The 230686-nt window shown below is 71.2% G+C and carries 178 protein-coding genes, 1 tRNA gene, 9 pseudogenes and 2 riboswitches (1 of these 190 running past the window's edge); of the genes and pseudogenes, 79 read left to right on the top strand and 109 right to left on the bottom strand.

Features of this window, described 5'->3' with window-relative positions; genetic code table 11:
* The 3 genes in view from ACF07B_RS21960 to ACF07B_RS21950 are tightly spaced (at most 53 nt apart) and all read left to right on the top strand, a layout consistent with a single transcriptional unit that may run on beyond the window.
* Nucleotides 1–620 carry the 3' portion of a prolyl oligopeptidase family protein gene (locus tag ACF07B_RS21960; RefSeq protein ID WP_392180180.1) on the top strand. The gene continues 1543 nt to the left of window position 1, outside the view, so the window shows 620 of its 2163 coding nt (coding positions 1544–2163); the start codon falls outside the window, past its left edge; it ends in the stop codon at nucleotides 618–620.
* 1 nt (nucleotide 621) lies between these two features.
* Nucleotides 622–1743 carry a glycosyltransferase gene (locus ACF07B_RS21955; protein ID WP_392180179.1) on the top strand — a complete coding sequence of 374 codons (1122 nt, stop codon included), beginning with the start codon at nucleotides 622–624 and terminating at the stop codon, nucleotides 1741–1743.
* A 53-nt stretch (nucleotides 1744–1796) separates the two neighbouring features.
* On the top strand, nucleotides 1797–2120 hold the full coding sequence (locus ACF07B_RS21950; protein ID WP_392180178.1) for a hypothetical protein: 324 nt from the start codon (nucleotides 1797–1799) through the stop codon (nucleotides 2118–2120).
* Between the two features lie 134 nt (nucleotides 2121–2254).
* Here ACF07B_RS21950 and ACF07B_RS21945 read toward each other — a convergent pair whose 3' ends face one another.
* From ACF07B_RS21945 to ACF07B_RS21915, 7 genes are all read right to left on the bottom strand, one after another.
* Entirely contained in the window at nucleotides 2255–2752 is a 498-nt protein-coding gene (locus ACF07B_RS21945) for an NUDIX hydrolase (protein WP_392180177.1), read from the bottom strand.
* Nucleotides 2753–2843: 91 nt separating this feature from the next.
* Complete coding sequence (locus ACF07B_RS21940) at nucleotides 2844–3455, bottom strand: GAF domain-containing protein (RefSeq protein ID WP_392180176.1); 612 nt, start codon at nucleotides 3453–3455, stop codon at nucleotides 2844–2846.
* The gene (locus ACF07B_RS21935) at nucleotides 3452–4312 is read right to left on the bottom strand and encodes a S8 family serine peptidase (protein WP_392180175.1); all 861 of its coding nucleotides are present in this window, start codon (nucleotides 4310–4312) and stop codon (nucleotides 3452–3454) included. The genes ACF07B_RS21940 and ACF07B_RS21935 overlap by 4 nt, the downstream gene beginning before the upstream one ends.
* Nucleotides 4309–7485: an AAA family ATPase gene (locus ACF07B_RS21930; protein ID WP_392180174.1), complete on the bottom strand. Its 3177-nt coding sequence runs from the start codon at nucleotides 7483–7485 to the stop codon at nucleotides 4309–4311. Before ACF07B_RS21930 ends, ACF07B_RS21935 begins: the two co-directional genes overlap by 4 nt.
* The gene (locus ACF07B_RS21925) at nucleotides 7485–7694 is read right to left on the bottom strand and encodes an aroma-sacti cluster domain-containing protein (protein ID WP_369480547.1); all 210 of its coding nucleotides are present in this window, start codon (nucleotides 7692–7694) and stop codon (nucleotides 7485–7487) included. Before ACF07B_RS21925 ends, ACF07B_RS21930 begins: the two co-directional genes overlap by 1 nt.
* The gene (locus ACF07B_RS21920; protein ID WP_369480546.1) at nucleotides 7687–8379 is read right to left on the bottom strand and encodes an iron-containing redox enzyme family protein; all 693 of its coding nucleotides are present in this window, start codon (nucleotides 8377–8379) and stop codon (nucleotides 7687–7689) included. The genes ACF07B_RS21925 and ACF07B_RS21920 overlap by 8 nt, the downstream gene beginning before the upstream one ends.
* Complete coding sequence (locus tag ACF07B_RS21915) at nucleotides 8376–9443, bottom strand: radical SAM protein (RefSeq protein ID WP_392180198.1); 1068 nt, start codon at nucleotides 9441–9443, stop codon at nucleotides 8376–8378. Before ACF07B_RS21915 ends, ACF07B_RS21920 begins: the two co-directional genes overlap by 4 nt.
* 410 nt (nucleotides 9444–9853) lie before the next feature.
* Here ACF07B_RS21915 and ACF07B_RS21910 point away from each other — a divergent pair, with 410 nt between their 5' ends.
* Nucleotides 9854–11749, top strand: a complete 1896-nt coding sequence (locus ACF07B_RS21910; protein ID WP_392180173.1) for a BTAD domain-containing putative transcriptional regulator — start codon at nucleotides 9854–9856, stop codon at nucleotides 11747–11749.
* 501 nt (nucleotides 11750–12250) lie between these two features.
* Here the strand turns inward: ACF07B_RS21910 and ACF07B_RS21905 are convergent.
* On the bottom strand, nucleotides 12251–13312 hold the full coding sequence (locus tag ACF07B_RS21905; protein ID WP_392180172.1) for a LuxR C-terminal-related transcriptional regulator: 1062 nt from the start codon (nucleotides 13310–13312) through the stop codon (nucleotides 12251–12253).
* 98 nt (nucleotides 13313–13410) lie between these two features.
* Here ACF07B_RS21905 and ACF07B_RS21900 point away from each other — a divergent pair, with 98 nt between their 5' ends.
* The 5 genes and pseudogenes from ACF07B_RS21900 to ACF07B_RS21880 form a co-directional block, all read left to right on the top strand.
* Nucleotides 13411–13599: a hypothetical protein gene (locus ACF07B_RS21900; RefSeq protein ID WP_392180171.1), complete on the top strand. Its 189-nt coding sequence runs from the start codon at nucleotides 13411–13413 to the stop codon at nucleotides 13597–13599.
* 227 nt (nucleotides 13600–13826) lie between these two features.
* Complete coding sequence (gene lexA / locus ACF07B_RS21895; RefSeq protein ID WP_392180170.1) at nucleotides 13827–14498, top strand: transcriptional repressor LexA; 672 nt, start codon at nucleotides 13827–13829, stop codon at nucleotides 14496–14498.
* 168 nt (nucleotides 14499–14666) lie between these two features.
* The gene (locus tag ACF07B_RS21890) at nucleotides 14667–15029 is read left to right on the top strand and encodes a DUF1330 domain-containing protein (protein WP_392180169.1); all 363 of its coding nucleotides are present in this window, start codon (nucleotides 14667–14669) and stop codon (nucleotides 15027–15029) included.
* A 100-nt stretch (nucleotides 15030–15129) separates the two neighbouring features.
* Nucleotides 15130–15957, top strand: a complete 828-nt coding sequence (locus ACF07B_RS21885; RefSeq protein ID WP_392180168.1) for a class I SAM-dependent methyltransferase — start codon at nucleotides 15130–15132, stop codon at nucleotides 15955–15957.
* Between the two features lie 576 nt (nucleotides 15958–16533).
* Nucleotides 16534–16956, top strand: a pseudogene (locus tag ACF07B_RS21880) (carbohydrate binding domain-containing protein); the annotation flags it as partial.
* A gap of 610 nt (nucleotides 16957–17566) precedes the next feature.
* Here the strand turns inward: ACF07B_RS21880 and ACF07B_RS21875 are convergent.
* Nucleotides 17567–18355: an AAA family ATPase gene (locus tag ACF07B_RS21875; protein WP_392180167.1), complete on the bottom strand. Its 789-nt coding sequence runs from the start codon at nucleotides 18353–18355 to the stop codon at nucleotides 17567–17569.
* 302 nt (nucleotides 18356–18657) lie between these two features.
* On the opposite strand from ACF07B_RS21875, the gene ACF07B_RS21870 reads away from it, so the two are divergent.
* The 4 genes from ACF07B_RS21870 (at nucleotide 18658) to ACF07B_RS21855 (ending at nucleotide 24911) form a co-directional block, all read left to right on the top strand.
* Nucleotides 18658–19476: an SAM-dependent methyltransferase gene (locus ACF07B_RS21870; RefSeq protein WP_392180166.1), complete on the top strand. Its 819-nt coding sequence runs from the start codon at nucleotides 18658–18660 to the stop codon at nucleotides 19474–19476.
* A gap of 268 nt (nucleotides 19477–19744) precedes the next feature.
* Nucleotides 19745–20560 (top strand): ABC transporter ATP-binding protein, encoded by an 816-nt coding sequence (locus ACF07B_RS21865; protein ID WP_392180165.1) that lies wholly within the window; start codon nucleotides 19745–19747, stop codon nucleotides 20558–20560.
* Nucleotides 20557–23052, top strand: a complete 2496-nt coding sequence (locus tag ACF07B_RS21860) for an FtsX-like permease family protein (RefSeq protein WP_392180164.1) — start codon at nucleotides 20557–20559, stop codon at nucleotides 23050–23052. Before ACF07B_RS21865 ends, ACF07B_RS21860 begins: the two co-directional genes overlap by 4 nt.
* Nucleotides 23053–23159: 107 nt before the next feature.
* Nucleotides 23160–24911: a serine/threonine-protein kinase gene (locus ACF07B_RS21855; RefSeq protein ID WP_392180163.1), complete on the top strand. Its 1752-nt coding sequence runs from the start codon at nucleotides 23160–23162 to the stop codon at nucleotides 24909–24911.
* A 46-nt stretch (nucleotides 24912–24957) separates the two neighbouring features.
* Here ACF07B_RS21855 and ACF07B_RS21850 read toward each other — a convergent pair whose 3' ends face one another.
* The 4 genes and pseudogenes from ACF07B_RS21850 to ACF07B_RS21835 form a co-directional block, all read right to left on the bottom strand.
* Nucleotides 24958–25767: a class I SAM-dependent methyltransferase gene (locus ACF07B_RS21850; protein WP_392180162.1), complete on the bottom strand. Its 810-nt coding sequence runs from the start codon at nucleotides 25765–25767 to the stop codon at nucleotides 24958–24960.
* 209 nt (nucleotides 25768–25976) lie between these two features.
* Nucleotides 25977–27479, bottom strand: coding sequence for an FG-GAP repeat protein (locus ACF07B_RS21845; RefSeq protein WP_392180161.1), 1503 nt, complete (start codon nucleotides 27477–27479; stop codon nucleotides 25977–25979).
* Between the two features lie 342 nt (nucleotides 27480–27821).
* Nucleotides 27822–28380: pseudogene (locus tag ACF07B_RS21840) on the bottom strand (DUF6183 family protein).
* A 171-nt stretch (nucleotides 28381–28551) separates the two neighbouring features.
* Nucleotides 28552–29148, bottom strand: coding sequence for a dihydrofolate reductase family protein (locus tag ACF07B_RS21835; protein WP_392180160.1), 597 nt, complete (start codon nucleotides 29146–29148; stop codon nucleotides 28552–28554).
* A gap of 406 nt (nucleotides 29149–29554) precedes the next feature.
* On the opposite strand from ACF07B_RS21835, the gene ACF07B_RS21830 reads away from it, so the two are divergent.
* The gene (locus ACF07B_RS21830) at nucleotides 29555–30073 is read left to right on the top strand and encodes a hypothetical protein (RefSeq protein WP_392180159.1); all 519 of its coding nucleotides are present in this window, start codon (nucleotides 29555–29557) and stop codon (nucleotides 30071–30073) included.
* 75 nt (nucleotides 30074–30148) lie between these two features.
* Here the strand turns inward: ACF07B_RS21830 and ACF07B_RS21825 are convergent, their stop codons facing one another.
* Both ACF07B_RS21825 and ACF07B_RS21820 read right to left on the bottom strand, forming a co-directional pair.
* Nucleotides 30149–30727 (bottom strand): hypothetical protein, encoded by a 579-nt coding sequence (locus ACF07B_RS21825; protein WP_392180158.1) that lies wholly within the window; start codon nucleotides 30725–30727, stop codon nucleotides 30149–30151.
* Nucleotides 30728–30898: 171 nt separating this feature from the next.
* A complete protein-coding gene (locus ACF07B_RS21820; RefSeq protein WP_369480525.1) occupies nucleotides 30899–31510 on the bottom strand; it encodes a hypothetical protein in 612 nt (203 codons plus the stop codon).
* Between the two features lie 158 nt (nucleotides 31511–31668).
* Between ACF07B_RS21820 and ACF07B_RS21815 the strand changes: the two genes are divergently transcribed.
* Nucleotides 31669–31944, top strand: coding sequence for a hypothetical protein (locus ACF07B_RS21815; RefSeq protein ID WP_392180157.1), 276 nt, complete (start codon nucleotides 31669–31671; stop codon nucleotides 31942–31944).
* Here the strand turns inward: ACF07B_RS21815 and ACF07B_RS21810 are convergent.
* Both ACF07B_RS21810 and ACF07B_RS21805 read right to left on the bottom strand, forming a co-directional pair.
* Nucleotides 31941–32687 (bottom strand): hypothetical protein, encoded by a 747-nt coding sequence (locus ACF07B_RS21810; RefSeq protein WP_392180156.1) that lies wholly within the window; start codon nucleotides 32685–32687, stop codon nucleotides 31941–31943. The two genes, ACF07B_RS21815 and ACF07B_RS21810, sit on opposite strands and share 4 nt — an antisense overlap.
* Nucleotides 32688–32857: 170 nt before the next feature.
* Nucleotides 32858–34588: a RecQ family ATP-dependent DNA helicase gene (locus ACF07B_RS21805; RefSeq protein WP_392180155.1), complete on the bottom strand. Its 1731-nt coding sequence runs from the start codon at nucleotides 34586–34588 to the stop codon at nucleotides 32858–32860.
* A 224-nt stretch (nucleotides 34589–34812) separates the two neighbouring features.
* Here ACF07B_RS21805 and ACF07B_RS21800 point away from each other — a divergent pair, with 224 nt between their 5' ends.
* From ACF07B_RS21800 to ACF07B_RS21770, 7 genes are all read left to right on the top strand, one after another.
* The gene (locus ACF07B_RS21800) at nucleotides 34813–35358 is read left to right on the top strand and encodes a hypothetical protein (protein ID WP_392180154.1); all 546 of its coding nucleotides are present in this window, start codon (nucleotides 34813–34815) and stop codon (nucleotides 35356–35358) included.
* Between the two features lie 453 nt (nucleotides 35359–35811).
* Nucleotides 35812–36657 (top strand): hypothetical protein, encoded by an 846-nt coding sequence (locus tag ACF07B_RS21795; protein ID WP_392180153.1) that lies wholly within the window; start codon nucleotides 35812–35814, stop codon nucleotides 36655–36657.
* 509 nt (nucleotides 36658–37166) lie between these two features.
* Nucleotides 37167–38909 carry a fatty acyl-AMP ligase gene (locus ACF07B_RS21790; protein ID WP_392180152.1) on the top strand — a complete coding sequence of 581 codons (1743 nt, stop codon included), beginning with the start codon at nucleotides 37167–37169 and terminating at the stop codon, nucleotides 38907–38909.
* A 343-nt stretch (nucleotides 38910–39252) separates the two neighbouring features.
* Nucleotides 39253–53634, top strand: coding sequence for an SDR family NAD(P)-dependent oxidoreductase (locus ACF07B_RS21785; RefSeq protein ID WP_392180151.1), 14382 nt, complete (start codon nucleotides 39253–39255; stop codon nucleotides 53632–53634).
* A 67-nt stretch (nucleotides 53635–53701) separates the two neighbouring features.
* A complete protein-coding gene (locus tag ACF07B_RS21780) occupies nucleotides 53702–56467 on the top strand; it encodes a thioester reductase domain-containing protein (protein WP_392180150.1) in 2766 nt (921 codons plus the stop codon).
* Entirely contained in the window at nucleotides 56464–57600 is a 1137-nt protein-coding gene (locus ACF07B_RS21775) for an alpha/beta hydrolase (RefSeq protein WP_392180149.1), read from the top strand. The genes ACF07B_RS21780 and ACF07B_RS21775 overlap by 4 nt, the downstream gene beginning before the upstream one ends.
* A gap of 64 nt (nucleotides 57601–57664) precedes the next feature.
* Nucleotides 57665–58444, top strand: a complete 780-nt coding sequence (locus ACF07B_RS21770) for an alpha/beta fold hydrolase (protein WP_392180148.1) — start codon at nucleotides 57665–57667, stop codon at nucleotides 58442–58444.
* Nucleotides 58445–58459: 15 nt separating this feature from the next.
* On the opposite strand, the gene ACF07B_RS21765 is transcribed toward ACF07B_RS21770, so the two are convergent.
* The 7 genes from ACF07B_RS21765 to ACF07B_RS21735 form a co-directional block, all read right to left on the bottom strand.
* Complete coding sequence (locus ACF07B_RS21765) at nucleotides 58460–59284, bottom strand: DUF1684 domain-containing protein (protein ID WP_392180147.1); 825 nt, start codon at nucleotides 59282–59284, stop codon at nucleotides 58460–58462.
* Between the two features lie 78 nt (nucleotides 59285–59362).
* On the bottom strand, nucleotides 59363–60286 hold the full coding sequence (locus tag ACF07B_RS21760; protein WP_392180146.1) for a TIGR03564 family F420-dependent LLM class oxidoreductase: 924 nt from the start codon (nucleotides 60284–60286) through the stop codon (nucleotides 59363–59365).
* Between the two features lie 179 nt (nucleotides 60287–60465).
* Nucleotides 60466–61572 (bottom strand): ABC transporter substrate-binding protein, encoded by a 1107-nt coding sequence (locus tag ACF07B_RS21755; protein ID WP_392180145.1) that lies wholly within the window; start codon nucleotides 61570–61572, stop codon nucleotides 60466–60468.
* A 229-nt stretch (nucleotides 61573–61801) separates the two neighbouring features.
* Nucleotides 61802–61903: a putative leader peptide gene (locus ACF07B_RS21750; protein WP_392180197.1), complete on the bottom strand. Its 102-nt coding sequence runs from the start codon at nucleotides 61901–61903 to the stop codon at nucleotides 61802–61804.
* Between the two features lie 138 nt (nucleotides 61904–62041).
* Nucleotides 62042–62500 (bottom strand): RrF2 family transcriptional regulator, encoded by a 459-nt coding sequence (locus tag ACF07B_RS21745; protein WP_392180144.1) that lies wholly within the window; start codon nucleotides 62498–62500, stop codon nucleotides 62042–62044.
* Nucleotides 62501–62576: 76 nt separating this feature from the next.
* Nucleotides 62577–63113, bottom strand: coding sequence for a winged helix-turn-helix domain-containing protein (locus ACF07B_RS21740; RefSeq protein ID WP_392180143.1), 537 nt, complete (start codon nucleotides 63111–63113; stop codon nucleotides 62577–62579).
* A 488-nt stretch (nucleotides 63114–63601) separates the two neighbouring features.
* Nucleotides 63602–64411, bottom strand: a complete 810-nt coding sequence (locus ACF07B_RS21735; RefSeq protein WP_392180142.1) for a TauD/TfdA dioxygenase family protein — start codon at nucleotides 64409–64411, stop codon at nucleotides 63602–63604.
* A 540-nt stretch (nucleotides 64412–64951) separates the two neighbouring features.
* A riboswitch (SAM riboswitch) is annotated at nucleotides 64952–65061 on the top strand.
* A 223-nt stretch (nucleotides 65062–65284) separates the two neighbouring features.
* Between ACF07B_RS21735 and ACF07B_RS21730 the strand changes: the two genes are divergently transcribed.
* The 11 genes and pseudogenes from ACF07B_RS21730 to ACF07B_RS21680 all read left to right on the top strand — a co-directional run bounded on the left by ACF07B_RS21730 (nucleotide 65285) and on the right by ACF07B_RS21680 (nucleotide 83362).
* Entirely contained in the window at nucleotides 65285–66931 is a 1647-nt protein-coding gene (locus ACF07B_RS21730; RefSeq protein ID WP_392180141.1) for an ABC transporter substrate-binding protein, read from the top strand.
* A complete protein-coding gene (locus ACF07B_RS21725; RefSeq protein WP_392180140.1) occupies nucleotides 66928–67986 on the top strand; it encodes an ABC transporter permease in 1059 nt (352 codons plus the stop codon). Before ACF07B_RS21730 ends, ACF07B_RS21725 begins: the two co-directional genes overlap by 4 nt.
* Nucleotides 67987–67989: 3 nt before the next feature.
* The gene (locus ACF07B_RS21720) at nucleotides 67990–68952 is read left to right on the top strand and encodes an ABC transporter permease (protein WP_392180139.1); all 963 of its coding nucleotides are present in this window, start codon (nucleotides 67990–67992) and stop codon (nucleotides 68950–68952) included.
* Entirely contained in the window at nucleotides 68945–70603 is a 1659-nt protein-coding gene (locus ACF07B_RS21715) for a dipeptide ABC transporter ATP-binding protein (RefSeq protein ID WP_392180138.1), read from the top strand. The genes ACF07B_RS21720 and ACF07B_RS21715 overlap by 8 nt, the downstream gene beginning before the upstream one ends.
* A gap of 1305 nt (nucleotides 70604–71908) precedes the next feature.
* Nucleotides 71909–75934, top strand: a complete 4026-nt coding sequence (locus tag ACF07B_RS21710) for an amino acid adenylation domain-containing protein (protein ID WP_392180137.1) — start codon at nucleotides 71909–71911, stop codon at nucleotides 75932–75934.
* 62 nt (nucleotides 75935–75996) lie between these two features.
* Nucleotides 75997–76605: a serine O-acetyltransferase EpsC gene (epsC, locus tag ACF07B_RS21705; RefSeq protein WP_392180136.1), complete on the top strand. Its 609-nt coding sequence runs from the start codon at nucleotides 75997–75999 to the stop codon at nucleotides 76603–76605.
* Nucleotides 76606–76735: 130 nt separating this feature from the next.
* Nucleotides 76736–77689 (top strand): annotated as a pseudogene (locus tag ACF07B_RS21700) (acetyl-CoA carboxylase biotin carboxylase subunit family protein); the annotation flags it as partial.
* Between the two features lie 27 nt (nucleotides 77690–77716).
* A complete protein-coding gene (locus ACF07B_RS21695) occupies nucleotides 77717–78973 on the top strand; it encodes a cysteine synthase (protein ID WP_392180196.1) in 1257 nt (418 codons plus the stop codon).
* Entirely contained in the window at nucleotides 78970–81573 is a 2604-nt protein-coding gene (locus ACF07B_RS21690; protein ID WP_392180135.1) for an ATP-grasp domain-containing protein, read from the top strand. The genes ACF07B_RS21695 and ACF07B_RS21690 overlap by 4 nt, the downstream gene beginning before the upstream one ends.
* 8 nt (nucleotides 81574–81581) lie before the next feature.
* Nucleotides 81582–82847: an MFS transporter gene (locus ACF07B_RS21685; protein ID WP_392180134.1), complete on the top strand. Its 1266-nt coding sequence runs from the start codon at nucleotides 81582–81584 to the stop codon at nucleotides 82845–82847.
* A gap of 62 nt (nucleotides 82848–82909) precedes the next feature.
* Nucleotides 82910–83362 carry a cupin domain-containing protein gene (locus ACF07B_RS21680; protein ID WP_329297406.1) on the top strand — a complete coding sequence of 151 codons (453 nt, stop codon included), beginning with the start codon at nucleotides 82910–82912 and terminating at the stop codon, nucleotides 83360–83362.
* 71 nt (nucleotides 83363–83433) lie between these two features.
* On the opposite strand, the gene ACF07B_RS21675 is transcribed toward ACF07B_RS21680, so the two are convergent.
* The 3 genes from ACF07B_RS21675 to ACF07B_RS21665 all read right to left on the bottom strand — a co-directional run bounded on the left by ACF07B_RS21675 (nucleotide 83434) and on the right by ACF07B_RS21665 (nucleotide 86089).
* Nucleotides 83434–83982 carry a nucleoside deaminase gene (locus tag ACF07B_RS21675; protein WP_392180133.1) on the bottom strand — a complete coding sequence of 183 codons (549 nt, stop codon included), beginning with the start codon at nucleotides 83980–83982 and terminating at the stop codon, nucleotides 83434–83436.
* A gap of 27 nt (nucleotides 83983–84009) precedes the next feature.
* A complete protein-coding gene (locus ACF07B_RS21670) occupies nucleotides 84010–84846 on the bottom strand; it encodes an LLM class flavin-dependent oxidoreductase (RefSeq protein WP_392180132.1) in 837 nt (278 codons plus the stop codon).
* Nucleotides 84847–84931: 85 nt separating this feature from the next.
* Nucleotides 84932–86089, bottom strand: coding sequence for an MFS transporter (locus tag ACF07B_RS21665; protein ID WP_392180131.1), 1158 nt, complete (start codon nucleotides 86087–86089; stop codon nucleotides 84932–84934).
* A gap of 318 nt (nucleotides 86090–86407) precedes the next feature.
* Here ACF07B_RS21665 and ACF07B_RS21660 point away from each other — a divergent pair.
* The 7 genes from ACF07B_RS21660 (at nucleotide 86408) to ACF07B_RS21630 (ending at nucleotide 93500) form a co-directional block, all read left to right on the top strand.
* Nucleotides 86408–86483 (top strand) — tRNA-Arg (locus ACF07B_RS21660).
* A 108-nt stretch (nucleotides 86484–86591) separates the two neighbouring features.
* The gene (locus ACF07B_RS21655) at nucleotides 86592–87725 is read left to right on the top strand and encodes a gala protein (RefSeq protein WP_392180130.1); all 1134 of its coding nucleotides are present in this window, start codon (nucleotides 86592–86594) and stop codon (nucleotides 87723–87725) included.
* On the top strand, nucleotides 87722–89671 hold the full coding sequence (locus ACF07B_RS21650; RefSeq protein ID WP_392180129.1) for an ankyrin repeat domain-containing protein: 1950 nt from the start codon (nucleotides 87722–87724) through the stop codon (nucleotides 89669–89671). The genes ACF07B_RS21655 and ACF07B_RS21650 overlap by 4 nt, the downstream gene beginning before the upstream one ends.
* Complete coding sequence (locus ACF07B_RS21645; protein WP_392180128.1) at nucleotides 89668–90879, top strand: AAA family ATPase; 1212 nt, start codon at nucleotides 89668–89670, stop codon at nucleotides 90877–90879. Before ACF07B_RS21650 ends, ACF07B_RS21645 begins: the two co-directional genes overlap by 4 nt.
* 41 nt (nucleotides 90880–90920) lie before the next feature.
* Entirely contained in the window at nucleotides 90921–92078 is a 1158-nt protein-coding gene (locus ACF07B_RS21640; protein ID WP_392180127.1) for a VWA-like domain-containing protein, read from the top strand.
* A 70-nt stretch (nucleotides 92079–92148) separates the two neighbouring features.
* Nucleotides 92149–92880 (top strand): HAD family hydrolase, encoded by a 732-nt coding sequence (locus tag ACF07B_RS21635; RefSeq protein ID WP_392180126.1) that lies wholly within the window; start codon nucleotides 92149–92151, stop codon nucleotides 92878–92880.
* 41 nt (nucleotides 92881–92921) lie between these two features.
* Nucleotides 92922–93500: a VOC family protein gene (locus tag ACF07B_RS21630; RefSeq protein ID WP_392180125.1), complete on the top strand. Its 579-nt coding sequence runs from the start codon at nucleotides 92922–92924 to the stop codon at nucleotides 93498–93500.
* A gap of 10 nt (nucleotides 93501–93510) precedes the next feature.
* On the opposite strand, the gene ACF07B_RS21625 is transcribed toward ACF07B_RS21630, so the two are convergent.
* Entirely contained in the window at nucleotides 93511–94872 is a 1362-nt protein-coding gene (locus ACF07B_RS21625; RefSeq protein ID WP_392180124.1) for a hypothetical protein, read from the bottom strand.
* A gap of 5 nt (nucleotides 94873–94877) precedes the next feature.
* The gene (locus ACF07B_RS21620) at nucleotides 94878–95561 is read right to left on the bottom strand and encodes a hypothetical protein (RefSeq protein ID WP_392180123.1); all 684 of its coding nucleotides are present in this window, start codon (nucleotides 95559–95561) and stop codon (nucleotides 94878–94880) included.
* Between the two features lie 584 nt (nucleotides 95562–96145).
* Here ACF07B_RS21620 and sigJ point away from each other — a divergent pair.
* The 6 genes from sigJ (at nucleotide 96146) to ACF07B_RS21590 (ending at nucleotide 103660) form a co-directional block, all read left to right on the top strand.
* Nucleotides 96146–97090: an RNA polymerase sigma factor SigJ gene (gene sigJ, locus ACF07B_RS21615; protein WP_392180122.1), complete on the top strand. Its 945-nt coding sequence runs from the start codon at nucleotides 96146–96148 to the stop codon at nucleotides 97088–97090.
* Between the two features lie 112 nt (nucleotides 97091–97202).
* Nucleotides 97203–98402, top strand: coding sequence for an NAD(P)/FAD-dependent oxidoreductase (locus ACF07B_RS21610; protein WP_392180121.1), 1200 nt, complete (start codon nucleotides 97203–97205; stop codon nucleotides 98400–98402).
* Nucleotides 98403–100028: 1626 nt separating this feature from the next.
* Nucleotides 100029–101093 carry an AraC family transcriptional regulator gene (locus ACF07B_RS21605; RefSeq protein ID WP_392180120.1) on the top strand — a complete coding sequence of 355 codons (1065 nt, stop codon included), beginning with the start codon at nucleotides 100029–100031 and terminating at the stop codon, nucleotides 101091–101093.
* A 221-nt stretch (nucleotides 101094–101314) separates the two neighbouring features.
* The gene (locus ACF07B_RS21600) at nucleotides 101315–101773 is read left to right on the top strand and encodes a MarR family winged helix-turn-helix transcriptional regulator (RefSeq protein WP_392180119.1); all 459 of its coding nucleotides are present in this window, start codon (nucleotides 101315–101317) and stop codon (nucleotides 101771–101773) included.
* Between the two features lie 26 nt (nucleotides 101774–101799).
* Nucleotides 101800–103254, top strand: coding sequence for an MFS transporter (locus ACF07B_RS21595; protein WP_392180118.1), 1455 nt, complete (start codon nucleotides 101800–101802; stop codon nucleotides 103252–103254).
* Between the two features lie 112 nt (nucleotides 103255–103366).
* Nucleotides 103367–103660 (top strand): DUF1330 domain-containing protein, encoded by a 294-nt coding sequence (locus tag ACF07B_RS21590; RefSeq protein WP_369480484.1) that lies wholly within the window; start codon nucleotides 103367–103369, stop codon nucleotides 103658–103660.
* A 303-nt stretch (nucleotides 103661–103963) separates the two neighbouring features.
* On the opposite strand, the gene ACF07B_RS21585 is transcribed toward ACF07B_RS21590, so the two are convergent.
* From ACF07B_RS21585 to ACF07B_RS21560, 6 genes are all read right to left on the bottom strand, one after another.
* Nucleotides 103964–104599 (bottom strand): TetR family transcriptional regulator, encoded by a 636-nt coding sequence (locus ACF07B_RS21585; protein WP_392180117.1) that lies wholly within the window; start codon nucleotides 104597–104599, stop codon nucleotides 103964–103966.
* Nucleotides 104600–105108: 509 nt separating this feature from the next.
* On the bottom strand, nucleotides 105109–105507 hold the full coding sequence (locus ACF07B_RS21580; protein WP_392180116.1) for a DUF4440 domain-containing protein: 399 nt from the start codon (nucleotides 105505–105507) through the stop codon (nucleotides 105109–105111).
* A complete protein-coding gene (locus ACF07B_RS21575) occupies nucleotides 105489–106166 on the bottom strand; it encodes an SMI1/KNR4 family protein (RefSeq protein WP_392180195.1) in 678 nt (225 codons plus the stop codon). Before ACF07B_RS21575 ends, ACF07B_RS21580 begins: the two co-directional genes overlap by 19 nt.
* Before the next feature lie 175 nt (nucleotides 106167–106341).
* Nucleotides 106342–107361, bottom strand: coding sequence for an NADPH:quinone reductase (locus ACF07B_RS21570; protein ID WP_392180115.1), 1020 nt, complete (start codon nucleotides 107359–107361; stop codon nucleotides 106342–106344).
* Nucleotides 107362–107450: 89 nt separating this feature from the next.
* Nucleotides 107451–108344 (bottom strand): aldo/keto reductase, encoded by an 894-nt coding sequence (locus ACF07B_RS21565; RefSeq protein WP_392180114.1) that lies wholly within the window; start codon nucleotides 108342–108344, stop codon nucleotides 107451–107453.
* Complete coding sequence (locus ACF07B_RS21560; RefSeq protein ID WP_392180113.1) at nucleotides 108341–108901, bottom strand: TetR/AcrR family transcriptional regulator; 561 nt, start codon at nucleotides 108899–108901, stop codon at nucleotides 108341–108343. Before ACF07B_RS21560 ends, ACF07B_RS21565 begins: the two co-directional genes overlap by 4 nt.
* A 316-nt stretch (nucleotides 108902–109217) precedes the next feature.
* Between ACF07B_RS21560 and ACF07B_RS21555 the strand changes: the two genes are divergently transcribed.
* The 4 genes from ACF07B_RS21555 to ACF07B_RS21540 all read left to right on the top strand — a co-directional run bounded on the left by ACF07B_RS21555 (nucleotide 109218) and on the right by ACF07B_RS21540 (nucleotide 112760).
* Nucleotides 109218–109604, top strand: coding sequence for a hypothetical protein (locus ACF07B_RS21555; RefSeq protein WP_392180112.1), 387 nt, complete (start codon nucleotides 109218–109220; stop codon nucleotides 109602–109604).
* A 323-nt stretch (nucleotides 109605–109927) separates the two neighbouring features.
* Nucleotides 109928–110806 (top strand): CPBP family intramembrane glutamic endopeptidase, encoded by an 879-nt coding sequence (locus tag ACF07B_RS21550; protein ID WP_392180111.1) that lies wholly within the window; start codon nucleotides 109928–109930, stop codon nucleotides 110804–110806.
* A 27-nt stretch (nucleotides 110807–110833) separates the two neighbouring features.
* On the top strand, nucleotides 110834–112063 hold the full coding sequence (locus tag ACF07B_RS21545; RefSeq protein WP_392180110.1) for a sensor histidine kinase: 1230 nt from the start codon (nucleotides 110834–110836) through the stop codon (nucleotides 112061–112063).
* A gap of 4 nt (nucleotides 112064–112067) precedes the next feature.
* Nucleotides 112068–112760 (top strand): response regulator, encoded by a 693-nt coding sequence (locus ACF07B_RS21540; protein WP_392180109.1) that lies wholly within the window; start codon nucleotides 112068–112070, stop codon nucleotides 112758–112760.
* A 220-nt stretch (nucleotides 112761–112980) separates the two neighbouring features.
* Here the strand turns inward: ACF07B_RS21540 and ACF07B_RS21535 are convergent, their stop codons facing one another.
* The 5 genes and pseudogenes from ACF07B_RS21535 to ACF07B_RS21515 form a co-directional block, all read right to left on the bottom strand.
* Nucleotides 112981–113376 carry a hypothetical protein gene (locus ACF07B_RS21535; protein WP_392180108.1) on the bottom strand — a complete coding sequence of 132 codons (396 nt, stop codon included), beginning with the start codon at nucleotides 113374–113376 and terminating at the stop codon, nucleotides 112981–112983.
* A pseudogene (locus ACF07B_RS21530) lies at nucleotides 113373–113489 on the bottom strand (peptide-methionine (S)-S-oxide reductase); the annotation flags it as partial. The pseudogene ACF07B_RS21530 and the gene ACF07B_RS21535, both read right to left, overlap by 4 nt.
* Nucleotides 113490–113519: 30 nt before the next feature.
* On the bottom strand, nucleotides 113520–114536 hold the full coding sequence (locus tag ACF07B_RS21525) for an NAD(P)H-dependent glycerol-3-phosphate dehydrogenase (RefSeq protein ID WP_392180107.1): 1017 nt from the start codon (nucleotides 114534–114536) through the stop codon (nucleotides 113520–113522).
* Between the two features lie 107 nt (nucleotides 114537–114643).
* A complete protein-coding gene (locus tag ACF07B_RS21520) occupies nucleotides 114644–115318 on the bottom strand; it encodes a hypothetical protein (RefSeq protein WP_392180106.1) in 675 nt (224 codons plus the stop codon).
* A gap of 86 nt (nucleotides 115319–115404) precedes the next feature.
* A complete protein-coding gene (locus ACF07B_RS21515; RefSeq protein ID WP_392180105.1) occupies nucleotides 115405–116025 on the bottom strand; it encodes a hypothetical protein in 621 nt (206 codons plus the stop codon).
* A gap of 326 nt (nucleotides 116026–116351) precedes the next feature.
* Between ACF07B_RS21515 and ACF07B_RS21510 the strand changes: the two genes are divergently transcribed.
* On the top strand, nucleotides 116352–116708 hold the full coding sequence (locus tag ACF07B_RS21510; protein ID WP_392180104.1) for a hypothetical protein: 357 nt from the start codon (nucleotides 116352–116354) through the stop codon (nucleotides 116706–116708).
* A gap of 228 nt (nucleotides 116709–116936) precedes the next feature.
* On the opposite strand, the gene ACF07B_RS21505 is transcribed toward ACF07B_RS21510, so the two are convergent.
* The 11 genes and pseudogenes from ACF07B_RS21505 to ACF07B_RS21455 form a co-directional block, all read right to left on the bottom strand.
* Nucleotides 116937–119921: a hypothetical protein gene (locus ACF07B_RS21505; RefSeq protein ID WP_392180103.1), complete on the bottom strand. Its 2985-nt coding sequence runs from the start codon at nucleotides 119919–119921 to the stop codon at nucleotides 116937–116939.
* Between the two features lie 319 nt (nucleotides 119922–120240).
* Nucleotides 120241–121269 (bottom strand): DUF6193 family natural product biosynthesis protein, encoded by a 1029-nt coding sequence (locus tag ACF07B_RS21500; RefSeq protein WP_392180102.1) that lies wholly within the window; start codon nucleotides 121267–121269, stop codon nucleotides 120241–120243.
* A gap of 119 nt (nucleotides 121270–121388) precedes the next feature.
* Nucleotides 121389–121652, bottom strand: a complete 264-nt coding sequence (locus ACF07B_RS21495) for a transposase (protein ID WP_392180101.1) — start codon at nucleotides 121650–121652, stop codon at nucleotides 121389–121391.
* A 249-nt stretch (nucleotides 121653–121901) separates the two neighbouring features.
* Complete coding sequence (locus ACF07B_RS21490; protein ID WP_392180100.1) at nucleotides 121902–122681, bottom strand: PIG-L deacetylase family protein; 780 nt, start codon at nucleotides 122679–122681, stop codon at nucleotides 121902–121904.
* Nucleotides 122674–124989 (bottom strand): methyltransferase, FxLD system, encoded by a 2316-nt coding sequence (gene fxlM, locus ACF07B_RS21485; protein WP_392180099.1) that lies wholly within the window; start codon nucleotides 124987–124989, stop codon nucleotides 122674–122676. The genes ACF07B_RS21490 and fxlM overlap by 8 nt, the downstream gene beginning before the upstream one ends.
* A gap of 61 nt (nucleotides 124990–125050) precedes the next feature.
* Nucleotides 125051–125155, bottom strand: a pseudogene (locus ACF07B_RS21480) (dipeptidase); the annotation flags it as partial.
* Nucleotides 125152–126297, bottom strand: coding sequence for an NUDIX domain-containing protein (locus ACF07B_RS21475; RefSeq protein WP_392180098.1), 1146 nt, complete (start codon nucleotides 126295–126297; stop codon nucleotides 125152–125154). The gene ACF07B_RS21475 and the pseudogene ACF07B_RS21480, both read right to left, overlap by 4 nt.
* On the bottom strand, nucleotides 126294–126578 hold the full coding sequence (locus ACF07B_RS21470; RefSeq protein WP_392180097.1) for a hypothetical protein: 285 nt from the start codon (nucleotides 126576–126578) through the stop codon (nucleotides 126294–126296). Before ACF07B_RS21470 ends, ACF07B_RS21475 begins: the two co-directional genes overlap by 4 nt.
* Entirely contained in the window at nucleotides 126575–127867 is a 1293-nt protein-coding gene (locus ACF07B_RS21465) for a protein-L-isoaspartate O-methyltransferase (protein WP_392180096.1), read from the bottom strand. The genes ACF07B_RS21470 and ACF07B_RS21465 overlap by 4 nt, the downstream gene beginning before the upstream one ends.
* Nucleotides 127864–129354, bottom strand: a complete 1491-nt coding sequence (locus tag ACF07B_RS21460) for an NUDIX domain-containing protein (protein ID WP_392180095.1) — start codon at nucleotides 129352–129354, stop codon at nucleotides 127864–127866. The genes ACF07B_RS21465 and ACF07B_RS21460 overlap by 4 nt, the downstream gene beginning before the upstream one ends.
* 149 nt (nucleotides 129355–129503) lie before the next feature.
* Nucleotides 129504–130109 (bottom strand): hypothetical protein, encoded by a 606-nt coding sequence (locus tag ACF07B_RS21455; protein ID WP_392180094.1) that lies wholly within the window; start codon nucleotides 130107–130109, stop codon nucleotides 129504–129506.
* 508 nt (nucleotides 130110–130617) lie between these two features.
* On the opposite strand from ACF07B_RS21455, the gene ACF07B_RS21450 reads away from it, so the two are divergent.
* Nucleotides 130618–132354 carry a GAF domain-containing protein gene (locus ACF07B_RS21450; protein ID WP_392180093.1) on the top strand — a complete coding sequence of 579 codons (1737 nt, stop codon included), beginning with the start codon at nucleotides 130618–130620 and terminating at the stop codon, nucleotides 132352–132354.
* A 264-nt stretch (nucleotides 132355–132618) separates the two neighbouring features.
* On the opposite strand, the gene narI (ACF07B_RS21445) is transcribed toward ACF07B_RS21450, so the two are convergent.
* The 6 genes from narI (ACF07B_RS21445) to ACF07B_RS21420 all read right to left on the bottom strand — a co-directional run bounded on the left by narI (ACF07B_RS21445) (nucleotide 132619) and on the right by ACF07B_RS21420 (nucleotide 141524).
* A complete protein-coding gene (gene narI, locus ACF07B_RS21445; protein ID WP_392180092.1) occupies nucleotides 132619–133389 on the bottom strand; it encodes a respiratory nitrate reductase subunit gamma in 771 nt (256 codons plus the stop codon).
* The gene (narJ, locus tag ACF07B_RS21440) at nucleotides 133386–134075 is read right to left on the bottom strand and encodes a nitrate reductase molybdenum cofactor assembly chaperone (protein WP_392180091.1); all 690 of its coding nucleotides are present in this window, start codon (nucleotides 134073–134075) and stop codon (nucleotides 133386–133388) included. Before narJ (ACF07B_RS21440) ends, narI (ACF07B_RS21445) begins: the two co-directional genes overlap by 4 nt.
* Nucleotides 134072–135772, bottom strand: a complete 1701-nt coding sequence (gene narH, locus ACF07B_RS21435; protein WP_392180090.1) for a nitrate reductase subunit beta — start codon at nucleotides 135770–135772, stop codon at nucleotides 134072–134074. Before narH (ACF07B_RS21435) ends, narJ (ACF07B_RS21440) begins: the two co-directional genes overlap by 4 nt.
* A gap of 1 nt (nucleotide 135773) precedes the next feature.
* Nucleotides 135774–139502 carry a nitrate reductase subunit alpha gene (locus ACF07B_RS21430; protein WP_392180089.1) on the bottom strand — a complete coding sequence of 1243 codons (3729 nt, stop codon included), beginning with the start codon at nucleotides 139500–139502 and terminating at the stop codon, nucleotides 135774–135776.
* Nucleotides 139503–139771: 269 nt separating this feature from the next.
* The gene (locus ACF07B_RS21425) at nucleotides 139772–140245 is read right to left on the bottom strand and encodes a hemerythrin domain-containing protein (RefSeq protein WP_392180088.1); all 474 of its coding nucleotides are present in this window, start codon (nucleotides 140243–140245) and stop codon (nucleotides 139772–139774) included.
* Between the two features lie 28 nt (nucleotides 140246–140273).
* Nucleotides 140274–141524 carry a nitrate/nitrite transporter gene (locus ACF07B_RS21420; protein ID WP_392180087.1) on the bottom strand — a complete coding sequence of 417 codons (1251 nt, stop codon included), beginning with the start codon at nucleotides 141522–141524 and terminating at the stop codon, nucleotides 140274–140276.
* 315 nt (nucleotides 141525–141839) lie between these two features.
* Between ACF07B_RS21420 and ACF07B_RS21415 the strand changes: the two genes are divergently transcribed.
* Nucleotides 141840–142286 (top strand): pyridoxamine 5'-phosphate oxidase family protein, encoded by a 447-nt coding sequence (locus ACF07B_RS21415; RefSeq protein WP_392180086.1) that lies wholly within the window; start codon nucleotides 141840–141842, stop codon nucleotides 142284–142286.
* A 39-nt stretch (nucleotides 142287–142325) separates the two neighbouring features.
* Here the strand turns inward: ACF07B_RS21415 and ACF07B_RS21410 are convergent, their stop codons facing one another.
* The 5 genes from ACF07B_RS21410 to ACF07B_RS21390 all read right to left on the bottom strand — a co-directional run bounded on the left by ACF07B_RS21410 (nucleotide 142326) and on the right by ACF07B_RS21390 (nucleotide 147977).
* Nucleotides 142326–143354 (bottom strand): Acg family FMN-binding oxidoreductase, encoded by a 1029-nt coding sequence (locus ACF07B_RS21410; protein ID WP_392180085.1) that lies wholly within the window; start codon nucleotides 143352–143354, stop codon nucleotides 142326–142328.
* 476 nt (nucleotides 143355–143830) lie between these two features.
* Nucleotides 143831–145036, bottom strand: coding sequence for a globin domain-containing protein (locus ACF07B_RS21405; protein WP_392180084.1), 1206 nt, complete (start codon nucleotides 145034–145036; stop codon nucleotides 143831–143833).
* A 274-nt stretch (nucleotides 145037–145310) separates the two neighbouring features.
* Nucleotides 145311–146303 (bottom strand): Acg family FMN-binding oxidoreductase, encoded by a 993-nt coding sequence (locus tag ACF07B_RS21400; protein ID WP_392180083.1) that lies wholly within the window; start codon nucleotides 146301–146303, stop codon nucleotides 145311–145313.
* A gap of 206 nt (nucleotides 146304–146509) precedes the next feature.
* Nucleotides 146510–147523 carry a 2-hydroxyacid dehydrogenase gene (locus tag ACF07B_RS21395; protein ID WP_392180082.1) on the bottom strand — a complete coding sequence of 338 codons (1014 nt, stop codon included), beginning with the start codon at nucleotides 147521–147523 and terminating at the stop codon, nucleotides 146510–146512.
* Between the two features lie 28 nt (nucleotides 147524–147551).
* On the bottom strand, nucleotides 147552–147977 hold the full coding sequence (locus tag ACF07B_RS21390) for a DUF1003 domain-containing protein (RefSeq protein ID WP_392180081.1): 426 nt from the start codon (nucleotides 147975–147977) through the stop codon (nucleotides 147552–147554).
* 671 nt (nucleotides 147978–148648) lie between these two features.
* On the opposite strand from ACF07B_RS21390, the pseudogene ACF07B_RS21385 reads away from it, so the two are divergent.
* Nucleotides 148649–149333 (top strand): annotated as a pseudogene (locus tag ACF07B_RS21385) (CBS domain-containing protein).
* Nucleotides 149334–149685: 352 nt separating this feature from the next.
* Here the strand turns inward: ACF07B_RS21385 and ACF07B_RS21380 are convergent.
* Nucleotides 149686–150273: a hypothetical protein gene (locus ACF07B_RS21380; RefSeq protein ID WP_392180080.1), complete on the bottom strand. Its 588-nt coding sequence runs from the start codon at nucleotides 150271–150273 to the stop codon at nucleotides 149686–149688.
* 120 nt (nucleotides 150274–150393) lie between these two features.
* Complete coding sequence (gene adhP, locus ACF07B_RS21375; protein WP_392180079.1) at nucleotides 150394–151404, bottom strand: alcohol dehydrogenase AdhP; 1011 nt, start codon at nucleotides 151402–151404, stop codon at nucleotides 150394–150396.
* 477 nt (nucleotides 151405–151881) lie between these two features.
* Here adhP and ACF07B_RS21370 point away from each other — a divergent pair, with 477 nt between their 5' ends.
* Together ACF07B_RS21370 and gap are read left to right on the top strand one after the other, a co-directional pair.
* A complete protein-coding gene (locus tag ACF07B_RS21370) occupies nucleotides 151882–152574 on the top strand; it encodes a response regulator (RefSeq protein ID WP_392180078.1) in 693 nt (230 codons plus the stop codon).
* Between the two features lie 125 nt (nucleotides 152575–152699).
* Nucleotides 152700–153728: a type I glyceraldehyde-3-phosphate dehydrogenase gene (gene gap, locus ACF07B_RS21365; RefSeq protein WP_392180077.1), complete on the top strand. Its 1029-nt coding sequence runs from the start codon at nucleotides 152700–152702 to the stop codon at nucleotides 153726–153728.
* Nucleotides 153729–154244: 516 nt separating this feature from the next.
* Here the strand turns inward: gap and pflA are convergent.
* The 10 genes and pseudogenes from pflA to ACF07B_RS21315 form a co-directional block, all read right to left on the bottom strand.
* Nucleotides 154245–154991 carry a pyruvate formate-lyase-activating protein gene (pflA, locus tag ACF07B_RS21360; protein ID WP_392180076.1) on the bottom strand — a complete coding sequence of 249 codons (747 nt, stop codon included), beginning with the start codon at nucleotides 154989–154991 and terminating at the stop codon, nucleotides 154245–154247.
* Nucleotides 154988–157249 carry a formate C-acetyltransferase gene (gene pflB / locus ACF07B_RS21355; RefSeq protein ID WP_392180075.1) on the bottom strand — a complete coding sequence of 754 codons (2262 nt, stop codon included), beginning with the start codon at nucleotides 157247–157249 and terminating at the stop codon, nucleotides 154988–154990. Before pflB ends, pflA begins: the two co-directional genes overlap by 4 nt.
* A gap of 231 nt (nucleotides 157250–157480) precedes the next feature.
* The gene (locus tag ACF07B_RS21350) at nucleotides 157481–158101 is read right to left on the bottom strand and encodes a hypothetical protein (protein WP_392180074.1); all 621 of its coding nucleotides are present in this window, start codon (nucleotides 158099–158101) and stop codon (nucleotides 157481–157483) included.
* 154 nt (nucleotides 158102–158255) lie between these two features.
* Nucleotides 158256–158481, bottom strand: a pseudogene (locus ACF07B_RS21345) (hypothetical protein); the annotation flags it as partial.
* Nucleotides 158478–159308, bottom strand: a complete 831-nt coding sequence (locus ACF07B_RS21340) for a universal stress protein (RefSeq protein WP_392180073.1) — start codon at nucleotides 159306–159308, stop codon at nucleotides 158478–158480. The pseudogene ACF07B_RS21345 and the gene ACF07B_RS21340, both read right to left, overlap by 4 nt.
* Before the next feature lie 152 nt (nucleotides 159309–159460).
* The gene (locus ACF07B_RS21335) at nucleotides 159461–159901 is read right to left on the bottom strand and encodes a pyridoxamine 5'-phosphate oxidase family protein (RefSeq protein WP_392180072.1); all 441 of its coding nucleotides are present in this window, start codon (nucleotides 159899–159901) and stop codon (nucleotides 159461–159463) included.
* A 548-nt stretch (nucleotides 159902–160449) separates the two neighbouring features.
* Entirely contained in the window at nucleotides 160450–161373 is a 924-nt protein-coding gene (locus tag ACF07B_RS21330; protein ID WP_392180071.1) for a carbamate kinase, read from the bottom strand.
* 3 nt (nucleotides 161374–161376) lie between these two features.
* Nucleotides 161377–161517, bottom strand: a complete 141-nt coding sequence (locus ACF07B_RS21325; protein WP_392180070.1) for a hypothetical protein — start codon at nucleotides 161515–161517, stop codon at nucleotides 161377–161379.
* Between the two features lie 13 nt (nucleotides 161518–161530).
* Nucleotides 161531–162439: a universal stress protein gene (locus ACF07B_RS21320; RefSeq protein WP_392180069.1), complete on the bottom strand. Its 909-nt coding sequence runs from the start codon at nucleotides 162437–162439 to the stop codon at nucleotides 161531–161533.
* A gap of 92 nt (nucleotides 162440–162531) precedes the next feature.
* Nucleotides 162532–162732: a hypothetical protein gene (locus ACF07B_RS21315; protein ID WP_392180068.1), complete on the bottom strand. Its 201-nt coding sequence runs from the start codon at nucleotides 162730–162732 to the stop codon at nucleotides 162532–162534.
* A gap of 193 nt (nucleotides 162733–162925) precedes the next feature.
* On the opposite strand from ACF07B_RS21315, the gene ACF07B_RS21310 reads away from it, so the two are divergent.
* Nucleotides 162926–163390, top strand: coding sequence for a Crp/Fnr family transcriptional regulator (locus ACF07B_RS21310; RefSeq protein ID WP_392180067.1), 465 nt, complete (start codon nucleotides 162926–162928; stop codon nucleotides 163388–163390).
* Between the two features lie 38 nt (nucleotides 163391–163428).
* Nucleotides 163429–164133 carry a CBS domain-containing protein gene (locus tag ACF07B_RS21305; protein WP_392180066.1) on the top strand — a complete coding sequence of 235 codons (705 nt, stop codon included), beginning with the start codon at nucleotides 163429–163431 and terminating at the stop codon, nucleotides 164131–164133.
* A 654-nt stretch (nucleotides 164134–164787) separates the two neighbouring features.
* Here ACF07B_RS21305 and ACF07B_RS21300 read toward each other — a convergent pair.
* The 5 genes and pseudogenes from ACF07B_RS21300 to ACF07B_RS21280 form a co-directional block, all read right to left on the bottom strand.
* Nucleotides 164788–165285, bottom strand: a complete 498-nt coding sequence (locus ACF07B_RS21300; RefSeq protein ID WP_392180065.1) for a flavodoxin domain-containing protein — start codon at nucleotides 165283–165285, stop codon at nucleotides 164788–164790.
* A gap of 16 nt (nucleotides 165286–165301) precedes the next feature.
* Complete coding sequence (locus ACF07B_RS21295; protein WP_392180064.1) at nucleotides 165302–166033, bottom strand: CBS domain-containing protein; 732 nt, start codon at nucleotides 166031–166033, stop codon at nucleotides 165302–165304.
* 15 nt (nucleotides 166034–166048) lie between these two features.
* Nucleotides 166049–166405, bottom strand: a pseudogene (locus ACF07B_RS21290) (acetate--CoA ligase family protein); the annotation flags it as partial.
* Nucleotides 166406–166433: 28 nt separating this feature from the next.
* Entirely contained in the window at nucleotides 166434–167333 is a 900-nt protein-coding gene (locus tag ACF07B_RS21285) for a universal stress protein (protein WP_392180063.1), read from the bottom strand.
* 26 nt (nucleotides 167334–167359) lie between these two features.
* Nucleotides 167360–168265 (bottom strand): universal stress protein, encoded by a 906-nt coding sequence (locus tag ACF07B_RS21280; RefSeq protein ID WP_392180062.1) that lies wholly within the window; start codon nucleotides 168263–168265, stop codon nucleotides 167360–167362.
* A 352-nt stretch (nucleotides 168266–168617) separates the two neighbouring features.
* On the opposite strand from ACF07B_RS21280, the gene ACF07B_RS21275 reads away from it, so the two are divergent.
* The 3 genes from ACF07B_RS21275 (at nucleotide 168618) to ACF07B_RS21265 (ending at nucleotide 173331) form a co-directional block, all read left to right on the top strand.
* Nucleotides 168618–170324, top strand: coding sequence for a SulP family inorganic anion transporter (locus ACF07B_RS21275; protein WP_392180061.1), 1707 nt, complete (start codon nucleotides 168618–168620; stop codon nucleotides 170322–170324).
* Nucleotides 170325–170726: 402 nt separating this feature from the next.
* Nucleotides 170727–172298: an oleate hydratase gene (locus tag ACF07B_RS21270; protein ID WP_392180060.1), complete on the top strand. Its 1572-nt coding sequence runs from the start codon at nucleotides 170727–170729 to the stop codon at nucleotides 172296–172298.
* Between the two features lie 700 nt (nucleotides 172299–172998).
* A complete protein-coding gene (locus ACF07B_RS21265) occupies nucleotides 172999–173331 on the top strand; it encodes a cupin domain-containing protein (RefSeq protein WP_392180059.1) in 333 nt (110 codons plus the stop codon).
* 637 nt (nucleotides 173332–173968) lie between these two features.
* Here ACF07B_RS21265 and ACF07B_RS21260 read toward each other — a convergent pair.
* The 5 genes from ACF07B_RS21260 to ACF07B_RS21240 form a co-directional block, all read right to left on the bottom strand.
* A complete protein-coding gene (locus tag ACF07B_RS21260) occupies nucleotides 173969–175333 on the bottom strand; it encodes a PP2C family protein-serine/threonine phosphatase (RefSeq protein ID WP_392180058.1) in 1365 nt (454 codons plus the stop codon).
* A gap of 237 nt (nucleotides 175334–175570) precedes the next feature.
* Nucleotides 175571–176158 (bottom strand): hypothetical protein, encoded by a 588-nt coding sequence (locus tag ACF07B_RS21255; RefSeq protein WP_392180057.1) that lies wholly within the window; start codon nucleotides 176156–176158, stop codon nucleotides 175571–175573.
* 227 nt (nucleotides 176159–176385) lie between these two features.
* The gene (locus ACF07B_RS21250) at nucleotides 176386–176736 is read right to left on the bottom strand and encodes a cupin domain-containing protein (protein ID WP_392180056.1); all 351 of its coding nucleotides are present in this window, start codon (nucleotides 176734–176736) and stop codon (nucleotides 176386–176388) included.
* A gap of 12 nt (nucleotides 176737–176748) precedes the next feature.
* Entirely contained in the window at nucleotides 176749–177594 is an 846-nt protein-coding gene (locus ACF07B_RS21245) for a class I SAM-dependent methyltransferase (RefSeq protein WP_392180055.1), read from the bottom strand.
* A 195-nt stretch (nucleotides 177595–177789) separates the two neighbouring features.
* The gene (locus ACF07B_RS21240) at nucleotides 177790–178197 is read right to left on the bottom strand and encodes a hypothetical protein (RefSeq protein ID WP_392180054.1); all 408 of its coding nucleotides are present in this window, start codon (nucleotides 178195–178197) and stop codon (nucleotides 177790–177792) included.
* A 423-nt stretch (nucleotides 178198–178620) separates the two neighbouring features.
* On the opposite strand from ACF07B_RS21240, the gene ACF07B_RS21235 reads away from it, so the two are divergent.
* Together ACF07B_RS21235 and ACF07B_RS21230 are read left to right on the top strand one after the other, a co-directional pair.
* Complete coding sequence (locus ACF07B_RS21235) at nucleotides 178621–179016, top strand: ANTAR domain-containing protein (protein ID WP_392180053.1); 396 nt, start codon at nucleotides 178621–178623, stop codon at nucleotides 179014–179016.
* A 246-nt stretch (nucleotides 179017–179262) separates the two neighbouring features.
* Nucleotides 179263–179574 (top strand): hypothetical protein, encoded by a 312-nt coding sequence (locus ACF07B_RS21230; protein WP_392180052.1) that lies wholly within the window; start codon nucleotides 179263–179265, stop codon nucleotides 179572–179574.
* A gap of 106 nt (nucleotides 179575–179680) precedes the next feature.
* On the opposite strand, the gene ACF07B_RS21225 is transcribed toward ACF07B_RS21230, so the two are convergent.
* Both ACF07B_RS21225 and ACF07B_RS21220 read right to left on the bottom strand, forming a co-directional pair.
* A complete protein-coding gene (locus ACF07B_RS21225; RefSeq protein WP_392180051.1) occupies nucleotides 179681–179884 on the bottom strand; it encodes a helix-turn-helix domain-containing protein in 204 nt (67 codons plus the stop codon).
* Nucleotides 179885–180012: 128 nt separating this feature from the next.
* Nucleotides 180013–180249, bottom strand: coding sequence for an XRE family transcriptional regulator (locus ACF07B_RS21220; protein WP_392180050.1), 237 nt, complete (start codon nucleotides 180247–180249; stop codon nucleotides 180013–180015).
* A 900-nt stretch (nucleotides 180250–181149) separates the two neighbouring features.
* On the opposite strand from ACF07B_RS21220, the gene ACF07B_RS21215 reads away from it, so the two are divergent.
* The 3 genes from ACF07B_RS21215 to ACF07B_RS21205 are packed head-to-tail and all read left to right on the top strand — an operon-like array spanning nucleotide 181150 to nucleotide 183992.
* Nucleotides 181150–181455, top strand: a complete 306-nt coding sequence (locus tag ACF07B_RS21215) for a ferrous iron transport protein A (RefSeq protein ID WP_392180049.1) — start codon at nucleotides 181150–181152, stop codon at nucleotides 181453–181455.
* Nucleotides 181452–183401, top strand: a complete 1950-nt coding sequence (locus tag ACF07B_RS21210; RefSeq protein WP_392180048.1) for a ferrous iron transporter B — start codon at nucleotides 181452–181454, stop codon at nucleotides 183399–183401. The genes ACF07B_RS21215 and ACF07B_RS21210 overlap by 4 nt, the downstream gene beginning before the upstream one ends.
* Before the next feature lie 9 nt (nucleotides 183402–183410).
* Nucleotides 183411–183992: a NifU family protein gene (locus ACF07B_RS21205; protein ID WP_392180047.1), complete on the top strand. Its 582-nt coding sequence runs from the start codon at nucleotides 183411–183413 to the stop codon at nucleotides 183990–183992.
* A gap of 101 nt (nucleotides 183993–184093) precedes the next feature.
* Here the strand turns inward: ACF07B_RS21205 and ACF07B_RS21200 are convergent, their stop codons facing one another.
* From ACF07B_RS21200 to ACF07B_RS21175, 6 genes are read right to left on the bottom strand one after another with little or no spacing between them, the layout of a single operon-like run.
* Nucleotides 184094–184369, bottom strand: coding sequence for a DUF6457 domain-containing protein (locus ACF07B_RS21200; RefSeq protein ID WP_392180046.1), 276 nt, complete (start codon nucleotides 184367–184369; stop codon nucleotides 184094–184096).
* 58 nt (nucleotides 184370–184427) lie between these two features.
* Nucleotides 184428–185066 carry a vitamin K epoxide reductase family protein gene (locus ACF07B_RS21195; protein WP_392180045.1) on the bottom strand — a complete coding sequence of 213 codons (639 nt, stop codon included), beginning with the start codon at nucleotides 185064–185066 and terminating at the stop codon, nucleotides 184428–184430.
* A gap of 5 nt (nucleotides 185067–185071) precedes the next feature.
* Entirely contained in the window at nucleotides 185072–185848 is a 777-nt protein-coding gene (narI, locus tag ACF07B_RS21190; RefSeq protein WP_392180044.1) for a respiratory nitrate reductase subunit gamma, read from the bottom strand.
* On the bottom strand, nucleotides 185845–186642 hold the full coding sequence (gene narJ, locus ACF07B_RS21185) for a nitrate reductase molybdenum cofactor assembly chaperone (RefSeq protein ID WP_392180043.1): 798 nt from the start codon (nucleotides 186640–186642) through the stop codon (nucleotides 185845–185847). The genes narI (ACF07B_RS21190) and narJ (ACF07B_RS21185) overlap by 4 nt, the downstream gene beginning before the upstream one ends.
* Nucleotides 186639–188165 (bottom strand): nitrate reductase subunit beta, encoded by a 1527-nt coding sequence (gene narH / locus ACF07B_RS21180; protein WP_392180042.1) that lies wholly within the window; start codon nucleotides 188163–188165, stop codon nucleotides 186639–186641. The genes narJ (ACF07B_RS21185) and narH (ACF07B_RS21180) overlap by 4 nt, the downstream gene beginning before the upstream one ends.
* A gap of 1 nt (nucleotide 188166) precedes the next feature.
* On the bottom strand, nucleotides 188167–191865 hold the full coding sequence (locus tag ACF07B_RS21175) for a nitrate reductase subunit alpha (protein WP_392180041.1): 3699 nt from the start codon (nucleotides 191863–191865) through the stop codon (nucleotides 188167–188169).
* A gap of 401 nt (nucleotides 191866–192266) precedes the next feature.
* Between ACF07B_RS21175 and ACF07B_RS21170 the strand changes: the two genes are divergently transcribed.
* The 5 genes from ACF07B_RS21170 (at nucleotide 192267) to ACF07B_RS21150 (ending at nucleotide 198401) form a co-directional block, all read left to right on the top strand.
* Complete coding sequence (locus tag ACF07B_RS21170) at nucleotides 192267–193100, top strand: DUF2249 domain-containing protein (protein WP_392180040.1); 834 nt, start codon at nucleotides 192267–192269, stop codon at nucleotides 193098–193100.
* Between the two features lie 101 nt (nucleotides 193101–193201).
* On the top strand, nucleotides 193202–193702 hold the full coding sequence (locus ACF07B_RS21165) for a hypothetical protein (protein WP_392180039.1): 501 nt from the start codon (nucleotides 193202–193204) through the stop codon (nucleotides 193700–193702).
* A gap of 376 nt (nucleotides 193703–194078) precedes the next feature.
* Complete coding sequence (locus ACF07B_RS21160) at nucleotides 194079–195356, top strand: TIGR04053 family radical SAM/SPASM domain-containing protein (RefSeq protein WP_392180038.1); 1278 nt, start codon at nucleotides 194079–194081, stop codon at nucleotides 195354–195356.
* On the top strand, nucleotides 195337–197955 hold the full coding sequence (locus tag ACF07B_RS21155) for a cupredoxin domain-containing protein (protein WP_392180037.1): 2619 nt from the start codon (nucleotides 195337–195339) through the stop codon (nucleotides 197953–197955). The genes ACF07B_RS21160 and ACF07B_RS21155 overlap by 20 nt, the downstream gene beginning before the upstream one ends.
* The gene (locus ACF07B_RS21150; protein WP_392180036.1) at nucleotides 197955–198401 is read left to right on the top strand and encodes a hypothetical protein; all 447 of its coding nucleotides are present in this window, start codon (nucleotides 197955–197957) and stop codon (nucleotides 198399–198401) included. Before ACF07B_RS21155 ends, ACF07B_RS21150 begins: the two co-directional genes overlap by 1 nt.
* A gap of 879 nt (nucleotides 198402–199280) precedes the next feature.
* On the opposite strand, the gene ACF07B_RS21145 is transcribed toward ACF07B_RS21150, so the two are convergent.
* From ACF07B_RS21145 to ACF07B_RS21120, 6 genes are all read right to left on the bottom strand, one after another.
* Entirely contained in the window at nucleotides 199281–199778 is a 498-nt protein-coding gene (locus tag ACF07B_RS21145) for a hypothetical protein (protein WP_392180035.1), read from the bottom strand.
* Between the two features lies 1 nt (nucleotide 199779).
* Entirely contained in the window at nucleotides 199780–201960 is a 2181-nt protein-coding gene (locus ACF07B_RS21140) for a site-specific integrase (RefSeq protein ID WP_392180034.1), read from the bottom strand.
* Nucleotides 201957–203735: a hypothetical protein gene (locus ACF07B_RS21135; RefSeq protein ID WP_392180033.1), complete on the bottom strand. Its 1779-nt coding sequence runs from the start codon at nucleotides 203733–203735 to the stop codon at nucleotides 201957–201959. Before ACF07B_RS21135 ends, ACF07B_RS21140 begins: the two co-directional genes overlap by 4 nt.
* Complete coding sequence (locus ACF07B_RS21130) at nucleotides 203735–205120, bottom strand: site-specific integrase (protein WP_392180194.1); 1386 nt, start codon at nucleotides 205118–205120, stop codon at nucleotides 203735–203737. The genes ACF07B_RS21135 and ACF07B_RS21130 overlap by 1 nt, the downstream gene beginning before the upstream one ends.
* A 162-nt stretch (nucleotides 205121–205282) precedes the next feature.
* Nucleotides 205283–206068 (bottom strand): MFS transporter, encoded by a 786-nt coding sequence (locus ACF07B_RS21125; RefSeq protein ID WP_392180032.1) that lies wholly within the window; start codon nucleotides 206066–206068, stop codon nucleotides 205283–205285.
* A gap of 69 nt (nucleotides 206069–206137) precedes the next feature.
* Complete coding sequence (locus ACF07B_RS21120) at nucleotides 206138–208000, bottom strand: ABC transporter ATP-binding protein (protein ID WP_392180193.1); 1863 nt, start codon at nucleotides 207998–208000, stop codon at nucleotides 206138–206140.
* Between the two features lie 1132 nt (nucleotides 208001–209132).
* Between ACF07B_RS21120 and ACF07B_RS21115 the strand changes: the two genes are divergently transcribed.
* Nucleotides 209133–209900 carry an alpha/beta hydrolase gene (locus ACF07B_RS21115; protein ID WP_392180031.1) on the top strand — a complete coding sequence of 256 codons (768 nt, stop codon included), beginning with the start codon at nucleotides 209133–209135 and terminating at the stop codon, nucleotides 209898–209900.
* 368 nt (nucleotides 209901–210268) lie between these two features.
* On the opposite strand, the gene ACF07B_RS21110 is transcribed toward ACF07B_RS21115, so the two are convergent.
* Nucleotides 210269–210538: a hypothetical protein gene (locus ACF07B_RS21110; protein WP_392180030.1), complete on the bottom strand. Its 270-nt coding sequence runs from the start codon at nucleotides 210536–210538 to the stop codon at nucleotides 210269–210271.
* 438 nt (nucleotides 210539–210976) lie between these two features.
* Between ACF07B_RS21110 and ACF07B_RS21105 the strand changes: the two genes are divergently transcribed.
* Nucleotides 210977–211786: a nucleotidyltransferase domain-containing protein gene (locus ACF07B_RS21105; protein WP_392180029.1), complete on the top strand. Its 810-nt coding sequence runs from the start codon at nucleotides 210977–210979 to the stop codon at nucleotides 211784–211786.
* Nucleotides 211787–211803: 17 nt separating this feature from the next.
* Nucleotides 211804–212613, top strand: a complete 810-nt coding sequence (locus tag ACF07B_RS21100; RefSeq protein ID WP_392180028.1) for an MBL fold metallo-hydrolase — start codon at nucleotides 211804–211806, stop codon at nucleotides 212611–212613.
* Here ACF07B_RS21100 and ACF07B_RS21095 read toward each other — a convergent pair.
* Nucleotides 212610–213827 carry an MFS transporter gene (locus tag ACF07B_RS21095; RefSeq protein WP_392180027.1) on the bottom strand — a complete coding sequence of 406 codons (1218 nt, stop codon included), beginning with the start codon at nucleotides 213825–213827 and terminating at the stop codon, nucleotides 212610–212612. The two genes, ACF07B_RS21100 and ACF07B_RS21095, sit on opposite strands and share 4 nt — an antisense overlap.
* Nucleotides 213828–213917: 90 nt before the next feature.
* Between ACF07B_RS21095 and ACF07B_RS21090 the strand changes: the two genes are divergently transcribed.
* Nucleotides 213918–214679 (top strand): DeoR/GlpR family DNA-binding transcription regulator, encoded by a 762-nt coding sequence (locus ACF07B_RS21090; protein ID WP_384241873.1) that lies wholly within the window; start codon nucleotides 213918–213920, stop codon nucleotides 214677–214679.
* A gap of 64 nt (nucleotides 214680–214743) precedes the next feature.
* On the opposite strand, the gene ACF07B_RS21085 is transcribed toward ACF07B_RS21090, so the two are convergent.
* The 3 genes and pseudogenes from ACF07B_RS21085 to ACF07B_RS21075 all read right to left on the bottom strand — a co-directional run.
* On the bottom strand, nucleotides 214744–216234 hold the full coding sequence (locus ACF07B_RS21085; RefSeq protein WP_392180026.1) for a hypothetical protein: 1491 nt from the start codon (nucleotides 216232–216234) through the stop codon (nucleotides 214744–214746).
* Between the two features lie 445 nt (nucleotides 216235–216679).
* Entirely contained in the window at nucleotides 216680–217414 is a 735-nt protein-coding gene (locus tag ACF07B_RS21080; RefSeq protein WP_392180025.1) for a helix-turn-helix domain-containing protein, read from the bottom strand.
* Nucleotides 217415–217451: 37 nt separating this feature from the next.
* A pseudogene (locus tag ACF07B_RS21075) lies at nucleotides 217452–217808 on the bottom strand (malate synthase A); the annotation flags it as partial.
* A 31-nt stretch (nucleotides 217809–217839) separates the two neighbouring features.
* Nucleotides 217840–218017, top strand: a riboswitch (cobalamin riboswitch).
* A 178-nt stretch (nucleotides 218018–218195) separates the two neighbouring features.
* Here ACF07B_RS21075 and ACF07B_RS21070 point away from each other — a divergent pair.
* On the top strand, nucleotides 218196–218558 hold the full coding sequence (locus ACF07B_RS21070; RefSeq protein WP_392180192.1) for a (2Fe-2S) ferredoxin domain-containing protein: 363 nt from the start codon (nucleotides 218196–218198) through the stop codon (nucleotides 218556–218558).
* A gap of 187 nt (nucleotides 218559–218745) precedes the next feature.
* Here ACF07B_RS21070 and ACF07B_RS21065 read toward each other — a convergent pair whose 3' ends face one another.
* From ACF07B_RS21065 to ACF07B_RS21040, 6 genes are all read right to left on the bottom strand, one after another.
* On the bottom strand, nucleotides 218746–220335 hold the full coding sequence (locus ACF07B_RS21065) for a GMC family oxidoreductase (RefSeq protein WP_392180024.1): 1590 nt from the start codon (nucleotides 220333–220335) through the stop codon (nucleotides 218746–218748).
* A 339-nt stretch (nucleotides 220336–220674) separates the two neighbouring features.
* Nucleotides 220675–222237, bottom strand: a complete 1563-nt coding sequence (locus tag ACF07B_RS21060) for a long-chain fatty acid--CoA ligase (RefSeq protein ID WP_392180023.1) — start codon at nucleotides 222235–222237, stop codon at nucleotides 220675–220677.
* Nucleotides 222238–222287: 50 nt separating this feature from the next.
* Nucleotides 222288–224000, bottom strand: coding sequence for an aldehyde dehydrogenase family protein (locus ACF07B_RS21055; RefSeq protein WP_392180022.1), 1713 nt, complete (start codon nucleotides 223998–224000; stop codon nucleotides 222288–222290).
* 229 nt (nucleotides 224001–224229) lie between these two features.
* On the bottom strand, nucleotides 224230–225714 hold the full coding sequence (locus tag ACF07B_RS21050; protein WP_392180021.1) for an MFS transporter: 1485 nt from the start codon (nucleotides 225712–225714) through the stop codon (nucleotides 224230–224232).
* A gap of 296 nt (nucleotides 225715–226010) precedes the next feature.
* Complete coding sequence (locus ACF07B_RS21045; RefSeq protein WP_392180020.1) at nucleotides 226011–226934, bottom strand: TauD/TfdA dioxygenase family protein; 924 nt, start codon at nucleotides 226932–226934, stop codon at nucleotides 226011–226013.
* A 212-nt stretch (nucleotides 226935–227146) separates the two neighbouring features.
* A complete protein-coding gene (locus tag ACF07B_RS21040; RefSeq protein ID WP_392180019.1) occupies nucleotides 227147–227941 on the bottom strand; it encodes an ArsR/SmtB family transcription factor in 795 nt (264 codons plus the stop codon).
* 329 nt (nucleotides 227942–228270) lie between these two features.
* Here ACF07B_RS21040 and ACF07B_RS21035 point away from each other — a divergent pair, with 329 nt between their 5' ends.
* From ACF07B_RS21035 to ACF07B_RS21025, 3 genes are all read left to right on the top strand, one after another.
* The gene (locus ACF07B_RS21035; RefSeq protein ID WP_392180018.1) at nucleotides 228271–228597 is read left to right on the top strand and encodes a hypothetical protein; all 327 of its coding nucleotides are present in this window, start codon (nucleotides 228271–228273) and stop codon (nucleotides 228595–228597) included.
* Between the two features lie 230 nt (nucleotides 228598–228827).
* A complete protein-coding gene (locus ACF07B_RS21030) occupies nucleotides 228828–229424 on the top strand; it encodes a GNAT family N-acetyltransferase (RefSeq protein ID WP_392180017.1) in 597 nt (198 codons plus the stop codon).
* A gap of 481 nt (nucleotides 229425–229905) precedes the next feature.
* On the top strand, nucleotides 229906–230409 hold the full coding sequence (locus ACF07B_RS21025; RefSeq protein WP_392180016.1) for a hypothetical protein: 504 nt from the start codon (nucleotides 229906–229908) through the stop codon (nucleotides 230407–230409).
* The last annotated feature ends 277 nt before the right edge of the window (nucleotides 230410–230686 follow it).

Genomic DNA, 230686 nt, shown 5'->3' with positions numbered 1-230686 from the left:
TGTACGCGGTCGCCTGTGTGCGAGGCGGGGGAGAAGAAGGGGAAGAGTGGCACCGGGCCGGGCGCCGTGAGCACAAGCACAACACCTTCGACGACTTCGACGCCGCGGCGGACCAACTACTCCATGACGGATGGGCCGCGCCCGCCCGGCTCGGCGTCCTCGGCAGCTCCAACGGCGGTCTGCTGGCCGCCGCCGCGCTCACCCGCCGTCCCGAGACCTACGCGGCCGTGGTCTGCGCGGCGCCCCTGCTCGACATGGTGCGCTACGAGTTGTCGGGAATGGGGGCGAGCTGGCGCGACGAGTACGGGAGCGCCACGGACCCCGCTCAGTTCGCCCGGCTCCTGTCGTACTCGCCCTACCACCAGGTCCGCGAGGGCGCGCCCTACCCGGCCGTGCTGCTGGCCGTCTTCGACGGCGACACCCGCGTCGACCCCGCGCACGCCCGCAAGATGTGCGCCGCCCTGCAATGGGCCGGCACCGGTCACGCGCCGGTCGTGCTGCGCACCGAGAGCGGCGTCGGACACGGAGCCCGCGCCTCCTCGCGCAGTGCCCGCCTCTACACCGACGTCATGGCCTTCTTCGCCCACCACCTGGGCCTTCCACTGCCGGGGGACGGCTGACATGAACGTGCTGCTGTGCCCGCTCAACGACCCGGGCTACCTGTACCCCGCCCTCGCGGTGGGCCGCGAACTGCGCCGCCGCGCCCATACGGTGCACGTCCTCGCCGGGCCGCGAGCCGCGCCGGTGGTGACCGTGGCAGGCCTGGACGTGTCCGCCGTCACCGACGACAGGGCCCTGTCCGTGGCCTGCTGGACGGTCCGCGGCCCCGAGCAGTACACCGAAGTGGCGCGGGCGGTGCGGCGGTTGCGGCCCGACGTCCTGGTCACCTCCGTGCTCTGCCACGGCGCGCTCGTGGCCGCCGAGGCCGCGGGCCTGCCGGTGGTCGTGCTCGGACTCGCCGCACACCTGTGGCCCTACCGCTCCGGAGGCGCCGGCCCGGTGGACACGCACGACCGCACGTGGCGGCTGACGGAGACCCTGAAGCACTATCAAGCGCTACGAGAGGCTGTCGGCCTCGCGCCACGGCACGACCGCCACCCCGACACCCCGCTGCTCGGCACCACGTTCCTGCTGCGCGGCCACCCCGTTGTGGAACCGGCCGGCGCCGAACTGCCCCCAGCCGTACGACATGTCGGCCCCTGCTGGTGGGAGCCCGAGCCCCCGTCCACCGAACCGCTGCCGGATTCCAAGCCCCTGGTCTACGTCCATCTCGGACGGACCTTCGGCGGCGCTTCCCTCTGGCCGCGGCTCAACGCGGCCTTCACGTCGGGTACTTACCGGGCCGTCGTGGAACTGGGTCGCTCCGGTGCCCCCGAGGCCGACGCAGACGCCGACCTGGTCGTCGGCCGTCGCCCCTGGATGGGCCCGCTCGTCGACCGGGCCGACCTGGTCCTGACGAACGCGACCTCCGCCCCCGTACTCGCCGCCCTCCTGCGCGGCAAGCCGCTCCTCGTCGCGCCCAACGGATCGGAGCAGCAGGTCCTCGCCGCCGACTGCCTGCGCGCCGGCGTCGCCCGCAGGCTGCCGGAGCCGGGTGCACCCGCCGCGGACCTGCGGGCCGCGGTCGAGGCGACTGCTCACGATCCTGAACTACGGGCACGCGCACAGGAGATAGGCGGCCTGCTAGCCGACGGCAAGAGCGAAACCCGCGCATCCGACGCCGTGGAATCGGCGGCACACTGATCCCGGAGGCCGCCCTCACCTGCTTGGTCAAGGGCGTGGGTGAGGATGGCGGCATGACGACCTGGTTCCGTACCTACTACGAGGACGAAGATCTGTGGCTGTATTTCGAGGCCGCTGACGATGGCTGGGCGGAGCGACAGGTTGAGGTCCGAGGGCAGGACTCACGACCGGTGACGGCGGCCTCGTTGGAGGAGGTTCTGTACTTGCGTGATCATGGGGATCTAGCGGCGATGTTCCGCTATGAACGGCAGTACGGAGTTCTCGCCGAAGGTCCCATGGACGGCTGGCAGGACCAGCCAGGGGCAGCCGAGATCTCCGCGGCGGAGTTCGAGCGACTGTGGGTTGAAGCACGGCGTGTTCTCGGCGATTCAGCCTGACCTGGCGGGCTGGGGATCGTGGAAGCTTCCGTCGCGGAGCATCATGAAGAGGACGCCTGCCCGTCGTCGGGCGGGGCAGGGCCTCAGCGAGTGCCTCGTAAAGACTCTGTGCTCTCCAGGCCGAGGGGAGAGGGTCACTCCCTGTTCACCCCGCCGGGTAGGGGCGCGGGAGCCGGCTCGGGCATTCCCGGGGCGCGACCGACCGCCGGCCGCTCCCGCCAGAGTGTGAGCCCGACGTCGACGAGCCCCACCCGGTCCAGTGCGGGTACCTCCTCCAACGGGTGCCAGGCCGCCATGTCCGTGGAGCCGTCCGTTTCGTGGCGCAGTTCGCCGCCGGTGACCCGGGCCTCGTAGACGATCCGCAGGCTGTGGAAGTCGGCGGTGGCGCCGAGGCGGCGCGGATAGGCGTGCCGCTGCGAGTCGACACCGAGCAGCGCCACGGGCTCGATCGCGTACCCGGTCTCCTCTTCGGCCTCCCTGATCACGGTGTCGTACGGGTCCTCGCCGTGGTCCATGCCTCCGCCGGGGAGCGTCCAGCGCCTGCTGCCGTCCTTCGACACCCAGCGCGCGAGGAGCATCGTCCCGTTCCGCACGCACACGGCGTAGGCCGCCACTCTCAACTGCTTCCGCATGTGCCGACGTTAGAGCAACGGCAACGGCACGTCCCGGTGGGACGGAGATCCGCGGTATGGCGCATGGAGGATGTGCGGCAGCCCCCGGGCCTCACCCCTCGTGAGAGGCCTGTGGCGGAGCTCCTTCGAGCAGAACGTCCCGTAGCGCCGCGACCAGCTCCAGGCCTCGCGCCCGTACCGCCGACGGCGACTCCTCGTGGCGCCGGTCGGCGATGACGGCGAGGGCTGCCGCGGCCTGGCGGGCGAAGAGGGCCAGGAGGTCGAGTTCGGAGAGGCTGGAACGGGACTGCTCGGCGGGGTCGAGCACTTCGAGGACGCCGAGCACCCGGTCGTGGTGGGCGAGCGGCGCCGCCATCAGCGCGTCCGGCACGTAGCCGGTCGACTTCGCGACGTCCTTGGCGAACATGCTCTGTTCCCGGAGGTCGTCCGCGATCATGGGCTCGCCCGAGACGAGCACCCAGCCCGCCAGGCCCCGGCCGGCGGGGAACCGCGAGCCCACGAGGGAGTCCTCTCCCTCCCCGGCCACGGCCTGGAAGACCAGTTCGTCGGTGTCCCGGTCGTGCAGCAGAACGGAGCTGGCCGCGGCGCCGAAGATGGCCCGCGCGGTGTCGACGACGGACTGCAGAAGATCGTGCTCCGCACTGCCGACGCGTGTCGTGGGGCCCCCGCCTGTGGCGGGGACGAGGCCGGGGGACTGGCTCATGATTCACCTCGGGTTCCGGGTTCGCCGATGCGCACGTTCGCGGCGGAGAGGTAGAGCGCGTGTTTGATCTGGAACGGTGTCAGCTTCGGGTGGGTGCCGAGCAGGCGTGCGCACATCCCGCTGATGAAGGGGGTGGCGAAGCTGTTGCCCGTGGTGCGGATGGTCGTGCCGCCCGTCCAGGCCACCTGTACGTTCTGGCCCGGTGCGAAGAACTCGACGGGGGGCGCGGGGTTGTAGAGGAACAGCCCGGAGTCGTCCTCGCGGTGCGTACCGACCGAGATGACGGACGAGAACCGCCAGGGGAAGCTCTCCACCGGTGTGTTGTGGGCGGACGCCACGAGCGTGGTCCCGGTGAAGAACGCCTGGTCGGCCAGCGCCCGCAGCGTTTCGAGGAACTTCGGACGGGTCGTGGACAGACTGAGGTTGACCACGTCGAAACCCTGGTCGACGGCCCATCGCAGCCCGGTGAGCAGTGCTTCGCCCGTGCCGGTGAAGCCCTCGCCCAGCACCCGCACGCTGTACAGCTCACAGTCCGGTGCCACGCGCCGGACGATGCCGGCGCAGGCCGTTCCGTGCCCGCAGCCGTCGCCGGCGCCGTCGGGCAACCGGCCGCTGTCGACGACATGCAGGCCTCCGTCGGGGGCGGGGGCCACCGCGTAGGAGCCCTGGACGATGCCGACCGAGGGGTGGCCGCACTCGACCCCGGTGTCGACCACGCACACCCGCACCCCAGCGCCGTCCGACCACTCCGAGGGATCGGCGGGCAGGTCCGGCACCGTGTCGGCGAGCATCGTGAGGTCCTCGGGGGAGCGGTCACGCAGGCTCCAGGTGAGCCCTCCCGCCGTTCCTGTGGTCATCCGGTCCTGCCTTCCCGTCCGGGCGGGCGTTCCGCGCCCCGGACCGTGGCCGTCGTCTCGTCGGCGAACACGGACGCGCGGTCCGTGCCCGGCCGGTGCCCCTTGGCGGCGAAGTGTTCCCGCGCCCTGTCAGCCTCCCGTGCCGCGTCCGCCGTCAGGCCGAGGGTGCGCAGCGTGTGCGCGAGGTCGAGGGCCGCGGTGCCCCGTACGACCGGGGAGTCCGTCTCAGCGGCCGCGGCGACGGCCCGGTCGGCGCAGGCCCGCGCCAGGTCCGGGTCCCCGGCGATTGCCAGGGCTCGTGCCCGCAGTCCGTACGCGTCGGCGGACTCCGCCGGAGGCAGGGCGGACCGCTCGGGGTCCGGCAGGGCCAGCGCGTGCGCCGGTTCTCCTCGGTCCAGCAGGATCCGCGCCCGCTCCCGTGCGATGCCGGGCAGGGCTCCCGTGGCGCCGAGTCCGCGGCCCGCGCGTTCCGCCTCCTCCAGCAGGGTCAGACCGCGGGCCGGTGTACCGCTCAAGGCCTCGACCTCCGCGGCGAACAGCGGGATGAACAACGCGCTCTCCGCGTAGCCGAGGCCACGGGCCAGGCGCGCCGCCTCGGTCAGCCGCTCGTGCGCCTCCTCGTGCCGGCCGTGCAGGGCCAGGAGCACGGCGAGCGGGCAGCCCAGCGTGGCGCGCACGGTCGGCCGGCCGGCGCCGTGGGCCGACAGCAGTTCCTCGCAGCGCCCGACGGCGCGCGCGACCGGGGTGGGTCCGCGCCACAGGGAGATGCCGACCGCGCCGAGTGCCAGCGCCCGTTCGGGTTCGGCGTCGGCACGGTCGGCGTGCTCCAAGGCTCGGTGGAGCAGTTCCTCGGCCTCGGCGTGCAGTCCGCGCCGCTGACGGTCCTGGGCGATACGGACACAGGCACGGGCGATGCCCTGGTCGTCGCCCGCCCGGGCGAACAGCGGGAGCGCTGCCTCCGCCACCTCGGCCGCCGAACCGTGCCGGGGGTCGAGCGCGGTCAGCGCGAGCCGGGCGTGGGCGGCCTCCAGCGGATCCCCGGCCCGGTCCGCCGCGTCGAGCGCGTCCGCCAGCAGTTCCCGGCCGCGCTCGGGCTCACCGCGGGCGGCCTTCGTCTCCCCGAGCCGGCGGGCGGCCGCGCGGGCGATGGGCTCGCCGGGAGCGGCCAGGTCCAGGGCCTGGGTGAGCAGGTCGTCGGCCCACGGCAGGTCGGAGCGGGCCAGCGCGGCGGCCCCGGCCCGGGTGAGCAGGGCGGCGGCGCGCGTGCGCAACGCGTCGGTGTCGCCGTCGTGGATGCCCAGTTCGGTGAGCAGACGGTGGGCGCGGGCCAGATGGGAGCCGACGGCGGCGTCGCCCGCGTCGTGGCGGACGAGGACCCGGGCTGCGTGCTCGTGGCGCCGGGCACGTACCTTCTTGGCCATCCCGCGGTACGCGGTCTCCTGCACCAGCGCGCTGCCGAACCGGAGGACGGACCCGGTGGACCGGGAGCGGCCGCCGGACTCGATGAGCCGCCGTCGTACGAGGCCGCGCAGCAGACCGCCGGGGGACTCCGCCGGGTCTCCGGGCTCCTCGGCGGTGGCCAGTTCGGTCAGGTCGGCACGCTGGAACTCCCTTCCCAGGACGGCGGCCACCTGCAACAGCGTCCGCTCCTCGGGCGGCAGCGCGTCGATGCGGGCGCCGAGCAGGGCGTGCACGGTCAGCGGCAGGTCGTCGCACTCGGCGGCCATCGCCGTCAGATGTTCCAGGTACAGGGGATTGCCCTCGGCGCGGTCGAGCGCGCCCTCCAGCACGTCCTGCCGGTGGGCCGCCACCTCGACCAGTTCCCCGGCGAGAGCGGCGGCCTCCTCCCGGGTGAGGGGTGTGAGCAGCAGCGACGCGGACCGCATCCGCCCGCTGCCCCAGCCGGGACGGGTCTCCAGGAGCTCGGGGCGTGCGACGCACACCAGGGCCACGGGGGAGCGGTCGAGTTCGTCGAGCAGCCGGTCCGCCAGGTCGAGCAGTGGCCCGGACGCCCAGTGACAGTCGTCCAGCACCAGCACCACGGGCCGCTCACGGGAGAGCGCGTCCAGGAGGCAGGCCAGGGCCATGAGGGTGTCGTCCGCCGAAGGGCTGGGCGTGCCGTCCGCGAGGAGGCCGGTCCGCAGCAGGCGCAGCGCCTGTTCCGCCTCCGTCCGCTCGGGGGCCGGCAGCGCGGCAAGGGCCCTGTCCTCGCCGACGGCGGCGAGCACCTGGCGTACCGCTTCGGCGAGCGGCGACAGGGAGCCGGACTCGCCGTAGGGGCGGCATCGGCCCTCGCCGTACGCCGGGCAGTCCCGCAGCCACTCGCGCAGCAGGCGCGTCTTGCCGAGGCCCGCCTCGCCGTAGACGGTCACCAGGTACGAACGTGGGTCCGTCTTCAACTTGCTTGACAGAAGGCGGAGTTCGGCCAGTTCCTGCTCACGTCCGATGAAGGGCGTGTCGAAGCGGCGTACCCGTTCCGGGTCGTCCTCGTGCAGGGCGACCAGGCGGTGGGCCGGGAAAGGTGCCCCGACTCCCTTGAGGGACAGCGATCCCGCCGACTCGGTGACCGCCGAGGGGCCGGCGGCGTCCAGCGTGGCGGGGCCGATGAGGATGTCCCCCGCGCCGGCGTGCTGTTCGAGCCGGGCCCCGATGTTGACGACCTCGCCGGAGACGAGGGCCTGCCGTGCTGCGGGGTCGACGCTCACGACCACCTCGCCGGTGTTCACACCGATGCGGACGGCGAGGCGCACGCCGTGCTCGCGCTCCAGTTCGGCGTTGAGCCCGTTGAGGCCGGTGACCATGCCGCGTGCGGCGGCGAGTGCCCGGTGGGCGTCGTCCTCGTGACGTACGGGCACCCCGAACACGGCCATCACGGCGTCGCCGATGAACTTCTCCACCGTGCCGCCGTGTTCCTCGATCCGCGCCCGCATCAGCGCGAAGTACCGGAGGGTGACCGTGCGCAGGGTTTCCGGGTCGAGCCGTCCGGACAGGGCCGTGGACCCGACGAGGTCGCAGAAGAGCACGGTCACCACCCGGCGCTCCTCGGCGGTGGCCGTGTCGCCCGCGGCGACGCACGCGGTTCCGCACCGGGGGCAGAACGCCGCGCCGTCCGGCGGGGGTTCGGGGCACTGCGGGCACTTCATGCGCGTGCCGCCGGTCATCGCCGCGGTCATCAGAACAGCGCTCCGCCGGCGATCTCGCTGTGCGCCTGCACCTCCGGCTCGGCCGCGTCCAGCCGTTGCTTCAGGTCCAGCAGCAGGGTCAACTCCTGCGCGCTGAGGTCCTGGAGCACCTCTCGCTGCTCGGGGGAGAGGCTGTGCAGCGGGAACCCGGCGTCCTCCAGCGCGCGGAGACGCTCGTGATCGGGTGCGGAGTCAGTCATCGGTGCTCTCCCCTTCGGTTGGTGCCGCGGTGATGCGGTCGAACAGCTCGGCGAGAGAGGCGACCGTGTGCAGCGCGCTTACGGCGACCAGGGAACGCTGAGCGGCGTCCAGAGGCAGCCGCTCCAACAGCCGGTCCAGGTCGGCGCTGTGCCCGTCGTCGAGGTCCGCGTGGAGGCGTACGGTCTCGAAGGCGGCCGGCGGCAGTCCGGTCTCGCGTGCCAGCCGGCCGGATAGGCCGGGCGCGGGGGCGTTGCCCTCCAGTACCGCGATGTAGCCGAGCAGGGCCACCGGATGACTGTGCTCGATCCAGTAGTGCTGGGCTCCCACCAGGGCGGCCACATGGGCCGGCGGCACGGTGCCGGTCAGCTCGTCCGGCGTCGTCCCGGTCGCGGCGGCGTCGGTGAGCAGCCAGTCGTCGTGGCCTCGTTCCTCTTCGGCGTGCGCCCGCAGGTACCGCGCGAGGGGGCGTGCCACGGGGTCCCGCGGCCGTGCCTCGCAGCGGGTGGCGGCCCGCTCCATGAGCGGAACGGAGGCGCGGATCACCTGGTGCATGGCGCGCAGGTAGCGCCGGTAGCGGCCGGGGAGCCCGGCGTCGGTGTGCCACATGCGCGCGGTGGCGGCCCACAGCACGGGCTGCACGAGGGAGAGTTCGAGGCGCAGGCGCGCGAGGGCCGACGGGCTCACCCGGACACCTCCTCGTTTCCGGGGCCGCCGAGCAGGACGAGCGGTGCGTACCGGTCGCTTCCGTACCGTCGCAGCAGAGAGGCGGCCCCCGCGTCGTGCTGGAGCCGGGCGCCGAGCGCGTCCATCGCACCGGCCGCGGGGCGCGCGCCGGACCGTTCGGCCGCGTCCAGGGCCGCGGGCCGCCGGGCCAGGCTCCGGCAGTCCGCGCACGATCCGACCCCGGCGGTACGGATGGTCCGCAGCACGGGCGAGGCCTGGCAGCGGCGCCGGATCGCGGCCCAGTCGTCCTGCTCGATGTGCCCCAGGCGCAGGTGTTCCGGTACGGGGCGGGCGTCCACCACACGCTGGTTGCAGCAGGCCGCGACGGTGCCGTCGAAGGCCACGGTCGGCCAGGCGGCCATGGCGCACGGTGCCGGGGGTGGCTCGGAGGAACCCTCGTCCGCGGCGCCCGGCAACGGGACGGTTCGCGCGGACGCCCAGCCCGCCGCCCGCCCCACCGGCCGGATGTGATTGACCAGGACGGCCGCCTGGTCGTGGAATTCCGTACGAATGGACGTGGTGACGTCCGCGAGATAGGCGTCGTCCGCCGGTGTTCCCGCCACGTGGAAACTCACGTCGATTCCGCTTTCCCTGATGCGGTGCATCGCGCGAAAGACCGCGGCGCGCGGTACTTCACGTTCGTGGAACACGTCGATGCTCGCCGAGAAGTGGGCGACGTGCCGCAGGGCGCGCAGGATGCGGGCGGGCACCCGGCCGTCGGCGGCGAAAAACATGCCGCTCAGTACCGACGTACGTGTTCCGGCCGCCGCGGCGAGCGCCGCGAGGTCCGCGACGAGCGCGGGCCGCAGCAGCGGCTCGCCCCCCGTGAGCATGAGGACCTCCGGACGGTCGTCGGGGGCGAAGCCGCCGACGAAGCGGCGCAGCGCGTCGGCCGGAGTGTCCTCGCCGCGCGGCCCCGACGAGGTGGAGCAGTGGGCGCAGCTCAGCGGGCAGCGCCTGGTGAGGGTGGCGAGGAGCCCGGCCGCCGGTACCGGACGGAGCTCGATGATCTCGGCCAGCCGCATCGCGTCACCTCCGTAGGCCACCGGGACGTGCGGGCTCAGCGTGCGGGGCACCGGTTCGGTCGTGGTTGGCGGACGGTTCGGAGCCGGTACGCGGCCCGGGGCGGACCGGCCGTGGGGGCAGGCCATGGCACGGTCGGTCGATTCGCGGAGATTGGTACGCTTGTTCGCTCTTTATCCCGGCGGGTGTGTTGCTGCATGCACCTTGAGCCATCCTCGAGTCCATGGCCCCGGAACCGGCCGGTGCGCATCCTGTGAAGGCCGAAGGAATTCCACCGAATTCCCGAAGGGTTCACGGCTCCTCGCGGATTCCCCTCACCCCCTGCCGCTCCTCGGAGGCTTTCGTGCACAGAATTCCCTTCCTCTGTCAGACCTCCGACGACACCGGCTGGGGAAGGGGCTGAGGGGGCGAGATGGCCGAAGCGCTCACGGAAAGCCGCGGCATGGCATCGGCTCCCGGAATTCCGCGAGAGCCGGCCGGTGAAATCGGCGGGGAAACCGCCGCCGCCCCCTTACGGCTCACCCTCCTCGGCCCACTGCGGGCCTCGCGCGGCGGTCTGCCGCTCGCGCTCGGACCGCTGAAGCAGCGCCTCGTCCTGGCGGTCCTGCTCACCCGCCCCAACACGCCGGTGTCGGTGGAGGAACTGACCGACGCCCTCTGGCCGGACGACCCGCCCCGCACGGCCCGCAAGAACCTCCAGGCGTACGTGTCGGTCCTGCGCCGCGTGCTCGACCCCGACGACCTGGACCGGCTGAGCCACGGTCCCGGCGGCTACGTACTGCACGTGACCGCCGAGGAATGCGACACCCTGCGCTTCGACGAACTCGCCCGGCGCGGCGACACCGAGGCGCGCGCCGGCGCGCCGAGTCACGCCGCCCGTACGTACCGCCGGGCGCTGGACCTGTGGCGTCACGACCCCTTCAGCGACCTGGCGCCCCGGGCCGACGTGCTGCGCGCCGCCGTCGAACGCCAGCACGCCCGGCGCCTGGCCGTCTACGAGGCCTGGGCGGAAGCGCAGCTGGAGATCGGGGACCCGGGCCCGGTCGCGGACACCGTGGACGAGATGGTCGGCCGCCACCCGCTGCGGGAGCGGCTGCGCGCCGCCCAGCTCACCGCACTGCATCAGGTGGGCCGCAGAACGGAGGCGCTGGCCGCCTACGACGACTGCCGTCAGCGGCTGTCCCGGGAACTGGGCCTGGAACCCGGTGCGGCGCTCCGGGGCGCCTATCGCTCGCTGCTGGACGACATGGCCCCGTCCCGGCCGCGCGGCGGCCCCGCCGCGTCACGGCTGCTGCTCCGGCCGGACCTGGCCGACTTCACCGGACGCGCAGGAGAACTGGACGCCGTACAGGCACAGTTGGAGACCGTGGGCGGCCCCCCGGTCCTCCTCACCGGCGCGGTCGGCGTCGGCAAGTCGGCCTTCGCCGTCCACATCGCGCACCGCCTCGCCGGACGCTACCCCGACGGCGTGGTCGCCACCCGGCTGTGCGCGGAGGACGGCTCGACACGCCCCTGGGCCTCGGTACTGGCCGAGCTGGCCCGATCCCTCGGGTGCACCGAGCGGCTGCCCGCCGACCGGGAGGAGGCTGCCACCGTCTGGCGCACGTGGCTGTCCGGGCGCCGCATCCTGCTGCTCCTGGACGACGCACCCGACGCCACCGCCCTCGCCCCGCTGCTGCCGCCGTCGGGCAGCGCCGCCGCGCTGGTCACCTCCCGCGGCCGGCTGCCCTGTCTGGAGTGCGCGCACCGGGTGGAACTCCCGCCGCTGTCCCCCGAGGAGGCACTGGACCTGCTCGGCACCGTCATCGGGCGGCCCCGGCTGGCCGCCGAGCGCGCGGCGGCAGAACGGGTCGTCGCCGCCACGGGGTTCCTCCCGTTCGCGCTGAGAGCGGCCGGAAACCGCCTGTCCGTGCTGCGCCACATGCCGCTCGGCCAGTACGCGGACCGCCTCGAACATCCTCTGGAGGCCCTGGACGAACTCGCGTCCGGAGGCCTCGGGGTCCGCGCCCGTCTCGCCGGGGCCTGGGGGCGGCTGCCCGCTCCCGCCCGGGACTCCCTCCACGCTCTGGCCGCACTGCCGGACGCTTCCTTCACCCTCCCGGCCGCCGCCGGCGTCCTGGGCCAGGCCGGCCGGGACGCGCAGCGTTCTCTGGAGGAACTGATCGACGTCGGCGTCCTGCCACCGCCGTCCCTGCCCGAGGTGACCGCGCACATGGAGGCGGCCCCGGAGGCGGTGCGCTACGAACTGCCCTGGCTGACCCTGCTGTTCGCGCGCGAGCAGGCGGCCGCGTCGGGAGAACGGTGCTAGGGCCCGCCGTTCGGATCAGGCGGTGGTACGCGGGGCCCGCCCGGGCCGGCCGACAAGGCGCCGCGCCTCGGCGCCACCTGACGCGAACGACTGCCCCCGGGCCGAGTCCGCGATGCCCTGGGAGCCGGAGCAGCGGGCCGACGACGGTGGCCACGGCCGTGCTGGGGAGGCTCACGCGTCGTGGCGAGTGAAGCCGACTCTGCTCGCGCACCGGCACCGGCTCGCGCACCGGCACCGGCTCGGGCCCCGGCGCCGGCACCGGCTCGGGCCCCGGCGCCGGGGCAGGCTCCGGAACAGGGGCATGCACCAGCACCGGGACCGGCGCCAGCACCGGGACCGGCGCCGGCACCGGCACCGGCACCGGCACCGGGACGGGTATCGGCGCCGGGACGGGTATCGACATCGAGAACGGGACAGGCATCGGCACCCGGGCAGGCGCGGGCACCGGCGAGTGCACGTCGCCCGGCCCTCTGCCGCCCGAGGCTCGCCCCGGCAGGGTGCTCAGGTTCCGGCCGTCGTCGCCGAGGCCGGACCGGAGGACTGCACCCGGGCGAGATATCCGGCCTGGAAGCGGCTGGCCGCGCCCAACTGCTCCATGATCTCGGCGATGTGCTTGCGGCAGGTGCGCAGCGACATCCCCAGCCGCCGGGCCACCATCTCGTCCTTCATACCCTCGGCCAGCAGCCGGACGATCGCCTGCTTCACCTCGTCCCGCGCCGAACTCTCCGTCCAGGCGGGGTGATAGGGCTCGGCCAGGGACCAGGCGTGATCGAAGGTCGCGCAGAGGTAGGAGACCGTGGACGGCTCCTGGATGACGATGGCCGCGTCCAGGTCGTCCTGGTGCGGGATGAACACCGTCTCGCCGTCGAAGGCGACCATGCGCCCGAAGAGTTCACTCAGGGTCCTGATCTCGGCGCCCTCGTCGGTCATCCGCCGCGCGTACTCCTGCGTGGGCAGGTGGTAGCGGGCGGTGTGCTGGTACAGGGTGCGCATCCGTATGCCTCGGCGCAGCATGTCGCGGTCCTGGACGAACGCCTGCTCCAGCAGCGCCGGGGAACGGCCGCCGCCGGGGTGACAGGTGCGGACCTCCTTCCGGCAGCGCATGGTCGCCTCGGTGATCATTCCCACGACGGTCTTCAGGTCCGTGATCTCCGTCAGCGGAGCCCGCCCCTGCCACTGCCGCCGGCCTTCCGCATAGAACGGCGCGAGGAGGGAAAGCTCTGCCCGCAGCCGATCGATCTCGGCGAGCTGGCGGCGCAACCCGGCCTCCCGCGGCGCGACGAGCGCGGCGAGGGCCGCGTCCGGCGCCATCGCCACGAACTGGTCGGGGTTCCCGGGCAGGCGGCGCAGCAGCAGGAGCTCGGTCAGCGTCGCCACCGCCGAGGCCGCCCGGCTCTCCGGCAGCCCCAGCGTCGCGCCCAGCGTCCGCGCGTCGCACGATCCCTGGTCGCTCACCCACCGGAACACCCGGACGGCCTCCTCGGACAACCGCGCTTCGTGCGACGGCCACCCCGCCGCCGTACGCGGGACCGGAACCGTGCCGTCCTCACCGATGCCGCCCACCCAGCCCCCTCATCAGCCACGAGACCTCAGCAGCCGCTGCTGTGTCCATTGTTCAGATGTGCGATGGAGTTTCCCAGACCCTCTTGGAAGGAATCACTGTGAAACCGGCCAAAGGCGCATTCGTCATGCTCTTCGAGCGCTTCACCGTGCTCGGCCACTGGGTGCGTGCCCGGCGGCACCGAGGCGGTGGCGCCGGCGCCACGGCGCGCGAGATCCTCGATCAGCCCCCGCGCCCGGTGCGCGAGGGCGACGACGGCTCGCCGACCGTCCCCACCCCGCACTGGTGACGTGCCGGCGGCCCCGTGCCGAGGCCCGTCGGCGACCGGCCCTCACGATCCCGTCGCGCAGGACGCCGGGCGGGGACGCCTGTCAGGACGCCAGGCACTCTCGGCAGGGCTGTCGAAAGCCCGTTCCGCGTCCCGGCGGCCCGCATTTCCGATCCCGGCGTTCCATATGCACGGGATGGCGGGTTAGGGTCGGGTTCCGCGAGGATCTTGCACGGAGGGGCCGGGGGATGGAGAACAGCACGCCAGTACGCCGGGGACGTCCCCCGGGCGTACAGACCGTCGAAGGTGAGCTGACCGCCCGCCAGGCGGCCATCGTCCGCTACATCACGGAGTCGGTGGCCCGGCAGGGCTACCCGCCGTCGATGCGGGAGATCGGCCAGGCCGTGGAGCTCTCCAGCACCAGCTCGGTCGCCCATCAGCTGGGCGCACTGGAACACAAGGGTGTCCTCTACCGCGACCCCCACCGTCCCCGCGCCTACCGTGTGCGCCCTTCCTGGGCCCCCGAGCTCGCCGCCCGGAGCTCGAAGCCGGCCGAGGTGCCGCTCGTCGGACGGATCGCGGCCGGAGCGCCCCTGCTCGCCGACGAGATGGTCGAGGACGTCTACTTCCTGCCCCGTCAGGTGGTCGGCGAGGGCGAGCTGTTCGCCTTGACGGTCTCCGGTGACAGCATGATCGACGCGGCGATCTGTGACGGCGACATCGTGACCGTCCGCAAGCAGGACAGCGCCGAGCACGGCGACATCGTCGCCGCTCTCCTGGAGGACGAGGCCACCATCAAGGTCCTGCACCGGCAGGACGGCCAGGTGTGGCTGATGCCGCGCAACGCGTCCTTCGCGCCGATCTCCGGCGACGGCGCGCGCATTCTCGGCAAGGTGGTCGGCGTCCTGCGCCTGCTCTAGAGCGGGGGGTCCCTGAGGGGGCCGCTTCGGTGGAAGCGCGGGCGCGGGTCTCGGTGCGTGTCCTCGACGGGGCGCCCGGCCATTACCCCTGAGGTAATCGCACCGGCCGAGGACCCTGGGCTACGTTCCGGTCATCGCTCACCTTCCCGGAACGAAAGGGGTCCCGTCGTGCCCGCTTACGGCTTCGCTCATCTCCGCAGCCGCCGGAATCACTCCGACATCATCGAGTACCTGGAGCGCATCCAGGCAACCCTCGACCCCTTCGCCGGCCGCTTCGTCATCCACGGTCCGCCGGTCGACGTGGTGGAGGGTACGTGGCCCGGCAGCATGGTGCTGATCGAGTTCCCCGGCCTGGCCGAGGCCCGTGCCTGGTACGACTCTCCCGCCTACCGGGCCATCCTGAGACTGCGTACCGATCATGTGGAGGGTGACTTGGTGCTGATCGAGGGCGTCGGTCCGGACTACGACCCGGCCGAGCGGGCCCGCACCCTGCGAGCGGAAGCCGGCCGAGCGGGCCGGTCGACCACGTGATCCCGCGGCCGCCCGAGCGAGCTCACCGGTGTCGCCACCCACGAGCCGCCCGCCCGACCAGGTGGCGTTCCCTCGGACGTGCCGCATAGTTTGTGCGCTCGTGGCTGATGACCCGAAAACGCGCCCCGCCCGGCATGATCTCGGCCGGCTGTTCAACGAGGTGCCGGAGCTGTACGACCGGGTCCGGCCGGGATACCCGGACGCGCTGTTCGCGGACCTTGTCACGGTCACCGGCATCGACGGGCGGTCGTCGGTGCTGGAGGTGGGCTGCGGCACCGGTCAGGCGACGCGCTCGCTGGCGGCGCTCGGATGCTCGGTGACCGCTGTCGAGCCGGGCGCGGACATGGCGGCACTCGCTCGCCGGCGGATCGCCGCCTTCGGCAATGTCGAGGTCGAGACGTCGACGTTCGAGGAGTGGGACGACGGCGGAAGACGCTTCGACGCCATTGTGGCCGCGTCGTCGTGGCACTGGGTCGACCCGTCGACCGGCTGGCGGCGAGCGTACGAGGTGCTCCGCCCCGGAGGCTGGATGGCCCTGCTCGGCAACGTCGTCGTCCGCCGGACGGGAGAGCCGGAGGTGTACGCCGAGACCGCCGATCTGCACGAGCGGTTCTGTCCCGGGAACCCCGACTGGGGTCATCCGCCGCTGGAGAACGCCGTACGCACCACCGACGAGGGCTGGGGACTGGTGGAAGATCCCGGCCAGTTGTTCGGCCCGACGACCGTGCGCTGGTACCCGACCGTTCAGTGGTGCGACGGCGAAGGCTTCGCCGATCTTCTTCGCTCGACGTCGCTGTACCGGAGGCTCGACCGCGACGTCCGGGAGCCCCTGCTCGACGCGATCGCCGAACGTATCCGCACGCGAATGGGCGACCGGGTATCACGTCGCTACCTGAGCGTCCTCCGTGTCGGCCAGCGCGCCGAGTGAGCCCGGTGGGGAAGGACCTGCCGAGTCGGCGGCAACCGTGCGGCTCCCCAGGCGCCGACACCGGCTGAACCTCCGGAGCGGGCGTTGCGTATCAAGTCACGAGGGACAGCCCAGGTCTCCACCACGGGACGGAAGGAGAGCACCGTGCCCACAACGCCCGCGTCCGACTCGTCGGACGACGACCCCGCGCTGGAGCCCATCCGCGTGCTGCGCGCGCGCCGCACCGACGCGCTGGCCCAGCTGCTCGACGAGATACGCCAGGACAAGGACTACCGCGGCCACGACACCGCGGCCGCACCCGACCCACCCACCCGGACCGGCGGCGAGACGGAGGAACTCCCGTCTGTTCCCGGCGGCACGACGGAGGAACCTCCCGCACCCGACGGCGACGCCCGCCCGCCGCATTCCGTGGGCCGCCCGCGTCTCGGGCCCGGACAGCGCCGGGCAGCCGTGGTGATCGCGGTCGTCGCGGCGGCCGTCATCGGTTTCGGCTGCTCCCTCCTGATCCCCAGCGGCACCGACGCCACCCGGGCCGCACCCGAGGCGAGCGCGTCGGCGGCCCCGACGTCGGTCGCCCCGGGCGCGGCCGGCGCCGCCGACGTCCTGACCGACCCCGGCTTCGAGTCGGGCGGCCTCTCGCCGTGGAGGTGCACCGGCGACCTGGGCTCGATCGTCTCCTCCCCGGTTCATGCGGGCTCCAAGGCCCTCCAGGGGAAGGTGAGTTCGAGCGACACCGCGCAGTGCGACCAGACCATCACCGTACGGCCGGACACCACCTACTCACTCAGCGGCTGGGTCCGCGGCTCCAACGTCTACCTGGGTGTGAACGGCGGTGCCTCCACCTGGATCACTTCCCCCTCCGGATACAGGCGGCTGACCGTCTCCTTCACGACAAAGGCCTCCCAGACCAGCGCGACGGTCTACGTGCATGGCTGGTACGCACAGGGCACGTACTACGCCGATGACATCACCCTGGACGGGCCCCGTGGCGGCGGAGGCGCCTAGAGCTTTTCGTGCGGCGGCGCACCAGCCGGTCCGGCCGTTCGCTTCCGGCTGGCGGATGGCGTGCTCAAGTGCCCATGACAGGGCGTGGTCCGCGACCTCTTCCCAGCCGGGCGAGGCCGGCATGAGGTGCGGTCGGCCTGGATACGCCTTCACCTCGGTCACGGTGTCCGACTTGTAGTGCCGGGCGTTGGACTGCTGGACCTTGGGCGGCATCAGATGGTCGAGTTCGCCGGAGAGGAACAGCAGCGGCGCGCGGTCGTCGTTGTGATAGTTCACCCAGATGTCCTGGTGGCCGGGCTGGAGGTTGGCCAGCACGCTGTTCCACAGGATGCGGCCCGAGGCGGGGACCGCTTAGCGCTCGTACAGCGCGCGGGACTCCTCCTCCGTGAACGTGTTGGTGAACGCCTAGTGCCACTCGTCATGGGTGAGGCCGACGGCCTTGTGATGGTTCGCCGGGTTCTTCAGCACCGGAAAGGTGGCCTCACCTGCGTCAGGGGCACCACCGATACGCCCTCGGTGGGTGCGGAGTTGATGGCGACGCCGGCCGCGCCGTAGCCATGGTCGAGCAGGACCTGCGTGAAGGCGCCGCCGGCGGAGTGGCCGATCAGGACGGGCGGCCTGTCGAGCCCGCGGACCAAGGCAGCGGTTCGGGCAGGGCGAGTCCGCCGGAAAGCTGCTCGGCGGAGAGCTCCTCTCCGAGGTCGGCCAGCGCCAGGGGGTTCCCGGACGTCGCGGTGACGATCCGTGCGGCGACCCGGGCGTCGAGCTGACCGGGGACAGCCTCGCGCAGCAGTTCCAGGGCGAAGTCGTCCGCCAGACCTCCTACTTCGATGACCGGCAGCCCCGCGGGCACCGCGAAACCGCTGCGGGCCGCGCACAGCAGACCGACGCCCTCGGCGTGGAGCCGTCGGCCCACGAAGGACAGGACGCCCAGCGATTCGTCGTCGAGCCACTGCATGTCGTCGACACAGCACAGCACCGGGCGTTTCCTGGCCACTTCGGCGAGCAGCGTCAGCACCGCGAGCCCGACGAGGAACCGGTCGGCCGGCGGGCCGTCGGCCAGTCCGCAGGCCACACGCAGCGCGTCGAGCTGGGTGGGAGGCAGCGCGCCGGAGTGCTTGAGCGCGTCCAGGCCGTCCCGTCCGTCCACCAGCGGGATGAGCATCCGGTGCAGCGCGGCGAAGGGGAACCCCGCGCTCTCGGACTCGATCCCCGCCACCGAGACCACACGCAGGTCGGCGGCCTCCGCCGCCGCGTACTCCAGCAGCGCGGTCTTGCCGATCCCGGCGTCCCCGCGCAGCACCGTCACCTTGCTGAGCCCGTCACGAACTTCGCCCACGAACCCTTCGAGGACACGGCGTTCCCCGGCCCGCCCCTCGAGAATCAACGCCACGTCCTTCGGATGCCCGGGTGGCGAGTCGACGACGGCACGCTCCCTCGCGCCCGCCGTGATCTCACGCTCCGCACTGTCCTGTCCATCCTGGAGGGACCTGACCAGGAAAGGGGGCCGCGGCCGGAAGTTCGAGATCACGTTCCGCTTCGCCGGCCCGGCGCGTCCCGACAGGGGACCCCAACCGGGTTCGCCGCCGCCTCGTCCCCGTCCGGGTCGGGGCGCGCGAACCGCAGCTCCACCAGGGACAGGAACGTTCCGAAAGTGCTGGGCAGCGGGATCTCGTCCAGGGGAGGATGGTCGTCATGACGAGCGAAGGCACCTCGATCGACGCAACCAAGCCCAGCATCGCGCGAGTTTACGACTATCTGCTGGGCGGCAAGGACAACTACGCCGTGGACCGGCAGATCGGCGACGTGTTCAAACGCGATCTTCCCGGCTCGGTGGCGATCGCCTTCGCCAACCGCTCGGCGTTGACCCGGGCGGTCGCGGAGATCGCGACGACCACCGACGTGACCCAGTTCATCGACCTGGGCAGTGGTCTGCCGACCGCCGACAACGTGCACCAGGTCGCGCAGCGCCATACCCCGGAGGCCCGCGTGGTGTACGTCGACATCGACCCTCAAGTGCTCGTCCATGGGCGTGCCTTGCTGGAGGAGAACGACCGAACCAGGGTCATCGAGGCCGACGTCCGTGACCCCGAGGCCGTCTACAACCACCCCGAGACCCGGGAAATGATCGACTTCGAGCGCCCGGTCGCCGTCGTGTTCAGTGCCGTCCTTCATCATGTCAACGACGAGGAGGACCCTGCCGCGATCGTCCGGTACTGGCGCGACCGCGTGCCCTCCGGAAGCTACTTCTTCGTCAGCCACTTCCGTTCCGGCAACAACCCGGAGACGGCCGAGGCGGAGAAGGTCCTCCAGCAGACGTTCGGCCGTGGCCGCTGGCGCACCGACGAGGAGATCGCCTCCCTGCTGGACGGTCTGGAGATCCTCGATCCGGGAGTCGTCCCCGCCTCCCTGTGGCGCCCCGCAGCGGTCGGCGAGCCGTGGGGCGACGGCGCGGCGAGGGAACTCACCGTCTGGGAACACCTGATCGCCGCCGGGATGGCCCGCAAGGCCTGACGGCGGCCAGGAAGTGGACCGCTACGGCGAGGGCCCCTGCGAGGAAGCAGCCCGCAAGCAGTGACCCCCGCGGTCCCGCCCGTCGGTCGTACCGCCGGGCCGGGACGGGCTGCGCCCTGGGGCCCGGCGCCGAGGTGCCCGGCAGGCGCCGCGTCGTCACCCTCGGGTTATCCCCACCCCTGATGCGCCAGCAGCCGCCATGGTCCGCCGTGACCGCGATCCGTAGCTTCGAGGTATCGCTACGACATGATCGTGAGAGGGCGGAACCTTGAGGCTGCGCGGGAACCAGCGCCAGAAGACGGACGAACAGCCGGAGCTTCACGGCACACCCGGTCTCGCTGTCGAACTGCGCGGCGTCCGGCGGCAGTACGGCCGCGGCAAGGGCGCCGTGCATGCCCTCGGCGGCGTCGATCTCGCCCTGCCCCGCGGCACCTTCACCGCCGTCATGGGTCCGTCCGGCTCCGGCAAGTCCACGTTCCTCCAGTGCGCCGCCGGCCTCGACCGGCCGTCGGCCGGCTCCGTGCGCCTCGGCGGTACGGAGATCACCGGCATGCGGGAGAACCAGCTCACCGAGTTGCGCCGCAGCCGCCTCGGCTTCGTCTTCCAGGCCTTCAACCTGCTGCCGTCCCTCACCGTCGAGGAGAACGTGCTGCTCCCGATGCGTCTGGCCGGGCAGCGCCGGGACCGCCGCCGCGCCGCCCAGGTCCTGGCGCGGGTCGGGCTCGCCGACAAGGCGGGGCGCAGGCCCGGCGAGCTCTCCGGCGGCCAGCAGCAGCGCGTCGCCATCGCCCGCGCGCTGATCACCGGCCCAGACGTGATCTTCGCCGACGAGCCCACCGGCGCCCTGGACTCCACCACGGCCGCCGAGGTCCTGGGCCTGCTCCGGCACGCCGTGGACACCCTCGGCGCCACCGTCGTCATGGTCACCCACGACCCCACTGCCGCCACCCGGGCCGACCGCGTGCTGTTCCTCGCGGACGGCGTCTTCGCCGGCGGCCTCGACCGGGGGACGCCGGAGCGGATCGCGGAGCGGATGGCCGCCCTGACCTCCCCGACGGGTGCGATGGCGAGGGCGGCGGCGTGAGGAGCTACGCCCCCAACGGCCTAGCCCGCGCGGCCGTGCGCTTCACACCATCATCGTTCGCGGGCACGTTCATCGCGCTGATGATGTCGGCACTGATCGTCTCCGCCTGCGGAGTCCTCCTGGAGACGGGCGCCCGTGCCTCGGTGCCCGCGCAGCGCTATGCGAGGGCGCCGGTCGTCGTGGCGGCCGACCAGTACGCCCACCTCGTCACGGGCAGCGGCGACAGCCGGTCGGACTCCCCGGCACCGCTGCCGGACACGGCGCGCGTGGACGGCGCCCTGGCGCGCGAGGCGGCCCGCGTGCCCGGCGTGAGGGCGGCCGTGCCGGACTTCGTGTTCCCGGTGCGTCAGGGCGACGCCACGCTGACCGGGCACGGCTGGGGATCGCACGCCTTCACCGGCACATCGCTCGTCTCCGGGGCCGCGCCCCGCACCGGCGAGGTCGTGCTCGACGCCGTGGCAGCGCGGACCGCGAAGGCCGGCATCGGCGCCACGGTCGCGCTCGAAACCGCCACCGGGCGTGCCGACTTCCGGATCTCCGGGCTGGCGAAGACCGGGTCAGGCGATGTGACCAGGGGCGCCACGGGCTGGTTCGCCGACGCGCAAGCCCCGGCCCTCGCCGGGCATCCGGGCAAGGCCGACGCGATCGCCGTACTGGCGAGGACCGGAGTGGACATCCACGCCCTCGCCGCCGACGTGAAAACGGCGCTCGCCGGTTCCGGCGCCAAGGTGTACACCGGCCGGGACCGAGGCGCCGTGGAGGAGCGCGGGCTCGGGTACGCGAAGGAGACGCTCACCGGCCTCGGAGGCTCCTTCGGCGGGATCGCCGCCGTGGTCGCCGTCTTCACGGCGGCCGGCACGGTCGCGCTGTCCGTCGCCCAGCGCGCCCGGGAATTCGCGCTGCTGCGCGCCATCGGGGCCACCCCGCGGCAGATCCGCCGCGCGGTCGCCGCCGAGGCGCTGCTCATCGCGCCCACCGCGGGGCTGGTCGGCTGCCTGCCGGGGGTCGGCCTCGCCCACTGGTGGTTCGGGCAGCTGAAGGACCGCGGCGCCATCCCGGGGGCCGTGGACGTGCACGTGTCCTTCATCCCGCTCGTTGTCGCCGTCGGCATCGGACTGCTGACCGCGCTCGCGGCCGGCTGGGCCGCCGGCCGCAGGCCCGCGAAGATCAAGCCGGGGCAGGCGCTCACCGAGGCGTCGGTGGAGCGGCTGCGGCCCGGTGTGATCCGTACCGGGCTGGGCGTCGGCGCCCTCGCCGGGGGCGGGTTCCTCACCGGCCTCGCCGCCCGTTCGGCCGGGGACGACGCAGCCAACGCCGCACTCGGCGTCGTCATGCTCTTCATGCTCGCCGTGGCGCTCCTCGGCCCTTTGGTGGCGCGGCTGTGTGCCACGCTCTTCTCACTGGCGCTGCGCGAGGGCGGCGCCGCGGCCTCGCTCGCGGTCGCCAACTCCCGTACGAACGCCCGCCGTCTGGCCTCCGCGATCACCCCGATCGTGCTGGCCATGGCGTTCGCCTCGACGCTCGTCTTCATGCACACGAGCGAGAGCCACGTCGCCGCGCGGCAGGTGCGCGCCGGCGTCACCGCGGACCACGTGGTCACGGATCCGGCCGGACTGCCCGCCGACGCGGTCGCCCGGGCCGCCCGGGTGCCCGGCGTCGACGCGGCCGTGGGCCTGCTGGAGACGCGGGTACTCGTGCCCGTCGGCTCCGGCGGTGACCGATGGCTCCAGGGCGCGGCGACCCAGGGCATCTCCGGCTCCGGCGCGCAACTCGCGAAGGTGCAGGACCTCGACGTGCTCAGCGGCAGCCTGGACCGGGTCGGCAGGGGCCGGATCGCCATCGACAGGACGCTCGCCACGTCGGCGAGGGTCGGGCTCGGCGACAAGCTGCCGCTCCACCTGCCGGACGGCACCAGGGCCGGCCCGGAAGTCGTCGCCGTGTACGGCCGGGGCCTCGGTCTCGCGACGGTGACCATGGACCGGGCCACTCTGGCCGCCCACGTCACGTCGGGCTTCGACCGCACGCTGCTGGTACGGGGCGGCGACGCCCGGGCCCTGGCCGCACTCGGCACGGTCACCGACGCTTCCGGCTACGCCGTCGGGCAGGACACCGAGCGCGAGCTCAACGCCTGGGCCAACTACACGATGGCCGGTGTCCTCGGTGGCTTCGCGGCCGTCGCCGCCGCCAACACCCTGGTGATGACCGTCCTCGCCCGACGCCGCGAACTGGGCATGCTCCGCCTCGTCGGCGCCACCCGGCTCCAGGTCATGCGGATGCTGCGCTGGGAGGGACTGCTGGTGGGAGTGGCGGGCGTGGTCCTGGGCACCGCCATCGCCGCGGCCACGCTCGTCCCGATGATGCGCGGTCTGACGGGCGAGTCCCCGTACGTGCCCCCGCTCCTGTACGGGGCATTCGCCGCGGCCGCCGTGAGCCTCGGCCTGCTCGCCGTCAGCCTCCCCGCTCGCGCCGTGTTGCGTGAGCGCCGGTCCTGACACCGGCGATACAGCGGGGACCTCCTCTTCGGTGACGTGGGGCGCCGGTGATCGCGTGGTGTCTAATGGCGCCTGCACGGTGATCTGGGGGAGTCAGGGGGAGCCTGGTGGAGGGGCTGAAGCCGACCGATCCGCGGCAGGTGGGCCGGTACCGCATCGCGGGCCTGCTGGGGGCCGGCGGGATGGGCCGCGTGTACATGGGCCGTTCGCCCAGCGGGCGGCTGGTCGCGGTCAAGGTGGTGCGGCCGGAACTGGCCGATGATCCCGGGTTCCGGCGCAGGTTCGCCCGGGAGGTGGCCGCTGCCCGGAAGGTCACGGGATTCTTCACGGCCGCGCTGGTGGACGCCGATCCCGATGGGTCACCGCCCTGGCTGGCCACCGCCTACGTGCCCGGCATGGCGCTGGACCAGGCGGTCGCCGGGCACGGTCCCTGGCCGGTGGCCTCGGTGCGTGCGCTCGGAGCGGGACTGGCCGAAGCACTCGAAGCGATCCACGAGGCCGGTCTGATCCACCGCGATCTCAAGCCGTCGAACGTGCTCATCGCCCCCGACGGACCCCGTGTCGTCGACTTCGGCATCTCCGTGGCGGCCGAGGCCACCGTCCTCACGCACGCGGGGACCGCGGTGGGAACGCCCGGATTCATGTCTCCCGAACAACTCACCGGCGACGCCGTGACGGCCGCCACCGACGTGTTCGCGCTCGGCGCGGTGCTGACCTACGCGGCCACCGGCACCGGCCCGTTCGGAACCGGCTCCGCGCAGTCGCTCAATTTCCGCATCGCGTACGAGGAACCGCGCCTGGAGGGGCTGCCGGGCCAAGGCCTGGAGATCGTCGCCCGCTGTCTGGCCAAGGATCCGGCGCAGCGCCCGGACGTGAACACCCTGATCAGGGAACTCGCCGACATGACGGGCGACGCGAGCTACACCCCTACGCAGATCGTCACCGACACCGCCGCGTGGCTGCCCGACCAGATCGCGGCCGCCGTATCGGCCACCGTCACGTCAGCGGCGCTTCCCGCACCGGCCGCTCCCGCATCGGCCGCTCCGGCCCCGGTCGTTCCGGCTCCCGGCGCGACGCGCGGGCCCAGGAAGGCACCCGCGTCCCCTCGCAAGCCCGCCCGTCCGAAGCCGGCGGCTGCCGCTCCGGTCCCCGCACCCTCCACGGTCTCCGCCGAGCCGCAGCGGCGTACCGCGCCAGGTGCATCGCCTGCCGGGCCGCGGAAGACGGTGGCGGAGGGTGCCGAGCCGGCCGGGCCGCTGACAGCGACGCAAGCCGGTGCGTCGCCGACCCCGCCGCGGAAGGCGACCAAAGCGCCCAGCCCCCGTCCCGCGCTCGCGAGCGAGGCAGCGGCCGCAGCCACGCCGGTCGCACCGGCCGCAGCCACGCCGGTCGCACCGGCCGCCTTGCCGCACCTCTGGACCGTGCGTCGCGTCCTCTTCCTTTCGGTCGCCTGCATCGCCTTCGTGCTGGCCCTGTGCCTTCCCTTCGGCTACAACGCAACCGTATTCGGGTATCTGATCTCCGACTGGTGGCCGTGGTGGACGTCCGACTGGCCGTTCGGCGGCACCTGGCCGTTCGTGGTCGCCATCGGGCTCGCCCTCACCAGTTGCGTCGCCGTGCTGGTACAGCTGCGCCGCTTCCCGACGGGCCCGATTCCTCGCCCTGTCCGGCGCCTGCACTACCTGGCGACCAGCCTCGCCGGAGGACTCCTCGCCCTCTACATCTATCTGGGCCTCCGGGCGGAGGCGAACCTGTCCTTCCTCGAATCAGGCCAGTGGTTCTACGTCCTGGGCTGCCTGGCGTCGTTGGCCGGCACGGTTCGGCTGAAGGGTCCGAAGAGCGGAGGCAGTGCCGCCTGACCGGTCGAGGCCCATGGGCGCGGCCCGTTCACGCGGGCCGGCATCGTCAGGCCCGGCCATGCGCCATCAGTGCGGCGTGAGGCAAGAGCAGGACACCGCCCGGACCCGCGAACTCCGCGCACAGCGACTCGAAGTGGCCTTTGATCTCGGCGACGACCGCCGGCCTCTGACTCGTCACGATCTGACCGATCGTCGCCACTCCGGCGGCGGCTCCGCCCCACCACTCCTCGACCGTCGTCCGATGGTCCCAGGCCAAGGTGTCGCAGACGACGTCGGTCAGACCCGCCGCACCGAGCAACGCGGCGAAGCCCTGTTCCGTACGGAGGAACTCGTCCTCGGGAGCAAGGACCGGCAGGTGTGCCGGGCGCCTGACACCTGCCGCCTGGACAGCACGGCCGAGCAGGGCCTGTCCGGCGGCCGGGGGAAGCGCCCAGATGGTGACGGCCAGCCGCCCGCCCGGCCGCGTCACCCTGCGCAACTCCATCAGGGCGTCCCGGGGCCGTCCGACATGGTTGAGGACGAAGTTGCCGACCACGGCGTCGAACGCGTCGTCGGCGAACGGCAGGCAGGGCAGAACGGCCAGCCGCACGTCAGCCTCCGGAACCGCCGACGCGACACGGGCGACCATGCCGGGTTCGGCGTCCACCGCCGTCACCTTCGCTCCCCGCGCACACGCGGCCGCGGCGACGGTACCCGTGCCCGCCCCCACGTCGAGGACCCGTGCCCCCTCCGCGACCCCAGCCGCGTCGAGGAGCGCGGGCACCGCATACGCGCAGAGCTTGGCGAAGCTCGCGGCATAGGCGTCGGCCCGCCCCGTCCACGTCCGCCGCTCGGACTCGTCGAACGCCGTCTGCACCCCTCGTCCTCTCCCCGGAAACCACAGCAACCACGACCATAACCCTGTGGCCCGACGCCGACCCGTGGCTGATCAACAGCGTCAGGGATCAGGAACACGCACGGACCGACGGGCCGGTGCGTGCCACGCACCAGCCCGTCGGGGTGGGAACAGGAAGGGTGAGTTCTGACGCGCATCCGGTGAACTCCCCGACCTCCCCGCGACTTTCGCTACTCGTCGATCGCCGCGCCGAACCGGGCGTTGGCCGCCGTTGCCCCGAGACGCGCCCCGTCATAGGTCCAGGAATCCGTGGCGGTGAGTCCCGAGGACGACGCGGCAAGGACCCAGACGAATCCGTCGTCCGTGTTCTCACCCGGTGCCGCCGCCAGCAGACCGAAGCGGCCGTCGGCGTTGGCGTCGATCAGCCGCACCTGGCCGCCCCAGCGGTCCGAGGCCTCCGCCGTTCCGGGAACACCGGAGGAGTTCTGGTCGAAGCTCCGCACCCCGGTAGCCGTCAGTCCGCCCGGTGCGCCGCGCAGCGTCCAGACCGCACCCGCGTCGGACACGGAACCCACGTCCTCCCCGGGCGCCCCGATGGCGAGATCCGGGCGGCCGTCGCCGTCGGTGTCACCGGAGGACAGCTCGGCGCCCCACCGGTCGCCCGCCTCGGCCGTGCCGGGGACGCCGGGGGAGTCCTGGGTCCACGTCTGCGCCGGGGCCGGGTCGAGGCCGGAGAGGTCGCCCTTGCCCAGGTAGACGGATACGGACCCGCCCACGGGCGAGCCGACCCCCGTGTCGCCGATGGCCAGGTCGTCCTGGCCGTCGTGGTTGAAGTCGCTGGAGACGACCGAGGGACCACCTTCGAACGCGCCGCCGTCACCCAGCGCCTCGACGTCGGGTGCGCCGTGGAGGACCTGGGTGGCCCCGATGCCAGGACGGTCGCCGGTGGTCACACCGGAGATCGCCAGGTCGGCCCAGGAGTCCTCGTTGTAGTTGCCGTGACTGAGGCTCCGGAAGGCGAAGCCGGTCTCCAGCGGGCTCACGTCCCGGGCACGGACTCCGGTGTCCACCGCGCTCAGCTGCCGGGCCGCCGCCGTCGGCGCGGAGGTGAAGAACAGCAGCGTGTCGTTCTCCAGGACGGCGATGCTGTCGCGCGGGTCGGCGTCCGGGGCCGCCGGGTCCGGGGCGAAGTACCGGGCCGCTTCGATGGCCAGACCGAACCTGGCGCCGGCCCGCGGTTGGCCGGTGTCCGCCAGCCAGGTGGTGTCGGACCCGTGCAGCCCGCTCGGCGAGCCCCAGAAGACGACGGCGCCGCCCGCGTCGGACAGTCCGTCCAGGTCTTCGCCGGGGATGCCGACGATCGCGTCGTCGTAGCCGTCGTTGTCCAGGTCACCGGAGGCCACGGCGCTGCCGAAGCCGTCGGCGGCCTCGGAAGCGCCTGGGACGCCCGAGGTGTTCTGGTGAAGGATGCTCTTCTTGGTGGTGCTGAGACCGCTCGACGAGCTGTACTGCACGGAGACGTAGCCCGCGGCCTTGGCACCGCTCACCGTGGCGCCCGGGGCGCCGATCAACACGTCGTCGAACCCGTTGCCGTCGAAGTCGCAGTTGTGCTGCTGCCAGCCGATGGACGGGAAGGGTGCCACGGCCTGTGCCGCGGGGGCCGCGATCATCGCGCCGCCACCGAGGGCGAAGACCGCCGCGGCTGTCAGGGCCGCACTGGTGATGTGACGCACAGGAGCGAACCTCCTTGGGTTCCTGGACTGCCCGCGGCGTCGCGCTCGGCCGAGGCGGAGGGGTCGGATGGGGCCTGGGGGCGGTACAGGGACGCGGTCGGTCGTTCAGCCGCGCCACCGCCGTACAGAAGGCTGCGTATGCGGGTGGTCCTGGCGGGCCGGGCCGACGTCGTGCCCGCCGCGAAGCGGCATGGAGTCATGCAGGGCCCCCTGGTCCGACAGCGCGGTGAGGGCGACGCCCTCTTCCGCTCACCCAGAAGACACCCGAAGTTCGTGCATGGTTGTAGTCGGCGCGTGGGCCGGTCGCCCGATGGGGGCGCCGCGAACGCGACCGCGGGCGCCTCAGTCGGTGTCGGTCGCGGCGAGCACGGCCAGGCGCCCGCCGTCGGGGGAGAGCACGGCCAGGCCGATGTCCCAGGCCACTTGCTCGAACCACTTCGTGCGGGCGTCAAAGTCATGCCATGCGCAGGCCGTCACCTGTGCTTCGACCTCCGCGGCACCGGCGCCTTCGGGGCATCCGGTGAGGGCGGCCAGGGACTGCCAGGCCGCCAGACGGCCGTAGGCGCCGGGGGAACCCGAGTGCCAGGAGCGCGCTCGGGACCGACTCGGTGTCCAGGGGTTCGGCGAGGTGGAAGGCCCGTGCCTCGATGCGGCCGTTGGATTCCTCGGCCCGGTTGGCCACGGCACGGCCCATCGCCGTGACAGCGGCCTGTGTCGTCGTCTCCCGCACCGACGGCGCGCGCCTTCCGGCGGTCACCCGTCCGCGGTTCTCCGACGGTCCGTACGGCAACGAGTGGCTGCTGCCACGGGTGCTGTAACTCGGCAGATCCGCACCTTCCTCCATGCCGGACAATGTCAGCGGCAGCCAGGCCAGCGGGTGATGACTCCGATGCCGCGACATCGCCCACCGCGCGATACCCGGGACCTCCCCGACCACGGCACCGGCAGCCCCGCCACGATCTTCTGAATCTGATCAGCCACGGCCCCGAGCCTACGCATGCCCTCGACAGTCCCGGCCGGAGCACCCGCTCGGCGCTCCGGCCGGCACGGGCGTCGCCGACCGGTGGCGCGCTCAGACGTCGACGCGCGTGTAGGTGAGGAACACCGCGCCGCTCTTGAGGACGGTGTGGTCCGCGAGTGCCCAGGTGAGCGGGTCGAAGGCTGCCTTGCGGGAGAACAGCGGGATCCCGTTGCCCACGGTCAGCGGGCCGATCTTCAGGATCAAGGTGTCGATCTCGGTGTAGAGGGATCCGGCGAGCTCCGCCCCGCCGAGCAGCCAGATGTCCTTGCCTGCCTGCCGCTTGAGCTCGCGCACGGTTGCCACCGGGTCGTCGGCGACCACTTCGACGGCCGGGTCCGGGCTCTTGGTCAGGGTCCGGGAGAACACCAGGTGACGCAGGTGGGGGTAGGCGTCGGTCAGTCCGGCCGCAAGACCGATGTCGTAGCTGCGCCGCCCTTCGAGAACGGTGTCGAAGCGCGTGCCCTCCGCCGTCACGGCCAGTGCCTGCCGGGCCTGGACAGGCAGAGTCTCCGGGTACTCGGCCACGAGATGCTCTATGTAGTCCGCCGGTATGGGCCAGAAGCCGTTCGGACCCGTGGGGTCGTCGCCGTCCGGGCCCGCGATGAAGCCGTCGAGCGTGGTGGCGATGTAGTGGACGAGTTTGCGCATGCCGGGTGTCCTCCGGTGGTCACGTCGTCACCACGAGCCCCGGAGCCGCCGGAAGACGTGCCGAGGCCGTGTCTCTCTGACGGCTTGGTCAATTCGTCGGATGTGTCTGTCAGGTTAGTGATCTCTGATGCGATGTGGGACAAGATCGAGCCGCTGGTGCCGGCCGATCCAGGACCCCAGCGTCTGCCGGGCGCCACCAACATGCCGGGCTCCACCAACATGGTGCGGGGGCCGCGAAGGAGGGCGTCCAGGCGGCGCGGTGAAAGGTGCCCCTGGGGGACGTCGAATCCGCGTACCGATCCGGTGCCGGTGTCCAGGATGCGCGGGTGGCGCGGTTGTTGTTCACACGGCATGATCACCGGGTTCGGTAAGATTGCCGGCTTCTGCGTGCCCCCCGGGGGATCTCATGGACCGCTTAACCCGTCATCGTGGCAAGGCTCTGGCTGCCGTCGTGCTGCTCACCGGCATGACAATGGCCTGTTCTGGCCGGCCCGCGACATCGAAGGCTCCTCAGCCCCAGAAGGCGACCAGTTCCAGCGCCGTATCCACGGCGCGGCCGACGTCCCGGTCCGGCGGGGAGCGGCTGGACGCGGAGGCCCGCGACCTGCTCAGCAGGACGGATCAAGGGGACTCTGACGACGCGGACTTCGTCTCGTCCGGCTCCCTCGCCATACCCGGCCAGAACCTGGACGAGACCGTGGAGTCCGGCACCGCCCTGCGGGTGGAGGTGGCCTGCGCGGGGGAGGGCACGGTCACCTTCACGGCCGTCTCCGGCACCGCCAGGAAAGCCAAGCGGGTCGACTGCACGCGGCGGATGACGGGCAGGTTCGACATCACCACGGCCAGGCCGAGTCTCGCGATCCAGGCTGACTCCCCCGAGACCGAGAGGGTGGGTACGGCCTACGTCGTCCGGCGCGTCACCTGACCGGTCCGGACACGTCGCCGGTCCGAACCAGGGATCCACCAACCGGTGGCACCGGCGTGCACATGCGCTGGTCGGCTAGGCCCTCGGCACCGACCACTCCGTCGGTGCCTCCGGTGTCTTCGAGGTGTACAGCACCTGCGTGGGCCGCTGCTTCGCCGGCACCGCGAACACCGTCTTCCCGCGCACGCACGAGCCGGCCTTCACGGTCGCCATGAGGGGATACTCCGGGCGCGGGAGGTCGTCGTACGTCAGGCCGCTCGGCTTGATCCGCGCTCCGTCCGCGTAGGCGAGTACCCACGAGTTACGGGTGACCACGGCGAAGCCGTTCTTCAGGCACGCCCTGATCTCGACGGCGGCCCACGTGTACCCGGTCGTGCCGAACTCCTCGTCGGCGGACCGCCGGAGGTGCAACGTGCCCTGTTCGTACCGGAGCACGGTCATCGCCATCGTCGATCGGTCGGTCGTGAAGGTGAACGGCGTGCCGAGCGCGCGGGGTGCCTTCGGGTCCGGACTCGGCTTCGCCGCGGTGCTCTCCCCGGTGGCTCTCGTGGTGGCGGGCTTCGTCGACGGCTTTGCGGGATGGCCGCCGCCGGTGCAGGCCGCGACGGCGGTGAGCAGGAGAGCGACGGTGACGGTGGTGGAGCGGGTACGCATGGTTCCCCCTGGTCGTACGAGCCGAGGGAGGCATCATCGTGTGTGCGTCGCCCGCTCCAGATCCATGTGCTCAAGCTGTGACCCGTCCGCGCCCGAGGTCCGGGGCCGGCCGGAACACGGTGCTGTCCGGCAGAGGCCGCCTTCGCACCCGGCGGTTGCCGCGTCGGGTGCCTACTCCTGGCTGGAGAGAGGAGTCCGCAGTTCCACACGGAGTCGGATCGACGTGTCGATGGGCAATCCCGTGCTGGAGTAGCGGAGCTCCTTCGAGAAGGTCGCGATGAGATCGAGATCCCGAAGCTGACGCCGCAGTTCGGAGGCCAGGGCCTCGTCCGTGTCGACGGGGAGTGCGTCTTCCTCGATCTCGGCCAGGTACTGAAGATGCTCGTCGATGGCCTCCACCGCCCGCGCGCTGGTCCAGATCGCGAAGTCCTGGCAGCCGAACAGGTAGGCGTGCGCGGCATACAACACCGCCGCCGCGGCGGATTCGTCCGCGTCATCCGGGCCGTCCTGGCCGTCGTTGTGGCAGTACTCGCTGAGCATGTACTCGGCGACACCCCGGCTGACCGCCGAGAAGGCCGTCGAGTCACCGAGAGCGCCCTCCCATACGGCTTTCAGCAGGGGACGCAGGCTGAGCGTGAACGGCGCCTGCTCGTCCTCGGGCAATGTCTGGTGCCGGCTCATGAGCCGTTCCGCGACGCCGGCGGTGAAGACACTGCGCTCGCCGGACGACACCGACTTGAGCCGCTCCTCCACCTGAGCCGACAGTTTCTGCCACGTATCCATTCGAGCCACCCCTGAGTCGTGACACCAGCGTACTCACGCGGGCCACGAAGATCGTCCCAGTTGCCAGTGACAACACCACACGCGAGCCGCCGGCAGCCTGTGGACGCCTGGGTCACCCTGCGCTGCCGGGGAGCGTGGGCACCAGGTGGCATGCCAGGATGCGGGCCGACAGCGCGCACGCGCAGGCGAGCCTGACCGTGCTCGACCATCTCGCCGGGCACCGGGGCAGCGACGAAGTCGTCGCCACGCTCACCACGGCCTGCGACCTGGCCGAGAAAGGCCGCCCCACCGCTGAGAAGGTCGAACGCCTGGGCGCCGGCTGCCGGCACAGGGAACCCGCGTGCGGGCCCCCTGGTGGCGTCCCGCACCGCCGCTCGCCCCGGTCCTCCACACGCGCCCGCGCCCGTCGGCACGTCGGACCGAGGCGGCGCTAGAGAGGACGGCGTCCCGTGAGGTCCTGCCACGTGCTCCGGGCGTCGTCGAGGGCCATGCGCGCCTTCGGGAGCCGGACGTCCGCGTCATGGCGGGCCCGTGTCTCCTCCAGACGCTCCTTCGCCGCCTCCACCCGCTCTGTCGCCGAAAGTGCCTCCCGCAGCTCGGCCTTGACGGCGCGGACACTGCTGACGCGCCGCTCCTTCCGTCGGTCCGCCGCCGCGACAGCGTTCTGGAGCTCCACAGCGAACCGGCGCACCGCGTCCTCGGTGTGCTCCGCGCCGCCGTAACGCTCCATGCGTTCACGTCCGTCAGGCTGCGTCACATAGACGTACGACGTGACCTTGGAGCGACTCCGCTCGAACCGGACCTGCAGGCCGGCGAGTGCGACCTCCTCGCCGCCGACGCCGACCGCGTGCTCGTACAAGGTGATCTCACCCAACTGTGCGACGCGTGCCCCCCGGTGTGTCGTCCGCAGCTGCTCCAGTTCGTCCTCGGCCCGGCGGATCCGGCGCCGGTAGGTCCACTCCGCCCGCTTCACCCCGGCCAGCGCCCGCCACCTCTCGCGACGCGCTGTTCTGCGCAGCCCGCGTACGGCGCTGCGGGCATCCGTCAGAGCGCCGCGTGCCTCCCGGTGCTCCTCGTGAAACGCGTACGTCCAGCCTCCGGGGTACCTGAGAAGCCGCCAGAGCACGCACCACACACCCAGAGCCGTCGCTGCGACGACCCACCCCAGCACGATCACGTGGCCCCTTCCGCGACGGCGGTGCCGCGGCCACCGCCGGCTCGCGGCGCGCCGAGGAACTGGTCAACTCGCCTTGGCACCGTCCATGGTGCCCGTGCTCGCTCGCACGTGGGCCAGAAGTGAGGAAAGCGCTGGGGCTTCCGGCGATTCCTGGAGGCCGACCTGTGGATTCACTTCGTCGTGGCGGACGGCACCGGCGTCAGCAGGCCTCGCGCACGGACGGCCGGGAGGGACAGCGTGCGATAGCCCACGCTCTCGAACAGGACCGTGATCCTGTTCCCCTCCTCGCTCATCACCTCGCCCTCGCCCCACGTGCTGTGCCCCACCCGCGTCCCGGGCGGGAAGACGCCGTCGGCCGCCACGGGTTCCAGCGGGTCGGGACCCGTACCGGAGAGAATGTCTCCTGTCCGGACAGGAGCCTGTTTCAACTCCTGTGCACGGGTGCACATGTCGCAGCCCGCGCAGTCGCCTTCCGCCAGACTCTCGCCGAAGTACCCGAGCATGTGGCGGCGGCGACAGCCGCTCGTCTCCGCGTACGCCCGCATCATCTCCACCCGGGAGCGCTCCAGGTCGACACGGGCGGAAGCGATCCGCATCGCCTCGCCGACGCAGGTGTCCCGCCGTGCCCCGGGCACGGCCCGCACACCGCCGCGCCCGGCCGTCGTCACGGCACCGGCCTCCTCCAGCAGGTGCAGCATCGACGTCAGGGGCGTCTGGGACAGCCCGGTGCGCTCGCGCAGACCGGTCACCGTGACCGGCCGCCCCCGGTGCTCGCGCACCGCGTCGAACAGCCCGCCCAGCACCTCCGGGTCCGGCGGAGCGCCCGTCCGGAACCGCTGCACGCCGAGATCCTCGGGCCGGTACGCGAGGATCGCCGTCGACGGCTGCCCGTCGCGGCCCGCCCGGCCGATCTCCTGGTAGTAGGTGTCGAGGGAACCCGGCACCGAGGCGTGCAGCACGAAGCGGATGTCCGGCTTGTCGATGCCCATCCCGAACGCCGAGGTGGCGACGACCACGTCGAGTCCGCCGTCCCGGAAGCGGTCGTGCGTCCGGGAGCGCTCCGCCGCCGGCAGCCCCGCGTGGTAGGCGGCGCTGTCGAATCCGAGCGCCGACAGTTCCCGCGCGTACTGTTCGGCCTCCCGCCGCGTTCCCGCGTAGACGATGCCCGGTTTGGCCTCGGCCGCGGCCCGTTCCACTACCCACCGGCGCTTGGCCGCGTTCTCCCGGTGCCGTACGACCTCCAGCGTGATGTTGCGGCGGTCGAACCCCGCGACCACCTCGTGCGCATCGCGCATCCCGAGCCGCTCCACGATGTCCGCCCGCACGGGGGCCGCCGCGCTGGCGGTGAGGGCCAGCAGCGCGGGACGGCCGATGCGTTCGCGGACATGGCGCAGGGACAGGTAGTCGGGCCGGAAGTCGTATCCCCAGGAGGACACGCAGTGCGCCTCGTCGACCACCATCAGCGCGGGAGCGGCCGCGGCGATCTGCTCCACCACCTCGTCCTTGGCGAGCTGCTCGGGCGAGACGAACAGGAAGTCCAGGCGGCCCTCGCGTACGCGCTCCCACACGGCTTCGTTGTCCCGCGCGGGCTGCGCGGAGTTGACGGCCGAGGCGTCGGACCCCTCGATACGCGCCAGGTGGGCGACCTGGTCCCGCTGGAGCGCTATCAGGGGCGACACCACGACGGTCGGCCCGTCCAGCAGCACACCCGGCACCTGGTACACGGCGGACTTCCCCGCACCCGTCGGCATCACCACGATGGTGTCGCGTCCCTCCATCACGGCGGTCATGGCGGCGAGTTGGGACGGACGCAGGCGCTCCCAGCCGAACACCTCACGGGCACAGCGCCGCAGACGTCTCCTGAGTGACCTGGTCCTGAAGTATCCGACCTTGACGCGCATGGCACTCCTGACGCCGTTCTCCACCGGGTTTCGGGTGCCCGTGTACCCCCCGACGGGAAGAGAAGGCGGGGCGGTTGGGCCCGAGGGGCCCGAGGGCACCGACGAGGGATGCGGCGCCTATTGGCCACTGACGATGGATCGGACGTCGTCGTGACGATCGAGTTCCGCAATTCCACCCGCCAGGTCACCCCGCCGACCTTCACCAGGCACAGCACCGGCAGCATGTGCTGCGCACCGAACTGCCCCGCGTGCGCGCCGCGGCACTGGCATGGCGCAACGGCCTCGCGGCACTCCTGGCCGGGCTCGTCGGGTTCGGACTGGTCAAAGGACGCTCGGATGTGTCGGGGCTGGACGAACACTGGGCCGCGGCCGTCGGCGGGCTGCTGCTGACGGCCCTGCTGCTGGGGGCGTCGGCCGCCGTGTGGCTCATGAGCGCCGCTCACGGGCTGCCGAGGGTGGTCGCGGTGGACCGGCTGCCCTCACGGACCGCCGCCGACCACGACGAGGCCGTGCGGTCGGCCAAGCGGCGGCGCCGGGGCATCGCCGCGACCTTTGGCTGCGCTGCCGCGCTCGTCGCCGCGGTCGGAGCCACCTGGTACGGCCCTGCCGCCGCCCCTCCCGGTGTGCGTGTCACCACCCCGATGGGCGTTCTGTGCGGCTCGTCGCTGCGGATCGGGCCCGAGGGCTCGGTGCTCACCGACACCGACGGGAACGTCGTACGACACCTCCATTCCCGGGCCACCGCGCGGGTCGGCAAGCCGTGCCCGTAGGGGCAGTCGCGCCGGCCCGGCCGGGCGGTCCGGCCCGACGCACAGGCACCGGGCGCGTGGAGTCGGCGACCTGAGCCCCAACGTCCGCCCGCTGCACGGCAGATGGCGATCTGGGCGTCCTCCATGTCGGCTTCGCCCCATCGATCCCTGACAGGAACGGCACTCGTCGGAACGGCCGCTGTGTTCAACCCGTGCAGAATTGACGGGAGTTGTGAAACGCGGCCAGAATGTGGCTCGCTTCGCTGTGTCTGAAGAGAGCGAAGTGACGCGAGCGACGTGAGTGACACAGGCGTCCAACGTCTTCGTCGGTCATGTCTTCTTGGCACCCAGCCGTATCGCCCGCTCGCACTCTGCCACCTCCCACACCCCTGACCTTCACAGAGGCTCATCTTGTCGCGTTCGCAACAAACACGAATCCTCACCGCCCTCGCGGCAACGGCTTTCGCCGGTGCCGTGGTTCCCCTCGTCGGGGCAGGGGCCGCAAGTGCCGCGACGTCCGGCGACTGCCAGTCCGCCACGGTTCAGTACCGCCTCGTCGACGCCGACGGAAAGCCCGTGGGCGCGGACTGGTCCTCCCAGGGCGGGTTCCACCAGTGGGACACCGTCCCGGGAACGGTGGAGGTCCGACTGGCCCCCGGTCAGAGCGTCGGGGACGGCTGCAAGTACCCCGTCTCCCTCGCCGAGTACACCACCGAGGGGCCGAACTGGTTCGTCTCCGGTCACCAGGCCCTGGTCGACAAGGCCACCGTCTACCTCACCGCCGATGATGTCGCGGACTCGGCCGACGCGAAGCGGACCTGGCAGAAGCTCGAGGTGAAGACGCCCGACTGCTACGGCCAGATCGACCTGTACGGCGACGACGTCTCGTACGACGGGAAGACCGGCGAGGGCCACGGCCCCCTGCCGTACCAGCCCGACAATGTGGCCACGCCCTTTCACCTGATAGCCGCCTGGAACGGTGGCGAGAAGCCGTGCGCCCCCGCGACGCCGGACTCGCCCTCCCCGTCGGAGTCCACCCCCGCCACGCCCACGACCCCCGCGGCGAGCGAGCCGCCGGCCGACAAGACGACGGAGCCGGCCACTCCCAAGCCGTCCAGCACACCTTCCACGACGCCGGACGTCCCCCCGCTGACGTCGACACCGCCCGCCACCCCGGCGCCGTCGCCCAGCGACAGCTCGCCGCCGCTGGCCGAGACCGGCGCGAGCGGCCCGCTCGGCCCGATCGCGGGCGGTGCGGCCCTGGTGATCGTCGCCGGTGCCGGTGCGGTCGTCATGTCCCGCCGCGCGCGTCGCTCCTGACACACACATCCGGGGTCACCCCCGAGCGCTAGGCACTTCCCAGGCTCCGCCCGCAGGACAATCGATGCCCGTCGCGTCGACCTGCGGGCGGAGCTGTCTCGTCCGGGGCCGGGAGTGCGGAGGGGGCAGGGGGCCGAGGGGGCCGCGTGGCTCGAACGTTGTTCGGAGCACGTGATGCGGCACACATGTTTTCCCGACGCACGCCGCTTACCAGCCACTTCGCTCGGTTGATGTGTGGTGACCGACCGTCAGGCGACCAATTCCGCATTTAGTACCCGGGGTTACATCTGTCGAGTCGATCGGGCTTGCTATCGTGTTACTCGTTGGTAGCAATCCGTAGGGGGTCCCGGGAGGCCGGCGCGCATGTCGCCGGCGCTGCCTGGGTGGATTGACCGAGACGGACGTTCTGGCAAGGGGGCCAGGCGGACGCGGGATCTGCGCGTACCCATGACGCGGCCTTCGAACTCCAGTCTTCTCGCTCACTCATCCGAACAGGTGAGACACGTCCTATGGCTCGTTCCCTGGTCGATCTATTAACTCTGCACGCTTCCCGGCAACCCGACCGGACCGCCTACCGGTACCTCGTCACGGGTGACTGCGACGGAGAGATCCAGGACATCTCCTACGCGCGGCTCGCCGAGCGGTCCCGGGCCATCGCCGCCTGGCTCCAGGAGCGCGGCCTGGCTGGCTCCCGCGTCATGCTGCTCTATCCGCCCGGCATCGAGTTCATCTGCGGTTATCTCGGCTGCCTTTCGGCCGGGGTCGTCGCCGTGCCGGGCCTGCCGCCGCACGGGCGGTCACAGAACCACCGTGCCCTGCTCCGGATGAAGCGCCTGATCGCCGACGCGGACGCCCAGGTGATCCTCGGTGGCCGCGAGGTGATCGCGGCCCTCGCCACCATGGCGGAACAGCTGCCCGAACTGGCCGGGATCACCTGCGTCGCCACCGAGGACATCCCCGACGAGGCGGCCGGTTCCTGGCGTGAACCCGACCTCACCGCCGACTCCGTCGCCTTCCTCCAGTACACCTCCGGATCCACCTCCGCCCCGCGTGGGGTGATGGTGACCCACGGCAACCTGATGGACAACGAGCGGGTCATCACGGAGCGGATGGGCCACACTCCCGATGTGATCGAGGAGTACGGCCATGAACTCTTCGTCAGCTGGCTGCCCGTCTACCACGACATGGGCCTCATCGGCCCCGTCCTGAACGCGGCCTACCTCGGCGTGACCGCCACCCTCTTCTCCCCGCTGCACTTCCTGCAACGGCCCGAACGCTGGCTGACCGCCATCAGCCGGTACCGCCCGCACACCAGTGGCGGCCCCAACTTCGCCTACGAGCTGTGTCTGAAGCACATCACACCGGAGCTTCTCGACACCCTCGACCTGAGCCGGTGGAAGGTCGCCTTCAACGGCGCCGAACCCGTACGGGCCGCGACCCTGCGCCGGTTCACCGACACGTTCAGCCCGGCCGGGTTCCGCCGCGAGGCCCTGTACCCGTGCTACGGCCTGGCCGAGGCCACGCTGATCGTCACCGGCAGTTCGGTGCACGCCCCGCCCACACTGGCCACCACCGCCACTGCCCCCGACGGGAGTGCCACCGCGCCGGAGGCCAGGTCGGTGGACGCGGCGGCGGTGGGCTCCGGCCGGCCCGGCCCCGGCATCACCCTGGTGATCGCCGACCCCGAACGGCAGGAAGAACTCCCCGACGGCGAGGTCGGTGAGATCTGGGTGTCGGGCGCGAGTGTCGCCAAGGGCTACTGGCGCAACGCGCTCGCCACCCGGCACACCTTCCGGGCCGGCCTGGCGGGTCGCGAAGGCCGCTTCCTGCGCACCGGAGACCTCGGATTCCTGCGGGACGGCGAACTCTTCGTCACCGGACGTCTCAAGGACCTGATGGTCATCGAGGGACGCAACCACTACCCGCAGGACCTGGAACTGTCCGCCGAGATGTCCCACTGGGCGCTGCGGCCCGGCTGCACGGCCGCCTTCTCCGTGGACGTCGCGGGAGAGGGCGAGCAACCCGTCGTCGTGGCCGAGACGGCACCGGAGGCGGTGGGCGAGTCCGAGAAGATCATCGATCTGATCCGCGGCGCGATCGGCGAGGCGCACGGCCTGCCGGTACGGGACGTGGTGCTCGTCCACCCCGGCACCATCCCCAAGACATCGAGCGGGAAGATCCGGCGCCGTGCCACCCGGGCGGCGTACGTCGACGGCACGCTCTCCCTGGTCGGCAGGCCCGAGACGAGCTGACCGAGCCCGCCGGTGGCGTGCCCACGCGCCGCCGGCGGCTCAACGGCCCCTTCGGGTAGCTCAGTTACCCGGTCGTAGGAGGTATCGCGACGGTCGTGCGTCGACGGCACAGGGGTCGTTTGGCGCTCGTACAACCGCCGGAATCCGCCGCTCCTCAACCGAATCCACCGCTCCTCGGCCGAATCCATCGTCCACCGTCCATCGTCTGCCGTCTGCCGTCTGCCGTCTGCCGTCTGCCGTGCGTCGTCCGTCGTCCGTCGGCAGTCGTACGCCGCCGCGCGCATCCGTCGCGTCGGCCGTGCGGAATCCACCTGCGCCCAAGTTCACGAGGACACCAGCCCAGATGCCTGCGAACGAGTCCCCGAAGCGGTACACCGAGATGTCCCCGACGACCTCCGAGGGGGTGCGGGCCTGGTTGACGTCCGCCGTCGCGGACGTCGCCGGGCTTGCCCCGTCGGCCGTCGCGCCGGAGCGGCCGATCGCCGAATTCGGTCTGGGATCAGTGCAGTTGGTGACTCTGGTCGCGGCACTGTCCGAGTGGACCGGGCGGCCCCTGGAGCCGTCCGTGGTCTTCGACCACCCGACGATCGCGGGGATCGCCGAGGCACTCTTCGGTGAGCAGCCCCCGGGTGTGCCCGATCCGGTCCCGGCCTCGGCGCCGGCCGGCCCGTCCGTGCGGCGGGACGACGACATCGCGATCATCTCCATGGCCTGCCGGTTCCCCGGCGGCGCCGACGACCCGGAGTCCCTCTGGCGGCTGCTGGACGCGGGCGAGGAAGCCGTCGGCGAGGTGCCCGCGGGCCGCTGGGAGACCCACGGGCTCTACGACCCCGACCCGGACGCCACCGGCAAGGCGTACAGCCTGCGTGGCGGCTTCCTGACCGGCATCGACCGTTTCGACGCGGCCTTCTTCGGGATCTCGCCGCGCGAGGCCGCGGCCATGGACCCTCAGCAACGGCTCCTCCTCCAGACCGGCTGGGAGGCGATCGAGCGCGCCGGGATCGTCCCGGAGACGCTGAACGGCAGCCGGACGGGCGTCTATGTCGGCCTGTACGACAGCGGATACCTCGCCTCGGCCCCGCTGGACCGCCTCGACGGGCATGTCGGCACGGGCTCGGCGTCCAGCGTGGCGTCCGGGCGCATCGCCTACACCCTCGGATTCACGGGGCCCGCGGTCACGGTCGACACCGCCTGCTCCTCCTCGCTCGTGTCCCTGCACCTGGCGGCGCGGGCACTGTCCGGCGGTGAGTGCGATCTTGCGCTGGCCGGTGGCGCGACGCTCCTCGTGACACCGCGCGGGCACGTCGAGTTCAGCAGGCTGCGCGGGCTGTCGCCGTCCGGCCGGTGCAGCCCGTTCTCCACCGACGCCGACGGGGTGGTGTGGGCCGAGGGCTGCGGTCTGGTGCTCCTCAAGCGGCTCGCGGACGCGCGCCGGGACGGCGACCGGGTCCTCGCGGTCGTCAAGGGGTCGGCGATCAACCAGGACGGCCGCAGCCAGGGCCTGAGCGCGCCGAACGGTCCGGCGCAGGAACGGGTGTTGCGCGCCGCCCTCGACGACGCCGGGCTCCTGCCCGACGACCTCGACTACGTAGAGGCCCACGGCACGGGCACGCCGCTCGGTGACCCCATCGAGGGTCGTGCGCTCGCGTCGGTCTTCGGACCGGGCCGCCCGGCCGACCGGCCCCTGGGCGTCGGCTCGCTGAAGTCCAACATCGGTCACGCACAGGCCGCGGCGGGCATCGGCGGCGTCATCAAAACGGTCCTGTCCCTCGGCCATGAACGCCTCCCCGCGTCCTTGCACGCCGAGACCCCGACCGAGCACGTCGGCTGGTCGGACGGTGGCCTGCGCGTGCACAGTGGCGCCGAGCCCTGGCCGCGGCGGGCCGACCGGGTGCGGCGGGCCGGGGTGAGTGCGTTCGGGATCAGCGGCACCAACGCGCATGTGGTGCTGGAGGAGTCCCCGCAGGACCTGACAGGACCGACGGCGACACCGACACCTACGCCCGCGACACCAGCGGAGGCCGAGACACCGACGTCGTCCGCGACTTCGGCGCAGGGCGCGACACCGACGTCGTCCGCGACTTCAGCGGAGGCCGAGACACCGACGTCGTCCGCGACTTCAGCTGAGGCCGAGACACCGACGTCATCCGCGATTTCAGCGCAGGTCGAGACACCGACGTCATCCGCGACTTCGGCGCGGGGCGCGACACCGGCCGCCCCTCCGGTGCAGGCCATGACATCGACGTCGGCCGTCACTCCGGCACAGGCCGCGACACCAAGACCGACCGCCGCTCCGACGCCCGATCAGCACCCCCGCACCGGGCAACCCGCGCTCTTCCCGCTGTCCGCCCGCACCCCCTCGGCCCTCCGCGGCCAGGCGGCCCGTCTGCTCGACACGCTCGCCGCGCGTCCCCGGCCGGCGCTGTCCGACGTGGCCGGAACGCTGACCCACCACCGCACACACTTCGAGCACCGCGCCGTCGTCAGGGCGGGCGACCACGACGAACTGCTCACCGCGCTGCGCGGCCTCGCCGAGGGGAAGCCGGACCCCGATCTGGTCGTGGGCCCGCAACAGGGCCTCCCGCCGGGCAAGTTGGCGTTCGTCTTCCCCGGCCAGGGCGCCCAGTGGTCCGGCATGGCCCGCGAACTCCTCGACCATTCACCGGTGTTCGCCGACGAACTCGACCGCTGCGACGCCGCGCTGCGCCCGTTCACGGAATGGTCGGTGGCCGGCGTCCTGCGCGGTGACGAGGGCGCCCCTTCCCTGGAACGGGTCGACGTCGTGCAGCCGGTGCTCTTCGCCGTGATGGTGTCCCTGGCCGCGGTGTGGCGGGCCCGTGGTGTCCGGCCGGACGCGGTGATCGGGCACAGCCAGGGCGAGGTCGCCGCGGCCTGCGTCGCCGGGGCGCTGAGCCTCAACGACGCCGCGGCGGTCGTCGCCCTGCGCAGCCAGGCGCTGACCGAGCTGTCCGGCACCGGGACCATGGCCGTCGTCGCCCTGCCGTACACCGAGGTCGAGGCGCGCCTCGCCGACCTCGGCGGCCGGGTGTCCGTCGCCGCCGTGAACAGCGGCCGTTCGACGGTGATCGCCGGTGACGTGGAGCCGCTCGAAGCCCTGCTCGCCGACCTCGACCGGGAGCAGGTGTTCGTCCGCCGCCTCGACGTCGACTACGCCTCCCACAGCGCCCGGGTCGAACCGCTGCGCGCGACGATCCTCGACGAACTCGACGGCGTCGCCGCCTCCCCGAGCACCGTCGCCTGGTACTCCACGGTGACCGGCGAGCCCGTCACCCAGGAGCTGGAAGCCGACTACTGGTACACGAACCTGCGTGAACCCGTGCGCTTCGCGCCCGCCGTGGAACGCATGGTGGCCGACGGCTACCGCCACTTCGTCGAACTCAGCCCGCACCCCTCCCTCGTCACCGCCGTGCGCACGGTCGCCGAGGACCACGGCCACGACGACCTGGTCGCCGTGGGATCGCTGCGCCGCGACGAGGACGGACCGGCCTGCCTGGACCGGGCCGCCGCCGAACTCCACGTCCACGGCCGGCGGATCGACTGGCGCCGCGTCGTGCCCGATGGGGAGACTGCCGAACTGCCCACGTACGCCTGGCATCCACAGTCCTACTGGATCGACTCCGAAGCCGGGTCCAGGCCGGTGGCCTCCGGTCTCTTCGACCGCGCCGCGCACCCCTTGCTGGGCGTTCAGCTGCGGTCGGCGGACGAGACCCGCTGGACCTTCCGCAACGAATGGTCCCCGGCCACCGTCGACTGGCTGGCCGACCACGCCGTGTTCGGGCGGACCGTCGTGTCGGGCACGACCATGATGGAGCTGTGCCGTGCCGCGCTCGCCGTGGCCCGCCCGGAGCTCCCCGGCGACGTGACCGATCTGCTTCTGCTCGCGCCCCTCGTGCTGCCGCGGACCGGCACGGTCGAGGTCTCCGTCGAAGTGACCACCACCGAAGACGCGCCCGAGGTCACGGTGCACAGCCGTCCGCGTGGACCGGAGGCCCCGGGCTGGACCCTGCACGCCACCGCGTCGGTGTCCGCCCCCGCCCCGGCGACTTCGGCCCCGCCGCCGGTGTGGCCGGAGTCCGTCGAGTCCGTCTGGGGCGCGCGGACGTACGAACGGCTGGCCGCGCTCGGTCTCGGCTACGGCCCTTCCTTCCAGGGCGTCCGGTCGGCGGTGACGACCACCGCCGACGGCGAACTGCTGGCCCGGCTGTCGCTGCCTGCCGTGGCTCGCGGCTCGGCCGATCCCTACCCCGTCCACCCGGCCCTGCTGGACGCGGCCCTGCACGTGGCCGCCGCGCTGGACGCCTCCGACGGCCAGGTGCTCCTGCCGGTCGCGGTGGGCCGCTGCGTCCTGCCGCCCGGTGGCGCGAGCGACCTCACGGCGCTGGTACGGCGGACGGGCGGCTCGGCGACGGACCTCGCCCTCGACGTCACCCTGTGGGACGCCGACGGCCTCCCGGCGGGCCGGCTGGAGGACGTACGGCTGCGGGCGGTCGACCCGGCGGACCTGAACGGCGCTTCGGAGAACGACCGGCACCTGTACGAAGTGGCGTGGACGGCCGTGACCGAACCGCCCACGCCGGCGCCGCAGGCCGTGTGGGCCCTGCACGGCGACCGCTCCGACCCGGAGGTCGCGGCCACCCTGCGGGGCCTGGCGGCGGCAGGCGTCCAGGTGCGCGAGACGGGCGCCGACATCGTCGTACGCTTCTGGCCGCGTCCGGCGTCCGATGCCGAACCGGCCGCTGCCGCTCAGCAGTTGGCCGCGACGGCGCTCGCCGAGCTGCGCGCCCTGATCGCGCTCACGGACGACCTGGCGCCCGCCCGGACCGTCTGGGTGACCCGCGGCGCGGTCGCGACCAGTGCCCAGGACGCCGTACCGGGCCTGGCCCAGTCGGTGCTGTGGGGACTCGCCCGCAGCGCCCGGGCCGAACACCCGCACCTCGGGCTGACCCTGCTCGACCTCGGGGGCGCCGACCCCGCCGACGCCTTGCCGACGGCCGTCGCGCATTTCGGTGAGCCCGAACTCGCCCTCCGCGAAGGTTCCTTGCTCGTCCCACGGCTCATGCGTGCCCGCGCGGCCACCCCCCTGGGGATCCCGCCCGTCACCGCCGCGCACGAGTCGCCACGGCGGGGCAACGCGTCGAACACCCCCGCCGATCTCGACGTCGCCGGCCGCAGGACCCTCGTCCCCACCGACGGCACGGTGCTGATCACCGGCGGGCTCGGAGCCGTCGGCCGGCAGATCGCCCGGCTCCTGGCCGAACACGGCGTCCCCCGGCTCCTCCTGATCTCACGTCAGGGGTCTGCGGATCCACGTGCCGCCGAGGTCACCGCCGAACTGACCTCGCTCGGAACCGAGGTCGAACTGGCCGAGTGCGACGTCACCGACGCGGCGGCCCTGGCGGGCGTACTCGCCCAGGTCGGTGACGCGCTGCCGCTGCGGGGTGTCGTGCACTGCGCCGGACTCCTCGACGACGGGGTGGTCGCCGAGCTGACGCCCGAACGCCTCGCGCGGGTGCTGCGGCCCAAGGTGGACGGCGCCGCCCATCTGCACCGGCTCACCGCCGACACGCCGCTCGACCTGTTCCTGCTGATCTCCTCGGCGGCCGGCGTGCTCGGCAACCCGGGCCAGGGCAACTACGCGGCGGCCAACGTCTTCCTCGACCAACTGGCCTACCACCGAAGGGCCCTGGGCCTGCCCGGCGTCTCGGTCTCCTTCGGCGCCTGGGCGGGCGCGGGCCTCGCAGCTGAACACGCCGACCTGGACCGGATGGCCCGGCTCGGCCACCGCGCTCTCACCCCCGACCAGGGCCGCGAACTCGTCGAACTCGCCCTGCGCCGGGGCGCACCGCACCTGATCGCGGCGTCCCTGGACCTGCCCCGCCTGCGTGCGGCCACGGCCGCCACGGACGACGGTCCGGCAGCCCTGTGGCGCTCGCTGCTGCCCGCACCCCGCACCGGTCGGGACGGCGGTGTCGGGCTGGCCGACCGGCTGGCCCGGCTCCCGGAGGCCGACCGCGCCGCCCGGGTCCTTGCCCTGGTCCGCGAGGAGGCGTCCCGGGCGCTCGGGCTGCCCTCGGCGGAGTCCGTCCGGCCCGATCAGCCGCTGCGCGAGCTCGGCATGGACTCGGTGACCGCGGTGGAACTCCGCAACCGCATCGGCACCCGGATCGGCGCCCGGCTCCCCGCCACCCTGCTGTTCGACCACCCCACCGCGGTCCGGCTCTCCGCCCACCTGCTGACCACCGCGCTCGCCACGGCCGGTCGGCCCGCCCGGCGCGGCGCACCCGGTCCAGGGTCCCCCGCAGCCCCGGCGGTGACGTCGGACGAGCCGCTGGCCCTGGTGGCCATGGCCTGCCGTCTGCCCGGCGGCGTCAGCGACCCCGAGGGACTGTGGCGCCTCGTCGCCGAGGGGCGTGAAGCGGTGGGCCCGTTCCCGGCGGACCGCTGGGACGTGGAGTCGCTGCACGACCCCGATCCGGAGGCCCTGGGCACGTCGTACGCCAAGGAAGGCGGCTTCCTCGACGACCTGGAGTCCTTCGACGCCGGCTTCTTCGGCATCACCCCGAAGGAGGCCGAGAGCATGGACCCGCAGCAGCGGATGCTGCTGGAGACGGCCTGGGAGGCACTGGAGCGCGCCGGGATCGTGCCGGCCGAGCTGGCCGGCAGCAACACCGGTGTGTACGTGGGCATGTTCGGCAGCGACTATCTCGCGGGCTCCCGGCTCGACGAACTGGACGGTTACGTCGGCACGGGGTCCGCGCCGAGCGTGGCCTCGGGCCGGCTCGCCTACACGCTGGGGCTGAACGGACCGGCGCTGACGGTGGACACCGCCTGCTCGTCGTCCCTGGTGGCGCTGCACCTGGCGGCACAGGCACTGCGGTCGGGCGAGTGCGATCTGGCGCTCGCCGGCGGAGTGACGCTGATGGTGACACCGGGAACCTTCGTCGAGTTCAGCCGGTTGCGGGGACTGTCCCCGACCGGCCGCTGCCGCTCCTTCTCCGACGACGCCGACGGTGCCATCTGGGCCGAGGGCACGGGCATGGTCGTACTGAAGCGGCTCGGCGACGCGCGGCGCGACGGCGACGAGGTGCTGGCCGTGCTGCGCGGTACGGCCGTCAACCAGGACGGCCGCAGCCAGGGCCTGTCGGCGCCCAACGGGCCGGCGCAGGAACAGGTGATCCGGCGGGCCCTGGAGCTGTCCGGCCTGGAACCCGCCGACATCGACTACGTCGAGGCGCACGGGACCGGCACCACCCTCGGCGACCCGATCGAGGCGAACGCCCTCGCCGAGGTCTTCGGCACCTCGCGCCCCGAGGGCCGGCCCCTGTACCTCGGCTCGCTGAAGTCCAACATCGGTCACGCGCAGGCGGCTTCGGGCGTGCTCGGTCTGATCAAGGTCGTGCAGTCCCTGCGGCACCGGTCCCTGCCCCGCACCCTGCACGCCGGGACGCCCAGCCGCCATGTCGACTGGGACGACAGCGGGCTGCACCTGCTGCGCGACGCGGTCGCCTGGCCGGCGTCGGGCGACCGCGTGCGGCGGGCCGGTGTGAGCGCCTTCGGGATCAGCGGAACCAACGCGCACCTGATCGTGGAGGAGGCCGAACGGGCCGAGGTACCGAAGCGGGACGAAATCACCCCGGGTGCGACGCTGTTCGCGCTGTCCGGGCGCGGTGAGGCCGCCGTGCGGGGGCAGGCCGCACGCCTGGCCCGCCATCTGGACGAGGACGTCGCCCTGCCCGACGTCGCCCACACCCTGGCGCGACACCGCAGCCACTTCGAACAGCGAGTGGCGATCGTGGCCGGCGACCGGGACGAACTGCGCTCACGGCTGGACGTGTTGGCGACCGGAAAGACGCCGCTGGGCCCGATTCGCGCGGAGCAGACGGGCAAGGTGGCCTTCGTCTTCGCCGGGCACGGCGGCCAGTGGCCCGGCATGGGCGTGGAGTTGGCGGCCGAGTCGGAGGCCTTCCGCGAGGAGCTGACCCGTATCGACGAGGCGGTGAGTCGGCAGGTCGGCTGGTCGGTGCTCGACGTGCTGCGGGCGCCCGAGGAGTTCGCCCCGTTCGACCGCACCGAGTACCTGCAACCGGTGCTGTTCGCGGTCAACGCGTCCCTGGCCGCCGCCTGGCGCGCCCTCGGGGTCCGCCCGGACGCCGTGACCGGACACAGCCTGGGCGAGATCGCCGCCGCGTACAGCGCGGGCGCCCTCACCCTGGACGACGCCGTGTCCGTGGTCACCGGCCGCGCCCGGGCGGTCGCCCCGCTGGTCGGACAGGGCGGCATGCTGGCCCTGGAACTGCCGCGCACGGAGACCGAGAAGCTTGTCGCGCTCCACCCCGGCCGGCTGTTCGTCGCGGCGGTCAACAGCGCGCACTCCACGGCGGTCTCCGGCGACACCGCGGCGCTCGCCGAACTGCGCGGGCACCTCGAAGAGAGGGGCATCCCGGTGCGGCGGCTGTCGACGCCGTTCGCCTCCCACACCCCCCTGATGGACCCGGTCCGCGCGGACCTGATGGACCGGCTCTCCGGCATCAGGGGCACGCGCACAGCGACCCCGCTGTACTCGACGGTGTCGGCCGAACCGGTGCCCGGCGACCAGCTGGACGCCGAGCACTGGTACGCGAACCTGGGGCGCCCCGTCCGCTTCGCGGACACCATCCGGCGCATGCTGGAGGACGGCTACCGCTACTTCGTCGAGCTGAGCCCGCACCCCTCGCTCACCGCGTCCGTCGAGGCGGTGGCGGCCGAGGCCGGGATCGACGCGGTCGCCGTCGGCTCGCTGAGCCGTGGGAGGGACGGCCGGGGCGTTCTGCTGGGCCGAGTCGGGGAGTTGTACGAGGCCGGGCACGCGCCCGACTGGCCTGTGCTGCTGCCGCAGGGCCGCCGGATCGATCTGCCCACGTACGCCTTCGCCCGCGAACGCCACTGGCGCGCACCCGCCCAGGCGAACGGAACGGCCGGGGGTTCACCGCTCCTCGGCACCCATGTCGAGGCCAGCGACACACCCGGTCGGTACCTCTTCCAGAGCGACATCGACCTGCGTGACAGCCGCTTCGCCTACCTCACCGACCACCGGGTCACCGGCGAGGTCTGGATGCCCGGCGCCGCCTTCCTCGACCTGGCGCTGGAAGCCGCGTCCGCGCTGCGGGACGGCGGGGAGGTACGCCTGGCCGACGTGAAGTTCGTACGGCCCCTGGCTCTCGACGCGCAGAGGCCCGTACGGCTGCAACTGGTCCTGCACCCCGCCGGACCGGACGGCTCACGGGACTTCACCATCTCCTCGGCGGCCACCGGGGAAAGGCGCGCGCCCTGGGAGCGGCACGTCACCGGACGGGTCGTCGACGGCACCGCCGAACCCGCTGCCGACGCGGGCGAGGAACTCGCCGAGTTGCGCGAGCGGTGCGAGGAAGAGGTGGACCTGCCCGCTGTCTACGCGGGGCTCACGGCTCTCGGCATCGACTACGGACCCTCCTTCCGGCTCCTGGAACAGGGCCACCGCACGACGACCACCGCGGTCGGCCGCCTCACCCGGCGGCCCGCCGCCGGTCACCTGCTGCACCCCGCGGTTCTCGACGCCGCCTTCCACACGGCGGCCCTGCCCGCCGACGCGCCCGAGGGCCGGGCCTTCGTGCCCGCCGGTGTCGGAGGGCTGCGCTTCACCGGTCGCCGCTCCGCCCCCGCGTGGGCGACCTGCCGGCTGCGCAGCGTGGACGGCGACACCGCACTCCTGGATCTGCGGCTGTGGGACGAGAAGGACCAACTGGTCCTGGAGGCGACGGAGTTCCGGCTCGCCGCGCTCTCGCCGCTGGACAGCGCGCTGTTCGAGACCCGCTGGCAGCCGCGCCCGGCCGCACAGGAGCGGCCCGTCGACGGCCGGTGGCTCGTCCTGGCCGACGAGACCGGGGTGACCGACACACTCGGGGAACGGCTGGCCGCGGCCGCCGTGCCCCATGTGATCGTGCGCCGGGGCGAGGCGTTCGGAGCCGAGGGCCCCGGCCGCTTCGTCCTCGATCCCTCCGATCCACGGCAGTTGACCCGTCTGTTCGACGAGGCCTTCGCCGACGGGCCGCCGGAGCGGGTGGTGCAGCTGTCCGCACTCGACGCTCCGGCTGTCGAGGACTCCGCCACGGCCGAAGAGGCCGCGCGACACTGCTGCTTGAGCACCCTGCATCTGGTGCGCGCGCTCGCCGACCGGCCGCGGGGCCGTTCGCCGCGCCTGTTCGTCGTCGTACGAGGGAGCCAGGCCGCGGGCGACAGCACACAGGTGACACACCCTCAGCAGGCGCTCGCCTGGGGCTTCGGACTCTCCGTGGCCCAGGAGTACCCGGAACTTTCGACCACCCTGATCGACCTGCCGGCCACGGACGGCGTCGACGGCCTGTGGACGCAGCTGCGGCACGCCGACGACGAACGGCTCGTCGCGCTGCGGGAATCGGGCCGGCTCGTGCCACGGCTCGCCCGCACCCGCCCGGACGACGACGGGCACGTCGGGATCACCGCGGACGGCGTACACCTGATCACGGGTGGTCTCGGCGGCCTCGGCAGGGTGGCCGCCGAGCGGCTGGTCCGCCGGGGTGCCCGCCGACTGGCCCTGCTGAGCCGCGGCGGGCCCGACGCGGCCGCCGAGAACTGGATCAAGGGGATCGAAGCACGCGGTGTCACCGTCCACCTCGCCCGCGCGGACGTCGCCGACCGTGCCGCGCTCGCGGCCGCACTGGACGCCGTACGACGTGAGGCCGGACCGATCGCCGGGGTCGTCCACGCGGCCGGTGTCCTCGACGACGCCACGGTGGCGAACCTGACCGACGAACGTGTCCTGCGCGTGCTCGCCCCCAAGGTCCTGGGCACCGCCCTGCTCACCGAACTGGCCCCGGAGGCCGAGCGGTTCGTCCTGTTCGCCTCCGCGGCCGGTGTCCTCGGCTCGCCAGGCCAGAGCTCGTACGCGGCGGCGAACGCGTTCCTCGACGCCTGGGCGCACCACCTCTCGCGCACCGACCGCCGGGCGCTGAGCCTGGACTGGGGCGCCTGGACCGAGGTCGGCATGGTCGCCGGTTCCGGCGCCCGGGCCGCCGAGACCAGCCGTTCGGGGCTCGTCGCCTTCACCTCGGCGGAGGGCGGCGACCTGTTCGAGCGGGTGCTCGCCACCTCCCGCCGCCAGCTCGCCCCCCTCGCCCTGGACCCCGAGGCACTGGAGCTCGACCAGGAAGCGGCGCGTACCCGCCCGATCCTCGGCGACCTGATCACCGTCGCCGCTGACACCGCGGGCACGGACGACCTGGTCGCCCGGGTGTTCGCGGCGACGACGGACCAGGACCGGGCAGCACGGCTCGAAGCGTATGTACGGGCCAAGGTCGGCCAGGTCTCCGGCGGTGCCGCGGAGGTGTCCGCGACGACGGCCCTCAAGGAACTGGGCCTGGACTCGCTCATGCTGGTCCGGCTGCGCAACGCCTTCACCCGCGAGCTGGGTGCCGAACTCCCGGCCGCCGCCGTCTTCTCGGCCTCCGACATCCGCAGCCTCGCACGGGCCCTGGGCGAGGTGCTGCCCGAACGCGACACCGGGACACGCGGACAGGAACCCGGGCCCGAAGCCGCCGCCGAGGTGCCCGACAGCGAGCTGCGGCCCGCGACCCGCGACGTCGTACGGCTGCTGCGCAGCGCCCAGCCGGGCATGCCGGACGCGGCGCACGCCGTCGGCCTGGCCGTCCGGCTCACGAAGCCGACCACCCGCGAGGCACTCACCGACATCGTCACCCGGCTCGCCGGACGGCACGCGGCCCTGCGCACGGCGATCGCCGGAAGCGGCGGAAAGGGCCGACAGCTGTGTGTGGTGCGGGAGCCGGCCGAGCCGCTGCTGCGCTGGACGGACCTGCCCGCCGACGCCGAACCGGGCGACGCCGGCGACCGCTTGTCCCGGCTGCTGGAGCCGCCGTTCGATCTGGCGAAGGCGCCCCTGTGGCGGTTCGAGCTGCTCGACGCCGGCGCTCGTGGCCAGGTACTGGTGTTCGGAGCGCACCACGCGGTGAGCGATCTCCAGTCGCTGCTCCTCGTCGCGGGGGAGATCGACGCCGAGCTGTCCGGTACCTCACTCGGCGACGCCGTGACCAACCGTGACATCGCCCTGCTCATCGAGGCCCAGCGGACCGGCGATGCCACCGGCGGCGCCGACACCCCATGGCGTGAGGCCTTCCACGGCAGCGAGCGTCTGGACCTGACGCTCGCCCGGCCGCGCCCGGCGACGCGTTCGTACCGGGCCGGGAGCGTGACCGTGGCGATACCCGACGGACTGATGGAGCGTGTGTCGGCGACCGCGAGCAGGCTGGCCGTCACACCGGCGGCCTTCTGCCTCGGCACCCTGACCGTCCTGCTGGCCAGGATGCGTGAGCGGGAGCGCTTCGTGCTCGCCGTGCCGGTCGACACCCGTATGCACGCCGACGCGTACGACGCGGTCGGGTTCTTCGGGGTACCGGTGCCGTTCCCCGCACACGCGGCGGCGGGGGAGCGGATCGAGGATGTACTGCGCCGGACGGACACGCGACTGAACCGGGTCCTCGCCAAGGGCGCCATGTTCTCGGACGTGCTGTCGACACTGGCAGGGCAGGGACTGCACCGGACGAACGCCCCTCTGGTGGAGGTGTACTTCAACTACGTACGCTCCTCGGCGGCCCGCCTCGATCGCCTGGAGGTGCTCCCGGCCGGAACGGGATACTCCGACCTCGATCTGATGGTCACCATGACCCCGGACGCCGGCCGCGTGCGACTGGATCACAGTCTCGACATCCTGGACGCGGCGACCTCCACCGAGTTGGCGGAGGCGTTCCTGCGGCTGCTCGCGGCGACGGCGGACAACCCGACAACGGCGGTCCGTGCGGCGGGCGGGACGGCCACCACCGTGACGAGTGGTACGGCAGCCGCCGAGGCGGGCGCGGCGGCCCCCGCCGTGACGAGCACCAAGGCCACCGCCGAGACGGCCCCCGCGGCAACGCCGGTCGCGACGGCCCCGGCTTCGAGGGCACCGGCGGGTGCGACGGCAGCCGGGAGGCAGACTGCAACTCCCGTCAGTGGAAGCCCTGTTGCTGGCCCTCGCCGCTCGCTCGCCCTTGCCGCCACCTTCGCGCTCGGCAATCTGCCGCCGCTGTGCGAGGCGGCCATGGAGGCCATGGAGGAGGGCACCCGGGAAGGAACGTGGGAGGGGGAGCGAGCGCGGGACGAGGGGCCGGCGGTGGCCGAAGCCCCGTACCACCAGGTGCTCGCCGCGCTGCGCGATCCCTCGGGCGTCTTCACCGACCCCACGACAGCGGTGGGCGTGGTGCTGCTCCGGGCGACGGACCTGGAACGGTTCGGCCCGGTCACCGACGCGGTGCTGGCCGAACTGCGCGCCGAGTACCCGGCAGCGCTGCGCGCCCTGTCCGAGCGGACCCGCAGACCACTGATCGTCGGCGTCCTGCCCTCGGCGCGGCAGGACGAACGCCTCGCGCGATGGGAGAGCGACCTCGTCGCCGAGCTGACCGACGAGCCCGGCATCGCGGTGCTCGGCCCGGACGAGTGGTCGCGCCGGCACGCCGTCGAGGAACGCTTCGACGAACGGACCGAGCGGCTGGCCCATCTCCCCTTCACCCCGCGGTTCCAGGCGGCGGTGGCCCTGCGGCTGGCCCAGGTGGTGCGAGCGGTTCTGCGCCCCGCGCCGAAGGTGATCGCGGTGGACGGCGACGAGACCCTCTGGGGCGGGGTCGCCGGGGAGATCGGCCCCGAGGCGGTGGACGTGAGCGGACCGCGCGCGCGGCTGGCCCGGACACTGCTGCGGTGGCGTGCCGCGGGCACCCTGCTCGCCCTGGTCAGCAACAACGACGAGGACACGGTACGCGCCGTACTGGACCGTCCGGACAGCACGCTGAAGGCGGAGCACTTCAGTGTGCTGTCCGCCGGCTGGGGTCCGAAGCCGGGCCGGCTCACGGAGGCGGCGCGCAGCCTCGGCCTGGGCCCGGACAGCTTCCTCTTCCTCGACGACAACCCGGTCGAGATCGAGAAGGTGCGGTCGGCGCTGCCGGAGGTGCTGTCGGTGACCTGCCCCGCGACGGCCGGACTGGACGAGTTCCTGGACCGGTTGTGGCCGCTCGTTCCGGCGGCGGCGACCGCCGAGGACGGGCTGCGGGCGGGGTTCTACGCGCAGGAGCGGCAGCGGGACGCGGAGCGCGAGCAGGCCGGATTCGAGGAGTTCCTCGCCCGGTTGGAGCTGGAGGTCGACATCCGGGCGCTGTCCGGGGCCGACGTCGAGCGGGCCGAACAACTCGTGCGCCGCACCAATCAGTTCACCCTCCGTCCCCGGTCCGCCGACGGTGGTGATCTGGAGCGCTGGCGGGAGCGGGGCGAGGTCTGGACGGCCGCGGCGCGGGACCGCTTCGGCGACTACGGCCAGATCGGCCTGCTCGCCCTGGCGGTGGACGGCGACCAACTCGACGTCCTCGCCTGGAACCTGAGCTGCCGCGCGCTCGGCCGGGGTGTCGAGGAAGAGCTGCTGCGGTGGCTGGCGGACCGAGCCGACCGACTGGGCTGCGTGAAGGTCCGGCTGTCGGCGGAACGCACCGACCGCAACGTGCCGGCCCGGCGTCTGCTGGCCGCGCTCGGTGGCGGCGACCAGGACGACGAGCACGTGGAGAGCGTCGTCACCCCGGAACAACTGCGGACCTTCCGCTCCTGGCGAAGCCGGTGAGCGGGCCGACGGACCGGCCCGCGGAAGCACTGCGGAAAGAGACACATGCACAGGGCGAAGGGCTCTCATGACTGAAGTGAACGAGAACGTGTCGGCCCACGCCGGACAGCGGGCGACCGGTGAGGCGATCGAGCGGGGTGACGGCGGGCCGAGCGTGGAGGCCCTGCTGGCCCGGATCGGACAGGCCGCGGCACCCATGGCGACGGGAACCAGAAACGAGCCGGGCTCGCGGACCGGGGCGGACACCTCCGCGTCCGGTGCCCCAGGGGACGCGGACGCCGGTGGGGTTGCCGGGCGGTCCGGGGCCGCCGTGGATCCGTACGCGAACGCGCCCATCGTGCCGTTCGGCACGGGGGACCTCGCCGACCCCGCTGCCGGGGCGGATCGTGGTGCCGACGCCCGGTCCGCCCAGTCCGCCCCTCCCGCCCCTGGCGCACCCGACGAGCACGGCCTGGCCGCCGTCGTCGCCGCGGCGGCCGGTCGCTTCGTACCCGGAGGTCATCTGTCGCCCGACGCGGACTTCTTCGACGCCGGCGGTACCTCGGTCGGTGCCGTGGAACTCGTCGCGGCGCTGGAGGACGAACTGGGCATGGAGATCGACCTCGACGAGGTGTTCGCCGACGCCCGGCCGCGCAGCCTCGCCGCGCGCTGGCTGGCGACCGCGGGCGCCACGGCCGCCCTCTCGGCTTCGGGTGCGCCGGCGGTCCCGTCGGCCGCGAGAACCCCGGCCCCGGCGACCGATACGACCCGCACGACGCGGGCTCCGGACACCCTTCCGCTCCCCGTCCCGGCACCGGCCTCGCTTCCCGTCCCTGCCCCTGCCCCTGCCCCTGTCCCGGGATTCAGCCCCGCTTCGGCCCCTGGATCCAGCCCGGCTCCCGCCACGGACACCCCGTCCGTCCCGGCCTCGCGCGTTCCGCCCGGGGCGACGGTCACGGCACGGACCACCGGCGGCGGCACCCCGTACGCCACCGCCCGTCCCGAGGACCTCGACCAGATCCTGGCCGACCTCGCCCTGGCCGACCGCCTGCCCTGGACCGGCTCGCCCGAGCCTCTGCCGCCCCGCCGGATCCTGCTCACCGGCGCCACCGGCTTCCTCGGCGGCCATCTGCTCCTCGACCTGCTCAGGCACAGTGACGCGCATGTCCACTGCCTCGTCCGCGCGGCCGACGAGGAAGCGGCCACCGCTCGTCTCGGCGAGGCACTGAAGAGCCACCGGCTGCCCTGGTCCGCGGAGATCCGCCGCCGCGTGACGGTGCTCCCCGGCGACATCAGGCGTCCTCGCCTCGGCCTGTCCGACAGCGGCTGGCACGAACTCGCCCACGAGCTGGACAGCATCGTGGGCGTGGCGGCGGCCGTGGACTTCCTGCGTGGCTACCAGTCGCTGCGACAGAGCAATGTCATCGGCGCGCTGACCCTGGCCGAACTGGCGGCGACAGGCCGGCCCAAGCCGCTGCACCACATCTCCTCGATCGCCGTCTTCAACGAGGTCGGCATCGCCTCCATGGGCGAGGACGACCCGCTCGCCCACGCCGACCGTCTCGTCGCGGGCTACGACCAGACGAAATGGGCCGCCGAGGTCGCCCTGCGGCGGGCCCGCGACCACGGCCTGATCGTCACCGCGATGCGTCCGGGAGGCATCGGAGGCCACACCCGGACGGGCGCCCACAACCCGCAGGACCTCAGCAGCGGCCTCGTCGCGGCCTTCGGCCGCTTCCGCACCGTCCCCGCCTTCCACCGCCTGAACGCGGCCCCGGTGGACTGGGTGAGCCGGGTCGCGGCCGCCGTCATCTGCGAACCCGACGCCTGGGGATTCGACTACAACCTGACCGGCGTACCCAACACCCTCGACGACGTCGTACGGGACATGGCGTTCGGCGGGATGCACGTGCGCGTACAGGACTGGGACGAGTGGCGCACGGACGTCCTGGCCCGCCTGGAGGCCGAACCGGTTCCCGAACTCGGCTTCCTGACAAGGGTGTTGCGAAGCCCCACCGCCCTCAGACTGTGCGAGGCGACCTTGAAGGGGCCGGCGGCGACCGGCGAACGCACCGACGCGCTCGTCGAAGCGCTGGGACTGCGCCCCGCGACTCGCTACGACGCCCGGGCCCAGCTGGCGACGTTCGAGCGGCTCGCCCAGGACGGACTGGCCCGACTGCCGGACAAGGACGACCAGCCGTACCTGTGGTTCTCCGAGACGACCGAGGGCGCCGTGGGCCCGGTTGGTGCCAGTGCCAGTGGCAGTGCCGGTGCCGGTGCCGGTGCCGACACCCCCTGCTCGATGGGGCTCACCCTCTCCATCGCGAGCATGCACCAACTGGTGAAGGAGCGCCGGGTGGACGTCAGCGGTGATTTGGTGTGCGCCGCCGCCCATCCCGCGCCGCTGCTCGTGGAACGCGGCGACGTCTGGATCCGCCCCGAGGAGGGCATCCCGCAGCGACACGGGATGCGTCACCAACTCCTCCGCTACCGACTGACGTTGCGCGACGCCGACGGAGGCCGCTGGTGGCTGGAGGGCCACAAGTACGCCCGTGCCCGCCGTGACGTATGGCGGCAGACCCGCGCGCTGAGCGTCGAGATCGGCCGCGAGGGCGAACCGGCGAGCCTCACCGGTGAGCTCGTCGTGCCCGCCGACAGCTATGTACGCGACCAGATCGACGGCATCAAGGTGGACCCCCGCCTGACCGGCCGGGAGAAGCGCGCCGCCAAGCTGACCTGGCTCGCCTGGTTCGGTGCGGAGATGGGCCGCGGCCTGCTCGGCCCCTTCACCCGCGCCGCCGCGGACCTCCTCGACCTGCGCCGCACCCTGACCCCCTCGGAGCGCCACCGATGATCCTGAGATCCACCAACTCCCGTACCAGGCCGACGATCCGCAAGGTCAGGACGGGCACGGTCCTGCGGCCGCTGCGCCACCGCCTCGACCCGGCGCGCGTCGAGGAGATCCCCTTCCACGCCGGGGACGGCGTACGCCTGGGCCTGACCCGTGTCGGCGGCGGAGACAAGGACCGTCCCGCCGTGCTGCTCCTGCACGGCCACACCGCGTCCGCCGACATGTTTCTGCTCCCCGAGACCCGCAACCTGGTCGACGTCCTGCTCGACGACGGCTACGAGCCCTGGCTGCTCGACTGGCGCGGCAGCTGCCGGCTTCCCTACAACGAGACCGGTCAGAGGTACACCTACGACGATGTCGCTCTCCACGACATCCCCGACGCCGTCTCGCGCGTCCGCGAACACATCGGCGACCGGCCGCTGTTCGTGGTCGCCCACTGCATCGGCTCCCTCGCCCTGTCGCTGAGCATGACGGCGGGGCTGGTGCCCGGGCTCGCGGGCGTCGTCTCGCAGGGCGTGTTCCTGACGCCGAAGCTCGCGGGACGCACCTCGCTGCGGATGACGGTGGCGGCCGAACTGCTGAGGAACCGGATCGACCACATCCCGGTCGACTTCCGCAAGGTCGGCCTCCGGTCGAGGTACACGCCCCTGTTCGCGCTGGCCTCCCGCGGGGCGGTGTGCCCGGACCCGACCTGCCAGATCCTCCACAACTCGGCCTGGGGTTCCGGCGCTTCGCTGTTCCTGCACGAGAACCTGTCCGACACCACCCACGACCGGCTCGCCGAACTCCTCGGGCCCGCGCCCCTGTGGATCCTGCCGCATCTGCGCCGGATCGAACTGGCCCGCAGCGTCGTCCGCTGGCACGACACCGACCACCGCTACCGGGCACTGCCGCACAACGCGCTGGACGCGGCGGCCCGGATCGACACCCCGGTGCTGCTGCTCGCGGGAAGCGAGAACGGACTGTGGCTGGACTCGCAGAAGCTCTGCCACGAGGTGCTGGCCCACCGCCGCCCCGAGCTGGACGTGTCGTACACCGAGATCCCCGGCTACGGGCACCTCGACACGTTCCTGGGCCGGGGCGCCGCACTCGATGTCTTCGGACACATCCTCGAATTCCTCGGCGAACGCCGGTGACGGCGCCCCCGCCGCCGGATACCGTACCGACCAGTAACCACCGGACCGCACTCCAGGAGGCCCCATGCCGCAGCTCGAAGTCGACGGCGCCGCGCTGACGTACGACGACGAGGGGCCCCGCGACGGCGACGGGGTGCCGCTGGTGTTCATCCACGGGTGGACGGCCAACCGGCACCGCTGGGACCACCAGACGGAGCACTTCTCCCAGAAGCGCCGGGTCGTACGACTGGACCTGCGCGGGCACGGGGAGAGCGAGGGGTCGGGCCGCCGGACCGTGGCGGAACTGGCCGGTGACGTACTCGCCGTACTCGACCACCTGGAACTCGACCGGTTCGTCCTCGTCGGCCACTCGATGGGCGGGATGATCGCGCAGACCCTGACGCTCGCCCACCCGGAGCGGGTCGAGCGGCTGGTGCTGGTGAACTCGATCAGCAGGATGACGTACAGCCGGGGGAGAGGCCTGCTGATGGCGGTGTCGACCCTGGTGCCGTTCAAGCTGTTCGTGGCCGCCAACATCCAACGGGCCTTCGCCCCCGGCTACCCGCGCGAGAAGATCCGTGAGTACGTCCGGGCCTCCGGGAACACGCCGCAGGAGGTGGTCATGACGTGCTACGGCGCCATGCGGTCCTTCGACGTGCTCGACCGGCTCGGTGAGATCCACACCCCCACCCTGCTGGTCCACGGCTACCACGACGTCCAACTGCCCGTCTCGCAGATGCTCCGGATGGCCAAGGCGTACCCGGACGCCGTGGTGCGGATCGTGGACGCCGGCCACGAACTGCCCGTGGAGAAGCCGGCGGAACTCACCGCCGTCCTCGACCGGTTCGTGACCGACCAGCCGTGACGTCCTGACCGGCCCTCAGGACCCTCCCCGCTCGCGGGGGATCTTCTGGCCGGCCTCGACGGCCACGGGCAGCCGGTTCTCCGCCGGCGGCAGGGGGCAGGTCGCCAGGTCCGTGTAGGCGCACGGCAGATTCGCCGCGCGGTTGAAGTCCAGGACGACGGTTCCGTCGGCGGCCGGCGCCTCCACGCCGAGGGAGCGGTTCGCGGCGTAGGTGGTGACCCCTGAGGTCGCGTCGGTGAAGAGCACCGTCAGCCCGTTCGGGGTGTGTCCGGGGAACACGGTCAGGGACAGGGACCGGCCGTCCAGTTCGAACTCGACGCGGCCCGGCGCGACGTACACGTGCTCCAGGCCCTCGACCGCGGCTCCCACGGTGGTGGGCCGGGGCTCGTCGAAGGCGACGTAGCGGCCGGTCACGGCCCAGCGCGGGTCCGGTGCGTAGGCGGGCGTACCGGTGAAGGCGGTGCGCAGCGGCGCGTCCGGGTGCCGGGGACGCACGATGTCGTTGCCGCCGCGCTTGGCCACCTCGATCACGGCGTCTCCCCAGACCGCGTTGACGCCCCCGCGTTCGGGCAGCACGCCGAAGCGGTGCTCGCCGTGCACCGGCGTTCCCTCCACGACCAGTTCCTCACCGTCGTCGAGGGCCACGGTGACCCCGTCGGCGTCGGTCCACCACGAGCCGGGGGCGTCGGGGAAGCGCTGCGGCCGGTCGTCGAGCCAGTGCAGGCCGGTGATCGCGAGGAATCCGTGCGGATCGGCGAGCCGTTCCTCCTGGGCGCGGTACCAGTTCAGCCAGTCCTCGGTGAAGGCCTGGAGGTCCGTCGTCGTGAGCTCAGTGGTCATGAGTGCTCCTTCGTCCCGCGAGGTCCGGCCTCGCGACGGTGTGTGGATCTTCCGGGGATACGGGGGTCCGGTGGTCGCTCACCCGGCGAGTTCGCCGAGGAGTGCCCAGGTGCGCCGCCGGTCCGCTTCCCCGGCGATGTCCGTGGAGGTGAAGACCACCTCCGTGGCTCCGGCGTCCCGGTAGCGTCGTACCTCGGCCGCGACCGTCCTCTCGTCGCCGATCACGGCCAGGTCGGAGGCCCGCCGACCGCCGGAGAGCTCGACGACCCGTGCGTAGGACGGGATCTGCTCATAGAAGGCCAGTTGCTCGGTCGCCTTCGTGCGCACGGCCTCGACGTCGTCCGTGACCACGCCGGGCACCAGGGCCACGATCCGGGGCGCGGGACGCCCTGCGGCGGCCGCCGCGGCGGTGAGAGCGGGCACGATGTGCTCCTCCAGAGCGCGCGGGCCCGCCAGATAGGGCAGGATCCCGTCCGCCAGCTCACCGCTGACCCGCAGGGCCTGCGGGCCCATCGCCGCGACGAGCAGGGGCACTCCGCCCTCGGCGCCGGGTACGCGCGCGGAGATCGGCGGGGCGGCGGTCAGCAGCTCACCGTGGAAGTCGGCTGTGCCTGTCCGGGTCAACTGCCGCAGCGCGGTGAGGAATTCGCGCAGGCGGGCGATGGGCCGCTCGAAGGGCAGGCCGAAGCCGCTCTCCGTGAGGAGCTTGGTGCCCAGGGCGAGTCCGAGGTGGTAGCGGCCGTGTGTGGCCGCCTGGGCGGTCTGGGCCTGGCTGGAGACGAGCAGGGGGTGCCGGCCGAAGACGGGGATGGCGGAGGTGCCCACGTGGAGCCGTGGCTCTTCCCGCCCGACGATCGCCGCGAGCTGCGGTGAGTCGGCGCCGAAGGTCTGTCCGAACCAGGCCGAGCGCAGGCCGGCCGCCGCTGCTTCGTGAGCCAGACTCACAGTGGCGTCGACCTGGTTCTCCACGTCGGATGCGTTGAGTGCTACTCCTACGGTCATGCCAGTCAGAACCGCCCGTGTCCGATCCCGCATTCCGGTTCCCGTGTGACAGCTTCTTGTCAGTCATGTGTACGGGGACGGACCTGGCGGTCAGCCCGAGGCCTCCAGGAGGTGACGGCCGTGGCCGTTGTGGTGGCCATGGCTGTCACCTCCTCGGAGGTCATCGGGACCGGTTGTCGCTACTCGGCGCCGAGACCGGCGTCGTCGACCTTGTCCTTGCCCTCGGCCGTGAGGACCTTGTCGAGCGGTGCGAGGTCGTAGATGCCCTTCAGGTCGGGCTCTTCCAGCAGACCGGCCTTGACCGCGTGGTCCGCCTCGGTGTCGAGAGTGGAGGCCAGCGGGTCGTCGAGGAAGGCGATGGACTTCCACGCGGGGTCGATGACCTCGGCGGGCAGGGCCTTGCCCGACAGCTTCTCCAGCGCCGCGTTGGCGGCCGCCTTGGCCTTGTCCGGGTTGCCGTTGATCCACTCGTTGGTCTTCACCGAGCCGCGCAGAACGGCCTCGACGACGTCGGGGTGCTCCTTGAGGAACTTCTGCGACACGATGATGTTCGTGATCACGAACTTCTTGTCGGGCCACAGGTCCCGCTCGTCGAGCAGCACCTTGCCGCCCTCGGCGACCAGCTTGGACGCGGTCGGCTCCGGCACCCAGGCGCCGTCGATGGAGCCGGACTTGTAGGCGTCCGGGGTGATCTTGTTGTCGGTGCGGACGACCGACACATCCCCCTTGCCGCTCTGCGCGTCGACCTTCCAGCCCTGCTCCGCGGCCCAGTTGAGGAACGCGACGTCCTGCGTGTTGCCGAACTGCGGCGTCGCGATCTTCTTGCCCTTGACGTCCTTCAGGGACGTGATCTTCTTCGGGTTGACCACGAGCTTCACGCCGCCGGAGGCCGAACCGCTGATGATACGCAGGCTCTTGCCCTTGGACTTGGTGTAGCCGTTGATGGCCGGGGAGGGGCCGATCCAGCCGATGTCGATGGATCCGGCGTTGAGCGCCTCGATCTCGGAGGGGCCGGCGTTGAAGGTCGAGGCCTTGATCGTGGTGCCGCCGAGTTCCTTCTGGAACAGGCCTTCCTGGACGCCCACCAGAGCCGTGGCGTGCGTGAGGTTGGGGAAGTAGCCGATCTTCACCTCGTCGGCGGAGAGCTTCTTGGCGCCCGCCGCGACCGCGGTCTGCTTGCCGTCGTCGGTGGAGTCGGAACCGTAACCGCAGGCGGTGAGCAGGAGGGGGACTGCGGTCAGGACGGCGATGGTGCGCAGGGCGGTGAGCGGTCTTGCGGCAGACACTGAGGTGTCCTCTCGGAAGTCGGGTCGAGTGAGGTGTGATACCGCGCGGCGACAACGGGTCGGCGCGCACCGGCATGCCCTGTCCCGGTTCTCGGGGACACGCGTGCCGCCGAAAGCCGGGACAAGGCATGCCGAGGTTGCGGCCGGGGGACGGGTGTCCTCTCCGCCGGACGACAGTGAGGCGGGCGGGGACGTGGTCGCGGCTCGGAAGGGTGCAGGTTCCGCGGCGTCAGAGGGGCCGACAGATGGCACTGGACGTGCGGCCGAGGTCGATGTGGCGACGTGAGGTCAGAAGCGGCAGCGTCCGCGTCGTGCAGTCGAGCGTTCCCATGGCCACCCCCCGATCCCCGGTATTCCTACCTGGCTGATAGGGATCGTGGCAGAAGGCGGCCCTCACCCCAAGGGGGTGTTCGAATGATGGACGACTTCGTCTCATCTTGTGGGACCAGTCGTGCGACGGCCCGGCGTGTCAGGGGTTTGTCCAGGCACCCGGAGCGTCGGTCAACGCCGATACGTCGGCGGGCAGTCGGGCGGACGCGACGTCGGCGAGTGACACACCCTCAAGGATTTCGCGCACGTTGGAGCGCAGCGCGATCCACAGGGGGAGCAGCGATTCGGCGGGGCCGGTGTAGGAGAGCTCCGGGGGGCGTACTCCCCGTACCGAGACCAGTGGTCCGTCCACCGCGCGTATGACGTCGGCGATGCTGATGGACTCGGCGGCCCTGGCCAGCCGGTAACCGCCGTTGCCGCCGCGCCGGCTGACGACGAGACCGCCCCGGCGCATGTCGTTCAGGATGCTCTCGAGGAACTTGTGCGGGATGTCCTGTGAATCGGCGATGGCCTCGGCTTTCAGAGGCACGTCGTCCGGTGACGCGGCGAGCTGCAGTGCGGCACGTACCGCGTAGTCCGCCCTGGCTGAGATCCGCATGTGCGTAGTATCCCGCACTGTTCGGCTCCGGTTCCCTCTGCCCCGGCCGGCACCCCTCGTGCCGCGGTGGGAAGGGTTACCGCGGGTCGGGCACGTATTTGTAGCCCACGCCTCCTACGGTGACGATCCGGTGCCGGTGGGCCCTGCCCAGCTTGCGGCGCAGCCGCGCGATGTGGACGTCCACGGTGCGGCCGTCGCCGACGTGGTCGTAGCCCCAGACGCCGGCTATTAACCGCTCCCGCGAATGCACCCGGTGGGGTTGCCGGACGAGATGGGCCAGCAGTGCGAACTCCATGTAGGTGAGGTCGAGTTCGCGTCCGTCGAGTTTTGCGGCGTGCCGTGTCGGATCGATGTGGACGGCGCCGGCTCCCGTCTCCCGCGCGGGAGGTGAGTCCGTGGAGGAGAGGCGTCGGATCTCCGGTCGCGTCACACCCTCGGCGAAGAGCTGAGCGGGGTCGGTGCCCTCGGGGACGAGGATGAGATAGCCGACGAGGGGCTTGGAACCGTCCGCCTCGGGGCGGCCCTGAGCGGTGTCGCCCACCAGGCGGAGGCGGCGCACGTCGGACAGCGGTGAATCCTGTGGGGTGGCCTGGGCCGGGGGTGCCGTGGTCATGGCGGTCGTCCTTCGGAAGTGTGTCGGGCGTCCGGGCGTGGTGGTGCGGGTCCGCCTGATCGCCGGGTGGGGAAGGAGGGCGGCGCGGCACGTACGACGCGTGAGCTGTCCGTCCTGCGCGTGACAGCGGACGGCTGCGTGCCTGCGCGTGACAGCAGACGACTGCGTGCCTACGCGTGACAGCAAGCGGCGCTGACGACGTGACCAAAGTCGACATGCCGACGACGAACGAGTCGTTGCTGCGTAGGGGACATGTGCACCATCCTGCGCACCCGCTGGGCGGCCGTCAATGGTTTCCTAGTAAATCGATAGGAAATAGGGGGAGGGGCAACTCCGTGGACGAATGCACCGGGCCGGCGTCACCTTGCCGTGGTGTCCGAGGGCCCACGCGCGTCCGGCCCGAACGACTCACGTCGGTTATGCGGAATGGTCCGACGCGGTCGGCCGCCGCCTCCTCGCGGGGATGACGGCGGCCGTGGCCGGCGGGGTCAGGAGGCGGCGCGAAGCGGCTCCACTCCGATGACCTTGCGGTACACGCGCGCGCCGTCGCCGTAGTCGTCGACGGCGTAGTGCCAGGTCGCCTGGTTGTCCCAGAGCACGAAGTCGCCGGGCCGCCAGCCGAATCGGATGGTGTAGTCGGGCGAGGACGCGTGCCGGAGGAGGTGGTCGAGCAGGGCCCTGCCCTCCTGCGGCGTGACCCCGGTGAGGCCGAGGGCGGAGGAACTGATGAACAGGCCCTTGCGTCCGGTGAGAGGGTGTTCCAGGACGACCGGGTGCTCGACGGTCTCTCCGACCGCCGTCCTCCTGCTGCCCTGCGCGTAGTTCTCCGCGTTGCCGTCGTACACGGCGCTCACGGATTCCAGCAGCACCTTGAACGGCTCCGACAGGTCGTCGTACGCCGCCTGAAGATCGGCCCACAGGGTGTGTCCGCCGATTTCGGGCACCTCTTCGTAGACGAGTGACTCGATCGCGAACACCGGGCCACGCCACAGCCCGCCGATGTGCCAGCTGCTGGCCTTGCCGGTCTGCCGCACGTTGTACGGGTAGACCAGGGGGTTGGCGGGGTCCTTGGCGGCGGTGGGGTGGTCGAACGGCGAGGCGAAGAGCCGTACGGCCTCGACATGCTGATCAGGTGTCAGGTTCTGTCCGCGGAACACCAGCACCTTGTGCTCCGCGAACGCGCGGCGCAGGTCGTCGGCGATGGTGTCGTCGACGGGCCGTGTGAGATCGACGCCGCTCACCTCGGCGCCGAAGCGGGGACCGACCCGCAGGATTTCCGGACGTGCGACAGTGGTCATGCCGAACTCCTCATGTTGTCGTGCGGGACAACGCGCCGTGCGCGGCGGAAGGCGGGGGACAGGGGCCGACGGCACGCGGAGCGGACGGACGTCAGGCGGGCCGGCACCAGGACGCGTTCACGCGCACCAGATCCACGGGCAGCCTGCGGAAGAGGACCGAATCGGTCGTGTTTCCACGGTACGCAGGACCGACGGCCCGACACCAGGCTGCACCATTGCAACCGCGTGAACTTGGACGGCCCCTGTCGCGGTGTCCTTCAGGGCGCTTCCACGCAATCGGGTGGGCCGAGCGCGCCCTGTCCGCCCGCGGCCCTGGTTCCATCGAGGAGCGGCACGGGAGACCCGCCCTCGTCAGAGGCCGTGCGAGCCGCCGATCGCACGAACACGGCCTGCCTGCAAGCATGTTGGGGCCGACGGTGTCACCGGAGCGCGCGTCCTCCGTACCCCCGACTCTCACCGCGTTCCGGCTCGGAGAGCGTCCGGGAGACCGCTCCTGAGGGCTCTTGACGCCTGGAGAATTGGCGATCTACGGTGACCGCGAGCCACGAGTTCCGGTGTGCAAGCCCTGGCTGGCCGGACGGCAACCCTCGACGCAGTGGGGTGCCCCAGGTGACGGCTCGGCGGATGACCCCATTCTGCAAGTGCGATCACCAGGAGGACGGTGTGACGAGCTCTCCGACGCTCCGCTCCCGTCGCCATGTCGATCCGCTGCCCGTCCCCAGCCGGCTCTGTTGTAGCTGACTCTTCTCGCCCGCGCCTTCGCGGGTGTCTCCACAGCCTCCATCACGTCCTCGTCCGAGGAGGCCCGCCCCGCGACGCTCGGTCGCCGATGGGGCATTCCTCGCACCCCTCTTGCGGAAGCAGGCATTCCTTATGACGCGGCACCTCGGCACGAGACCGGTCCGCCCCGGTGGCCTCGGCGCTCTCTCCCTCGGCACGGCCCTCTTGCTGGCCCTCACCGCCTGCACCAGTTCGAAGAACGGCGACAGCGCGGTCTCCGGCGGGAAGACGATCACCGTCGGTACCACGGACCAGGTGACCAGCCTCGACCCGGCGGGCGCGTGGGACGCGGGATCCGGCACGATCGAGAGCGAGGTCTACGCGACCCTGCTCAGTACCGAGACCGGCTCCCCGGACGTCCTGCCGGACCTGGCCTCCAAGATCGAGCCGACCGGGCCGAAGGAGTACACGGTCACCCTCAAGAAGAACCTGACGTTCGGCAACGGACACGACCTGACCTCCTCCGACGTCAAGTTCAGCTTCGACAGGACAGTCAAGATCGCCGACGAGAACGGCCCCTCCTCGCTCCTGTACAACCTCGCCTCGGTTGCCGCGCCGACACCCACGACCGTCGTCTTCACCCTCAAGTCGGCCGACGACACCCTCTTCCCGCAGGTGCTGTCCACCGCGGCGGGCTACATCGTGGACGAACAGGTGTTTCCGGCGGACAAGATCCTCGACGACGGGGCTGTCGTGGCCGCCAAGCCCTGGAGCGGCCCGTACGGTGTCACCAGCTACGACAAGAACTCACTGGTCTCCTTCACGGCCAACCGCGGCTACAGGGGTCGGCAGGGGACTCCGAAGGTCCGGAAGATCCAGCTCAAGTACTACACGAACGCCGGCAACCTCAAGCTCGACGTCCAGCAGGGGACCATCGACGCCGTCTACCGGACGCTGACCACCGCCGACCTGGACGACCTGGCCACCAAGAAGGACGTCAAGGTCCACACCGGCTCGGGCAACGGCATCCGCTACATCGTCTTCGACTTCGCGACCCAGCCCTATGGCACCAAGACCAAGAACGCCGACAAGCGGAAGGCCCTCGCGGTCCGTCAGGCGGTCGCGGACTCGGTGGACCGGGCCCAGCTCGCCCAGCAGGTGTACAAGAACACCTACCAGCCGCTCTACACCCCCGTTCCGGACGGCTTCACCGGTGCCACTCCGTCCTTCAGGTCACTCTACGGCGACAAGAAGGGCGGTCCCGACAAGTCCGCGGCTGCCGCCCGGCTGAAGACGGCCGACGTGACCACGCCCGTCACCCTCAACCTGCAGTACAACACCGACCACTACGGCTCGTCCTCGGCGGACGAGTACGCGCTGATCAAGACGCAGCTGGAGGCCACCGGGCTGTTCAAGGTGAACCTGCAGTCCACCGAGTGGACCCAGTACGGCAAGGACCGCATCGCCCACCAGTATCCGCTGTACCAGCTCGGCTGGTACGCCGACTACCTCGACGCCGACAACTACCTCTCGCCCTTCTTCTCGGCCAACAGCTGGATCGCCAACGGCTATGCGGACCCCGCCGTGCGTGCCCTGATCAAAAAGGAGGAGACCGAGACGGACCCGGCCCAGCGGACCGAGCAGCTGAAGCAGGCACAGGACAAGGCCGCCGCGTCCGTCCCCTTGATCCCGCTGCTCCAGGGCTCCACCGCCATCGTCACCCGCACCGATGTCAGCGGTGTGCCGTCCGAGTTGGACGCCACGTACACGTTCCGCTGGGCGGGGCTCGCGAAAAGGTGAGCGTCCTGACGCGGGAGACCCCCGGCGCCGCCGGGTCCGGTCTCGTCCGCTACCTCGTGGCCCGCTTCCTCCTCATCGTTCCCACGGTGCTGATCCTGGTCAGCGTCGTCTTCTTTCTCATGCGGGCGACAGGTGATCCCGTCAGTGCCGCGTTCGCCGACCGGCTCACCCCGGAGCAACTGCGGGAGAAGCTCCACCAGACGGGCTACGACCGGCCGCTGCTCATCCAATACCTGGACTTCCTGCGGTCGTTGGCGACCGGGGACCTGGGTCGCACCGCCACCGACAACCAGCCGGTGAGTCACCTGCTGACCACCTACGGCGCTGCCACCGCCGAACTCGCCGGCTACGCCCTCGGTGTGGCCCTGCTCGTGGGCGTGCCGCTCGGCATGCTCGCCGCCTCCTACCGGGACCGCGCCGCCGACGCGGGACTGCGGGTCTTCGCGATCCTCACCTACGCCACACCGGTCTTCTTCCTCGGCCTGCTGCTCAAGCTCGTCTTCGCCGTGTGGCTCGGCTGGCTGCCCGCGTCGGGCCGGGCGAGCACCGAGGTCCAGCTCTTCTTGCAGGATCAGACCAGCACGACCGGCTTCTATCTCCTCGACGCCCTTCGCAGCGGTGACTCCGCGGCCATCGCCGACGTCGTACAACACGCGGTGCTGCCCGGCCTCGCGTTGGGCCTGCTGGTCGCGGGCGTGCTGCTGCGTCTCGTCCGCACCAACCTGATCGGCACCCTGAACACCGACTACGTCGAGGCCGCCCGCTCCCGCGGCGTGACCCCGTTCCGGCTGATCACCCGCCATGCCACCCGGCCCGCGCTCATCGCCGTCGTCACCGTCCTCGGACTCCAGGTGGCCGGCCTGCTCGGAGGGGCGGTCCTGACGGAGACCACCTTCGAGTGGAAGGGCCTCGGTTTCGAGCTCGCCCACTACCTGACGGTCCGTGACTTCCCGGCGGTGCAGGGCATCGCGGCCCTGTTCGCCATCGTCGTCGCGGTGACCAACTTCCTCGTCGATGTCGTGGCGGCGCTGATCGACCCCCGAGTGAGGTACTGACCCATGGCCGCCCAGGTCGTCCCGAGACGGCGTACCCTGCTTCCCGGCAGGCCGCGCCTTCCGGCCCGCGCCGGCGTGCAGCGAGCCATGCTGCTCACCGGAGTGCTGCTGACCGGGCTGTTCCTGCTCGCCGCGCTCCCGGGGCCGCTGCTCGCCCCGCACGGATACGCCGAACTCAGGGACCACACAGGGCTGTTCGGCTCACGCCGGCATCCCGGCGGGGCGCATCCGCTGGGCACGACCATCGCCGGGTACGACGTTCTGTCCCGCACCGTGTGGGGCGCCCGGACGGCACTGGAGATCATCCTTGCCGCACTGCTGCTCTCGGCCGTCCCCGGCACCGTGCTCGGCCTCGTCTCGGGCTACCTCGGCGGCCGACTCGACCGGCTCCTCGTAGGGCTCGCCGACGCGATGTACGCGTTCCCCTCCCTGCTCCTCTCGATCGTCATGTCGATCGTGATCAGCGGAGGGCAGTCGAGTCTCGTCGGCGGCCTGGGCGCGGCGGCCTGCGCGGTCGCGGTGGCGTTCGTACCGCAGTATTTCCGTGTCGTACGGGCCGACGTGATCCGGGTGAAAGCGGAGCCCTTCGTCGACGCGGCCCGGGTGACCGGCACCGGAACCTGGCGGATCATGTTCCGGCACGTGCTGCGGAACTCGCTCCGCACCCTCCCGCTGATCTTCACCATCAACGCCTCCGAAGCCACTCTCACCCTGGCGGGCCTCGGCTTCCTCGGCTTCGGTATCGAGCCCAACTCCGCCGCCGAATGGGGCTACGACCTCAACCGTTCGGTCGCGGACGTCACGTCGGGTATCTGGTGGACCGCCCTGCCACCCGGGCTCGCCATCGTCCTCACCGTGCTGGGCACCACCCTGCTCGGCGAGGGACTGACCGACCTGCTCGACCCGCGGCTGAGACGACGCGGCACGGGTGCCGCCGACAAGGACGGAGGCGTGAGCGATGAGTGACCTGCTCCGGATCGAGGACCTTCACGTCACCTTCGACACCGATGCCGGACCGTCCCCCGCCGTCGACGGGGTCAGCCTCTCCGCCGCCCCCGGAGAGATCCTCGCGCTGGTCGGCGAGAGCGGCAGCGGGAAGACCGTGACCGCCAGGTCGGTGCTCGGGCTGCTGCCCGACACCGCGACCGCCACCGGCCGCGTCCTGCTCGGAGACGGCACGGCCGACCCGGCCGAGGACATCCTGACCGCGTCCCCCGCCCGCCTGCGCGCCCTGCGCGGCACCCACGCCGCGATGGTCTTCCAGGAACCGTCCACCGCGCTGAACCCGGTCTTCACCATCGGCTGGCAGCTCACCGAGGGCCTGCGCGCCCACGGGCGCGGCGACAGGGCCGAACGCCGGGCCCTGGCCGTCGAGTGGCTCGACAAGGTCGGCATCCCGGACCCGGCCGTCCGCGTGGACCACTACCCCCACCAGTTGTCCGGCGGACAGAAGCAGCGCGCCGTCATCGCCATGGCCCTGGCACTGGGCACGAAACTCATCGTGGCCGACGAGCCGACGACGGCCCTGGACGTCACCGTCCAGGCCGAGATCCTTCACCTTCTGCACCGCTGCCGCACCGCCGTCCTGCTCATCACCCACAACATGGGCGTCGTCGCCGACCTCGCCGACCGGGTCGCGGTGATGCGCGAGGGCCGAGTGGTGGAAGAGGCGTCGGCAAGGACCCTGTTCGCGGCGCCCGCTCATCCGTACACCCGTGAACTGCTGGCCGCCGTACCGGACTTCGGCACGGGAGCGCGCACCCCGGTGGAGGCGGTCCGGGGCGGACCGCCGGCGGTCCGAGCCGTAGGGCTGGTCGTGGACCACCCCGGGAGGCCGGGACGGCGAGGCTTTCGCGCCGTGGACAGGGTCAGCTTCGAGATCGGTCCCGGACAGGTACTGGGCCTGGTGGGGGAGAGCGGCAGCGGCAAAACCACGATCGGCCGGGCGGTCGCCGGTCTCACGGCCGTCACCGCCGGTGAACTCGACGTGCTCGGGGAACCGCTGGGCGAGAGACGCCGTCGTAAGCGCGGTCACGCCGGAGACATCGGGTTCGTGTTCCAGGACCCGGCGACCAGCTTCAACCCCCTCCTCACGATCGCCGAAAGCGTCGCCGAGCCCCTGATCGTGCACCGGCGTGAACTGGGGGCACGGGCCGTCCGAGCGGAGGCCGAGGCCTTGCTCGACGCCGTGCAGCTGTCGCCCCGGACGTACGCGGACCGCTACCCCCACGAACTCAGTGGCGGCCAACGCCAGCGAGCCGGGCTGGCCCGGGCCCTCGCACTGCGCCCGCCGCTGCTCATCGCGGACGAGCCCACATCGGCCCTGGACGTGTCCGTCCAGGCGAAGGTGCTCGACCTTTTCACCCAGCTGCAACGGGAGCTGGGCTTCGCGGCGCTCTTCATCAGCCACGACCTCGCGGTGGTCGAGCGGGTCGCCGACCAGGTCGTCGTTCTGCACGAGGGCCGGATCGCGGAAGCCGGCACCACGGCGCAGGTCCTGGGCGCCCCGCGGGCCGAGTACACCCGCCGTCTGGTGGCCGCGATCCCCGTCCCCGACCCGGTCCGGCAGGCCCGCAGGTCTGAGGGGCGCTTCGACCGAGGAGTCGCACTCCCCTGACGGGCACGGCGACATTTGCGGGGGCGGCCCTGCCGCACCGCAATCCGCACCCATCGTGGCGCGGCATGTCACCGGCTTGGCGACCTGGCGCGGGCTCAGCCCGGTGAACCGGGCTGTCCAGGTCGGCCTCCGACGCCGTGATCACACCAGCCATCGCCCGGTCATCTCGGCCGTACGTGCGGCTCGCTCCAGCCGATCCTGTGTACGCGACGGTTGAGGAGGACGGCGTGGGGCTGATTCGGAGCGGGCCGCAGACCCCCTCCGCCGGCGGCACATCGAAGACGCCCGTCAGATGGCGCTCGTCCTACGCCTCTGCATCGAGAAGGACGTCGAACTCCTCATTCTGTGAGGTCTGTCGATCCGGGTCCACACACCATGGCGGCCACAGTCACGGGACGACCCTCGGCCGCGGCAGCGGACCCCATGTCCGGCCCAGGCGCCGGGTTCGATGGGGAGGCGGGCCATCGGTGATGAAGCGGTATCGGACGCTCCGATGTGGCCCTCCATTGCAGCTCCGTGAACTGTTCCTGACAGCCCAGGCTTCCAGCGGCCGACCGTAACGTCCGACTGACTGCACAGGACATTCGCTGCCGCATACGGCTGCGAACGTTCGCGTCGTCGAAGGACCATGGACCGGCTCACCGTCGGGCCGGAAAGAAGCTGGTGTCCAGTGGCCGATTCGGAAGCCATCCGCCTCCGTCCCCATTGACGCCGACGGCGAAAACCGGAACAAGGTCACTCTGTTTGCGCCACGTAACACTTCGGCCATGCGCGGCCGGCCGAGAACTCGGCGACGGGAACTTGTTCAAAAGGGGCAAGGTGCTTCATTTCCTGAGCTTACGTCTCCCATCTCGGTCGTGTACCTTCCGATTGCCCGCCGGAAATGCTGTCTTGTTCTGCCTGCGGGCACCCTCGGGGCGCGGTGGAAGATCGTCATGATCAGCGGCAGTGCTGTTATTGCCCCGGACTCTCGAAACGCGGGCGCAGTTATGGGTTGGGGAGGCGCACCAGGTATGTCCGCACGACTTCTGAAGCGAGCGCAGCGCCCCATGGGTCGATGTACTGAGACGGTCTGAGCGCCGGCCTCACACCAGGTGGTCGCGACGCTGATCCAGCAGGCGATCCCGTGAAATTCCAGTGATTCCGGCTGCTGGTGTTCGAAACCAGATCCATCACCGATCGCGCTTTCCCATGCCTGATTTCCCACGGCGTGTTACGCGCGTCGACTTGCCCGGAAACGACGAATTCTAGGTTCGAAGGACGATGGCGAAACCAACGGGGCCCGAGAAAACTTCTCTGTCAGACATGCTGCGTGCGGCCACGCACGCCCAACCCGACCGGACCGCCGTCTCCTGCGGCACGGAGCGGCTGACGTTTCGGCAGCTGCATGAGCGCAGTGAGGACGTGGCGGACCGGCTGCGGCGGCTCGGTGCCGCGGCGGACGACCCCGTCGGCATCTTCATGGGGCCGTCCGTCGACCTCATGGCGAGCGTCTGGGGAGTCCTGCACGCGGGCGCCGCGTACCTCCCGCTGTCGCCCGAGTACCCGGACGAGCGCGTGCGCTACATGGTCGCCGACTCACGGACCAGGATCATCCTGACGGACGAGTCCTTGGCGCCCCGCCTGTCCGCGATGACGCCGCCAGGAACGAAGATCGTCGTCCTCTCCCGGACACGAGCCCACCGGGCGACCGAGCCGGAGCCCCTGGCCGTCCCTCCCTCGCTGCCTTCACCTGAGCAGGGTGCCGGCCTTGCCTACGTCATCTACACCTCGGGAAGCACGGGCAACCCGAAGGGCATCGGCATCGAACACCACAGCATCGTCGATCAGATGCGCTGGCTGGCCGGCGAACGGGGCCTGGACGCCACCAGAACGGTGCTGCAGAAGACACCGCTGAGTTTCGACGCGGCGCAGTGGGAGATCCTCGCGCCGGCCTGCGGCAGCAGCGTGGTGATGAGCGAGCCGGGGGTCTACGCCGACCCCGGCGGCCTCATCGACCTGATCGTGGCGAACGAGGTGACCACTCTTCAGGGCGTGCCGACCCTGCTGCAGGCGCTTGTCGACACCGGACGGCTGTCCGACTGCACCTCGCTCACCCATGTCTTCAGCGGAGGCGAGGCACTCACCAAGAGCCTGGCGATCGAGCTGCTCGACGCGTTACCCGGCTGCGAACTGGTCAACCTGTACGGCCCGAGCGAGTGCACCATCAACGCCTCGGCCCACGTGGTGGACCGCGACTCCGTGCAGCACGGTCCGGACCACATCCCCATCGGCCTGCCGGTGCGGGGCATGAGCTTCCACATCCTCGACACCGCGCGCCGGCCGGTCGCGCGGGGGCAGTCGGGTGAACTCCACATCGCGGGACCCCAACTCGCCCGGGGGTATCTGAACAACCCCGAGCTGACCGCCGAGCGATTCGTCACCAACCCGTTCGCCACCGGTCCCGAATCGGCCCGCCTCTACCGCACCGGTGATCTGGCCCGGTGGAACGACGACGGCACCGCGCAGTTCCTCGGCCGCACCGACACCCAGGTCAAGTTGCGCGGGTTCCGGGTCGAGCTCGACGAGGTCAAGGTCTCCATCGAACGACACGACTGGGTCAAGCGCGCCGCCGTCCTGGTCCGGGACGACGCGAGGATCGGCACCAACCTCATCGCCTTCATCGAGCTCGATCCCCAGCGGGCCGCGCTGATGGACCAGGGCAACCACGGCGCACACCACCAGTCCAAGGGCAGCAGACTTCAACTCAAGGCGCAGCTCTCGAATCCGGGAGTCCGCCAGGAGGGCGGGGCACCGCACGTCGACCTGCCCGGACGGACGGCCACGGTCCGGCAGCGGCGCACGGTGTTCGCCCGCAAGACGTACCGGTTCTTCGAAGGGGGCGAGACCACCCGGTCCGACCTCCTCGGCCTGCTCGCCCGACCGGCCGACCGAGTGGACGCGCCGCGGACGCCGGACACCCTGACACTGCCCGAACTCGGCTCCCTGCTGCGCTACTTCGGGCAGTTCCCCAGCGGTGAACGGCTGTTGCCCAAGTACGGGTACGCCTCACCGGGCTCGCTGTACGCCACGCAGTTGTACCTGGAGATGTCCGGCGTCGCGGGCCTCGCACCGGGCTTCTACTACTACCATCCGGTCAGTCATCGGCTCGTGCTGATCAGCGGTGCCCCCGCCGGTGTTCCGAGACTGCGCGTCCACCTCGTCGGACGCCGGTCGGCCATCGAGCCCGTCTACCGGAACAACATCCAGGAAGTCCTCAGGTTCGAAGCCGGTCACCTGGCCGGTCTGTTCGACCATGTGCTGCCCGCGTACGGGCTGCGGATCAGCGCCCGCCCGGAAGCGCCCGAGGTCAAGGACGTCCTGCGCTGCCCACAAGAGGACCACCACCTGGCCACGTACGAGGTGGAGGCGGCGGACACCCCGGACGCGGACAGCCCGGTCGACCTGTACGTGCAGGCTCATCCCGGCCGGATCGCGGATCTCGACGGCGGTCAGTACCGCTACACCGGCGGCGAGCTGGTGCGTGTGTCCGACGACCTGATCCGCAAGCGGGACGTCATCGCCATCAACCAGGAGGTCTACGAGCGCGCGGACTTCGGGATCAGTCTGATCGGCCACGCGTCCGACCCCTGGCGGCGCTACGTCGACCTCGGCAGGGAACTCCAGCGCCTGCAGGCGAACGGCCTCGATCTGGGGCTGATGTCCTCCGGCTACAGCTCGGAGACCGGCAACCCCCTGCCGTCGGCCCGGCGCATCGCGGACATCGTCGGCCTCGGCCCGGACACGGCCTCCTACTTCGCCGTCGGCGGCCGCATCAGCGCCGAGCAGCGGCTCAGCGAGGGCATGAAGGAGGACGCGGTCCACATGCGGGGGCCCGCCGAGATCGTGAAGGACAATCTCGCCGAGTCCCTCCCTCCGTACATGGTGCCCAACCGGGTCACCGTCCTGGACGCCTTCCCCCTCACCCCGAACGGCAAGATCGACCACCAGGCGCTGCGCGACCTGGACAAGGCCGCCGTGGAAGACAGCGAAGCGCCGGTCGTCCCCCCGCGCACGCCCACCGAGGAAGCCATCGCCCGGCTGTGGCGGAAGGTGCTGCGGCAGGAGCGCGTCTCGATCCGGGACAACTTCTTCGCCGCCGGGGGGCACTCGCTGACCGCGGTCAACCTGGTCGGCCGCATCAACCGGGAACTCGGCAGCGCCCTGCCGCTCCAAGTGCTGTTCGACGCTCCGACCATCGCGGAGCTGGCCCGACGCGTCGACCGTGAGCCCGCGAGCGCGCTGTCGAGGCTGGTGCGGCTGCACACCGCGGAAGGCGGGCGGCCGGTCTTCTGCTGGCCCGGTCTGGGCGGATACCCGATGAGCCTGCGGCTGCTGGCCGGCAGGCTGGAGCAGGACCGGCCCTTTCTCGGTGTCCAGGCCCACGGCATCAACGCGGGCGAGACCGCCTACCCGTCGTTCGACGAGATGGTCGCCAAGGACGTCGAACTCATCCGGCAGGTCCAGCCGGTGGGCCCCTACACCCTGTGGGGCTACTCCTTCGGAGCCCGAGCCGCGTTCGAGGCGGCCCGTCAACTGGAGTCCGTCGGCGAACAGGTCGACGAGGTGATCCTGATCGCGCCGGGCAAGCCGCCGGTCGGTAAACGCGCCGGGGCCCGCGCGTCCGCCGAGGCGGCGGTCAGTTTCACCGACACCACCTTCGTCGCGATTCTCTACTCGGTGTTCGCCGGGAATCTCGAACAGCCGGCTGTCGACGCGTGTCTGGCCGCGACCCATGACGAGGACTCGTTCATCGCCTTCGTCTGCGGCCGGTTCTCGCACCTCGACCGCGAACTGGTCCGCAGGATCGTCGGCGTGGTGCGGCAGACCTTTCTCTTCGAGTACGCCCCGCACGAATTGGCCCGGCGCGGAATCACGGCGCCGATCACGGTTTTCCGTGCCGACGGCGACCAGGACTCCTTCATCGACACCGGCCACACACTGTCGAGCACGCCCCCCAGGATCAGCCGCCTCAAGGCCGATCACTACGAACTGCTGCGCGCGAGCGGAATAGACGAACTCGTCACCGCCATCAAGGCCGCACAACTCCCCGGAAAGGTCATCGGAGTGCCCCACGTCAGCATCAAGCATTTCCCGAACAACCTCGCAGCCGACCAGATATCGGCACTCGTCGACGCGATCACCAGCGCGGTCCGGACCGCGTTCTCGGTCGACGAGGGGGCGGTGTCGATCGCCCTCGAACCGGTGGCTCAGGACGCCTGGACCGAGCGGGTGTACATACCGGAGATCGTCGAAGGCACCGGAAAGCTGGTCAAGGCCCCGAACTACTGAAGCCTGCCACCGAATTCGACTGTGCCCACGGAGAAACAGGACATGATTTCACGGAGGATCGCATGCGCAGGGTGATCATGAGGGCGAGAGAGGACCTCTCCGTGATCGTCGCGCGGGACCCGTCGGTCCGCACACGCGCGGAGGCGCTGCTGCATCCCGCGCTGCCGGCGCTGTGGACCCACCGGCTGGCCTCCGTCCTCTACTCCCGCGGGCACCGTCAACTCGCCCGGCTCCTCGCCTACCTCGCGCGTGCGGTCACCGGCGGCATCGAGATCCATCCGGGCGCGAGGCTCGGCCGGCGCGTGTTCATCGATCACGGGGCCGCGGTGGTCATCGGGGAGACGGCCGAGGTCGGCGACGACGTCACGATCTTCCACCAGGTCACGCTGGGCGCGGTCGGCTGGTGGCGGGACGGGCGACGCGAGCCCGGCGCCCGCCGGCATCCGGTCGTCGGCGACCGCGTGGTGCTCGGCGCCAACGCGATCGTGCTCGGCCCGGTCACCGTCGGCGACGACGCGCTGATCGGCGCGGGTTCGCTCGTCCTGCGCGATGTGCCCTCAGGCGCCCGGGTGATGGCCCCCACGGCAGAGATCGTGCCGCGGCTCTCGGCCGCCGACCGAGAGGAGGCGGACCAGTTGCTGCGCTCGCTGGCCACGTCCGGGTGCTGGTGACGGCCGCCCGGACCGGTGCGCCGGCACTGCCCGCCGCTCGTCGTGCGCCGTTCCCTGTACGCCGCTTGTCACCCGCCGTCCGTCGTCCCGCTCAACCCGACCACGCGTCGGTATGCCATCGGAGGCATAGATGATTCACGTCGGTGTCGTGGAGAGCAACCTCTCCGGTTCCGGCTTCGAGGGCCTGCAGATCATCAAGGAACTCGACTGCCGCGTCACCTTCTTCACCCGCGACCTGGACCGGTACCTGGAAGTACCGGGCGGCCCGGCCTACTTCGACAACTACGTCGACGAGATCGTCCACTGCGAGACGAACATTTTCGAAGAACTCCTGCCGCACGTGCACGCGGCCGGGGCCGCGCACCCCTTCGACGCGTTCTTGACCCTGGCCGAGTACGACGTGGTCGTGGCCGCCGAGGTGGCGGTCCACCTCGGACTCCCCACGGTCAGCGTCGACGGCGTGGCGACCGCGCGCAACAAGGCGTCGATGCGCCGGCGCTGCGCCGAACTCGGCGTCGCCATACCGGCGTTCCGCACCGTCGAAACCCCGGCCGAGGCGGAGGCGGCAGCGACCGAGATCGGCCTGCCCTGTGTCGTGAAGCCCGCCGACGAGACCAGCAGCGCCGACGTCCGGCTCGTCGAGACCGCGTCCCAGGCCGCCGAACACGTCGCGCTGATCCGGTCACGCCGCGAGAACACGCGCGGCCAGGCCCGCCACCACGAGCTGATGGTCGAGGAGTACCTCAGCGGCCCCGAGGTCAGTGTGGAGGTCCTGGCCGACGGCGACCGCTACGAGGTGTTCGGGGTCACCGACAAGTCGGTGATCGGCCAGGGCTACTTCGTCGAGATCGCCCACAGCTTCCCCTCCAGCCTGCCCGAGCCGGTCGTCCGCGCCTGCGGCGACCTGGCCGTGGAGGCGCTCCGCGCGGTCGGGTTCGACCTGGGCATGGCCCATGTCGAGATCAAGGTGACCGAGTCCGGGCCCAAGCTCATCGAGATCAACCCCAGGCCCGCCGGCGGCAAGATCACCTATCTCGTCGACCGCGCCCTCGGCATCCGCTCACTGGAGCTGGTCGCCCGGCAGTACCTCGGACAGCCGCTCCCGGCCCGGGTGCTGCCCGAGCGGCCGGTCGGCGGTGCCGCCATCCGGTACCTCACGGCACAGCCCGGCCGCGTGGTGTCGGTCAGCGGGCAGGAACGGGCCGCCGCGCTGCCCGGCGTCGAGGAGGTCGTCGTCAAGCCGCAACCGGGCACTGTTCTGCGGGAGTTGCGCCGCAACGGCGACCGCGCCGGTCATGTGCTCGTGGTGGCCGAGACCGCCCAGCTCGCGGCGCGGACCGCAGAGGCCGCCGCGAAGGAGATCGACATCCGCACGGAGCCGGTCATCCGGCGCCCCGTCGCCCACTCCCTGGTCGACCTGATCGGCCGCACACCGCTGCTCCGGCTGCCGGTGGACCGCATCACGGACGGTGTCCCGGGCGATGCCGAGGTGCTGGCGAAACTTGAGCTGTTCAATCCCTGGTCCAGCAGCAAGGACCGGGCCGCGCTGTCGATGCTGCGCGGCGCCGAGGAACAAGGGCTGCTCACCCCGGGCAACGGCACCGTGATCGAGGCGACCTCGGGCAACACCGGGATCTCGCTGGCCGCGCTGGCGGCGGCCCGCGGCTACCGCTGTGTCATCGTGCTGCCGGACAACGCCACGCAGGAGCGGGTGGCCATCCTGCGGTCGCTCGGCGCCGAAGTGGTGCGGACGCCGCACACCGGTGGCTACCAGGCCGCGGTGGACAAGGCCGCGGAACTCCACCAGCGGACCCCCGGCTCGTGGTTCTGCTGCCAGCACGACAATCCGGACAACACCCGTGCGCACTACGAGTCGACCGGTCCGGAGATCTGGGCCGACACCGACGGGTGGGTCGACGTGTTCGTCTGCGGAGTCGGCACCGGCGGCACGATCAGCGGTGTGGGGCGGTACCTGCGCGAGCGGCACCCCGCCGTCCGGATCGTCGCGGTGGAACCGGCCGGGTCGCCCCTGCTGTCCGGCGGTGAGCCCGGAACCCACTCCATACCGGGTTTCAACGGCGGCTTCATCGCGCCGACCACGGATCGACGCCTGATCGACGAGGTGATCGCGGTCTCCGACCGGGACGCGCTGGACACCACCCGGCGGCTCGCGCTCCACGTGGGCCTCCTGGTCGGTGTCTCGGCCGGTGCGGTCGTCCACGCCTCCGGTGTGGTGGCCGGCCGTCCGGAGTACCGGGGCAAGCGCATCGTGACGCTGCTGCCCGACACCGGTGAGCGGTACCTGAGCCTGCTCGGCCGCGAGACCGAGCCGGTACCCGCCGGAGCCGCCGCCGGAGGTGCCCGGTGACAGCGCCCGCGCCCGCCGACGCCCGGCCGCGCCTGCTGATGGTGATGCCGTACCGCCAGTTCGTGCGCAAGGCACAGGCCGAGGGGTTCTGGGTCGGCGCGCTCTGGGACCCACGGCTCGAGTCGCCCGAGTACCTCGACGACGTGCGCGAGCTGGCGGACCTGTTCGTGACGGTCGACTTCGGGGACACGGAGCTGCTGCGCCGCACCCTTCGCGAGGTGGCCCGGGAACACCACGCCACGGTGATCTACCACATCGGCAGAGAAGAATCGATGATCACCGCCTACGAGGTGGCCGAGGACCTGCACGCCGAGGTCAACCCGGCCGCGGCGATCCGCCGCCTCGTCGACAAGCACGCGATGCGGGACCTGCTGGCCCGGCGCGGTCTGTCCCCGGTGTCCTTCGAGGCCGCACCGACCCGGCACGACGTACCGGACGCGGTCGAGCGCATCGGCTACCCGGCGGTCGTCAAGCCCACAGCGCTCGCCGGCAGCCGAGGCGTGTACCTCTGGCAGGACGCCGAGGACCGGGCGGCATGGAGCGCGATCGTCGACCAGTACGACTACGACGGCCCTTTCCTGGTCGAGGAGTACCTGCGGGGTCCCGAGTACAGTGTCGAGACGCTGAGCAAGGACGGCCGGCACCTGGTCGTCGGCGTCACCGAGAAGGTCCTGGGACCGCCGCCGCTGTTCGTGGAAGTGGGACACGTCCATCCGGCGCCACTGCCCGAGGACCGTCGGCGAAGCATCGAGGCCCTCACCACAGAGTTCCTCACGGCGTGCGGCTACCGGTTCGGTCCCGCGCACACCGAGGTGATCTGGACCCCGCACGGCCCGCGCATCGTCGAGTCACAGGCCCGGCTCGGCGGTGACCGCATACCGCGGCTCGTCGAGCTGGCCACCGGACTGGACATCGAACAGGCGATCTTCACCGCCCTCGCGGGCACGGCGGCCGAGCCGGTCGCGTCCCGGGCGACGGCGGTCGTACGGTTCTTCACCTTCCCGCCCGGCCGCGTCGGTGAGATCCGCGGCCTGGAGACAGCCGCTCGGCTCGGTCACGTCGACGAGCTGAGCATCAAGCTGCGCCCCGGCGACACCGTGCCGGCGGTCCGCGACTCCAAGAGCAGGCACGGGCACGTCATCGTCTCCGGCCCCACTCCCGAGGAAGCCAGGGCCCGCTGCGCGCAGGTGCTCTCCGCGATCGAAGTCGTCATCGACGGAACGCCCGTCCGGGCCGACGGCCGGGCCGCCGCGCCCGTACGAGCACCGTCGGCCACGCGTCCCCCCACCCCGCAGAAAGGCAAGGACCATGCAGAGCTCCCCACCGACGACACGGAGGTCGCCATGACCGCCGCCCCCACCGACGCACAGGTCGTGTTCGTCGGCTACAACGCGGCCTACCTGCGCGCGGTCGACGGGAAGGTTCCCAGCCGGTCGGTCGTGGTCATCGAGGAACCCGACATCATCCGCAAGCGGGAACTGGGAGAGGCCGCAGCGCGTTTCGACTGCCTGGACCGGATCGTGCCGGCGAGCTATCAGCAGTCGACCGAAGCCCTGGACCTGGCCGCCGAGCTGACGGCATCGCGAACCGTGGCCGCGGTCGTGCCGGGGCTCGAGTACGCGGTGCCGGCGGCAGCCGCGCTGGCCGAGAAGCTCGGGCTGCCGGGCGCGACCGAGGCCGCCGCGCAGGCCTTGCGGGACAAGGTCCGGCTGCGCGAGGTCTCCGGCGCCGGAGGGGTCCGCAATCCGCGCTGGCGCGAGGTGCACGGGCCCGCCGACATCCTCGAGTTCGCCGGTGACGGCCCGGTGGTCGTCAAGCCGGCGAACCGGCAGGCGAGTGTCGGCGTTCAACTCCTGGACTCCGTCGACGCCACCACCGCGGCACAGGCCTGGGAACGGACCTCGTCCGCCGCCGAGTACGAGCAGGTGCCCGACCGGCAACTGGCCTGGCGCTTCCTCGCCGAGGAACGACTGCAGGGTCCCGAGTACAGCGTCGAGGCACTGGTTCAGCGGGGCGAGATCGTCTTCCAGAACAACACGGCCAAGACCGTGATTCCGGGTCCGTACCCGGTCGAACTCGGCCATCTGCTGCCCGCGCCGCTCGACCCGGACACACAGGCCGCGTTCGCCACCGCCATGCGGGCGCTGGTCACCTCGATCGGGTTCGGGACCGGCATCCTGCACGCCGAGTGGATCCTGACCGACTCGGGACCGACGCTGGTCGAATGCGCCGGCAGGTGCCCCGGTGACTACCTCGTCGACCTGGTCGACCTGGCCTACGACACACGGATCAGGCTGACCCTCATCGACCTGCTGGCAGGCCGTCCGGTCACGCTGCCCCGATCGTCGCAGCGGACCTCGGCGATCCGCTTCCTGGCCGCCGGTCCCGGCACCGTGACCGAGGTCGTGGGCGTGGACACGGCCCGGAAGCTGCCCGGCGTCCAGGCCGTGGAGGTGGATGTCGAACCCGGTCAGGAAGTCCGGCCGTGGGCGTCCTCCTGGGACCGCGCCGGGCACGTCATCGCGACCGGGCCGGACGCGAACACCACGCGGCACCGCGTCCTGGACGCGGAGACCGCCATCCGTATCGCAACCGATTGAGGAAACACATGTCTGTTCTGTGGCAGCGCGTCCGCGGATGGCGCGGATCCATGCCCGGAGGCTCGGTCGGCATCCGGCTGGCCGTGATGGCGATGATCGACGCGGTGGGTACCGGTGCCTTCCTGGCCGTCTCCGTGCCCTTCATCACCAGGTCGGTCCGGCTGTCGGAGGGGAGCCTCGGTCTCGGCCTGACGCTGTCCGCCGCCATCGCCCTGGCCACGGCGATCCCGATCGGCATCCTGGCCGACCGGATCGGCCCGAAGAAGGTGCTGGTCGGGGTGAGCCTGTGGCGCTGCGCCTGCTTCGTGCTCTACCCGTTCGTCCAGAACCTGTGGCAGTTCCTGACCGTGGTGTGTCTGCTCGGCCTGGTCGACAAGGCGGCGGCACCGATGGAACAGGCTCTGGTCGGGCAGGCGACGGCGACGGAGGACCGGGTCAGGGTGGTCGCCATCCTGCGGTCGCTGCGCAACGTCGGCTTCACGGTCGGCGCCCTGCTGGGCGGCATCGGGCTCCTGATCGACAGCCGGGCGGGGTACTCCGCGATCCTGCTGGTGAACGCCGCCTCCTTCGCCGTACTGGCGACACTGGCCGCCCGGCTGCCGGTGCTCAGCGCGCCGGCGAAGAGTCTGCGCCGTCGCTTCTCGGTCAGTGTGCTGCGCGACGGATCGTTCCTGTCGTTCACCGGGATCAACGCGGTGCTCACCATGCACATGACCCTGCTCAGCATCGGGATCCCGCTGTGGATCGTCGGTCACACCGCTGTCTCCTCCGCGCTGATCTCGCCCCTGGTCGCGGTCAACACCGTGCTCGCGGTCGCTCTGCAGGTCCGGGCCAGCCGGGACACCGACACCATCGCCGGGGCGGCGCGGGCGCTGGTGCGGGCCGGGATCTGCCTGGCCGTCTGCTGCCTGCTGCTCGTCGCGGCGCCGAAGCTGCCGGTCGTCCTGGCCGTCGGGGTGCTGCTCCTGGCCATGGTCGCCCTGACCGGCGGCGAGTTGTTCCAGTCCGCCGGCGGCTGGGGCGGGTCCTACCTGCTCGCGGTGCCCGGGGAGGAGGGCGTCTACCTCTCGGTCTTCTGGCTGGGCGTGGCGGTGCAGCAGATCGCCGCACCGGTCGTGGTCAGCCTGGTCGTGACGAGCGGCACCGCGGGATGGTCGGTCCTGGCCGCGCTGTTCGCCGTCTGTGGCCTGGCGGCGCCGCTCATCGGCCGGTGGGCGCAGGCCCAGGCGGACAGCAGGACACCCGCGGACGCGAGCCTGGCCCAGGCCACGTAACGGACCCCGCACGTCGAACCCGTAGTCGATTCAGCACAGTTGCTCATCATTCAAGGAGAGACATGTCCGTTCCGCTGTATGTTCCCTCGGGCGAAGGCGAGTTCGTCAACATCCGGGACACGAAGAGGACCTACCTCAAGCTCACCACGGCCGACTCCGACGGGGAGTTCGGATTCTTCGAGCACCACATGGCTCCGGAGGCGAGCGGTGCCAGCCCGCACATCCACAAGCAGTCCACCGAGATGTTCTACGTGGTGAAGGGCGAGATCGAGTTCACCATCGGTGACCGCAAGGTGGTCGGCGAGCCCGGGGCGTTCGCCTACATACCCAAGGGCGAGCCGCACGGGTTCACGAACAGGGGCAACGAGGACGCCACGCTGCTCATCATGTTCTATCCGATCTACAACCGTGAGGACTACTTCCGCGGCCTCGGGCGCCTCACGGCCAACGGGCGCAACCCCAGCCTGGAGGAACTGCAGGAACACATGGCCAAGTACGACCAGTTCATGGTGTGACCCACGAACACGTGGGAACGATCAGGGCCTGGCAGCGGATTCCGCTGCCAGGCCCGGCGTTCGTACGGCGGTCAGCCGGCCGTGCTGTTCCTGGTACGGAAACGCCACTGCAAGTCCCTTACCTGCTCGGCGAGTTCCGGAACCGGGCCCGCCACTGCGAGACCGGGGACGACGTCCTGGATGGACAGCGGACTCAAGGGCGAGGTGATGGGCACGCCCCACTCCGCCTTCCAGTCCCGGGCCTGCTGGGACGAGCTCGCGTACACGATCCGTCCCAGCCCGACCCACCCGTGCGCGGCCGCGCACATCGGGCAGTGCTCACCCGAGGTGTACACGGTCGCGGTGGCTCGTGCCTCGGGGCTCAGATGGGCCGCGGCCCAGCGGGCGAGTTCGAACTCCGGGTGCGCGGTCGGGTCGCCGGTGGTGGACTCACGGTTGCGTTCCTCGGCCAGGATCTTGCCGTCCGCGTCGACGAGCACGGATCCGAACGGCCAGTCACCGGCCTCCACCGCCTCGGCCGCCAGCTCCACGCAGCGGCGCAGGTAGGGCAGTTCGGCCTCGCCGACGGTGTCGGCGCCGGGGGTACCGCTGTCGGGAAGGTCGTGGTCGTTGGGGGCCACTGTTGCTCCGTTTCTGGAAGTTGTCGGCTAAGGCCGGTGGGCGGCGATGGTGGCCAGGGCCTGCCATGCCACCTCGGGCCGCAAGGTCTCGTTCGGATCGCCGTGGTACGGATCGAGCAGTACGGTCTCGGCGCCGGCGCGACGCAATTCCTCGATGTCCTCGAGAATCTGCTCAAGGGTTCCTTCGCCCGCCCGGCGATCCAGGTGGTCGATCGGTTTCTCCGTGATCCGGAGAAATATGCGCGGCACCAACTCGGGGACCGGCTCGCCGAGATCGGCCGAAATAGTGTTCAGCCGGTTCAGAGCCTCTCTGAACCAGGGCATCGTGAACCGCAGCGGATGCCACGGAGACGCGAATCGTACGGCCCGGCGCATTGCGGCGTCACTGTTTCCGCCGACCCAGATCGGAACCTGTCCGCAGCCGTAATCCGCTTCGTTCTCCCACGCCGCCCGTATGGCCCGCAGGTGTTCGTCGGTGAGAGCGCCGCGTCGCTCGAAGGCGACACCCAGGGCCTCGAACTCCTCTCGCGCCCATCCGACCCCGACGCCGAGGATCAGTCGGCCACCGCTGAGTTGGTGCAGGTTGGCCGCCATGCGGGCGACCAGCAGGGGGTGTCGGTAGGGGGCGATGAGGACCGTCGTACCCAGCTTGAGCCTGGTCGTAATTCCGGCCAGCCAGGCGAGAGTTGTGACGGGTTCATAAAATGGGGCGGGATATTGTTTGGCGACGTCCGAGGTGATCGCCACATGGTCGGAGAGCATCAACAGGTCGAAGCCGAGGCCTTCCACTGTTTTGGCCCAGCGGGCCAGGACATCCGGGTTCGTGCCGGGACCGAAGTTGGGAACATTCACGCCTATCCGCATGGCCCAACACTAGCAACTGTGCTCCGTGGACGTGTAGTTGACACCAGGGCTTTCGAGGATCCGAATGTGTGACGAGCGGCCGGCGTCAGGTCTCGCGCGCCGAACCGCCATTCTTCGAATGCCGCGGGCGTATCGTGCGGAAGTCCACGACAAGGAATACGGCCAGCAGGGTCGCCGTCGCCGGGAAGAGGAGGGCCGGGCCGCCGACGGAGAGCAAGGGGCCGCCCGCGAGCGAGCCGACTCCCGTACCGCCGTCGAAGGCGACGTTCCAGGCGACCCCGGCCACGCCGAGACCGGCGGGGGTGTCCCCGGCCGCCTCCATGGCGAATACCAGAGTGGCGCTCTGGAGGGCTCCGAAGCCCGCTCCGAACAGGGCGGTACCGATCAGCAGCAGGGCCGTCTCGTGAGAGGCCGCACCCGCGGCGGTGCCCAGAGTGGTGACCACGACGGCAGGGACGAGCACCCGGCGGCCGCCGTGGCGGTCGATGAGCCACCCGGCCCCGAGCCGGCTGAGCACGGTGAAGGCCTGCGCGGCCAGGAGCGCCTCGGGCGCGGCCGAGGCGGTGAGCGGCAGAAAGGTGAAGACGACGCCGTAGGCGATGGTGGAGGCGACCTCCACCAACAAGGGGCCGGTCATGGGGCGCAGCGTTCGCCAGGTCCCGCGCAGGGACCATGAGCGGAGGGACCTCGGTGCTGTCCGGTGGGCCGGCGCCGTTCCCTGACGAAGGCCGAACGCGCCGGCCACGACCAGAGCGGCCGCGCCCCCCGCCAGGGCGAAGGCGAGCCCGTACGCCTCCTGTCGGGCCAGGGCGATGCCCAGGGGAGCCCCCAGGACACCGGCGACTCCGACCACCGCGCCGTACCAGCCGATGGCTCGCCCGCGTCTGCCGGGCGGGAACAGTTCGGCGGTGAAGGTGACGCCGGCGACGACGAAGACGCCGAAACCCAGCCCGCGCACCGCCGCGAGACCCGCCAGGGTGGACATCGTCGTGGCGGCAGGCAGCAACAGGCAGGGCAGCGCGAGCAGTACACCGCTGAGCGCGAGGGAGTACCGGCGTCCGAGCCGGGCGAAGAGCCGCGGCGTGAACGGCTGGACGACCAGGGTGGCCGCCATCAGCGTGGCGGTGAGCACTCCGGCCCCCGACGGTCCGGCGCCGGACCGGACGGCGTACGCGGGCATCGCGGAGAGCGTCACGTTGAAGCTGGCGAAGCCGCCGAACGCGGCGACCAGGGTGCCGGCCACCGCTGCTCGCCCCCGCCCGGCAGCCGGTGCCCGGGAACGGTCGGTCGACGAGGTCGGGTCCGCGGACGGGTCGGCGGGCGTGATCACCGCGATCCGGTCACGGGCGTGAACCGGGTGTGCGTCCGGGCCGGGTACGGGTCGCGGAAAGCGCGCGTGGTCTTCTCGGGCACATCGACGAAGGTACCCGCCTCACCCACCGCGGACTCCCTCCAGGATGGTCCGGAGCGCCCAACAGACCTCCCCGTCCGAGCCGTCCGGTCCCCGTTGTGCCCAACCGGGTTCGAACGCGGGCGCGATGGTGGTTATGATCACCGTGGCAAGGCTGTAGCGCAGAGGTCGTCGCGCCCAAGCATCGAGCTGGAGGACGTCGGTTCGAATCCGGCCGGCCTTGCCACCCTTGTCGTAGTGGAAGTCGATTGCTGTCGGTTCACCCTGGCGGGCGGAGGGCGATGGATGCCGCCCCCGGCGCGCCGGGCACCGGCGATGGACCGGTGGAGTGGTGATGACGCAGACGACACCCGTACGCTGCCCCGCGATCGAGCACCCCGACATCCCGATCAGCGAACCCGCCGCGCTGGAACCCTTGTTGGTCCGACTGCGGTCCGCCCGGCCGGTCGAGGCCGACGAGACGTTCCCGCTCGGCACCGTGCGCGCCGACGGACGTGTCGACCTGTGCAAGCAGGGACTCGGAGCGGGCGGCGCCGCCCGCCTGATGCCCGTGGCCGCGGCCTCCCCGCACGCCGCCCACCTCCTGCTCGGCACCAACGCCATCGGCGACGAGGGAGCCCGCACGGTCGCCGACGCACTCACCGACGGCCATGGCCTGCACACGCTCTACCTCGGCTGCAACCGCATCGGCCCCGACGGCGTCGCCGCGCTCACCGACGCGCTCACGACGGACGCCACCGTCCACGCCCTGTGGCTCAAGCGCAACCCGGTGGGCGACCACGGCGCCCGGGCCCTCGCCACGATGCTCCGCCGCAACACCACGCTGCGTACCCTCGACCTGGTCAACACCGGTCTGACCACCGACGGTCTGCGAGCCCTGTGCGAGACCCTGACCGACCGGCCCAGCCCGGTGGAACGACTCTTCCTCGGCGGCAACGGGCTGACCGCCGACGCCGCCCCGCTCCTGGCGGCGCTGATCCGTGAAGCGGGCGTGCGCGAGCTGTACCTCCCCGCCAACCACCTCGGGGACGAGGGCGCCGCGATCCTCGCCGCGGCCGCCGATCCCGCGCGGCCCGTACGCCTCGGCCTGGGCGGCAACGGCATCGGCCCCACCGGTGCCCGGGCCCTCGCCGACTCCCTCGGCGGCATCGAGGTACTCGACCTGGGCCGGCCGATGTCGGAACGCAGCCTCGGCGCCCCGGCCAACACCACCGGCGACGAAGGCGCCCACGCGCTGGCCGCCGCTCTGCCCGGCAGCCCGCTGCGCCGGCTCGAGTTGTGCCACACCGGTCTGACCGGGCGGGGCGCCAAGTCCCTGCTGGCGGCCGTTCCCGACAACACGCCCCTGGAGTACGTCGGTCTGGGGCCCGGCCTGCCCCGCAAGGTGAAGCGGTCCTTCACCCGGCGCCTGCGGCCCGTCGGCGGGGCGCACCCCGACCTGCGTGCGATAGGGAGCGTCTACCGTTGAGCTCTGGTGGCGAACTGCGCTGCTTCCCCGCGGACGAGGCGTCGAGCCGGCGCCGGATCCGCCGGTACGCCGTGCCGCGCTGGATGATCGACCGTGCGACCGCGTCCCGGCTGGCAGGTGACTGGCGCGGAGCCTGCGCGGCGGCCAACATCGACATCACCTTCGAGCTGTCCGAGGTGGCCGACCACTGCGGCGACGACGTCGCCACGGCTCTGGAGGACGACCTCCGTCACCTCGCCCCCGACCTGCTGCGCTGGCATGCGCCGCGCCTGCTCGGCGGGCGGACCACGCTCGCCACGGACGGGACGGTCGTCCTGGCGCGCTACCGCCCGAAGACGGCCGACGAGAACCATCTGACCACGCCGTACCTGCACATCACCACGCCCGCGATGGTCGAGGGACCGCAGCGGATCGCCCTGCGGTTCAGCACGGTCGAGAACGAGCGGGCCGCGGGAGTCTTCGGGCCGGGCACCGAGGACTGGCGGTCCGCCCGGCACCTGTGGGACACCCGGCACACCGCCGAACTGCTCGAACGCTGCGGCGGCGGTGCGGACCGGCCGCCGTTCTTCCACGCCGACGCCACCCCGCGTGGCACGGACGAACTGCCCACGGCCGATCCCGGCGTGGGGGACCCGGCGGCGCGCGCCGAGTGGGCCACGCTGCTGCACCAGAAGGGCGAGACCCAGGCCGCCCTCGCCGCCGCCGGCATCGAGGCGGACCTGACCCGCCCGCAGAACTCGCGCCGGTTGGTGGCCCTCGAGGAGCTGCTGGGCGGGATCGCGCTCGACCACACCGGCCTGGAGCCGGAGATCCGCCGGCAGATCGCCGAAGGCGTCGGCGACCGCTTCGTCATCGCCGCGCACTGGCGGACCCACATCCTGCTGGAGCCCGCGGAGTCCGGCGGGCTGCTGATGCGAGCCGTCGACCGGGACGAGGTCAAGGACCATCCCCTGCTCGCCGAGGCCCTGTGGCGCAGGCTCCCCGACCTCGACCTCATGCGCGCCGGTGGCGTAGCGGCGGAGCACCTTCATCCGCTCGTCCGCGACGCACTGTTCCCCGCCCTCCCCGTCCCAGCGGCCCCGGCCGGCCCGCCAGGCCCGACGCTCCCCGAACCCGTGCGGATCAGGTGCCGCGGCGAATGGCACGAGGTGGCCTTCCGCCCCGGCGGCCTCCCGGCCATGCCGCACAGCGACGAGGAACAACAGCGCGAGCGCGCCCTGCGCGCCTTCGGCGGCGCCATCGCCGGCTGCTTCGCCGTGGAGCAGACATGGACCTCCGGCGAGGGCCGGCTGCCGAAGGCGCTGCGGGCCCAGCGCAACGAACTCTTCCTGCGCGTCCAGCACGGCGACACCCCCGGCGTGCTGGAACTGCTCGACGCCGGTGTCGACCCGCGCGTACGGGACCCCAAAGGCCGCACCCTGCTGCACCTGCTGAACCTCCTCGACCACGAGCCGCTCCTGCCGCGACTGCTGGCGGAAGGGCTCGACCTCGAAGCCCGCGACCAGCGGCAACGCACACCGCTGTACGTGGCGGCCAACGACCTCGGTTCGAAGGCCCTGGTGGAGGCGCTCGTGGCCGCCGGGGCACGGCTCGACGCGGTCGACGAGTCCGATCTGTCGCTGGCCCAGATCGTCCGCCGTTACAAGCGGCGCGACCTGGCCTTCCTCCAAAAGCGCGTCCAGGCGGAGCACCCCGGCATCGGCGCCGAGTGGTGGGACGAATGGATGGAGGAGGCGGCGGAGCGCTACGGCGACGAGCCCGCCGAGCCCGACGACGATGTCGAGCCCGATGACGACCCCGGCGATGAGCCGGGCGACGGGTTCGCCCCCGAGCCCAGCGACGAGTTTGCCGATGAGCCTGGTGACGAGCCCGGCGATGAGCATGGTGACGAGCCCGGTGAAGAGTCCGTCGACGAAGGCGGCGACGAGGAGAGGCTGTCCCTTTGAACACCGGTGTGACCGCCCCCACCGCGCCGTCCGGCCCGCTGGCCGCCGCGGACGACCTCAACCGCAGGCTGCGTACACACCGCACCGAACCCACCGCGAACCCTCAACTGGAGGCGCTCGCACTGGCCGTGACGGCCAATCAGCCCGTGCTGCTGTGGGGCGAACCCGGAATCGGCAAGTCGGCCGCCCTGGAACAGCTCGCCGCCGGGCTCGGCCTGCCGCTGGAGACGGTCATCGCCAGCGTGCACGAACCTTCCGACTTCGCCGGACTGCCCATCGTCGGTGACGACCCGGCCACGACCGGCGTCCCGATGGCCCCGCCGGACTGGGCGGTCCGCCTCGCGCGAGCCGGACAGGGTCTGCTCTTCTTCGACGAACTCTCCTCCGCGCCGCCCGCCGTACAGGCGGCCCTGCTGCGCGTGGTGCTCGAACGACGGGTGGGCAGCCTGGTCCTGCCGGAGGCGGTACGCATCGTCGCCGCCGCCAACCCGCCCTCCAGCGCGGCCGACGGCTGGCATCTCAGCCCACCGCTCGCCAACCGGTTCGTCCACCTCGAATGGACCCACGACCCCCGGACCGTCGCCCGCGGCATGGCCGGCACCTGGCCGGAGGTGACCGTGCCCGTCGTCGGCGCCGCCAAGGTGCCCGGCGCGGTCGCCCGGGCCCGCGGCGCGATCTCCGGCTTCCTGACGGCCCGGCCCGGCCTGGTCCACCACATCCCCGGCGACGCCGAGAGCCGCGGCCGGTCCTGGCCGTCCCCTCGGACCTGGGAGATGGCGCTCAGACTGCTCGCCACCGGATACGCGGCCGGCGCCGGCCGAGAGGCGCTGGCCGCCGCGCTGACCGGTGCCGTCGGGGACGGCGCGGGCCTGGAGCTGCTGTCCTACCTCGAACACCTCGACCTGCCCGACCCCGACCGTGTCCTCGCCGATCCGGACGCCTTCGCCCTGCCCGAACGCGGTGACCGGCAGCTGGCGTTCCTCATCGCGGTGGTCGCCGCCGTCCAGAGCGACCTCACCCGGCCCCGGTGGGAGGCCTGCTGGACCGTGCTGGCCAAGGCCGTGGACGCGGGCGTACCGGACGTGGCCGCACGGGCCGCCACCGACCTCGCGGCGATGCGGCACCTCGACTGGCCCGTACCGCCCGGCATCGACGGGTTCCTGGACCTGCTGCGGACGTCGGGGGCGCTGCCCGGCGGCAGCCGGTGACGGGTGCGGGCACCGGGGACGAGTCCCGCGACGCCCTGGACATGACCAAACTGCTCGCCGCCCGCTACCGGGCGGCGAGCGACCGGCCGTATCTGGCGGCCGCGTTGTACTCCCTGACCGTGGTGCCGAGCACGCGGGTGCCCACGATGGGGGTGGACCGGCACTGGCGCTGTTATGTGTCTGCCGCCTTCGTCGAGGCGACGCCGGTGCCGGAGCTCGCGGGCGTGTGGGTGCACGAGGTGGCGCATCTGCTGCGCGACCACCACGGCCGGGCGGACCGTCTCCCGGCCGCCGTCCAGCGCGACGGGCACCGCGTCAACGTCGCCCAGGACTGCGAGATCAACGACGACCTGCTCGCCGACGGTCTCCGGCTGCCCGAGGGGCGCATGGAACCCCGCCTGTTCGGTCTTCCCGAGGGCCAGTTGTTCGAGGTGTACGTCGAGCGGCTGCCGCCGGAGGTGCGTACGCCGGACTGCGGATCGGGCGCCCACGGCCGGCCCGTGCCCTGGGAGCTGCCTGGGGACGCCGGGTCCGCACGGATCGGGGACATCGAGGCGCAGGCACTGCGGCGGCAGACCGCCGACGCGATGCGTGCCCACCAGCGTGTGCGGGGCACCCTGCCCGGGGGCTGGCAACGCTGGGCCGAGCAGATCCTGGAACCGACGGTGGACTGGCGGCAGGCGCTGTCCGGCGCGGTGCGGGAAGCCGCGGCCTGGGCGGGCGGAGCCGTCGACTACACCTATCGCCGCCCGTCGCGCCGCACCCCGGCCCTGCGCGGCGTCGTCCTCCCGAGTCTGCGCCGCCCGCTGCCGAGGGTGGCCGTGGTCATCGACACCTCCGGTTCGATGGGAGACGCCGAACTGGCCGCCGCCCTCGCGGAGGTGACGGGTGTCCTGCGTGAGGTGGGTGTACGGGGCAACCGCGTGACCGTGCTGGCATGCGACGCCGATGTGCAGGCGGTGTCCCGGGTCGCGGCCACCGAGCAGATCACCCTGGGCGGCGGTGGCGGCACGGACATGCGCGTCGGCATCGAGGCGGCGCTCGCGACGCCGGACCGCCCGAACATCGTCGTGGTCCTCACCGACGGGATCACCCCCTGGCCCGACGAGAGTCCACCCTGCCGGGTCATCGCGGCCCTGATCGGCACCACGGCACCACAGCCCCCGAAATGGGTGGAGACGGTACGGATTCGCGCCTGACGGGACCGGCGTCCGGCCCGGCCGGAACGCGCTGTGATCCAGGCCGAGGGCCTGATGGCATGATCGAGGCGTGACCAGTGAACCCGGCCGTCCCGGTGCGGCGAGGTATGTCCTGTTCGATGTCGATGGCACGCTGATCGACGCCGTGGAGAACCAGCGTCTGGTCTGGCGGACATGGGCGGAGCGGTACGGACTGGACCCCGACGAGGTTCACCGAGTGGCGTTGCGGACCAGGCCGATGGAGACCTTCGCCCAGGTCGCGCCGGACAAGGACCCCCGAGAATGTCTGGCGGCACTCCACGAGTTGGAGGACGAGGACGTTCGCTCAGGCACCTACACCGCCTTCGACGGCGCCTTGGAGTTGCTGAGTTCGTTGAGGGCCGGGGCCTGGGCGTTGGTGACCTCGAACTACGAGCACCGGGTCCGGGGGCGTTTCGCGCGGACGGGTCTGCCGGTGCCCGAGGTCTTGGTGGACGCGGCCGCTGTGGAGGAAGGGAAGCCGTCGCCGGTGCCGTATCTGCGGGCCGCCGCACGACTCGGCGCCAGACCGGAGGAGTGCCTGGTCATCGAGGACGCCCCCTCCGGGGTGCGGTCCGGCCTGCGTGCCGGGATGACGGTGTGGGGAGTCAACACCGCCGAAGCGGAGGACGGAGTGCACCGCCACTTCGACAGCCTGCGCGACGCGGTCGGCGACATCCTCGCCTTCGCGTCCGGCCTCCCACCTCACCGGCCCGAGGGCGCGGGCACCGCGACGCGCTCCAGCCCGTGGCAGCCGAAAGAGACGGAGACAATGGGGAGTTGAGGGCTTCGACGGCTTGGGGGCACGGATTGCTGACGGGAATCGTGATCGACGCACTGGACGTCGCGCGCATGGACCGCTTCTGGCGGGACGCCACGAAGGGGCGGACGGACGGCCTGCGGCTGCGCCTCGTGCCGACCGCGATCCCGAAGCCGTCGTCCAAGAACCGACTCCACCTCGACCTGGCCGGGGGACCCGAATGGGAAGCCGAGGTGGCACGACTGGTCGGACTCGGCGCGACCCGGATCGACATCGGCCAGGGGGACGTTCCGTGGGACGTCCTGGCCGATCCGGAGGGCAACGAGTTCTGTGTGCTGCGCCCCGGCCACCCCGGCGTGCTCGCCGACTCCGGCCTCGTCGCGGTCTGCCTCGACGTCGCCGAGGAAGACCGCTTCGCGCAGTCCGCCTTCTGGCAGTCCCAGGCGGACTGGCACGCGGCCGAGCACCACGACTGGGGCGTCCGCCTGCGCCGGAGGCCCTCCAGCACGGTCTCGCTGGTGATGGGACCGCCCGCGGCGCCGAAGGCGGGGAGGAACAGGCTGCGCCTGGAGGTCACCCGACGCGATGGTGAACCGGGCGAGTTCCTGGACGCCGGCGGCAACGAGTTCCACGTCACGAACTGACCGGACCGTGCTACCCGCCTCCGCGTGATGCCCGTGCGGGGGCACCCTTCCTGCCCGCGCGGGTGAACGCCGCCGACCGCCACGCCGGTGTGACGCCGGTCGTTCCGGGTCCTGACAGCCGGGGATGGTGGACCTCCGCCTCGCGGTCGCCGTAGAGCATGGTCACGTTGATGCGGAGGTTCTCGTAGCCGGGGCGGAAGGAGACCGCGTCCGACGCGTGAAAGAGGTCGGAATTGAAGATGACGGCACGGTTCTGCCGGTAGGGGATGGTCATGCTGCGGGCCCGCCGGCGTTGCAGGAACGGCCGGATCAGGTCCTGGCGGCCGTTGTACGTGTCGAAGCCCCAGGACAAGGGTGCGTCGAGGTCGTGTACCACCAGGCCGCCCGACCGCTCGTCGGCGTTCGCGTCGTCCGGAGTGACCCAGAAGTTGACGTTGACGGCCGCGAAGTCCGCGTGCGTGGTGACATCGGCGGGTACCTCGGGGCCGCACTTGAAGCCCCACATCTGGCGCAGGGGATAGCGGCTGCCGATGAGCCGAGGCAGGGCGGCGCGCAGTTCCTCCGCGATCTGCATGAGCAGAGGGCAGGTGAACCCGTCCTGCATGAGCGCGCCCACCCGGCCGTGCGCGTACCGGTTGCCGAACCACACCGTCGACTCCAGACAGAACCGGTACAGCTCGTCCAGCGCCTCCGCGGTGAGGAAGTCGTCCACGTACACCACGCCGGGCGCGTTCGCCAGGTACTGCTCCTCGACGGTTGCGGGATCCCAGCGCCCGGACAGGGCACGCGCCACGCGCGGTGTGTCGCGCACATGCAGCAGGCGGTTGTAGGTGTCGGCGATGCACCGGTTGGCATCGGAGTCCAGAGGCTCCCGGGCGTCGGGCCCCTTGGCCGCCAGTCGGTCGTGCACGCTTCGGTAGTCGTCGATGACGCGGCTGTATTCCGTGCCCAGCACCCCGAGGCGTCGGAGGTGGCGCATCTGGTCGATGTCGTGGCGCAACTTGGGCACGCTCAGCGGGACGGCCGAGCGAGCGGCGGGTTCGGAGGAATCGCCCCAGCGCAGTTGGGCGAAGAGCGCGGCGCACCCCTCGGCGAGCGGGAAGTCGCTTCGCTCCAAGGCCGCGTTGAGCACGTCCGGTGCCCACGCCCATCCGTCGGCACCCGTGCGCGGTTCGTCGCGCAACAGCGGCAGCGCCTCGTCCCGGCGGTCCGAGGCGACCAGCACCAGTGCCAACTCACGTCGCACGGCGTGGTCTTGGGGGTCGGCCAGAAGGGCGTCGCCCAGAACGCGCGTCCTCTCGTCGGTACGGCCGGCTCTGGCGGTCGCCCTCGCGCGGGCGACCACCGCTCCGGCGTCCCAGGGCGTGTCCACGCGGATCATCCGAGCCGGAAGACGTCGCGTGCCTGGAGCTCAACTGCGTAGCGGGCCAGCCCATTGAGGGTCACGGCGGCGTACGGGGGCACGAAGTGCGCGCTGAACGCCTGCTCGCCGGCCTCCTGTTGGACGTGCACGTAGGTGGTCCAGGTGATGGAGGTCACGAACGGGGTGGTGCCGGCCCGGGCCTGGATGCCGACGTCCTCCTGGTCCGCCACCGGTTCTCCGCCCTGCTCGGCAGCCCTGTCGTCGCAAATGGTCTGCGCGACATGGAGGTTGACGAAGTAGTGCAGCAGGTCATCGGTGAGCCCGTAGATTCCGGATTCCGCCGTGCATCCCTCCAGCAGGGTGGCCACGACGTCCCGGGCGCCGTTGCTGACGGTCGCCTCGCAGAAGTCGGCGAGGAACTGCCCACCGGTGGGCACCTCGTCGGTGTGACGGTGCACGTACTCCTGGAACCAGCGCAGCAGCTTCGGGTTGGCGAACACCGAGTAGATGAGCCGGTCGGTGAGGGCCGCTTGCTCCTCCGGAACGGAAGGGCCCGCGAGGTAGTCCATGAGGATCTGGGACGGACCGGTGATGAACTGCTCCCGCAGGAGGAAGTCGGTCTCCATGGCCTGGAACAGTGCGTCGATACGGCGCACGGCCGCGGCACGGGCCATCACGGTGGATCGTTGTGCGCCCAATGTCTACTCCTCCGGTCGCGTCGATCAGGCGGGCCCTCCCGTGCTGGGCCGCGGGACGGCTTCCAGCTAAAAGGCAAGCCGCCGCGGGAGCCCCTGCGGCACGCCGCAGCTCACGGGGCGCGGCCCAGGTTCACACGTATGGCCCGGGGAAGCCCGTCCCACGACCTTCGCGAGCGCGTGAGGCATTCGCGGGCGGCACCGCGTGGGCGGCCCGCAAGGCGGCCGGGAGCGCGGGCACCGCGGCCGGGCGCGAGGCCGCTCGGGCGGCGACGCCCGCGGCAGGCGCCGCACATCCGCGCTCACGCTGACCGCTCTCGCCCACGCGCACGCCCGCGCTCACCTTCGCGCGGACATCCGGGATCGCGGTGGGCGGCCCGCATGTCCTCGCGATCGGCGACGGCACCGACCGTGGTGGCGGTCAGGTCGGAGCGCTTGTCCTCGGCGGCGGGTCCTCGGGGGCGGCGCAGGGCCCCCGCGCCGGTCGCGCGGCGCGGCTCGGTCCGCCAACGAGCCCGTAGACCTCGGTCGTTGCCGGACGGAGGGCCGCCTGCCGATCCTGCGCGGCGACGCCTAAGATCGCGGGCATGGCCCTGAGTGCGAGTGACGTGGACCGGTTCGAGACCGCCAGGCCCCGGCTGGAGGCCATCGCCTACCGGCTGCTCGGCTCGGCGGGCGAGGCGGAGGACGCCGTACAGGAGACGTTCCTGCGCTGGCAGGCGGCCGACATCGGCCGGATCGAGGTGCCCGAGGCCTGGCTGACCAAGGTCCTCACCAACCTCTGCCTCAATCAGCTGACTTCGGCCCGCGCGCGGCGCGAGACGTACGTCGGACAGTGGCTCCCCGAGCCCCTGCTCGACGGGGACGCGATGCTCGGCCCCGCCGACAGCGCCGAACAGCGCGAGTCCGTGTCGTACGCCGTCCTCGTCCTGCTGGAGCGCCTGTCGCCCAAGGAGCGGGCGGTGTACGTCCTGCGGGAGGCCTTCGACTACCCGCACCGGGAGATCGCCGAGATCCTGGACATCACCGAGGCGGCCGGCCAGCAGATCTACCACCGGGCCAAGAAGCACGTCGCCGAGGGCACGGCACGCACCGAGGTCGACGAGGCCGCCGCCCGGCGGATCGTCGAGGAGTTCCTGGCGGCGGCGACCAGCGGCCGGACCGAGCCTCTCGTCCGCCTGCTCACCCAGGACGCCGTCGCGGTCGGCGACGGCGGCGGCAAGATCCCCGCCCGCGCCAAGGCGTTCGAGGGCGCGCGAGCGGTCGCCACCTTCCTGCGCGGTTTGTTCAAGCCCAGCGACGCCAAGCGGAAGTACATCGGCGGCGCGGCCGGTATGTACGCCACGACCGCCAACGGCGGGCCCGCGATCGTCGCGGTCGTGGACGGCAGGGTCGTCGGGATCACCTGCCTGGAGGTCACCGCGGAGGGCATCGTGGCCGTCCGGAGCCAGGTCAACCCCGACAAACTCGTCCGCGCGACGCGGCAGTGGACCGCGACCGACCCTGGGGACGGGCCGCTCTGCACCCTCTGACGTGATGTGGCGCAGGTCACATGTCGATCCTGTCAGGAAACGCCGGGCTGCCCGGTTCAAGGGGCGACACCACGCCGGACAACGGCGGACCCGCCCAGACAGGAGCACGGACATGCAGCACCGCATCGTCGTCCTCGGAGCCGGATACACCGGAGCCACCGCCGCCGGCCGCCTCGCCAAGAGGCTGCGCCGCGAGGACGTCACCATCACCCTCGTCAACCCCGAGCCCGACTTCGTCGAGCGCGTCCGGATGCACCAGCTCGCCACGGGCCAGGACCTCAAGCGCCGGCCGTTCAGCGAGATGTTCGCGGGCACGGGCGTGGAGCTGAGGCTGGCGAAGGTCACCGCCGTGGACGCGGACCGCAGGACGGTCTCCGTCACCGGCGCCGACGGCCCGGCCGAGCTCGCCTACGACACCCTGGTCTACGCCCTCGGCAGCGGGTGGAACGACGGAGACGTCCCCGGCAGCGCCGTACACGCCCACGAGTTGGCCAGCCGCCCGGGCGCCCTCCGCCTCCGCGACCGCCTTGCCGCCCTGGACGCCGGCATGGCCGTGGCCGTCGTGGGCGGCGGACTGACCGGCCTGGAGGCAGCGACCGAGATCGCCGAGGCCCGCCCGGACCTCAACGTCTCCCTGGCCGCGAACGGCGCACTCGGCGACTGGCTCTCGGAGAAGGGCCGCATCCACGTGCGGAAGGTGACCGACCGGCTCGGCATCGAGGTTCACGAGCACGCGGCGGTCACCACTGTGACGGCGGACGGCGTGACGACCGCCGACGGACGGACCGTCCCCGCCGCGGTCACCGTCTGGACCACCGGCTTCGCCGTCCACCCGATCGCCCGGGCCACCACCCTGGAGGTCACCGACCGCGGTCAGATCGTCGTCGACACCACGATGCGCTCGGTCTCCCACCCCGATGTGTACGCCGTCGGCGACGCCGCGCTCGCCATCGGCCCCAACGACAAGCCCCTCCGTATGTCCTGCGCCTCGGGCGTCCCCATGGCCTGGCAGGCGGCCGACGCCATCGCGGCCCGCCTCGCCGGTACCAAGGTCCCCCACGTCTCCATCCGCTACTTCCAGCAGTGCGTCTCCCTCGGCCGCGGCGAGGGCCTGATCCAGTTCGTCACGGCCGACGACCGAGCGGTCGACCGCGCCCTGACGGGCCGCGTGGCCGCCCTCTACAAGGAGCTGATCTGCAAGGGCGCGGCCTGGGGCGTCGCCAACCCGACGGTGGGCCTGCCGTCCCGGCGCCGCCGCGTCGTACGGCAGGAGCCCCAGGACCGCGCCCGCGCGGAGGCGACGACCGCCTGACCCCGCCCCACCCGAACCGACCGGAGCCCCAGGCCGCAGCCCTGGGGCTCGGACGGCGCGACGGGACAGGACGAGGGTCTCTTGGTCACGGCGAACCATCTGGGTGGGCTGAAAAGCCCGGAGCAGGGCACTCGGTCCCTGCGGCACCAATGGGCGCCGCTCCCGAAGAGAAGGAGAAACCCGTGTACATAGGCCTGGGAACCGTCGTCCTCATCATCATCATCGTCGCTGTCGTCATGCTGCTGCGCCGCGGCTGACCACGCCCCGCGTTCCGGCTGGTCAGCGATGGACCACACCCCGCCGCGAATTCCCTGCTCCAGGCCGGGACGGTCACGATCGACGGAGGAGCCGTTGGCGGTGCTGCGAGAGTCGTGTGGCCCGCTCACTGGGCCGAGTCGCCTGATCCGCCATGGCCTGTCCCGTTAATCCCTGGCTGCGTGGGCATGAGGCTGGCAGGATGACGGCCATGACCGCATACCGAAGGGCCGATGCCGCGTAGACGGCCTGGCGCTCTGCGTGCCCAGCACCATGGTTCTCGCGTCTGGGAGGACCCGCCGCCGAGTCGGATCCCTGGGCTCTCCGCCCTTACCAGCCTGGGGATACATCGAGTGGAGCGCCTCTCGGACGACTATTACGTCTTCCCCGGCGCCACTGCCTTCGCGCTGCGACGTTATCGAGCGTTCCCGCAACCGCCGGGGCGGCGGCCCTTGTATCCCCAGGACGCCCACTGCTCGTGCCGCGGCTGTTCCTTCGACGATGTGAGGCATGCCCGCGACGTCCTTGAGGAGGTTCTGCGACAACTGCCCTCACGGTCCCGCGCCGAGCTGAAGCACCGCGTGGCCTCCCTGGACGCCGTCTACCTTGAGCGCACTCTCCCTGATCCTTTCGCCGATCGTCGGCAGTGGCGTGCCGACCTCTGGTGGCGTCGCCGCCTCACGATGGGCGGGGAGGCCATGTGAGGTTCGTGGTCCGATCCAGGGCTGAGAGGCTCGCGGCGTGACTGGTGAATCCGTGCCGTCATCGACCCGCGATACAGACAACTCGAAGCCATCTCCGCGCCAGTCACACCTGACGAGGCGCGTGCTCTGGCTGCCTGCTTCGGCCCCGACGACTGCTATGGCGTCGCCTGGTCGCTGCTGCACCTGATCGAGACCAGCCCAGGGGCTCTGCCGCCAGTGATCCGCCCGGGCCCCAAGGCCGACGCCTGGCATCACACGCTCTGGAACCGCTGGGGAAATCACGGATTCACCGACGAGGACTCGACGCGTTAGAGCCCTGAGGTGTCTGGATGGCCCCGTTCACCGTCTGAGCCCATGCTGCTTCGGAAAACTGGTGACCATGCTGCGGGCGCGACTGCCGGCTCAGAAGCGACGGAGGCCACCACGCGCTCGGCGGCCTCGCGGATTGATCCCGGTGTTACTGGTCGCTCGCGGGCGTGCTTGGCAGCGGCCATCGAGGGTTCTGCGAGCTCCGGCAGCACCACCGTCCGCGCTTGTCGTCCGCTCGCGAGGACACGGTGCTGACAGTGGGTGACCCTGAGTGCCCAGGGTGCGTGCCCGTGGAGTGCGCCGGGTCAGCGCGAAGGCAGGGGGGTGGAGAGGATGCTTTGATGGAGGGGAGGTGCCTATGGAGCCTTTCGTTCGCAGCGCGGCCCTGAGCGGCTACACAGACCTGTGCCGCGCTCTGGATATCTCCTCGGAAGCGCTGCTGGTACGCGCGGGCCTTGAGCCTGACAGCCTCGCGGACCAGGACAGGTGGATCCCCGCGAGCGCGGTTGCCCGGCTGCTGGAGATCTCAGCGGAGGCATCCGGCCGATCCGCTTTCGCCCTGGAGATGTCCGGTCTGCGCCGCCCGTCCACGCTCGGCCCCATCAGTCTCGTGATCCGGGAAGAGCCGGACCTGCGCAGCGCCATCGAGGTCCTGCTTCGGCACCAGAGTCTCTACAACGAAGCCCTGAACTGCGCGCTCAGCGAGGAGGGCGGCCTGGCCACGATCATCGTGAACCTGCGGCTGGCGGAGACGGTGCGGGCGCGGCAGGCGGTCGAGCTGACTGTGGGTGTCTACCACCGCATCCTGCGGGACTCGCTAGGGAGCGGGTGGGGGCCTCTCACTGTCTGCTTCACGCACCCGGCGCCACGCGATCAGGAAGACCACCGGAGCATGTTCGGCTGCCGGGTGGAGTTCGACCGCGCCTTCAACGGGATCGTGCTGTACACCGACGACCTGGACACTTTGAACCCCGACGCGGACCCGCAACTCCTCGCCTATGCCCGCCACTACCTCGACATGGTCACGGATCAGCCCACGCAGACGCCGATGGAGGAGCGGGTACGCGCCCTCATCGAGGCGTTGCTGCCCGCCGGCCGGTGTTCCATCGAGCAGGTCGCGCGCAGCCTCCATGTCGACAGCCGCACCTTGCACCGTCAGTTGGCAGCCTCGGGGGAGTCGTTCGCCTCATTGCTCGACACCACCCGTGTCCAGCTGGCGAAACGGCTCGTGGCTCACAGGGATCGCTCACTGGCGGAAGTGGCGGGCCTGCTGGGCTTCTCGTCGCCGAGCGCGTTCTCCCGATGGTTCCGGGAACGCTTCGGCTCCAGCGCACGCGACTGGCGCATACGCGCCATGCGCCAGGCCGACGAACCGCTCGAACCCGCCGCGGTCGCCCCACGGAACCACATCCCGGATTCATGACGCGGCCCCACCGCGGAAGAGACATGACTCGTTCCTCGCCATGAGGGCCGACCCCCTCAAGGGCGACGGAGTCCACCACGCCCTGCTCGGTTCGCCCGCCTGCGCAGGGCGATCAAAACCGGCGCCGTTCATCTTCACGCGAACGCGTTGTAAGCCAACTATGGCCGAACCCCTATCGGGGGATGCATAAAGGATTCATATAAATCCGCTATGCTTCAGACATGAGTCGCCGAGACGCCGCGCACGGCGCTTCCGATGCCATCGGGTCAGCCCTCTACGGTCTGGCCACCAGGGCCGTGAGACGCCTTCCCCGCGACATGAGCCTGACGTCCGCCGCCACCTTGGCCACCTTGGACAAGACCGGCCCGCGACGGATCACCGATCTGGCGGTGGCCGAGGGCGTCACCCAGCCCGCGATGACCGTCCTGGTCCGGGTGATGGAGGAATCCGGGCTGGTCGAGCGGAAGGGCGATCCGTCCGACAAGCGGGTCACGCTGGTGTGCCTGACCGAGGCCGGCGCGTCGTACGTCCGGACGCGACGCCAGGCGGGCGTCGACGCGTACGCGCGGTTGATCGACGAACTCACCGGTGACGAGGTCGAGGCCTTGGCAGCGGCCCTTCCGGCGCTGCTGCATCTGGCGGAGCTCGAAAGCCACGCCCGAGAGGGGTCGGACCGGTGACCGCGGCCCAGCCTCAGGACCAGCCCATGAGCACTGCCCTGATACGTTCCGAGGCACGTCTGCTGGTCCCCGCCCTGGTGTTCATCGCCCTGGTCGTGGCGGCGGTCGCCAGCCTCGGGACGCCGCTCATCACCAGCGTGGCGACCACGTTCCACGTCTCCCTCGACAGCGCGCAGTGGACGCTGACCATAGCCCTGCTCAGCGGCGCCGTCGCCACACCCGTCCTCGGCCGGCTCGGAGCCGGTCCGCACCGGCGGGCCACGATTCTCGCCACGCTGGCGATCGTCGTCACCGGCAGCGCGCTCACCGTGCTGCCGCTGCCGTTCGCCTGGCTGCTCGTGGGCAGAGCGGCCCAAGGCGTCGGACTCGGTCTCACGGCGCTGATGATGGGCGTGGCCCGCGACCATCTTCCCGAGGAGCGCAGCGCGGCCACGATCGCCCTGATCTCAGTGGTCTCCATCATCGGAGCCGGCGTCGGCTACCCGCTGGCCGCGCTGCTCGCCGAGTTCGGCGGACTGCGGGCCGCCTACGGCCTCGGCCTGCTCGTCACCGCCATCGCCTTCGTGACCGCGTGGCGCTCCATGCCCGCAGCTCCCGAAGGCCGCTCCGCTCACGTGAACGTGGCTGGTGCGCTCGTCCTGGCGGGTGGACTGCTCCTCGTCCTGTTCCTGGCCGGCGAGAGGAGCCTGTGGAGCCGACACCTCGCCGTGGCGGTGACCCTTGCCGTCGCCGCCGTGCTCCTGCTCTGCGTCTGGACCGTTTCCGAACTGCGAACCAAGACGCCGCTGGTCGACGTCCGGGCGGTACGGCATCCGGCGGTCGCCGGGGCGAACATCGCCATGTTCGTCGGCGGGAGCGGCATGTACCTCCTGCTCACGCTCATCACCCGCTACGCGCAGACGCCGCACAGCGCCGGCTACGGCTTCGGACTGACCACCTTCGTGGCGGGGCTGGTCCTCATCCCGTTCTCCGTGCTGGGGTTCGTCGCCGGCAAGCTCACGCCGCGGGTCCGCGAACGGATCGACGGCCCCCTGCTCCTGGCCGGCAGCGCCGCCATCGTCGGCGGCGGGTTCGTCCTGTTCGCCACCGCCCGGTCCAACCTGGCCGAACTGCTCGCGGCGATGGGCGTGCTGGGCTTCGGTGTCGGCAGCTTCTCGGCCGCCATGCCCGGTGTCATCCTGGCCGTCACCCCCAAGAGCGAGACGTCGAGCGCCATGAGCTTCAACTACGTCGTCCGCAGCGTCGGGTACTCCCTGGGCAGCGCCATCGGCGGTCTGATCCTGGCCGCCGGCACCGCCACGGGCCGCCTCTTCCCGGACGACGACGCCTACACGACCGCGGCGCTGGTCGGCGTCGCCGCGATGGCGTTCACGGCGATGGCCGGCCTCGCCCTCGCCCGCCTTCGCCCACCCGAGACCAATCCGATCACAGCCCCAGTCGGTGTGCCGGGCCTGGGCCGGTCGAGTCGAACCGAAAGCTGAGGATCGAAGCCGTCCGACTTCGACGCCGTCTCCGTCGGCTCGCTGACCCACAGCGCGCCGGCCATGGATCCGAGCATGCTTCTGATCATCAATTCCGAACACGGGAGGTACCGTGGCCAAGGGCTACTGGGTCAGCGTCTACCGCACCATCGCAGACCCTGAGAGGCTTGCCGCCTACGACAAGTTGGCCGGTCCGGCCGTCAAGGCCGCGGGCGGGCGGCTGCTCTCCCGCGGCAGCCGGGTCGTCGCACACGACGCCGGAATCGCCGAGCGCACCATCCTGATCGAGTTCGACAGCTTCGAACAGGCGGTCGCCGCACGCGCGAGTGCGGCCTACCAGGAGGCACTGGCCGTACTTGCTGACGGTGTCGAGCGCGACTTCCGCATCATCGAAGGCCTCGACTGACGATCGAGACTGCAGTCGGCGACGAACGCGAAGCCGACTGCGGGGGATCACCCCGGCTCGTCAGCGCGCCGCACCTTCGCGAAGAGCGTCAGGCGCCGGTGGCATCGGCGGTGATGTCCGGTCCGGCGACGGTTCCCGGCGGGGCGGCCGCACGGACGTCGCCCTCGATCTGGCGGGGGTGCGTTCGACGAGGTTCCAGCGGCCGATGTGGGTCATCAGGGCGGCGCCGGGGTTCGGGGTCGCGATGTTGGAGAAGGAGAACGTGCCTCCGCCCCCTCGGCCCCAACGGGTGGCGTACGCGGGTCAGTTCCGCTCCGGCACACCAAGGACCGCGCAGACGGTCCGAGCTATGTGCCGTGGGGTCGTTGCAGGGTCGTGGGCGGGCAGCAGCAGGTGGCTGAGGGTGAGGCGTACGGCCAGATCGGCGGCCGCGGTGCGGCGGTCCTCGGCGGTTTGCGGGGCCGTCTCGCCGAGCCACGCGCAGAGCAGTCGCCGACTGTTGGAGAAGACGGGCTCGGGCCTGCTGGTCAGGAAGGGCAGCAGGGCATCGGTGCTGCCGCGCGTGGCGGTCAGTACGGCGCCGATGAACGGGTTGACCGCCGCCTGCTCCAGGGTGTGGGCCACGGCCGCCTCCAGCGCCGGGGCAAGGCGACCGCGGTGGGAGTCCAGTATCGCAGAGAGCCCGATGAGGAACGCGTCCGTCTCGTACTCCACCAGGGCGCGGCCGATCCCCGCCCGGTCACCGAATTCCTTGTAGATCGACGGGCGCGACACGTCGGCCCGCAGGGCAAGGTCAGCCACCCTGACACGGTCCCAGCCGTCTTCGGCAGCCAGCGATCTGGCCTCGGTGATGACCCGCTCGCGCATGTGCTTGCGCCAGGCCACGCGGGGTGGATCCGGCCGGGAATCTGGTGTCGCGGAGGCGTGGCCGTCAGACATGACCGCAGTGTGCCATGACGGACGCGGGGTGCTCGCGCACGTGGTGCTGTGAGGGAGGTCCGCGCGGGTTGTCGTACGACGGAGCCACTCTGCGACGCCGGGCCGCCGTCACTCGGAGCCGCATCCGCCCGTACGTGTTCTGACCGCTTCGGGAGATGGACGCCGCGTCCGTACAACGACGGCCTGGACTGCCCTTTGCCGCGCGCCTCCGCCGGTCCCGCCCGGGAGTCGGCGGAAGCGCGCTTGGCGACGAGCCTGCCACCCTCCGCGAGGTTCGACAAAGGGGGCCCGGTGTAAGCGTTCTGATGGATCGTCACGTAGAAGCGTGTCGGCTCACCGGCACCAACCTGCATAACCGGCGCCACTGACATGTCGGCCTCGGAGTCGCCACCCGACGCCAAGGGCGACAGCCCGCCCCGCGCCCGTCGGGCGCGAGCGGCTGCGCAGGGCCCGGGGAGGGGAGTCGTCATCAACCCATGCCCGTGGGTCGCGGTGAGACCTTGCGGAGGTCAGGGCTCGTCGTACCAAGCGACCGCGGAGATCCGCCAGCCCTGTGACATGCGGACGAACTGGATGGTCTTTGTGCCCTCTCCTTCGAACCGCCGGCCGTCCAAGATCCCGGACTTGCTGTACTTGCTGAACCGCGACGCGATATCGCCCGCGATCTCTGTCCGTTCGGAGGTCTCCCACTCGGAGAACTCGACCAGGCTGCCGTCGGCCAGCAGTTGACGGCGGGGCTCGATGAACTCGTCCACGGTGTAGACGGTGAACTCCGGGCCGGTCTTGACGATCACGCCACCCGGGAGAACCAGCCGACTGATCCGGTCCACGTCGGCGGCCTTGCCGCCCCGGTTGTCGAACGCGCTGAAGAACTCCGTGGTCACTGCGTCTATCTCGTTCTTGGACATGGCGCGACGGTAACGCGAAACAGGGCCGGACACCGCCTGCCTCGACGCCGCCTGGGCCTCCATCGCAGAACGGGGCCGGGCCTGGCAGGATCGCTGCTTGGCGTCGCACCCGGTCCCCGTGATCGGCCGCGTTCCCGCCCGTGCGCGAGACAATCACACCGTCGGGCAACCGAGTTGGGCGGATCCGAGGGCAGCGCGGAAGACGGCGGCACAGGGCCTCCAACTGCTCGTGGACTTCGACATTCACGAGCTGTGCAGCGGGCCCTGTCTCCAAGTACGCACGAGCCGAGCGCCCGAATCGGGCGACAGGCGTCGAGTCGCGTGTTTTCAAGATCGGCAGCGGACCTCTTGTTATCGGTCCAGGCCGCAGGCCACCTCGGCGGTTGTGAGCCACCCGAGGTACCAACTGGCGAAGTCCAGTGGAAGGCCGTCGGTGTCGCGCATCGGATGAAGATCTGTGCCGTTGCAGCGCGGGTCACGCCACATTCGGCCGCGTTCCGATCCGGTGACGACCAGCCGGCCCCGCCGGCTCCCACACGCAGGAGGAACGAGCGGTAGTCCTCGGGCAGGTGAACGTCCAGCCGCGCCTCAAGGTCGGCCACCTCGGCGGCGGTCAGCGTGGCATGGAGCGCAAAGCCGTGCGCCCTCGCTCCGAACACCTTGTCGCTGCCCGGCACTGCGGCCAGAGCCAGAGCCGATCAAGCACCCCGATCCAGTCGGTCATGGCGCCCGACCCTACCGGCGGCCCCGGCGCTCGGCGAGCCTGCGGCTGGGGGTGCTGCGGCGTGCTGCCGGCGGCTACGCGCAGATGTCGGCACGGCGGCCGGCCATGTGTCAGGACGTGATGTCCACCAGGACTTTGCCGACCGTGCCGCTTTCCACTGCCCGGTGTGCGTCGGCGGTGCGGTGGAGCGGGAGGCGTAGCAGCGGCAGACCGTGTTCCTCGCCGACCGGCAGGGCGCCGTCCCGGACCGCGGCGGCGACGTCCTCGACGGCCACGGCGCGTGCCTCCGGGCCGGCCGTGTAGAGCACCAGGAACTGAAGACGTGCGTTGAGCACCATGTTCTGCGGCACGTTCAGTTCGACCGGCTTGCCGCCGTCGTTGGCGTACGTCGCGATCGTGCCGCGCGTCCGCAGCACGGCCAGGTCCAGTGCGAGGTTCGCGCCGAGCGCCACCTCGGTGATGATGTCGACGCCGTCCGGGGCGATCTTGCGGATCTCGGTGGCAGGGTCGCCTTCGCGGTAGTTGATCACATGGTGGGCACCGGCGGCGGTGGCCAGCCGGGCCTTCTCCGGGCCGCTGACCGTGCTGATCACGGTGGCGCCGGCCCAGCGGGCGAGCTGGATCACGGCGTGCCCGACCGCCCCGGCCCCGCCCGCGGCGAGCACGACCTGGTCGTCGAGCGCCCCCGGATGGAGACGGCCGGGTCCGTCCTCGGCGACGGTGAGCGCGCGATGAGCGGTCAGCGCGGGGACGCCGAGTGAGGCGCCGAGGCCGAAGGCGACGTCGTCGGGCAGCGGTACGGCCCGTTCGGCGGGTACGACGGTGTACTCGGCGGCGGTGCCGGTGGGCCGCCCGGCGGCTGCCATGTACAGCCAGACCCGCTGGCCGGCCCGGCTCCGCTCGACTCCCTCGCCCACGGCGTCGATCACACCGGCACCGTCCAGGTGCGGGGTGACCTCGGAGAACAGCTTGGCATGGGCGACGCCTGAACGGGCTTGCCAGTCGGTCGGGTTGACTCCGGACACGGCGACCCGGACACGGACCTCGCCGGGGCCGGGCACGGGCAGGTCACGGTCGACCAGCTGAAGAACCTCGGGGCCGCCGTTGTCGCGGTAGACGATGGCTTTCATGATCTGTCCTTGATCCTTGGCGGATATGGGCTGTGCGCCGTGGCCGGGCGCCCGGGCTGCGGCCGCGAGCCGGGCCAGGTTGGTTCCGGTCAGCCGATGGGGACTTCGTTGGAGCGGGACTCGATGGCATCGAGGGTGGCGAGGGCCGCGGCGTCGAAGGTGATCTCGCCGGCCGCGATGTTGGCCTCCAGATGAGCGGCGTTGGCGGTGCCGGGGATGAGCAGCACGTTCGGGGCGTGGTGCAGCAGCCAGGCGAGGCCGACCTGGGAGGGTGTGACGCCCAGGGACTTGGCCACGGCGTGCACCGCCGGCTCGTCGGTTGCTTTGGGCAGGCTCGGGAAGGCCCCGCCCAGCGGGAAGAACGGCACCCAGGCGATGCCCTCGGCCGCGCAGAGCCGCAGCAGGTCCTCGTCGTCGCGGGAGACGAGGCTGTACGCGTTCTGGACGCAGACGACGCCGGCGGGCAGGGCGCGGCGCAGGCCGTCGAGGGTGACGCTGCTCAGGCCGATCGCGCCGATCTTCCCCTCGTCGCGCAGGGCGGTCATCACCGCGAGCTGGTCGTCGAGGTCGACGACTTGGTCCCCGTCAGGGCGCAGGCCGGGGCCGGAGTCGAGACGGCGCAGGTTGACCACCGGGAGCTGGTCGGTGCCGAGGCTTCGGAGGTTGTCCTCGACGCCGGCGCGCAGTTGTTCGGGCCGCTGCGCGAGACGCAGCGGCTGCGGCCCGCCCGGGTCGGGGTCGGCACCGACCTTCGTGACGACCAGGACGCCGTCCTCGGGGCGCAGCGCCTCGCGGATCACATCGTTGGCGAAACCGAAGCCGTAGAACTCGGCGGTGTCCACGTGGTCGACGCCCAGCTCGACCGCGCGGCGCAGTAGCGCGACGGCGTCGCTGCGGCGGTCGTGCAGGCGCTCGAGCTGCAAGGCGCCGTAACCGATCCGGAAAACGGTGCGGGCGGCTAACGAAGCGGTCGAGGTGGTCATGACGCTGTCTCCTCGGGCGGTGGTGTTCGCAAGGCGGTGTGCAGCAGTTCGGCCAGGTAGAGCGCCATCACCCGGTCGGTGATCGGGGCGACCTGCTCCTGGGCCTCGGCCGGGTCGAGGTGCTCGGCCTTGACCAGGTGGGCCATGACGCAGTCGTGCACCATGGCGCGCATCCGGTCGATCGTGTCGACGACGATGCCGTGGATGGCCGGATTGGTGGTCGCCTCGCCCCAGGTCTGCACACCGACGCGGGCCTCGGCGGGGTCGATCGCGGCGATCAGGCGGGCGAGCAGTTCGTCGGGGTCGGGCGGGGTGTCGCTCGCGGCGTAGTCGCCGAGGGCTTCGGCGCGCTTGGTGAGCACCGCGTGGGCGGAGGCCTGGACCAGGTCGGCTTTGCTGCGGTAGTGGGCGTAGATCGAGCCGTTCGAGAGGCCGGACTCGGCCGTGATGTCGGCGATCGAGGTCCGCTCCAGGCCGTTGCGGCTGAAGCAGCGTACGGCGGCCTCGGTGATCTGGGAGCGCCGAAGTTCCTTGCGTGCGTCGGTAAGCCGCGGCACTGCACCCTCCAGCAAAAGGAATCACTGCTCTGCGTGAAGAGTCCACCATACAGAGTCGCGGCTCTGTTTAGCTTGATGTGGTTCACGGGTGGCCAAGCCCGGCCGTGGACTACGCGCGGCGCTGGGACCTCTCCGAAGTTCTGCGACTGCTTCGGCCAGGAGGTCACCGGCCGCGACGTGGGTACCAAGGGCTGTCCCACCGTTCGTCATCCACGCCCCTCGTCCGCTCCAGCGACTGACTGGCGGCTGACTGGCCGGATCGGGCACCAGGAATCCGCTTGGGCCCGCCCGCGGACGATGCGTACTCTGTCGGACCATGTGCTACCACGCGTTCAACGGCGCCTTTCGGCACTACGTGTGCGTCGCGTGCCGGCTCGCCTTCAAGGGCAGCACGTGGCCGATCCGTAAGCGCGTCTGTCCTGGCTGCCGTGAACAACTCGTCTTCGCCGGCTACGACTTCGCCGCGCCCCGGCGACGTGACACGAAGGCGTGGTCCGTCGTTGCGACCGTACTCGCGGAGGGGCTGACCTACGATCACCGCCCTGGCTGCGGCTGCTCGCGGCTCCCCTCCTTCCGGCCCCGGACCCGAGCGCAGGTGCGTGTCCGGCGACGCGCGGCCGAGCGGCTGGGTCTGCCTCTGTCGGTGACCCTCGCTCGCCGCGACGCCTTCACCCCGGAGAGCCGCGACGAGCAACCAGCCTGAACCGCTCAATCATCGTGCGGGTAGCTCGGGACAGGGGCGGTACCTGCCCATCGGCACGTACCGCCCGATGAAATCCCTTTCATCGCCCTTCAGTTGCACCCGCGTCATGCCGGATGCGCTACCGGATCCGCTCCATGGCGCGGAAGGATCCGCCGGGTTGATCACGACTCGACACGCGCCCTGGATGGGCGGGCGGGGGCGGCGCATCCCCCTTGAGAGCTACAGGGACTGTCCATGTGGGGGTGACTCGCGGACGTCGGCGCGTCCCTAGCGTGGTTGTCAGGTCGCCACCGGTGCGACCACCACCACAGGGGGAGGCCACGATGGGCACGACGTCCACCGCACCGCACGACACAGGCTCCGGCCCGGACGAAGAGGGCGACGGCCGGGGCGGCCGTTTCGGCCGGATCGTTCGATCTCCGCTCGGCTGGATGCTGACGGGCATGGTCGGTGTCGGTCTCGTCTCGGGCCTGACCGCGACGGGCCCCGGTCCGGTGCCGGCGCTGGGAGCGGCTGCCGCGGTGGCCGTGTACTGGGCGGTCATGCGCTTCGTCGCCCGACGCTCCACGCCGGAGATCGCCCGGCGCGGGGCCGGCCGGGAGCTATTGCTCGGCGGCGGGATCGGTCTGGGCTTCATCCTCGTGTCCGCACTCCTGATCACGGCTTTCGGGGGCTACTCGTTCTCCTGGGCGGGCAACGGCTTCGTGTCGGTCGTGTGGTCCACGGTCATGGTGCAGATCGGCGCCGCGGTCACCGAGGAACTGCTGTTCCGCGGCCTCGCCCTGCAGGCTCTGGAGCAGTTGTGGGGCAGCCGGGCCGCCGTCGCGATCACCGCGTTGTTCTTCGGCGTCGCCCACCTGGGGGCTCCGGGTGCCAGTGGGCGGAGCCTGGTGGCGATCGCTCTCGAGGCGGGCGTCATGCTCGGTGCCGCGTTCCTGTGGCGGCGTAAGATCTGGTTCGTCGTGGGTCTGCACTTCGCCTGGAACACTGTCGAGCAACTGCTCGGCGTCCCGGTCTCCGGACACACCCCCGAGGCTCTGTACACCGTCGACGTCCATGGTTCCACCCTGCTGACCGGCGACGGCTTCGGCCTGGAGACGTCGATCGTGCCCATCCTCCTCGGGGTACTGATCACCGTCCCGATGGCCGTCCTGGCCCACCGGAGCGGCCGACTGCTGCCCCGGCGGCGGGCCCGGCACTGAGACAGGCCGACTGGAGGAACTGAACTGATGTCCCGTCAGGCGCTTTGGCGTACCCCGCTGTTCCGGGCATTACGTGACTGGTGGAGCGAGCGGGGTACCTCCGTCAAGGACGGCGTCCTCGCTCTGGTGCTCACCCTGCTGGCCTTCGTGCCGACCCTGTCGAACATCGGAGGGCAGATCGGCGATCTGCCCGAGCGGCCGGCGAACGGGCTGGGCATCGCGCTGACCCTGGCTCAGACCCTGCCGCTGGCAGCCCGCCGCCGGTGGCCCGCGATCTGTCTGGCCGTCGTCGCAGCCGCGTTCGCCACGCACCAGGCGCTGGGCTTCGCGACGACGTTCGGGAGTGTGGGACTGTATCTCGCCCTGTACTCCGCCGGTGCCCATCAGGTCAGCCTCCGCCGCGCTGTGAGTGTCGCGGCGAGTGCGGCCTACGCCGTACTGGCCGTCGTCCTGCACCACCTCGGCTCACCACTGGAAATCCCGGACTATCTGGCGTTCTATCTGACGTTGGCCGCGATCTGGCTGGTGGGGAGTGTCGTGCGTACGCGGCGCAGGGAAGAGGTGGAGCGGCGGCGGCTGGCCGCTGAGGTGGCCACGGCCGCCGAGCGGGCACGGATCGCCCGCGAACTGCACGACGTGGTCACCCATCACGTGACGGCCATGGTGGTTCAGTCCGACGCGGCGCAGTTCCTGCTCACGTCCGCGCCGGAACGGGCAGGGGAGGGACTGGCGGCCGTCAGCGACACCGGCCGTCGGGCTCTGACGGAGCTGCGGTACCTGCTGGGTGTGCTGGAGGCGACCGGTGAGTCCGCGGTCGCCGCCCCGGCGCGCGCGGACCGGGCCCCGACCCTGGGACGGGTGGTCGACCTGGTCGAACAGGCCCGCAGGTCGGGTCAGTTGGTCGAGTTCAGCGAGCAGGGCGAGCGGCGGGCGCAGTCCGTGGACGTGGAGCTGGCCGCGTACCGCGTGGTGCAGGAGGCGCTCACCAACGCGCTGAAGCACGCGTCCGGGCAGCCGGCACACGTCCTGGTCCGGCACCGCGAGGAGCACGTCGAGATCAAGGTGACGACCGACGCACCCGCCGCCTCCCGGGCGACCGTACCGGTCCCGCGGAAGCTTGGCCCAGCGGGAGGACGAGGCCTGGCCGGGCTGCGTGCGCGGGTGTGGATGCTCGATGGTGAACTTGAGGCCGGACCCCGGCCCGAGGGCGGGTTCGAGGTCCGCGCGACGATTCCGTCCAAGCCCGTTCAGGAGTGACCCCGTGAGCGATGCGCCGCAGTCCATCCGTGTACTCGTCTGCGACGACCAGGCACTGGTGCGGACCGGCTACGTCACCATCTTCTCCGCGCAGCCCGACCTCACGGTCGTCGGGGAGGCCGAGAACGGGCACGAGGCGGTGGAGGCCGCACGGCGGCTGCGGCCCGACGTGGTGGTGATGGACATCCGGATGCCTCTGCTCGACGGTATCCAGGCGACCCGGCAACTGGCCGGTCCCGGTGCCCAGTTCCCGCCGAAGGTGCTGGTCGTCACCACGTTCAACGTCGATGCCTACGTCTACGACGCGCTGCGGGCCGGAGCCAGCGGGTTCCTCCTCAAGGACGCGCCTCCCGCGGAGCTGGTGAACGGGATTCGGACGGTCGCCCGGGGCGAGTCCCTGCTGGCGCCCGCCGTCACCCGCCACCTCATCGGTCACTTCGCCGAACACCTGCGGCCTGCCGACACCTCCCGGCAGGCCAGAGAAGACCTCGTACGCGCGCTGACCCCCCGCGAGCTCGACGTGCTCCGGCAGATCGCCGAGGGGCTGTCGAACGCGGAGATTGCCACGGCGCTGTTCATCACCCCCGAGACGGTCAAGACCTACGTTTCGCGGATCCTGGCCAAACTCGGCCTGCGCGACCGGGTCCAGGCGGTCGTCCTCGCCTACCGGGTCGGGCTGATCCCAGCGGCCGACTGACCGGGGGCCGACCTGGCTCTCAGAGGCCGGCTGGGTGGCTGGAAAGCCAGTCCCCGTGTCGGTCACGCACACCGTCACGTTCTGAAGGCGTGGCAAGGATGAGGTCCGCGCCGCCGTCGTAGGGGTGGTGGATGCGTCGCAGTTCCGTGTCGGCGATGAAGACTTCGGCGAGAGCGTCGTCCGCGACGGCTCGCAGCAGTCGGTCGATGCAGCCGCGGTTTCACCGGCGCCGGTCGGCGTACAGCCGTGTGTGGGTGTGGAACTCCGGGTCGGGGTCGCCCTGGTCCGACTCGGTCCACCAGCGGACGCTGTCGGGGTGCAGTGTCCGTCGTGGTGTCGGGTAGCCCTCGGGCCCCGTCGGTGTGTCCGACCAGTCCATGGTCACCACGAACACGTCCGTGTCCGCGAACAACTCGTCCAGGATCGTGTTGTACCGGTCCAGCAGGATCGCGTACTCGTCCTCGGACTCCGGGTGGCGCTTCGAGCCGGGAAGGCTGTGGAAGCGTACCCAGCGATCCGCGTACCTGGTGCGAAACGTGTGAGCGACGGGAGGGCCCGACGGATGCCGTTCCCTCCACAAAGCCGCCAGGAGAGCAGGGTCTATGGCGAGACTCACCCCTTGGTCGGAGCCACACCGATCGGACGGGAAACGCCGGTTCCGCCGTGGCCGTTGATGTTGCGGTCAAGATACTGCTGGTGGTGGCCGCCTGCCGGGTAGAACGTACCGCCCGCCAAGCAAGGCAGGCGCCCACTCCGATATCAGGGGGTGCCGTGTTCGGGCTTCGGCGCCCGGGACATCAAGGCCGCCGCGGCGTCGGCAACGGTCACCGTTCCGTCGATCACTGCCGCGACGACCTCCGTGATGGGCATCTCAATGCCGTGAACTCGTGACAGGTCCAGGATGGCCCGGCAGGACTTCACACCCTCCGCCGTCTGCTTCGTCGCTGCCGTGGCCTCGGCCACTGTCATGCCCTGCCCAAGATGCTCCCCGAACGTGCGATTGCGGGACAGAGGCGAGGTGCAGGTGGCGATGAGGTCACCCGCTCCGGCGAGCCCGGAGAACGTCAGCGGGTCGGCGCCCATTGCCTGGCCCAGGCGAGCGGTCTCCGCGAGCCCGCGGGTGATGAGCAGGGCCCGCGCGTTGTCGCCCAAGTCCAGGCCCGCAGCGAGGCCGACCGCGAGGGCGATGACGTTCTTGGTCGCGCCGCCGAGCTCGCAGCCCACCACGTCCGTGCCCGTGTAGGGGCGGAAGTACGGGGTGTGGCAGGCCTTTTGCAGCGCGGCGGCCACCTTCTCGTCGGGACAGGCGATCACGGACGCAGCGGGCCGGCCTCCGGCGATCTCCCTGGCCAGGTTCGGCCCGGACACCACCGCGATCCGCTCGAACGGGATTCCCGTCACCTGGTTGATCACCTGGGACATCCGCATCCCGGAGTGCGTCTCGATACCTTTCATCAGGCTGACGACGACGGTGTCCGGCCTGATGTACGGGCCCCAGGCGGTGAGATTCGCCCTCAGCGTCTGAGCCGGGACCGACAGCACCACGTATGCCGCGCCGGAGAGGGCGAACGTCGTGTTCGTCGTCGCGTGGAGCTGGGCGGGCAGGGCTACGTCAGGGAGGTACCGGGCGTTGTGGTGCCGGGTGTTGATCTCGTCGACGACCTCGGCCCGCCGGGCGTGGATCATGACGTTGCTGCCGGCATCGGCGAACACCTTCGCCATCGTCGTCCCCCACGATCCCGCGGAGAACACCGCAACCCGAGCCACCCGATACACCCCGTCCGCCTAGCGAGCCCTGACTCAGGTGACCCTATCCGCTACTCTCCGTATTGGGGACTTCGTGGCCGTGCCGCAACCGGCAAAGGCAGTCTCAGCGTGAGTCCCTACAGCCGCTTGCCGTAGGAGAACAACGCTGCCTCCACCTGGTCAGGCAGGACGTCTTGGGCACGCGCGTAGTCGTGCACCATGGACACGTAATGGCCGTACTGGGCTGTCGTCCATCCGTTGTCCGGCCAATTGGCCTCCACCGCGCCCGCGGCCCTGAGGGCCCGTGACACGACGCTGTCCAGGATGACCGGACGGTGCTGCCCCACGGCTCTGTCGTGCCCGGCGAAGTAGAGCACCTTGGTGAAGAACGCCGGTCCCAGGTAAGGGCTGTGCTGATCGTTGTTGAAGGCGCGGTAGGCGGCGACGGCGCCGTGTTCCCGGAGCACGTCGAGCGCTCTGTACAGCCGGGCGTCTAGGTCCGCGCGGGTGGAGTTCTGGAAGATGCGTGCGCTGCGCCGGACCGACCGCACCTTCGTACCGTTCCCCCAGACCAGGGCGGCGACCAGGAGGTGGCGGCGGCCTTCAGCGGTGTCGGCCCGACGGGCGATGCCGAACACGGCCCGCCGGTCCACCCGGGGCCAACGGCCCGTCTGCGGACACCCGTCGAGCGCGTCCGGCCACCAAGTGGAATCCGGGAGCTGGGAGGTCCAGCGGGCCCGGTCGAAAGGGATCGCCTGCCCAAGGACCGCCTCACGGTCGGGAAGGCTGGCGTCGTCAGGTAGTACGGGCACTTGTGCTCCTTGCTCGGGCCCGCAGCCGGGCGCATTGCCACGCAGAGAGGAGGGCGACGGAACCGACCCTCGGCACCGGTGATCCGTCACTCGCCGAAGTCGAAGGAGGCGACGACACGGGCCGGAGCGCGGAGGGTGGCTCCGGCGGGGGTGCGTTCGATCAGGATGCTGACACCGGTGCCGGGACCCGTGCCGTGATAGTTCCAGACAGGTCCCTTGAGAGCCGGCCCGCACAGTCCATCGGGCATCTCGTGACCGCCCTCACCCCACGCGTACGCGCTGCTGTAGTTCTCGTCGAACAGAGGCTCTCCCTCCGGGACGAGACCTGTGCGGTGCAGATAGTCCGGCATCTGATCGCTCAGGAAGGAGACCTCGGCGAAGCCATCCTGCGTGATGTAGTGGACGTCGGTGGCATCGGCGGGGATCGGCACGCCTCCGGGCGAGATCTTCCCCGTCAGCGTGGAGTCGCTGCCCTCACAGGCCCGGGCGTCCCCGAACGGGTGGGACAACCCGTCCTGGAACAGCCAGAACAGGCCTCCTGCCACGACGCCGAGGAAGGCGAGACCGACGACCACGACCGCCGCGCTCGGCAGTCTCCGTCGTTCTGTGGAGACCTCCTGATCCGCGTCACCCAGACGCTCCGGACCCGAAGTCTCGTTCATCTCGTCCGAAACGACGCTCCCGCCTCCCGTTTCCGCATCAGCCATGGAAGCCTCCTCAGACGTACCCGCACGTGATCATGGGCAGCATAGACGTCTCCAACAGAGCGAATACCTGGCATTCCCAGGGCACTTCAGCTTCTGGCGGCAGCCGACCGCGTAGCTCCCGGACGAAGCGGTCGCGCCAGAGACGTGGCCGATCGTGCGGGGATCCAAGGGGAACCAGTTGGCCCACTCACCAAGCGCCTGCATCGTTCCGCCGCAGGGCAGTGGAGCTTCCGCCCGTAGACCACCTCAGCTTCCCAAACTCAGGGCGTCGGCCCTGGCGCCGCCTCACTGTTCTGAGCGGATACATCACCTGCGATCATTCAGGCATGACCTACGACCTTGCCGTTTGGGAGGGAGAGCCCCCGCTCGACAACGTCGAAGCAGGTTCCCTCTACGACGAGTTGTACGAGCGATACCTGGAGTCGGACGGCGTTGCCGTACCGCCGTCCGCGCGCATCGAGGCGTACGTTAAAGCTCTGACTGAGCGCTATCCGGAGGAGAGTCAGGTCGGCTACAAGAGTCCCTGGGCGTCCCCACCACTGATCGGCGAGGCGTCTGGGCCGATGGTGTACCTACTGATGTCCTACCGCCAGGCCGAGGAGGTCTCTGAGTACGCGGCCCAGGTGGCTCGGAGTCACGGATTGGTCTGTTTTGATCCACAAAGCGAGAACCTTCGGCCATGAAGCCCCCTGCTGGATGCGCCCGATGACATCACATTGGTGACATCAACACCGACGGATGACGCCGGCCGAAGGCCGATAAGCGGCCCCGCGTACCGCAAGGCAGAGCTACGCCCCCTCCGTCCGAGGTCGGGTCGGCGACACCGTGGAAACGCGTGGAGCTTCCCCAGCCACCCTCTGGGCGGATGGGGAAGCTCCATGACATCCGGGCTGGTCGTCCGGATCAACGGGTCAACGGGTGATCATGACCGCGTCCAGGTGCACGGTGGAGCGTCCGGCCGAGCTGCCGGCCAGCACCTTCACCTGCACCTTGTGGCCGGTGATCTTCGTACCGAGCGTGTACGTGAACACCACCTTCCGGTAGCCCGTCGTCGCAGCGTAGGTGTTCACCGTGCCCACGGTGACCCCGTCGACGAGTACCGCGAAGCGGCCGCCGTTCGACTTCCGAGTCGCGACGATCCGGAGTTTCGTGCCGTCGCCGGTGAGGGACACCGTGGCGCCCTTCGCGGCGGACACCCGCTCTGTCTTCGCCCAGGCCGACGTCACCGACGCCGACGTCCAGGTCCCCTTGTAGGTCAGGAGCGAGGACCGGTCGTCGATCGGTACGCCGGTCGCGGCCGCCGTGCTCCACGCCCCGGTCTGACCGGCGTCGTCATGGGCACGTACGTAGAAGCGGTACGTCAGACCGGACTTCGGCGTCACCGGGCTGCCGGATGCGCCGAACGTCGCGGACTTGGCCGTGGTGCGGGTGCGCCACGTCTGGAGCGAACCGAGCGTCCATACGCCCGTGCTGCTGCGGGTGGCGACCCGCCAGCCGACGTCGTACGACGTCACGCCCACCGTTTTCGCCGCCCAGCCGACCGGGATCACCGCGCCGGTCGAGCCGTCGCTGGCGAGAGCGGGTGCGGTGGCGGACGCGACAGGAACGCTCCTGCGCAGGGCGACCGTACCGCTGAGGCCGGCCGCAGGCTCGTCCGTCACCGTGTCCTTCGCGGTGAGCGTCCAGGTGTAGTCGCCCTCGGTGACCGCCGTGCCCGCGGGGTTCTTGCCGTTCCAGACCGGGGCGACCTTCCCGCCCGTGGCCGTTCCGGTCAGGGTGCGCACTGAGGTGCTGCCGGACTTGAGGGTCAGCGTCCAGGTCACCGGCCGGTTGTACGTCCAGGTGGGTGCCCAGGAGTCGGTCGAGCCGTCACCGTTCGGACTGAACCCTGTCGGGACGGAGGCGGAATCGGAGGAGCGGGACGGGGCGCCCGCCCACACCGTGTGGGTGACGCCGTCGTCGTCCATCCAGGCGGCCCACGGCGCCTCACGGTCCACGGCCCACCGCTCGGCGGCACCGGTGTTCGCCCTCGACGGCAGCGTGAACAGCGGCTGGGCGGTGGCCTCGGCCACACCCAGCGCCTGGGCGTTCACGGTGATGCCCGGTCCGGCGTTCCTCGTGAAGGTGTACAGCGTGTCCGTACCGAGGACCGGGGCCGTTACGGAGGAGTCCACCGATGTACGGGTGGTGGTCGCGCCCGTCTTGATCAGCAGGCCCTGGTTCGAGCCGACCCCGCACGTCGTCAGCAGGATCCACGGGCCGCGGACCTGGAGGCCTCCGGGCAGACAGTCCACCGTGGTGACGGTGGACGTGGCGCCGGTCGCCAGGTCGGTCCGCCGCACGGACCAGCCGGACGTGCCGCTCTTCACCGAGGTGTAGAAGGCGCCTCCGTACAGGACCGAGCCGTCGGGCACGCGCTCACTCTTGCCGGTCGCGACGGTGTACAGCAGCAGGCTTCCGTTGACGTCGGTTGTCCTGTCCGACAACAGGAAGTGGTCACCGTCGAAATCCCTGACCTGATCGGTCGAGGCGTCACCCAGGTCCAGGGGCACGCCGGTCGGTTTCCCGTGGTCGTAGACCTGGTAAGCACCGCCCTGCTCGACCAGCACCCGGTGTCCGGAGGCGGCCAGCGTCTGATGCACGGTGCCGGTCGAATAGGCCAGAACACGTGACGGCGTGGCCGCCGATGCTCCGGACGGGCCGACCGTGAGGCCGGAGGAGAGCAGCACACCGGTGCCGCGGGAGGAGTCGTCGGCGGTGTAGAGGGTGCCGCCGGACAGGGCCAGGGCATCCAGGCGTGCCGGGCCGGCGGGGATCGTCGACGCGTCGCCGTCAGCCTTGGACACCCGGCCGTCGACGAGGGTCTGGACGGCGGCGTCCTTGTCCGGCCGGTACAGCGACGCACGCATCCGGCCGTCGTCGCCAACCGATAGGTCACGGAACGTGCCGTCGAGGTCGGCGGCCGCGGTGGAGCCGTCACGGGACATCGCGTACAGCTCGTTGCCGTCGGCGCTCCACATGTACCAGGCCAGGGTGTCGTCGCTGATCCAGCGGGCCTTGTCGGTGGGCAGGGTGACGGTTGCCGGTCCGTCGGCGGGCGCGGATCGCCGCCACTCGGTCAGGGTCGCGCCGTCGATGACGCCGAAGTGGGAGGGGGTGAACTCCAGTCCCTGCGGCAGTTGGTCGGTGTCGGGCTCGGCGACGGTGACCGTCGTGCCGGTGGCGAAGTCGACGTAGTCGATCTGGTGACCCCAGCCGGGTGCGGTCCGCCGCAGAACCAGCGCCCCGTCGGCGTCCGACGCCAGTACCTCGTACTGTTCGTCGTCGGACAACAGGGTGCGGTCGCCGCCGGCGGTACGCAGCACCAGCCGCACGCGGTACGCCGAGTCGCTGTTTTCGTAGGCCTGTTGGACGAGGATGCCGTCGCCGGCCTGGGCCCGGTAGCGCTCGTCGAGCGAGTCGCCGGAACTGTCGTAGGCGACGGCGAGGGTCTCTTGGGCGCCCGTGTCGAGGTGGCGCAGGGTCACGTGGTCGGCGAGGTCGCCGTTGGGGTTGGCCGAGGTGGCGGTCGCCACCACAGAACCCTGCACGGACACCGCGTCGGGCTGGGCTGATTCGGCGGTGTCGGCCAGTGGCCCGAGGTCCTGTGGGGTGCCGCCCGCCACAGACAGCCAGCCGTGCGGCAGCCTGTCGGCGGACCTGCTCTGCTGCCAGACGACCGCCTGACCGGACCCCGACACATGGTCGGCCGGCGGTACGGACGTGGTCCGCGCCGGCAGCGAGGCCGTCACTCCGGTGGTGGCCGCGGCGGCGGGAAGCAGTGCGACCGATCCGGTGAGGACCAGCGCGCAGGCAACGGCCGCGGGCAGGGCGACGTGACGCGAATGTGAGGGCATGGGGCCGCTTTCTCCTGAACCTAAGGGCGGGATCATTGCACACAGGCCAAAGACACATACGCCCAGGTAGGAGTCGGCGGCATCGTCCCGCTGCGGTCCCGGACTCCGCCCGTTTCGCCGAACAGCCGGCGCCCGGGTCAACGGCTCGCCGCCGACGCCGCTTTACAGGATCACCGAATGCCTCCGTCGGACGCACGGCCCGCCATGGTCCTGTGGATGGACGGCGGTCATCGCACACCAAACAGTTCCGCCGTGCCGCACTCTCGTCGCCGAGACGGGGCTGCCCCGGACCCCGGCGGTCGGGCGTGGCCACGCACCGTCACACGTGCTCGTCCGCGGAGGCGGTGATGGGGGGCGCGGGGCCGGTGGGCAGGAGTTCAAGCACCAGGGCCAGAGCCTCTTCGGCGGTCGCGACTTCGCCGATTACTGCGGATGGACCGCGCCGACGAACCTTGAATCGTCCGTTGTCCAGGGGCTCGATCGACCCGGCCCGTACGGTCCAGGGGTAGTTGGTGGAGCTGCTGAAGCACAGGGCGAAGTGGCTGGTGAACGGACACAGCCGCCGGAGTCGTGGTTGAGCCGCAGCAGCCTCCAGCAACGGAACGATGCCCGGATATGGCCGCCCGGGAGAACGGATCTGGTGCACTGCGTGCTTCCACTGCCAGCTGAGTTGCAGGGACTGCCAATGGGCCTCGACAACGTCAGCTGGATCGCGACTGCGTGCTGCAGTTATGTCTGGCAGAACTGGTCTTGGAGGCAGGGGCAACTGCCGATCGCAGGTCTCGTCATTCGCGTCCACTGTCATAGTGTCGCCGCCGTTGCCTGAAACCGGTGCTCTGATAACGAAGATCATGGCCGGGTCAGACTGCGTGTCCGAAGAAGTCGGCACGAGGCTCGGCCATACATGGCGAGCGTCTCCCGGGCCGCATGGTCCACGAGGTGATCTTGCGGGGGCTCGGGGTGTCGGCCCGGACGGCTCGGCGGTGCCCGACCGGAGGACGGCGAGGTGTTTACGGACGACTTGGCGGCTGCCGGGGTAGCCGCGAGCCTGGATCTCCAGGAACACTCGGGTGCTGCTGACCTGGCCCTGGCCTTCGGTGAAGCGGGCGTTGAGGTATGCCTTGAACGGCTCCAGGACACCATTGGGGAGGCGCTCGCGCGCGGAGGCCAGCAGCTCGTCGAGGTCGGTGTAGCGGATGCGGCGCACGGACTTGCGGTCGAGGTTCAGACGGCGGGCGATGGCACTGACCGTCCAGCGCTTGTCCAGCAGGCGGTGGATGTGCTCGTGGCGATGGCGGGTACGTTCGATGATCTGGGTGCGGGGCAGTTCCGTGAGCGGCAACAGCATCGGGAGGTTCCGGCACTTCGGTCAGTGTCTCCTCCCCGGCGCGTTTGCGTAGGCAGTCGTGGTGCTGGTGGCAGGTCTTCTCCACCACGGAGGACAGGTTCTGCAACAGGTGCCAGCGATCAGCGACTTCCAGGGCATGCGGGGCGGCTTCCCTGACAGCCTTGGACGTAGGCGGTGGCCCGGTCCCGGCAGATGATCTCCGCTCCGAGATGCTCGGTCAGCCAGGCCGCGAACTTCTCGGAGGTGCGATCGGACAGCACGTCCACGACCCGACCGGCCTCGACGTCGATGAGCACGGTGCCGTAGACGCAGCCCTTGCGGAAAGCGGACTCGTCCGCCCCCAGCACTCGCGGCGCGCGGGCCGGCACCGTCGGCGCCGTCAACAGCCTGAGCAGCCGGGTCCTGGCTCGCCGCCGGCCTCGAGCGGCGGCACAACCGCGCGGCCGGACGTCCGCCGAGCTCGATCGCGATCGACCGCAGTCAGCCTGTCAGTCCGGTGCTGGAGCGGCGGTGCCGCTCGGACAGGCCCGGCACCTGCCAGAACACGCGAGCTGGTCGGTGACCAGCGCTGCGGTGCTCTCCAGACCGCATGCCCAGAGCGTCTCTGGTCGGACGCCGGCTCGGAGCGCGGGTCAGGACGTCAGGTGTCGCAGGCCGGGCGCATCCGGTGTGATGCGGAGGCGGGTGAAGTACTCGGTGCCCAAAATCCGAGCTCGGCGCTCGTCGTCGAGCCGGGAGAGGAGCGCGGGCAGTGGCCGTTCGCCCTCGAGTTGGCTGCGGTGCGAGCAGATCGCAGCCCACTTCTGATCGAGCCAAGCCGTCACGTCCACGGCGGCGGTCGCGTGCTCGTCCGGCACGCTCAGCAACGTTTTCCCGACCCCCGCAAGGAGTGGCCCCAGTTCACCGATCCCGGATTGGGGGTGCGTCGCCGCGTAGAGGGCGCTGGTCTGCCACGGCTCCCCGGCCTCAGGGTGCAGGTGGGCGAGAGCGGCGGCCTCCACCGCGAGCAACGTCACCTGATGGGTGCGCCGGTGGTCCGGATGCCCGGTGAGCTGGCCGAGGACGTCATGGGTCACCACGACAGCGGGACGGAACCGTCTGATGTGCGCCGCTACTTGGGCGACAGCCTCGTCCAGGTTCACGTCGCACCAGCGGGGTTGTCCGGGCGCTGACGCTTCGTTGCGGGCGTCGCCGAACCCGAGCATCCTCGGTGCGCCCGCGCCCAGGACACGTAGAGCGTCGGTGAGCTCGGCGGCGCGCGGGCCGCCCGTGGCCCAGGTCGCGGTGACGACCGCCGTGCGGGCACCGGCGGCGGCGTGCTGTGCGAGCACACCGCCGGCCAGGAGGCTCTCGTCGTCGGGGTGCGCGAACACTCCGAGCACGGAGGGGATCAGTCCATCGGAGTCAGGCACGCTGTGCGCCCGCCGCGACAGAGGCCCGCGTCCCGTCGGGAACGCGGCCGGGCCATCGGAAGATCAGCCGTGCGGAGGGCTTGTCGAGCACGTCACCGTCTGGCAGCTGATCGTCGGGTGTGTCGGCCGGGTGGACGGTCATCGGCGGGTAGCCGATCTCGCGTACCGTCTGGTCCCAGGTGCGCACGCAGTCGGCGAAGCGCTCCGCCAGTTGGTCGGCGCCGGGGCCGTAGGCGTGGATGAAGAACTCGGTGAGGCGGTCGGCCGGATTCGGGGCGTCCTTGACCTTGCGGTAGGTCAGGTAGGCGAGAGAGCCGTCCGCCAGCATCGCCGCCGCGTCCTGCTGCGCCACCAGCGTGGATCCGTCCGGGACGGCCAAGCGGCAGAACCCCGGCAGCGTGGTCGCGGCGTAGATCTGCAAGGTCTCGAAATTGAAGGTGCCACGGACCACGAGGCCGGTGGCGAGCTCGTGCCGGGGCCCGCGCAGTGCCTTTTCCAGTCCGGAGGTATCGCCGGGTTCACCGTCTTCCCACCGTACGGTGACCTCGCCGTCGGACAGCGGGACGGCGGGGGCGATGCGGGCGGCGGCGCCGCGGTCTCGCACGAAGCCGCAGTACGTCCAGTGCTCGCAGTGCAGCACGTCGCCGCGCCGGATCAGGGTGAGGGAGCGGGTGTAGCCGCCCATCTCCAGCGGCACCACCAACCTTGCTCCCTCGGCGACTTGCTCCCGCCAGGCCGGAGCGATGTCCGACGCGTTATACGTGATCATCACCCCGTCGAACCCCCGGGCGGGGACGTGGCCGGGCGCACCGAGTCCACCGTCGCCGAGGACCGCGGTGACCCGCCCGCTGCCGGCCTCCGCGCACAGCCTGCGGGTGCGGTGAACCACATACGGGTCGACGTCCACGGTCACCACGCGTCCGCGCGGCCCCAGGACGTGCGCCAAGAGCTCGCCGTTGTACCCGCCGGAGCCGACTTCCAGCACGGTCGTCCCCGGCTCCAGCCGGAGTTGCTCGATCATGTCGGCCTGAAGCCAGGCCGCGGAGACGGAGCTGAGCGCCGTCTGGGGCGACTCCCGGACCGTCACCACGGCGAGGTCGTCGTGGTAGGCCGTCTCCAGTCGGGCCTCCGGGACGAACCGGTGCCGGGGGACCTCGCGCAGCGCGGCCTGAACCCGCGGCGAGGGTGCCCAGCCCGTGCCGATCACGGTGTCCGCCATCCGCTCGCGCAACCGGAGCGCCTCCACCGGTTCGCCGGGCACCGACGGGACGGCGGCCGAGCACGCGTAGGAGTGGACCGGCTGCAGGTCCGGCAGCACCCCGGGCCACACCGCGGTGAGGGCTTGGGCGCTGGGCGCGAAGATGCGACCCAGGGTTGCCAGCGTGCTCAGGTCGTGGAACTCCCAGCGCACGAAGCGGTGCGGCTCGGGCAGACCGAGTTCACCGTCCCAGCGGGAGACGCGGACCACGGCGGTGATGCGACGCACGTCGAGACGATCGTCGTGGAGCACGGTGATGACGTGAGCGTCGTCCACGCGCGCCGTCAGCCCGGCCTCCTCCGTCAACTCCCGGACAGCCGCCGCTGGTGCGGCCTCGCCTGCCTCGATACGACCGCCCGGCAGCTCCCACATCTCCCGGGTCGAGCGTCCCAGCAGAACCCGGCCGAATGCGTCGGTGACTACCACCGCGGCACCGAAGGCGGCCTGCGGCTCGGGCCGCAGTTTCTCCTCCGCGCTGAACGACGTAGCCGGTCCGCGCAAGGCCAGCACCGCCAGTCCCGCCGCGTCGAACCGTTCGGCGTGCTCGAACCCGTCGGTGAGCGCGGAGAGTTCGTTCTCGTCCAGCGCGATGTGGCGCCGCTCCTCCGGCGTGTTCTCCACGACCGGCGTGATGACGACGAGTACCCCGCCATCGCGTAGCCGGGCGGTCAGACGGCGAAGGACACGGGCGCGATCGCGGATGAACGCGATCGACAGGCGCAGGACGATCAGGTCGTAGCCGTCCTCGGCGAGGCCGGCCAGGTCGTCGTGCTCCACGTCCAGGCACAGCCAGCGCACCCCCTCCACCTCGGCGTGCTCCGCGCGGGCCCGCTCCAGCGCGCCCTCGGCGAAGTCCACTCCGTCGACGGTGTACCCGAGCGAGGCGAGGTATGCGGACATCTCGCCGGTGCCGCAGCCGATGTCGAGCGCGCGGCCGCCCTCGGGCGCCGGGGCATGCTCCACGAGCAGGCCCTTCTCCCTGTCTCCGAGCCGCCGGAAGCCTCGCCCTTCGGTGTAGTGCTCGGACCAGTCGGTCCGGGTGATTCCCACAGATCGCTCCTCGTTCGTGAAAGGCGGGGGGTCGGTGTCAGGGCAGTTCGACGGGGCAGTAAAGGCCGGCCGGCTGCTGGACGTCGACGAGGACCTCGCCGCACTCCTGGACGGGGATCGCGGCCACCCTCCGGTCGGACATCAGGACAATGCTGCTGGTGGTCATGCGTTCCCCCAGGTGTCGACGTACGCGGCCACGCCGGTGCGGCGGGCTTCCTCCACGGCGCGCAGCCGCGCGAAATCGCGGGCCGGCATCAATGCCTGCCACTGTTCCAAGGGCAGGACGCGGGCCTCGTCGTGCTCGCGTGCGTTGAGGGTGAGGCCCCGGATCTGCGCATCGGTGAGGCGCCCGCCATCGAAGACGAGCTGCAGAGTGCTGTACGGACGTTGCGCCCGGGGCTGCCCGTACACGGTGGCCAGCAGCCGGGGCCGACCCACGGCGGTCATGCCCGTTTCTTCCCGGCACTCACGCACCACCGCGTCCCAGGGCCGCTCGCCCGGATCCATCGCGCCACCGATCATGTGCCAGGGGTGGCCGGGGGAGTAGACGGAGTGCAGCTGGAGCGGCCGGTCGTCCTCGTCGGTGACGTAGAGGCACACGAACGCGGCCGCCCGGGGCAGTGAGTCGGCGTACTCCTGCGGCGGCACCCACGTCGAGTCCGGCCGCGCACCGCCTGCCGCAACGCCGGGTTGGCGGTGGCGGATCATCCGCATCGGCGCCGGGTTGCCGCTGAAGCCAAGCGTCCGGTACAGGGGCGCGGCCTCCGTGCTGGTGACCGTCCCGCCGGTCACGTCCGGCACGAGGCGCAGTCGGTCGGCGCCTGGGTCGAAGGCGATGGCGTCGCCTGGCAGTTGGAAGTGCAGAGCGAGGTGGGCGCCGGCGCTGTAGGCGTCCAGGCCCGCACGGCAGTACGCCACCATCCCGACGGGCAGCGCGTGAAGGGGTGACCAGTCCATCGCGTCGCAGACGTCCGGCTCCGCGATCCGGGGCTCGCCCTTCCACTGCCGGACCTCGAAGAAATGTCCCGTACGGGAGGCACCTCCGGGGCTGCGATGGTGGACGGTCACGGCGGCCCGCACGTCGGCCGGATCGATGACGACACCGGTCTCCTCCCGCGCCTCGCGGATCAGGGCGGTGACGACGTCCTCGTGCGGGCCGTCCAGATGTCCCGACGGCAGGTGCCACAGGCCGGTGGCGTACACCGGTCCGGCCCGCCGTGACAGCAGGACCTGTGACCCGTCGGCGGTCTCCCGGCGCAGGATCAGGTGGACGTCCACCGGCTCGGTGTGCCGTTGCCTGCCACTCACCGCGCACCTGCCGGACGTCGGGCGAGCACCGTGAACAGGGCCTCCTCCAGGAGCGATCCGCCGTCCGTGAAGTCGTCGAGCAGCGCCCGGGGGACCTGTCCGGTGCTGGTGTTTAGATCGAGCAGTGTGGGATCGGAAAGGCCGCGGACGGTGTCGGCCGGCAGCTCGGCCATCTCGGCCGGGACACCCGGCCGGTAGCGGTCGTACTGAGCGGCGGCCGCCGCGAACAGGGCTTCCTTGCCCATAGACAGGCTCGGGAAGGGATTGTCGGGACAGGTCACGTGGACGCTCCGTTGTCGAGCGGGCCGGGGGTGGGGAGGCGCCAAGACAGACGGCCGCACGCCGATGCGACCCGCTGGCCACCGCCCGGCTCGAAGAGGAGGCGGTAGCGACGGGGACTGCCGGCCGCCCGCCACCGGACGGCCAGATCCTGGACTTCCTTCCAGATGTCGCGCGGGCCCTGGACGGTGACGTTCCAGCGAGAGAGCCCCACGGGCTCCGCCCGCAGCCACGATCCGCAGCCGGGCGCGCCGATCGCCAGGTACTCGGCGCCGAAGTCCCGCACCAGTTGCCCTCCCAGTAGGTGATCGGCGGCCAGCCACAGGCCCCGGTCGGTGTCCGTCGGCGGTGCCAGCATGGTCTGCTGCGTCCAGGTGCCCGGATCGGTGGCGATGCGCTGGCGGAACTCCTTGCTGAGCCAGATCCGGTTCATGCCGTGCCCGGCACGGTGGGCGAACTCCACGGCCCGCAGCTCCGCCTTGACCCGCCCGTCAGCGGTGCGCTCGACGACAGCGAGGCCGGGCCACGACGGGGACGCGCTGCTGACGTGCGCCAGCAACCTGCCCTCGGGAGCGAGCTGCTCGACGAGGGCCGCGGGCACGCGCTCCAGGGTGTACGACACGAAGATGCGGTCGAACTTCCGACCCGGCACGCCCTGTTCGCCTGAGCCGCACACCACCGCCGGCCGGAAGCCGAGGCCGGCCAGCCGCGCCTCTGCCCCGTCGGTGAGGTGCCGGTCCCGGTCGAGGGTCGCCACCCCCTGGTCGCCGCAGACCTGACAGGCCACCGCGGCGGTCACCCCCGCGCCCGTCCCAACGTCCAGCACCCGCAGACCCGGGCGCAGATCCAGCTCCTCCAGCAGAGGCGCGGTCAAACCCATCACCGTCGACATCGACGTGATCGACGACCCGGACCGCGTCCCGCGCACCCGGCCCAGCAGCGGCTCCCCATCGTGCTGGACGAGCACACTGGCCCCGCCGTACAGCAGCCCGAGCAACTCGGGGCGGTCCTGCGGCGCCGACCAGTCCAGCAGATCCCATCGCGGCGGCTCCTCGCCCGGGGCGCTGCGCCGTACGTACGCCTGCGGCATCAGCACTTCGCGGGGCAGCGTGAGGAGGGCGTCGCGGACCGGTCCCGGGCTCAGCGCCCCTTCCTCCTCGAGCCGGGCGACCATCGCGGCCCGCGAGACTGCCGGATCCGCTTCCGCAGGCGTCGGCGCGGCGTCGCTGACCTGGCGCGCGGTGTGCTCCGGCGCCTCGTCGCCGGCGGGGCAGGTGTCCAGAGTGCTCATCGTTCGCCCCAGCCCAGCTCGGAGTACGGGCGCCCCGCGAGAATCCCGTCGATGGCCCGCAGGGTGTACGGCACAACTTCGGCGGCCGGAAGGTTCTGCGGCTTCCACCACCGCCACTCCACGCACCGGTCGGGCTCCAGGACCTCCGGGTCGCCGGTCCAGGACCGGGCCCGGAAGACGAGCCCGATCCTGGGCCGCGCGGTGGGGGAGTCGATGTGGTGCACCGTGTGGACGAGCTCGACGTCCTCCGGGGCGATGGTGAGGCCTGCTTCCTCCTTCGCTTCCCGCACCAGGCAGTCGATCGCGGCTTCCCGCTCGCAGTGGCCGGCCAGGAAATGCCAGGTGTCCGGTGCGAAGGCGGAGTCCGGGTGGCGCAGGCCGAGGAGGATCCGACCGTGTTCGTCCTGGAGGTGGAGGTGGACACCGACGATGTGAAGCTCGGTCCCCACCGGGGCTTCGCCGGGCAGCGGACGAGCACCGTCCCGCCGTCCCTCCGCCGCGGGGTGCTCGGCCGCGTGGCGCCGGATCAGCTCCTCAAGTCCGGGGCTCAGGCGGAGCCGGTCGAGCATGTCCACGGTGCACCACTTCAACAGGACACCTTCGTGGAGCTTCACCGCCTCGGCATCCCCACTCCAGTGGCCGGCGTAGACCTGGATGGGCACCGCGAGGCCGTCGACGCTCGTCGCCTCCTCCACGGCGAACGGCGCCAGTTCGGTGGGTTCCAGACCTGGCGCCTCTTCGGCGAGCTCCCGCCGCAGTGTCGCCTCAAGGCAGGAGTCGTCCATCGTGCGGCCGCCACCGAGGAGGGCGAACACCCAGGGCTCCCAGATGCCCTCCCGGTCATCCCGAAGATGAAGCAGGTACCGGCCATGCGCGTCCTGGAGCAACGCGCCGGCGTTGACGGGCTCCGGCCGCCCGTCGAGGCCCTCCGCCACGGCGTCCAGGAGCTTGGCCCGCAGCGTAGGGGACCGCACGTCGGCGTACGCGAGCCACTGGGCGCCGGCGACTTCCTCGTCCCGCAGGGCGAGCGGCGGCGGCTGCTCGGCCGTGAGGTAGAACGCGAAGCGGAAGTCGAAGTGCTGGTGGGCGGACTCGCCCTTGGCCGGATGGGCGTCGATGTCATGGACGTCCACGTCGATGGGCCCGTCGAGGAACCGCGGGGTCGGACAGAGGTCGCCGGGACTGATCCCGGTCTCTTCGCACACTTCCCGCACGGCGGCCGCGATGAGCGTACGGTCACCCGCCTCGACGTGGCCACCTGGAGCGAGCAGCAGCCCTGTCACCCGATGGCGGATGTGCAGCACGCGACGGTCGCGGTCGATGACCACCGCGCTGCAGGTGACGTGACCGGGCAGCGTGGCCCGGCTCGACGGCTCCTCGGTGCCGTCGAGGACAGCCAGCAGCCCGTTCAGTGCCTCCTGTTCCTCGGCATGCCGGCCGAGGTAGGCCTCGATGGTCGCGCGGATGTGGGAGCGGGAGGGCGGCACGTGGTCACCTCGGGAGTTGGGGGGCGGAGCGTGGGGAGCGGCACATGCTGTACGCGGGGGTGGCCCTATCTGGGCGCCCTAAATCGAGCGCTGGGCGGCAAGGGCGTGTTCGGTGGGCCGGACGGCCCGCTGGTGAGGTCGGCTTGGGGTCACCGGCCGTGTTCAGGTCCGGGCTCACGGCCCCCTCCGGAAGCGCGGTCGCGCCGCCCGTCCGCGGCGGCAGCGGGATGCGGAACAGCAGGGCCCCATGCCGATGGCGCCGGTTGCGCGAGGGCGCCTGGTGAAGGGGGAGGCGCGGCGGGCGGGCCGGGCATGTCCAGCAGGCCGCGCAGCGGGGAGCGGTAGAGGATCACGAGGGGGACGACGAGCAGGCAGGTGCCGACGATCAGGGTGGGGCGTACGCCGATCCAGGTGCCGAGTCCGCCGGCGAGGAGTGCGGCCACCGGCCGCGCGCCGGAGGTGAGCCAGGTGCTCACGGCCTGCATACGGGCTTGCATACCGTCGGCGGTGACGACTTGGCGGATGGAGCGCTGGGTCGTTCCCGCGGCCGCGGCACAGGCCAGCTGAAGGAACAGCGCAGTGCCGATGGCGAACTGCCAGGCGAGGCCTGGGGAGGCGAGCAGCAGAGGGATCTGGGTGAGCGGCGTGATCGCGAGGGCGCCGAGCATCATCGGTCCGGGCCCGTACCGCGCCGCGAGTGACGGGGCGGCCAGCGCGCCGACCGCCGCGCCCAGGGCTCCGAGTCCCAGAACCATGCCGAAGACGGTCGTCCCCATCGCGAGGGAGCGGATCAGGTTTGTTTTGGCAAAGACTGTGTCCCCCGCAGGTCGTGTCGCTTTACGCCGGGGCTGCGCGCCTGGCCCGTGTCGCGTTACCTCGTGCCATGGTGTCCCTTTTCCAGCTGCTGCCTGTGGCGGACATCACGTCTCGCCGAACTCGGCGAGACCGGGAAGACCATCCCACAGGTCGCCGAGGAACTGGGCATCACCCCCGGGACCTTGCACTCGTGGGTGTTACGGGCGAAGCGGAACGGTTCGCCCGCCTCGGGCGCCCCGGCGGGCAGCCGAACGGCACCGCAGTCACAGGGCGGGGTGGTAGGGCGGCGACAGCCTGGGGGAAGGGGCTGCTTCGGCCGCCGACGTTGTGGCGACATAGCATCTGGCTGCTGGGCCGGCTGTGATTGACACGTGCGTTCGCTTGCTGACGGGGCCGCTCGGGCATGATGGGGAGGTGCCATCGGCGCCTTTTCCGGAGGGAGCGGGGATGACGGAGAGTCCGGCAGAGGGCCGCAGGAGCGGTCCGGCGGCACCGCAGTTGCGGCTGGATGAGCTGCTGGAGGGGCTGCAGGCGCAGATCACGCAGGTCCGCGCGACCCGGGACCGGGTCCACACGCTCCTGGACGCGGTTCTCGCGATCGGCTCCGATCTGGATCTCGACGTGGTGCTGCGGCGGATCACCGAGTCTGCCGTCACCCTGGTGGACGCCCAGTACGGGGCGCTGGGAGTGGTCGGCGAGGAAGGGAAGATTCGGCAGTTCATCACGGTCGGCATGGACGAGACCACCATCCAGACGATCGGCCACTATCCCGAGGGCCAGGGCATCCTCGGGCTGCTGATCCGCGAACCGGAGCCGCTACGGCTCGCCGACCTGGGCCGCCATCCCGACTCGGTGGGCTTCCCCGCGGGACATCCGCCCATGACGACCTTCCTGGGAGCGCCGGTGCGCGTGCGCGACCAGGTCTTCGGAAACCTGTACCTGACTGACAAGCGCGGCGGGGTTGAGTTCGACGAGGAGGACGAGGCGGTGCTGCGCACGCTCGCGGCCGCGGCCGGTGTCGCGATCGACAACGCCCGCCTGTACGAGGACAGCCGACGCCGGGAGCAGTGGCTGGCGGCGAGTAGCGAACTGACGCGCAGCCTGCTGTCGGGCACCGACCCTGACCAGGTCCTGCACCGGGTCGCCGCCACGGTCAGGATGCTGTCCGGCGCCGATCTGGTGACGCTGGCGGTGCCCTTCGACGGCGGTGAGCTGGTGATCGAAGCCGCTGACGGCGTTGGCGCCGAGCAGGTGCACGGATTGGTACTGCCGGCCACCACCCTGGCCGCGAAGGTCTACCACTCAGGCGAGCTGATCACCAGCAGCGCGCTGTCCGAGGAGCCGCAGACCGGGGGCGGCTCCGCTGCGAAGATCGACCTGGGGCCCGGATTCCTGCTCCCGCTGGGCGGTGCCGCCCACGTGCGCGGGGTCCTGCAGGTCGCCAACCTGCCCGGCGGCACGGAGTTCTCCGACGCCACCATGGCCATGATCGACGGCTTCGCCGACCAGGCCGCACTGGCCCTGGAGATCGCCGAGCACCGGCGTGAGGCCGAGCAGCTCCTGGTCCTGTCCGACCGCGACCGCATCGCACGCGACCTGCACGATCTGGCTATCCAGCGGCTGTTCGCCTCCGGGCTGACTCTGAACTCGGTCCTCGGCCGCATCTCCGACCGGCCCCAGGTGGCCGAGCGCGTCCAGCGTGTGGTAGACGACCTCGACGACACCATCAAGACCGTGCGGGGCACGATCTACGCGCTGCGCGAGCGCGACCGCTCCGACGGGCGCGGGGGGCTGCGTGCGAAGCTGCTGGCCGAGACCGACAAGGCCGCCGAGACACTCGGCTTCGCTCCCGCCCTGCGTATGACCGGCCTGCTGGACACCGACGTCCCCGCCGACTACGCCGAGCACCTGCTGGCGGTGCTGCGCGAGACGCTGTCGAACGCCGCCCGGCACGCACACGCGACCGGCGTCGAGATCACCGCCGAGACGGACGGCACCCAGCTGCGGCTGCGCGTGGCCGACAATGGATCCGGCATCGACCCTGCCGTCACTCGCCGCAGTGGCCTGGACAACCTCCACCAGCGCGCCGCCGACCTCGGCGGCACCTTCACCCTTACCCCGAACGAGCCCACCGGCACCATCATCGAATGGACTGTGCCCCTTTCCCCGCGGGTGGAAGCCTGATCCTCTTGTCGGCTGTCGGCTGTCGGCGCGTCTGACGCGCTGACCGGTGATACCTGCGGCGTCGGACACGGGCAACAGGGCACGCGACGTGCTCGCCGGGCTGGCTGGTGGCTCCGTTCGGTACTACGCCTCCCGGTTGGAGCCGGTGTGGGCATGCCCGTGTGCGGGCATCCAGGCGCCGACGGCGTCATGGGCGCCAGCCGTCACCGGGCAACCCTGAGGCCGCTTCGTGAGGCTGATCGCCGCAGGACGTGCGTCGGCCGCTCATGAACCCGTGCGTTCCCAGCCCCGATGCGGGGCCCGGGCGCCCAGTTGGACGTCGCGGCTGCGGTAGACGATGTACGGGCGGGTCAGATAGCCGAGCGGTGCGGTGAGCATGTGCACGAGCCGGGTGAACGGCCAGGCCGTGAACAGGAGCAGGGCGCTGATCGCGTGCAGTTGGAACAGCACCGGGGCTTCGGTCATCAGGGCGGGGTCGGGCTGGAGGTAGAAGATGGAGCGGAACCAGGGGGAGATGGTCTCGCGGTAGTCGTAGCCGCCGCCGACGACGTTCGCGGCCACGGTGGCGGACAGACCGAGCACGATGGTCACGGTCAGGGAGACGTACATGGCCTTGTCGTTGCGGGTGGTGGCGGAGAAGACCGGGCCGACGGTGCGGCGGCGGTAGATCAGGATGGCGATCCCGCCGAGCGTGGCGACGCCGGCGATGGTGCCGAGGACGACGGCGCCGATGTGGTACGTGTGCTCGCTGATCCCGATCGCCTCGGTCCAGCTCTTGGGGATGACCAGGCCGCCGATGTGGCCGAGGAGTACGACGAGGATGCCGAAGTGGAACAGGGGGCTGCCGATGCGCAGCAGCCTGTTCTCGTAGAGCTGGGAGGAGCGGGTGGTCCAGCCGAACTTGTCGTAGCGGTAGCGCCAGATGTGGCCGAGGACGAAGATCGCGAGGGCGACGTAGGGCAGGGCGACCCACAGCAGGATGGGGCCGGTGCCTGCCTCCGCCGCCAGGGTGAGGGGCTGCGCGGGTGCGGTCATCGGGGACCTCCTACGACGGGGTCGGGCAGGAACACAGGGGCTGACACGGGGGCTGATCCGGGTGATGGCATGGGGGGCGCGTACGGGTCGAGGCCGACCTGTTCCTCGGGCGGGCCCTGTGCGGCCAGGCGCATGACGGCCTCGCGGTCGTCGCCGGCGAGACTGGGCAGGGTGGCGGAGACGGAGTCCAGGACGTGGGCCCAGGGCGAGGTGTCGTCGTTCAGGGCGAGCCGCAGGAGTTCCAGGCCGGCCCGGTGTTCGGTGAGCAGGCCCGCTCCCGTCGCCGGGTCGGTCGCGGCGAACTCGAGAACCACGGCGAGGTGGTCGGGGAGTTCGTCGTCGCCCAGGCGCCAGCCGGCCGCGGCATAGGTCTGCTTCAGCCGCAGCAGGCCGAGGCCGCGCTTGCGGGTGTCGCCGTGCGCGTAGTAGGTCAGGTAGAGGCAGCAGCGTTTACGGTGGTCGAAGGTGGCTACATAGGCGGTGGCCAGGTCGGCGGGGTCGGTCTGCTGCGCGTGCGCGGTGAAACAAAGCAGGGGGCGGGCGACCGGTTCGGGCAGGGTGGCGGCGACCCTGGCGGCCAGGGCCAGGTACTGCGCGAACCGCTCGTCGGGGTAGGAGAGCAGCAGGGACTGTGCCTGCCAGGCGGCGGCGAGCCACGGCTTGGTGCGGGAGGTCTTCCGTTTCATGGCCTCGGTTCCACCTCTCCGTCGCGCTCGGCCCCGGTGCCGTTGTCGGCCGGCCTGTCCGGGAACAGGCCGGGTGGGGAGCTCTTGCCGTCCCAGTTGAGGAGGTTGACCCGGGTGGCCTTGTCGGTGGGGGTGGCCGGGGTGTCGGCGGTCTGCCGGTCACGCAGGGCGTGGAAGTTCTCCACCGCGATCGGCGCGGCGCCACCGGAGGTCTCCCCGAAGGGACCGGAACCGCCCATGCCCGGGCCGCCCTCGTAGTCGAGGCTGCACTCGGTGGCCAACTCCTCTAGCTTGTGGGCCTGTTCGGCGTGGGCGGGAGGGATGACGTACCGCTCGTCGTACTTGGCCAGTGCCAGCAGCCGGTACATGTCGTACACCTGCTCCCCGGTCATCCCGACCGCCTCGGGGATGTCGTCGTTCGGTTCGCGGCCGAGGTTGATGTCGCGCATGTACGCCCGCATTGCCGCCAGGCGGCGAAGCACCGCGTCCACCGGTGCCGGGTCGCCCGCGGTGAACAGTTGGGCGAGGTAGTCGATGGGGATGCGCAGGGCGTCGACGGCGGCGAAGAGGGTGCGGTGGTTCTCGGCGTCCTGTCCGGTGTCGCGGACGGCGTCGACGACCGGGGACAGTGGCGGGATGTACCAGACCATGGGCATCGTCCGGTACTCCGGGTGCAGCGGCAGGGCGACCTTGAAGGTGTTGATCAGGGCGTGGATCGGGGAGCGCTGGGCGGCCTCGATCCAGTCCCGGGGGATGCCCGCCTTCTCTGCCTGGCGAACGACTTCCGGATCGTTGGGGTCGAGGAAGACGCCTCGCTGGGCTTCGTAGAGGTCCGTGTCGTCGGGGGTGGAGGCGGCTTCCAGGACGCGGTCGGCGTCGTAGAGGACCAGGCCGATGTAGCGTAGCCGGCCCACGCAGGTCTCGGAGCAGACGGTGGGCAGGCCGACCTCGACGCGCGGGAAGCAGAAGGTGCACTTCTCGGCTTTGCCGGTGCGGTGGTTGAAGTAGATCTTCTTGTACGGGCAGCCCGTGACGCACATGCGCCAGCCGCGGCAGCGGTCCTGGTCGACCAGGACGATGCCGTCCTCTTCCCGCTTGTAGATGGCGCCGGAGGGGCAGGAGGCCGCGCAGGACGGGTTGAGGCAGTGCTCGCAGATCCGCGGCAGGTAGAACATGAAGGTCTGCTCGAACTCGAACTTGATCTTCTCGGAGACCTGGTTCAGCAGGACGTCCTGCTCGCTGGTGGCGGCCGATCCGCCGAGGTCGTCGTCCCAGTTCGCCGACCAGGAGATCTTCATGTCCTTGCCGGAGATCAGGGACTTGGGGCGGGCGACCGGGGTGTGTTCCTGCAGCGGGGCGTTGGTGAGGGTCTCGTAGTCGTAGGTCCAGGGCTCGTAGTAGTCGTCGAGGGAGGGCAGGACCGGGTTGGAGAAGATCTGGATCAGCTTCTTGAACCGGCCGCCGGCCTTCAGCGCGAGGTTGCCCTTCTTGTTCAGCTCCCAGCCGCCGCGCCATTTCTCCTGGTCCTCGTAGCGGCGGGGGTAGCCCTGGCCGGGGCGGGTCTCGACGTTGTTGAACCACACGTACTCGACGCCGGTGCGGTTGGTCCACGCCTGTTTGCAGGTGACCGAGCAGGTGTGGCAGCCGATGCACTTGTCGAGGTTCATCACCATCGCCATCTGGGCCATCACACGCATGTCAGTACTCCACGTCCTGGTTAGTGCGGCGGCGGATGACGGTGACCTCGTCGCGCTGATTGCCGGTGGGGCCGAGGTAGTTGAAGGCGTACGTCAGCTGGGCGTAGCCGCCGATGAGGTGGCTGGGTTTGATCAGCAGGCGGGTCAGGGAGTTGTGGATGCCGCCCCGGCGGCCGGTGGTCTCGGTGCGGGGCACGTCGATGAGGCGGTCCTGGGCGTGGTGCATGTAGACGGTGCCCTCGGGCATGCGGTGCGAGACGATGGCGCGGGCGGCGACCACGCCGTTGCGGTTGACCGCCTCGACCCAGTCGTTGTCCTTGACGCCGACCTTGGCCGCGTCCTGGGTGCTCATCCAGATGGTCGGGCCGCCCCGGGACAGGGAGAGCATGAAGAGGTTGTCCTGGTACTCGGAGTGGATGGACCACTTGTTGTGCGGGGTCAGGTAGCGCACGGTCACGCCGAGTTCGCCCGTCTCGCCGATGCGGGGCTCGTCGAAGAGCGCGTGCATGTTCAATGGTGGCCGGTAGACGGGCAGTTGTTCGCCGAGTGCGGTCATCCAGTCGTGGTCGAGGTAGAAGTGCTGGCGGCCGGTGAGGGTGTGCCAGGGCTTGAGGCGCTCGACGTTGATGGTGAACGGGGAGTAGCGGCGTCCTCCGGTCTCGGAGCCGGACCATTCCGGGGAGGTGATGACCGGCACCGGGGCGGCTTGGGTGTCGGCGAAGGTGATCTGCTTGCCCTCGTGTTCGGCGGCCAGGTCCGCGAGCCGTGTGCCGGTGCGGGCTTCGAGGGTGTGGAAGCCCTGGGTGGCGAGGTGGCCGTTGGTGGTGCCGGACAGGGCGAGGATCGCCTCGCAGGCGTGCGTGTCGCGGGCGATCGAGGGCCGCCCGTCGGCCGTGCCGCCGCGCACGGTGCCGTTCTTGTGCCGCAGGTACTCCAGCTCGCGCTCGACCTTGAAGGTGACGCCCTTGGTGGTGGCGCCCAGGGTGTCGAGCAGGGGGCCGAGGGCGGCCATCTTGTCGGCGACGGCGCCGTAGTTGCGTTCCACCGTCACCAGTTTCGGCATCGTGCGGCCGGGGACCGGCTCGCACTCGCCCGCCTTCCAGTCGAGCACCCGGCCGTGCGGGTTGGCCATCTCGTCGGGGGTGTCGTGCTGCAGCGCGGCGGCGACCACGTCCTTGCGGACGCCCAGGTGATCGGCGGCCTGGCGGCTGAACTCCTTGGCGATCGTGTGGAAGGCGTCCCAGTCGGTTCGGGTCTGCCAGGGCGGGGCGATGGCCGGGTTGAAGGCGTGCACGAAGGGGTGCATGTCGGTGCTGGACAGGTCGTGCTTCTCGTACCAGGTGGCGGCGGGCAGGACGATGTCGGAGAAGACGGTCGTGCTGGTCATGCGGAAGTCCAGGGTGAGCAGCAGGTCGAGCTTGCCCTCGGGGGCTTCCTCCCGCCACACCACGTCTCGGGGGCGGGCCTCAGGCGGCGCCTCGGTGGCCCGCACTGAGTGGTCGGTGCCGAGGAGGTGCTTGAGGAAGTACTCGTTGCCCTTGGCCGAGGAGCCCAGCAGATTGGCCCGCCAGATGGTCAGCACGCGCGGGAAGTTTTCGGGGGCGTCGGGGTCCTCGCCCGCGAACCGCAGCCGCCCCGCCTTCAGTTCGTCCACGACGTGCTCGGCGACCGGCCGGCCGGCGGCTTCGGCCTCGTCGGCCAGGTCCAGGGGGTTGCGGTCGAAGGTCGGATAGGACGGCATCCAGCCCATCCGCGCCGACTGCGCGATGACATCCGCCGTGGTCTTCCCGGCGAACGGGCCGCCCGTGCCCGGGCCGGCCGCGGCGAGGGTGTCGGCGGAGAACGGGTCGTAGCGGAACTGGTCGGCGTGCAGGTACCAGTAGGCGGTCTGGATCATCTGCCGGGCCGGCCGGTTCCAGTCCGCGGCGGTCGCGATCGCCGAGTAGCCGGTGATCGGACGGACCTTCTCCTGACCGACGTAGTGCGCCCAGCCACCGCCGTTGACGCCCTGGCAGCCGGTCAGCGTGGTCAACGTCAAGAATGCGCGGTAGATGGTGTCGGAGTGGAACCAGTGATTGGTGCCCGCCCCCATGATGATCATCGAACGACCGCCGGACTCCTCGGCGTTGGCCGCGAACTCCCGCGCGATCCGCGCCGCCTTCCCGGCCTCCACTCCGGTGATCGCCGCCTGCCAGGCCGGGGTGTACGGCTCCTCCGCGTCCTCGTACGAGGTCGGCCACCGGCCGGGCAGGCCGTCGCGGACCACCCCGTACTGGGCGAGCAGGAGGTCGTACACCGTGGTCACCAGCCGCCCGGCAACCCGCTGGACCGGGACCCCGCGCCGCAGTAGCGCCGCGCTGCCGTCGGGGGCGTCGAAGCGGGCCAGTTCGACCTCGACCGGCGCCTCCTCGCCGCCCTCGGCGGACAGCAACGGCTGGATGCCGCCGAGGTCGAGGTTCCACTTGCCGGCGCCCGCCTCGCCGTAACGGTCGCCGAGCGTTCCGTTGGGCACCACCGGCCGGCCGGTGGCCGCGTCCAGCAGCACGGTGCGGAACTCCGCGTGCTCGGCCTCGGCGTGTTCACCGCCCAGATCGGCGGCGGTCAGGAACTTGCCCGGCGTGAAGATGCCCGGCTCGCCCTCAGCCTCGTCGAGGGCGACCAGGAAGGGCAGGTCCGTGTACTTCGTGACGTAGTCGGTGAACTGCGGCGTGGTCCGGTCGACGAAGAACTCCTTGAGGATCACGTGTCCCATGGCCATGGCGAGGGCCCCGTCGGTGCCGGGCTGGGCGGCGAGCCATTCGTCGGCGAACTTCACGTTGTCCGCGTAGTCCGGGGACACAGCGACGACCTTCTGGCCGCGGTAGCGGGCCTCGGCCATCCAGTGCGCGTCCGGGGTGCGGGTGACCGGCAGGTTGGAACCCCACATGATCAGGTAGCCGGCGTCCCACCAGTCGCCCGACTCCGGAACGTCGGTCTGGTCGCCGAAGACCTGCGGGGAGGCGACCGGCAGGTCGGCGTACCAGTCGTAGAACGACAGCATCGCCCCGCCGAGCAGCGAGTAGAAACGGGCCCCGGCCGCGTGCGAGACCATCGACATCGCCGGGATCGGCGAGAACCCGGCCAGCCGGTCCGGGCCGTACTCTTTGATGGTGTGCACGTGCGCGGCGGCCACCATCTCCACCGCCTCGTCCCAGCTCGCCCGCACCAGGCCGCCCTTGCCGCGCACCCGCTTGTAGCGGCGGGCACGCTCGGGGTCGGAGACGATGTCCGCCCAGGCCGCCACCGGATCCCCGAGGCGTGCCTTGGCCTCCCGGTACATCTGCAGCAGCACGCCGCGCACGTACGGGTACCGCACCCGGGTCGGCGAGTAGGTGTACCAGGAGAAGGCCGCCCCGCGCGGACAGCCGCGCGGCTCGTACTCCGGGCTGTCCGGGCCGACCGAGGGGTAGTCGGTCTGCTGGGCCTCCCAGGTGATGATGCCGTCCTTGACGTACACCTTCCACGAGCAGGAGCCGGTGCAGTTCACGCCGTGGGTAGAGCGCACCACCTTGTCGTGCGACCAGCGGTCCCGGTAGAACTCGTCCGCCTGTCGGCCGCCCTTGCGGTGCAAGCTGCGCAGGTCCTTCGAGACCTCCGCCCGGGTGAAGAACCGGCGGCTGCGCACCAGCGCCTCCGCCAGATCGCCGTCCAGGCCCGCCCGTGTCTTGTCCCGGCTGGTCTCCGTGCTCACCGTGCCACTCCGCTCCGGGCGACGTGAGCCCGTTCGAGTCGTGATCAAGTCCGGTCGCAGACGACTCTATGACCGCCGTCCCCCGAAAGGTCAACCGTCACACCACAATCAGGCGAAACGCGGCTGATGGAGATCGTCTGCGCGCCGAAGCGGCTACCCGGGTTCCGCAGGCCCATGCCGAAGTGCCCGTGCCCGACCGGGATGGTCCGGTCGGGCACGGGCACTTCGGCATGGGCGGGCTGGCGGCTGATCCGCCCCGCCGAGAGCGGTCAGGCGGCAGGCCGGGACAGGGCGCTGCCCGCTTCGGCGCGCACCGCCTCGACGGCTTCCCACTGCTCGGTCGACAGGGTCGCCAGCGAGGCGGGGAAGACGCCGTCCTGCTCCTTGAGGATGTGATCACGCAGCAGGGCGAGCACCTCCAGCAGCCGGTCGGGCCAGGCGGGATCCGCCGGTACGCTGTCCGTCGCCTCGGCCAGCACCGCCTCGATGCGACGGTGCTCGGCCTCCAGGACGGCGATGTGGTCGGGGAACTCCAGGGCCATCGCGGGGAACAGCCCGTGCTCCTCCACCCGGGTGTGCGGGACCAGGACGGCGGTGATGCGGCGGGCGAGTCCGACCATGCCGGCGAGGTCGCCGTCGCGCCGGGCGTCGCGCACGTGGCTGATGAGGGTGACGACCTCGTCGTGTTCGCGGGTCAGCTCGTCGATCGTCGCCACGGACTGACAGCCGCAGTATTCGCACATCGGAGGACTCCGGCTTCTCTGCGTCGGTTCAGCTTGAGTGGACGATGGGCGGCGTGCGGCGGGTGAGTGCGTGCCGCACGCCGGTCTCGGTAAAGGTCAGCGCCGCCGCCGCGACAGCGGCCAGCAGGATGAGGCCGATCCCGTAGGAGCCGTAGGCGCCGTACAGCGACCCCATCACCAGCGGCGGCACGAAGCCGCCCAGGCCGCCCGCGGCACCGACGATGCCGGTGACCGAACCGACCTTGTTCGCCGGAGCCAGCAGCGCCACCAGCGCGAACACCGCGCCGCTGCCCGCGCCCAGCGCGGCGGCCATGGCCAGGAAGGCGATCGTGCCCACCGGCGCCAGGGCCGGTGTGAAGGACTGCGCGAGCGCCCCGGCCAGCACCACCGCGAGCGTGCTGGCCAGCACCCGCACCGGGCCGATGCGGTCCGACAGCCAGCCGCCCATCGGCCGCATGGCCACCGCGAGCAGCACGAAGCCGGCCATCCGGTTGGCCGCGTCGGCCTGGGTGAGGCCGTAGCCGGTCTTGAGGTAGGTGGGCAGGTAGACGGAGAAGGCGACGTAGCCGCCGAAGGCCACCGCGTACAGGGCGGACGCCTGCCAGGTGACGCCCAGGCGCAGGGTGGCGGCCAAACGCCGCCCCAGCGGTTCGGTCGGCACGGTGCGGCCCGGGGCGTCCCGCAGCACCAGCGCGGCCACGACCGCGTATGCCGCAAGGATGCCCGCGGTGATCAGGAAGGGCGTCGACATGCTGTGCGCGTCGACCAGTTTCACCGTGGTGAGGGCGCTGATCGCGGTGCCGCCCATACCCATGCCGAAGACGCCAATGGCAAGGCCCCGCCGCTCGGGCGGGAACCAGGCGCTCACGAAGGGCACGCCCACGGCGAAGGCGGTACCGCCGATACCGAGGAAGAACCCGCCGGCCAGCAGGGCGGTCAATGAGGAGTGTCCGGCCAGGCCCAGGTAGAGGACGGGCACGATGGTGACCGCCGAGACGATCGGGAACATCACACGCCCGCCGAACCGGTCGGTCAGCGCGCCGACCGGGATGCGGCCCAGGGAGCCGACGACAACCGGCACGGCCACCAGCAGCGACTGCTGGAAAGAGGTGAGGTCCAAAATGTCCTTGAAGCGAGGGCCGAGCGGGCTGAGCAGCGCCCAGGCCCAGAAGTTGACGGCGAAACCGACCGTGGCCAGGGCCAGCATCAGCCACGCCCGGCCGGACACCGCAGCACCTGAAGCCGCCCTGCTGCTCTCCGTCGTCGAAGACTGGACCATGCTGTCCGTCCCTTCCCTCTTACTCACATAGTTCTGCGACAGAGGCCGCAGAGGAATCCGCGGGCCCTGTCTTGCGGATCGGCGACCCCTCAGCCACTGTCGGCGGTGGGGCACCGGGGCGGCATGGGCCAAGGGTCCCTGCCGCCGGGCTGACGGTCCCCACCTCCGATCCGGCCGGCCCTCCTCCACTGCCCCCTGCCCCAGATTGCTCGCACGACTCCTTCCATACGGCAGCTGCGGCCTCTGCCGCCGGGGCACGAAAGTAGGGCCGACCGGCCCTACCCGATGCCGCGCCGCCACACTGAGGATGGTGAGATGCTCGAGAACGACGCCCCTCGCATTCTCGACCGGCAGGAATGCCTTCGCCTGCTGGCCAAGGTGCCGGTCGGTCGGGTCGTGTACACGCGGCAGGCGCTGCCCGCGGTCCTCCCGGTCAACTTTTCCCTGGACGAGGACGCCTCCGTCCTGCTGTACACCTCGGCCGGCTCCGACCTCGTGCGCGCCATCGACGGCGTCGTGGTCGCCTTCGAAGCGGACGAGTTCGACGCCGCGACCCGGTCCGGCTGGAGCGTGGTCGTCACCGGCCGAGCCGGCGTGGTGACCGACCCCGCCGAGCACGAACGGCTCTCGCAGAGCGGCCCGCATTCCTGGATGCCCGTGCGGGACGGGGTCTTCGTGCGCATCGAGTCCGAGCTGGTCACCGGACGCGAACTCGGGGGCACGCACCAATCGATGAGCCTCAGTCGACGCGGGCGTTCGTGATGCGTGACCGGTCGCAGGGTGCCTGCTGACCGGACACCGTCATACGGATCCGGCGGTCCTCCCACCGGAGGCCGCCGGATCGGGTCGGGGCGCGGGATGCGGTGCGGCGTGCACAGCCGCGCGCGGCGTGCGGCCACCCTCGGGGCCGTAGCCGAACCGGATCAGCAGCTGCGGGCAGCGCCGCTGCCGCCCTCCGCCCATCGCCGCCCGCAGATCCTTCCATTCCATCGCCTGATGCAGCATCGAGGTGCGCACCCCATACGCGGTCGCCACGAGCAGCACACGCTGCAGCGCCTGGCCGGCCCGCAGCCAGTCCTCCCGCCGGTCCCACGCCGTCCACACCAGCGCGACCTGCGCGTGGCGTTCGAACTGCAGGGCAGGAAGATGCGGCACCGGGAGCCGACCGGTGAAGTCCCGCATCGGCATCCGCCCGGTCGCGTCCAAGGCCCCTACGGCGGTCACCGGGATGCCGTAACCGGTCTCGCGTCCCGGGGCGGTGAGCCAGCCGCGTGCCTCGGCCGTGCGGCCCGGATGGGATGCGTTGCGGACCTCGCCCGCCTGGGTCAGTCGCAGCAGGCGCCGGGTCTCCATGATGTCGGGAACCTCCAGGTGCGCCCCCTCAGCACGGGCCGCGCCGATCATCTCCGTCACGATCGGCTCCGGCACGGGACGGCCGGTGAAGGGCATCCGGCTGGTGTGACGCCGCTCAATGGCCTCGTACAGGTGCCGCAGGCGCGACGGCCCGTCCTCGGCGGACCCGGCCAGTTGCACGATGGCCAGCAGGCCGGGATCGTCCGCGGCGGGCAGCAGCCGGACGACCGGCTCCCAGCCCATGCTTGCTGCGGCCACCCGGAGGTTGAAGACGGCCGCGCCCACCGACAGGTGCTGGGCACGCAGGTCGGGATCGATCATCGGCAACCGCCGTCCGGGGTCGGCGCGGACCTTGATCGACCGGCTGTCCGGGTCCAGGCCGAACCGCCAGGGCTGCGTGTTGTGGATCGACGGCGCGGCCACCGCCGCGGCGAGCAGGCACTGAACGGCTGCGGCGTCGACTTCCCGGGTCTGCATGGCGGCTCTCCTCTGCAACGATCTTCCCGTATCGCCCACCTTGCGCCACCAGCCCCGCTCGCAAGAGGGTTGACCGGCCCGTGCCGGGGCGCCATACGGCCCCAAAACCGAGCGCCGGACAACGGCGGGAGCCCTACGGGAGACCCAGGATCTCGGCCTGCCCATGGCGCGACGCTCCGGGCTCCGGGGCGATCCTTGTCTCTCCGGATCCCGAGCCCCGGCCGTCGGCCCCCTGCGCACCGGCCCACCCGCGAGGGGGACGGCCGGCCCCACCATCTGTCCCGGCTCGGCCCTGTACCAGCTGGGCAGCCCCGAGACAGGCTGGGCACGAGGTGGACCCGCGCCGCTCTGGCTCGCCCGGTCGGCAAGGGTGCCGCGGTTCTGGATGCCTGCGGCCACCGGTTCGACACCGGCCCGCACAGCTTCCGCGGGGGCCGGATCACCAGCCCCCCGTCCTGACCTCCTGCGGTGCCTGCTCAGCCTTCCGCGTGGGCCAGCCACAGGTCGGGGCCGAAGACCTCGTAACGGATGTGGCGGGCGGGGATGCCGGCCTGCAGCAGCTGGGCCCGCACGGTGCGCATGAAGGGCAGTGAGCCGCACAGGTAGACGTCGGCGTCGGCGGGCAGGTCCAGTCCGTCGAGGTCCATCAGACCGGTGCGGGCGCCGGGTTCGGCGGCGGCGTCCTGTTCGTACCAGAACTCGGCCCGGGCGCCGGGCAGTCGGCCGACGAGGCGGCGGGTGTCCGCGCGCAGGGCGTGGTCGGCCGGGGAGCGGTCGGCGTGCAGCACCGTGACCGGGCGGGCGGCTCCGGTCGCCGCGAGGTGTTCGAGCATGCCGACCATCGGGGTGCAGCCGATGCCGGCCGAGACCAGCAGCAGCGGGCTGTCGGCGTCGTCGAGGACCACGTCGCCGAACGGGGCGGACAGGGTGAGCTCGTCGCCGGCCCGGACGGTGCGATGCAGCTGGTTGGACACCTCGCCCTCGGGGGCGTCGGCCACGCTCGCGACCCGCTTGACGGTGATACGGCGCAGCTGGTCACCGGGGTCGCCGGAGAGGCTGTACTGGCGCAACTGGTGTATGCCGTCGGGCATCTCCACACGCACGCTGACGTACTGGCCGGACCTGCCGGAAGGGATCGGGCCGTCGTCCGCCGGGCGCAGCAGGAAGGACACCGCATCAGGGGTCTCCTCCCGCCGCTCGACGACCGTCCACTGCCGCCACGGATGACGGGGATCGACCTGCGCCTCCTGGTACAGGCGGGCCTCCCGGGCGATGAGCGCGCCGGCCATCAGCCAGTACACCTCGTCCCAGGCGGCGGCGACCTCCGGCGTGACCGCCTCGCCGAGCACGTCGGCAATGGCCCCGAACAGGTACTTGTGGACGATCGTGTACTGGTCCTCGGTGACACCGAGTGCGGCGTGCTTGTGGGCGATCCGCGACAGCAGCGCGTCCGGGCGGGCGTCGGGATCGGCGAGCAGTGCCTGTGCGAAGCCTGCGATGGACCCGGCCAGAGCGCGACGCTGTTGTCCGCTGGCCTGGTTGCCGCGGTTGAACAGCCCGTCCAGCAGCTCTGGTTGATCGGCGAACATCGTGTCGTAGAACCGCGCCGTGATCTCGTCCAGGGCTCCGCCGACGGCGGGCAGGGTGGCACGGACGACGGCGGCCGACTCGGGCGAAAGCATGGGTCTCCTCGGCAGATGGGGTGTACAAGGGGATTGGCGCTCACCATCGTGGCTTGATCCACGTACGGGGGCCGAGGGCCGAATGGCCTTCTTTTTGAGGCCGATCGGCTCGTCTGGACGCGGACGCCCCCACCAACGGACCCGTCGGTGGCAACAGTGCCCGGCCACCCCTCGGTCCGAACGGGCCACGGAGTCGCGCCTGGTTTCGGTGCGGGTCTCCAGTGACCGGATGTGCCAAACACCGAGGCCCAGTCAGACGGAAGCGGTGTCGCGGTTACACGATGTCGAGAACATCGGTGACCGGGCGGCGGGGGGTGGCCGGACCCCGCGGGCCGTAGCCGAGACGCAGCACCATCTGGACCTGCCCCGTGGCCGATCCCGGGTCGCGGACCAGCAGGCGCAGCTCGGGGGTCTCCAGCGCGTGGGAGGTCAGGGATGTGGCCAGGTCTGCCCGGGTTGCCTCCAGGAGCACCCGTTCCAGTGCCTGCCCGGCGCGCAGCCAGTCGGCGGGCCCGTCGCCGGGGGTGCTCAGCAGGGCCAGGTGGGGGGTGTACTCGAAGGTGGTGGTGCCACGGTCGGCCACCGGTCGGCGCCCGGCGAAGTCCCGTACCGGAGCCTTGCCGTCCCGCTTGCGCGGCCCGAAGGCGTACTCGGGGACACCGTCGACGGCTGTGTCCGCCTCCGGGCCGAGCCGGGTCCAGCGGACGAGGTCCTCGCGGGCGCCGGAGTCCATGACATCGCGGCTCTCCGCGTCGCGGACCAGGTCGAGCACCGTCTCGGCATGCCAGGGGCCGGGGAAGAGCAGGGCGGCCGACTCGCGTGCCGCAGCACCCTGCAGTGTGGTCCGGATGTCCTCGGGGATGCCCTTCTCGGCGAAGGGATGGCGGCTGGTGTGCCGCTGCCGGATCACCGCATGCAGCCGGGCCAGCTCCTCGTCCGGCGCGCCCCCGGCCTGCCCGGTCAGCTGGGCGGCGGCGAGCAGCAGCGGGTCCTGCGCCTCGGGCAGCAGCCGGACGTCCGCGGTGAGGCCCGCGTGCGCGGCGGAGACGCGCAGGTTGAACAGTGCCGCCCCGCAGCCGATGTGCAGCGCCCGGTTGCCGTGATCGGAGCGGGGCATGGCCCGCTCGAGGTCGGCGTACAGCAGCAGGAGACGTTCACTGGAAAGGAAGCGGAAACGCCATGGCTGAGCGTTGTGCATGGACGGCGCCGCGGTGGCCTCGGCGACCAGCGTGGTCACCGTCTTCTCATCGAGCTGTCGCAATGCCATGGCATCCTCCTTGCACGCGCCCGCCGGGACGTGGAGCCCACGGATCGGGTACCCCACTGACGACTCGGCCGACACGCCACACGACTGTGGCGGTCAGCCCGCACCCGGCCGGCTGATCCCAGTGTCCGCCTCATGGGACCTGCCGGGCGTGCGAAACCCCCGAATGCCGCAGCAGCGGGTCCTGCGGCTCGCAGATCGCCGGCGCCTCAGGCGGCGGGCGCCCGGACGAGCGTGTTGTCACCGCTTCGGCCGGCGAAGTAGTCCGCGACGTTGGCCACCGTCGTCTCGGCGATCTGGCCGACGGCGTCCCGGGTGAAGTACGCCTGGTGCGAGGTGACCAGGACGTTGTTGAAGGTCATCAGCCGCGCGAGGCGCTCGTCGGTCATCACTTCCAGGGACTTGTCGAGGAAGAACACGCCGGCCTCCTCCTCGTACACGTCCAGGCCGACGCCGCTGAGCCGCCCCGCGCGCAGGGTTTCCAGCAGGGCGTCGGTGTCCACGAGGCCGCCGCGGCTGGAGTTGACCAGGAGCGCGTCGTCCTTCATCAGCCCCAGGGCACGCGCGTCGAGGAGGTGGTGGGTGTCCGGCAACAGCGGCACGTGCAGGCTGACCAGGTCCGCTTCGGCGAACAGCCGCTCCCGCTCGACGTATTGCATGCCCAGGGCCAGGCAGTCCGGGTTCTCGGCGACGTCCCAGCCCAGCAGCCGCATCCCGAAGCCGTGGGCGATCCGCGCGAACGCGGCCCCGATCTTGCCGGTGCCCACGACACCGGCCGTCCGGCCGTACAGGTCGCGGCCCATCAGCCCGTCGAGCCGGAAGTCGAACTCCCGGGTGCGATGCGCGGCGCGAACGATCCGCCGGTCGACGGCGAGCGCCAGCGCCCAGGCGAACTCGGCGACCGAGTAGGGCGAGTAGGACGACACCCGGGCCACCGTCAGGCCGAGTTCCGCGGCCGCCGTCAGGTCGATGTTGTTGTAGCCGGTGGCCCGTTGGGCGATCATCTTCGTGCCGCCCGTGGCCAGGGCGCGCAGGACCTCGGCGTCGAGGGTGTCGTTGACGCTGGTGAGCACGATCTCGTGCCCGGCCGCGGTGGGGGCGGTGTCCCGGTTGAGGAAGAGTCCCAGACAGCGCAGGTCATGCCGGCCCGCGAACTCACCGTTGAATGCGCCGTGCAGCAGCGGCTCCTCGTCCGCGAGGACGCCGTACGCGATGGCCTCCACGTGCTGTCTCCTTCTGTGGTGAGCCGAATCAGAGGTCTTGGGGGTCGACCGGCGTCCCCGGCTGCTCGAAGTCCATGCCTGCCTTGCTCTGCGCGATGATCTCCTGCACATGCTGTTCGATCTGCTGAGGGTCGAGGCCCAGTGCCTTTCCTATGTGAACCGACCACACCTCGGAGCGCAGGTTGGTCTCGAAGTCCAGATCGGCGCGTACGTTCTCGCGTGCCGCCTGCCGGTTCTGGCTGACCATGACGAACGTCGACAGGAAGATCGCTTCCAAGCTGACGATCATGGTGAGCAGCCCGTAGGGATACGGGTCGAAGATCTCTGCCCTCCCGAGCAGGCCCTCGTTCAGCACAATCCAACCGGTGAACCAGAGAGCGTGCAGGTAGACGAACCGCATCGTCCCCGCGAACGAGGTGATCGCGTCGGCGACACGGTCCTGCGAGGTGCGCATCCGTGCCAGCCGGACACGCTCGTGGGGAACACGGACGGCAGCGCGCCGAGGACGGCTCCGGCCCGCGGAAGCGGGGCCGCTCTCACCGGCGGAGCCCGGCTTCACGCCCTCCATCCGTCGTCCTTTCGATCGATGCCCGGTGCTGACCGGGGTCCTCTCCCAGCGTGACAGCAGGGAAGCATGTCATGTGTGGGCCGCATGGGACGCCACCGGGGACGTTCAGCCCAGCCGCCTCCCGCGAAGAACGCCGGCTCAGTTCCCTTCGCGCCGGAGCCGGTCCGGGCCTGGGTGGCGATGACCGCGGCCGGGATGCGCCGCTCCACGCCGAGCTTGGCCGGGCAGCCAGGAGGGGCTCCTTTCCATCGGCCTCGAGGTTCCTGGGCAGTTCGGTCCTCGGCCCAGGGACGCTCGGCCCTGCCCCCACGCCCGTCCGGGAGGGAAGCTGACTGAAAGAGCACCAGGGGCCGGCTCCACGGGACGGGCCGCCAGGACGACATGGCCGAAAAGTGCCGTACTCCCTGCGCCATGCCGACATCTCACTGTCATGCGGGAACAGAACGGCACTCCGGCCCGGTGCCCGTCGCGGAGCGACACGGCTCCGACGCCGATCCGGCGCCGCGCTCGGCCTCCCTCCGCCGGGGAGACGACGGACAAGGAAGAAAGTGGGCGTGATGACGCACATCGTTGGTGACGTGATGACCCGCGAGGTCATCGAAGCCCGCCGGGAGACGCCGTTGAAGGATCTGGCACGGCTGCTGGACCGGCACCGGATCAGCGGCCTGCCCGTGGTCGACCACGACGACAAGGTCCTGGGCGTGATCTCCGAGACCGACCTGATCCGCCGCCAGGCAGCCCAGTCCGCCGACCGTCCTGTACGGCGGTTCCGCGTGCCCGCACTGCGACGCTCCGCCCGCCGCGCGGTCGCCGTCGCCCGGGCCTCCACCGCGGAGGACCTGATGACATCGCCTGCCATCACGGTACACCCCCAACAGCGGGTCGCGGACGCCGCGCGTGTGATGGAGCGCCACGGCATCGAACGCCTCCCGGTCGTGGACGAGGAGGACCGGCTGATCGGCATCGCCACCCGCCGCGACCTGCTGCGCGTCTTCCTGCGCACGGACGAGGAGATCCGCCGGGAAGTCATCGCCGAGGGGTTCACCCGCGCCATGCGCCTGCCGCCCGACACCGTGACCGCCTCCGTTCGGGACGGCATGGTCACGCTGGAAGGGTGCCTGCAGCGCCACAGCGACATTCCGTCGGCGATCACGGCTGACGTACCGGATCGACGGTGTGGTCGGCGTCGTGAACAGCTTGACGGGCGGCGTCGACGACAGCCGGTCCCGACACGTCGGCTGAAAGCCTGTGGCGGGGCCTGGACCGGAGAGTTGTGGCCGAAGGCGGATCGGTACGCGCGACCACTTACTACGGAGCCCTACCGTCGGCCCACACCAACGCATGGGGAACGTGACGCGGCCGGGTGATCCCCGTCCGCACGAGAAGGAACGGCGGCTCCGGAGGACTCCCCTGACGTCCGGTGCCGCCCTCCCCGGCCGGCTCAGCCGGAACAGCCCGGACGGACACGCGCAACTGCGTGCACCGGCACCGGGGCTGCCCGGGCGGACCGCGGTGTTGGCCGACCGGGCGCGAAAGAGGCGTGCCCGCCAAGGCGTTCCCGTCGTGGTGGCCGCGGGCAACGGCGGCCGGTGATTCACGCGTGCCGGTGGCCCCGGTGCGAGTTGAACTCGGCCCAGTCGTGGTCCCACCGCGCGCTGCGCCGCACCTCCAGCCGTACCCGAGCGACCCACCAGCCACCCAGCACCAGCACGCCCGCACCGGTCCCGGCTGCCGCCCCCAGCGCGGCTGCCTGGGTTCTGGCCTGAGCGGGGGTGGGCGGCGCGGGGTGGTTGCGGCCGGCGTCGTCGAGCCACACCGTGGCGGGAGAGCCCGCCCGGCTGCCCGCGGCCACCGACGCCGGGCCGGACCTGGAGGTGCCGCTGGGCGTGGTCCACCGCACGATCGCGCTGACCCGGTCGTCGGTCGCCAGGACGGAGAACCGTACCGGCGTCGGCTCTGGGGCGTCCCCGACAAGGCGGGCCGTGGTGCGGTGCAGCCCCCGGGCCTCATCGAGAGCCGAGTGCTCGGCGACGGCAGCCGTCGCCACGCCCAGAGCCGGCACCGCGAGGAGGAGCAGGGCTGCCGCTGCCGCGCCGAGCCAGGCTTCGGCGACGTCGGAGCGCCGCCTGAGCGGGTTGCGCCGCCAGCGCCACAGCAGCACCGTGCCACCCCGTCTCCGCATGCGTGTGTCCCTCCGTGTATGACCGGCATCAAGGCTTCGTTCCGTGAGAACTGCCGGGGCCGGGTCTGCCCGCGGGCGCCGGACCCGCTCGACGTCCGGCCGGCGGCTGGCGGGAGCGGATCACATCTCGAAGACGATGCGTGCCTTGATCTGTCCGTCGAGGACTTCGGCGATGGAGTCGTTGACGGTGTCCAGGGCCCGGGTTTCGTAGATGACCTTGGTGCGTCCGGCGGCGTGGAGCTGGAAGACCTCGTCGAGGTCCTGGCGGGTGCCGACGATGGAGCCGATGACGGAGGTGCCGTTCAGGACGGTGTCGAAGATGGGCACCTGGATGGTTCCGCCGGCGGGCAGGGCGACCATGACGAGTTTGCCGCCGCGCCGCAGTCCGCCGTAGACAGAGGCGAACGCCTGCTCGTTGACGGCCAGCGCGATGGCGGCGTGGGCGCCGCCGTGCTGCTTGAGCACCTTCGCCGGGTCCTCCTTGCGGGCGTCGATGAGGATGTCGGCGCCGAGTTCGCGGGCGAGGTCGAGTTTGTCGTCGGTGATGTCGATCGCGGCGACGGTGGCGCCGGCGATCTTCGCGTACTGCACGGCCAGGTGGCCGAGTCCGCCGATGCCGGAGATCGCCACCAGCTGGGTGGGACGGACACCGGCGACCTTGAGGGCCTTGTACGTGGTCACGCCGGCGCAGGTCAGCGGGGCGGCGTCGCGCGGGTCGATGCCGTCGGGGACCAGGGCCGCGAAGTCGGCCGGGGCGAGCATCTTCTCGGCGTAGCCGCCGTCCACGCCGTAGCCGGTGTTGATCTGCTGGTCGCACAGGGTCTCCCAGCCGGACAGGCAGTGCTCGCACCGGCCGCAGGCCCAGCCCAGCCAGGGCACGGCCACCCGCTGTCCGACCTCCAGGTGGGTGACGCCCTCGCCGAGCGCCTCGACGAGGCCGACGCCCTCATGGCCGGGAACGAAGGGCGGGGTGGGCTTGACGGGCCAGTCGCCGTGCGCGGCGTGGATGTCGGTGTGGCACAGCCCGGACGCCTCCACGCGGATGCGGACCTGGCCGGGGCCGGGCTCCGGATCCGGCCGTTCCTCGATCACCAGCGGCTGGCCGAACGACCGGACGACTGCTGCCTTCATCACATGCTCCTCAAGGGCTGACTGTGCGGTGCGAATCCAGCGTCGACTCCGTGCCGGCACGGGCGGCAGGTCCTGGACGTCCTCGGGGATGGGGCCGATCGGCCCCGAACAACCCGGAGACGGACCCCTTGAGCCGGGCAGAGCGCGCCGACGCGGGATGCATCCTGCTGATGCGACGCCATCGAGCACGACAGCGCGAGTCGGGAACACGGGCCGGGAACGCGGGACAGCGCACAGTGTCGCCGACCACCACACCGCCCACTCGTGCGGCGGTCGGTGCGACGTCGCAGGCGTGCCCCGGGCCGACCACCCGCATGACGGAGACCGGGAAGGCGGGAGGCTAAAGGGCAGTAGGACCGACCGGCCCTGGCCCTTTGGCCCCGGATCGCGCAAGATCTGGAATAGGCAAGGACCGGTTACGCCCTGTGGGCGACGGCCCGGTGCAGGATTCAGACAGCGCAGAACAAGGAGCATGCAATGGCGGACGGCGCGCAGCCCGGCCCCGACAACCCGATCCGGGTCTTCCTGCTGGACGACCACGAGGTGGTGCGGCGCGGGGTGCACGACCTGCTGAACGACGAGCCGGACATCACCGTCGTAGGCGAGGCCGCCACTGCCGAGCAGGCCCTGATCCGCGTGCCCGCGCTGCGCCCGCAGGTGGCGGTGCTCGACGTCCGCCTGCCCGACGGCGACGGCGTGACCGTGTGCCGGGAGCTGCGCTCGCAGATGCCGGACTTGGCCTGCCTGATGCTGACCTCGTTCGACGACGAGGAAGCCCTGCTGGATTCGATCATGGTGGGGGCGTCCGGGTACGTACTGAAGCAGATCAAGGGCTCGGACCTGGTCTCGGCCGTCCGCACGGTCGCCGCCGGCCAGTCCCTGCTCGACCCCAGCGCCACGGCCAAACTGATGGCCCGACTGCGCCAGGGCCAGGAGCCGGAACCCGAGCCCGACGCCCTGCCCGGACTGACGGACCGGGAGCGGGAGATCCTGGCCCTGATCGGCGAGGGACTGACCAACCGCCAGATCGGCCAGCAGCTCTTCCTCGCGGAGAAGACGGTGAAGAACCACATCTCCCGGCTGCTGGCCAAGCTCGGCGTGGAGCGGCGCATCCAGGCCGCGGTCATCGCCACCCAGGCCCAGGACCGGGCCAGGCGACAAGGGCACTGAAGCCCGCGGCGAGCCGCTGGGCCGAACGCCCCCCAGCTCGCCCCCGTCCGGCCCAAGCACGATCCCGTCCCCGGCCAGCAGGCTGGCAGCGACACGGAAGCGGATCGATCGGGAGGACGACGGACATGAGCGTGCGCGTGGGAATCAACGGCTTCGGCCGCATCGGGCGCAACTACCTGCGGCTCGTGCTGGAGCGCGCGGAGACGGCGGCCGGCACGCCGGTCGAGGTGGTCGCGGTCAACGACCTCACCTCACCGGCGGCGCTCGCCCATCTGCTGGAGTACGACTCGACGTACGGCAGGCTGCACCGCACGGTCGAGCACAACGACACCTCGATCACGGTCGACGGCCACCGCATCGCCGTGACCGCCGAACGCGACCCCGCCGCGCTGGACTGGGCCGGCCTCGGCGTGGATGTCGTCATCGAGTCCACCGGACGCTTCCGCAGCCGTGAGGAAGCCGGGCTGCATCTGAAGGGCGGCGCCCGCAAGGTGCTGCTGTCCGTGCCGGGCAAGGGAGTTGACGCCACCATCGTCATGGGCGTCAACGAGGGCACCTACGATCCGGTCAGCGACCACGTCGTCTCGAACGCCTCGTGCACCACCAACTGCGTGGCACCGATGGTGAAGGTCCTCGACGACGCGTTCGGCATCGACATGGGCATGATGACCACCATCCACGGTTACACCAACGACCAGGTCGTCCTGGACGGCCCGCACAAGGACCTGCGGCGGGGCCGCACCGCCGCGGTGAACATCATCCCGACCAGCACCGGAGCGGCCCGTGCCGTGGGCCTGGTCCTGCCGGAGCTGGCCGGCACCCTCGACGGCCTCGCGGTCCGCGTCCCCGTCGAGGACGGCTCCCTGACGGACCTGACCCTCGTACTCGACCGGGACGTGACCGTCGACGAGATCAACGCCGCCTTCCGGGAGGCCGCCGACGGGCCGCTGAAGGGAATCCTGCGGGTGTCCGACGCCCCGATCGTCTCCCGCGACGTCGTCGGCGACCCCGCATCCTGCGTCTTCGACGCCCCGCTCACCCAGGCCCACGGGAACCTGGTCAAGGTGTTCGGCTGGTACGACAACGAGTGGGGCTACACCAACCGGCTCCTCGACCTCACCGAGTACGTCGTCGCCCGGCTCCCCCTGGGCTGACGAGCGCTGATCACAGAAGCGGCCAGACGGTCGCCCCGTCGCGCCATCGGTCGCTCTTCGGTGCCCGCTCTTCGGTGCCGCGGCGGGGCCGAAGAGCGGCATCGGTGAGGGTGCGGTACCGGTCCCCACCTCACCGCCGCCGGACTAGCGCTGGTGCCCCAGCTTCGGCCGACCGACCAAGGAGGCGCGTTTCCATGGCCCGCAAGGACGTCCGGTTGCGGGATCGCCGTGGACCGGCCGGACAGCAACGCGCTGAAGGCAGCTCTCGGGCAGCAGCTGGTGGCCCACCGCAGCGCTCGTCGGGGCCGCAAGTGCGCTCGCCCTCAAGGCGATCTGGTTCGACCCATGGCTCAGTGTCGGCGCGCTGTTGGATGTGGGCGTCATCGTGGCCGTGGGCTGCACGTGGCCGGCCTCCGTGTACTGAGAGCATCAGCGCGGAGCCGCCGACCGGATGATCTGGTCGGCGGCTCCGCGCTGCTGCGTGTCGATCAGGTGGTTTCCGGGCCACTCCGCACGTCAGAGCGCCCGCAGGCCGTGCTCCCGTAACTGCTTGCGCACCCGCTCCGTCAGCTCGGGATCCGGCGTGGGGGTGTCGCGCAGCGGGAAGGGGATGCCCAGTCCGTCGTACTTGTGGGCGCCGAGCTTGTGGAAGGGCAGGACGTCCACCCGGTCGACGTTGTCGAGGCCGGCGAGGAACCCGCCGAGGCCGTCGACGGCGGCCGGGTCGTCGGTCCAGCCGGGCACGAGGACGTAGCGGATCCACACCGGGACGCCGAGCCGGTCCAGGCGGGTGGCGAAGTTCAGGGTCGGGGAAAGGTCGCCGCCGGTCAGCCTGCGGTAGGTCCGGACGTCGAAGGACTTGATGTCCAGCAGGACCAGGTCGGTGTCGGCGAGCAGCTCGTCGGTGGCGCGGGCGCCGAGGAAACCGGAGGTGTCCAGGCCCGTGTGCAGGCCGAGTTCCTTGCAGCGGCGGAAGACCGAGGCCGTGAACGCGGGCTGCAGCAGGGCCTCGCCACCGGTGAGGGTCACTCCGCCGCCGGCGGCGGTGATGAATCCCCGGTACTTCTCGATCTCGGCCATCACCTCGTCGACGGTGGTCTGTTTCCCGTCGCGCATGTGCCAGGTGTCGGGGTTGGCGCAGTACAGGCAGCGCAGTGGGCAGCCGCTGAGGAACAGCACGAACCGGGTCCCGGGACCGTCCACTCCCGTGGACAGGTCCCAGGAGTGGATCCGGCCCGTGACCGGTTCGACCGTGGTGCTCACAGCGATCCGTGGAAGGTGCGGCTGATCACGTCGAGTTGCTGCTCGCGGGTGAGGCGGACGAAGTTGACGGCGTAGCCGGAGACGCGGATGGTCAGCTCCGGGTACTTCTCCGGGTGTTCCATGGCGTCCTCCAGGGTCGCCCTGTCGAGGACGTTGACGTTCATGTGGAATCCGCCCGAGGCGGTGTATGCGTCGAGGATGCCCACCAGGTGGCCCGGCCGCTCGTCGGGGTTGTGCCCCAGCCCCTCCGGGGTGATCGTCGTGGTCAGGGAGATGCCGTCCCGTGCCTCCTCGTACGGCAGCTTCGCCACCGACAGCGCGGAGGCGGCCACTCCGTGCCGGTCGCGGCCGTTCATCGGGTTGGCGCCGGGTGCGAAGGGCTGTCCGGCACGCCGGCCGTCGGGGGTGTTGCCGGTGTGCTTGCCGTACACGACGTTGGAGGTGATGGTCAGCACCGACTGGGTGTGCTCGGCGTTGCGGTAGGTGGGGTGCTTGCGCACCTTCGCCATGAAGGACTTCACGAGGTCGACGGCGATGGAGTCGACTCGGTCGTCGTTGTTGCCGTACGCCGGGAAGTCGCCCTCGATCTCGTAGTCGACGGCCAGGCCCGTGTCGTCCCGGATCACCTTCACCCGGGCGTGCTTGACGGCGGAGAGGCTGTCGGCGGCCACCGACAGTCCGGCGATACCGCAGGCCATGTAGCGGTACACCGGGTGGTTGTGCAGGGCCATCTCGATGCGCTCGTAGGCGTACTTGTCGTGCATGTAGTGGATGACGTTGAGGGTGTTGACGTAGGTGGCCGCCAGCCAGTCCAGCATGCGGTCGTACGCGGCCGACAGCTCGCCGTATTCCAGGTACTCGCCGGTCAGCGCGGGCGCTTCGGGCGTGATCTGTTCGCCGGTCATCTCGTCCCGGCCGCCGTTGACGGCGTACAGCAGCGCCTTGGCGAGGTTGACGCGGGCACCGAAGAACTGCATCTGGCGGCCCACCGTCATCGCCGAGACGCAGCAGGCGATCGCGGTGTCGTCGCCGGTGCGTGGGCGCATCAGGTCGTCGGACTCGTACTGCACGGCGCTGGTGTCGATGGACACCCGGGCGCAGAACTCCTTGAACCCGGACGGCAGTTGGGGCGACCAGAGCACGGTCAGGTTGGGCTCGGGGGCCGGGCCGAGGTTGTAGAGCGTCTGCAGGAAGCGGAAGGAGGTGCGGGTGACGAGAGTGCGCCCGTCGCCTCCCATGCCGCCGATGGACTCGGTCACCCAGGTCGGGTCGCCGGAGAACAGCGCGTCGTACTCGGGGGTGCGCAGGAACCGTACGATCCGCAGCTTGATCACGAAGTCGTCGATCAGCTCCTGGGCCCGGGCCTCGTCGATCAGGCCCTCCTCCAGGTCGCGCTGCACGTAGACGTCCAGGAACGTGGAGGTGCGGCCCAGCGACATCGCGGCGCCGTTCTGCTCCTTCACCGCCGCCAGGAAGCCGAGGTAGAGCCACTGCACGGCCTCGTGGGCGGTGGCGGCCGGGCGGGAGACGTCGCAGCCGTACGAGGTCGCCATCTGGGTCAGTTCGCCCAACGCCCGTATCTGTTCGGCCAGTTCCTCACGGTCGCGGATGACGTCCGGGCTGGAGAGCCGCTCGTCCAGCAGGGCGCGCTCGGCCCGCTTGGACTCGATGAGCCGGTCGGTGCCGTACAGCACGACCCGCCGGTAGTCGCCGATGATCCGGCCGCGGCCGTAGGCGTCCGGCAGTCCGGTGATGATGCCGGCCTTGCGGGCGGCGCGCATCTCGGGGGTGTAGGCGTCGAAGACACCGTCGTTGTGGGTCTTGCGGTAGGTGCCGAAGACACGGGTGACGAAGGGATCGGCCCGGTAGCCGTACGCCTTCAGACTGTTCTCGACCATCCGCAGCCCGCCGCCCGGCATGATGGCCCGCCGCAGCGGGGCGTCGGTCTGCAGGCCGACGATCAGCTCCCGGTCGCGGTCGATGTATCCCGGCCGGTGCGAGGTGATGGTGGACGGGTTACCCGGGTCGACGTCGAGGATTCCCTTGCGCCGCTCCTCGGGGAACAGACGAGCGACCTTGTGCCAGACGGCCAGCGTGCGCTCGGTCGGACCGGCCAGGAACGCCGAGTCGCCCTCGTACGGCGTGTAGTTGGCCTGGATGAAGTCGCGTACGTCGATGCGGTCGCGCCAGCGCAAGCCGGCGAAGCCTCGCCATGCCTCGGTTGCCGCCCGGGCTCCAGTTGTCACCGTTGCCGTCATCGCCGGTCTCTCCCTCGCTCTGCACGTGGAACTTCTTCGCTTTCGATGCTCGTCGCCCGCGATACCTGCGAGGAGGGCCTGTCGGAGTATCTGGGGCTCGCCATCGGTCCCTCCCTGCCGGGCCGTTGGGCCCGGTCGGGCCTCCGGGCCTCGCCTGGCGACGTCAAACGAGCGACCGGGGCACCTCCGCCCGTCGGCGGAGGTGCCCCGGTCCTACTGAGCGCGCGGCCCTCAGAGCAGCCAGCGGTTGCGGCTGACGAACGGCAGCCGCGCCCACGCCTTGCCCAGTCCCCAGGTGGCACCGGCGCCCGCGACCGCCAGCGCGATCAGGACGATGGCGTAGACGAGGTGGTAGTCGGCGAACGGGTTGGTCGACATGCTCGCCGTGCCGTCGGACAGGTGCTTGGCCGGCGGCCACTCGGCGATCCACATGAGCGCCATCATGGCGGTGCCGGCGACCGCGGCGAGCCGCAGCGCGATGCCGGAGACGAGGGCGAGGCCGATGCCGAGCAGGCCGAGCATGAACAGCCAGTTCGCCCAGGTGTCCCCGGCCCAGGAGTGGAAGGTGGACTCCATCGGGCCGGCGGCGACCCCGCCGAGGAAGCCCTTGGTGGGCGAGCCGCCGTCGATCCAGCCCTTGCCGGAGCCGGTGGCGTAACCGAGGCCGAAGGTCTTGTCCAGGAAGGCCCACAGGAAGACGAACCCGGTCAGGAGTCGGAGCCCGGCGAACACGTACGCACGGGTCGCCGTCGCGGTGGCGGTCGTCTCGCCGGCGGCGGGAGCCGTCCTGGTCCTGGGCAGGGACGGGAAGCGGAAGCCCGGATGACGGTGGGTGTGTTCGTGCACTGCCATGATGCTCATCCCTTTCGAGGGGTATGACGCGCAGGATGTCGGGCGAAGTCTCGTCGCACCTTCAATGTCCCGCGTCGTCGACGCCCGTCGCAGGGGCTGCAGGGCCCGGGCCGCCGGGCCGAACGGCCCTCTGTCCGGGCCCTGTTGGCATCGGTCAGCCGTCCCAGGACCAGTCGGCGAGGTCCGGCAGGTCGTCGCGAGGGCGCAGCCGAGCGTCTTCCATCAACTCCCGTACGGGGGCGTCGTTGCGGACCACCATGTCGACGGCGTGGTCGTGGTGCCGACCTCCTGGCCGCGCGGTACTCGAAGTCGCTCATCCCGTGCGGGTGTTCCTCGACGGGCAGCAGCCGGGCGATGTCGACCACGTTCACGCTCTTCAGGTCGTCGGTACCAGCACCACAGGGCAGTGGGAGTGATGCATGAGGACATGCCCGACCGGGCCGAGTGGTGGACCCGGTCGGCCCGCGCGCCGGTGCGTGCCGATGACCACGACGTCGGCCTCGCGGGTAGCCGCCAGCAGAGCGTGGGCCGGGCCGACGCGAACCGTGCGGCTGTCGACCTCGACCCCGGGGTACTCGTCCCGCAGCCGGGCGATACTGAAGCGCGGCACCGCTTCTTCCGCACGGTCGCTTTGGGCCTGCCGCCGCTGGCCGGGACTCGTCGCGGCCACCAGCGAGGCCGGCTCCGGTGTGGTGTGGCGGTGTGTCGCGGAATGCACGACACGCAGCCGGGCTCCGCGCCGGGACGCCTCCTGGAAGGCATAAGCAGCAGCGGACTGATCGGCGTCGCTCTCCAGGCCGAGCAGCACCTCGTGCCCCTCGTCGCGAGAGTGATCCCCGCGGACGACCAGCAACGGACCGTGCACGTGTCCGACCAGGCGCCAGCTCACGGAGCCGGCCAGCAGGCCGGAGACACCGCCGAACCCCCGGGTGCCCACGACGGTGACGGCCGCGCTCTCGCTTTCCCGTGCCAGCACCGGCACGGCGCCGCCCTCCGCGGCGCTGGACTCCACCGGCAGACCGGCATGGCGCTCGTTGACCCGCGAGGCGGCCGATGCCAGAACCGGGCCCGCCTCGTCCCGGTCGGCCACGGCGTACACGATGCGCAACGCGACGCCGCGGCGCACCGCCTCCTCGGCGGCCCGGTCCAAGGCCCGTACGGCCACCAGTGAACCGTCCACTCCAACCACCACATGACGTTCAGTCATTGTCCTGTTCCCTTCTGCTCCACGGAGATGCTCGTCGTCCACGGACACTGCGGGCAGAGGACGGCGGAACCCGGCGGGGTGCCGTACGGCCTCATCTCGCGGGCCGTACGGCCCCGGCCGACGAGAAATCACAGGAAGAGGGAGGAAGAGCCTCAGGCTGGGAGATCGACCCCGTACAGGGTTCGTCCGCCGACGAGTTCCCGTCCCGTGACCAGTTCGGGCTCGATGCGGACGAAGACCTCCTGCGGCGCGGGCACCCAGGAGCCCGGGCCGGTGCGGGCCAGGCGTTCGTGCTCGGCCGGGTCGGTCACCACGGTGGCCGTGCCCGTGACGACGACGCTCCAGCCGGCGTGGCGGGCCGCGTCGACGTCGTCGACCTCGAAGGCGACCACCGCGCCGTCGATCGCGCGGACCAGTTCCGAGGCAGCGGAGGTGCGCAGCAGGATCGCGCCGTCGCCGTCCAGGCCGAAGTTGACCGGCAGCACGGCGGGCAGGGCGCGGCGCGTGTAGACGATGCGGCCGATGGGCGCCTTGGCCATCAGCCGCCGGCACTCCTGCCGCCCGAGTTCACGGTAACCGTCATTGGGATCCATCAGCCAGCCCGTCTCTCACCTGGTACAGCGGCATTGCGTTCTTCCACCCTGCGCCGGAGCAGGCCCGAGGATGAAGGGCCATGGGTCCCGGCCGAGACGGAGAACGACCCGTGCAACACCACGGTCGATGGGCCGCACGGCCGACCTGTCCGCGGTGTTCGGGGAGCGCTCGGCTGCTTCGCCACGCCTGACGGGCCCCGCAGGAACAGACGGGTGGGGCCGATCGGCCCCACCCGCGGCGCGCCTCGCCTCTCTCCTCAGATCAGGTCCGGTTCGCGTTGGTGAAACCACCGTCGTGGAGTTGCGCGGCGACATCGACGACCCCACCGCGCCGTCCCTCACGGCCCGGCTGGAGACCCTCACCACCGGCCCGCAGCCCGATCCGGTCCTGGACCTGCGTGCCACGGCCTCATCGACCGCACCTGCCTCGGCGTCGCCAGTCCGGTGGACAGACCCCGACGAGATTGTGCCCGAGTCGCCGATTCTCGGGTGATCCACGCTGAGCTGGGGAAGAACCGTTCCGGCGCCCCCCTTCGCGCCGGCGGCTCTCAGCCGACGGTCAGGTCGGAGCGCACGAGGGTCCCCGACCGCCCGTGGACGATCTCGTACGCGGCGTCGAGGGCGCCGATGGCGGCCAGGCCGCCTGTGCGTTCGACGAACCGGGCGGCGGCCTCCGTCTTGGGGCCCATCGAGTCCTCGGGGAAGCCGCCGCGCCGCAGATCGTCGGGGGTGACGTCGAGGACGGACTGCTGGTGCCGGGTGCCGTAGTCGGCGTAGACGTTCGGCACGTCGGTGAGGATGAGCAGGAAGTCGGCCTTCAGTTCCTCGGCGAGCAGGGCGGCCGTGAGGTCCTTGTCCACCACCGCCTCGACGCCGGTCAGCGCGCCCGTGTCGAGGTCGGCGGTGACGGGAACGCCCCCGCCGCCGGCACATATGACCAGCACGCCGCAGGTGAGCAGGTCATGGATGGTCTCGGTCTCCACGATCCCCTCGGGCGCAGGTGAGGCGACGACCTGACGCCACCCGGTGGCGTCCTTGGCGATGTGCCAGCCGCGCCTTCGCGCGAGGGAGTGGGCGACGTCCCGGGGATACACGGGGCCCACGCGCTTCGTGGGCCGCTCGAACGCCGGATCGTCGCCCCGTACCAGCGTGTGGGTGACGAGTGCGGCGATCTTGCGTCCGGGAAGCGTGTCGTACAGGGCCCGGACCAGCAGCGAGCCGATCAGGCCCTCGGTCTGGGCGCCGAGCAGGTCGAGCGGGAAGGGGGCGGTCAGGACCGGGTCGGCCGCGCTCTCCATGGCGAGCAGGCCGATCTGCGGCTCGTTGCCATGCGTGATGACGATCTCGTGTTCGAGGGCGAGGGCGGCGACAGCGGTGGTCACCCGGTCGACGTTCGCCTGCTGCACGGCCGCGTCGGGGCGATCACCCCGGCGCAGCAGGGCGTTGCCGCCGAGGGCGATGACGATGCGCACGGTTCAGTCCTCCAGTGTGACGACCAGCACGGCCTTCATGGTGTGCAACCCGTTGTCGGTTCGTTCCGGCCCGTCGGGGCCGCAGGTGTCCAGCAGGTCCCGGTCGGGGCGGGTGCGGTGATCGAGCGGCGCCGATCGGAGCACCGTGGGAACCGGTTCAGGCGTGCGGTACGACGGCGACGGGACAGCCGACATGGTGCAGCGCCGCGTGCGTCACGGGACCGATGTGCGTGCCGAGGTGACCGTCCCGGATGCGGCGCCCCACGACGACGAGGGAAGCACCGGACGACGCGCGCACCAGCTCGGTGGCCGCCCTGCCTTCGGAGACGGTCTCGGTCACGGAGATCTCGGGGAACTTCTCGCACCACGGACGCAGCGTCGCGACGACGGCGCGTTCCTGTGCCGCCAGGAGCTCCGGCCCCGCCCCCGTCACCGAGGGCAGGTCGCCGCCGTCGGCCGACGGAACGCTGAAGGCGTGGATCACACGCAGTGCGGCGCCGTAGCGCCCGGCGGCCTCGAAGGCGAACTCGATCAGCTCGTCGCAGGGGCGCCGGGTGTCCAGCCCCAGGACGACATCGCGGTACGGCGTCCCGGGAATCTCCTCCGGCGAGACACCGTCGGACACCGGAAGGTGTTCGTCGGCGGCAGCCTCGCCCGCCCGGACGAGGACCACGGGGCGCACCGACCTGGCCACGACCCGCTGGGACACGGATCCGACCAGGAAGCCCGCGACACCGCCGAGCCCACGGGAGCCCAGCACCAGCAACTCCGCCTCCTCGGGCGCGGCGAGCAGGGCGTCGACCGCGGAGCCGGACACCAACTGCTCGACGATCCGCAGCCCTGGGTGTGCGGCCCGGACGCTGCCAGCCGCTCGGTCCAGCGTCTGCTGGGCCCACTCGCGCTCGCTCGTGCCCATGGGTACGGAGGCGGCCGGGCGGGGATGCCAGGCCCACGCGTGCACCAGCCTCAACGCGGCTCCGCGACGCAGGGCTTCCCGGGCCGCCCAGTGCGCGGCCGCGAGACTCTCGGTGGAACCGTCCACTCCTGCGGTCACGTGCTGAAGCATGCTGACTGCCTCCTCCGTTTGAGCCTGTCTGCTCTTCTGGGTCGAGCGTTGTCAGGAACGTCCTCGACAGCTGCGCTCTGCACTTCTGCGGCTCAGTGCCGGGCCAGGCTCCGGACGGGTCGGTGGGACGCCTCGCTCATCCGCGTGGCCGTCGGCCGGTGCCGGATGTGGCGCCGCTGTGCCCGTAGCACCAGCGCGTCGAGCGCGGCGCTGAGCACGAAGGTGACCGCCATGGAGATCACCAGGAGGACGGCGAACAGCCTCCAGAACTCCGGGGTCAGTGACGTACCCACAATGAGCACCCCCTTCCCATGGGTTGTCTCTGGTCTTCATCGAACCGCTCGGCCCGTTCCCGGCCCAGGGGCCCAAGGGCTCTCACGGGGTACCGGACGGCCCGGCGCTGGGGCCGGGTGGCCCATGGCCCAGGAGCAGGCACGGGAACACGCTGGACATGGCAGGTTCGTACGCCCTGACTGGAGGCACGTCATGAACGCTCCCGCCGCGGCAGGCATGCTGCAGGCACTGCCGGCCGAGCACCGTCATCGGTTGATGCGCTTCGCCCGTGAGGTGTCGTTCCCGCAGGGCGCCCGCCTGTTCGAGGAAGGCGGCAAGGCGGATCGGTTCTGGATCATCCGTACCGGCACCGTCGCCCTCGACATGCATGTGCCCGGCCGCCGCGCAGCTGTCATCGAGACCCTCGACCACAACCAACTCCTCGGCTGGTCCTGGCTGTTCGCCCCGCACAGCTGGCATCTGGGCGCCGAGGCGACCAGCCCGGTGCGCGCCTACGAGTTCGACGCCACCGCAATCCGCTCGATGTGCCGGGACGACCCCGCGCTCGGCGCCAACGTCGCCCAGTGGGTCGGGAACGTCCTCGCCCACCGCCTGCGCTCGTCCCGCACCCGGCTGCTGGACCTGTACGCCCCCTACGGCAGCGGCAGCCTCCTGTGAACGCGCCGCATCGAAGTGACAGCGCCGAAGGAGGCGTCATGCACGGCAGTCCGCACATCGTCAGCGACGTGATGACCCAGACCGTCGCCGCCATCGGCCGGGGCGCCTCCTTCAAGGAGATCGTGCGGATGATGCACGACTGGAAGGTCAGCGCTCTGCCCGTCCTGGAGGGCGAGGGGCGCGTCGTCGGGGTGGTGTCCGAGGCCGACCTGCTGCCCAAGGAGGAGTTCCGCGACAGCGACCCGGACCGGTACACCCAGCTGCGCCGTCTGTCCGACCTCGCGAAGGCCGGCGCGGTGACGGCCGGGGAGCTGATGACCTGGCCGGCCCTCACCGTCCACGCGAACGCGACGCTCGCCCAGGCCGCGCGGACCATGGCGCACGAGAAGGTGAAGAGGCTGCCCGTCGTCGATGAACTGGGCATGCTGCAGGGCGTCGTCAGCCGCGCCGACCTGCTGAAGGTGTTCCTCCGCGAGGACGATGACATCGCGGAGGAGGTCCGCCGCGAGGTGGTGTCGTACCTCTTCCCCACCCCGGCGTCAGCCGCACGTGTCTCGGTCCGGGACGGTGTCGTGACGCTCAGCGGCCGTATCCGGGACGCGTCCCTGGTGCCCGTCGCAGCACGGCTGATTCGGGCGGTCGAGGGGGTCGTGGACGTGGAGTTCGACGTCTCCGAACACGGCCGTTCCTCTGAGTCGGCCCCTGTGCCGTCGAGTCACAGCGAGGACGCCGCACCGTCGTGAACCGCCCCACGAGGGAAGGTTGCGGTATCGCGGCGCCGTACTGACGGCGTCGCGCACGTCGTCCCCCAGCGCGCACCCACCGTGGGCAGCGCGCGGGGCGTTCGGCTGCCACCGCGGTCACCGTTCAAGGCGGTTCCGCCCACCCTTGCCTCCATCGACCGGTGACGTCCCGCCGGGACATGCAGCCGCGTGGTCTTCGTGACGCCGCAGGTCGCGGCAGTGATCGGCCCGGAGCTCGGGCGCCGGGCGGCGTACGCCGTCGTGACCGGCTCGCGCAGCGGACCGAAGCACTCGGCCGCACCGCTCGGCCACAGCCATCCGGACCGGCGCCGTCCGGATGACTGCACCACGCCGCGGGGCATCGATCCGTCGTCGCCGGCCCACCGCACGACGTGAGCGGGCGGCCCGTCCCGCCCTGCAGAGCTCGAAGGCTGCAGCTCCGAGGGGGCTGCGCTCGGCGTCGCCTTCGACAGCACCCGGATTCGAGGCTCACGCCTTCACGTTGTCCACGCCTGGTCGAGGACCCTGGCGCGGGCTCTGCTGGTTGCGCGAGGCCATGTGCCCTTAACCGTGGTGGCGTCGTAGGCACGGCCGTGCGGCGGCCCCGGTGCCGGACACCGGGGCCTGGATGGGGCGGATCATTCCGGCTCGCCTCTATGGGTGCGTCAGCTCGTCGGCCACATGTGCCGCCCATGTCTCGATCGCGGTGAAGTCGCGGAAGTCCCCGCCCTTCCCATTACGGAGGATCATCCGCGCGACCCATCCCTTCGCACCCTCCTCCAGGCATCCCCCGAAGGTGGCGTGATCCCTGGCGTCGAGCTCGACCATGGCCTTCTCCACTCCGGGAACGGGCGGGATCTCCCGCTCCGAGGCCGACGCGTCGAGCGGGCCGCTGCTGAACAGCCACAGCGGGCGCTCGGCCAAGTCGTGGCGGTGCCGGCGGAGGAACCGGCGCGCGTGCTTCTGCCAGCGCCCGGCGTACAGTCCGCCGCCGACCACCACCGCGTCGTACGACGTCACAGTGGCGACGGCCTGGGCCGGAAGGGTCTCCACCGTCAGCCCGCTCTTGCGTAGGACATCGGCGATGGTTTCGGCGATCTGCGCCGTCGATCCGTTCGTGGTTCCGTAGGTGACCAACACGGTGCCGGTCATGGCGGTACGCCTCCTCTCACATTCTGCGCAGCCGGTCGTCGGCCACGCCGTGCAGCGCCTGCTCCTGGGTGGGCAGGCGCGCGTCGTCTAGTCGGTAGGTGAGCCTGTCGACCACCCCGACCACGCCGTCGATCCGTGCGGTCATCGACAGGGCGATCTCCGTCTCGCTCTTGCGTTCCATGTGGCCGGTGAGCGTGACGACGCCCTGCACAACGGACACGTCGATGCTGCGGGGCGGAAGCCACAGGGTGCGCCCCAGTACGTCCTCGCTCACCTCGTCGCGGATGTCCCCGTCAGGCCGGAGGAACACCTGGAGCAGGTCGCGGCGGGTGACGATGCCGACCAGCCGGTCCGCCTCGTCGAGCACCGGCAGACGTTCCACCTGGTGCCGGGCCATGGTGCGGGCGGCCTCGACGACGGTGTCGTCGGCGTGGGCGGTGACGGGCGGCTCGCTCATGAGCCGGCCGGCGGTGCGGGCGTGCGCCTTCGCAGCCTGCCGCCGGGCAGCGCGTGTCAGCGCGGGGAACACGAAGCGACGGCGCGGCTCGTACGGTCCAGGCGTGGCCGCCTGGCGTGCCACCAGGTCCGTTTCGGAGATGACGCCGATGACCTTGTCGTCCTCGTCGACCACCGGCAGCCCGCTGATCCGGTGGGCCGCGAGCAGCCGGGCCACCTCCTTGAACGGGGTGCCGTAGGTGGCGCGGACGACCTTCGTGGTCATCACGGAGCCGACCTTGTTGTGTTTCATCTCCGTATTCCCTTCTCAGCGGAGGCGGCGCAGGTAGGGGTCCTGGGGCCTGCACGGCACCAGGCGGATCCGCGCGTCCAGCACGGTGACACCGCCCGGTGCCGCCAGGACCGGGTTGAAGTCGGTCTCGGCGAGCTGCGGCAGGTCCGCCGCCATGCGGGACAGCCGCAACAGCAACTGCTCCAGCTCCTCGATGTCGACGGGTCCCTTGCCGTGCGCGCCGAACAGGAGCGGGGCGCAGCGCGGGGCGGTGATCAGGTCACGCACGTCGTGGTCGGTGAGCGGGGCGAGCCGGGCCGCGTGGTCGGCCAGCACCTCCGTGGCCGTACCGCCGAGCCCGAACAGGACGAGCGGGCCGAAGACCTCGTCGCGGCGAGCCTGTGACCCGCTCCTGCTCGGGTCACACCTGGTGCGGTACGACGGCGACCGGGCAGGCGGAGTGGTGCAGCACCGCGTGGGCGACCCGGCCGAGCTGGAGCCCGAAGTGCCCCTCGCGGCGGCGGGCGCCGACGACCAGCAGGTCGGCCTCGTGCGAGGCGTCCAAGAGCACCCGGCGGGCAGGGCCCTCGACGGTGCGCCGGCGCACATCGACGATGTCCGCCGGGACATCCCGCAGCGCCGCTTCCAGTTCCTCAACGGCCCGCTCCTCGTGCAGCCGGGCGGGCTCACCGGCCAGCAGCGGATGGTCGGTGGTCTCATGTGCCGGGCACCGCCAGGCCCGTACGGCCTCCAGCGGCACGCCGCGACGCCGTGCCTCCTCGACGGCGAACCGCACGACAGCCGACTCCTTCGCGTCCTCACCGACACCCACGACGACGCGACCGTGGACCGGGGGCGTCACCTGATTGTCGTGGCTGCCGCGCAACACGATCACCGGGCAGTCGGCGTGGGCGGCGACGGCCAGGCTGACGGAGCCAAGCAGCATCTCGGCGACGCCACTGCGGCCGCGCGTCCCCACGACCAGCGCGGAGGCGTTCCGCCCCTCGCGCACCAGGGCGTACTCCGGCTCCTCGAACACCACGTCGGCGGTCACCTTCAGGTCGGGGTGCCGGGCACGCGCCCGCTGAGCAGCGGCGTCGGTGACGTCCTGGGGCAACGGCAGAGCGGTCGGCTTGCCGATGTCACGGGCGAGCGCGGCACCCTCGTACCGCTCCCACAGACAGGCGTACACCACCCGCAACGCCACCCCGCGCAGCACGGCCTCGTCGGCCGCCCAGTCGACGGCCCGCAAGCTCGGCTCGGAGCCGTCCACGCCCACGACCAAGGGCCCGCCGAGGGCTCGTTCCACCGCTGCGTTCATGATCTCCTCTCCTCCAGAGAATGCGTTCAGTCGTGCGCGACGACGGCGACGGGGGCGACGGCGTGGTGCAGTACCGCGTGTGTGACGGGTCCGATGTGGGCACCGATCGGGCTGTGGCGCGTCCGGCGGCCGACGACGACCAGCGATGACTCGCGGGAGGCGTCGATGACGTGGTTGGAGGGGCTGCCGCAGCGGGACACCTCGACTACCTCGATCTCCGGGTACTTCTGCCGCCAGGGGCGCAGCACCCCCGCCAGCGCGGCAGCCTCCTGCCGTCCCAGTTCGGCGTTGAGTTCGGGGTCGGCGGGGAGGCCGTAGGCGAAGTAAGGCGGAAGGTTCCAGCCGTGCACGACCCTCAGCGCGGTGTTACGGCGGGCAGCCTCCTCGAAGGCGAAGGCGATCACCGCGTCATCGGGGTGGCCGGTGTCGAGGCCGAGGACCACGGGCCGGTACGCGGTGGCGGCGGACGGGATGCCCGCCGGATCCGCCTCGTGCTCGTCGGCGGCCTGCTCCCCGGCCCGCACCAGAACGACAGGGGTCTCCGTGTGCGCGATCACTGCCATGCCGACGGACCCGACGAGGAATCCCCCGATCCCGCTCAGCCCGCGCGAGCCCATCACCAGCAGCTCGGCGTCCTTCGCCGCCTCGGCCAACGCATCCGTCGGCCTGCCGGAAATCTGCTCCATCTCCACATGCACGCCCGGGTGGCGCAGGCGAAGACCCTCAGCCGCCTCGCGCGGAATCCGCTCGCTCCAGTGCGCTTGCGTCTCGGCGCCTAGGAGCGGGGCCTGCGCCATGGGCTCCGGGACGGGTTCCCGGACGTGCACCAGCCGCAGCGGCAACTCGCGAAGCTTCGCCTCGCGGGCCGCCCACTCGGCGGCGGCGCGGCTCTCGGGCGAGCCGTCGAGGCCCACGGTGACGGTGCGGGACATGGTGTCCACCTCCTGGTCGGGGTTCTCACTCCAGGGTGGCGACAAGAAGGGACGCGGTGCAGAGCCCGCAGGTCCCCGGTCCGGGACCGACAGGCCCCATCGGCCGAGGTGTCCCCGCCATCGCAGGGCCCGCGACGCCGGCGGCGACAGAGCGGTACATGCGCGCAAAGGAAGGCCAGCGCCGAGTGTCAAGCAGACCGAGAGTCACCAGCCCGATCCGCCGAGAGCTGTGTGCTCGGAGCCGAACCGCCTCCGAGAACACCTCGGAGCAACCGCACCCGCGGGCCGTTCGGCATCTCGCGGTTGACCAGGGTCCCGGAGAATCATGAGGTCCTTCGGCTCAAGGAGGATCATGTCCCAGAGCTCGGTCGGCCGTGCTCCAAGGTGGCGCCGCCTGGTGCCCGGGCTCGGTGCACTGCTCGGCTATCGCCGCTCGTGGCTGAAGGGCGACGTCCTGGCCGGAGTGACGGTGGCCGCGTATCTCGTGCCCCAGGTGATGGCATACGCGGGCGTAGCCGGCCTGCCACCGGTCGCAGGACTGTGGGCGATCCTGCCCGCGCTCGCCCTGTACGCCCTGCTGGGCTCCTCCCGCCTGCTGTCGGTTGGCCCGGAGTCGACGACCGCGCTGATGACGGCGACCGTGGTCGGTCCGTTCGCCGCAGGAGATCCGGCGCGCTACGCGACGCTGGCGGCCACGCTCGCGATCGCGGTCGGCCTGTTGTGCGTGGTGGCATGGGCGGCGCGGCTCGGCTTCGTCGCGGACCTGCTGTCCCGGCCGGTGCTGATCGGCTATCTCGCGGGCGTGGCACTGATCATGATCGTGGACCAGCTCCCCAAACTCACCGGTGTCCGGACGACAGGCTCCTTCCCTCAACTGTGGTCCTTCGCTGGGCACTTGCCACGGCTCCAGCCGGCCACGGTGTTGTTCGCCGTCGCGGCACTGGGGGTCCTCTTCACGGTGGCCCACTTCTTCCGCACCGTCCCCGGCCCTCTGCTCGCCGTGGTGTTCGGCACGGCCGCCGTGTCCGTCTTCGACCTCGACGGCCGGTACGGCATCAAGGTGATCGGCGACGTCCCCTCGGGCCTGCCCACCGTGGCGGTGCCGGACATGACCGAACTGCCGCACCTGGTGCTCCCCGCCTTGGGCGTACTCCTGGTCGGCTACACGGACTTCATCCTCACCGCGCGGGCCTTCACCAACCACGAGGACGGGGATTCCGGGCTGGACCCCAACCAGGAGTTCCTGGCCATGGGCGCCGCCAACCTCGGTGCGGGCACGCTGCACGGCTTCCCGGTCAGCAGCAGTGCCAGCCGTACCGCGCTGGCCTCCTCAGCCGGCGGTCGCAGCCAGGCGTACTCGCTGGTGGCCGGCGCGGCCGTCCTGTCGGTCCTGCTCTTCCTGGGCCCCCTGCTCTCTCGCACGCCAACGGCAGTGCTCGGCGCGCTCGTCGTCTACGCGGCGGTCCGCATGATCGACCTGGCGGGCTTCCGACAGCTGGCGTCCTTCCGCCGCCGGGAACTCCTCCTGGCGCTCGGCTGCCTGGCAGGGGTTCTCGCCCTCGACATCCTGTACGGCGTGCTGGTCGCCGTCGGCCTGTCCGTGGCCGAACTGCTCACCCGGGTGGCCCGCCCGCACGACGCCGTCGAGGGCCTGGTACCCGGCGTGGCCGGCATGCACGACATCGACGACTACCCGCAGGCCCGCACCATCCCCGGCCTGCTCGTCTACCGCTACGACTCCCCTCTCTTCTTCGCCAACGCCGAGAACTTCCGCCGCCGGGCCCTGGCCGCCGTCGACGAACAGACGGAACCGGTCCGCTGGTTCGTCCTCAACACCGAGGCAAACGTTGAGGTCGACATCACCGCCCTGGACGCCGTCGACGAACTCCGCCGCGAGCTCGCCCACCGCGGCATCGTCTTCGCCCTCGCCCGCGTCAAGCAGGACCTGCTGGACGACCTGACGGCGTACGGCCTGGCGGACACCGTCGGCAGCGAGAGGATCTTCCCGACCCTGCCGACGGCCGTGGCCGCATATAGGAAATGGCGCCGCGATCGGTAGACGGCCCGGGGAGCCGTCCTCCCTTGCGCGACGCCTGCAGGGCGTGTGATGCAGCGGCTCACCCAGGTCGTTCGTGGCCGACAGGGCTCAAGGACGCGGGCGTGAAGCCCGGCAAGGTGTGGCGGCAGTGGACGTCGTCGAGCGCCGCACCGAAACCCCGGCGTGGTGTCCTACGTGCTGCGCCCGGCCGACGGCGATCCGCCGCCACGGGCGTGGGCAGGCCGGCACGTGAGCGTACGGGTCCGCATGGCCGACGGGGTCCGCCGACGTCTTTCTCGACGACCCGGCCGAGGGCCGTTCGGACCGGACGGGTGACCAACGGCCCACTGACGGCGCTCACCGGCGCAGGAAACGCTCATGGTGTGAGGTTCCCCGCACCGGGCGACAACGAGGAGTTGTGTGATGGCGAAGGCGTATCTGGTGGGCAGCGGTATCGCGGCGCTCGCCGCGGCCACGTTCCTGATCCGCGACGGCGGATTCGGCGGAGCGGACATCCACCTCTTCGAGGAGCAGCGGAACACCGGCGGCAGCCTCGACGCGGACGGCACGGCCGACGCCGGCTACACCATGCGCGGCGGGCGGATGTTCGAGGCCGAGTACCGCTGCACGTACGACCTGCTGTCGGGCATTCCCACGCTCGACGAGCCCTCGGTTTCGGTGACGCAGGAAATCCTGGCCGGCCACGAGGACTTCGCCTGGGACGACATCGCACGCCTCGTCGACGGCGACGGAAAGATCGTCGACACCCGCTCGATGGGCTTCTCCGAACTCGACCGGCTGGACCTGGTCCGTTGCCTGGCGACCCCCGAGGGGCACCTGGACGGCAAGCGGATCACCGACTGCTTCGGCGAGCATTTCTTCACCACGAACTTCTGGTTCATGTGGTGCACCACGTTCGCCTTCCAGCCCTGGCACAGCGCGATCGAGTTCCGCCGCTACCTCAGGCGCTTCATCCACCTCTTCCCCGAGTTCGCGTCCATGTCGGGCATCCACCGGACCCGCTACAACCAGTACGACTCCATCGTGCGGCCCCTGACCGCCTGGTTGCGTGAACGCGGCGTGACCTTCCACATGGGATGCCATGTCACCGACCTCGAGCTCGCGCCGGGCCGCGGGACCACGAGGGTCGAGCGCATCCACCTGTCCCGCAACGGCCGTGACGAGCACATCGAGGTGGCTCCCGAGGACCTGGTTCTGGTCACCAACGGTTCCATGACCGACGCCTCCAGCCTCGGCTCGCACACCGCCGCACCGGCCTCGCCTCCCCGCCGCTCGGACGCCTGGCTCCTCTGGCACCGCCTGGCCCGGGGACGCGACGACTTCGGCAACCCGGACGTCTTCGACAAGCACGTCAAGGAATCCCGCTGGGAGTCGTTCACGGTCACCACGAAGGATCCTGCCTTCCTCAAGGCGCTCGAGGAGTTCAGCGGCCGGGAAACCGGCAAGGGCGGCCTGATGACCTTCACCGACTCCAACTGGCTGCTCACCATCGTCGCCAACCGCCAACCCGTCTACCGCGACCAGCCCGAGGCCGTCGCGGTCTGGTGGGGATACGGTCTCTTCCCCGACCGCGCGGGCAACCACACACCCAAACCGATGACGATGTGTTCCGGCCGGGAGATCCTCGAAGAGGTCCTGCACCACCTGCACTTCGACGAGCCGACGGCGGCCCGGATCCTGCACAGCTCCACCGCCGTGCCCTGCCTGATGCCCTACATCACCAGCCAGTTCCTGGCCCGCCGCCGCGACGACCGACCCAAGGTAGTGCCCGAGGGATCGGTCAACCTGGCCTTCATCGGACAGTTCGCAGAGGTGCCGGACGACGTCGTCTTCACCGTCGAGTACTCCGTGCGAACCGCCTGGACGGCGGTGGCCCAACTCCTCCGGCTCGACACGCACCCACCCGCGGTCCACAAGGGCCACCATGATCCCCACGTCCTGGCCGCGGCGCTGGAAACCATGCACCGCCGGTAGCCCGGGGCGCCTCCCGGCCGCGGCGGGCGCATACGCCGTCCAGTTCGCCAAGCACCAAGGGGTATCGGTGACCGCACCGGACGGGGAGAAGGACGAGGAGCTGTGCGGCTCCCCGAGTGCCCGACGCCCGCACGCCCCGGCATCATCCGGCCTGCGGACACTCCTCCTGATACGTCCACCCGCCGGAAGAGTTCCCCGAGGTCGCGTCATCCGGGTACGCAACACCAGCACTCCGGCCACCTCCGCGCCCACGCGGGCCTCACCACCGGCACCCGCCGGTCCGCGTCCCGTCCACCGCGGGGCTTACACATCGAAGGGGGTCTTCCTCACCGATCTTCCACTCGGCCGCAGACAGTTTGTGACGACCGCGGCTTTGGCTGCCGGAGTCGTCGCGCCATCCGGCGTGTTGGCCGAACCAACCCGCACCAGTACGACCACCGCGCACTACTGGACGACTCCACCGCAGGCGACCACGAGGCGATCGGCACCGAAACCGCAGGCCATCGATCAGCTGCAGCAGCAGCGCTGGTGACGGCGGCGGAGAGGGACCGCGGCCGGCTGCCCGCCGACGTTTGCCCACCCTCCCCGCACCTGGTCAGCTCGGTTTCCGAGAGAAACTCAAGGATCGTTGAAGTCCGCCACCCGCACGGCACGCCGAAAGTCCCCCGTTACATCCATGGAACCACGGAGACTGGAAGCCATGCAGAAGATCTCACTCGACGCACTGGCCCGCGAGCACCTTGAACGCGCCACCGCCGCCTCCACCGGCCGCAGCGCCGCCACCGTCTACGGCGGCCACGAACACGTCCTGCGCCAGACCGTCCTCGCGCTTACCGCCGATACCTCGCTCGCCGAGCACGAGAGTCCCGGCGAGGCGACCCTGCTGGTGCTGCGCGGACGTGTCCGGCTCACCAGCGGCGAGACCTCCTGGGAAGGCCGGACCGGCGACCTGCTCACCATCCCCGAGGCCCGCCACAGTCTGCAAGCGATCGAAGACGCCGCAGTGCTGCTCACCGTCGCCAAACACGGCTGACGCCGAACCCGGACGGTCCTCGCCGAGGAGGCCACCGGACACGAGGTCGTCGACCAATGCAGGACCGGCCGCCAGTCCGGCAAAGCCGCCCACGCGAGAAACACCGGTCACGGGACGACGGCACCGCCGTGACACGGCGGCCGGCTCCCGGCCGGGCCCGGTCGGTGACCAGGAGCTGCGGTGGGGCGGGTGGCGTGTGCTTCTGCCAGGGGACCCAATGGGGAAGTAGCAGCCGAAGGTTGATCAGTACGCTGCGATCATCCAAACCGGCACGGAGTCATACGAACGGGCGGCTCCGGAGGTGTCGGTGCCATGACGTCCGGAGCCGCCCATCACCCGGCTGGTTCAGCCGGAACAGCCCCTGCCATGATCGTCGGGAAGCCAGACGGGGCCGCCGACACAACACCTGCACGGTGTCGTGTCACCCCTTCAACGCCACGGAACCCGCAAGGGCACGCATCCAGCACCAGTGGATTGACACCGGCAACCCCTGCCTGGCCCCGGACCGACACCGGAATCGGCCGCGCGGCGGCGACTGACACAATCCTCGCTCACCTCGTCCGCCGTCGCGGGGCGCATCACATCTGCCCGGGGCGGCTGGATGTCCGCCAGCTGCTGTTCCGTAGGCGTAGGCGCTCTATGCCATCTTCGCGTGGCGATGGTCATCGAGGCCGGTGGGCGGGGTGCGCACGGCAAGGAGGGCGAGGTCGTCGTGGCCGTCGCTGGGGTTCTGGTCGGCCAACGTGCGGCACAGTTCCTCCAGGGGCAGTCGTGCGTGGGCGGCGGCGGTGGCCGCAAGCCACCGCAGTCCGGCATCCAGAGGGCGGTCGGGGTGTTCGATCAGACCGTCGGTGAACAGCAGCACCGTGTCCCCGGCCACGAGAGCATGGGTGTGGTCGGGGCGTGGCAGACGAGTGTCGACGCCCAGCGGCACCCCGGGCTCGGCGTGCAGGTAGCGGGTGCGGCCGTCGGCGGTGAGGAGCAGGGGTGGAAGGTGGCCGGCCGTCGACCAGTGCAGGCGCCAGCCGTCGCCATCGGGTTCGATGCGGGCCAGGCAAGCGGTGGTGACGGGGACGTCAGTGGTGGCGTGGAGGGTGATATCGAGCCGGTCCAGAACCAGGCTCGGCGGGGTGCGCCGGTCGTAGAGCAGGGCGCGGAGCATGTTGCGGGTCTGCGCCATGGCGGCGGCCGCGGTCAGGTCGTGGCCGAGTACGTCGCCGATGATCGCGGCGCACGCGCCGTCCGGGAGCAGCAGGGCGTCGTACCAGTCGCCGCCCAGGTGGTGGCCGGGCGCGGTGGCCGCCCGGTAGACCGCGGCCGCGGTGAACGGCGTCAGATCGGGCAAGGTGGGCAGCAGCAGGCGCTGGAAGTGGTCGGCGGAGGTGCGTATCTGCTCATACAGGCGGGCGTTCTCGATGGCGATGCCGGCGGCCCCGGCCAGCGCGAGAACGACCGCCTCGTCCTGTTCGCCGAACGGCCGGCCATCGCGCCGATCGGACAGGTAGAGGTTGCCGTAGATGCGCCCGCGCACGCCGATCGCCACTCCGAGCAGGGTGCGCATCGGCGGATGTCCTGTGGGGAAGCCGACCGCGTCCCGGTGGCGCGGCACGTCGTCCACGCGCAGCGGCTCGCGCTGCTCGATCATAAGCGCGAGCAGACCGCGGCCGTGCGGCGGGTCGACTCCGGCCAAGCGCTGACGCTCGATGTCGCTCAGGCCGAGCGGGATGAACGCCTCCAGCTCCTCCCCCTCCTCCTTCAGCACGGTCAGGGCGCCATAGCGGGCGTCCACCAGGTGCATCGCGGCGCTCACCAGCCGGCGCAGCACGACCGGCAGCTCCAGCTCCCGGCTGACCGCGAGCACCGCGTCCAGCAACGCCTGCATCCGTGCCTGAGCTCGGGTGAGTTGTTGGAACTGCTCGGCGATGCTGCCCAGGTCCATGTCCCAGGCCGGGCCGGGCATCGCCGGCCGTGGCTGACGCCGGGGGCGTTCGTCGCCGCTCATCGGCACCTCACCCCTTCCCGGCGTTGTTGGGGTACGGCGACCGGATACGGCCACACCACTCACCCTAGAGCTCCGGCAGCCCGTCCGCCCCCGTCGTGAGCACGGTCGGCGCGCGGCTACCGCAGGGGACGGCGACACTCGCGACTGCGTGCACGGGCACTGGGGCTGCCCAGGCGCGCCACGATGTCGGGCCGAGCGGGGGTGGAAGGGGCGCGCCCGCTCGGCCCGGCCGGTGATTCACGCGTGCCGGTGGCCCCGGTGCGAGTTGAACTCGGCCCAGTCGTGGTCCCACCGCGCGCTGCGCCGCACCTCCAGCCGTACCCGAGCGACCCACCAGCCACCCAGCACCAGCACGCCCGCACCGGCCCCGGCTGCCGCCCCCAGCGCGGCTGCCTGGGTTCTGGCCTGAGCGGGGGTGGGCGGCGCGGGGTGGTTGCGGCCGGCGTCGTCGAGCCACACCGTGGCGGGAGAGCCCGCCCGGCTGCCCGCGGCCACCGACGCCGGGCCGGACCTGGAGGTGCCGCTGGGCGTGGTCCACCGCACGATCGCGCTGACCCGGTCGTCGGTCGCCAGGACGGAGAACCGTACCGGCGTCGGCTCTGGGGCGTCCCCGACAAGGCGGGCCGTGGTGCGGTGCAGCCCCCGGGCCTCATCGAGAGCGGAATGCTCGGCGACGGCAGCCGTCGCCACGCCCAGAGCCGGCACCGCGAGGAGGAGCAGGGCCGCCGCTGCCACGCCGAGCCAGGCTTCGGCGACGTCGGAGCGCCGCCTGAGCGGGTTGCGCCGCCAGCGCCACAGCAGCAACCTGCCACCGCGTTTCAGCATGCGTGTGTCCCTCCGTGTGCAAGCGGCATCAGGCTTCACTCCGTCACAGTGACGGAGGCGTCATCGGCCGGCCAGAGCCCACAAGGCCGTCGTGTTGGGGCCGTTCGGCCCCAACGTTGGAGTGATGACGCCGCGGCGTCCCCGCGGGGCATCGTGGCGCGGGCGCGCCGAACACCTGGCACGAGCTGTTGCCCGCGAGTGTCCTGCTCTGCCCGGTCTGGGACCGGTCAGGCTGCGGCGGGGCCACTGGCAGTGGCGGGTTCCGGGGCGGGCAGCATGGTCAGCAGCATGATGCTGGGTTCGGTGGCGCGCACGGTGTGCGGCAGACGGGCGGGCAGGTGGATCCAACTGCCGGGCGTGGCCTCGGTCTTCTCCTCGCCGAGGATGAGGTCGAGGCGGCCTTTGACGACCTGGATGACCACGGGCAGGGCGGAGGTGTGCTCGGTCAGTTCCTGGCCGGCGGCGAAGGCGAAGCCGACCACGCGCAGGCGGTCGTCGCGGTACAGGACGCGGCTGAGAGTGCCGTCCTCGGGCACGGTCAGGTCGGCGGCCAGGTCGGTGATCACGGTGGCATTCATCTGGGTACCTCCTCAGGGCTGGTGCGGGGTGGGGACGGCGAGCAGACCGATCGCGCCCAGGTGGGCGCCGTGGCGCTGGAAGACGCGGCGCATGTGCAGCACACGGCGCAGTGCGGACGGGTTGCGCAGGGCCCGGCCGGCGATGCGCAGCGCGGGGATCAGCCCTTCGTCGGCGACGAGGCGGCGTGGTTCGAGCAGTGCCATCGGTGCGGTCTTGTGGGCGGTGACGGTGAAGCCCTCGTCGGCGAGGAGCTCACGCCAGGCGGTGGGGGTCAGGGGGCGGGCGCCGACGTGGATGGCCTCGTGCAGGTCATGGGTGATCTGTTCGGCGAGTGCCGGGTCGAGGTCGTCGGGCAGCAGGCATAGTTCGTGGATGGCGTACCGGCCGGTGGCCTCGTCGAGGAGGCGGCGTGCTTCCCGTACGATGCGCCGCTTGGCGGGTTCGGGCTGCATGGTCAGCATCGCCTCGCCGTATACGACGGTGGCGTCGCCGTCCGGCAGCCGGGTGTCCGCGGCGTCCGACCGTACGGCGCGCACCTGGGTCGGGCCCAGGGCGGCGAGGGCGCTGAGTGCGGCGACGGCGGTGGCGTCGCGGTCGACGGCGGTGTAGGCGGCCGGGTGGCGGGCGAGGGTCAGCCGGGCGGTCGCGCCGAGGCCCGCGGCCAGCTCCACCACTCGGTCTTCCGGGTCCACGCCCAGGGCGTCCATCATCCAGCGGGTCAGCTCCACACCGCCGGGGCGCAGCACGCGCTTGCCCAGGCGGGCCAGCAGCCAGTGGCCGGGCATGCGGGCGGCGTCCAGTCCGTCGCCGGGAAGGGGGATGGTCTTCTGCAGGGCCGAATGGTCGGTCGATGCCATGTTCGTGCCTCGCTCTCTGCCTGCACCGGTGGTACTTAGGTGAACCTAACTCGGAGTGGTCGTGGGGTGCGGGGGCCGAACGTCCCGATCACAGGGCCCAGTGGGCCCGTCTCGGCCGGCGGCGTCAGCAGCCCGGAAGCACCTCTTCACGAGCAAGCGGACTACCCCGCTACCAGGCCGGGTGGACCGTGCGGTTCATGGCTTGCCTGTATATTCCGGCGCCCCGTGGTGCCTGCTATCCGTCGTGGAACAGGTCCGAGCTGAGGCAACGCTCCCCGGTGCGGGCAGGACGACCATGATCAGGGCGCCCTTGTGCCGTGGATGGTGGGTGATGGTGGCGGCCGAGTGGAGGGCGGCTCCGCCGGAGAGTCCGGTGAGGAAGCCCTCGGTGCGGGCGAGGCGGCGGGCCTCGGGCAGGTCGGCGCGGCAGACGGTGTCGTAGATCTCGGTGTCGAGGACGTCGAGGACGAAGCCGGCGCCGAGCGCCTGGGTGCGGTGCGGGCCGGGGGTGCCGCCGGATAGGACGGTTGACTCCGCCGGTTCCACGGCCACCACGGTGATGTCGGACTCATTCTCCTTGAGGACCGGCCCAACGCTGGTCACGGTGCCGCCGACGGCCGATGCCGGCCACCAGCATGTCAACCTGCCCGGCGGTGTCCTGCCAGATCTCCTGGGCTGTGGTACAGCGGTGGGCGTCGGAGTTGGCCGGGTGGCGCTGCGTCGCCGACTCGCTCAGGGTGCTCGCCCAGCCCGAGCCGGTAGCGCAGCAGTAGCAAGGAGGTGGTGTCGGCGACGGGAGCCAGACGGGTCAGCAGAGCCCGAATGGCGGGATCGTCTCCGGCGCGGACGGCGATGACAATACCGCTGATGAGTTCACGTACTGGTTCCGCAACGGGATGGCTGTCCACAAGGGGGGCCGCTGGGTTGCTGTCCATGCTCTCCTTTACCCGGTCTGCGTACGGGTAGCGTCACCCGTTCGAGGGCTACAGGGTCGGACGACGTGACCGGGACCGCTGCCCGCCAACTGTGAATCAAAATTCGCCAGGTATCCAGCAACATCACACCCACGAGGTACAGACAGTCCACCTCGGTCTGCCGCCGCATCCACAGCGGCGCGACGACCCAGCACCGGTCGGCGGGCAGTACGACTCGCAACGGGCTCTCGACAGCCGCCCGGTCATCGACATGGCGCGCGGTGTGCTGGCGGCGACGTACCACTGCTCAGCTGACCAAGCCTTCGATTTCCTGGTGCGGGCCTCCCAGCACGCCAACGTGAAACTGCGGCTGATCGCGCAGGTACTGGTGGACACCACACAGGGCAAGGAGCTGTCCGAACCGGTGCGCGCTCACGTGAGAGCGGCCGTGGACGTGGTCTGCGGCACGGATAGGCAGGCCAGGAGTGCTGTCAGCACGGGCGGGTAGCTGGTTGAGTGGCTGGCGAGGATGCGGCGGTGTGCCTGGGGAGGTCAGCGCCGCATCCTCGCGTTCCGGCCGCATGGACAGTCCTGGGGCGGTCACCCGGCCAGTGCGGGGTTAAGAAGCAGCCTCGAAGGGCCCTTCGCGGCAGTGTGGTGCGGAGGGCCCGCCCCTTTGACCGGACACGCCAGCGTCACGAGAACGCGGTGGCATGATCTGCCTTCTTGCGGGCAGGCGGCTGTGGTGTCACGTGTGCCTGCCGAATGCGCCTCGCAGGTGAGTTCTGCCCTGACCCAGGCCGGCTTTGATGTCCTGGGAGACACGGACACCGGCGTCCCCGGGCTGCGGGTGACCGAGGTGCCAGAGGGTGCATTGGTCAGTTGGACTGCCTCGGACGGGTTCACCTCGCTGGCCCGCGAACAAGCCGGACGCGCTGGAAGCGACGACAGCATGAGAGTGATCGTGCAGGCCGCAGTGACAGGGCTGCTGGTCCAGCTCGGACACACCGTCGCCGAAGCCACCGACCAAGGCGACGTGGTGGTCCTTGCCGACACGGCGGCATGACATCGATCCCCGCAGCCGGACACCACAGGCCCCCGGCGGTCTGCCATGACGTCCCTGGGGCCCGGCTCGGGGGGCGCCCCATCCAAGGACGCCTCGCTTCCCGCCGTCACGCAGGCCGGCTGCGGGCGGCTCCGCCCCGGCCGCGCAGGGTGACGCCGGCGTCGGTGAGGATGCGGTGGACGAAGCCGTACGAACGCCCGGTACCTTCGGCCAGCGTGCGGATGGAGGCGCCGCTCTCGTACGCCTTCTTCAAGTCGACGGCGAGCTTGTCGCGTGCCGCGCCGGTGACCCTCGTGCCCTTGCCTACCATGGCTTGTCTCCTTCACCGATCATTCTGGAAGGTGATCATCCCGTATCCCTGGGGTGTCTCCCGCTGCTGCTGGTCGTCGCTGAGTTGTCCGCCGACGAACTGCCGGGCCCCGCGCTGCTGGACGCGGCTCAGACCGACGCCGCCTGGGGGGTACGGGCGGCATCGAGCACCTCGGACAGGGGTAGAGCCAGGGCGGCGGCGAGTTCGGCCAGCTCCTCTTGTGTGGGATGGACGGGGCCGCCAGCGCCTTCCTGGGCGAAGACACGGATGCGCGGGGTGCGGATACCGGTCCGCGCGGCAAGCGTCTGCGCGTTCAGATGACGGCGGTGCATCCCCTGCTGCAGCAACTGCGAAAGATCAGCCATCCCCTTCTCCTGCCCGAGTCCGACGACTTCATCCGCTCCGGGAGCCACACGGGCGGCCACCGCCCAGGAACTCACTGCTGGCGGACCACCCCGCATCCTTGGACCGGGCACCACGTCGCTCTTGCCGAGTCTGGCCCGCTCGATCGCGGACCGCCGTCGCCGCGACCAGAGGATCCAGGTACGACGTCAGAAAGCTCCGACAGATGAAATCCCTTCCAGACCAAGGCGGTGTCGCGGGTCCCTGAAGACTGACCCCCAGGAGTAGGCCGGACGGTCCTGATCGTCACCTGTGGTGGGGGACCAACAGTCCTGGACAAAGGGGCTGTTCGGCCCGAGCGCTGCCTTCTGCGGTCCGGACATGCTGCTTTCCGAGACCGAACGGGAGGAGGCCACGGACCGCCGCTTCCACCTGCCGGCTGTGCGTTCTCCATACTCTGAGGCCGCGGTTGGAAGCGGCGCCTTCCGGCTCGGTCACCGTCCGGCCGCCTGCCACACCCGTCCCGGGTGGCCGGACGTACCCGGCCCGCTCGACGACGGTGCCGAGTGCTGCGCTGCGCCATCTCGGCCGTCGGCCGCCGCGACGGGTTGTCGTGTCCCGCGGCTCAGCAGCCGCCGCGAAGCTCCTTCGCCGGACGGTCGCCTTCTGCAACCGCTGATCCTCTGCCCCACCATGGCGAAGGCGGTACGTCCCGCAATCCGTCACGTGCGTTCTGGACGTACGCCTGCGGGTCTGAGGCCGACTCGTTGCTGTGGGCCGTGTGGCGCCGGGTGATGAGGCCGACAGGCCCATGCCCGAGGGCCGAAAGCCCCAGGTCTTTCCAAGGTAGGCAAGCCTAGCCTCGCCTTGTTGGTGATCGACTGCTGGGCAGACTCGCCCAGCACTATGGGGTGGAGACGCACATGAGTGGCACGGATTGTGTCTTCGACGAGGCATGCGGTCAGGGGATCAGCGTCATCGATGGCCTACCGCCCACTCTGGCGGACTTGGCACCCGGTGCCTGCGCCGTAGTGATCGGGGTCGTCGCCGAGAGTCAGCCCGCCGTTGTCCGCCGGCTGCGCGACCTCGGATTCAGCCCGGGCGCGGTGGTGGAGGTGGTACGCCGGGCGCCGCTGCGTGACCCGGTCCTCTACCGGGTCGCCGACTACGAGGTGTGCCTGCGCCGGGCGCAGGCGGAGTGCGTGCACGTCACCGAGGCGGAGCGGTGAACGCTGGCTGCCACGACGGCGGCGCTGCGGATGCGGCCCTGACCGAAGCACCGCGGATCGCCCTGGTCGGTGCCCCCAACTCGGGCAAGACCAGCGTCTTCAACGGCCTCACGGGTCTGCGCGCCAAGACCGGCAACTACCCCGGGGTGACCGTGTCCCGCTTCGTCGGAGAAGCCCGGACGGGCCGCCACCGGCACGCGGTCGAGGACCTGCCGGGCACCTACAGCCTGGAGCCGATCAGCCCGGACGAGCAGATCACCGTCGACGTACTGGACGGGCGACTCGAGGGAGCCGACCGTCCCGACGCGCTGCTCGTCGTGGCGGACGCCACTACGCTGCGGCGCTCCCTCGGCTTCCTCGCCCAGGTCATGGCCCGCGGACTGCCGACCTGTGTCGTGGTGACCTTCACCGATGAACTGGCCCGCCGTCAGGGCCGATTGGACATCGACGCGCTCGCTCAGGCGCTCGGCGTACCGGCACTGCCCGTCGTCGGCCACCGCGGGCTGGGTATCACGCAGCTGCGCGAACAGCTCACCACGTGGCGCACCTGGCAGACGCCGGCCGTACCACCGCCCACCGAACCCGGCGAGCGGGACGCCTGGTCGGAGTCGGTCCTGTCCTTCGCCGGCTACCGGCCCCCGGAACGCCACCGGATCACCCAGCGCGTGGATGCGGTGCTGCTGCATCCGCTGTGGGGGACGGTGGCGTTCTTCGCCGTGATGGCGCTGTTCTTCGAGACCGTCTTCACCGTGGCCGCCCCGCTGCAGGACGGGGTGGAGTCGCTGTTCGCGTGGCTTTCGGACCAGGTCGACGCCCACGTCAGCAGTCCGTGGCTGTCCGGGCTGCTGGGCGATGCCCTCATCGGCGGGGTGGGCGGCGTCCTGGTGTTCGTCCCGCAGATCGTGCTGCTGTTTCTGCTCCTTGCCCTGCTGGAGGGCGTGGGGTACATGGCGCGGGCGGCGTTCCTGATGGACCGGGTGATGGCCCGCGCCGGGCTGGAGGGCAGGGCCTTCGTGGCGCTGCTCTCCTCGTTCGCCTGCGCGATCCCCGGCATCATGGCCACCCGCACCCTGCCCTCGGCCAAGGACCGCTTGGCCACCATGATGGCCGCCCCGCTGATGACCTGCTCGGCGCGCCTGCCGGTCTACGTGCTGCTCATCGGCATGCTCGTCGACCCGTCCGCGCGCGTCGGCCCGTTCGGCGCGCAGGGCCTGGTCCTGTTCGGTCTCTACCTGCTGGGCGCGGTCTCGGCGCTGCTGGCCGCCTGGGTGTTCAAGAAGCTCGGCGACCGCCGCGGCCAGCCGGTGCCGTTCTTCATGGAGCTGCCGCCCTACCGGCTGCCCGCCCCGCGTGCGGTGCTGGTGGCGATGTGGTCCTCCGCGCGCGCCTTCCTGCGCAAGTGCACGACCGTCATCGTCGCCACCAGCATCGTCCTGTGGCTGCTGCTGAACCTGCCGCTGCACACGGACACGCAACTGCGCGCGGCCGGAGTCGACACCACCAGTTCCACGGCGGTGTCCGCCTACACCGTCGACCACAGCTACGCCGCCGGCCTCGGCCGCGCGGTGGCCCCCGTCTTCGACCCGCTGGGCTTCGACTGGCGCATCAACGTCGGTGTGCTGTCGGCCCAGGGCGCCCGGGAGACCTTCGTCGCCACCCTCGGACAGGTCGCCGCCGCCGAGCATGCCGAACAGCCGGCACAGGCCCTGCAGGCCATGGCCTATCCCGACGGGCCCCGGGCAGGGCAGCGGGTGTTCACCGCGCCCACCATCGCCGCGCTGCTGGTCTACTTCGTCTACGCGCTGCAGTGCATGGCCACCGTGGCGGTCCTGCGCCGGGAGACCGGCAGCTGGAGATGGCCGGCGGTCGCCTTCACCTACCTGACCGTCCTGGCCTGGCTGATGGCCTACCTGGCCCGCACGGCCACTGCCCTGCTGGGCGGGTGAGCAACGGCCATGATCCCCCTGCACCCCCAGCAGGTCCCTGGCAGGTCCGACCGGCTGCGCTGGGTCATCCCCGCCGGAATCCTCACCGGCACCGGCGCACTCGCCGAGGTACCCGAACCGCTGGCCGCACTGCTGAGCGACGGCACCCTCGCGCAGATCGCCCTGGAAGGCGAGGCCGTCGTCACCTGCCTCGGCGCGGACCGCACCTGGCCCGGGGAGGGCGCCCGGGTGCGCACCGCGCTGCACGCCGCTCTCGACGACCCCGCCGGATGGATCCCGGCCACCGGCATCGCCCCCTGCGACGACGACGCCCTGCTGTACGGCGCGGCGCGTGAGGTTCTCGCCGGACCGGTGGGTGACTTCGCCCGGTCCCACGGCGGCAGCATCGACCTCGTCGGCGTACGCGATGGCATCGTCACCGTCCGCCTCGGCGGTGCCTGCCACGGCTGCCCCGCCTCCTGGTTCACGCTGCACCAGCGCCTGGAATGTCAGCTGCGGCGGCGTCATCCCGGTCTGCGCGAAGTCCGTAACGCCGCCTCACAGGTGAGCCTGTTCGGTCGGTCGTACGACTCCCCCGAGGCACCCTCCTGACCGGGTCGGCTCAAAGCAGGCCCCTACGCCCCTGACGTTGCCGATTGTCTGCAGGGTCAAAGACGCAGGGGCCCGGGCGGGACTGGCTGCCGAGAAGCTCGCTATACGGCCGCGGGGCCGGGGCCCTGGTCGGCTTCGCCTGCCCACCGGGCGGCGAGTTCGCCGGCCTGCCGGGCTGCGGCGGCCACCGCGGCAGGACCGCCGCCTGCCTGCGCGGCCGCGTACCCGACCAGGAAGGTCGTCAGCGGAGCGGCGGGCCGGGCGACGCCGTGAGCAGCGTCACCCGCAAGGGCGAGGAGGAGGGCGCGGTCGACTTCGAGGTCGATGCCCAGGTCGGCCTGGAGAGCGGCCGTCCATTCCTGCAGTACGTCGTCCATGATCGTTGTTCTCTCGTTCGTGTGACCGTGAGCTGCTCGTGCGAAGTGCGCTGGCCGGTTAGATCAGGCTGCTCCAGTAGGGCCAGAAGCGGGTGAGAACGAGCAGCACGATCACCCCGTACCAGGCGCCGAGGAGCATCCAGTGCGTATCCCGCACAACCACCAGCACACCCGGGGGCACCGGAACGATGCCCTGCTCCAGGCAGTGCACGGTGACGTACCAGAACAGGGCGATAGTGACCACCCAGACGACGGCGCAGTACGGGCAGAGCTTGTTGAGCTCGTACAGCGACTGCCAGATCAGCCAGTGCGCGAACACCACCCCCACCAGTGCACCGGCATCCAGCGCGAGCCACAGCCGACGGTGCAGACGCGTCCCCGTGAGCACGGCGATACCCAGGGCGGCCACGGCGGCGAAGGCACCCAGTCCGAGGAGCATGTTGGGGAAGCCGAGCAGGCTGCCCTGCGGGCTGGACATGACGCTGCCGCAGCTCACGATGGGGCTGATGTTGCAGGGCGGTTGGTAGGCGGGGTCGCGCAGCAGCCGCCAGTCGTCCACCGTGAGCTGGAACGAGGCGAGCCAGCCGACGATCCCGGCCAGCAGCATCACCAGGCCGGTCCGGCGGCTTCCCCCAACTGACTGCGAGCGCCGCCCGGTCGCGGCGCCGTCCGGCGCGAGGGCCGATTCCTGACTCATGCCACTCACCGGGAGCCGGAGGCCGACCGGGGCCGGCCCGAGTTCGTCGATGCCGCAATCGTTGTGGCCCGCCGCCGGTAGACCAGGTACGGGCGGGCCAGGTACCCGATCGGGGCGCTCCATACGTGGACGAGGCGGGTGAAGGGCCAGGCGGCGAAGAGCAAGAAGGCGCTCAAGGCGTGCAGCTGGAACAGCAGCGGTGCGCCGGCGATCGCCTCCGGGTGCGGCTGGAGGACCAACAGGCCGCGGAACCAGACGGAGACGGTTGCGCGGTAGTCGTAGCCGGGGCCGAACACGTTGTGCGCAGCGGTGGCGGTGATGCCGAGTAGGACGGTGGCGGACAGCAGCGGGAAGAGGAGTTTGTCGCTGCGGTCGGTGGTCAGCCGGATCCGGCGGGTCAGCAGCCGGCGGGCGCACAGCATGCCGAGCCCCGCGACCATGGCGATGCCCGCAACCGAACCCGCCCAGACGGCCGTGGTGTGGTAGCTGTTCTCGGAGATGCCGACGGCCTCGGTCCACGAGTCGGGAATGGCGAGACCCACGATGTGCCCGGCGATCACCATGAAGGCGCCGAGGTGGAACAGCGGGCTGCCCCAGCGCAGCCAGCGGCGTTCGAGGAGCTGGCTGGTGTGCGTGGTCCAGCCGAACTGGTCCTGCCGGTAGCGCCAGACATGGCCGACCACGAACACCGCGAGGCAGATGTACGGGACGGCCACCCACAACAGGAGGTCGGTACCGCTCACCGGCGCGGCAGCCGACGGGGAGAGGGACGCTGCGTTCATCGGCTGCCTTCCATAGGGCTGGTGGTCGTGCCGGCGGGCGGCACCCGGGTCGGCGCAGCGGCCATCGGCGGCACGAACGTGCCTGGAGGGGCGAACTCGCCTTCCCCATAGGTGCCGTAGGGGTCGAGGCCGACTTCCTCGTTCGGCGGGCCCTCGGCGACGAGCTGGGCCACCGCCGCTCGGTCGGCCTCGGTGGGGGGCGGCAGCAGGGTGAGCAGCGCGGCCAGGACGTGCCGGTACGGCGAGTCGGCGTCGGTCAGCGCGCGGTGGATCAGCTCAAGCCCGCGGCGGTGCTGGCGCAGCGGGGCCTCGCCGCCGCCCGGGCCCGCCAGGGCGGCGAACTCCAGCACGACCGGCAGGTGGTCGGGCAGTTCACCCCCGTCGATGTCCCAGCCCGCGGCCTTGTACCTCTGGTTCAAAGTGAGCAGGGCCATGCCCCGGCGGCGGGTGTCGCCGTGCAGGTAGTAGGTCAGGTAGAGGCTGCTCTTGCGGCGCAGGTCGAACATCTCGACGTAGTGCCGCTCCAGCGCCTCCGCATCCTGGCCGGCGAGCCAGGTGGTGAAGGCGGCCAGGTCCTCGGCGGCCGGCGAGGGAGGCAGGCTCTCGATGGACGCGGTCAACACTGGGCGGCAGGCAGTCAGTTCGGCGTCCGGATACTGCAGCAGCAGCGAGCACAGCCGCAGCAGCAGGGTGCGCGCCTCCACCTCCTCGGGTGTGAGGCGGGCCGGGCGGCGTACAGCGGCGCGGACACGGGTGCGCACGAGGGCGGGAATGGTTGTGGGCAGCGGGCTCACGACTGGCCTCCGGCGGTCTTGCGACGCAGGGTGGGGATGCCGAGCATGACCTTGCGGGGCTCGTCCGGCTCACCGGAGGTCTCGACCGGGCAGCGGTTCTCCATCGCGGTCAGCGCGGCGGCGTCCTCCTTGTGCGCGGCGGGGACGACGTACCGGTCCTGGTACTTGGCGATGGCGAGCAGGCGGTGCAGATCCTCCGCCTCACGTGCGGTGAGACCCACGGCCTTGAGCGCGGCCTCGTCGCCGGCCTCACCGAGGGTGCGTTCGCGCATGTACGAGCGCAGGGCGGTGAGTTTCATCAGCACCCCCGCGACGACGTCCGCGTCCCCGGCGGTGAACAGTTCCGCCAGGTACTCCAGCGGGATGCGCAGCCGGGTGACGGCGGCGAAGACGTGGTCCGGGTCGTCCTGGTTTCCGCCCGTCGCGTCGACGGCGTCCAGGACGGGCGAGAGCGGGGGCACGTACCAGACCATCGGCATCGTCCGGTACTCCGGGTGCAGCGGCAGCGCCACCTTGTACCGCATGACCAGGTCGTACACCGGCGAGCGGCGGGCGGCCTCCAGCCAGTCCTCGGGGATACCGGCCTCCCGCGCCGCCGCGATCACATCGGGGTCGTGCGGGTCGAGGAAGACACCGCGCTGCGCGTCGAGGAGGTCCTTCTCGTCGGGGGTGGCGGCGGCCTCGCCGACACGGTCGGCGTCGTACAGCAGCAGCCCGAGGTAGCGCAGCCGGCCGACGCAGGTCTCGGAGCACACGGTGGGCTGGCCGGCCTCGATGCGCGGGAAGCAGAAGGTGCACTTCTCGGCCTTGCCGGTGGCGTGGTTGACGTACACCTTCTTGTACGGGCACGCCGTCACGCACATCCGCCAGCCGCGGCAGCGGTCCTGGTCGACCAGGACGATGCCGTCCTCGACCCGCTTGTACATCGCCCCCGACGGGCAGGCCGACACGCAGGCCGGGTTGAGGCAGTGCTCGCACAGCCGGGGGAGGTGGAAGAGGAAGGTCTGCTCGAACTCGAACTTCACCTTCTCCGCCCATTCCCCTGTCAGGTTGGGGTCGTCGCCCGCGTTCTCGGGCGCGCCGCCCAGGCCGTCCTCCCAGTTGGCGCCCCAGGTGATGGCGGTGGGTTTGCCGGTGAGCACCGAGCGCGGGCGGGCGACGGGCATGTCCTTGCCGGCCGGGGCGCTGATGAGGTTGTCGTAGTCGTAGGTGACCGGCTCGTAGTAGTCCTCGATGGACGGCAGGTCGGGGTTGGAGAAGATCGACAGCAGCCGCTTGAGGCGTCCGCCGGAGCGCAGGACGAGGCGTCCGCGCTTGTCGAGCATCCAGCCGCCCTTCCACTGCTCCTGGTCCTCGTAGCGGCGTGGGTAGCCAACTCCCGGCTTTGTCTCGACGTTGTTGAACCAGGCGTACTCGACGCCGGTGCGGTTGGTCCACGTCTGCTTGCAGGTGACCGAGCACGTGTGGCAGCCGATGCACTTGTCGAGGTTCATCACCATCGCGATCTGGGCCATCACTCGCATGTCAGTACTCCACTTGCTGGCTGCGGCGGCGGATGACGGTGACCTCGTCGCGCTGGTTGCCGGTCGGGCCGTAGTAGTTGAAGGCGTAGGTGAACTGGGCGTAGCCGCCCGCAAGATGGGTGGGCTTGAGCAGCAGCCGTGTCAGGGAGTTGTGGATGCCGCCGCGCTTGCCGCTGACCTCGGTCTTCGGGACGTTCACGTTGCGGTCCTGGGCGTGGTACATGTACACGGTTCCCTCGGGCATGCGGTGGGTGACCACGGCCCGGGCGGCGACGACGCCGTTGCGGTTGTACGCCTCGATCCACTCGTTGTCCTTCACGCCGATCTTCTCGGCGTCCTCCAGGGACATCCAGATCGTGGGTCCGCCACGGGACAGGTCGAGCATGTACTTGTTGTCCTGGTAGTTCGAGTGGATGGACCACTTCGAGTGCGGGGTCAGATAGCGGACGGTGACCTCCGCCCGGCCGTCCTCGCGCAGCTGCTCGTCGCCGTAGTGCCGGGGCGTGTTCAACGGCGGCCGGTAGACGGGAAGCTGCTCGCCGAGTTCGGCGATCCAGTCGTGCTGGACGAAGAAGTGCTGGCGGCCGGTGAGGGTGTGCCAGGGCTTCTTGTGCTCGGTGTTGATGACGAAGGGCGAGTAGCGCCGGCCACCGGTCTCCGAGCCGGACCACTCGTAGGAGGTGATCACGGAGCGGGGCTGGGTGCGGGTGTCGTCGAAGGTGATGCGCTCGGCCTCGCGTTCGGCGGCGAGTTCGACCAGGCCCTCGCTGCCGGTCTGCCGCTCCAGCTCCCGGAAGCCCTCGGTGGCCAGGCGGCCGTTGGTGGTGCCGGACAGGGCGAGGATCGCCTCGCACATGTCGGAGGCGGTGGCCAGCGAGGGCCGTCCGGCGGCGATGCCGTCCCTGACCGTGCCGTTGCGGCGCCGCAGGTCGTCGATCTCCTGGTTCGGGTGGACGGTGACGCCCTTGGTGGTGGTGCCCAGCGTGTCGAGCAGCGGGCCGACGGCGCGCATCTTCTGCGCGATCGCGGCGTAGTCCCGTTCGATGACGACCAGCTTCGGCATGGTCCGCCCGGGAACCGGTTCGCACTCGCCGGCCTTCCAGTCCCGCACCACCCCGCCCGGCTGGGCGAGTTCGTCCGGGGTGTCGTGCAGCAGAGGCACCGCGAGGACATCTGTGCGGGTGCCGAGGTGGTCGGCGGCCAGTTCGCTGAACTTGTCGGCCATGGTCAGGAACATGTCGTAGTCGGTGCGGGCCTGCCAGGGCGGGGCGATGGCCGGGGTGAAGGCGTGCACGAAGGGGTGCATGTCTGTGGACGACAGGTCGTCCTTCTCGTACCAGGTGGCGGCCGGCAGGACGACGTCGGAGAGCAGGCTGGTGGAGGTCATGCGGAAGTCCATGGTGACCAGCAGGTCGAGCTTGCCCTCGGGGGCCTCCTCCCGCCACACCACCTCCTTCGGGCGCCCCTCGGGCGGGGTCTCCTCGGAGCGGACCGCCGCGTCCGTGCCCAGCAGGTGGCGCAGGAAGTACTCGCTGCCCTTGCCGGAGGAGCCGAGCAGGTTCGCCCGCCACACGGTCAGGACGCGCGGGAAGTTGGCCGGGTCGTCCGGGTCCTCGACGGCGAACCGCAGCCTGCCGGACTTGAGCTCGTCGACGATGTGCTCGGCGACCGGCCGGCCCGCGGCGGCCGCCTCGTCGGTCAGGTCGAGAGGGTTGCGGTTGAAGCCGGGGTGACCGGGCGTCCACCCCAGCCGCACGGCCTGCGCCAGGCAGTCGGCGAACCCCTTGCCCTTGAACCGCCCGTCCCCGAGCGGGGAGGCCAGCTCGTCGGGCCCGAATGCCTCGTAGCGCCACTGGTCGGAGTTCAGGTACCAGTAGGAGGTGCCGGCCATGTGCCGGGTGGGCCGTTGCCAGTCGAAGGCGAACGACAGGTGCTGCTGCCCGGTGACCGGGCGTACCTTCTCCTGGCCGACATAGTGCGCCCAGCCGCCGCCGTTGACGCCCTGGCAGCCGGTCATCGTGGTCAGAGCCAGGAAGGCGCGGTAGATGGTGTCGGAATGGAACCAGTGGTTGGTACCCGCCCCCATGGCGATCATCGAACGGCCGCCTGTGCGCTCGGCGTTACGGGCGAACTCGCGGGCGATCCGGGCCGCCTGCTCGGACGGAACCGAGGTGATCGTCTCCTGCCAGGCCGGGGTGTAGGGCTGCGACGCGTCTTCGTACGACGTCGGCCAGCTGCCCGGCAGACCCGGCCGCTTCACCCCGTACTGCGCCAGCATCAGGTCGAACACCGTGGTGACGAGGCGTCCGCCGATCCGGCGTACCGGCACCCCGCGCATGAGGACCGAGCCGCCCTCCGTGGCGCCCTCGTCGAAGCGGGGCAGCGCGATCTCGGCCGTCTCCTCGGCCCGCTCCAGCAGGCTCAACTCGGGTACGACGTCGCCCAGGTCGAGGTTCCAGCGGCCTCGCCTGGCTTCCCCCCACCGGAAGCCGAGCGAGCCGCCGGGGACCACGGGTTCACCGGTAGCCCCGTCCAGGAGAACCGTCTTGGACTCGGCGTGTTCCGTGTCGTGTCCGAGGTCGGCGGCGGTCAGGAACCCGTCCGGGACGAGACCGCGCTCGTGCTCGCGCAGGGCCACCAGGAACGGGGCGTCGGTGAACTTGCGCAGGTAGTCCTGGAAGTACGGCACTTCGCGGTCGATCAGGAACTCGCGCAGGATCACGTGGCCCATGGCCATCGCCAGCGCGCCGTCGGTGCCGGGGTGCGGGGAAAGCCATTCGTCGGCGTGCTTGACGTTGTCGGCGTAGTCGGGGCTGACCGCGACGACCTTGGTGCCGTTGTAGCGCGTCTCGGTGAGGAAGTGGGCGTCGGGCGTGCGGGTCACGGGGATGTTGGAACCCCACATGATCAGATAGCCCGCGTTCCACCAGTCCGCGGCCTCCGGCACGTCCGTCTGGTCACCGAAGACCTGCGGCGAGGCGATCGGCAGATCGGCGTACCAGTCGTAGAACGACAGCAGCGTGCCGCCGATCAGCGAGTGGAACCGCGCGCCGGCCGCGAACGACGCCATCGACATCGCCGGGATCGGGGAGAAGCCGGCGACGCGGTCGGGTCCGTACGCCTTGACGGTGTGCACCTGCGCGGCGGCGATCAGCTCGCTCACCTCGTCCCAGTCGGCGCGCACCAGGCCGCCCTTGCCGCGGGCCCGCTTGTAGGCCCGTGCCTTGGCCGGGTCGCCCGTGATCTCCGCCCAGGCCGCCACCGGGTCACCGAGGCGGCGGCGGGCCTCGCGCCACAGCTTCAGCAACTCGCCCCGCACATACGGGTAGCGGACCCGGCTGGGCGAGTAGGTGTACCAGGAGAACGACGCACCGCGGGGGCAGCCGCGCGGCTCGTACTCGGGGCAGTCCGTGCCGATCGACGGGTAGTCGGTGGCCTGGTGCTCCCAGGTGATGATGCCGTCCTTGACGTACACCATCCACGAGCACGACCCGGTGCAGTTCACGCCGTGCGTGGAGCGCACCACCTTGTCGTGCGCCCACCGGTCCCGGTAGAAGCCCTCCCACTTCGGGTCGCCTTCACCGAACACGGCTCGCCCGTCGGCCGACACCTCACGGCGGCTCAGCAGCCTGCGCGCGGCCAGCGGCCAGCTTTCACCGGCGCGCGACTCCCGCTGCCGTGCGTTCTGATCGTTCTCCATGGCCAGGACGCTAAGCGGCGGACCGCGTCCTCCACCCGGGGCTGGCGGTCCCTGTCCGATGGCCTACTGGCCCCACTTGGCTGGTCATAGTAGGGACCATTGGTCCCGGTGCTGGGTCCGGTCGGCCGGGGAGCCGGGCATGCCGGGCGTTGCATGCTGGCTGTGATCGAACTGCAGATGCCCATCTGTACGACCGCATTCCGTGCCTGTCAGGCGGCCATTCCCCCGTCCCTGGCTGCCGCAGGTGCAGCGCGTACGGCGCGTGGCGCCCGGTTCGGTCGGGCGTCCGGCCGCTCACTGCGGCCGGACGCGGTATCCACACCCCCCGGGGTCGGGCTCCACAACGCCACCCCGCCCGCATCGGCCGGCCGGGCCGACCGTGACCTGTTGGAGACACCGTCATGAGCGTGCTCACCCTCGCCTCGGCCCCCGAGGACGCAACGGCCCTTCAAAGCGCCGAGGCGCATCACGCCCGCCTGGCCGGGGAACTGGCCGGACGAGTGAAGATGCTGTTCACCGCAGTGGACCGGGACCCGAGCGCCGCCGAGAAGATCCACGCAGGTCTCGTGGCCTTCTGCGACCGCTCGCTGCTGCCGCACGCCGCGGCCGAGGAAGCCGCGCTCTACCCCGCCGCACACCGCATGCCCGAGGCCCGCCTGCTGATCGAGAGCCTGATCGGCGAGCACCGATGCCTCACCACGCTCGTCGACGCCCTGCACGCCGCCCCCGGCCCGGCGGCCGCAGCGGCGGACGCCCGGGCTCTGCAGGTGCTCTTCGAGGAGCACGTGGCCAAGGAGAACGGCCTGGTGCTGCCGCTGCTCGCCATGACGCCCGAGACCTCCCTGGCGGAGTTGCTAGCGGACATGCACCACCGGCTCGCGAACGACTCGTCCGCCAAGGGCGCCCCAGAACATCAGCACAACGAGGAAGGGCACGACATGTACGAAGGACAGATCGAGGAGACCGGTGGCTGCGGCGGGGCGTGCGGCTGCGGCGGCGCGGAGGAGACGGCCGAGCCCGAACTGGATGTGCGGGAGGTTCCGCACGCCCTGCGCCACGCCACAGTCTTCGGCGCCCTCGACGCCGTCCCGGCGGGCACCGCGATGGTGCTGGTCGCCCCGCATGACCCGCTGCCGCTGCTCGCGCAGATCGAACAGCGCAGCCCGGGAGCCTTCGCCGTGGACTACCTGGAACGCGGCCCCGACACCTGGCGGCTGCGGCTCAGCCACCGCTGACCCCGCCCTCCACTCCCCAGCGACGTATCGACGTTGCCCCACCCGGCATGCGCGCACCGCCGCGCATCCGCAAGCACACGAGGAAAGAAGGAGGACAGGTCATGGACGGATCACACCGTCGGGCCGGCGCCCTGCTCAAGACGGTCGGCGCGGCCCTGGCAGTCGCCGGGCCGGTCATGGTGTGGCGCGGCCGCGGTGGCAGGACGGAGATCCGCACCGAGCTGGCCGCCCAGAAGATCACCTTCCCGGACCACGGGCTGCCCGCCGAACTCGCCGCCCACACCGGCCGCCGCGTGGAAACCGGCTCCCAGGCGTACGCCTACGCCGAGTTCATCAAGGGCAATGTCGCCCATGCAACCGGCGGTCGCACTTATGCCGAGATCAGTGCCGAGTTGCACGCCGCCAGCGACGACGAGAAGCTCGCCGAGCTGCGCCAGACCGCGTTCATGGGCCAGTCCCTGCGCGCCTCGCTGATGTCCGCCTACCAGGCATGGCAGCTCACCACCCTGGTCACGGGCCTGGGCGCCGCACTGACCGGCTTGGGCGTCGCCCTGGCGGCCACGGCGGACGCCCTGGCACCCCGCTCCCCGAACCGATCCTGAACCCCTGCGGCGCGCCGGACGGACCCCGGTCCGCCGGGGGGTGCTCCCAGGGGCGGGCCGTCCCCCAGCACCACGTCGGCTGTCCGACACGCCCGTCCGGCCCTGTCGCACCTGCCGCGAAGAGGGACCGTCGGCCCTGTTCGAGAAGACTATCGGCCGCCGCGCCGACCACCGTCGCCGGTGGATGCTGACGGCGACCGAACCGGAGGTATCCCGTGCACGACCACGTCGACCACCATCGAGGCCGATTCCACCGCTGTCGCTCGCGGTGGGTGCCGCGCACGGTCCGGCCCGGTCACCGTCCGGCCGCCCGCCTCGTCTGCCCTACCTCCAGGGCGGCCGGACACAGCCCCAAGGTGCTGGGCAGGACCGTGCGATGAGCGCCGCCGCGCACGCCATCCGCCGCCAGCGGCACGACGCGGCCGACCGGCCGTTCATCGTCATCTGGGAGTCCACCCGCGCCTGCCCGCTGGCCTGCCTGCACTGCCGCGCCGAAGCCGTGCCCGACCGCGACCCGCGGGAACTGGACACCGCCGCCGCCAAGGACCTGCTCGACCAGGTGGCCGCCTTCGGGCAGCCCGCCCCGATCTTCGTGATCACCGGTGGCGACCCGTTCCAGCGCCCCGACCTGACGGACCTGATCGCGTACGGCAAGGAGGTGGGCGTACGGGTCGCCGTATCGCCCTCCGGCACCCCCACGCTCACCGAGGAGCGGCTGCGGGAGGTGCACGCGGCGGGCGCGGTCGGACTCTCGCTGAGCCTGGACGGCTCCACCGCCGGCCTGCACGATGCCTTCCGCGGCGTGCCCGGCGTGTTCCGGTGGACTCTGGACGCCTGGGACGCGGCCCGCGCGATGGGCATGAAGGTGCAGATCAACACCACGGTCGCCCGGCACAACCTGCACGATCTGCCCGACATCGTCCGCCTGGTCGCCGACCACGGGGCGATGCTGTGGAGCGCCTTCTTCCTCGTGCCCACCGGCCGCGGGCGCCAACTCGGCCTCCTCACCGCCGCCGAGACGGAGGACGTGCTCAACTTCGTTTACGACGTGGGTCTGACCGTGCCGGCGAAGACCACCGAGGCCCACCACTTCCGCCGCGTCGCTCTGCAACGCCAGATCCTCACCGCCGCCGGTGACAACCATGTGGCGGTGCTCGGACTCGGTTCGCTGTACCGGGAGTTGCGTGAGCGGGCTGTCGAGCTGGGCCTGGACGCCGGTGGGCGCCGGGTGCGCCGCCCACCCCTGGACGTCAACGCGGGCCGCGGTTTCGTCTTCGTCTCGCACACCGGCACCGTGCACCCGAGCGGTTTCCTGCCGCTGAGCGCGGGCAGCGTGCGCAAGACGCCGCTGACGTCGATCTACCGAACCTCACCGCTGTTCACCGGCCTGCGGGACGCCGACATGCTGGGCGGACGGTGCGGCCGATGCGAGTTCCGCCGGGTCTGCGGCGGCTCGCGATCCCGTGCCTATGGCGTCACCGGCGACCCGTACGCCGAGGAGCCGTGGTGCGGCTACGTCCCCGGCTCCTTCCCGCACCAGCGGGAACTGGCCGTTCTGCTGGACGGCGGCGCCGACGCGCAACCGCCTGTTCGCCCCTGTCCGACCGCCGCTGCCCCGGGCGGCAAGGAGCACCGTGTACAGCAAGAACGATGACCCAGCCGCTGGCGGTGGCCGTCCGCCCAGCAGGTTCAAGGCGTCCGGTCTGCGCAGTCGGCACCTGGCCGCCCATGTCCTCGTCGGGGCCTGGGCGGTGCTCGCACTGCTGGCGGCGACCGCCCAGCAGACGCTGCCGGTGGCCCGCTGGCTGGCGATCCACCTGTTCCTGCTCGGCGCCGCCACCACCGCCATCGTCGTGTGGAGCGAGCACTTCGCCGTCGCCATGCTCCACGCCCCCCAACCGAACCGGCGATGGAGCAACGCCCGGCTGGCCGGCGTCAACACCGGGACCGCCGGCGTCCTCACCGGCGTGTGGGCCGACCTGCCCGTCCTGACCGGAGCCGGGTGCGCGCTGCTGATCACCGCCATCACCGCGCACCTGGTGGTCCTGGTCCGCATGGGCCGGGGAGCGCTGGGCGGACGGCTCGCCCCGATCGCCGACTACTACCGGGCCGCCGCGGCGGCACTGATCATCGGCGCGGTGCTGGGCTGGCTGCTGGCCACCGGCAAGACCGGACCGCAGCACTACACCGCGCTGAAGCTGGCCCACGTGCACGTCACGCTCCTCGGCTGGATCGGACTGCCCGTCCTGGGCACGCTGTTCATGCTCTGGCCCACCGTGCTGGGCGTGCGCATGGCCGAGCGCACCACCCGGCTGGCGCGCCGGGTGCTGGTGCTGACCGGAGGCGGCCTCCTGACCGCGGTCGCCGGACTGGCGGCCGGATGGCGCCCCGCCGCCGCACTCGGCATCGCCGGCTACGCGGCCGGGGTCGCCGTCGCGGCGCACCTGTTCGCCCGTACGATGCGCCGACGGCCCGCGATCTCGGCGGCCGCCGCGTGGATGCTGGCCGCTGCCATGGGCTGGCTGACCATCGGCGTGGTCGTGGACCTGGTGTTCCTGGCCGCACGGCCGCTCGCCGAGGTGCGGGACGGCATCTCGTCGCTGGCCCCGGTGCTGCTCGTCGGCCTCGTCGCGCAGGTCCTCATCGGGGCCCTCACCTACCTGCTGCCCATCGTGCTCTCCAACGGTCCCAAGGAACGAGCCGCGCTGCGGGCGGTACTCGAACGGGGCTGGGCGCCGCGGCTCGTCGCGCTCAACGTCGGCGTTGCCCTGCTCGCGCTTCCGCTGCCCGACGCCGTCGGCACGGCCGGCATGCTGCTGGCCGGCGCGGCCGGGGCCGCGTTCCTCGCCCTGGCGGTGCGTGTGCTGGTCCGCAGCGGACAGGGTCTCCTCCAGGACGCGGGCGAGGCCGGTGTGGCACGGCGCCCCGCCCTGTGGGGTACCGCCGCGGGTGCCGTACTGATCGTGCTGGCGGTGATCGTGGCCAACAGTGGCGGGGACACGAGCGGCGAGACGAGCGCCGCGGGGACGGCGGGTGTGGGCGCCGGGACCACCCGCACGGTCGCCGTCACCCTGGCCGACATGCGCATCCGCCCGGCCCGGATCGAGGTCGCCGCAGGCACCTCACTGCGGTTGAAGGTCACCAACACCGACGCCCAGCGCCACGACCTCAAGATCGAGGACGGTCCCGCCACCCCGATGCTCGCCAAGGGCAGCACACGCGTACTCGACCTCGGACCGGTCGCCGAGGACCGTGAGGCGTGGTGCACCCTGCCGGGCCATAAGGCGGCCGGGATGACCATGGACATCGTCGTGAAGGACGACACCGCGACCGACAGCAGCGCCCACGACGGACACACCTCCGCTGCTGCCGACGACAGCGGCCTGGACCTCTCCGCCAACTTCTCCACCAGCTGGCAAGCACGCGACGCCGACCTGGCCCCCGCACCCGGCGGGACGGTCCGCAAGGTCGAACTGCACGCCGCCCACACGATGGTGGAGGTGGCTCCAGGCGTGAAGCAGCAGATGTGGACCTTCGGCGGCACCGCACCGGGCCCCACCCTGCGCGGCAAGGTTGGCGACGTCTTCGAGGTCACCCTCGTCAACGACGACACCGGCATGGGCCACGGCATCGACTTCCACGCCGGCTCCCTCGCCCCCGACAAGCCCATGCGCACCCTCGACCCGGGCGAGCGCCTGGTCTACCGCTTCCGCGCCGAGAAGGCCGGGGCCTGGCTGTACCACTGCAGCACCGCACCGATGCTGCAGCACATCGGCAACGGCATGTACGGCGCAGTCGTCATCGACCCGCCCGGCCTGGCGAAGGTCGACCACGAGTACGTACTCGTTTCCTCCGAGGTCTACCTCGGCACCCCGGGCAGCACCGCCCAGGTGACGAAGATGCGTCAGAACACCCCGGACGCCTGGGTCTTCAACGGCATCGCCAACCAGTACACCCAGCAGCCCCTGAAGGTGAAGGCCGGCGAGCGGGCCCGCTTTTGGGTGGTCGCCGCAGGCCCGAGCGACGGCATCGCCTTCCACCTCGTGGGAACGGTCTTCGACACCGTGTACAAGGAAGGCGCCTACGCCCTGAAGCCCGGGGATCCGGGCGGCGCGCAGGTGCTGGACCTGGCCCCGGCCCAGGGCGGCTTCGTCGAGACGACGTTCCCCGAGGCCGGCCACTACCCCTTCGTCGACCACGACATGCGCCACGCCGAGGCGGGGGCGCACGGCATGGTGGACGTGAGCGACTGATGGACACCGTCGGCTGGTGGTCCCTGGTGCGCTTCGCGCACGTCGCAGGCGCCGCCCTGTGGGTCGGCGGCCAGCTGGCCCTGTCCCTGGTGATCCTGCCGCTGGCCCGCCACCTGCTCGACCCGGACGCCAAGGACCGTTTCACCGCCGCGGCCGGCCGCCGGTTCGGGATGCTGACCGGCGCGGTGTTCCTGCCCGTGCAGCTGGGCACCGGCTGGGCCATGGCCTGGCACCGAGGCGTCACCTGGGCTTCACTGGCCGAACCCGGCTACGGCCGCACCCTGGCCACCAAACTCGCCCTCTTCGTGCTGGTGATGCTCGCCGCAGCGGGCCACGGCGTCGCCCACGCCAAAGGCCGCGCCGACCTGGCCCGGACCCTGGCCGTCGTCTCCCTCGTCGGCTCACTCGGAGTCGTTCTGCTGGCCACCGCCCTTCCCTCCACCTGACCCGTGGCAACGAAGAAATCTGGAGGCATCATGCGTTCCCAAGTCCTGCCGGACGCAGCCACCGTGGAGTCGCTCCTGGCTGCGGCCGTAGCAGCCCCGTCGATCCACAACACCCAGCCCTGGCGCTTCCGCCTGGACCCGACAGCCGCGCGCTGGAGGTCCATTCGGCGCCGGCGCGAACGCTGCCGCTGGCCGACCCGATGCACCGCGCCCAGTATCTGTCCGTGGGCGCGGCGGTCTTCACCTCCGCCTCGCCGTCCTCCACTTGGGCCAGCGACCCGAGGTGAGACTGCTGGCGGGCCGTCACACTTTTGCCTGTTGGCCGCCGTACGACTGACCGGTCCGCTCAGCGCGGACGACCAGCCCCTGAGCGATCGTGGCGGAGATGGGCAGGGCCGCGCAGGCCGCCGACGCCCGCCTGCGCGCTCCCCGGCATCATGGCCACCCGTACCCTGCCCTCGGCCAAGGACCGCAACCGCACACACCCAGAACGCTCCACCAAAACCCTCACCCCGCGACCGTCGTCCGGTACGCGCCGGACATCGACGCGGCCGCGCCATAGGTTCGCGGCCTCGATACACCGGCGCTCGCACTCCTTCTCCGACAACGACGCTGAGCGCGGTATCGCCTCGGTCGTCGTCGGCTGCCCGGGCGGGCGGCTGCTGACCAGCGACGGGCAGATGTACGGGAGGGGCTTCGCACGCTCCACCGCAGTCCCCGACACCGAGTACGCGCTGGCCGCGGACCAGCTGCGCACCATGGCCCAGCAGGGCGCCCAGGCCGACAAGCCGCTCGCGAAACGGCCGCCGGCCGCCTGCGTTGAGTGCGTCAAGCGGATCGGCTGCGGGTGCCGACTGAGACCGGTCCTGGAGCGGGCGGTCAGCTACACGATCCGTACGGCGCACTCGCTTTGGAGCTGTACGGCAGAGCCCGGACATTCGACGGCGCGGCCAAGGCATCGCGAAGCCGCTCGATCTCCATCCTCTGGGCGGCGATCTGAGACAGAGCCCGCTCCCTGAAGTCAGTGAGCCCATCGATCTGCTCGTCACGCGCGGCAAGGCGTTCCTTCAGCCCGGCGACTTGTTCCTTGAGGCGCTCGACCTGCGCCGCCCGCGGGTCCGGAATCACGCCCGTTTCCCGAAGCTCGGCCAACCGGCCCTCGAACTCCTGCGCCAGGTGCTGGTAGGGGCCAGGCCGCGGCGAGCCGTCGCGGTTCTTCTTGGAATAGAAACCGGTGCGGGCAACCCCGGCCTGGGTCGCGAGGGTCTTGATGTCGCACTTGCCGCCCGAGGGAACGTCACCGGCAAGGAGCCGTTCCATGACCTGCCGAATGGCCGTCTCGTTGTTCCGCCGGGTCTCGTCGCTGATGCGGGCCACGTCATGCCCCCGTTCCGCAGAGGGCGTCGATCTCGGCCAGCACCCGTTCATCGCGGGCAAGTTCCCTACCCAGCCGGACCTTCTCCGCCCGCTGAGCGCGCCCGATGGAGGCGATGAAGACCTTCTTGCTCTCGGCGCTGGCCGCCCACACCGGGCGGTGCCCGGCATGATGGGTGGCCTGGGGGCACCGCGCCGAATCGCACATGCCGATCAAGGGCTCTGTCGCCCCGCGGGCGTGGGCCCCTGCGAGCTTGAGGCACAACGCCTTGGACGGATCGAGGAACCAGCAGTAGTTTGCCGGCCCCAGGTGCAGGGACTTGGCCCGCTTGGCGAGCAGATTCGTCACCTCCTGGTCACTGCGCTTGATGTTCGGCGCCCCGGAGGAATCCAGCTGTTCGTCGACGAACGCGAAGAAGTCCAGGAGGTCGCTGGCGCCAGGCCCCGCGGGCCGAATACCGTTCTGGTAGTCGTGGAATGCGTCCAGGGCGACGCGCATCTTGTGCTCTCGCTCCTCTTGGCCGAACTCGGCCATCAGCACCGACTGGGCCCCACCGGGGCGGTCCGCGTAGCCCTCGGTGGTGACCACGGAAATGTGCTTGAGATGGATCTTGGCGGCCAGCAGACCACCGGGCCGGTGCGCCATTTCCACCGCGAGGGTTCTCCGTAGCATCCGCAGACTGACCGGAACCTCGGGGATTGGCGCCAGCCCAAGTCGACGGCCCTCTGGGCCATTGATCCAGGTCAGGAACCATTCGTACGGGGTGAAGAAGGAGAGCGACTTGAACAGGTGACCGTCGTTCTTCACCGGGTCAGCGAGCGAGGCGGCTACATCGGCGGTGTCGTACGCCTGCTTGATGGTCACCCACTGATCGTGTTCGCCGCCCAGCTTCCGGCCCTTGATGACCTTGCCCTTCAGGCGGTAGCGGACGCGGCCCTCGCCGAGCTGTTCGGGAGGCAGGCGGCAGTCGTGGGTCAGCTCAGCCAGTTCGCTCTTCCGCATGCCTGTCAGCGCGGCGAGCGCGATCAGGCAGGCTGTGCGGGCCCGGGAGAGCTGCAGTCGGGCCTCGGTGGTGTTCATCGGCAGAGTCCAGGGGACACTACCCCGTCCGTCCGCGCGTTCGACCAGGCCGGCCGCCCGGCCCCAGCGCTTGGACAGGCCGACTTCCCGGACGGCCTTCTCCAGGTGACCGCGCAGGGTGGGCAGCCACGTGTAATGGAATGCGCGCCGTCCAGTCTCGTGGGCGAGGGAGATCAGGTTCACCCGTAGCAGCGGATCGTCCGGATCCCAGCCGTCCGCCAGCCGCTCGGCCACGACGTGATCGAGGGCGACATCGAACGGATCAGCCTCCTGTATGTGGCGGTCGATGGCCCGCGCGACCTCGACCCTCCAGTCCGGACGCCCACGGTTGTTGCGGCCCGGCCGATTCGGCACCATCTCCTGCAACTGCTGCTGCAGCTCCATGACGTGCGGCGCCAGCACCTCCACCACGTACAGGGCCGCCGCGACGAGCGGTTGGAAGACGTCGTTGCTCAGCGGCGGTGTCGTGTTGCCCGTCCGACGGACCATCCCGGCAACGGAGTACGCCGTGCGTCGCCCCCACGGACGGAAGGCCGACATGTAGCCGTCGGCTGAGAACAATTCCTTGTAGTAGCCCAGCTCCTGGATGACCGCCACTACGTCCATGCGGTAGCCGGGGCTGCTGTCGCGGATCACGACGCCGTCCTTGTCCCGTACCTTCTTGCGAAGTTCCAGGTAGGCGGCGCAGTGCTGCTGGGTTACCTCCTCGAGATTGTCTACGCCCTGTTCGGTGAGCCAGTTGAGCCAGCCGGTCAGCACGGTCAGCCGCCCGTGCACCGTGGCTATCTGCACGGGTGTTCGGTAGGCGTGGGCAAGTTCCCGCACCGCGGGGTGGTCCGGTGCGAGCCGGGCGAAGATGAACTCCTTTGCGAGTTCCCTCCACTGGGGATTGAGGATCTCGGTGAAGGACAGGATCCGCGCGTGCCGCGCAAGGTACCGCGGCAGCCCGATGACACCGGTGAAGTCCCAGACTGCGTCGTCGAAGTGAGGATGCGGGCCCGCGCCGTGGACCGGCAGGCCGGCCGCGGCGCACACGTCTTCGCCTCGAAAGACGGAACGCGAACAGGCAGCCGTGAGGCCCGTGGGCCGGTGCAGGGTGGTCATACGGTGTGCTCCTCAGGTCGCAGGGGAAGCTCGACATCGGAGTCGGTGACCTCGGCAGCGGCTGCCCGCAGCGCGTGCTCGGAGAAGTACCGGTCGGGGGTCAGGATCTCGTCGAGACGGTGGGCGTACGGGCCGAAGACAGGGATGAATTCGGCGGTGGTCATCTGCTGCCACTGGCGGGAGAAGAACGCCCGTAGCCGCAGCAGGTTCGGCAGATGGCGGGGGGTGAACAAGGCCAGGGGGCACAGCAGGCACACCCACGGGCGTGCTGGACAGGGCTTGCCCTTCGGCCCGTGGAGTCCCGACAGCTGATCCCCACATGCCGCGGTGAATACGTCGCGTTCCCCGGACAGCAGCTGCGCCAAGGCGTTGTCGTCCAGGCCGAGCCGCTTCATGTGCTCAGGGTAGTTCTCCACCAGGTCGGCCGTTTCAGCGGTGGCCAGCACCAGAGGTGGCAGCGCCCGGCGAACGAGGTCCTCCTGTGCCTGGGCGATGATGTCTTCCGCCGCCTCGCGCTGAGCCGGCGTCGTGTTCGTCAGGTAGTGGTCCCCCTCGACGCCGGGGGACCGGTTCGGATCCAGCGTGGATCGGCGGCTGCCGCGCCAGTGTGACCGGTCTTTCAGCGCATCGTGGGTAGTGCGGATGCGGTGCCGGTGAAGGAACAGGGGACGACCATCGTCGCCAGTCATCTGCAGGGGACGCCCGTCCTCGTCGACGGCTTGGCGCCGCTCCACCCACTTGCATATGGACAGGCGCGTGGCCGGCTTGGCCAGCCACCGTTCTCCCGACCGCGTGCCGCCCGGCGTGAAGCGCGCCCAGAGCTCGTCGCACAGTTCCTCGGGCGCGAAGCGGCGGGCCACCGCAGAGTGATCGAGCCACTGTTCCAGCAGGCGAGTGGCCTGACGTGACAGAGCAAGGCTCTCCGCCGCCGTGCGGCCCTTGACGTAGCTGAGGAGGATCTTCTCGTCACCCGCCCACTCGATGTCGTCGAGTCCCAGGTCCGCGATCCCGTCCGGCACGATCCCCGTGTAGGCGCCGAACAGCAGCTGATAGGCGATCATCACGTCCAGGGTCGGGAGGAGCGGATCCAGCATCGCGCGAAGACCGACCCCGTATCTCTGCCGGAAGGGGGACGAGCCCCGGTCTGCCATCTCGTTGACGAGCGGGTCGGGCCCGTCGTGAAGCACCAGCCAGTGGTGGGCAGTACGCTCACGGAGCGAAGCCCCTGGACCGTCAGCTGACGAAGCGTGATCACGGGCCGCGCAGAACGCGCGGAAGGCGCCATCGACCTCGGCCCGGCAGGTACGGATGAGCCGGGCCCATTCGGCCTCGCTGTACGGCTGGTGCGAGCCGTACCGCTCGCCCGTGTTGAACAGCCGGCCATCGACGAACGCGCGCACATCCGGCGCCAGAATCTGATCCTGGTCGTCCGCGCAACGCAACATCGCCCGCAGCGCGCTCTCCTGCGAGGATCGCACCCCTTGCCGCCAGTACCGGGCGAGGAGCGCGCGCGTCAGGTCGGATGCCCCGCCGGAGAACCCGAACTCGACCAGCCAGTCGGTGAATCCGCGGACGGCCGTGAGGTACAGGTCGAAGCCGCCCGCGCTGTCGACCTGCCCGTGCGGATGTACAAGATCCGTAGCGCCTTCCAGTAGAGTGCGTGCCAGCCCCGGGAGCTCCACTGGCCGCAGCACGCGCAGGGGACGGCGGTACTCCGACCCGTCGCTGAAGATGCAGTGCACACCCAGCGGGTCAAGGGTGACGGTGGCCGGCATCAGACCACCGCCGGCTCGTCGTCGAACTCAGTCTCGAGCTCCAGCTCGGCCTCTTCGTCCAGCAGCCCGTACTCCTTGCCGACCCGTCGATACAGGGACGTGAACAGGCGGAGCACGTCCAGACGGTGGAGGTACGATTCCGTGGTCAGCGAACTGGTATGTCCGAGCAGATCACGCAGAATCAGCAGCGGTTCCTGGGTCCGCAGGTAGTGCGCCAGGGCGGCATCGTCATCGGTGTCGCGGACCTGTCGAGCGGCCTGCTCGTACCAGCCGCGCATCAGCCGCGCCATGGTCGCCATGGCCATGGTGTGACGCAGCCGATGCGGATTGACGTGCGGAAAACGAGGCTCGTAACGCTCGCGGATGCGATCCGCGGTCCTGGCGAAGACCGAGGACCATCCGGTGAACGGGCGTCCCTGGCCCCACACAGACAGCAGCATCGAACCCCCCTCCGGGGCGACCAGACGCCGCCGCTCGTCAGGTACGAGCGAACTCCACTGCACACGGACCCCGTTGACACGCCCTCCCCGCTGGTCGGCCTCCGTCACGAACAGCGGCTCCCCCCACCGGGCCGGCGGACGCCACGACGATCCGAACGTCGCCGCTGCCCTGTCGAGAGCGATGTAGGAGTGCAGCTCAGCCAGCGCGTCGTAATCGATCCACGACTCGCGGTACTTGCTTCCCTTGGTAACCCCGGACGGGACCGGGAACGACACCGGCACCGCAGTCCGTCGCGAGGGAAGCGGCGGCACCTCGCAGACCAGCAAGTACGTGTACTCCTGGCTGCGTAGCCCGCTGGAGACGATCATCCGGCCGACCGCCGAGTTCCGGGCCAACTCTCGCCCTCGGTACCGCAGATCCCGCTCCCCGTCCGGGCCCAGGCCCGCCAACGCCTTCAGGAGGATGTCCGTGAAGTCGTCGTCGAGATACTTGATCGTCACATGGGGCTTGGCCTGGCGCCTTCGTGACTGGTTGACCCGCCCGCGACGGACTTGCCCCTTGAAGGCCCAGACCGCCTGCCGGTACGTGAACGGCTCGGAGTCTGCGTACTCCTCATCCTTCGCCCACTTGTAGAACCCCGCCAGAATCCCCATGTTCTGGTTCCACGTGGACGCCTCGAAGCGATGCTTGATGGGGCCCTGGGCTCGATAAACGGAGTACGCGCCCAACGCCGCCTTCAGCCGACGCCGCGTGTCGAACAGGGCGACTCCGTGCTGGGATATGAACTCCAGCCACTCACGCACCGTACGCACGTAGTAGGGCCACGAATTTGGCGATGGGCATCCATTCGCTGGCAGCTCGCAGGCCCAGCAGTTGATCACGGTGGTGGGACGGACGCCGTTGCTGTCTTCGAAGAGAAGGTCGTCGTCGAACAGCAACGGCATCCCCTCCGGGATCGCCGGCCTGAACGCAAGTCCCCAGGACTCCCAGCCCGCTGATGAGTACGTCGATTGGTGCATGGCCGATGAGTACCAATGCAACCCGGCTGAGTGCAACAAGCAAACGAGCAGGTCAGGTGGCACATCCGGCAGTAAGCAACACGGTCGCTAAGCAGGAACAAGCAGGTACAACGCCCACAGGGTGTTCAGGAGGGCCAGGGCGGCCGACGTCGTGGCGTTGACCAGGGTCAGCGTCCGCAGCCGGTGGTCGTGGTGCACGTACCGCAGGCCCTCACCGATCTCGGTGTGCAGCCGGCGCCCCGCCGCGGCTCCCCGGGGGCTGTCGGGGGCCTGGATGCGGGAGGTGCACCAGGCGCTGATGAGGTAGGAGATGACATCCCCGACAAGGGCCCGGGCCGGGCCGAGGAGCGCGGTCAGAGCGGCGCCGAGGTTGCTGCCCGCGGTGGCGGCGACGGCGAAGAGCCCGCCGATGCGGCTGTTGCTCCGCTGGATCAGGGACCGGTCGACCAGGCTGGGCAGGATGCTGATCGCTGCGGCATCGTGCAGGACGCCCGCCGCGCCCTGCACGGCCGCGACCACCATCAGCTGGGCCAGGCACAGCCTGTCCAGTGCGGCCGCTACCGGCACGCCGGCCAGCGCGGTGGCGCTGACCAGATCGCCGATGATCATCTGCTTCCGCTTGGAGTGGCGATCGGCGAGGGCCCCGGCGTGCAAGGCCAGCAGGGCGGGCGGCAGTTGACCCAGTAAGGTCAGCCAGGCGACCTCGGCGGTGGTCGCGTCCAGCTCGAGTACCGCCAGGACGGGGATCACCATGGCGCTGATCGAGCTGCCGGTCACGCCGGCTGCCTGACCGGTCAAGTAGCGGCGGAAGTCGCGGTGTCGCCACAGCGAGGGCTGGGTGCCGGGTGGGGAGTGGTCAGTGCGGGAGGTCATGAAGCACCTCCTCGGGTTCCGCCGGGCGCTCGCACGGCTCGACCACGGCGGCCTGCCGGTTCCGGCGCCTCATGCGGGTGTCCCGTGTTTCTCGCCGTCCGGCTCGGTCGTGATCTGGTAGGACAGCAACTGCCGGAACGGACCCGGCTGTTGAGCGAGCCGAGCGTAGGTTCCCTCCTGGACGATCCTGCCTTCGTCGAGGACGACGATCCGGTCGGCGACGGCGACATTGGTGATGCGGTGGGTCACCAGGAGCACCACGCGGTCCTGGGCGAGACCCCGCAGCCGCTGGAAAATGGAGTACTCGGCGCGGGGGTCGAGGTTCGCGGTCGGCTCGTCCAGGACCAGCAGTCCGGCCTGGCGGAAGAACGCCCTCGCGAGGGCGACGCGCTGCCACTGGCCGCCGCTGAGTTCCTCCCCGTTGAGCCACTCGCGGGCCAGGAGGGTGTCCAGTCCGGCACCGAGCTTGGCGACCACCTCGTCGGCACCGGACGCCTCGCACGCCTCACGTACCGCCGCGTCGCCGCGCGCCGTGGGCTGTCCCTGGGTCACGTTCTCGCGCACGGTCAGTGGCCAGTGCGCGTAGTCCTGGGGCACCAAGGCAACCTGCTGCCACAGAGCCTGCGGGTCGGCGTCGCGGGTGCAGACGCCGTCCCACAGCACCTGACCGTCCGTGGGCAGGTACAGGCCGCCGACCAGCTTCGACAGCGTCGACTTCCCGGAACCGTTGAAGCCCACGAGAGCGGTGACCTCGCCGCGGCGCAAGGTGAGCGAGACGTCGGACAGCGCGTCGCGGTCCTTGCCGGCATAGCGGTGGGTGACCGACCTGATCTCGATCGTCGTCGGCGGCTCGGGACGGCGCGGGCCACGGCGCATACGGAAGCCGCCGGCCTTGTCCAGGAAGCCGCTCCAGTCGTCCATGTACAGGCCCGTGCGCATGGCGCGCGCGCCGACGGACACCAGACCGCGGACCGACATGCCCACTGTCTGCAGAGCGAAGACGGCCGTCCCGGCATGGCCGACGGTGATACGGCCACTCGCGAGCAGCCACACCACGGCCGCCCACACCACCGCCGATCCCAGGCCTCCGCACAGCGCGCCGAACAGGGACATGCGGGCGCCCTTGTCGGCCGCGGCCCGGTCCTCACGGTTGATCCGGGCGACCGTCTGCCGGTACCGGCCGGACAGGAATCCGGCCATGGTGCCGGCGCGGATCTGGTCGGCGGCGTCCTTGGTGAAGATGTGCCAGCGCAGCACCGACAGCATGCGCTGGTCACCGTTGCTGCGCAGGTTCGCCAGGTAGCGCACCCGGGCGGCACTCACCTGGGCCAGAGCCTGGGGAATGCTGGCCGCCACCAGGAGGGGGAGAAGGACCCGGTGCACACCGGCCAGGACCACCGCCCCGGCGAGGAAACTGGCGCCTGAGGCGATGAGGTCCTGGCCCTCGTCGATCAGGTCACCGGTGACCTGTGCTCCGCGGTCGGCCGCCTCGCGGGCGCGGTTGAAGTCCGGCTCGTCGTAGGCGCACAGCTCCGCCTCGGCGCAGCCGGTGAGCAGCATCTGCTCGGCCTCGCGCGACATCAGCGGGCCGAGCCGGGAGGACAGCCAGCTGACGGTGATCCCCAGGAGGGCGCGTGCTCCGGAGGCTCCGGCCAGAAGGGCTACGGACGGCCAGGCTTGGAGGAGTCGGTGGTAGACGTCTCCGCTGGTGAAAAGCGCGGTGAGGGTGCCGCTGATGGCGACCAGGCCGAGCGCCTGCATCACGCCCGCGGCAGCTTGGCACAGCAGGAGACCGGTGGTCGCTCTCCGGTCGACCCGCCAGGCGAGAGCCAGTGAGCGGCGCACCAACTGGGGCAGGCGCCGGGCCATGTCGCGCATCCGGATGGAGCGGCCGGCCGCTTCTCGGCTGCCGGTCAGGTCGACGTAGCGCATCTGCGGTTCCGGGGAGACGCCCGGCTCGGTTTCGGGGTGGGCTTCCGGCCTGTTCCGCGGTTCGGGGGGCGGCGTCGCGGCGGGGGGTGCCACGGGGGTGGTGCGCGGCCCCGGGACGCCCTCGGCTGATGCATCCCTGGGCTCGCTCATGCCGCCCACCCTGATGACGGTCGGGATGTGGAGGCGAACAGGGCGCGACGCACGTCGACGGGACGCCGGAACGCGATGGTCCGGGCGGTCTGAGCGGGGGGATTCTCGAACACGGGGTGAAGGGCGGTCAGTACGCGGACGGGATTCACGGATTCTCCTCGGCTGCGGGGAATGGGCAGAGCACTCGCACAACGTCCCTGATCACGGGGCGGATACGGGTAGCTCCGGGCGACGGGTCGAGTGCAAGTTCGATACCAGAGGGGGAGGTCAAGTGCTGTCGGCCATGCGCGACGCACTCGACCGTTCGATTCACTCGTCAAGGGGACGGTGGAGCTGTCCCAGCCCGAGCGGGGACGGCAAGACGGCGTCGACGGCACCGGTCTCCTTCGGCGAGGTGGTCTGCTCTGTGGACGGCACCCTCGCTCACGCCACCGACAATCAGCGGGGGACGGCACCGCGATCCGGACAATCCGAACCGGCTGTGCTCCCAGGCCCGTTCGCGCGGGTGCGAGGCCGATGACCTGGGGCGAAGCCGGAAGAAAGGATTCTCGAACTGCCGTGGCGCAGCCCGGAATTGGGCGCCCGACAAGGTGGCTTGAAGTGCCTTCTGCCCGAGGTGCCGACCGGAGCGGCGTCCCGTGAACGGGTCCGACGGCGGCTAGCATCGGCATCCTCGACGCCAGGCGCGTGCGCGGGTGGGCCACCTGTCGGCGCGGCGGACGGTGTGTCCGCCGCCCTGTGGAAGCGGCGACGGGAAGAATCCAGGGCCTGTCTGGAGTCGTGATCACATGCCCTGGAAAAGAGTTGGAGCGATGGATGAACGTTCTGATAGCTTCCAGGCGACCGTGACACCGCCCGAGGAGGTGAGACCCATGAACGCTGTATCGACGTGGGTGCTCCCCCTTGCCGTCACGGCCGGCGATTGACCTTAGGTGTCGCCCGGAGCGCCTCGACCACAAGGCACTCCCGAAAGGCAACACCTGTGCACTCTCTGCAGTTCACCGCCGAGTCGTCGTCGAGCGGCATGCTCGAACGCGACTTCACCGTGGGCCGTGTCCCCGGTGTCCTCTGGTCGCCGGCTTCCGATGCGGCCGATCGCGCGCCCCTGGTCCTGATGGCCCACGGCGGCGGCAACCACAAGAAGCACCCGGCGATGTCCGGCCGCGCCCAACGGCTCGTGACCGGCTGCGGCTTCCACGTCGCCGTCATCGACGCGCCCGGCCACGGCGACCGGCCGCGCACTGCGCACGACGAGGCGGAAATCGCCGAGCTGTTCCGGGCGAGGGCGGCAGGCGAGCCGGAAGGCCCGATCGTCGTGCGCTACAACGACCACTTGGCGGAGCTCGCCGTGCCCGAGTACGTGGCGGCACTGGATGCCCTCCAGGAACTCCCGGAGATCGGCACCGACGGGCCGGTCGGCTTCTGGGGCATCAACATGGGCACCGCGATCGGCGTACCGTTCGTGGCGGTCGAACCCAGGGTCACCGCCGCGGTCTTCGGTCAGCACTGGCCCGAAGCCTTGGCCGAGAAGGCGAAGCAGATCACCATCCCGATCGAGTTCGACATGCAGTGGGATGACGAGCACATCTCGCGCGAGGAGGGTCTCGCGCTCTTCGAGGCCTTCGCCTCGAAGGAGAAGTCGTTGCACGTGAACTCGGGCAAGCACAAGGAGCTGCCTCGGTTCGAGGCCGACAGCGCGGTCCGGTTCTTCGCCCGGCACCTCGGCGGAGCGGTCACCGCGTCGGCCTGACCTGAGAGGTCGCGGCGTCCGGCTTCCCGGCGGGGCGCCGCGGCCCGGGGTCGAGGCTGCGTATTCAGATGATGGATCCCCGTAGGTGGAGCCCCGCCTTCGAGTTCGCGGGCGCCGCCTTGTCATAGCGCGTGGCCAGACCCCGCCATGCCCGGATCTCGTTGAGATTCACAAGCCGCCGGGGCCCGATATCGGGGGACTGTCCCAAGTGCCGCTCGCCGGGTGCATCGGTGCCACGGTCGGTGTCCGTCACAGCGGAACAAGCTCACCCCGGAGCCCTGCCGGCGCACGCATACGGTCCCGGTCCCGGGCTTGAGGCCCGGGCCGGGACCCATCTATCGGCCGGCGACTCCGCGTCGGCCGGGACGTCAGAAGGCGCTGTTGCTGCAGCCCGCGCTGGAGCCGAGGCTGGTGGCCTGGGCGCCAGGGTTGCCCTCGCCGCCCAGCAGGTTGCCGCCCAGGCCGTTGAGCAGGCCGACCTGGCCGAGGACATCCACGTTCAGGTCGTGCGACTTGCAGCTGGAGGACTGCTTGACGGTGAGCCCGTCGCCGTGGTCACCGGCGTGGGCCGTGCCGCCCACGAGTCCGATGCTGCCGATCGCGGCGATCAGGACGGCAACGTTGCGAAGCTTGTGCATGTCATCTCCGATGGAGTGAGGGGGGTGCGATCTATGCGGAAGATCGACTTTGACAATGCTGGGATATTAGTGAGGAATATGCCCGGAAACGGGCGCTGGCGCGCCGGGTCTCATGATCACGCGACAGAAGCACCCGAAAGCCTCAGCGCAGGCGAACCGACCGTCCGCGGCCACCGGGCCGCCAGACGGTGGTCGCCGGGGCTCACGATCCGCACGGCGACAGAGAACAGCCGCAGGCCGCAGGGGCCTTCGGGCCCGAAGCGGGGGAGAGGCGGAGCGTGGGCGACCGACGGAACGCAGAGAGGCGGAGCGTGGGCGGAACGCAGAGAGGCGCGGTGCCGGAGGTCGCGGGCCCGGAGTGATCCGGAGGGCAGTGCCTGGCGCGGGCGGCAGGAAACCCCTCGCGTCGGCGACGGCGGGCGTGCCAGCCTGGCGATCATGAGCAGTGACCCTGATGACCCGACCCACCCCATCGGCCAGGCGCGGCGCCTCACCGCCGAGCGTTTCCCCGATGCCCTGAGCGCGGTCCTGGCAGGCTCCACCGTGTCCGGCCGCGCCACCTCCACCAGCGACCTGGACATCGCGGTCCTGATAGAGGACGGCGGCGAGACCCGCCGGGAGACGCTCCGCTTCGAGGGGCGGCTGGTTGAGCTGTTCGTCCACACGCGGGCCGGCCTCGACGAACTCTTCGCCGCCGACACGGCCTCCCGCCGCGGCGTCATGCAGTGCATGTACGCCGACGGTCTGGTCCTTTCCGAGCGGGACGGAGCGGCCACCCACATCAAGCGGCTCGCTGAGGGCGTGCTCCGTGAGGGCCCCGGCGCACTGGCCCCCGCCACCGTCGAGAGCCTGCGCTACGTGCTCACCGATGCGCTGGACGATCTCGCCGACACCGCGGACGTCGTCGAGCGGCTCGCCGTGGCCGCCGTCGTCCTCAGCACCGCCGCCGACCTCCTCTTCGACCACTGCCGGGCCTGGACCGGCGGCGGCAAGTGGCTGCCCCGCCGCCTGCTGCAGGCCGACCCCGTGCACGGCGGAGCGCTCCTCGACGGCTACCGCCACCTCTGCGAGAACGGCGAGCCGGAGGACTTCGCCTACGCCGCTCTGGAGATCCTCGCCCTCGCGGGTGGCCCCCTCCGAGAGGGCTACTCCCGAACGTGGCGCGCCGCCGCCGAGCCTCAGCGCGGCGAGCCGATACGGTCTCGACGAGGTGATGCGGACCGTGAGCGGAAGGAGCCCCCGTGCTGAAGCAGGTAGCGGAGGGTGTGCTCATCCACGAGAGCGAGTTCGTGCGGAGCAACGCCGTCGTCGTGCAAGGCCACCCCGGCGTGCTGCTCATCGACGCCGGGGTGCTGGGCCGCGAGATGGTCTGCCTCGCCGACGACCTGTCCGGTTCGGGCCAGACCGTTGTGGCAGGGTTTTCCACGCATCCCCATTGGGATCACCTGCTCTGGCACGCCACGCTCGGCCCGGCGCCTCGCTACGGCACCGCGCGCTGCGCGGCCACTGTCCGGGATCGCCTGCCGGACGAAGCTGCCAAGGCCCGCGTGACCGCGATGATGCCGCCGGACATTGTCGACCAGGTACCGCTGGACCTGCTCGGCCTCATTGCCGGCCTGCCCGCCGGGACGGCGCAGATTCCTTGGGACGGCCCTCTCGTCCGGATCATCGAACATGACGCGCATGCCCCGGGCCATGCGGCGCTGTTCATCGAGGAACGCGGTGTCCTCGTCGCCGGCGACATGCTCTCCGACGTACTGATTCCGATGCTCGACCTGAACGACACCGCTGACCCGATCCAGAACTACCTCACCGCACTGAGGCTGCTGGAGGACGTGGCGGACGACGTCGATGTCGTCATTCCCGGCCACGGGTCCGTCGGCCGCGGTGACGAGGTACGCGGACGGATCGACCAGGATCGCGCGTACGTGCACGCCCTGCGTGACGCCGATGCCGCCGGCGACCCGCGGGTCGGCCCGTCGGCCACGTACGGCAGGGAATGGCTGCCCGGCGTGCACGAACGGCAACTCCAGCACCTCGCCCGAAGAAGCGATCCCGACGGGACGCCTGGCTAGCTACTACGTGCCATCTCGCTTCGGCCCGTGCGGTCGGACCCGGTGCGCAGGATCCCGGCCGCAGCGGCGGTGGTCACACACAGCAGCGTCAGCAGGACGAACGTGTGGTTCAGGGCGACCACGTGGGTCAGCCAGCCGATGACGGCGGGACCGGCGAGCATGCCGACGTAGCCGAGCCCGGCGACGCGGGAGACATTGGCACCGGCGGCCGCGGGATCGGTGTGCCCGGCCGCGCTGAACAGTTGCGGGACAGTGCCGGACAGGCCCAGGCCGAACAGCGCCCAGCCGGTGAACGCGGCCCACATCCACGGTCCGAGAGCCACGAGCGTGATGCCGACCGCGGCCAGGGCCGCGCCGTGGCGCAGGACCGCCACGGAGCCGAACCGGGCGACGAGGCGGTCGGCGACGAGCCGGCCGATGGTCATGGCCGCCGCGAAGGTGCCGTAAGCGAAGGCGGCCGTGCCGGCGGACGCGCCGAGGACGTCCTTCAGGTGCAGAGCGCTCCAGTCGTTGGCGGCGCCCTCGCACAGCATGACCATGAAGGCCAGGACGGCGAGGAGCCAGACGCGCCCCCCGGCTCCGCGCCGCGTCACGGCCGGTGAGACCTCCGGCTCTTCCGCGAAGCCGGTGCCGGTGCCGACGACGGCACCGGCGGGGGAGGGCGGCAGCAGGGCGCGCGCCGAGGCCAGGGCGATCACGATGCCCACAGCCCCCATGGCGGCCATGCTCGCGACCGGTTTCATACCGGCGGCCGCGGCACCCGCCCCGACGAGCGCGGCGATGACGCCGCCGACGGAGAAGGTGGCGTGGAAACCTGACATGACAGGCCGACCGTAGGCCTTCTCCACGTGCACGGCGTGCGCGTTCATGCTCACGTCCAGGCAGCCGTTGCAGAACCCGAAGACCAGCAACGCGCCGGCCAGCGTCCAGGGATCGCGGGCAAGACCGGGCAGCACCAGGGCCGCGCCGCACAGCACGCCGCCGGTGGGCACCACGACGCGCGCGCCGAAGCGATCGGTGAGAGGCCCGGCCACCTGCATCCCGGTGAAGGCCCCGAGCCCGAGCAGCACCAGCAGTCCGCCCAGCGTCGCGTGGCTGATGCCCACGCGCTCCTCGACAGCGGGAATGTGCACGACCCAGGCGCCCATCAGGGTGCCGCACAGGACGAAGTAGACGTAGGTCGCCGCACGGGCGGCTCGAAGCGATCGTTCCATGCCGCGTACCGTAACGAACATTCTGTGCGTTTGAAAAGTGCGCAAATGAACACCTTGCATGTTTGTTTTCGGATGGTGTTCAATCCCGTCATGAGCAACGCAGACCGGCACGGGCTGATCGCGAAGGCTGTCAGGGACTCCGGCGGCGCCACGGTCCAGGAACTCGCGGAGCTGACCAACGCCTCCGAGATGACCATCCGGCGTGACCTCGACACCCTGGCCGCGCAGGGCGTTCTCGAACGCGTCCGCGGCGGGGCACGCAGCCTGCTGCTCAGGGGCGAGGAACCCCCCTTCGCGTTGCGCGCGCACGAGGCGATCGACGTCAAGCGTCGGATCGCCGCCGAGGTCTCCGCGCTGATCGCCGATGGTGAGAGCGTCGTCCTGGACAGCGGCACCACCTGTCTGGAGGTCGCCCGCCTCCTGCGCGAACGGCCCGTCACCGTGATGCCCCTCTCCCTGCAGGCCATCCACCTGCTCGGCGAGACCCCCGGGCCGGCCACACTGGTGGTGCCCGGCGGACAGCCGCGCGCCGCCGAGGGAGCCCTCACCGGCCCCCTCACGCTCGCCTCCCTCGCGGCCCTGCGCTTCGACACCGCCGTCATCGGCTGCTGCGGCCTGAGCGCGGCGGACGGCCTGACCGCCTACGATCTCGACGACGCCGCGGTGAAGAAGGCCGGCATCGCCTCGGCCCGCCGCACCATCGTCGCCACGGACGGCGGCAAGCTCGGCCGCACCGCCTTCGCCCACGTGGGTCCCTCCACACTCCTGCAGACCCTCGTCACGGACACCACGGCACCCGCCGACGAGGTGAGGGCGCTCGAAGACGCGGGCACCGTCGTCAAAACCGCCTGATCTAGGGCCGGTCTGACAATTCGCGTCGTCGCCCGCCGGGCAGACGGGAATTGTCAGACAGGCCCTAGCGCCGCCCGACCGGTCGGATGTGGCTCTCGGCGAGGCCGCGCAGTTCGGCGCGCGTGAGTGCGGGGTCGGCGGAGGTCTCGACGGCACGGCCCATCGGGAGGTAGCGGACGCCGTCGATCTCGCAGATCAGCGGGCCCACGCCCGTGTCGTGCATCAGAGCGTCTCCTACCGGAGCGGGGCCCCCGATCGTGCGGCGCTCACTGCCGCGGGATCGTGAGATGCGCTGGAGGAACACCGGTGCCGCCACGTCTCCGCCGTCCGGACGGAACAGGACCAGCACCAACTCGCCGGGACCGGGGCGCAGTCGGACGTAGCGAATGGGCCGCCACGTGTCGTCCCCGGCGGCGGAACGGGCACCCCGCAGCACCGGGCCGCAGAGGGCGGACCGGTCGGCTATGAACCAGCCGAGCCGGGCGAGGGAGACGATGGCGACCGTACCGAACACGAGGAAGCGCCGGTGCCCCAGGTTGAAGTGGTCGTCGAGGACGGTGGCGCAGGAGAACACCAGGAAGTACCAGGCGCCGGTGCCGAGGATGGTGTTCAGCACCCAGAGGCGCGGCGAGACGGACGTACGGCCGAAGCCGCGGCGCGGCGAGGTCACTCGGGGACCCGGAGCGTGGCGATCGGCGTGACGGGCCGCGGCGGCGAGGCTCGCGTGGTTCAGGCCGTCCTCGAGAGCGGGCCACGCGACCTCGCTCTCCTCGTCCTCCTTCTCGAACGCGGGCCACGTGTCCTCGCTCTTCTCGTGCTCCTTGTCGCCCGCAGCCGCTGGTGGGGTGATCGCGGGTCCGGCCCGGCGCACTCTCCGGACGCGCCGTGCGCAGGCCAACGGGCTGATGATCAGAGCACCGCCCAGGCCGAGCAGAGCGGGGCCGCCCCCGAGGACGGCGACCGCGTTCAAGGAGGTCCGCGTATCCATGGCCTCACCCAGGAAGGGCCAGGGCAGCGCGATGATCGGGATGTGATCGCCGGGGCGGACGTCTATCGTGTCGCAGTCCACAGTCGTGTACTGCGCATCGCCGTCCCAGCCGACGAAGCAGCCGTCTCCGGCCCGGTCCAGACGGATCACCTCGGCGGAGGTGTGTTTCCCGAGCAGGGCGAAGTCCGCTGCCACCAAGCCCACGAACAGCGACGCCGCGAGCGCCAGCACCGCCCACAGCGGCGCGGTCGGCACCAGCGGCCGGCGGGCGGGTGCCTGGGTCGGATTGGTCTGTTCGCCCAGCCACGGACCGATCGTCCGCGCGTCGTGTGTGCCCAGGCTCAGCTTCAACACCCGGCCGGCGGGCGTCCGGTAACGCAGGCCGACCTTTTCGAAGGCGGCCTGGCGGACGGTGGTGACCGTCGCGTCCAGGGCCTCGCCGCCGCGCGGAAGGGCGGTGACGCCGCCGGAGCGGTCGAGGAAGACGGGTCCGTCGAGGCGCGGGTCGGCGAGCAGTCGGCCCTTCCGGCCGTCGAGTCGGCAGCGGAAGTGAACGGCCCGGCCCACTGCCAGGCCGTGCCGCCTCCTTGCCGCCGCCCATCGAACCATCCCGGCCATGACCAAGGGGCCTACCGCGAGGGCGACAAAACTGACGATCATCGATTCCGTCGTTTCTTCCGCTGATGAGAGACCGAAGCGTACGAGCGCTGCCGCAGGCTCTGACCCCGGGGGTGCCGTCATGACGCCACGTCCGAGTTCACCGGATGACGCGGACACCGTCCTTCGCGCGAAGACCGCGGCATCTTGATGACCGCGAGGGCGGCCAACAGGTTGTACCCGGGAACAGCGACCGGCAACGGAGGTCTGGTCACTGAGGGCTCCAGCGGGAGAGTTACCTGGCCGGGTCACTCGGGGGCGGGGACACCGAGGGCCCTGTGCCGCTGTTTCCACCCGACCCGGGGGCCGGGGGAGGGAGACGGGTGCTTCCTCCCCTGGCAAGACGTCGCGGTGGTCAGGACGCGGAGAGCTCCGTACGGACCGTGCGGGCGGCGGCGACCAGGTTCTCCAGGGACGCCCGGGTCTCGGGCCAGCCACGGGTCTTCAGACCGCAGTCGGGGTTGACCCACAACCGCTCGGCGGGAATGGTCTTCAGCCCGGTACGCAGCAGTGCGGCGACCTCGTCGCTGTCCGGTACGCGCGGGGAGTGGATGTCGTACACGCCGGGTCCCGCCTCGCGGGGGTAGCCGTGCGCCGCGAGTTCACGAGCCACCTGCATGCGCGAGCGGGCGGCTTCGAGACTGATGACGTCGGCGTCGAGGTCGTCGATGGCCTGGACGATGTCCCCGAACTCGGCGTAGCACATGTGGGTGTGGATCTGGGTGTCCGGTCGTACGCCGCCGGTGGTCAGCCGGAACGCCTCGGTCGCCCAGGCCAGGCTGAGCAGGCGGGGACGGCCTCCCGCCCACCGAGGGTCCAGGCAGGCCAGGCCGATCTCGTTGAACCTGTGGATCACATCCCGGACGGTGTCCTCGTCGGCCTGCACCAGCTTCGCGATCACCGGCACCCGGTTCCCGCCGGCCGAGGCCAGCAGCATCATCGCCCGCCGGAACCGCACCGTACTGGTGCTGCCACGGAGCACGATCTGCTGCAGCTTCTGCCCTTCCTGGTCGGACAACCTGCGCACACGAACGATCAGCCACCACACCCCCAGCGATCGGACGGACGTCACCGCACATCCAACCGCCATGACCACCAACGCGGCGAACCTATGTGGTCAGAGCACTAGGGATGCCCAGCAGCTTCTGCGCGGTGATGAATACGTCTTTCCACAGCCGTGCCTCGTACCGGTTCTCCAGTTTCGGCAGATAGAAGTACGGTCCGTGCCCAGCGTCGATCTGCCGCTGCGCGCAGTGGAAGAAGTAGAGCCCGAAGTCGACGAGGGCGGCGGGAACCGGTCCGCGGTCGAACTCCAGGTGTGCCTCGGTGAGATGCCAGCCGCGCTGCCGGACCACGATCGTGGCGAGCCGTTCACGGTCGGCCGGCCGGTACTCCTTGCCGTCCTCGGCGGTGAAGTCGAGGAGGCGCTCGATCGCGTCGAGCAGGACGATCTGACCGCCGATGACGTTGTCCCTACCCGGTGACCGATCGCACCAACTGACGGTACGACGGGCTTGATAGCCTCATCAGGCCAGTCGAGCCACATCCGAGGCCAGGGAATCCGGTGCGAATCCGGAACTGACGCGCAGCGGTGAGGGGGACGGGCGGGGCACACCAGCCACTGGGAGACCGGGAAGGCGCCTCGTCCGGACGAACCCGAGTCCGAAGACCTGCTGGCACCTTCGCGCCCCGGCGCGGAGGACATCCGCAGTCCAGGCTCCGCGTACGAGCCCCGACCCCGAGGTCCGCCTGTGCTCCCCACCCCCGCCCGTCCCCTCACACCCGCCCAGCCGGTCACCGGCAGCGGCGGCCCGAACAGCGACACCGAGGACACGACGAAGTCCGCCGCCGCGGGCCACCCGGATTCCCGACTGCCAACACGAGGGCCCGCCGAACCGGCACCGTGCCGCATCGTCGTCTGCCGGGACTGCTGCTGCGGAAGCCCGAAAGTCACCGGAGTGGATCACGCCCGGCAGACGGCACGCCTGGCCGAGAGCGCACCGGTACGCATCGCGGCCTGCCTCGACGTGTGCGAACACGCCAACGTGATCGTCGTCCAGCCCTCCGCCGCCGCACGCGCCGCGGGCGCCCGCCCGGTCTGGCTCGGCCTCGTCAACGACCCCGACGCCACCGAGGACATCGCCGCCTGGGTGGAAGCCGGCGGCCCGGGCGTCGCCCCCTGCCCCGAGATCCTCGACCTCTACGTCTTCACCCCGCCGCGGAGGACGCGATGAGGTGGGGCCCCGGCGGCAGAGGGCCGGGGGAGTTCGTGAGGGAGGCGGCCCAGCAGGCTCGCCCCGTGGCCGCGGACATCCGCCCGGGACGAGCTTGCCGAGATAGTGAGCGGGCTCCCGACCGCCTCCTCGCGGAACTCGACCTCCGTGAGTACAGGCCGCGGTGCTCAGGACCGGTGTGCCGGGCTCAGTCCGCCGTGAGCAGATCCGCCGCCCGTTCCCCGATCACGATGGACGGGGCGTTGGTGTGACCCCGGATGATCGTCGGCATGACCGAGGCGTCCGCCACCCGCAGGCCCCGCACTCCCCGTACCCGCAGCCACGGGTCCACGACAGAGGCGTCGTCGCGGCCCATCCGGGCCGTTCCGACGGGGTGGTAGAGCGTGTGGGAGTGTTCGGTCAGGGCGAGCGCGTCGCGCCGGTCCCGGGGCAGGTCCTCGGCCCCTGGCGGCATGAGGAAGCGGCCCGTGGACAGCCCCCGGTCGGAGAGCCGGCCGATGATCTCCTCGCAGACGCCGAGCCCGGCCAGCAGCGCCGCCCGGTCGGCGCCGTCCGGGTCCGTCAGATAGCGCGGGTCGATGACCGGCTTGGCGAAGGGGTTCGCCGAGGCCAGGGTGACCGAACCCGTGCTCTCGGGGCGCAGCAGGATCGCGCCCACGGTCAGCCCGTGCTCCGGCGCCTTGACGAGACCCTCACCGAGGAACGGCACCGGGGCGAAGATGATTTCGAGGTCGGGCAGTTCGAGGTCGGGCCGGCTGCGGACGAATCCGTACGCCTCGCCGATGTTCGACGTGAGCATCCCCCGGCGGCGGGTCAGGTACTTCACCAGCTCGGAAGGCCGTTCGGCGGCGAACAGGGTCCGGTCGGCGGCGTCCGCGACGAGGCCGCTGATGAGATGGTCGGTGAGGTTGGCGCCGACCTGCGGGGCGTCGACCAGCACCTCGATGCCCCGCTCGCGCAGATGCCCGGCGTCGCCGATGCCGGACAGCATGAGCAGCTGGGGCGTGTTGACGGCGCCCGCGCTCAGGACGACCTCGCGGCGGGCCAGCACCGTGCGGGTGACGCCCCCGGCGACGTACTCGACGCCGATGGCGCGCCGGTCCTCGAAGAGCACGCGAGTGGCCTGCGCGTCCGTGACGACCCGCAGGTTCGCGCGGCGTCGGGCCGGCTTGAGATAGCCGTCCGCGGTGCTCCACCGCGCGCCGCGCCGCTGGCTCACCATGGTCTGCGAGAACCCGTCGGGCGTCGCGGTGTTGGCGGGCTCGACGGTGTGGCCGAGCGCGCGGACGGCGTCGAGGAAGGCCGCCGTGTGCGGGTTCGGGTCGCGCTGCGGCTCGACGCTCATGGGGCCGGTGCGGCCGTGGTCCGGGTCGGTGGCCCCGAGGACCTGCTCCGTGCGTCGGAAGTACGGCAGCAGGCCCTTCCACGACCAGTCGGTGCCGCAGAGATCCCCCCACTCGTCGTAGTCGGCGGCGAACCCGCGCACCCACATCATCGCGTTCATCGAGGAGGAGCCGCCGAGCATCCGGCCCCTGGGCCAGTAGACGGGGCGCCCGGAGAGCTCGGGCTGCGGGGCGGTCGCGTAGTCCCAGTCGAGCTCGGTCCTGAACAACTGGGAGAAGGCCGCGGGTATGTGCACGGCCGCCTTCTTGTCCCGGCCGCCGGCTTCCAGGAGGACGACCGATGCCGGGCCGCTCCCGGTCAGCCGGCCGGCGAGCGCGGCGCCGGCCGACCCCGCTCCGACGACGACGTAGTCGGCGCTTTCCGGGGCGTTCATCGGCTCACCCCGGTCGCGCTCCGGACCGTACGGCCGGGCCCGCCCGCCACCGACCGGGCGGCGGGGCCGGGGGAGGCGATGCCGGGAGCGGCGACCCACCTCGCCCTCCTTCGGGGCCCGGGCGGTGGTGCGGGCTGTGGTGCGGTGTACGTCATGACGTCCTCCTCTTCAAGGTCCGCTCCAGAGCTTCCGGCCGGGGCGGTGCCACGGGGTAGCCCCTGGAGGTGATGAGTTCACGGAACCGGCCGGTGATTGAACCCCCGAGGGCGGCCGAGCGGGCGACCGCGCCGGCCGCCGCGTGGTGGGGCGCCGTCAGGGAAGCGAGGTGTCGCGGGTCCCTCAGGGGGCCGTGGGCGCGTCCCGCAGTTCGCGCTTGAGGATCTTGCCCGTGGCGTTGGTGGGCAGCTGGTCGCGGAACTCCACCAGACGCGGGTACTTGTAGCCGGCCATCCGCTCCTTGGACCATGTGATCAGCTCCGCGCCGGTGAGTTCGGCGCCCGGGGAGAGGACCACGCAGGCCTTGACCTCCTCGCCGTGCGTGGAGTGCGGCACCCCGACGACGGCCACGGTGCTCACGGCGGGGTGGGTGAGCAGGACCTCCTCGATCTCCCGCGGGTAGACGTTGAAGCCGCCGCGGATGATCAGGTCCTTGGTGCGGTCGACGACGTAGAGCCATCCGTCGGCGTCCCGGCGGGCCAGGTCCCCGGTGCGGAACCAGCCGTCGCGCAGCACCTCGGAGGTCGCCTCGGGCCGGTTGTAGTAGCCCTTCATGATGTTGTGCCCGCGCACGACGATCTCGCCGATGGCGTCCGGCCCCTTGACCGGCGTCCCGTCCTCGGCGATCAGGTCCACCTCCACGCCCCAGACCGGACGGCCGACGGAACCCGCGCGCGCCGGCTCCCCGCGCGGCGTGAACGTCACCGCGGGGCTGGTCTCCGACAAGCCGTACCCCTCCAGGACGGTGACCCCGAAGCGCTCCTCGAACCGGCGGTGCATCTCGACCGGCAGCGCCGAACCCCCGGAGCCGGCGATCCGCAGATTCCCGGCGATCTCCGCCCGTTCCGCCTCGGGCACGTCCTCGGCGAGCAGCGCCCCGTACATGGTGGGGACGCCCGCGAAGAAGGTGACGGCGTGACGCCGCATCAGGGCGAGGGCCGAGCCTGCGTCGAAGCGCGGCAGCAGGACCAGTGTCGCGCGGGCGGCGAGGCCGGCGTTCATCTGCACGGTCTGGCCGAAGGAGTGGAACAGCGGCAGGGCGATGAGATGGACGTCGTGCCCGACCTCGCCGAACATCTTGTGGCAGGTCAGCGCGTTCAGCGCCAGGTTGGCGTGGGTGAGTTCGGCGCCCTTGGGCCGGCCCGTGGTGCCGGAGGTGTAGAGGATGACCGCCGTGTCGTCCGCCTCGGTGGCGACCGTCTCGAAGTCGGCGCTCCGGCCGGCCAGCGCCGACGTCAGGGTCCGCGTGCCCGGGATCGGGGAGGTCTCGGTCGGTGCCGCGGTCAGCAGGAAGAAGTGGTCGCAGCTCTCCGTCTCGTTGAACCCGTCCCACCCTTCCTGACCCATCGGGAGCTCGGGGCCGCCCTCGAAGCAGAAGTACGCCTTGGCCTCGGAATCGGCCAGGTGGTAGGCGATCTCACGGCCCTTCAGGAGCACGTTGAGCGGGACGACCACCGCGCCGGCCTTCAGGATGCCGTAGTAGACGACCGGGAACGACGGGAGGTTCGGACAGGACAGCGCCACCTTGTCGCCCGGCTCGATGCCGCGTGAGCGCAACAGGCCGGCCACTTGGCGGGCGGCGGTGTCCAGCTCCGCGTAGGTCATCCGGCGGTCGCCCAGGACGACCGCCGTACGGTCGGGCACGGCGTGGGCACTGTTCTCCAGCATGACGGCGAGGTTGAGCATGGGCTGTTCTCCGTAAGGGTGTCGGCGGGGATCGGCGCGGGCCGGCGGCCTCAGCCGCGCAGCGCGGAGGCGAAGAGGGCGGGCAGCCGCAGGGCACTGGGCGCCGTGGTGAAGCGGGTGAGGCGCTCCACGGTGGTCAGGGCCGTGCGGTTGGTGACGAAGTACGGGGGGCGCGGGGACAGCGAAGGGTCGCCCGTGACGAGACCGCGCGGTGCGGGCGTGAACGGGGCACGCAGCACGGTCTTCTCGATGTCCTCGCCCCGGAGCATGAACGCGTTGTGCACGAAGCCGATGCCGCTGCCGATGTCCTGCCGGGTGTGGCCGGGGAAGGCGCCCCAGGGGGTGAACCCGAGCAGGAAGCCCACCCCGGACCAGCAGTTGACGCCCAGGGTGCCGTAGCGCAGGTCCGCGACGGCGGCCTCCACCGCCGCCCGGTCCGACCGCTCGGTCCTCGGGTGCACGACGAGGGTGGCGCCGAGGGTGCCGGGGAGGCGGTCGTTGGCGAAGTCGACGGCGTTGCGGAGGAACGCGGCCGCGGTCGCGCCCGGCAGCCGTACGACGCCCAGCGCGCTGGCGAACACCTCGTCGGTGACGAGGACGTCGTCGGGGCTGGTGACATCGGGGACGAGCAGGCGGCAGCCGTCGCCGTACCGCTCCGCCCGCGGGTGCGCGGCGAGAACGGCCTCCAGGCGCGAGCGGGCCCCGGGGTAGTAGTCGGCGCGGGCGGGAAGCGCGCGCAGCACCCGGCGGATCTCGTTCAGCAGCTTCTCGGTGCCGTCCCACTCGCGCGGTACGACGAGGACCTGGCCGGCGATGCAGTTGTGGCCGGAGTTGTTCATCTTGCTGGTGACGATGTGTTCGGCCTGGAAGCGGAAGTCGGCGTCGCTCCACGGGCCGGGAGCGACGACGCACGGGCTGACCCCGCCGAGTTCGCTGCTGAAGGGCTTGCCGATCAGCGGCCGGTCCTCGCTCCGGCGCCGCCCGGCGTCGTCGTCCGTCCCCCAGACGATCGCGTCGTGCGTACGGTCGCTGCCGGTGACGTGGATCGCGTCGACGTCCTCGTGACGGGCGAGGTATCCGCCCTCGGCCGCGCCGCCGTCGACGAAACGGACCCAGCCGCGGGTCACGAACTCCGCGAAGACGTGCTCGAAGTGGGGGCGCAGATAGGCGTTGACGGGGTTCATCTTGGCGACGACGACCTGGCCCTCGGCGTAGAGCTTGTGCAGGATGTCGAGCGCGGTGATGGAGGCGACGTTCCCGGCGCCGAGCACCAGGGCCACGGCCGAGGGCTCCGGCCGACCCCGGTACGGGCCTGCCGCGCGGTCGCGTGTCTCCTCGGCGGTGACGCCCGGCCGCATCCACACCTGGGCGCTGAAGCCGTTGAGCAGCAGCCGGTCCCAGCCGGTCGCGGGGAACACGTCGACGCGGGTGCGGCCGGCCGTCTCCCGCACGGCCTTCGCCGCGAGCGGTTCGCGGCCCGCGGCGAGGCGCCGCAGTACGTGGAGATACGCCGCGGCGTTCTGCGCGAGCGCCCAGGGACCCCCGGTCCAGTCCTCGGCGGCCCACGGGGAGCCGGGATCGTAGCCCTTGGCGCGGGCGCCGGCCGCGGCCAGTTCGGCCGCGCCCGAGTCGACCCGGCGCAGCAGCCGTTCGAGCAGCGCGACGCGTTCGGTGAGCGGGGCGGCGGACCAGGACGCGGCACCGCCGCGCAACTCGGCGAGGGCCCGGTCCAGGCAGGAAGTGTCGAGGGCGCTGGGGTTCACGTCATACCTCGCGGTAGGGAGGGAGCGGGGGAGGCGGTGGCGGGGGAATCGGGAAGAACGGTGGCGGAGGGTGCGCGTCGCCGGGGGAGAGGCCAGGTCGCTGGACGCCGGGGAGGAGGGAGGCCGGGGTCGCTGAGAGCTCGGGAAGCCGGGACGGGGATTCGGGTCACGCGGAGCCCCCGTCCCGCATGCGTCCACCGGACCCGGCGGACGCATGCGGGAGCGGTCCTCAGGCGGGCCGGCGCGGGGTGTCGTGGTCCGGGGCGAGAGGGGCGGTACGCCGGGCCGACAGCAGCCGGGCGTCGCGGGCCGGGTCGATCAGTGTGACGGCGGCGATTCCGCCCAGCAGGAGCAGCACCCCGGTGATCAGGAGCGCTTGCCGGTAGCCCGCGGTCCCGTGGGTGTCCACGAGATGCCCGACCAGGGTCGGGGCGATCAGACCCGCGGTGGTCACCACGGCGTTCATGATGCCCAGCGCGCCGCCGCGGCGGTCGGCCGGCGCCAGTTCGGCGACGGTGGTCGCGGCGACGCTGCCCATCGCCCCGGCGCAGCCGAATCCGGCGACCAGGAGGACGACGGTCGCGGCACCGGCCGGTGCCGCCGGCAGGGCGAGGCACGCCGCCGCGCCGACGAGCAGCAGGACGCCGCCGACCCCGCCGCGCGCCCGTCGGCTGGAGGTCCCGCGGCGCAGCAGCCATCCGGTCAGGCCGGCCTGGCCGAGCACCACGACACCGCTCAGCCCCCAGACCAGCATGAGGAGCCGGGCGGACGCGGCCGAGGAGTACCCGAGGCCGTCATGGAGATAGGAGGGGAGCCAGACCAGGCAGAAGGCGATCACCCAGTAGGTGCCGAAGTAGGCAGCCGTGGACCCGATCCAGGTACGGGTCGCGAGGATCCGGCGGTACGGCATCGCGCGCGCGGCGCCACCCGCCCCGGCCCCCGTGCCCTTGGCCGCCTCGGCTTCGCGGTCGGCTCCGCGGCCGTCGGCCGCCGGGTCGGCATCGGAACCCTGGGCCGTCCGACCAGCACCGGCAGCGAGGCCGGGGCCGTCGGCCGTGACCGGCCCCGGGGTCCCGCCGTTCCGCGTCCCCGCGTAGGGCCCCTCTCCGCCGAAGGGGATCCACAGCAGTGCCCACACCGCACCGGCGACCGCGACCACCGCGACCGCGGTGCGCCAGCCGTGTTCGTGGATGACCCAGGTCAGCACCGGGGCGGCGACCAGGACTCCGAGGGTGATCCCCAGCACGATCAGTGCCCCGGGCAGGTTGCGCCGGTGGTTGGGGAACCAGGACAGCGTGGTCTGCTGGGCCACCGGGAACGCCGGCCCCTCGGCGGCGCCGAGGAGAACCCGCGAGGCGACGAGTACCGCGAGCCCTCCGCCCAGGACCAGCGGCGCCTGGGACAGGGACCAAAGGACGGCCATCGTGAGCAGCAGCCACTTGGGCCGTACACGGTCCGCGAGCAGTCCCACCGCGGCGCCGCAGATCGAGAACAGCAGGAAGAACGCGCTGTTGGCGAGCCCGAAGGCGGACGCGGACAGGCCGAGGTCCGCACGGATGGGGTCGGCCGCCAGGCCCAGCACGGACTTGTCGGCGAAGTTGACCATCATGAAGACGACCAGGAGCGCGGTGACGGTCCACGCGCGGCGGCGGTGGTCGGGCGGCGCCTTCACGGAGGCGGCGGGCACAGCGGGTACGACGTCGGTGTCGGTCACAGGGGCTCCGCGAGGGACGGGTCGGGACGGGGAGACGGAGGCAGGGGCGCGGGGAGAAGGAGGCGGCCGGGCCCTTGGGACGCCGGCCGGAGAATGCGGGCAGGCACCCGACCGGAGGACAGCCCGGGACGCGGTCGGCGAGGAGACGCCGTTCCCGGCCGAGCCGGAGGTCCGCCCGGCCGGGGACGCCCCGCCTCGGTCGGCGAGGTGCGGGCCGGCCGGGCGGAAGCCTGCCCGGTGGGCGGGTGCCCGTCCTGGCAGGGGACGTCAGGGCAGGAGCCCCCGGGCGAGGGCTGTCAGGACAGCCGCTCGCCGGCGATCGCGATGCGCTCCATGACGCGGCGCTGCGGGTAGTAGTCGTTGATCGCGTAGTGCTGTGTGGCGATGTTGTCCCAGATCGCGACGGAGCCGGGCTGCCAGCGGAAGCGGACCTGGTACTCGGGGATACGGGCCTGCAGGACCAGTTCGGCGAGCAGCTCGCGGCTCTCGGTCTCCGATAGACCGGTGATCCGGGTGGTGAAGGGCTCGTTGACGTAGAGCAGCTTGCGGCCGGTGCGCGGGTGCCGCACGACCACGGGGTGCTCGACGGGCGGCAGGGCCTCCCGGTGCGCCGCGATCTGGCTCTCCGTCATCGTCAGGCCCCAGCTGGCGACCCAGTCGTGCACCGCGGTGAGCCCCTCGATCCGGGACTTCGTCCGCTCGGACAGGTTGTCGTACGCGGCACCCATGTCCGCCCAGAGGGTGTCGCCTCCCGCAGCGGGGACCTCGACGGCCCGCAGGACCGAGCCGAGGGCCGGTGCGGCCATGAAGGAGTGGTCGCTGTGCCAGATGTTCTCGGTGCCGATGGCCATGGCGTCCTTGGCCAGCCGCGAGACACCGGCGGTGTCGGCGGCGGGGAAGAACGGGTTGGGCTCAGGCGTGCCCCACAGGGCGGAGAGCGCGAGCTGGGCGCTCGGGTCGAAGGCGTGCTGGTCACGGAAGAAGATCACCTTCCACTCCAGCAGGGCCTGCCTCAGCTCCGCGGCGAGGTCCTCGCCGATCGGGAGCGAGAGGTCGACTCCGGCGATCTCCGCACCGATGTGCGGGGTGAGCGGGCGGATGTCCATCAGCCGGTACTCGGCCGGGGCGTTACCGGGCGCGGTGCGCTCCAGCACCCGCTTTCCGTAGTGCATCAGGGGCTTGTCGAAGGCAGGCGTGGGAGGGGTGACGACGCTGTCCATGGGGCTCTCCAGAACGACAACCGGGATTTCGTTACCTGGAGTATCGTTATTGGAGTACGAGGTGGCAAGGGTCTGGAGCGATCGTTGTGAACGGGCCCTTCGGGAGGGGGCGTGTCCGTTGGGCGGGCCGGCCTCGCGAGGTCGTCCCGCCCTGATCGGGAAGGCTGCGCATCGGGCCACTGGACGAGCCGCTCAGCGGGCCACGCATCCGGTTACGCATCCTCCGGGAGCGGCTCGCCCGTCTCCAGGAGCGACTTCAGACTTGCCACCACGTTCGGCCAGCCGTCGCTGACCATGTCGGCCAGGCTCGATCCGGGCTCGAAGGCGTCGTGCACGACGGTGAGCTTCACGACCTGCGCTGCGGCCTCCTCGATCGTGAAGGTGACCTTCGAACGGGCCTCGCCGGACAGCTTGGCGAGCAACTCCTCGTCCCAGTCGAAGCGCTTGGCCAGCTCCGGGGTGATGGCGTGCCAGGTGTAGGAGAGCCGGCTGTAGGGTTCGGCCTCCAGCACGACCTGCTTCGGGTCGCTGATCCGCACGCCGTGGTTGTCCCAGGTCATCGGTGAGCCGACGGACCAGTCCGTGGTGAATTCCGTGGCCCAGTAGCGGCGGGTGAAAGCGGGCTCGGTCAGCGCCTGCCAGAGCTTTTGCGGGGTGGTGCGGATGTAGGTGGTGTAGACGAAGGTCGGCGCGTCCATCGGGGTCTCCTCCAGGGCGAGTTTCAGGTCCGCCAGGGCTTGGACCCTGGTCCGGTCGTAGCGGCTGATCCACCGGTGAGCCATCTCGTGCACGGGCGCCGCGTTGAGGTAGTGGAGCTTCTCCCGGCCTCGCCACACGGTGGTGACGAGCCCGGCCTCCTCCAGTACCGCGAGGTGCTTGCTGACGGACTGTCTGGCCATGTCGAGTCCCGCGCACAGCTCGCGCAGCGTCTGCCCGTTGTGCGCGTTGAGCGAGTCGAGCAGCGCGCGCCGGGTCGGATCGGCCAGTGCCTTGAATACCTCGTCCATGTCCGCCTTCGTACCCAGGCCGCCGCCTGTCGATATGCAGCCCTACGGCTGCCTTTAATTTAGGCAGCCAATAGGCTGCATGTCAAGGTATCGCGGTCGCACGAGGGTCGCTGGGCACCCTTCACCGCCCTGCGGTGTCAACGCCGGCCTTCAGCGGCTGGCCGGCAGGGGTCTGGAGCGACGTAAGAACGCCTCAGGCCCCTCGCTCAGCCCAGTCAAGAAGGTGGACCTGATAAAGAAGAGGCCACACTCAGAGATTGCCTCTTTCCCGAGGTGCCATCGCACCCGATGCATGTTCTGGGGCAAACCGAAAGAAGAGAGCAGGCGGAATGACCTCATTACGATGCGAAGCCACTCGTTGGGCGCTCGATGATGACGACGACTTCTGGCCAGGGTGGGTCGAGGTGCGCCTGACCGACGCCAACGGCCGGCAATGGGTCTTCTTCGACAAGCCGCCGATCTTCGGGGGCGGTGATGCGCTGAGCCCCAAAGCCAGCTACCCCATAGCCGTCACGATCGATTGCGCGATTTTGCGTCGCACCTCAGATCCGCATGGCAATGAGGTCATCACGATCTCCACGGGCGGGCGGCCGCAAGCCACGGAAGGTGACCGGAGCGAGTTCGACGTTCGCCCCGATCAGCTCATGGAACCCTGACCCCGAGAAGAAGGCGCGGCCGGCCGGCGTCGACACCCAGGCTCAAGGGCGCCTGTGGAGACAAGCTATATTCGGCCGTCGCGCGCCATATCCGGCCGTCGCGTGGTGCTGGAACAGCACTTCAGTAGTCTTCCTCATTGGGGCGGGGCACGATGTGGCAAGCACTGTTCCGCCGACCCACGGAACCACTTCATCCACCCGTGCGCGGTAGGTGCGGTGCGGGCAGGCATGTGGTGCGCAGCGAGCGACTGTTGCTCTACACGCCGCTCATTGCCCTGGACATCTTGGCTCCCGCGGCGGCTGGTTCTGATACCGAGGCGCAGCGCTGGCTCGGGTGCAGGACTGACGAACTTGTGCAGGACGAAGACACGCGAGAGATGTTTTTGTCCATGCGTGCGGATGACGACCTATCAGGGTTCGCGCCGCGCGATCGCTTCAAGATGATGAGGAAGCTCGAGACCCGTTCCGATGGCTTCGTCGGGCTGACCGCCGTGCATGTGGCCGACGGCAGATATGCGGGCGCGACGAGCGTGGATCTGCACTCCGGCGAGATCGGTGGCTGGCTGGCTCCGGGCTTCCGCCGGCAGGGACTGGGTGTCGAGCTGTTCCGCTCGGCCGTTCAGATCGGTCACCGACATCTCGGCCTCAAGGTCGTACGAGCGGGCGCGGAGCCGACGAACAGTGCCTCTCGAGGTGCACTCGCGGCAGCGGGCTTCGTTCCTGCCTCAGGACCGCCACGGTTCACTCTGGGCGACGGACGTGAGATCGACGCATGCTGGTACCAGCATCGACAGGAAGCAACTTCACGCTGTCGTGGCGGGAGCTGAGTCGCCGGGGAGACCGGTCACCTGCTGCCGCTCCTCGCCTTCCTTGGCCGCCTGTGACGCGGATGATCGTCGCGAACGGTCGCGGCCTTGCAGCCTTCGAGACGAAGACCCCGGCTCAATCGGCCCTGCCGACCTCGATACCCTGCGGCGGTGGCTGATGCTTCGTTTAGGTTCCTGATCGATGCCGATCACGGGCAGTTCTATGTCCAAGACCTTGAACCCTATGACGCGTGGATGGCTGAGCACGCGATGGACCCGGACCTGCCGCCGGCCGGCTGGACCAAGGAAGCAGTCCACATCCACCGCATCGGGGTGGAGCCGCACTCGATCTCCGTCGGCACCGCTCGGGACGACATGGTCGAGTCGCCCAGATGCACAAGATCTCCGGCGTCCGTGCAACTATCTGCCTGCGTCGCTGATCGGAGCTCGTCCGCGCCAGGCCTGCGACTGCTTCCGTTGTGGTGTCTGGTTGGATGCGGACATGGGCAACGGTAGCCACGAGGAATCAGGTCTCTCCAAGAGCACCTGGAGCGACGCAGATTTCGAAGAAATGGGGTGGCATGACGTCACTATCCACGGGTTGTCCGTTCAGCCGACCAGCGACTTCCTGCCGCGCCTTCTTCTCGACCTCGACTACATCGTCCGCTGGGTCCACCCGGTCCCGCCCGCGAAACACTTTTCGTTCTGGGTCTCTCCGGCAACACTCGTCTTCGACGATGTCTTCGACCTTGAGGGCGACCTCGACTTCAAGGGTGTGGCCCTGGACTTGGAGGTCGACAGGGTGCACAGGCTGATGACGGACGATGCCCGCCCGAACTTTGCACACTGTCCGCTCTGGCACATCGAAGGCCATGCGTTCGAGTTGAAGTTCCGGGCGTCCGGCTTCCGTCAGTACTTCCGGCAGACTCCGAGGCTCGTATCCCGGCAGGCATTGCCCTATGCCGAACGCGGAGGTTGTGCCTTCACCGAACTGGGCTTCAGCTGACTTGTGACCTTCCGAGGCTTCTGCCAACAGCGAGCACGGCAACCGCGTCGACACAACCTGGGCCGGCCAGGACTCAAACACGGGCTGAGAAGGAGCGGCTGCGACCCGGCGAACCTTCCCGGTCAGAGCACCAGGGAGAACCGAGTACAGCCGGACGGAGGACGCAGGTGCCACCGTACGAGGGCGTGCGGTAGGTGGCTCGTCATCGGCCCGGCCGTCGGGATGTGCCTGTCAAGCCCTTGACCTGGTGCCGCTTCGACGGAGGATGGGGGAAGAG

The organism is Streptomyces sp. NPDC015532 (assembly GCF_043078065.1).
Taxonomy (GTDB): Bacteria; Actinomycetota; Actinomycetes; order Streptomycetales; family Streptomycetaceae; genus Streptomyces.
Note: the sequence above shows the minus strand (reverse complement) of the source record. Positions and strands in the feature narration are given on the sequence as shown.

Coding starts and splice junctions, on each gene's coding strand:
- ACF07B_RS21955 (WP_392180179.1), top strand. CDS start 622: ATGAACGTGCTGCTGTGCCCGCTCAACGACCCGGGCTACCTGTACCCC.
- ACF07B_RS21950 (WP_392180178.1), top strand. CDS start 1,797: ATGACGACCTGGTTCCGTACCTACTACGAGGACGAAGATCTGTGGCTG.
- ACF07B_RS21945 (WP_392180177.1), bottom strand. CDS start 2,752: ATGCGGAAGCAGTTGAGAGTGGCGGCCTACGCCGTGTGCGTGCGGAAC.
- ACF07B_RS21940 (WP_392180176.1), bottom strand. CDS start 3,455: ATGAGCCAGTCCCCCGGCCTCGTCCCCGCCACAGGCGGGGGCCCCACG.
- ACF07B_RS21935 (WP_392180175.1), bottom strand. CDS start 4,312: ATGACCACAGGAACGGCGGGAGGGCTCACCTGGAGCCTGCGTGACCGC.
- ACF07B_RS21930 (WP_392180174.1), bottom strand. CDS start 7,485: ATGACCGCGGCGATGACCGGCGGCACGCGCATGAAGTGCCCGCAGTGC.
- ACF07B_RS21925 (WP_369480547.1), bottom strand. CDS start 7,694: ATGACTGACTCCGCACCCGATCACGAGCGTCTCCGCGCGCTGGAGGAC.
- ACF07B_RS21915 (WP_392180198.1), bottom strand. CDS start 9,443: ATGCGGCTGGCCGAGATCATCGAGCTCCGTCCGGTACCGGCGGCCGGG.
- ACF07B_RS21910 (WP_392180173.1), top strand. CDS start 9,854: ATGGCCGAAGCGCTCACGGAAAGCCGCGGCATGGCATCGGCTCCCGGA.
- lexA (WP_392180170.1), top strand. CDS start 13,827: ATGGAGAACAGCACGCCAGTACGCCGGGGACGTCCCCCGGGCGTACAG.
- ACF07B_RS21870 (WP_392180166.1), top strand. CDS start 18,658: ATGACGAGCGAAGGCACCTCGATCGACGCAACCAAGCCCAGCATCGCG.
- ACF07B_RS21835 (WP_392180160.1), bottom strand. CDS start 29,148: ATGCGCAAACTCGTCCACTACATCGCCACCACGCTCGACGGCTTCATC.
- ACF07B_RS21830 (WP_392180159.1), top strand. CDS start 29,555: ATGGACCGCTTAACCCGTCATCGTGGCAAGGCTCTGGCTGCCGTCGTG.
- ACF07B_RS21825 (WP_392180158.1), bottom strand. CDS start 30,727: ATGCGTACCCGCTCCACCACCGTCACCGTCGCTCTCCTGCTCACCGCC.
- ACF07B_RS21820 (WP_369480525.1), bottom strand. CDS start 31,510: ATGGATACGTGGCAGAAACTGTCGGCTCAGGTGGAGGAGCGGCTCAAG.
- ACF07B_RS21815 (WP_392180157.1), top strand. CDS start 31,669: ATGCGGGCCGACAGCGCGCACGCGCAGGCGAGCCTGACCGTGCTCGAC.
- ACF07B_RS21805 (WP_392180155.1), bottom strand. CDS start 34,588: ATGCGCGTCAAGGTCGGATACTTCAGGACCAGGTCACTCAGGAGACGT.
- ACF07B_RS21790 (WP_392180152.1), top strand. CDS start 37,167: ATGGCTCGTTCCCTGGTCGATCTATTAACTCTGCACGCTTCCCGGCAA.
- ACF07B_RS21785 (WP_392180151.1), top strand. CDS start 39,253: ATGCCTGCGAACGAGTCCCCGAAGCGGTACACCGAGATGTCCCCGACG.
- ACF07B_RS21780 (WP_392180150.1), top strand. CDS start 53,702: ATGACTGAAGTGAACGAGAACGTGTCGGCCCACGCCGGACAGCGGGCG.
- ACF07B_RS21775 (WP_392180149.1), top strand. CDS start 56,464: ATGATCCTGAGATCCACCAACTCCCGTACCAGGCCGACGATCCGCAAG.
- ACF07B_RS21770 (WP_392180148.1), top strand. CDS start 57,665: ATGCCGCAGCTCGAAGTCGACGGCGCCGCGCTGACGTACGACGACGAG.
- ACF07B_RS21765 (WP_392180147.1), bottom strand. CDS start 59,284: ATGACCACTGAGCTCACGACGACGGACCTCCAGGCCTTCACCGAGGAC.
- ACF07B_RS21760 (WP_392180146.1), bottom strand. CDS start 60,286: ATGACCGTAGGAGTAGCACTCAACGCATCCGACGTGGAGAACCAGGTC.
- ACF07B_RS21750 (WP_392180197.1), bottom strand. CDS start 61,903: ATGGGAACGCTCGACTGCACGACGCGGACGCTGCCGCTTCTGACCTCA.
- ACF07B_RS21745 (WP_392180144.1), bottom strand. CDS start 62,500: ATGCGGATCTCAGCCAGGGCGGACTACGCGGTACGTGCCGCACTGCAG.
- ACF07B_RS21740 (WP_392180143.1), bottom strand. CDS start 63,113: ATGACCACGGCACCCCCGGCCCAGGCCACCCCACAGGATTCACCGCTG.
- ACF07B_RS21735 (WP_392180142.1), bottom strand. CDS start 64,411: ATGACCACTGTCGCACGTCCGGAAATCCTGCGGGTCGGTCCCCGCTTC.
- ACF07B_RS21730 (WP_392180141.1), top strand. CDS start 65,285: ATGACGCGGCACCTCGGCACGAGACCGGTCCGCCCCGGTGGCCTCGGC.
- ACF07B_RS21720 (WP_392180139.1), top strand. CDS start 67,990: ATGGCCGCCCAGGTCGTCCCGAGACGGCGTACCCTGCTTCCCGGCAGG.
- ACF07B_RS21715 (WP_392180138.1), top strand. CDS start 68,945: ATGAGTGACCTGCTCCGGATCGAGGACCTTCACGTCACCTTCGACACC.
- ACF07B_RS21710 (WP_392180137.1), top strand. CDS start 71,909: ATGCTGCGTGCGGCCACGCACGCCCAACCCGACCGGACCGCCGTCTCC.
- epsC (WP_392180136.1), top strand. CDS start 75,997: ATGCGCAGGGTGATCATGAGGGCGAGAGAGGACCTCTCCGTGATCGTC.
- ACF07B_RS21685 (WP_392180134.1), top strand. CDS start 81,582: ATGTCTGTTCTGTGGCAGCGCGTCCGCGGATGGCGCGGATCCATGCCC.
- ACF07B_RS21680 (WP_329297406.1), top strand. CDS start 82,910: ATGTCCGTTCCGCTGTATGTTCCCTCGGGCGAAGGCGAGTTCGTCAAC.
- ACF07B_RS21670 (WP_392180132.1), bottom strand. CDS start 84,846: ATGCGGATAGGCGTGAATGTTCCCAACTTCGGTCCCGGCACGAACCCG.
- ACF07B_RS21655 (WP_392180130.1), top strand. CDS start 86,592: ATGACGCAGACGACACCCGTACGCTGCCCCGCGATCGAGCACCCCGAC.
- ACF07B_RS21640 (WP_392180127.1), top strand. CDS start 90,921: ATGACCAAACTGCTCGCCGCCCGCTACCGGGCGGCGAGCGACCGGCCG.
- sigJ (WP_392180122.1), top strand. CDS start 96,146: ATGGCCCTGAGTGCGAGTGACGTGGACCGGTTCGAGACCGCCAGGCCC.
- ACF07B_RS21610 (WP_392180121.1), top strand. CDS start 97,203: ATGCAGCACCGCATCGTCGTCCTCGGAGCCGGATACACCGGAGCCACC.
- ACF07B_RS21605 (WP_392180120.1), top strand. CDS start 100,029: ATGGAGCCTTTCGTTCGCAGCGCGGCCCTGAGCGGCTACACAGACCTG.
- ACF07B_RS21600 (WP_392180119.1), top strand. CDS start 101,315: ATGAGTCGCCGAGACGCCGCGCACGGCGCTTCCGATGCCATCGGGTCA.
- ACF07B_RS21595 (WP_392180118.1), top strand. CDS start 101,800: ATGAGCACTGCCCTGATACGTTCCGAGGCACGTCTGCTGGTCCCCGCC.
- ACF07B_RS21585 (WP_392180117.1), bottom strand. CDS start 104,599: ATGTCTGACGGCCACGCCTCCGCGACACCAGATTCCCGGCCGGATCCA.
- ACF07B_RS21580 (WP_392180116.1), bottom strand. CDS start 105,507: ATGTCCAAGAACGAGATAGACGCAGTGACCACGGAGTTCTTCAGCGCG.
- ACF07B_RS21570 (WP_392180115.1), bottom strand. CDS start 107,361: ATGAAAGCCATCGTCTACCGCGACAACGGCGGCCCCGAGGTTCTTCAG.
- ACF07B_RS21565 (WP_392180114.1), bottom strand. CDS start 108,344: ATGACCACCTCGACCGCTTCGTTAGCCGCCCGCACCGTTTTCCGGATC.
- ACF07B_RS21555 (WP_392180112.1), top strand. CDS start 109,218: ATGTGCTACCACGCGTTCAACGGCGCCTTTCGGCACTACGTGTGCGTC.
- ACF07B_RS21550 (WP_392180111.1), top strand. CDS start 109,928: ATGGGCACGACGTCCACCGCACCGCACGACACAGGCTCCGGCCCGGAC.
- ACF07B_RS21545 (WP_392180110.1), top strand. CDS start 110,834: ATGTCCCGTCAGGCGCTTTGGCGTACCCCGCTGTTCCGGGCATTACGT.
- ACF07B_RS21515 (WP_392180105.1), bottom strand. CDS start 116,025: ATGGCTGATGCGGAAACGGGAGGCGGGAGCGTCGTTTCGGACGAGATG.
- ACF07B_RS21510 (WP_392180104.1), top strand. CDS start 116,352: ATGACCTACGACCTTGCCGTTTGGGAGGGAGAGCCCCCGCTCGACAAC.
- ACF07B_RS21505 (WP_392180103.1), bottom strand. CDS start 119,921: ATGCCCTCACATTCGCGTCACGTCGCCCTGCCCGCGGCCGTTGCCTGC.
- ACF07B_RS21500 (WP_392180102.1), bottom strand. CDS start 121,269: ATGCTGTTGCCGCTCACGGAACTGCCCCGCACCCAGATCATCGAACGT.
- ACF07B_RS21465 (WP_392180096.1), bottom strand. CDS start 127,867: ATGAGCACTCTGGACACCTGCCCCGCCGGCGACGAGGCGCCGGAGCAC.
- ACF07B_RS21455 (WP_392180094.1), bottom strand. CDS start 130,109: ATGGTTCTGGGACTCGGAGCCCTGGGCGCGGCGGTCGGCGCGCTGGCC.
- ACF07B_RS21450 (WP_392180093.1), top strand. CDS start 130,618: ATGACGGAGAGTCCGGCAGAGGGCCGCAGGAGCGGTCCGGCGGCACCG.
- narI (WP_392180092.1), bottom strand. CDS start 133,389: ATGACCGCACCCGCGCAGCCCCTCACCCTGGCGGCGGAGGCAGGCACC.
- narJ (WP_392180091.1), bottom strand. CDS start 134,075: ATGAAACGGAAGACCTCCCGCACCAAGCCGTGGCTCGCCGCCGCCTGG.
- narH (WP_392180090.1), bottom strand. CDS start 135,772: ATGCGTGTGATGGCCCAGATGGCGATGGTGATGAACCTCGACAAGTGC.
- ACF07B_RS21425 (WP_392180088.1), bottom strand. CDS start 140,245: ATGTGCGAATACTGCGGCTGTCAGTCCGTGGCGACGATCGACGAGCTG.
- ACF07B_RS21420 (WP_392180087.1), bottom strand. CDS start 141,524: ATGGTCCAGTCTTCGACGACGGAGAGCAGCAGGGCGGCTTCAGGTGCT.
- ACF07B_RS21415 (WP_392180086.1), top strand. CDS start 141,840: ATGCTCGAGAACGACGCCCCTCGCATTCTCGACCGGCAGGAATGCCTT.
- ACF07B_RS21410 (WP_392180085.1), bottom strand. CDS start 143,354: ATGCAGACCCGGGAAGTCGACGCCGCAGCCGTTCAGTGCCTGCTCGCC.
- ACF07B_RS21405 (WP_392180084.1), bottom strand. CDS start 145,036: ATGCTTTCGCCCGAGTCGGCCGCCGTCGTCCGTGCCACCCTGCCCGCC.
- ACF07B_RS21400 (WP_392180083.1), bottom strand. CDS start 146,303: ATGGCATTGCGACAGCTCGATGAGAAGACGGTGACCACGCTGGTCGCC.
- ACF07B_RS21390 (WP_392180081.1), bottom strand. CDS start 147,977: ATGCGCACCTCGCAGGACCGTGTCGCCGACGCGATCACCTCGTTCGCG.
- ACF07B_RS21380 (WP_392180080.1), bottom strand. CDS start 150,273: ATGCGGAGACGGGGTGGCACGGTGCTGCTGTGGCGCTGGCGGCGCAAC.
- adhP (WP_392180079.1), bottom strand. CDS start 151,404: ATGAAGGCAGCAGTCGTCCGGTCGTTCGGCCAGCCGCTGGTGATCGAG.
- ACF07B_RS21370 (WP_392180078.1), top strand. CDS start 151,882: ATGGCGGACGGCGCGCAGCCCGGCCCCGACAACCCGATCCGGGTCTTC.
- gap (WP_392180077.1), top strand. CDS start 152,700: ATGAGCGTGCGCGTGGGAATCAACGGCTTCGGCCGCATCGGGCGCAAC.
- pflB (WP_392180075.1), bottom strand. CDS start 157,249: ATGACGGCAACGGTGACAACTGGAGCCCGGGCGGCAACCGAGGCATGG.
- ACF07B_RS21350 (WP_392180074.1), bottom strand. CDS start 158,101: ATGGCAGTGCACGAACACACCCACCGTCATCCGGGCTTCCGCTTCCCG.
- ACF07B_RS21340 (WP_392180073.1), bottom strand. CDS start 159,308: ATGACTGAACGTCATGTGGTGGTTGGAGTGGACGGTTCACTGGTGGCC.
- ACF07B_RS21335 (WP_392180072.1), bottom strand. CDS start 159,901: ATGGATCCCAATGACGGTTACCGTGAACTCGGGCGGCAGGAGTGCCGG.
- ACF07B_RS21320 (WP_392180069.1), bottom strand. CDS start 162,439: ATGCTTCAGCACGTGACCGCAGGAGTGGACGGTTCCACCGAGAGTCTC.
- ACF07B_RS21310 (WP_392180067.1), top strand. CDS start 162,926: ATGAACGCTCCCGCCGCGGCAGGCATGCTGCAGGCACTGCCGGCCGAG.
- ACF07B_RS21305 (WP_392180066.1), top strand. CDS start 163,429: ATGCACGGCAGTCCGCACATCGTCAGCGACGTGATGACCCAGACCGTC.
- ACF07B_RS21300 (WP_392180065.1), bottom strand. CDS start 165,285: ATGACCGGCACCGTGTTGGTCACCTACGGAACCACGAACGGATCGACG.
- ACF07B_RS21295 (WP_392180064.1), bottom strand. CDS start 166,033: ATGAAACACAACAAGGTCGGCTCCGTGATGACCACGAAGGTCGTCCGC.
- ACF07B_RS21285 (WP_392180063.1), bottom strand. CDS start 167,333: ATGAACGCAGCGGTGGAACGAGCCCTCGGCGGGCCCTTGGTCGTGGGC.
- ACF07B_RS21280 (WP_392180062.1), bottom strand. CDS start 168,265: ATGTCCCGCACCGTCACCGTGGGCCTCGACGGCTCGCCCGAGAGCCGC.
- ACF07B_RS21275 (WP_392180061.1), top strand. CDS start 168,618: ATGTCCCAGAGCTCGGTCGGCCGTGCTCCAAGGTGGCGCCGCCTGGTG.
- ACF07B_RS21270 (WP_392180060.1), top strand. CDS start 170,727: ATGGCGAAGGCGTATCTGGTGGGCAGCGGTATCGCGGCGCTCGCCGCG.
- ACF07B_RS21265 (WP_392180059.1), top strand. CDS start 172,999: ATGCAGAAGATCTCACTCGACGCACTGGCCCGCGAGCACCTTGAACGC.
- ACF07B_RS21260 (WP_392180058.1), bottom strand. CDS start 175,333: ATGAGCGGCGACGAACGCCCCCGGCGTCAGCCACGGCCGGCGATGCCC.
- ACF07B_RS21255 (WP_392180057.1), bottom strand. CDS start 176,158: ATGCTGAAACGCGGTGGCAGGTTGCTGCTGTGGCGCTGGCGGCGCAAC.
- ACF07B_RS21250 (WP_392180056.1), bottom strand. CDS start 176,736: ATGAATGCCACCGTGATCACCGACCTGGCCGCCGACCTGACCGTGCCC.
- ACF07B_RS21245 (WP_392180055.1), bottom strand. CDS start 177,594: ATGGCATCGACCGACCATTCGGCCCTGCAGAAGACCATCCCCCTTCCC.
- ACF07B_RS21225 (WP_392180051.1), bottom strand. CDS start 179,884: ATGGTAGGCAAGGGCACGAGGGTCACCGGCGCGGCACGCGACAAGCTC.
- ACF07B_RS21220 (WP_392180050.1), bottom strand. CDS start 180,249: ATGGCTGATCTTTCGCAGTTGCTGCAGCAGGGGATGCACCGCCGTCAT.
- ACF07B_RS21215 (WP_392180049.1), top strand. CDS start 181,150: ATGAGTGGCACGGATTGTGTCTTCGACGAGGCATGCGGTCAGGGGATC.
- ACF07B_RS21205 (WP_392180047.1), top strand. CDS start 183,411: ATGATCCCCCTGCACCCCCAGCAGGTCCCTGGCAGGTCCGACCGGCTG.
- ACF07B_RS21200 (WP_392180046.1), bottom strand. CDS start 184,369: ATGGACGACGTACTGCAGGAATGGACGGCCGCTCTCCAGGCCGACCTG.
- ACF07B_RS21195 (WP_392180045.1), bottom strand. CDS start 185,066: ATGAGTCAGGAATCGGCCCTCGCGCCGGACGGCGCCGCGACCGGGCGG.
- narI (WP_392180044.1), bottom strand. CDS start 185,848: ATGAACGCAGCGTCCCTCTCCCCGTCGGCTGCCGCGCCGGTGAGCGGT.
- narH (WP_392180042.1), bottom strand. CDS start 188,165: ATGCGAGTGATGGCCCAGATCGCGATGGTGATGAACCTCGACAAGTGC.
- ACF07B_RS21175 (WP_392180041.1), bottom strand. CDS start 191,865: ATGGAGAACGATCAGAACGCACGGCAGCGGGAGTCGCGCGCCGGTGAA.
- ACF07B_RS21170 (WP_392180040.1), top strand. CDS start 192,267: ATGAGCGTGCTCACCCTCGCCTCGGCCCCCGAGGACGCAACGGCCCTT.
- ACF07B_RS21165 (WP_392180039.1), top strand. CDS start 193,202: ATGGACGGATCACACCGTCGGGCCGGCGCCCTGCTCAAGACGGTCGGC.
- ACF07B_RS21160 (WP_392180038.1), top strand. CDS start 194,079: ATGAGCGCCGCCGCGCACGCCATCCGCCGCCAGCGGCACGACGCGGCC.
- ACF07B_RS21150 (WP_392180036.1), top strand. CDS start 197,955: ATGGACACCGTCGGCTGGTGGTCCCTGGTGCGCTTCGCGCACGTCGCA.
- ACF07B_RS21140 (WP_392180034.1), bottom strand. CDS start 201,960: ATGACCACCCTGCACCGGCCCACGGGCCTCACGGCTGCCTGTTCGCGT.
- ACF07B_RS21135 (WP_392180033.1), bottom strand. CDS start 203,735: ATGCCGGCCACCGTCACCCTTGACCCGCTGGGTGTGCACTGCATCTTC.
- ACF07B_RS21130 (WP_392180194.1), bottom strand. CDS start 205,120: ATGCCGTTGCTGTTCGACGACGACCTTCTCTTCGAAGACAGCAACGGC.
- ACF07B_RS21125 (WP_392180032.1), bottom strand. CDS start 206,068: ATGACCTCCCGCACTGACCACTCCCCACCCGGCACCCAGCCCTCGCTG.
- ACF07B_RS21120 (WP_392180193.1), bottom strand. CDS start 208,000: ATGCGCTACGTCGACCTGACCGGCAGCCGAGAAGCGGCCGGCCGCTCC.
- ACF07B_RS21110 (WP_392180030.1), bottom strand. CDS start 210,538: ATGCACAAGCTTCGCAACGTTGCCGTCCTGATCGCCGCGATCGGCAGC.
- ACF07B_RS21105 (WP_392180029.1), top strand. CDS start 210,977: ATGAGCAGTGACCCTGATGACCCGACCCACCCCATCGGCCAGGCGCGG.
- ACF07B_RS21095 (WP_392180027.1), bottom strand. CDS start 213,827: ATGGAACGATCGCTTCGAGCCGCCCGTGCGGCGACCTACGTCTACTTC.
- ACF07B_RS21090 (WP_384241873.1), top strand. CDS start 213,918: ATGAGCAACGCAGACCGGCACGGGCTGATCGCGAAGGCTGTCAGGGAC.
- ACF07B_RS21080 (WP_392180025.1), bottom strand. CDS start 217,414: ATGGCGGTTGGATGTGCGGTGACGTCCGTCCGATCGCTGGGGGTGTGG.
- ACF07B_RS21065 (WP_392180024.1), bottom strand. CDS start 220,335: ATGAACGCCCCGGAAAGCGCCGACTACGTCGTCGTCGGAGCGGGGTCG.
- ACF07B_RS21060 (WP_392180023.1), bottom strand. CDS start 222,237: ATGCTCAACCTCGCCGTCATGCTGGAGAACAGTGCCCACGCCGTGCCC.
- ACF07B_RS21045 (WP_392180020.1), bottom strand. CDS start 226,934: ATGGACAGCGTCGTCACCCCTCCCACGCCTGCCTTCGACAAGCCCCTG.
- ACF07B_RS21040 (WP_392180019.1), bottom strand. CDS start 227,941: ATGGACGAGGTATTCAAGGCACTGGCCGATCCGACCCGGCGCGCGCTG.
- ACF07B_RS21035 (WP_392180018.1), top strand. CDS start 228,271: ATGACCTCATTACGATGCGAAGCCACTCGTTGGGCGCTCGATGATGAC.
- ACF07B_RS21025 (WP_392180016.1), top strand. CDS start 229,906: ATGGGCAACGGTAGCCACGAGGAATCAGGTCTCTCCAAGAGCACCTGG.